Raw genomic sequence first — 222,646 nt, 5'->3', positions numbered from 1 at the left:
CGTGCGGCGAGGCGCGTCGCAAGGCGTTTCCACGTGGTCATGAGCAAGGCCCGACTCCCCAGAGATCGGGCATTGTCGCCCAGGACGGTGAACAGGCGGCAAACGACGATGGTGAATCCGCCTCACGCGCCCCGCGGCGCCGCGACGCCCCGTCCTTTTGGAAAAAGCGGCGCGAGCTGCTATATCCTCGCCTCGATCCTGAAAATCCTTGCCCCCGGACCGCCCCTTGAGCGTCACCCTCGACCTGTCGCGCATGGCTGAAAAGCCCGATGCTCCCAAGCCCCTGACCAACCTGTCGGGCCTGACCCGCCCGCAGCTGGTCGCCGCCCTGACCGAGAGCGGCGTGGTCGAGCACGGCAAGGCCAAGATGCGCGCCACCCAGCTGTTTCGCTGGATGCACCATCGCGGCGTCACCGATTTCGCGGCCATGACCGACGTGGCCAAGGAGACCCGGGCTCGGCTGGCCGAGCGGTTCACCGTGGCGCGTCCCGAGGTGGTCGAGCGCCAAGTGTCCAAGGACGGCACCCGCAAGTGGCTGATCCGCATGGGGCCGGGTATCGAGGTCGAGACCGTTTACATCCCGTCGGTCGGCCGGGCCGGCGCCCTGTGCGTCTCCAGCCAGGTGGGCTGCACGCTCAACTGCAGCTTCTGCCACACCGGCACCCAGGCCCTGGTGCGCAACCTGACCGCCGCCGAGATCGTGGCCCAGGTGCAGATCGCCAAGGACGACCTGGCCGAATGGCCGTCCGACAAGGAAGACCGCCTGCTGTCGAACATCGTGTTCATGGGCATGGGCGAGCCGCTCTACAATCTGGGCCAGGTGGCCGACGCCATCGAGATCATCAGCGACAACGAGGGCATCGCCATCTCGCGTCGCCGGATCACGGTGTCGACCTCGGGCGTGGTGCCGCAGTTGCAGGCCCTGGGCGAGAAGACCCAGGCCATGCTGGCCATCAGCCTGCACGCCACCAACGATCCGCTGCGCGACGTGCTGGTGCCGCTGAACAAGAAGTATCCGCTGGACCAGCTGATGGCCGGCATCCGCGCCTATCCGGGGATCAGCAACGCCCGCCGGGTGACCTTCGAGTACGTGATGCTGAAGGGCGTCAACGACAGCCCCGAAGAGGCTCGCGCCCTGGTCAAGCTGATCAAGGGCATCCCGGCCAAGGTCAATCTGATCCCGTTCAATCCCTGGCCAGGCAGCGACTATCAGTGCTCGGACTGGGCGGCGATCGAGGCGTTCGCCGCGATCCTGAACCGGGCCGGCTATTCCTCGCCGATCCGCACGCCCCGGGGCCGCGACATCCTCGCCGCCTGCGGCCAGCTGAAGAGCGAGAGCGAGAAGGTCCGCGCCAGCGCCCTGCGCAAGCTGTCGATGGCGGCCATGGCCGGCGTGCTGGACGACGAGGACGAGGCGGCCGCCTAGATGTCGCAGGGCGCCGCTGGGCCGGACGCGGCCATGATGGCCGGCCCCCGGACCCTGGCGCGGTTCCTCGAAACGGCCGATTTCGCCGTGCTGGACGGCGTCTTCTCGACCGGCGCGGTCACGATCCTCGAGAACTTCCCGCCGCACGTCTTCACGGGCCAGGCGGGCCTTTCCCACTGGCGCGAGCTGATGGCCCGCCATGTCGGGGCCATCGCCGACCTTCGCCATGCGTTCGGCGCGCCGCAGGACTTCGGCCACACCGGCGACACGGTCTACTTCACCCTGCCCACCCATTGGGTCGGCGTCCGCGATGGCAAGCCCTTCGATGAGGACGGCGGCTGGTCGTTCGTCCAGGCCTGGGAAGACGGCGCCTGGCGCATCCGGGCCTATGGCTGGGCGGTGGTGCGGTACGCCGATCAAGAGGGCTGATCGCGTCGCCGACGAGCCCTCTACGCATGGCCGCCGAACCCGTGCTAGCAATGCGTCCCTCAAGTTCCGGGGATTACCGTCTTCATGCCGTCTCAGCTCCAGTCGCCCGAGATCCAGGCCTTCGCCAGCGGCCTGCCGCTGACCCTGATGCACGCGGGCATCACCCTGGTGATGCTGGTGCTGGGCACGGCGCTCTACGCCCTTTTGACCCCGCACAAGGAGATCAAGCTGATCCGCGAGGGCAACGCCGCCGCCGCCCTGTCGCTGGGCGGGGTGATGGTGGGCCTGGCCATTCCGCTGGCCACCTCGCTGTCGGCCTCGGTCTCGCCGCTGGAGATCGTGCTGTGGGGCGTGTCGACCATCGCGGTCCAGCTGCTGGTTTTCCGCATCACCGACATGCTGCTCAAGGGCCTGCCCGAGCGGATCAACGAGGGCGAGGTGGCGGCGGCCGCCCTGCTGGTCGGCGCCAAGATCGCCACGGCCCTGATCCTGGCCGCCGCGGTGGCCGGCTAGGGGCGGGCGAGCGGGGCGGGTCCAGTGCATTTCCCCAAGCTTCCCGACTGGCTGATCTACGGGGCGGTGGTCAGCGCCCTGCTGGTCGTGGCCGTCGGCCGGCAGGAGCGTTCGGACGCCCCGCCGCCGCCGCCGCCCGTGCCCGGCGACGTCGGCTTGCCGCTGGGACCGGCCTCGCCGTTCGATCCGTCTGTCGTCGTCCAGGTGCCCGAGAAGGGCCAGCCCGGCAGCGGCACGGCCTTCTCGGTGGATGACGGCGGCTCGTGGCTGACCGCCCGCCATGTGGTGGACGGCTGCCGCGAGGCGGCCATCGTCGTGGCCGACGGCCGGGGCGTGGCGGCGCGCGTCACCCTGGACCCGTCCGGCGACGCGGCCATACTGACCACCGACGGCGGGGCGCCGGCCGTGCCCTTGCGCGGCGTGGCCGAGCCGCCTCGGCGCGGAGAGCGGGCCTATCATCCCGGCTTCCCCCAGGGCCATCCGGGTGAGGTCACCTCGCGCCTGCTGGGTCGCGAGAACCTGGTCATCCGGGGACGCGGCGCCCGGGTCGAGCCGGTGCTGGTCTGGGCCGAGGTCGGGCGGACCGACAATCTGAAGGGCACCCTGTCGGGCCTATCGGGCGCCCCGGCGCTGGACAGCGCCGGCCGGGTGATCGGCGTGACGGTGGCGGAATCGCCGCGCCGGGGGCGGATCTATACGACCGCCCAGGAGACGATCGGCGACCTGCTCAAGTCCAGCCGCCGCCGTCCGGAAAGCTTCGCCCTGGGCGAGGCGATCACCACCGAGAACTACGGCCGCGTGGCCGACGGCCTGCGCCGCGACCTGAGGGTGGCCCAGGTGGTGTGCCTCAAGAGCGAGACCTAGGCGAACGGGTCGTCCTTTCCGGCTTTCGCCGCCATGTGCGCCGGCTGTCTCGCGGCGACCATGAACGACAGGGCGATGGCCACCACCCCGATCAGGGCGGTGTAGATGAAGAAGGCCGTGTAGCCGGCCGCCATGGCCGGGGCGCTGACGCCCAGCTTGGCGCCGGCGGCGGTGAAGCTTTCGGGCGGCAGACGGGTGAAAAGGCCCTTCAAGGCGCCGATCGGGCCGCCGACCTCCGCCGCGTGGGCCGAGGCCTCGACGATCCGCCCCGATTGCGAGGCCACCAGCTTGCCGGGCAGGGCGTAGAGCGAGGAGAACAGGGCGTATTGCGTGGCCGTGAAGCCCGCCGTGGTCAGGCTGGACATGTAAGCGATCAGGGCGGTGCCCGCGACGCCGCCGGCGATGTTGTCGATGCAGATCGAGGCGAACAGCATGCCGGTGTTGTGGCCGCTCATGGCCAGCAGGGCGAACATCAGGTTGCTGATCGGCTGGGCGAAGGCCCCGATGATCAGGGCCTTCATCAGGCCGAAGCGGGCCACCACGACCCCGCCCAGGAACACCCCGACCATCGAGGCGATGATGCCGAACACCTTGCGGATCTCGGCGATCTCGGTCAGCGAGAAGCCCATGTCGCGGTAGAACGGGTTCATGATGTTGAGCACGAAGTCCGACACCCGGTAGACGCAGATCGCCGCCAGGATCAGGCCGGCCACGCCCGAGAAGCGGGTCAGGAATTCCTTCAGCGGCGAATAGAGCGCGGTGGACAGGTAGACGCCCGGCTTGGTCCGCACCTTGGGGATCGGCCAGGCGGCCAGGACGATCACCGTCAGCCCCGCCAGCACGCCGATCAGCTGCAGCCAGATCCCGGTCTGCTTGTCCTTCCAGGCGTCGGCCAGGGCCTCGCCGCCGACGAACTTGGACAGCAAGCTGGCGTCGCCCGACAGGCCCGAGCCGACCAGCAGGGCGCCGACCACCAGGATGGCCAGGCGGACCAACCATTCGACGATCTCCAGCGCCTTGGGCTGGCTGACGTCGTCGGCGTGGATCGGCCGAATGACGTGGGCCGCCTCGCGCGGCGCCGACAGGGTGGCTATCACCCCCACCGCCATGGCCCCGGCCATGGCCAGGTAGGAGATGTTCCAGCCGAAGCGCTCGGCCAGCAGCAGCGGCACGGCGCCAGCCATGATCATGGCCCCGCGATAGCCCCACTGCACGGCCACGGCCATCTGGCCCTGGCGGTCGGTGTCGACCACCTCGATCCGCCAGGCGTCGATGACGATGTCCTGGGTGGCGGTGGCGAAGCCGACGATCACGGCGATGGCCGCCATCAGTGGCAGGTTCGCGGCCGGATTGACGGTCGAGATGGCCAGCAGGCCCAGGATGATCACCGCCTGGCAGGCCAGCATCCAGGCGCGGCGATGGCCCAGGAGTCCGTGCAGCACCGGCACCTTGGTGCGGTCGATCAGCGGCGCCCACAGGAACTTGAACGAGAAGCTGAGCGTGGCCAGGCTGAAGAAGCCGATCACCGCCAGCGACAGGCCCGCATCGCGCAGCCAAAGCGACAGGGTGTCGAAGATCAGCATGTAGGGCAGGCCCGAAGCGAAGCCCAGGCCCAGCATGACCAGGCTTCGGCGCTCGCCGAAGAAGGCCAGGGTCTGGAGCAGGCTCTTCTTCTGCGGCGTGGCCTCGGCGTCGTCGGTCATTGGTGGCGTTCCCCCGAGGCGAGGACCGCCCCCGCCATCAGCCGGCGACCTTGGCCCGCGTCGCGGGTTTCGTCCAGCCGAGGCCTCGGGGGCCCAGCTGGGTCCAGTTGGTCAGCACGCCGCGCAGGGCGGGCGGGGTGAGGGGCTTGGCCAGGAAGTCGTTCATGCCGGCGGCCAGGCAGGCGCGGCGGTCCTCGTCGAAGGCGTCGGCGGTCAGGGCGACGATGGGGGTGGTGACGCCCTTCTCGCGCAGGGCCCGGGTGGCCTCGATGCCGTTCAGGCCCGGCATGCGCAGGTCCATCAGGATCAGGTCGTAGAAGCCGCGCGACAGGGCCTGGACGGCCTCGTCGCCGCTGGCGATGCGGTCGACCTTGCAGCCCTCGCGCTCCAGCAGGGCGCGGGCCAGAAGGGCGTTGATCGGATTGTCCTCGGCCAGCAGCACGCGGACGCCCGGCGCGGCGGCCGGCGCGATGCGGTCGTCCTCGTGGACCGGGGCGGCGGGCGCGGCCTCGACCGGGGCGGCCTTGGCGACGGGGCGGGCCGCCAGCACCTGGGCGATCAGCGAGGCGCGGCGCAGGGGCTTGATCAGATAGCCCAGGCCGGCGGCCTTCAGCTTGGGGATGCGGTCGCGCTGTTCGGGGGTCAGAAGGACGACGGCGGCGCGGCCGGCCGGAGCCTTCGGCGCCCCGCGCGGTCCGCCCCCCTTCGTGTTTGGGAGCGCGGCGTCCAGCAGCAGCACCGCCTCGGCCGGGGCGCCCTTCAGGGCGGCGGCGACGGTCTCGCCCGCCAAGGCCTGGCCGCCGCTGGCGCGGATCTGGCGGACGGCGGCCTCGCGGACCATGGCGTTGGGCGAGGCGACGGCCACGCAGCGGCCGGTCAGCGGCAAGTCGACAGGTTCGTCGGGCGCGAAGTCGAACGGCGCCTCGAACCAGAAGTCGGCGCCCTGGCCGTATTCGCCGCCGACCCCGGCCTCGCCGTTCATGGCGCCGGCCAGGCGGGCCACAATGGCCAGGCCCAGGCCCGCCCCGCCCAGCAGGGCCTGGTGCGAAGGATCGGTCTGGACGAAGGCCTCGAAGATGGCGGCGCGGGCTTCCGGAGCGACGCCCGGCCCGGTGTCGCGGACGTTGAAGCGCACGCGGCCTTCACCGGAAAGCTCGGCGCTGATCAGCACCCCGCCGGTCTCGGTGAACTTGATGGCGTTGCCGGCGTAGTTCAGCAGCACCTGCCGCAGGCGGCCCTCGTCGGCCAGGATCGGCGGCAGGCCGGGCGCGGCGGCCCAGGCGATCTCGATGTTCTTCTCATGGGCCCGGGGGCTGAGCAGCTCGCTGACCTGGCGCAGCAGGTTCTCGACGTCGACCGGGGCGGTGTGCAGCTCGATGGCCGTGGCGCCCAGGCGGGCGAAGTCCAGCACGTCGTTGACCAGCGACAGCAGGTGATCGCCGCTCTCGCGCAGGGCGCCCACATAGGCCTTCTGCTCGGCGGTCAGGCGGGTGCCCTCCAGCAGCCGCGCCATGCCCAGCACGCCGTTCAGCGGGGTGCGGAACTCGTGGCTCAGGGTGGCCAGCTGTTCGGGCGTGACCCCGGCGGAGGAAGGACGGTTGCTCATGGACGCGGAGCTTAAGGGGGCGCGGCTTAACGTTGAGTGTGTGGGCGCGGCTCCGCCGCTTCACACGGCCAGCCGCTGAAGGTGTGGAAAGGGACGCGGAGCGCCGGACGACGTCCGGAGTGTGTGTTTGTGTGTACCGTTTCGACGAAGCCCGTTCGCTCCGCGCAACCGTTATCCGCCAGCTTCCGGTAGGCAGCCCTGTTGAGGCTTAGCCGGACCCGGTTCCGCCGTTTCGGGCGGTCCCGGACGCCGGGGGCGCGGACCTATGGGCAAAACACGCGCTTTATCCCCGTTCGACGCCGACGGCGGGCGGGCTTCCCAACGATGGAAGTCCCCGGACACGCTGGAGTAACCCCCTCCAGCCCAGTCCCGCTCGATCGCCCCCCGCCGCCGCATCGGTCGCTGGCCATGCGCCCTTTCCCTGCGACGAGGTGAGACAAGGATACGGGCCGTTCGGAGGAGGGGGATAACTTAGGTCGGGAAATTTCAAGTGATTGAAATCGCTGATCTCTGATCGCTATCCGCTAGGGATAGAGCGCCTGCTGATGGGGACACACGCATGCGTGTGTCCCCAGCCATGACCGCTGAATCGCCGGGGACATGCACTCGCGGCAGAGCCCTTCGAGGGGATTCTCGGCTATGGGGCGAGTGCGTGTCCCCACCTTCGGTCGTGCGGCGGCCGGACGCCCCCTCCGTCCGCTTCGCGGACACCTCCCCCGTTTCACGGGTGAGGAGAAGCGGAGGCGCCAATCAATCGGGCGGCGGGGTCGGGGGTGCCGGCGGATGGCCGATCCGATCAAGTAAGTAAGAATTTCCTTCCGACTCGAAACGCGAACCTTTCGGTTGCAATCCTCCCAACTCGCCTCAGGCATCGCGGACGTCCCTTTCAGTCGCGGGAAAGGATCGGATACCGGAGGTATCTCGAACGTCCGTGGGCAGTCCTGAAAGCGCGTGAAGTTCATCGTCAAAAGTCCATCGCGACGACGTGTTCTGACGAAGACAATAATTGCGACCGTAGCTTCTATATTCGAAAAGCGTGCCTCGTATAACCAAGGCCAAGCTTGCCGCGTCTCGATTGCGATCTGCTGAAAACTTCGACATCGTCCTGTCATCGAGCGCTTCTAGGCTCGATTCCGACCAGGGACTTGCTGGAATCTCCTAGAACAGCCGACCCGCCCAGAGCCAGCGCCCCGCAACCGACATCCAGAACAAGACCCCCTTCGGAGGAAACATGGCCACCACCCTGACCGTGGGCGACATCGCCCTGATCGGCTACAGCGCCGACACCGCCGGCAAGTCGTTCTCGTTCGTGCTGCTGACGGCGGTCGACGCCGGCACGACGATCAGCTTCACCGACAACGGCTGGCTGGCGGCGGGCGGTTTCCGGACCGGCGAGGGCGTGGTCACCTACACGGCCCCGGCGGGCGGGGCGGCGGCCGGCACAGTGGTGACGATCACGGGCCTGACCGGCACGTTCAACCCCTCCACCTCGGGCGACCAGGTCATCGCCTACCAGGGCTCGGGCGCGACCGCGACGCCGCTGTTCGCCCTCGACTACGCCGACAACAACGTCACCTATGCCGGCGACGCGACCAACTCCAACACCTCGGCCATCCCCACGGGCCTGGCCTATGGCAGCACGGCCCTGGGCTTCGGGACCGACAACGGCGCCTATGTGGGCACGACCACGGGCACCAAGGCCGAGATCCTGTCGGCCATCTCCAATTCGGCCAACTGGTCGCTGGATGACGTCAATCCGGTGACCTACAAGACCGGCTTCACCGTCTCGGACGGCGGCACGCCCAGCGCCAATGTCTCGATCAGCGACGTGACCATCGCCGAGGGCGACGCCGGGACCACGGTGGCGACCTTCACCGTCACCCGCACCAACGCCACCGGCGCCTTCTCGGTCGACTTCGCCACCGCCAACGGCTCGGCCACGGCCGGCCAGGACTATGCCGAGACTCACGGCACGCTGAACTTCACGGTCGGTGGTCCCAACAGCCAGACTGTTTCGGTGACGATCAACGGCGACGCCACGCCCGAGCCGAACGAAAGCTTCGTGGTCAACCTCTCCAACCTGGTGGTCAGCAGCGGCGCGGCCGCCCTGGTCGACGCGGTGGGCCAGGCCACCATCGTCAACGACGACTTCGCCAACCTGGGCATCTACGACATCCAGGGCGCGGGCCACACCTCGGCCTATGACGGCCAGACCGTCTCGACCACCGGCGTGGTCACGGCCATCGACACCACCGGCTCGCGCGGCTTCTGGATCCAGGACCCGAACGGCGACGGCAACGACGCCACCTCCGACGCCATCTTCGTCTTCACCAACGCCATCCCGACGGTGCAGGTGGGCGACCTGGTCAAGGTGACCGGCACGGTCGACGAGTATAACGGCGGCGTCGCCACCAACCTGACCATCACCGAGATCACCGCCCCGACCATCAGCGTGATCGGCACGGGCACGGTGACCGCCACCCTGCTGGGCGCCGGCGGTCGGGCGATCCCGACCACGGTGATCGACGACGACCACCTGACCAGCTTCGATCCGGCCACGGACGGCGTCGACTTCTACGAGTCGATCGAGGGCATGGTGGTGACGATCCACGACGCCCAGGCTACCGGCGCCACCTATCAGGGCCAGACCTGGGTGGTGGCCGACAACGGCGCGAACGCCACGGGGCTGAACGACCGCGGCGGGGTCACCGTCTCGGACGGCGACAACAATCCCGAGCGGATCCTGATCTATGCCGACAGCGGGGTGAACCCGGGCTTCTCGGCCGGCTACGTGCTGGGCGACCACCTGGGCGACGTCACCGGGGTGATCAGCTATTACGGCGGCGAGTACGAACTGCTGGCGACCTCGGTGGAGAACACCACCAGCGCCGGGACGGTGGCCCAGGAAACGACCACCCTGGCCGGCGACGCCAGCCACCTGACCATCGGCGCCTATAATCTCGAGAACATCTCGCCCCAGGACTCGGACGCCAAGTTCGAGGCCCTGGCCTACGACATCGCCCATAACCTGGGCGCGCCCGACATCATCGGCGTCGAGGAAATCCAGGACGCCGACGGGTCGGGCAATGGCACGAACTACAGCGGCGCGGACACGCTGAACAAGTTGGTGGCGGCCATCGAGGCGGCCGGCGGCCCGCACTACAGCTGGGTCGAGATCGCCCCGACCGCCAACAACAGCACCGGCGGCGAGAGCAACGGCAACATCCGCAGCGCCTTCCTCTATCGCGACGACCGGGTGGACTATGTCGAGGGTTCGGCCCGGCTGATCCAGGACACCACCGGCTCGACCAACGCCTTCAACAACAGCCGCAACCCGCTGGCGGCCGACTTCGTCTTCCACGGCGAGACGATCACCGCCATCGACGTGCACAACTATTCGCGCGGCGGCAGCGACCCGCTGTTCGGCGCCAACCAGCCGGCGGCCAACAATGGCGACGACCGGCGCGTGGACCAGACCACGGCGGTGCGCGACTACGTGGCCGGCCTGCTGGCCGCCGATCCGGACGCCCACGTGGCGGTGATGGGCGACTTCAACGCCTATTACTACGAGCAGAGCCTGACCCTGCTGGAGGCGGGCGGCGCCCTCTACAACCTGGCCCGCACGCTCAGCGCCGAGGAGCGCTATTCCTACATCTTCGAAGGCAACGCCCAGCAAATCGACAACCTGCTGGTCTCGCAAAGCCTGCTGGCCGGGGCGGTGTTCGACAACGTCCACCTCAACACCGGCCAGGCGGCGGTGAACCAGCCCACCGACCACGACGCGATCCTGGCCCAGCTGTTCGTCAACACCGCGCCGGTGGCGACCCTGGACGGGGTGTTCACGGTGAACGAGGACACGGTCCTGACCGTCGACGCCGCCCACGGCGTGCTGGCCAACGACAGCGACCTGAACGGCGACGCCCTGACGGCGGTGCTGGGCCAGGGTCCGAGCTACGGGACCCTGGTGCTGAACGCCGACGGCTCGTTCGTCTATACGGCGGGCGCGAACTACAACGGCGGCGACAGCTTCACCTATACGGCGCACGACGCCTATGGCGGGGTGTCGGGCCTGGTGACGGTCCAGCTGGGCGTGACGGCGGTCAATGACGCGCCGGTGGGGGCGGCCGACGCGGCCTCGGTGGCCGAGGACGCCTCGATCCTGGTCAATGTGCTGGCCAACGACCACGACATCGACCTGGACGGCCTGACCATCGCGTCGCTGTCGGGCGCCAAGTCGGCCCTGGGGGCCTCGATCAGCATCGAGAACGGCCAGGTCCGCTACGTGGCCGACGCCGACAGCTTCGACCAGCTCGCCGCCGGCCAGTCCGTCGTCGACAGCTTCACCTACACCGCCACCGACGGCCACGGCGGCTACACCGCCCCGATCACGGTCAGCATCACGGTGGGCGAGGCCGGCGACAACCGCAGCCTGTCGGGCGGCCTGCTCAAGACCAACAGCTTCACCGACATCGGCGAGAAGGACACCACCTATACCGGCGGACTGTTCAACGACACGATCAACGGCGGCGGCGGTTCGGACCACCTGATCGGCGGCGCCGGCAACGACAAGATCGACGGCGGGGCCGGTCGCGACACCCTGGAGGGCGGTCTCGGCAACGACCTGCTGACCGGCGGGGCCGGGGCCGACGACTTCGTCTTCGGCCTGCTGTCGGGCGTGGACCACATCACCGACTTCAACCCGGGCGAGGACCACATCGTCACCCCGTTGCGCGACCAGCTGGGCGGCCTGTTCGGCAATCTGGGCTGGAGCCAGCTGGACAGCCTGGTCGACAACCTGCTGAAGCCGAGCTTCAAGGACATCGACACCAACGGCGACCGCCACGCCGACGCGGTGCAGATCAGCGCCGTGGGCATGGGCACGGTGATCCTCGACAACTGGACGATCGGAACCCTGACCCAGCAGGGCTACCTGGACGCCCAGCACCACGTGGTGGGCGGCTGGCTGCTGTAAGGCTCACGGCCGGGGACATGCACTCGTGCGTGTCCCCTTCCACGCCCAGCGGCGGTTGGGGACACGTCCATGGACATGTCCCCGGCTAGTGCATCGTCCCCGTCGGCGTGTCGGCCTCGACGGCGACCGTGGCCAGGACGGCGCGGCGTTCGTCCAGCACCTCGACCAGCAGGGCGCCCTCCTGGGCGAACTCGTCGGCGTTGTCGCGCAGCCATTCGCCGGCGATCCGGGCGGCCTCCACCTTGGCGGCGTCCAGGTCGTCGAACAGCTCGCCCTCGTCGTCGGTCAGGACGTGGCCGTCGCTGAGCTGAAAGAAATACCGCATCGGTTCGAACCTTCCTGATGAAAGGAAGGCCCGCCGGAGAGTCCGGTTCCCGACTCTATTTCGCCCCCTCGCGCCGGGCGGCCTCGCGTTCGGCCCGTTCCTTCAGCTCCTCGTCGAGGGTGGCGGTGTCCCAGGCGCCGGCGGCGTCGCCGGGACGCAAACGTGCAAGGTCGGCGTTCAGCAGCTTGTCCATGGTCTGGGCCGCGTCGCGCGAGGCCAGGATATAGGCCTCCTCCTGGCCCCAGACGGGGCGCAGATCCTCGAACGACCTGCGGTCGTGGCGGCGGAAGATGGCGCCGGCGCGGTGGGCGCGGTGGGCGCGGTAGCCCAGCTTCTGCAGGGCGGTGGTGCCTAGGGCCAGGGCCGCCTCGAAGGTCTCGCGCTCGACCGCGTCGGCGCCGTTGGCCAGCAGGTCGTAGGCGTGGCGACGGTCCCAGGCGCGGGCCAGGATGACCAGGTCCGGGAAGGCCTTGCGGGCGGTCTCGACCAGTTCGACGGTCTTTTCGCGGTCGTCCAGGGCGACGATCAGCATCCGCGCCCGCTCGATGCCGGCGGCGCGCAGCAGGTCCATCCGCGTGGCGTCGCCATAGTGCACCCGCCGGCCGAAGCGGCGCAGCAGGTCGATCTGCTCGATGTCGCTGTCCAGCACGGTGGAGCGGAAGCCGTTGGCGGTCAGCAGGCGGCCGGTGATCTGGCCGAAGCGGCCGAAGCCGGCGATGATGATGTCCGGCTCGCCGTCCTCGAACGCCCCGGTGTCGGGCGTCACCTTGGGGATGGCCGCGTCGAACATCTGGGCGATGCGCTCGTAGAGGATCATGGCCACCGGCGTCAGGGCCATGGAGACGGCGACGGCGGCGGTCAGCAGGGCCGCCAGGGTGGCGCCGATCACGCCGGCCCCGACCGTGAAGGTCAGCAGCACGAAGGCGAACTCCCCGCCCTGGGCCAGGGCGACGGCCACGGCGGCCGCGCCCCGGGCCGGCGCCCCGAACAGGCGCGCCAGGCCGAACAGCACCAGGAACTTCAGCAGCATCAGGCCCAGCACCAGGCCGATCAGCACCAGCGGCTGGGCGGCGATCAGCTTCAGGTCGATACCAGCCCCGACGGTGATGAAGAACAGGCCCAGCAGCAGGCCCCGGAAGGGCTCGATGTCGGTCTCCAACTCGCGGCGGAACTCGCTCTCGGCCAGGACGACGCCGGCCAGGAAGGCGCCGAGGGCGGGCGACAGGCCCACGGTCTGCATGATGCTGGCCACGCCCACCACGATCAGCAGGGCCGCGGCGGTGAAGATCTCGCGCAGCCGGGCCTCGGCGATGAAGCGGAAGATCGGCCGCACCAGATAGCGCCCGCCGCCGACCACCACGCCCACGGCCGCCAGCACCGACAGGCCCTGGGCCCAGCGTGGCAGGTGCTCGACCAGGCTGCCGCCGTGGCCGCCCGACGCCGCGTGGACGGTGGGGGCGATGGTCGCCAGGGTGGGCAGGAGGGCGAACATCGGGATCACGGCCAGGTCCTGCAGCAGCAGGATGCCGAAGGCCGCGCGCCCGACGGGGCCTTGGCGCAGGCCCTTCTCGTCCAGGGTCTGCAGCACGATGGCGGTGGACGACATGGCCAGCACCATGCCCACGGCCAGGGCCGTCTGCCACGGCAGGCCCAGCAGCATCGACACCCCGGCGATGGCCACCGAGGTGCCGACTACCTGGGCCCCGCCGAAGCCGAAGATCGCCTTGCGCATGTCCCACAGGGTGGACGGCTGCACCTCTAGCCCGATCAGGAACAGGAGGATCACCACGCCGAACTCGGCGAAGCGCATGATGTCGCCCTGCTCGCCCACCAGCGACAGGGCGAAGGGGCCGATGACGACGCCGGCGATCAGGTAGCCCAGCACGGAGCCGAGACCCAGGCGCTTGGCGATCGGCACCGAGATGACGGCGGCGCCGAGATAGACCAGGGCTTGAATCAGGAACGGCATCGGTCGGTCATTCCTCCGGTCGCGGCGTTTGTCTTGTCGTTTTCGCCCGTCATGCTCACGCCCCGAGCTCGGCGTCGGGGAGGGGCGTGCGCAGCGAGTCGATGCGGGCGCGGTAGCGCAAGGCCTCGGCCTTCAGCTCCTCGTCGTCCTTGACCGCCGCCCCGTGCACCACGAAGGGCGTCTCCCAGACCATGCCGCACAGATAGGCCGTCTGCTCCAGCGGGCGCAGATATTCGTCCAGGGTGAAGCGGTTGTAGCCGTGGGCGTGATAGGCCTTGGCCGCTCCGCCGGTGGTGCAGGCGGCGAACAGGCGCTTGCCGGCCATGGCGTTGCCGTCCAGCCCATAGGCGAAGCCGTGCAGCCAGACGAGATCGAACCACTCCTTCAGCAGGGCCGGGGTGGCGTACCAGTAGAGCGGGAACTGCACGGCGATCACGTCGTGGGCCAAGAGCTTTTCCTGCTCGGCCTCGATGTCGATCGCGAAGTCCGGATAGGTCTCGTACAGATCGTGGAAGGTGACGCCCTCCAGCCCCTTGGCCGCCTTGGCCAGGGCGCGATTGGCGCGAGAGCGTTCAAGGGCCGGATGGGCCAGGGTCAGCAGCACGCCGGAGGTGGCGGGCATCGCGCCGTCGATGTTAGCGTCCTGGGGGCTGGCTTGTTCGCTCACGCCGCTACTCTCCACGCATCGAAATTTTATTCATCAAGAGTTGAATTTCTCCGCCCGCCGGTTCAGAGCAATCGGCGAACGTCGCTCCGGGAGGAACCATGGTCGACAAGGTCAAGTCCACAGCCGCCGAAGCGCTGGCGGGTCTTTTATTCGATGGCATGACCATCATGGCCGGCGGGTTCGGCCTGTGCGGGATTCCCGAGAACCTGATCGCGGCGATCCGCGAGACGGGCGTCAAGGATCTCACGGTGGTCTCCAACAATTGCGGCGTCGACGGCTTCGGCCTGGGGATCCTGCTGGAGAACCGCCAGATCAAGAAGATGGTCTCGTCCTATGTGGGTGAGAACAAGCTGTTCGAACAGCTCTACCTCTCCGGCGAGCTGGAACTGGAGTTCAATCCGCAGGGCACCCTGGCCGAACGCATCCGCGCCGGCGGGGCGGGCATCCCCGCCTTCTTCACGCGCACCGGGGTCGGCACCCTGGTGGCCGAGGGCAAGGAAACCCGCGAATTCGACGGCGAGATGTACGTTATGGAGCGCGGCCTGGTCGCCGACCTGTCGATCGTCAAGGCCTGGAAGGCCGACGCCGAGGGCAACCTCGTCTACCGAAAGACCGCCCGCAACTTCAATCCGATGATGGCCACGGCCGGCAAGGCCACCGTCGTCGAGGTGGAAGAGGTCGTGGAGATCGGCGCTCTGGACAAGGACAACATCCACACCCCCGGCATCTATGTCGACCGCCTGATCAAGGGCGCCAAGTTCGAGAAGCGCATCGAGCGCGTCACCACCCGTCCGAAGGAGTCCGTGTAATGGCCTGGACGCGCGACCAGATGGCCGAACGGGCGGCCAAGGAGCTGCAAGACGGCTTCTACGTGAACCTGGGCATCGGCATCCCGACCCTGGTGGCCAACTACATCCCCGAAGGCATGCACGTGACGCTGCAGAGCGAGAACGGCATGCTGGGCATGGGCCCTTTCCCCTACGAGGGCGAGGAGGACGCCGACCTGATCAACGCCGGCAAGCAGACGATCACCGAGCTGGACAGCAGCTCGTACTTTTCGTCGGCCGACAGCTTCGCGATGATCCGCGGCGGCCACATCGCGCTCTCGATCCTGGGCGGCATGCAGGTGTCCGAGAACGGGGATCTCGCCAACTGGATGGTGCCCGGCAAGATGGTCAAGGGCATGGGCGGGGCCATGGACCTGGTGGCCGGCGTCAAGCGCGTGGTGGTGGTCATGGACCACTGCGAGAAGTCCGGCGCGCCCAAGCTGCTGCACCGCTGCTCGTTGCCCCTGACAGGGGCGGGGGTGGTGGACCTGCTGATCACTGAGCTGGGCGTCTTCGAGATCAATCGCGGCAAGACGCCGGTGAAGCTGATCGAACTGGCCCCGGGCGTGACGGTGGACGAGGTCAAGGCCAAGACCGAGGCGGATTTCGAGGTCGGGGTCTGAGGGGCAGCCTACTTGCCCCCACCTGACGGCTGCGCCGTCTGTCCGCCTCCGTAGGGGGCGGAGGACCTAAATGCTCGTCCTCTTCCCCCTGCGGGGGAAGGAGGGCCGCAGGCCCGAAGGGGGCAAGTGTTAGCCGCTACTTCGTTGCCGGGTCCTTCCAAGGCGTATCCGGCGGCAGCCCCGTCACCGGATCGCGGGGTACGGGCTGGAATCCCTGGGCGATGAACAGGTCGGTGCGCCGCGAGCGCTTCCTGTCCAGCCGTACGCTGACGATCTGCAGATCCGAGGTCGTGGCGAAGTCCTGCTGGATCTTGCCCCGATAGGTCCCGTCCAGGCTGGCGATCAGCACCCGGCGGCCCAGGGCGGCGTCCAGCGGGGCCTCGGCCTCGGCCTGGTTGCGGGCGGCGATCTCGTGGACCCACATCCGCAGCGGCGGGGCGGCCGGGGTGCCGAAGTAGTTGCGGCCGTAATAGGCGGCCACATTATAGAGGAAGCGGTCGTCGACGGCGACGGCGGTCAGGCCGCCGTGCAGGGCCTGCTCCTCGCGCGTGCGCTCGACGATGGCCTGGACGGTCTGGTCCCAGCCCCGGGCGCGCTTGAAGGCGTTGGCCACGCCCATGGCCTCGGCCGTGCGCGGCTGGATCACCCAGACCAGGAACAGCGCCGCCAGCACCGCCTGCAGGGCCAGGCCCGCGACCAGCCAGCGGCGGGCCTCCCAGCGCAGCAGCCAGGCGGCCACCAGCACCGCGCCGGCCACATAGGCCGCGGCGGCCCAGTTGGCGTTGGCGCGCGACACGAAGGCCTGCGCCGCCACCGTCACCAGCGGCGGCAGGGCGAAGCACAGCAGCATGACGTCGGCCGCCTCCAGCCGCTTGCGGGCGGCCAGCAGGATCGCCCCGCCGCCCAGCACGCCGAACGGCACGGGGCCGAACACCCCGAACTGCGAGCCGACGAAACCGGCCAGCTCGCCCAGGTCGAACAGCTTGCCGCTCTTCCAGTTGGCGTTGGCGGCGGTGTGCTCCAGGGTCGAGAAGTGGTGCTGGTAGTTCCAGATCATGTTCGGGGCGAAGACCACGAACAGGGTGGCGAAGAAGGCCAGCGCCATGGCCGGGGTCCAGGCGCGGCGGGCCTGGCGCGACAGGAAGAGATGCGCCCCCAGGCTGGCCAGGGCGTAGATCGCCGCGTACTTGGACAGGAACGCCATCCCCAGGGCCGCGCCCATGCCGGCGGCGACCCAGATCCGGGTGCGGGGCGAGGCGTCGGGCAGGGCCGCGCAGGCCCAGATCATCAACGATAGAAAGAACAGCAGCGGGGTGTCGGTGGTGATCAGCACCGACGACAGCTGGATGCCCGGCATCAGGGTGAAGACCGCCGCCGCCGCCAGGCCCACCCAGGTTCCGCCCCTTTGCTCGCCGTAAAGGCGGGTGGCGATCCGGGCCACGATCAGGGCCGTGGCGGCGTTGAGCAGGGGCGAGCCGATGCGCAGCCAGGCCTCGCCGTCGCCACCGATTTGCGTGGTGGCCCAGATCAGCCAGGCGATGACCGGCGGCTTGGAAAAATAGCCGAAATCCAGATGCCTGGACCACAGCCAGTACTGGGCTTCGTCCGGGTACAACTCCAGCGGGGTGACGAACAGGGCGATGACGCGAAAAATCGTCAGAACCCCAACCAAGATGAGGGTCAGCCGCCAGGCCCGCGCCCGATTCGCTCGCGCCGTTTCATCAAGGGCCACGCTGATTTCTCCCGCACAAGTAAGAGGGCGCTGACTAAATGTGTTGCAAAGACGCCCCTGCGGATCGGTTTATCCGCGATCGTGGCCTTTCCGTCACCAAACCTTCTAAATAGGCCGCTACAGAGCCTCTCAATCACGTGGTCCGGCGGGCTTTCATGCACTCCCGTTGCGGCCTGAACGAGGGGAATAGATCAAGATGATGACGAAAAAGATCGCCGCTCTGGCGTCGACCGCCCTGGTCGGCTGCCTGCTGAGCGCCACGGCCGCCATGGCCCAGTCGTCGGGTACGACCGAAGTCGATAGCGTGGTGGTCACCGCCGCCGGCCAGAAGTCGATCGCCGGCGCCGTGCTGGCCGAGACCGCGCCGAAGTCGCGCTCGACCATCAGCCAGGAATTCATCAGCCACCAGGCGCCGGGTCAGACGATCCTGCAGACCCTGAACATGGTTCCGGGCCTGTCGTTCACCAACAACGACCCCTACGGCACCAGCGGCGGCAACATCCGTCTGCGCGGCTTCGACGGCGCCCGTATCTCGCTGACCTTCGACGGCATCCCGACCAACGACACCGGCAACTACGCGCTGTACTCGAACCAGCAGCTGGACCCGGAACTGATCGAGAAGGCCTCGGTCACCACCGGTCAGACCGACGTCGACACCCCGACCATCTCGGCCACCGGCGGCGTCATCAACTACACCACCCTGAAGCCCACCGAAGAAGCCGGCGGCTCGATCGTCGCCTCGTACGGCAGCTTCAACTACGGCCGCATCTTCGGCCTGCTGAACACCGGCGCCTTCGGCCCGTTCGGCACCAAGGCCTGGGTCTCGGGCTCGTATCAGAAGTACGACAAGTTCAAGGGTGAAGGCGATCTGGAGAAGACCCAGCTCAACGCCCGCATCTGGCAGGACATTGGTTCCAAGGGCGACTACGTCAGCCTGTCGGCCAACTGGAACCTGAACCGCAACTTCAACTACAACTACGCCCAGCTGGGCACGACGGATCTGTCGATCATCCCCGAAACCGCCCAGTACGGCTGGGAGTGGGACTACCGCAACAACACCACGGCCACGACCGGCATCTACGACTGGATCAAGCCGACCAAGGTCGCCGGCGTCCGTGACGTCGATGGCAACGGTTCGAACTGGTGGGGCGGCCGCATCAACCCGTCGAACACGGGCAACCTGCGGATGAAGTCGCGCTTCACCATCACCGACAGCTTGATCTTCACCTTCGACCCGTCGTTCCAGTACACCATGGCCAACGGCGGCACCCAGCAGGTGTCGATCAACGAATACGACGCCAAGCTGGTCGGCACGGCCACCACCTTCGCCAGCTGTAAGGTCGGCACGATCTCGGCCACCAACCGCGGCGTCGACCTGAACGGCGACGGCGACTGCATGGACTCGGTCCGTTACATGTCGCCCTCGAACACCAACACCCGTCGTTACGGCGTCAACACCTCGCTGATCTGGAAGCTGAACGAAGACAACACCTTCCGTCTGGCCTACACCTTCGACCGCGGTCGTCACCGTCAGACCTCGGAAGCCGGCTACGTCGACCAGGAAACCGGCTTCATGAAGAACTGGTTCGGCGGCAAGGAAACCTGGGGCGGCGACCGCATCGTCGGCGCCGACGGCGCCCTGCTGCGCTTCCGCGACCGCTTCTCGATCGCCGAGCTGAGCCAGATCGCCGGCGAATATCGCGGCAAGTTCCTCGACGACAAGCTGAACATCACCCTGGGTGTCCAGCACAAGGAATTCACCCGCGAGCTGAACCAGTACTGCTACACCTCGAACGGCACCAGCACCGTGCTCTGCACCACGCAGGTTCCGAGCACGACCCTGGCCAACGGCAACGTCCAGTTCGCCGGTTCGTCGACGCAGTACATCAAGCCCTTCGCCTACACCGCGAAGATCAAGAAGACCCTGCCGAACGTCGGCGTGTCGTATGACTTCGACAGCCACAACACCGTCTACGCCAGCTATTCGGAGCAGATTTCGGCTCTGAAGACCGACAGCTACTACACGGTGAAGCGTCTGGCCGATAACTCGATCGGCTCGCTGAACGCCGCTCCGGAAGCGACCAAGACCGGCGAAGTGGGCTACCGCTTCAACATGCCGGGCTATTACGCCACGGCCAGCGCATACAAGACCGAGTTCAAGAACCGCGTCGTCTCCACCTACGACCCGGACACCGACTCGTATCGTGAGCGCAACGTCGGCTCGGTCGAGATCAAGGGCCTGGAAGGGCAAGTCGGCGGTCGTCTGACCGACGAACTGTCGCTGGCCGCCTCGGCGACCTACACCGACGCCAAGTACCAGGATCCGCTGCAGACGAGCGCGGGCGTCTACGCCCCGATCAACGGCAAACAGCTGGTCGAAACCCCGAAGTACATGTTCGGCGGCCGGATCAACTACGAAGAAGGTCCGTTCCAGATCGGCGTCCAAGGCAAGTACACCGGCAAGCGCTACGCCACCGACCTGAACGACCTGGCCGTCGACGGTTACACCGTGTTCGACCTGGACGCTCGCTACACCCTGGAGAACGTTCTGAAGGGCGCCTATGTCCAGCTGAACATCTGGAACCTGTTCGACGAAGAGTACTACGGCAGCCTGGGCACCCAGATCACGGCCGCTTCGGCCGCGACCAAGTCGCTCTACGGCGTGACCAACCAGCCTTACGGCTACATCGGCGCCCCGCGCACGGCTCAGATCTCGCTCCGCGTGAACTTCTAAGCCAGGCCGGGACCCGCTTCGGCGGGATCCGAAAGACAGGGGGCGGTCCGGAAACGGACCGCCCTTTTTCTTTTGTCGCACCAGTTTGCTAGAAGGGCGCCTTGACCCCCGGGCCGTCCCGGCCCATTTGCGCCTCCCGTTTCGATCAGGCTTGTATCCATGACCCCGACCGTTCCCGCCGAGTGGGCCCCGCACCGCGCCATGTGGGTGGGCTTTCCCAGCCATCCCGACGTCTGGCGCGAGGACTTCGAGCAGGCACAGCAGGAGGTCGCCGGCCTGGCCCGCGCCCTGGCCGGTCCCGGCGGCGAGCGCGTGCGCCTGATGGTGGTCGGCGACGAGGCCGAGGCCGCCGCCAAGGCGCTGCTCTCCGACACCACGGTCGAGATCGTCCGCGGCCAGTTCGGCGACATCTGGCTGCGCGACACCGGCCCGATCTTCATGGACACCGCCGATGGTCCCGTGGCCGCCGGCTTCCTGTTCAACGGCTGGGGCGGCAAGTACGAGATGGAGGGCGACGACCTGGTCGCCGAGCAGATCGCCGCCGCCAGCGGCGCGCCCCTGGCCCGCAACGCCTTCGTGCTGGAGGGCGGCTCGCTGGACCACGACGGCATGGGCTGCGTCCTGACCACCCGCCAGTGCCTGCTCAACGAGAACCGCAACGGCGACTTCGACGAGGCCAAGGCTTCGGCGGCGCTCGCCGCCGCGCTGGGCGTCAAGAAGGTGCTGTGGCTGGGCGATGGCCTGCTGAACGACCACACCGACGGCCATATCGACAACCTGGCCCGCTTCGTCGCGCCGGGCGTGGTGGCCTGCCCGATGGCCTTCGGGACCGACGATCCCAACGCCGAGGTCTATGCCGAGACCGCCAAGACCCTGGCGGCCATGACCGACGGGCGCGGCTCGCCCCTGCAGGTGGTGCGCATCCCCTCGCCGGGCCTGATCCGCGACGCCGACGGCGAGATTATCCCCGCCTCGCACATGAACTTCCTGATCGCCAACGGCGCGGTGATCGTGCCGATCTATGCCGAAGAGTCGGGCGCCTTCGCCGTCGAGGTGATCCAGGGCTTGTTCCCCGAGCGCGAGGTGATCGGTCTGCCGTCCACCGCCATCCTGACAGGCGGCGGCTCGTTCCACTGCATCAGCCAGCAAGAGCCGGAGCTCTAGGCATGACCCGCACCCTCAATGTCGCCGCCATCCAGACCTCGTACGGGATGGACCTGCAGGCCAACATCAAGAAGACCGAAGCCTTCATCCGCGAGGCCGCCGCCGGCGGCGCGCAGGTGATCCTGCCGTCCGAGCTGTTCCAGGGGCCCTATTTCTGCGTCACGCAGGAAGAGAAGTGGTTCGCGCAGGCCCATCCGTGGCGCGAGCACCCGGTGGTCAAGGCCATCGCCCCCCTGGCCGGGGAACTGGGCGTGGTGATCCCGATCTCGATCTTCGAGCGCGAGGGACCGCACTATTTCAACAGCCTGGTCATGGCCGACGCCGACGGTTCGATGCTGGGCCTCTATCGCAAGAGCCACATCCCCGACGGCCCCGGCTACCAGGAGAAGTACTACTTCCGGCCCGGCGACACCGGCTTCAAGGTCTGGGACACGCGCTTCGGCCGCATCGGCGTCGGCATCTGCTGGGACCAGTGGTACCCCGAATGCGCCCGCGCCATGGCCCTGGCCGGCGCCGAAGCCCTGTTCTACCCGACCGCCATCGGCAGCGAGCCGCACGACCCCAGCCTAAACACGACCCTGCCCTGGCAGCGGGCCATGCAGGGCCATGCGGTCAGCAACGTGATCCCGGTGATCGGCGCCAACCGCATCGGCTTCGAGCCGTGGGACGGCTATCCGAACGGCGGCCAGAGCTTCTACGGCTCGAGCTTCGTGGCCGACCATCGCGGCGACCTGATCAGCGAGCTTGGCCAGACCGAGGAGGGCCTGGTGACCGGCACCTTCGACCTGGACTTCCTCCAGACCCACCGCGCCGCCTGGGGCTTCTTCCGGGATCGCCGCCCGGAGCTGTACGGGACGCTGGCGACGGGGCGGCCGGCTTAGGATTCAGAGGGCGCCCACTTGCCCCCACCTGACCGCTTCGCGGTCTGTCCGCCCCCATAGGGGGCGGAGCCTTCAAGCACGGCGCGGCTCTTCCCCCTATGGGGGAAGACGACCGCGAAGCGGTCCGTAGGGGGCAAGTATCAGACCCCGCACCCTTCCGGCGCGCCCTTCGCCCGTGACGCGGCCACCTCGGCTCTTGCCGTCGCCAGGTCGCTCATGAACGCCGGGTCCTGGTGCAGCCGCGAGACCAGGGCCGAGCCCAGATAGCGGCCGGCCTCGATGTCGCTCTGGAAGTGCACGCCGCAGACGATGCGGCTGTCGCCGAATTCCCGGCCGCGCGCCAGCACGGCGCTGGCGTGCTCGGGGGCGACTTCCGAGATCACCAGGGCCCAGGACCAGCCGATCAGGCTGTGGCCCGAGGGGTAGGAGCCGTCGGTCTCGATCCACTTCTCGCGCGGCACGCAGATCGCCTTCTTGTTGCCCACCGGCGGGCGCTTGCGCTGGAAGACGCCCTTGGCCGGCTGATAGAGCGTGGCCGCGTCGTCGGTCATCCGCAGCAGCAGATTGGCCAGGACCGGCGTCGCCTCCGGCCCGATGTTGACCCCCGCCGCGCAGGAGAAGCTCTTGAAGCCGTGCTTGCCCGACAGGTCGGCGTCGGCGACGGCCCTGTCCCAGGTCGGTGTGCCGGCCAGCTTGCGGGTCTGGTTGAAGATCTTGCGGTCGGCCCTGCCGCGCGGCGAGTCCTTTTCCGGCGGCGGGCCGACGATGGCCGCGCCGTCCAGGTTCATGCCCGTGACCAGATAGCCGGGCGGCGGCTTGGTCCAGCCGGCGGTGCTGGGGCTGACGGCGTAGGGCGTCGCGGCGGCCGTAGGACGGCCCAGCAGCTCGCGCACGGGCGAGCAGGCGCCGATCGACAGCCCCAGGACGAGGACGCCCGCGATCGAGGCGGCGAGCGGCGTTTTTCGGGTCATGGACGGGCTCCGGGCGGTCATCCGACCACAGAACGGCGACGAACGGCCGCGTCAAGTCGGAAGCCGCTTGACGACTCGTAATGTTATTTCATAACACTCCGTCCGAGCCGCTCCCTCGGCCAAGGTTCAGGATTTCCCATGCCCCGTCGCGTTCTTCTTTCCGCCGCGAGCCTGCTGGCGTTCGCCCTCGTCGCGCCCCTGGCCCACGCCGCCGACACGCCCGCCGCGCCGGCGGCTGACGCGCCCACGGACCCCAACGCGCCGGACCTCAACGCCGTCGACAAGGTGGTGATCACCGCCGCCCCCTACGCGGTGTCGCTCGACACCGTGACCAGCAGCGTCAACGTGGTGACCCGCGACCAGCTGGACGTCGCCGCCCCCGCCGGCATCGGAGACATGCTGAACGGCCTGCCCGGCCTGCGCTCCACCTTCTACGGCCCCGGCGCTTCGCGCCCGGTGATCCGCGGCCTGTCGGGCCCCCGGGTGATGGTGCTGCAGAACGGCGTGGGCCAGGTGGACGCCAGCGCCCTGTCGCCCGACCACGCCGTGGCCAGCGATCCGGGCGAGGCCTCGCGCATCGAGGTGCTGCGCGGCCCCTCGACCCTGGCCTATGGCGGCTCGGGCATCGGCGGGGTGGTCAACATGCTCGACGAACGCGTGCCGTCCAGCCCCGCCGCCAACGGCCCCGAAGGGCGCCTGTCGGCCTCGGCCTCCAGCGTCGACGACGGCTACGCCTATAGCGGCGCGGTCAAGGCCGGGAAGGGTCCGATCGTCTTCGCCGCCGACTTCTCCAGCCGCCGCACCGACGACTATTCGATCCCCGTGGCCGCCGTCTCCGACCGCCTGGCGGCGCGCGACGGTCTGACCGTCGATCCCGACCACGTGGTCAAGAACACCGACGTCGAGGTCGATTCCTACGGCGCGGGCGTCTCCTACGTCCATGACCGGGGCTTCTTCGGCGTCTCGGTCAAGAAGACCGACACCACCTACGGCGTGCCCTACGAACAGATCCTGGCCCCCATCGACCCGAACGCCGAAGGCCCGGTCTCCCTTCACCTGCAGCAGACCCGCTACGACCTGCGCGGCGAGCAGGAGCTGGACAATCCGTGGTTCGAGAAGGTCCGCGTCTCGCTGGGCTATGCCGATTACGAGCACGCCGAGGTCAGCGTCGAGGACGGCGCGGTGGGCACCCGCTTCCTGTCGGACGGCGTCGAGGGCCGGGTCGAGCTGGTCCATCGCGAGCATGACGGCCACCAGGGCGCCATCGGCTTCCAGGCCCTGTCGCGCAGCTTCGAGGCCATCGGCGACGAGGCCTTCGTGCCCTCGACCGACATCAAGGAATACGGGATCTTCACCCTGCAGCGCCTGGATCGCGGGAACTGGGGCGTGGACGCCGGCCTGCGCTTCGACACGCGCGAGCTGAAGACGCCGACGGAAAAGCGCGACTTCGACAACGTCTCGGCCTCGCTGGGCGTGTTCTACAAGCCGTCCGACCCGCTGTTCCTGGCCCTGACCCTGTCGCGCAACGGCCGCGCCCCCACCGAGTTCGAGCTGTTCGCCGACGGCCCGCACCCGGGCACGGGCGGCTACGAGGTAGGGAACGACACCCTCGACAACGAGACCGTCACCTCGCTGGAAGCCACCGTCCGCTGGAAGGGCGGGCGCTTCAACGCCGAGGGCCATCTCTGGGCCGCCAAGTACGACAACTTCATCGAGGAGGCCCCGACCGGCGCGATCGAGGACGACCTGCCCGTCTACCAGTACTTCCAGACCAAGGCCGACTTCCACGGGGCCGAGTTCGAGGCCGGCTACGACGCCTGGCGCGGGGCCAGCCAGTCGCTGCGCCTGGAGGCCACCTTCGACTGGGTGCGCGGCGACACCGACGCCGGCGTGCCGGCCCGCATTCCGCCGTGGTCGCTGGGCGGCTCGGTGATCTGGAAGACCCCGCGCGTGGAGACCACGCTGGAGGTGCGCAAGGTGGCCGAGCAGGACCGCGTGGCGACCTTCGAACTGCCCACCGACGGCTATACGACGGTGGGCCTGAAGGCCGTCTTCACCCCGGTGGAGGGCTCGCCGCTGCGCCTGTTCGTCGACGGTCGCAACCTGACCAACGAGGAGATCCGCGAGCACGTCTCGTTCCTCAAGGACATCGCCCCTTCGCCGGGCCGCTCGGTGCGGGCGGGCGTGGCCTGGAAGTTCTAGGAACGAAGTTCAATTCGGCTTGTCATCCCGGATCGGCGCGCTGCGCGTTTGTCCGGGATGACAACGGTTTGAAGGCGTCGGCTCGGCCTTACGCACTGTGCTAAATGACAGCGTTTACCACGCGCGCCTCCCGTCCTGGGCGAAATGGCGGCCCGACTTAACCGCAGGGCGGAGGGGTCGATTGCGAGGCCCTTCTGGATCGGCTAGAAGCGCCGGACCTTTAAAGGCCGCCTGAGCGCAATAGGCGTCCGTTCATTAGCCTTTTGTCGAGCTGTTCATGGAAACGACCCAACCCGCCGGCGGCATCTCCGGCAACGTCCTGTTCTACAAGTCGCCGGAGCCGCTGAACCGCGAGCAGCACGCCAAGCTCGCCCTGGTTCACAAGGACAAGCCCTACGGTTTCGCCGTGAACGGCACCGCCGTGCCGCTGGCCGTCACCGAATTCGCCCCGGCCGCCCTGACCTATCCGGTGATCTTCGCCGGCGAGGAACGCGTTCCCCTGGCCGTCATGGGCCTGAACACGGGCGAGAACCTGTTCATCAGCCCCGACGGCGCTTTCGAAGCCGGCGCCTACATCCCGGCCTATATCCGCCGCTATCCGTTCGTCCTGGCCAATGACGACACCCAGGACCGCATGATCGTCTGCATCGATCGCGGTTCGGACCTGCTGGGCGAAGCCGGCCAGACCCCGCTGTTCGACGCCAAGGGCGAGCCGACCGAATACACCCAGAACTGCATCAAGTTCTGCGACGACTTCGAAGTCGAGCGCCGCCGCACCGACTCGTTCGTGCAACTGCTGAAGGACAACGACCTCTTCGAACTGAAGAAGGCCACCTTCGTCCCGACCAACGCCGACGGTTCGGCCGGCGAGCCTCAGACCGTGGCCGAGTACTTCGGCGTCTCGGAAGAGAAGCTGAACGCCCTGCCGGCCGAGAAGATCAAGGAGCTGCAAGCCAGCGGCGCCCTGGCCCAGATCTATGCGCACATGGTGTCGCTGATCGGTTGGGATCGTCTGATCGCCCTGGCCACCCTGCGCCAGCAGGCCATCGCCGGCGGCGGCGCGCTGAACTAAGCGTTTCGCGCCTTCGGGCTAGAAGAGGCGGCGGGTTCGAAAGAGCCCGCCGCCTTTTTCGTGTCCGTCACCCTTGTCTCAGTCACCGGGCGAAGATGCTCCGCGTCAGGCACGAGAAGACCAGCCGTCCGGCCTCGTCCAGCAGGTCGTGCTGGGCGATGACGATGCCCTTGCCGTCGCCGACCGGGTCCTTGCCCATGATGGTCATGCGGCCGCGCAGCAGCTCGCCGGCCGGCGGGTTGCGCAGCCAGCGCAGGGCGTCCACGCCCACGCGCTTGGTCTGGGGCCAGGCGGCGCTGGCCTCGGTGTCCAGTTTCGACCAGATGGCGAAGACCATGGTGTCGGGCGCGCCGCTGGCGGCCGGCCAGCCGGGCTGGAAGGCGGCGCAGAAGGCGGCCAGGGCCTTGTCGTCGACGACCGTGGTCCCCAGCGAGACCACCTGTCCGATCTCGATGTCGTCGAAGGCCGCGGGCATGGACGAGTCACTCCTGGGAACGTCGGTCTTCGACCTGATCACGACGGCTTGGCCATTGTCGAGAGCGCTTGGAGAGGTCATGTGTGTGGCGCCTGCCTCCCGCGCGTCTGGAACCTGTTGATGTCGCTTCGAAAGCTGCTTGCCGTCCTGCCGGCGCTCCTGATCGCCCTGGTGCTGGGCGCGCCCCTCGCGCAAGCCCAGCCGGTGCAGACCGGCCATATCGAGGTCGAGCTGGTGGCCCAGGAGGCCGGCGCCGCGCCCGGCTCGACGGTCTATGTGGCCCTGCGCCAGAAGATCCAGCCCGGCTGGCACACCTATTGGCGCAATCCGGGCGACGCGGGCGACGCCACCAGGATCGCCTGGACCCTGCCGGCCGGCTGGACCGCCGGCGACATCGTCTGGCCCACGCCCGAGAAGAGCCGCGTCGGGCCGCTGTTGGACTTCGCCTATACCGGCGAGGTGCTGCTGCCCGTGCCGATCAGCGTGCCGGCGAACGCCCAGGTGGGCTCGATCGTCACCCTGAAGGCGGCCGCCGCCTTCCTGGTCTGCGAGCAGGTCTGCGTGCCCGAGGACGCCGTGGTCACCCTGACCCTGCCGGTGATGGCGGGCGTGCCCGGCCCCGATCCCAAGTGGGGCGCCAAGGTCGGCGAGACCCTGGCCAAGGCCCCCAAGCCGGCCGGGCTGAAGGCGGTGTTCAAGCTGGAAGGCTCGGTGCTGAAACTGGCCGTGACCGGCGCGCCGCTGGCGGACGCCGACAAGACGGGGGCGTTCTTCTATCCCTATTCCGGCAAGGTCATCGAGCATCCGCCCGAGCAGGCCATCGACTACGGTCCCGAAGGCCTGACCCTGTCGCTGACCCCGGGCTTCGATTTCACCCAGGCCGAGACCCCGCCGACCGAGTTGGCCGGCGTGCTGGCCCTGAACGGCGTGGCCTACGAGATCACCGCCACGCCCGGCGACATTCCGGCGGACGCCGGCGGCATGGGGCCGCCCGTCGCGCCCGAGCGCAAGGCGGCGACAGGCGAAAACCTCGGCCTGCCGCTGGCCGTGGCCTTCGCCTTCCTGGGCGGGCTGATCCTGAACCTGATGCCGTGCGTCTTCCCGATCCTGTCGATGAAGGCCGCCAGCCTGACCGCCCACGCCCACGATGCCGGCAAGACCCGCGTCCAGGGCCTGGCCTTCCTGGCGGGCGTGGTCGTCACCTTCCTGGTCCTGGCGGGCCTGCTGATCGCCGTGCGGGCCGGAGGCGCGGCCGTGGGCTGGGGCTTCCAGCTGCAGTCGCCGGCCGTTGTCGCTGGGCTGTCGCTGCTGATGCTGCTGGTGGCGCTGAACATGTCGGGCGTGTTCGAGGTCGGCGCGTCGGTGCAGGGCGTGGCGTCCGGCGCTTCCGGTGATGGCGTCGGCGGCTCGTTCCTGACCGGCGCCCTGGCCGTGGTCGTGGCCGCCCCCTGCACCGCGCCGTTCATGGCCGGCGCCCTGGGCTACGCCCTGACCCAGCCGCCGCTGCTGTCGCTGGCCGTGTTCCTGGGCCTGGCCCTGGGCTTCGCCGCGCCGTTCGTGCTGCTGGCCTTCATCCCGGGCCTGCTGGCCCGCCTGCCGCGCCCTGGTCCGTGGATGGACGTACTGAAGAAGGGCCTGGCCTTCCCGATGTACGCCACCGCCGCGTGGCTGGCCTGGGTGTTCAGCCAGCAGACCGGCTCGATCCCCCTGGCCGCCCTGCTGGCCGCCAGCGTCCTGGTCGCCTTCGCCGGCTGGCTCTATGGCCTGGCGCAAGGCCGCCGGATCGAAGGCAAGGGCGCAGGCGTCCCGTTCGGCCTGGCCGCCCTGTCGCTGGTCGCCGCCGTGGCCCTGGTCGTCCTGGGCGTCCGCGCCGCCGCCCAGCCGACGCCGCCTGGCCCGGCCGCCGCCGCCGAGGCCCCCGCCGGTCCCGGCCTGGCCGCCGAGGCCTGGAGCCCCGAGAAGGTCAAGGCGCTGCAGGCGCAGGGCAAGGTGGTGATGGTCGACTTCACCGCCGACTGGTGCGTGACCTGCAAGGTCAACGAGGGCGCGGCCCTGAAGGGTCAGCGCCTGGCCGACGCCTTCAAGGCCAACGACGCCGTCCTGCTGCGCGCCGACTGGACCAAGCGCGACGCGGTGATCGCCGCCGCCCTGGCCGAGCACAGCCGGGCGGGCGTGCCGCTGTACCTGGTCTATCCCAAGGGCGGCGGCGAGCCGGCGATCCTGCCGCAGCTACTGACCGAGGGGCTGGTGATCGAGGCGGTGGAGAAGGCGGCCAAGACCTAGTCCCTCCCGCCTCCGACCGTTGCGCGGCGCCTTGGCGGCTGGCAGGGTCGGGCCATGTCCAGCGCCGATCCCGAAACCTCGCCCGGCTCGTCCCACGCCCGGTGCGCGTTCCACCACCTGCTGGGCAACAACCTCGTCGCCAACATCACCAACTTCACGGTCTGGTTCGCCCTGACCTTCTACGTCTATCTGGAGACGCGGTCGGTGTTCGCCACCGGCATGATCGCCGGGGTCTATCTGGTGCTGACGGCGGGCTCGGGGATCTGGTTCGGCAGCCTGGTCGATCATCACCGCAAGAAGACCGCCATGCTGGGCTCCAGCATCGCCTCGCTGGCGTTCTACGCCCTGGCCCTGATCGCCCTCCAGCTGACGCCGAAGGGCGGGCTGGAGGACGTGTCCAAGCCCTATCTGTGGGTCCTGATCGGCCTGACCATGCTGGGAGTGATCGCCGGCAATGTCCGCACCATCGCCCTGCCTACCCTGGTGACGGTGCTGATCCCCGAACCCCAGCGCGACAAGGCCAACGGCCTGGTGGGCATGGTCACCGGCGTCGGCTTCCTGACCACCTCGGTGATCAGCGGCTTTCTCGTCGCCTGGGGCGGCATGTTCTACACCCTGGTCTTCGCCCTGGGCGTGACCCTGGCGGCCTTGCTGCATCTGTCGACGGTGACCGTGGACGAGCCGCGCGAGACGCCCGCCGACGAAGCCCCCGTCGAACCGCGTCGCCTCGATCTGGCCGGGACGATCAAGGTGATCCGCACGGTGCCGGGCCTGTTCGCCCTGATCTTCTTCGCCACCTTCAACAACTTCCTGGGCGGCATCTTCATGGCGCTGCTGGACGCCTACGGCCTGTCGCTGGTCTCGGTGCAGACCTGGGGCCTGCTGTTCGGCTTCCTGTCGACCGCCTTCATCCTCAGCGGGATCATCATCTCCAAGACGGGCCTGGGGCCCAACCCGCTGCGCACCCTGATGCTGGTCAACCTGATCACCTGGGCGGTGTGCTGCGTGTTCACCGCCCAGTCGTCGATCGTGCTGCTGGCCGCCGGGTGCTTCGTCTGGATGCTGCTGGGCCCCTATGCCGAGACCGCCGAGCAGACCACCCTGCAGAAGGTGGTGCCGTTCGAGCGCCAGGGCCGGGTGTTCGGCTTCGCCCAGTCGGTGGAACAGGCGGCCTCGCCCCTGACCGCCTTCCTGATCGGGCCGCTGACCCAGTTCGTCTTCATCCCGTTCATGACCAAGGGCGCGGGCGCCGTCGCCATCGGCGACTGGTTCGGGCGCGGGCCCGAGCGCGGCATCGCCCTGGTCTTCACCCTGGCCGGCGCGCTGGGGGTGATCGCCACGACGCTGGCGTTCAACTCGAAATATTATCGCCAGCTGGCGGCGGCCTACGGCAAGGGCGGCGAGCCCCAGCCAGGCGCGGCCTAGGGCCTATTTCTTCTCGCCCCTGGCCCCGAACGGCAGGCGCTCCTTCACCTGGTCCAGCGGCGTGCGGGTCACCGTCACCGGCGGGGGCGGGGCCACGACCTGGGCGGGCAGGGGATAGGCCCGCCAGCCGCTCTGGATCAGGGCCCCGAAACCCTGGCAGCGCGGCAGGATCCGCACCGCCCCGGTCCGGGGCTTCTGGAAGGGCGCGGGCTGGGCCATGCCCTGGCGCTTGGGGTCGGTGAACTTCCAGTCGCTGGCCAGGCCGTAGCCCTTCTCGCCGCCGACCCGCACGGCCTGGTAGGCGATGTTGGCCTGGAACTGCGGCACGCCGTATTTCAGCATGGCGCGCAGGAAGATGGCGTCGGCCTCGGCCCGCTTGCCCGGCTCGCCGATGGTGTAGAGCCAGTCGTGGACGATCGCCGCCCGGGCCGTGGGGCCTTGCGGATCGACGAAGCCCTGGCCGTACCAGGGCACGCTGGCGAAGTCGGTGACGTACCAGCGCGGCACCACGATCACCTTGCCGGTCTCGACGTCGCAATAGGGGAACTCGGCGTCCAGGGTGAACAGCTTGCGGCCGTCCTTGGTCTGGTTGAACAGCATCACCGGCTGGGGCGTCAGCGAGCTGGGCGGCGTGGGCGCCACCACCGGCACGAAGACGGTCGTCTTGGTCTCGGTGGTGCAGGCCGCTGCCAGCAGGGCCAGGGCGAGGACGGCGGAAAGCTTGGACTTGCGCATGGATCGTTCGGGACGCTCGGGGAGACCGGTCTTCTGGACGGCGAGCTTCGCCTTATCAAGCCTGGATGGCGAAGGTGCGGCGATGGGACCGATATGCCGCCGAGACGAGCAGTTGCGAGTCTTTCGCGAAACTGTGTTTCGTGGGATCGTGCCGGCGAGGGAGCGCAAGGAGAACGCCATGCCGATCACCCGCCGTCTCGTCGCCGCCAGCCTGCCGCTGGTCGGTCTGGTTCCCAGCCTGGCTCACGCCGCCCCAGCCCCGGCCTTCACGGCCAAGGACGTCGACGGCAACACCCGCACCCTCGCCGAATTCAAGGGCAAGGTCGTGGTCGTCGAGTTCGTCAACGAGGGCTGCCCATATGTGAAGAAGCACTATTCGGGCAACATGCAGGGCCTGCAGCAGGCCGCCACGGCCGACGGCGTGGTCTGGCTGTCGGTGGCCTCGTCGGCGCCCGGCAAGCAGGGCTACTTCCCCGACGGCGCGGCCGCCAAGGCCTGGATGACGTCCAAGGGCGCCAAGCCCACGACCCTGCTGCTGGATCCCGACGGGGTGGTGGCCACCGCCTACAAGGCCAAGACCACGCCGCACATGTACGTCATCGACCGCTCCGGGGCGCTGGTCTACCAGGGCGCCATCGACGACACGCCCAGCGCCAAGGTCGAGGACCTGAAGACCGCCAAGAACTATGTGGCGGCGGCCTTGGCCGACGTGAAGGCGGGGCGGAAGGTGGCGGTGGCCTATAGCCAGCCGTACGGGTGCGCGGTGAAGTACAAGGACGCGTGATCCTCAGAGCCCGTCATCCTCGGACTTGTTCCGAGGACCCCTCTATCCGCCGAGTTGTCGTGTCAGGTTCAGCCGTGGCCTCGCCGCTCGACGGATCGACCCTCTTCGCGGTTGAAGCAGGGGTCCTCGGAACAAGTCCGAGGATGACGGGCGGTGGGGTGTATCACGCCGCCGGCTGAGGCGGCGCGGTGATCACTTCGACGTTGTCGTTCAGCAGATAGACCATGTCCCGCAGGGCCAGGTCCTGGGCCTTGACGGTCTTGGCCTCGGCCACGGCCTGCAGCTTGCCGGGCAGGTCCTGGCTGATGCCGCGCAGGATGCATTTGAGGTCGTCGACCGCGCCGCGCTCCTTCAGAGTGACGTGGCCCTTCATGTCCAGGGCCGACAGCTCGGCGATCTGGCCCTGGAAGACGTCGAAGCCCTTCAGGGCCGCGGCGACGGCGGCGGGGTCCTTGGGCAGGGCCTGGCGATAGGCGGCGGCCTGGGCCTTCAGCCCGCCGGCCCGCCTGACGATGTCGGCGAACAGCGGCTCGCCCGCGACCGAAGGCGGGGCCTGGCCCGGCTGGACCACGGCGGGCGCCGGGGCGACCTGGGCTGCGTCCGGGCTGAACGATGCGAACCACAACATGGCGGAAAAGGCGACGGCGTCACAGGACATGGAGCTCTCCCCGCGAAAAACGTCATTGGTCTTCATGACGCGGCGGTATCCGTTTGCTAAGCCCGCCCGGGTAAACGCGGGTTTACCAAGTCCGCGCCCCGCTCTGTGAAGGAATGCCGCATGGCCGCTCTCGACACCGCCTGGTCCCGCCTGCACGACGCCGCCAAGGCCGCCGGCGAAAAGCGCATCGTCGAGTTCTTCGACAGCGAGCCGGGGCGGCTGGACGCCCTGACCCTGGACGTCGCGGGCCTGCACATCGACCTCTCCAAGCAGGCCTGGGACGAGGCCGGGCTGGAGGCCGCCCTGGACCTGGCCCACGCCGCCGACGTCGAAGGCGCCCGGGGCCGCATGCTGGGCGGCGAGGCGATCAATTCGTCCGAAGGCCGTGCGGTGCTGCACACCGCCCTGCGCGCCAAGGCCGACGCCGACATCAAGGCCCAGGGCCAGCCGGTCATGGCCGAGGTCGAGGCCGTTCGCGCCCGGATGAAGGCCTTCAGCGAGGCCGTCCGCTCCGGTGCGATCAAGGGGGCCACCGGCAAGCCGTTCAAGGCCATCCTGCACATCGGCATCGGCGGCAGCGATCTCGGCCCCCGCCTGCTGTGGGACGCCCTTCGCCCGATCCGTCCCCAGATCGACCTGCGCTTCGTCGCCAATGTGGACGGCGCCGAGTTCGCCCTGACCACGGCCGACATGGATCCCGAAGAGACCCTGGTGATGGTGGTCTCCAAGACCTTCACCACCCAGGAGACCATGTCCAACGCCGCCGCCGCCCGGGCCTGGCTGGCCGCGACGCTGGGCGAGGACGGCGCCAACGCGCATCTCGCCGCCATCTCCACCGCTCTGGACAAGACCGCCGCCTTCGGCGTGGCCGACGACCGCGTCTTCGGCTTCTGGGACTGGGTGGGCGGCCGCTATTCGCTGTGGTCGTCGGTCAGCCTGTCGGTGGCCGTGGCCTGCGGCTGGGACGCCTTCCAGGGCTTCCTGGACGGCGCGGCCGAGATGGACGCCCACTTCGCCAGCGCGCCGCTGGAGAAGAACGCCCCGGTGCTGATCGCGCTGGCCCAGGTGTTCAACCGCAACGGCCTGGACCGTCGCGCCCGCTCGGTGGTGCCCTATTCGCACCGCCTGCGCCGCCTGGCCTCGTTCCTCCAGCAGCTGGAGATGGAAAGCAACGGCAAGTCGGTCGGCCCCGACGGCAAGCCCGCCCAGCACGGCACCGCCACGGTGGTGTTCGGCGACGAGGGCACCAACGTCCAGCACGCCTATTTCCAGTGCATGCACCAGGGGACCGACATCACCCCCATGGAGCTGATCGGCGTGGCCAAGTCGGATGAAGGTCCGGCCGGCATGCACGAGAAGCTGCTGTCCAACCTCCTGGCCCAGGCCGAGGCCTTCATGGTGGGGCGTTCGACCGAAGACGTGGTCGCTGAGCTCCAGGCCAAGGGCGTGTCCGAAGCCGAGATCTCCACCCTGGCTCCCCAGCGCACCTTCGCCGGCAACCGCCCCTCCACCCTGGTGGTGCTGGAGCGCCTGACGCCCAAGACCTTCGGCGCCCTGATCGCCCTCTACGAGCACAAGACCTTCGTCGAGGGCGTGATCTGGGGGATCAACAGCTTCGACCAGTGGGGCGTGGAGCTGGGCAAGGTGATGGCCGGCCGCATCCTGCCCGAGCTGGAAAACAGCGCGATGGGCAGCCACGACCCCTCGACCACGGCCCTGATCCAGCGCCTGAAGAAATAGGCTCCCGGATCGTCCGGCTACGGGCAAAATCCGGGGACGGCGTCGGGGCTCGACAAGAGCGCCCGCGCCGACCTATCCACCGGGAGGGGGCGTCCCGCCGGCCGAGGCGGTTGCGGAGCTGAAGCATGACGACCAAGCGCGCGAAGATCGGTCCAGGCTCGGGCGACGCGGTGGCTGACGTCGCGGGCTCGGCGACGGGGCCGAAGGACGCCCGCATGATCCGCTCGGCCAAGGCGCTGAGCGATGCGTTCCTGGCCCTGCTGGATCGCAAGCCGCTGGACCAGATCACCATCCGTGAGATCGCCGCCGAGGCGGGGGTGCACTACGCCACCTTCTTCCGCCACCATCCCACCAAGGAAGCGCTGCTCGACCACGTGGCGGCCGACCAGATCGACCGTCTGGTGGAGCTGGCGCTGCCCGTGCAGGAATCCACCGACCATCTGGCCGGCTTCGTCACGCTGTGCACGCATATCGACGAGCATCGGAAGCTGTGGACGGTGCTGCTGACCGGCGGCGCGGCCGGGGCGATGCGCGAGGAGCTGCTGGGGGTGTCGCGCCATGTCGCGGCCAATCACACCCATCCCAACCTGTGGCTGCCCATGGAGCTGGCCGTGGCCTGCGTGGTCGGGATGATCGTGGAGACCCTGTCGTGGTGGCTGCGGCAGCCTCCCGAGGCCTATTCGCCCCAGGAGGTGGCCGGTATTCTCAACCGCCTGCTGTCGACGTCCATGCTGCGGGGCGCCGACTAGGCCGGGGCGAGCCTAGAAACTCACCCGCAGGCGCGCGCCGTACATCCGCGGTTCGCCCAGGGTGGCGACCTCGAAGCCCGCGGCCCCGTACACGCCCGGCACATAGGTATAGTACCGCTCCTTTGTGACGTTGGTCGCGAACAGGGCCAGGTCTGCCGGCGAGCCGGCCACCGACTTCCAGTCGACGTTCAGGTTCAGGAGGTTCAGCGGCTCCAGCACCCGATAGGGCGAGGTAGAGAAGTTCGAGCTCTGGCTGCTGGTGTAGCTGTAGGTGGCGCCCAGCACGACCTGGCCGACCGTGTCGCTCAGCGGCAGGGTGTAGCTGCCGGAAATCACCAGCTTGTGCTTGGGCGACAAGGCCAGGCTGTCGCCGGGAAACACCTCGGCGGCCACCGTATAGGGATCGTTGGCCGGCAGGCTGAGCGGGGTGACCGATTTCACCTTGGTGTTCAAATAGGCGTAGGAGGCGTTCAGCGACAGGCCGTCCAGCGGCCGGATGCCCGCCTCGGCCTCGAGGCCGTAGATCCGCGAGCGGCCGGCGTTGACCGGGCCGGCGGTCGGCGAGACCTGGCCGTTGACCGCCGGGTTGTCGCCGAAGCCCGCCTGCAGCTGCTGGTCGGAGAAGTCGTTGTAGAAGGCCGAGGCGTTAAACGTGCCACGCAGCGCCTTGGCGAAGCTGGACTTGAAGCCAGCCTCGAAGGTGTCGACCTTCTCGGGCTTGAAGATGGCGTAGGTCACCGGCGCGTCGGACTTGATGCCGCCGGTGCGGTAGCCGCGCACGTACTTGGCGTACAGCAGCACGTCTTCGCTGGGCTTGTAGTCCAGGCCCAAGAGCCACGTCGGGGCGGACGACTTCTGCCTCAGCGACAGGGCGCAGTCGGGCAGGACGGTGTTCAGGCGGGCGCAGACCGGCGTCGCTGGGCCGGCCGGATAGGGGAAGGTCGGGAAGCGGTAGCTGATCTGGGCGGTGTCGCTGTCCTGGCGGTCCCAGGTGTAGCGCAGCCCGACCGTCAGGGTGAGCTTGTCGTTCAGGTTATAGCTGCCCTGGGTGTAGAGCCCGATGTCGCGCGTCTTGATGCGGCTGACCGTGTAGTTGACGCTGCCGACCTGAATCGGGGCGATGATGCCGCCCATCACCAGCGGCAGGACGTTCGGGTCGACATTGGCCAGGAAGCCCAGGATGTCGGTGCACTGCAGTGTGGCGGAGTCGGTGCAGCTGATGAAGGTCGGCGACTGGTTGCCCACGGTGCTTTCGGGGCGCGAGGCCTCGAAATAAGCGCCGGCCTGCCAGGTGAACCTGGAGCCCGAGCGGCCCTGGAACTGCAGCTCCTCGGTGACGGTCGACTGGTCGGCGGTCTTGCGGCCAGGGGCGGGGATGATGGCCGAGGACGAGACGGGCAGGCTGGGCAGGCCTAAGGCCGGGATGGCCGGGCTCATGAACTGGGTGCCGAACAGCGGCGCGCGCAGGGTCTGCTCCAGCCGGCCGTAGCTGACGATGTTCTTGACCGTCAGCTCGTCGGTGGCCTGCCAGGTGGTGGTGTTGATCGCCTGCCAGGTCTTCAGGTTCGAGCTGGGATTGGTGACGTCGTTGCGGGCGGTGTAGAAGCCCTCGCCCTTGGCCGCCACGTCGGCCAGCTGGCCGCACGCCAGGAAGCCCAGGCCGATCGCCGGGTCGCAGCCGATCAGCTTCTGGATCGGACCGGCGGTGTCGGACTTGCTGTAGGACAGGATCGTGTAGTTCTCGATGTCGTTGGCCAGATCGACAACCAGGCTGGCGCGGCCCACCCAGTAGTCGGAGTCGTTGAAGCGGTCCGGGCCGATGCCGCTGGTGTTCTGCAGCCAGCCGTCACGGGTCATGCGGTCCAGGCCCACCCGCAGGCGGACATTGTCGCCCATCGGCAGGTTCACCACGCCCTGGAAGCGGCGCATGTCGTAGTTGCCGACCGAGCCCTCCGCATAGCCCTCGAACTTGTAGGTCGGCCTCTGGGGCACCAGCAGCACCGCGCCGCCGGTGGTGTTGCGGCCAAACAGCGTCCCCTGCGGGCCCTTCAGCACCTGGACGTTCTGGAGGTCGAAGAAGCTGCCCGCACCCGCGCCGTCGCCGGTCGGGAAGCTGGCGCTGCCGCCGCGCGGCGCGACCACGTCGGCGAAATAGACGCCCACCGAGGGGGCGGTGCCGATGTCCTGCACGAAGCCGCGGATGGCGAAGGTGGAGTTGTCGCTGCCGAAGGTGCTGTTGGCCGACAGCGACGGGGTGAACTTGGCCAGGTCCTCGGAATTGGTGACGTTCTGGCGCGTGAGCTGGTCCTGATTGAAGACGCTGATCGAGATCGGCACGTCCTGCAGGCGCTCGGCGACGCGCCGCGCGGTGACGACGATCTCGGTCACGTCCGTCGCGGCGTTGGAGGTCGGGGCCGGGGGCGCGCTGGTCTGGCCGAAGGCCTGGCCGCCCAGGACCAGACTGGACGTGGCAAGCAAGATGGTCCGAACGCACGTGCGGTTCATGTCTTCCCCTCCCTTGTGTGTCGGCAGGCGTTAGACCGCCGGGCCGTTTGTTATTTGACGCAGTCGATACAGGGCGCCTGGCCTGTTCGGCCGGACCTGGAGCGTGTCGATCGGTCCAGCGGCTCTGGCCCGGGTCCATAAAGATCGGCGATGATAAGCGACAGTGTGTCGCATACGTCAAGGTTGCGCCGGTGACCGGCATGGCCGTCCCGCCGTCGTGCGAGGCCCGGCCAGGCGAGCTGCCGACGGAGCGCAAACCCTTGCAGGGTTTGGCCCGCGCGAGGCTTCAATCCTTGGCCGGGGGCGGCGGGCGGTGTGGCCCTTTCATCGCGGAGGCGATATGAGCCATGATGGCGCGTATCTTGACCGTGCGCGCCTAGGTGGCGAGCGTTCGCCTGGGTGGCGAAATCCCACCTCACATCTGATCCGGTCCGTCTCCATGGGCCAGGCGGACTGACCGGGGCGGCGCGGATTGACTTTATGCGCCACTGTGGCGCATAAATCCGTCATTCGATATCGAGGGTGGCCAGGGTCTCGCCCGCGGCCGCGCTCGGAAAACCCGGCCATCGGCCCCGGTGGCGACGCCCCGCTCAATTCACGGACGCGATGTCCGTCGCCACCCACTGAACCCCATCCGGCGATCGGGTGGGGTTCTTTTTGCGAGCCTGTCGCCAATGTCTCCCGCCCGCCCCCTAGAACGTCTTCCGCACCCGCAGCGAGACGAAGGTCCGGGGATTGATGTCGCGGTCCTCGGTGTAGTCGATGGCCCGGGTGACGCGGTCGGCATAGACCTCGCGGTGGATGGTGAAGTCGTCCCACAGGTTCAGCTGGGCGCGGATGGCCAGGGTCGGGGTCGGCTTGTACTCGGCGAAGCTCTCGATATAGCCCGCGCCGCGCCAGGTGTTGATCTGGTCGGGGTCATAGGTGCCCTGGCCCAGCAGCGGCAGCCAGTTGACGCCCCACTGCAGCTTCCAGGCGGTGATGTCCTGCTGGATGCCGATATTGGCCTGGGTGGGCCGCACGTCCGAGATCGGGCGGTCCTTGCCGGTGGTCGGGTCGGTGACGTGGGTCTCGTTCCAGTCGTTCTTGAACGTGAAGCGCCCGCCCTTGAAGTGCAGCTTGTCGAGCGGAACCACGATGTTCAGCGACAGGCGGTCCAGCGTGCCGTTGCCGATATTGCCCGTGGCCGACAGTCCGCCCGGCAGGGGCAGGCGGTCGATCACGTCGATGATCTCGTCGTGGCGATAGCCGATCGAGACCACGCCCTCGCCCCAGAAGCGGCGCTCGTAGATCACTTCGGAGATCCAGCGCTGCTCGGGCACCAGGTCGACGTTTCCGCCATAGACGTTGCCGTCGTCCAGATCCGACGAGGCGGCGAAGTCGCCGAAGTCCAGCTGGCCCAGCTCGCGTTCGAAATGCACCCGCAGCTGGTGGTCGGCCTTGGGCGTCCAGGTCGCCTGGAAGCGGGGCTTGGCGTAGAAGAAGCTTTCCTTGTTGGTCGCGTCGCCCGACTGCTTGATCGTCGAGGTCTCCAGCCGCAGGCCGCCCTCCAGGGTCAGCTTGGGGTTCACCCGCCACACGCCCTTGGCGAAGGCCTCGCCGCGCAGCTCCTCCACCTTGACCGAGGCGCTGGGCAGCACCACGGGCGTTCCGCCCACGGTGAAGGCCTGGTCGGTGTCCAGCATGTTGTAGGCGATCTCGCCGCCGGCCTCGAGGGTGACGGCGCTGGTGCGCTCGTGGCGGACCAGGGCGCGCAGGATCGATTCCGACGACTTGCCCTTGGCCGTGAAGCGCTGCTCGTCGCCGGCCACCCCGCCCACGGTCTCCTGGCCGGTCGCCACCTCGTCGAAGTCCTCGAACTGGTGGATCAGCCGGGTCTCCAGCGTCCATTTCGGCTTGATCGGCCGGATCCAGGTCAGGCCCAGCTCGCCCGACTTGGTGTCCTCGGCATAGTCGCTGTGGTCGAGGTCGGCGCCGCTTCCGATGTCCTGCCATTCCTGCCAGTCGTGCGTGCCGTACTGGGCCGTGGCCTCCAGCTTGCCGCCGCCCACCGGGCCCGAGAAATTGACCCGCGCGGAGTTCCCGCCGCCCCAGCCGTCGTTCAGATAGGCCTTGTCGCTCAGCACCGCCCCGGTCCCGTCACGGACGATGTCGCGGCCCGAACCGTTGGAGTCGCTGGAGCTGGTGCCGTCGCTCAGCACCACGCTCCAGGTGCGGTCGCCGTTCTTGGCGGTGAACTGGTAGCTGCCGCCGTAGACGTCGTGGCCGCCGTCGAAGATCTGGGCGTTCCAGGTCACCACCGACTGGCGGCTGACGCCCTTCTTCAGGATCACGTTCACGACCATCGAATAGCCCTGCATGTCGACGCCCGGGGCGCCGCCGCGGATCAGCTCGATGCGGTCCACCTGGCCGGCCGGGGTGCGCGACAGCACGTTGGAGCCGGTGTCGTTCTTGGAGGCGGGGCGGTTGTCGTTGATCAGCACGTTGCCGACCGCGCCCTCGAAGCCCCGCGCCCCGCTGCCGTCGTCCAGCACGAAGCCGGGCACGCGGTTGACCATGTCCAGGGCGGTGTTGGGCCGCTGGGCGGCGAAGAAGTCGGGGGTGAAGACCAGCACGCCCTTCTGGGCGGCGTCGTCCAGCGGCGCGGCAGCCGTCGGGCCGGTCGGCACGGGCGCTTGAGCGGCCTGACCAGTGGAGGAGGGCGGCAGGTCGGCGGCATGGGCCGCGCCGGAAATCAGGACGGCGGCGGCGCTCGCCAGCAGCATGGACTTGGTCATCGGTGTCTTCCCCTCAGTGGGCTGACAACTGCCGACCGGGGGCGTTCATCTCAAGTTACAAGACTGAAATGTGGATTACATCGAAGACAGGATTACAGGAAGTTCATGTTCCTCGACTGGCGGCGCTTGTGGATAAACTGGTGAAGGCGCCGTTAAGACTTGTCGAGATCGGGGTCGAATTCCGGGGAAGTCTCGACATAGCGCGGGTCGCCCGGCACGGGCGGAAAGGTGGAGAGGAACCATTCGAGGTTCTTCAGGCGGAGGTAGGCGCTGCGCCGTTCCAGCTCGGCCTCCGCCGCGCGGATGGCCGTCTTGATGTCTGCGTTGGGCGCCGTGTCGGCTGGGGTCTCGGGGCGATGTCTGCTCATCGGAAGCTCTCCAGTTTCTAGGCCGGGGACATGCACCTGTGCGTGTCCCCAAACGTGGCGGGGCGGATCTGGGGACACGCCCAAGGGCATGTCCCCGTCATGAGGCGCGGGTCGGCGCCCTTCCGCCGGGAGGAGCCGGCGGGCTGGGGAGGCGGCGGAGCGTCCGGGCCGGGCCCGGAGGTTTGTTGAGTGGAGTACCGTTTCGGCCCGAGGGCCGGAGCGCTCCGCGCGGCCGGTGGACGAGAGCCCTCGGATCGCGGATTTTTAACCCGCTCCGATGGAGGCCCCATTCTTACCTGAAGGGTGGCGGGCGGGGAGGTGGCGCCTCCCCGGACCGCGCGGGCGATTTCAGCCCGCGCCTGGTGCGTGTCGCCGTTCGGTCCCGAGGGGATGCTCCCGCCGTCCGGCCCGGACCGCCAGGGACCCAATCCAAGGCCCCCACGCTCCGACCGACCCGCCCGGGCCCCTCGAACACCGGCCGACGGACGCTCCCCGCTCGACCGCCCCACGCCACCCGTCAGGTCGCCAGCTGGACGGCCTCCCCAGTGGCGGGGCGAGGAGCAGTATGGGGGCGTTTTGGGGGTGTAGGATAAGTTTGGGTCTGTGATCGCGCTGGGCGGGGTTAGGGCGTTGAATTTGTTGGGGGCGGGGTGGGTTTATCCCCGTCGCGAAAGGGGGCAATGGGCGGTGCCTCAACGGGGCCAAAATGTGAAGTTTTGGGGGCTCGTGGCACCGCGCCTTGGCGCAAAACCTATGCGGGTGGCTTGATCGGTGGGGTGGTGAATTGCTTTGGTCGTACCAAACGTTCAAGCTACCGGTGAGTGACACTCGACGTTCAGCACTAGGCGGTTGATGCATGCAATTATCCAATCCACCAATCTCGGAATTGGCAATCGGGGTGTCTACGATCGGTGGAGATTGCCTAGATGCCTACAACGTCGAAAAAACGCACGATCTCTTCCGGGGGCAGTTTCCTGTTGCTAGTCGCCAGGTTGAGTCGATTGCCTTGACGCCGTTCCCTCGATCTGATGGGCCGATCGAAGGTCCTTCGTTCTCAATGATGCCTGCGGTAAGTCCACAGCCCTCACGCTGGTGGTTTTCGTCCGAGGACGACACGCAGCTGCTCCAGTTGCAGGAGAATTTTATCGGAAGAAACTGGCGGAGAATTGCTCTTCCGCCGTCTTTCGTATCGATTTATCCCGGATTTGACGCGATTTATGAGGATTTCAAAAGGAATGTGGCGGCTGTTCTAGATAATCAAGCCGCATCTGGAGCCGCGCAAGCTCTCCCAACTTCAGCGGAAATTCTCTACGATAATCTAATTCCAATGATTGATGGTGGGGGAGGCATTAAGCCCGTCTCAAGTGTCATTAGCGTATTTAGCTTTGATGGGCAGCCAATGCGCTTCGGTATGGTGACGCAGTGGCGTGAACAGATTAAGCCGGGTACCGACGATGAAGGTATCCTGCAAATAGCGATTGCCGTTTTGGGAGTTGGGCCTACTCCGCAGGATATCAAGCCGTACACGCGGATCACCTTAGTGGCACGTGCCTCGGTTTCGAGTTGGGAGGTGGTCAATTCGTTTATGGAGCGGGGTCATGAGGCGATAAGTAGCCGCCTCAATGCGTTGACTACCGCTGAAGAGAGGGCCACATGGTAGCTATGGCATACCTGTTGTCCGCTCTTGCTGCTTCTCCAGACTATGCTTCTGCCGAGGCATTTCCTCCCACTTGGGCATCGCATCCAGAGTACAGGGTCGCAAGTTGGATTGGTGATCGACCGCCAGCGGCTCTTTCGCCAACTTCGCCTATCGCGGCTGGTTCAGCCGGGTGTCCTAATCCAGATACCATGGAAAGCGAGCCCGCGGCGTCGATTGACGAGCTCGATGCTCTTTCCCGTCTTGGGCACGATTGGGATGGCCAGGGTGCAGGAGCACCTCGGCAACGGGCGGTTGAACTTGCTAAAAAGTTCCTCACGCTTGACCGGTCGGGATGTGTTTGGGAGCCCACCCTTGATGCTGAGGGGCGCGTCATTTTGGAGGGCTACTTTCCTGGACGCTACGTTGAGTTGACAATTTCGGAGGATGATCGCGTTTCGATTTATCGACGTGCAGAGAAGTCAGTTGGCGGAACTTCGTTCGTGAAATTTGACGGATCGTCATTCCCGTTAGGCCTTTTGGCACTCTGAATTTGCCGATGCGCGATAGCTGTTCGACACTCTTGCACGCGGACACTGGCAATCTTCGAGCGGTTGATTTGGACGAGGCGCATGCCAATTGTGCGTGTGAAGCTTGTGCATTCAGTGTCCATGGTGCGGTTGAGAAAACGGAACGTCTTATTCGATTGATTATTGCGCCGCAGCACGTGGATAAAAAAGGTGCCCCAAAGGCAGCCGCATTATCGCATGCAGAAACAATAGGGCTTTCTACGTTTAGAGATTCTCTGACTTCTAATGCTGAAATATTAGGTATAGCTGAAAGACTGGTCGAGAGGGCGCGCCAGACAAATTTGAAGGCTGGCGTGGTTGGAGTTGTGTTATTTGATGCAATCTGGCCAAAACAGGTCCGTCCTGCAGAGGGGCGTCCCGTCTATTGCGTCTACGCAGTCGCAGACGCTGGAGTTCAAGCCCATGTCGATGTATTTCAGACAGTTGCTAATACGACCCCCGAAATTCGTATTGAGCGCCGGCAATGGCTTTTCTCAAACCTAAATGCGACTTTTGAAGAAGCGAATCTGTTCAGGGGGGGATTGCTTGCCCATCTAGCGCCGCCGTAGTTTGCGATTGACGCTAGATCTGTTGAACCCTCCTCACCCCTTCCCCCACACGCTCCACTACGCTATAGCCCCCGCGCAATGACCCGCCAGCCGCACCATCACGGCCACCACCACCATCCGACCTCGCCTCGCGGGATCGGCCGGGTCCGTTCGCTCTAGCGACAGCCCAGCCCGAGCCCCGCCCAAGGCGGATGGGGCTCACGCACAGCGCCCATCCGTCGAGCCTGACCTTCCAAGGACCGACGCCGCGCCATGACCGACCAAACCAAAGACACTGGGGCCGACAACACCTTCCGCCCCGAGGCCCGCAATCCGCGCGGGTTCGCCGACAAGCGCGCCCGCGACCTGCGCGCCGAGCGGGCGATCCTGGAGGCGGTGTCGGCCGTCTACGAGCGCTACGGCTTCGAGGCGCTGGACACCGGGGCGTTCGAATATGCCGACGCCCTGGGCAAGTTCCTGCCCGACAGCGACCGTCCCAACGAGGGGGTCTTCGCCCTGCAGGACGACGACGAGCAGTGGATGGCGCTGCGCTACGATCTGACCGCGCCCCTGGCCCGCTTCGCCGCCCAGAACTGGGAGACCCTGCCCAAGCCGTTCCGCCGCTACGCCTTCGGGCCGGTGTGGCGCAACGAGAAGCCGGGTCCGGGCCGCTTCCGCGAGTTCATCCAGTGCGACGCCGACACCGTCGGCTCGGCCCGTCCGGAGGCCGACGCCGAGATCATCGCCATGGCCGTCGAGGGCCTGCAGGCCGCCGGCCTGCCGCGCGGCGCGGCGGTGCTGAAGATCAACAACCGCAAGCTGCTGAACGGCCTGCTGACGGCGGCGGGCGTGGCCGGCGAGGGCCAGAAGCTGGGCGTCCTGCGCGCGGTCGACAAGCTGGACCGCCTGGGCGTCGAAGGCGTGCGCCTGCTGCTGGGCGAGGGCCGGCTGGACGAGAGCGGCGCCTTCACCAAGGGCGCGGGCCTGGCGGGCAAGGCCATCGACGCGGTGCTGGACTTCGTCCAGGCCGGGGCGGGTGGTCGCGGGGCGACCTTGGCCAACATCGCCAAGGTGGTGGCCGGCTCGGCCGAGGGCGACGAGGGCCTGCGCGAGCTGGAGCTGATCGACACGGCCCTCAAGAGCCTGGGCGTGGCCGACGACCAGGCGGTGTTCGAACCGTCGATCGTCCGGGGGCTGGAATACTACACCGGCGCGGTGTTCGAGGCCGAGCTGCTGCTTGCCACTACCGACGACAAGGGCGCCAAGGTCTCGTTCGGCTCCATCGGCGGCGGCGGGCGCTATGACGACCTGGTGGCGCGGTTCACCGGCCAGACGACGCCGGCCACGGGCTTCTCGTTCGGCGTCTCGCGCCTGGCGGCGGCCCTGCGGGCGGCGGGGCGCGAGCCCGGCGGCGTCGCGCGCGGCCCCGTCGTGATCATCAATTTCGACCAGGCCCACATGGGCGAGTACTTCGCCGTGGCCGGAGAGCTGCGCGCGGCGGGCGTTCCGGCCGAGGTGTATCTCGGAACCTCCGGCATGCGGCCGCAGATGAAATATGCCGACCGCCGCCTGTCGCCGGCCGCCATCATGCTGGGCGGCGACGAGATCGCGGCCGGCACGGTCACGATCAAGGACCTGGATCTGGGTCGCGAACTGGCCGCCGGCGTCGCCGACAACGCCGCCTGGAAGGCCGAGCGGCCCGGCCAGCAGACCATCCCGCGCGGCGAGCTGGTCGCGGCGGTTCAGAAAATCATCGGGGGTTGAGGTGAGGCTCGAGCGTTCCATTCCGTCGGAGGCGCTCGACGCCATCCGCGCTCCGTTCCTGGCCGCCGGCGCTGCGCCGACCGACGCGCCGGTGCTCCAGCCCCTGGGCCTCTTGCTGGACCTGGCCGGCGAGGCCATGCGCTCGCGATTGTTCGTGGTCTCGGGCGACGCGGGCGAGGAGGCCTGCCTGCGGCCGGACTTCACCGTGGCCGTCGCTCGCCAGCATCTGGCGGCCGGCAACGGCCAGGGCCGATACCTCTATGAAGGCAAGGCGTTCCGCGTCGCGCCGCGTGGCAGCGATCGCGCCGAGGAGTTCCTGCAGATCGGGATCGAGGCCTTCGAGGCCGGCGACCCCGTGGCCGCCGACGCCGAGATCGCCGCCCTGGCCTGGGCCGGGGCGGCGGCGGGCGGGCGCGACGACCTGACCCTGCTGCTGGGCGACGTGGGGCTGTTTTCGGCTTTCGTCGATAGCCTGGGCCTCACCCCGCCGCTGGGCGCGCGGCTGAAGCGGGCCTTCACCCGGCCCCGGATGCTGAAGGCCGAGCTGGAGGGCGAGGTCGATGTGCCCAGCGGCGAGCAGACGCGCATCGCCGCCCTGCTGGCGGGCCTGCCCGAGGCCGAGGCCTCGGCGGTGTTGCAGGAGCTGTGGAGCCTGGCCGGCATCGAGCCGGTGGGCGGGCGTCGTCCCGCCGAGATCGCCCACCGCCTGGTCGAGCGCGCCCAGAGCGCCAAGGCCGGCCGGCTGTCGGCGGGCGAGGCCGACGCGGTGCGGGCCTTCCTGGCGGTCAGCGACCGTCCGGGCGCGGCCCTGGACGCCATCGCCGCCCTGGGCGGTCCTCGGCGTTCGGCGCTGGACGCGGCCGTGGCCGGCTGGCGGGCGCGGCTGTCGGGCATGGCCGCGCGCGGCGCGCCCGAGGACCGGATGATCCTGGCGGCCGCCTTCGGGCGGGCGTTCGGCTATTACGACGGCTTCCTGTTCGAGGTGCGCAGCGCGGCCCTCGGCGAAGACCGGCCACTGGCCGCCGGCGGCCGCTACGACGGCCTGCCCGCGCGCCTCGGAGCCGAAACGAAAACCGGCGCCGTGGGCTGCATGGTGCGCCCGGCGCGAGCCTATGCGGGAGGCGGCGAATGAGCGCCCCAATGATCTTCGCCATTCCGTCCAAGGGCCGGCTGAAGGAGCAGGTCGAGGCCTGGCTGGCCGACTGCGGCTTCAAGCTGGAGATGACCGGCGGCGCGCGCGGCTACAGCGCCGAGCTGTCGGGCCTGCCCGGGGTGTCGGTGCGCCTGCTGTCGGCCGGCGACATCGCCGTGGGGCTGGACAGCGGCGAGCTGCACCTGGGCGTCACCGGCGAGGACCTGCTGCGCGAGCGCGGCGACGACATGGACGGCCGGGTCATGCTGCTGCGGGCCCTGGGCTTCGGCCGCGCCGACCTGGTGGTGACCGCGCCCAAGAGCTGGCTGGACGTCGACACCATGGCCGATGTCGACGAGGTCGGGCACGCCCATCTCGCCAAGACCGGCCGGCGCCTGCGGGTAGCCACCAAGTACGTCACCCAGACCCGGGCCTTCTTCGCCCGCCACGGCGTGGCCGACTACCGGATCGTCGAGAGCAGCGGCGCCACGGAGGGCGCCCCGGCGGCGGGCGCGGCCGAGCTGGTGGTCGACATCACCACCACCGGCGCGACCCTGGCGGCCAACGGGCTGAAGATCCTGTCCGACGGGGTGATCCTCAAGAGCCAGGCCCAGCTGACCGCCTCGCTGATCGCGTCGTGGACGGATGGGCAGATCGAATCCCTGGCGCGCCTGCTGTCAGTGGTCGAGGCCAAGGGCCGGGCCCGGACGCTGGCGACGCTGGTCTGGCCCGCCGAGCAGGACGGCGCCGGACAGGCGGCCGTGGCGCGTTTCGTGGGCCAAGGCGCGCGCCGGGCCAACGGCGCCCTGCTGGCCGCCTCCGACCTCTTCGAGGCCGCCGCCGCCCTGGGGGCGGCCGGAGTCGAGCCGGTCACGGTGTCGCGCCCGGACTATGTGTTCGAATCGCGCTCGGCGGTGCTGGAGGGACTCAAGGCGCGGCTGGCTCGGTAAGTTTTGACTGAGTTGTCAAAAAAATCCTAGGAGAACGGCGATAAGTTTGACTGGCGGGTCCAATCTATCCCTTTTGTGTCAAAAATATTCGGAGCCCTTACAGATTCAGGGGTAGTTGCCGTTGACACCATCTCGGATTTGCCGTTTCTAACCCTTGCAAGGAAGAAACGAGCCCAAAGAGAGCTCCCTTCCTTCGGCGTTTCGGGGAGGAAACGCCCACCTAGATCGAATGATCGAGAAATAGCCGGACCCGTCGCGATTATCCCCCGCGGCGGGTTTGGTGATTCTGGGCTACAGATCAGTTTTTTGACGAAAGTGATAAAAACGGTGTTTCCGCAGCGGAAGCGCCCTTTTTGCGGTCTTGGTTAAAATCCCGTTCGGCCTCACGGCGAGCCTCAGCGGTCGGTCGGCGTGATCCGTTGCGGACATTCAGCGCATCCGGTTAGCGTCCTCTACTGCCGCGCCTTGAGCCATCAATTGGCAGAAGCCCAACATTCGCTTTTCGTCTTGGCGGCGCGCAGGTCTAAAGGTCGCTCAACATCAGCTTGGTCATCGGCGCTGGCCAAGCTGAAAACGCCTCAAACTTGAGCCGTGCGAGGTTCTCCCGCTGGAACGATCCTTCGTACGTGACGGTGGTCACGATGATGGAGTGCCCGCGATCGACGGCGAGGGCGGTAACTGGGGACGGGTGAACCCCAGTCGTCGGGGGGCGAAAGAAGTAAGCGATCAGGCCTTCAAAGTAGAAGCGGTAGATCGGAAGGGGGCGCTCGCCATCGTCGCCATTAGCCGGCAGGTGCTTTGTCATCGCAACCGGAGTTTGGTTGTGTGCCTCGCCTTTCGTCGACAACTGGATGAGATGCAGAGGGTAGAACCCGTTCGGCGGTGTTTGCCGCCTTAGCACGGTCTCTTGCAATTGAATGAGTTCGTCGTCGGCCAGCGTGACCTCAGAGAACTCCGGCCGGCTTGTCGCGGCCGCCCGCCACAGCAAGCTGAGGAAAAACAGCCGTAGGCGCTCCGCATCGATCCCGTCAATTGACCGAGCTCCCCAAGCCGTATTGGGCATCGCAACGTGGTCCTCGGTGCGAAGCGCACGGTCGTCGCCCCATCCGCTCCAGATCAGCTTGTGTCGGCGCAGCTCCGAAATCGCCCAGGTGTCGAGCGCTGTCAGGACGTCCTCACCCTTTCGGGTCACAAGTTCCTCGTCGTACCAGCTATCGAACCGCTTTGATGGCCGCGAGCCGCTACCGGCCTGGATGAAATGCGCCCCCGGACGATTGGGCCTAGTCACGGCCTTTGGAATGAGGTGCGCCCTCACAAAGGTTCCGTAGACGCCGCTCAGCTTGCAGGTACCCAGTCCCTTCTTGGCCATCTCAATCCTCGCGCCAGCTCTTCCGGAGCCAGGCCTGCAGCCTGTCGGCCGTCAACCGCTGCGCCTGCGCCGCCGGGCGCGACCCGCCTACCAGGGGGCGCAGCAGCGGCCGCGCGGGCGGGGCGAAGAAGAACTCCGCGTCGGTGAAGCTGTAATGGTTAGTCCCGGCGATCTGGAACCGCTCGCCCAGGCGGCCGAGGTCGGCCAGCACCGTGTCGCGCCTGGCCCGGTACAGGGGCGGATGATGGGTGACGGCGTAGTCGCTCTCGACGAACAGGAACGGCCGCCCCAGCCGCGCCCGCTCGACCCCGCCATAGAGCATGCCGTCGAGATTCGCGCCGGCGCTGGGCCGCGGGTCCGCCGCCATGACGGCCGCGGCGGTCGCGCCGCCGAACGAGTGGCCCACCACGGCCAGCCGCGACAGGTCCAGCCTTCCCTGCAACTCACCCACCGCCGGCGTCCGCAGCCGGTCGATGACGAAGCGCACGTCGCCCACCCGAGGCTTCAGCCGCGTCTCCATGTAGAGCAGGCGGTCCGGATCGCCGGGCAGGAAACGCTCGACCGTCGTGGCCAGGCGGCCGTCCGCCAGTTGAGTCGCCGGACCCTCGTAGGGGTGGTCCAGGGCGATCACCACGAAACCCCGGCTGGCCAGGTCGGCGACCAGGCTGGTGTAGAAGGCGCGCGGCGCGCCGTAGCCGGGTGAAAAGACGATGACGGGCCACTGGGGCTGGGCCCGCGACATGGGCGCCTCGACCCGGGCGTGGGTGTTGACCTCGCCGAAGCGCCGGAACAGGAACCCGGGCAGCAGGCTCACTTTCGGAGGAAGCCGACCCAGGCCGTCCATGTAGACGCTCGTCCCGCCGCCGCCCGCCTCGGCGGGGTACCAGGCCTGGGCGATGACGTTACGGTGGTCGTCCGGGGCCTCGGTGGCGTCTTCCGGCCGGCTGGCGTCCACCCATCGCCAGGTCACCGTGCCGACGGCGTAGGGGCCGTTCGGCTTGGGCAGGGTCGGGACCGCCAGCACGGTCCAGGTCGCTAGGCTGGCCAGCACCAGCGCGGTCAGCGCCGAGGCGCCGATCCACCCCGCTCGCCCGCGCACGGCGAGCGCCACCAGCAACGCCAGCCCGGCATAGAGCGGCAGGAACTGCCAGGTGAAAGTCTCCGAAACGACCTGCCAGAGCGCCAGCCCGGCCAGGGGCGGCAGACTCCACCGGACGACGCGGCGAGCGGGCGCGAACAGCCAGCCCAGGGCCGACGCCGCGAACAGCAGCACCAGCGATGCATCCAAAGCGCTCATGAAGCCCTCCCGCCGCCAGACTGCCCGGCAGGCGTGCAGGCCTCAAGCAGAGCGTCTGTGGGATGGGTGGAGGCGCCCGAAATCCCTTCCCTCCCCCTTGTGGGGAGGGTGGCCCTGGCGGAGCCAGGGTCGGGTGGGGGATTACTGAGTCAGCAGGCCCCACCCGTCCGCTTCGCGTCCACCCTCCCCACAAGGGGGAGGGAGAAATCGTCTAGCTAGTGCTTCATCCCGGCCATCGGGTCGGCCTTGGGCGGGCCGGGTTCGACCGAGAGGTCGATCTTCATCTTCAGGCCGCTGTCGAAGACCAGGGTCACCGGCACCTTGCCCCCCACGGCCTGGGGCGCTTGGAGCCCGACCAGCATCAGGTGGTAGCCGCCCGGGGCGAAGTCGAGCTTGGCGCCGGGCGCGAGGGCCAGGCCCCCGGTCACCGTCCGCATGGTCATGACGCCGCCCGCCATGCTGCTCTGGTGGACGGAGGCCGACTTGGCGGCGGGGCTTTCGATCGCCACCAGCTTGATCGGCTTGGCGCCCACATTGGTCAGGGTCAGGTAGCCGACGCCGTTCATGCCGGCCTGGGCCGGGCGGGTCCACGGGCGGCGGACCTCGACCCCGCCGACGCGGTAGTCGCCGGCAAAGGCGGGGGCGGAGAGGACGAGAGCGGCGACGGCGGCCAGGGCGAAACGGTTCATCGGGGGTCTCTTGCTCAGTGTTTCATGCCGGGCATGGCCGGCATGGTCTCGGCGGCGGCGGGCGTCAGGCGGACGACCGGCGCGGGATGGGTCAGCTTCTCGCCGGGGCGTGCGGGATCGGCGATCTCGGTCCACTGGCTCTCGCCATTCTCGCAGGTCTGGACGACGGGGAAAACGAGCGTCTCGGCCCCCGCCTTCCCGGTCAGCGCGGGCAGCTTCATCAAGAGCGGGAAGTCGTCGAACTGGTCGTCGGGCAGGCGGCCGGTCCAGGTGACGGCGGTCGTCTTGTCGCCCGTCTTCTCGATGTCGATGGTCCAGCCGAACTTCGGTTGCGGCCGGGCCGAGGCGACGGCGTCGGGGACCTCGACCCGCACCTTCAGCGTGGTGTCGCCGGCCCCGCAGGCGTGGCCCACGCGGAAGGCGACGGCCGAATAGGAGCCGGCCTTGGCCTCGCCCGGGGCGGCCACCACGTGAGCCAGCGCCAGGGAGGGGCTGGCCGCGAGGGCCAGCAGAGCGATCAGGGGCGCTTTCATGATGTCCTCCTCCCCCTAGAAATCGACCGTGACGCCGCCGAACACCGAGCGGCCGTCTCCGGGCCACAGGGTGGCGGTGGCGGGCGCCCAGGTGATGGCGGCCTGGGTGTTGGAAACATAGGCCTTGTCGGCCAGGTTCCGCGCGTCGAGGAACAGCGAGACCCCGCCGCCCACCTTCCAGCCGGCGTTCAGGTTGAGGATCGCGTAGCCCGGCGCCTTGGTGGTGTTGAAGTAGTCGATCCACTGGTCGGTGGCCGACCACTCGACCGACGGGGCCACGAACCAGCCGCGCGGGTCGTCGTAGCGGACCTCCGAGCGGTAAAAGTTCTTGGGCACGATGGGCAGGCGGTTGTCGTGATAGACGTCGTCGCCGTCGAAGCGGAAGTCCGACAGCGTCCAGGTCTGGCGGATGCGCCAGCGCGGGGTCACGGCCCAGTCCAGCGCCGCCTCGATCCCCTGGTGCGTCGTCTTGTCGGCGTTGAAGACCGAGGCCGGGATCGAGCCGCCGACCGTGTATTGCAGCATCTCGTCCTTCAGTTGGGCGCGATACAGCGTCACGTCGTAGGTGAACGGACCCCGGTGGCCGCGCGTCCCGACCTCGCCGGTCCAGGCCTTCTGGGCCTTGACCGGCGCGAAGCCGGTGTTGACCGGGCTCATCGAGCTGAAGTTCGGCGGCTCGACCGAGCGGGTCAGGTTGGCGAAGACCTGGTCGCCGGACTCGTCCTGCCACAACAGGCCGATGCGCGGCGAGATCCAGTCGTAGGTCTTGTCGGCCTTCAGGTCGAAGGTCGTCGGCATGCCGGGCACCGCGAAGCTGGTGTAGTCGCGCTTGGCCTGGCCCCAGGTGGCGCCGGCCACCACGGCCAGGCGGTCGGTGACGAACAGCCGGCCCTCGCCGAACAGGTCGATGGCGTCGGCGTTCTGCAGCGTCCGCGAGGTCGGCGCGCCCCGCGCCCCGCGCACATTGACGTAGAAGTTGGAGTCCATGTCGCCGGTCCGGTACCAGGCGCCGAAGAAGGCGTCGGCCCGCTTGCCGCCGATCTGGCCGTCCCAGTCGAAGCGGCCGAAGGCGCCGTAGTTGCGGCTCTGCTGGTCGATGACCTGGAAGATCGGGTGGTCCAGGTCCTTCCACACCGCATAGACCGCGCCCTGGAAGACCAGGCTGTCGGAGAGCCGCCAGGTGCTGGCCAGTGAGCCGCGCACGCCGCGCTGGTTGCGGCCCTGGTCGCCGGCGGCGTTGGCCAGGGCGGTCTGGCGCGGGTTCTGCTGGAACTGCGTCAGGGTCAGGGCGCCGGGGATCTCCTGGTTGATGTTGGAGCCGTTGACGATGAACCGCACCTCGCGGTCCTCGCCGAACGAGCGGCCGATGTTCAAGGACCCGAACTGGATGTTCTGCTGGCTCTGCGAGCGCCAGCCCTGGCTCGTCTGGTTGGTGGCGGCGGCATAGACGTCCCAGTCGCCGAACTGGCGGGCCAGGGCCAGGTGTTCGCGGATCAGGCCGAACGAGCCGCCGTCGACCCGGACCTGGTTCTCGAACCCGGCGTCCTTGCCCGTGGGGGTGACCATGTTGATCGCCCCGCCCAGCAGGGCGCCGCCGAAGCGCAGGGCGTTGCCGCCGCGATAGACCTCGGCGTAGCGGGTGTTCAGCGGATCGGCGATCTGGCTGTCGCCATAGCCGTCGGCCTCGTTCAGCGGCACGCCGTCCTGGGCCAGCAGCAGGCCGCGATTGTGGTTGGCGTTGCCGATCCCTGAACCCCGGATCGAGATGCGCACGTCCCCGCCCCACTTGCGCTGGGCGTAGACGCCGGGGGCGTCGCGCAGCATGTCGTCCAGGGCCAGGGCCTCGCGGCTGGCGTAGGATTCCTGCGAGATCACCGAGACGCCGCCGGGGGTCTCCGACAGCCGCCGGCGGGCGTCGGCGACCACGGGCGGGTCTTCGGGATTGGCGCGGGCGGTGACGATCACCGACGAGACCGAGGTTTGGTCGACATTGTCCTCGGCGGCGACAGCGGCGGAAGACAGCAGGCAGAGCGCGGCGCCGGCCATCAGGCCCAGGCGGAAGGAATTCGACATTTGAGGCAGCCCCCGAAAAGCATGACGACGCGCGTCGGCGTGCGGCCGTGACGCGCGGGCGAAGTGTCAGGCGATCAGGCGGTGGGTGGTCCCTGGCTGGGCGGGCGCGGGGGCGCCCGGGCCAGGTAGACGCCGGTCAGGGCGGCGCGGGGGGCGGGGTCGATGCGGACGCCGTACAGCACGGGGGCCACGGCGACGTCGGGCGAGGGGGTGGTGGTCGCCAGGGCGGCGGCCAGGCACTGGGCGCAGGGCAGGCCGCCGAAGCCCTTGGCGGGCTTTTCCTTGCCGATCACGTCACCGGCCACCTCGACGGCCTTGGCGCCGTCGGTGGTGCAGATCATCACCGCCTGGCCGGTGGCCTCGTGCGCCATGGCCGCGGCCGGCATCAGCGCCTGGACGAGCAGGGCCAGCATCGCCAGCAAGGCGATGGGCCAGGTCGTCCGGGAGGGGGCGCGACGGCGGGTCATGGTGAGTCACGCCTAGGCTTTGGCGCGGGTTTGGTCAATGCGGCGTCGTGCTCGGCCGGGGACATGCCCTTGTGCGTGTCCCCAGACCAGCCCTCGACGTTGTCCGGGATGACAGGTGATGCGGGTGGGGACACGCGCATGCGCATGTCCCCGGCATCAGTGCGCCGGGGCCGCCGCCGGTTTCTTCCTCGGCGCCAGGGCCAGCATGCCGCGCGCGATCTCCTGCTCGCCGATCAAGGCGTGGGTGGCGCCCATCTGGGTCAGCAGGTCGACGTCGTTGTCGGTATAGGCGCGGGCGATGATCTTGGCCTGGGGGTTGGCGGCGCGGGCCTGCTCGATGATCCGGGCGGCCTCGAACGGGCTGGGCACGGCGACGAACAGGTGGGTGGCCTCGGCCAGGCCCGCCTGCAGCAGGATCTCGGGGCGCACGGCGTTGCCCTGGATCACCTCGAAGCCGGCCTCGCGCAGCTCGTCGGCCCGCTCGCCCTCGTCCTCGATCACCACCAGCGGCATGCGGCCCTTCAGGCCCTCGGCGACGGACTTGCCGACGCGGCCGTAGCCGACCAGCACGCCGTGCGGCTGGGCGGTGACGGCCGGCGCCGGCGGCTCGCCCGCGCGTCCGACCAGCTTGGGCAGCACCTTGTCCAGCACCGCGAATAGCAGCGGATTGATCAGGATCGACAGGATGGCGCCGGCCAGGATCAGGTCGCGACCCTCGGGCGGCAGCAGCTTCAGCGATACGCCCAGGCCCGCCAGGATGAACGAGAACTCGCCGATCTGGGCCAGGCTGGCCGAGATGGTCAGGGCCACGCTCTGCGGGCGCTTGAAGGCGATGACGATCAGATAGGCGGCCACCGACTTGCCGATCACGATGATGGCCAGGGTGGCCAGCACCGCCAGGGGCTCGCGCAGGATCACCGACCAGTTGAACAGCATGCCGATCGACACGAAGAACAGCACGGCGAAGGCGTCGCGCAGGGGCAGGGTCTCGTTGGCGGCCTGCTGCGACAGCTCGCTCTCGGCCATGATCATGCCGGCGAAGAAGGCCCCCAGGGCGAACGACACGCCGAACAGGGCCGCCGAGCCGAACGCGACTCCCAGAGCGATGGCCAGAACGCCCAGGCGGAACAGTTCGCGCGAGCCGGTGTGGGCGATGCGGTGCAGGATCCAGGGGATCACCCGGCGTCCGACGATCAGCATGAAGGCGACGAAGGCCACGACCTTGCCGATGGTGATGGCGAAGGCGCCGGCGATGCCGCCGGGGCCAGGCGGCGGGGCCTCGCCGCCCAGCACGCCCGACAGGGCCGGCAGCAGCACCAGGGCCAGCACCATGGCCAGGTCCTCGACGATCAGCCAGCCGACGGCGATGCGGCCCCGGTCGGTCTCGATCAGCCGCCGCTCCTGCAGGGCCCGCAGCAGCACCACCGTCGAGGCCACCGACAGCGCCAGGCCGAACACCACGCCGCCGCCGAAGCTCCAGCCCAAGAGGTGGGCCAGGCCGATGCCCATGACGGTGGCGGCCAGGATCTGGACGACCGCGCCGGGGATGGCGATCTTGCGCACCGCCATCAGGTCCTTGACCGAGAAGTGCAGTCCCACGCCGAACATCAGCAGGATCACCCCGATCTCGGCCAGCTGCGGGGCGAGCTCCGTGTCGGCCACATAGCCGGGGGTGAACGGTCCGACGACCACGCCGGCCACCAGGTAGCCGACCAGCACGGGCAGCTTGAACCGGTTGGCCAGGGCGCCGAACACGAAGGCCAGGCCGAGGCCCGCGACGATGGTGGCGATCAGGGACGTGTGATGCAAAGGCGCTCCTTGACGGTCAACATTTTCGGGCGTACTCAACCAATATGGGTGGAAATCCCGGGAGCGAAAGATGCCCCACGCAAAAATTCTCCTGCCGGCTCAATGCCGCGGGGCGCGCGGCCTTCTGGGCTGGTCGCAGGGCGACCTCGCCGACCATGCCGGCGTCTCGCGCAGCACGGTCAAGGACTTCGAGACCGAGCGCCACGCGCTTCACCATAGCACCGAACGGCTGCTGATCGATGCCATCGAAAGCGGCGGGGTGGCGCTGATCGCGCAGGACAACGACCACGGCTGCGGAGCGGGCGTGCGACTGAAGCTGGCCGGATAGGCTTGGGGACCGACAACGAAGGGGGCAAGACGAGGTGGATCACGCGATATCGCCGGCCGACTACAAGGACCTGGTGCTGTTCCTGGCCACGGCGGGCATCGTCGCGCCGCTGTTCAAGCGGCTGAAGCTGAACCCCATCCTGGGCTTCCTGATCGCCGGCGTCATCCTGGGGCCGTTCGGCCTGGGCGCCCTGAGCCACAGCCTGCCGTGGCTGGACTACGTCACCGTCGACAACCCCCAGGAAATCGCCCAGCTGGCCGAGTTCGGGGTGGTGTTCCTGCTGTTCATGATCGGGCTGGAGTTGTCGTGGGAGCGGCTGCGGCTGATGCGCAAGCTGGTCTTCGGCCTGGGCGCCCTGCAGGTGATCGGCTGTTCGGTGGCCCTGGGCGCGGTGGCCATGCTGCTGGGCCAGCAGCCGGTGGCGGCCCTGGCCATCGGGGCGGCCCTGACCCTGTCGTCCACCGCCATCGCCGTGCCCGTGCTGGTCGAGCGCAAGCGCCTTCACTCCGAGGGCGGACGGGCGACCTTCTCGGTGCTGCTGTTCCAGGACCTGGCGGTGGCGCCGATCCTGATCACCCTGGCGATCCTGGGCCGCGCCGACGGGGCGTTCGGCCTGAAGGACCTGCTGGCCCTGGGCCCGGCGGCCATCGGCCTGGGGGTGATCGTGCTGTTCGGGCGCCTGGCCCTGCGGCCGATGATGCGCTCGGTGGCGAAGGCCAAGAGCGAAGAGATGTTCATGGCCGCCTGCCTCTTGGTAATCATCGGGGCGGGGCTGGTGGCGTCGCTGTCGGGCCTGTCGATGGCGCTCGGCGCCTTCGTGGCCGGCATCCTGCTGGCCGAGACCGAGTACCGCCACGAGGTCGAGGTCAAGATCGAGCCGTTCAAGGGGCTGCTGCTGAGCCTGTTCTTCGTCTCCCTGGGCATTCGCCTGGACCTGTCGCTGCTGGTGGCCAATCCGGCCCTGGTGCTGGGCGTGGCCGTCGGGCTGGTGGGGGTGAAGGGGCTGATGATCCTGGGCCTGGGGCGCCTGTTCGGCCTCTCCACCCGCTCGGCCATCGAGGCGGCCCTGACCCTGGCGGCGGGCGGCGAGTTCGCCTTCGTGATCCTGGACAACGCCATGAGCGCCAGCGTGGTCTCCAGCCAGATCGGCCAGGCCGTGCTGGTGGCCGCCACCCTGACCATGTTCCTGATACCCTTCCTGGCGGGCGTCGGCGGGCGCCTGGCCAAGAAGGCCGCCGCCCCGGTCAGCGAGGCGCCGGATCTGGTGGGCCTGCAGAGCGAGGAGCCGGCCGGCCGCGTGCTGGTGGTCGGCTACGGCCGCGTCGGACGGCTGGTCGGCGACATGCTGGACCGCCACGAACTGCCGTGGATCGCCATCGACCGCGATCCCGGCTTCGTCCAGCAGGGCCGCCGCAACGGTCACCGGGTCTATTTCGGCGACGCCTCGCGGGTGGAGCTGCTGGAGCGCTGCGGCCTGGACGGCGCCAGGGCCGTGGTGGTCACCATGGACTCGCCTGACGCCGCCGAGGCGGTGGTGGCCGTGGCCCGTGGCCATCGCCCGGACCTGACCATCGTGGCCCGCGCCCGCGACGCCCGCCACGCCGCCCGTCTCTACGAACTGGGCGCCACCGACGCCGTGCCCGAAACCATCGAGGCCTCGCTGCAGCTCTCCGAAGCCGTGCTGGTCGACATCGGCGTGCCCATGGGCCTGGTCATCGCCTCGATCCACGAGCGCCGCGACGAGTACCGCAAGGTGCTGAACCGCCCGGACGCGCTGGGGGGGAAGCGTAAGCGCCTGCGGGACGCGGCGCGGGGGTAGGGACGGGCGGGTTACGGGCTCTGATACCCAGTCCGTCCCGCCCCTGACCAACTCGGCGGCCGCTATCGCCTAGTGGAGGCGTCGGCGGATTCCCGCCTCAAGATCTTCGCGCTCAGCATCCTGTTCATAGGACCGCGCCATCGCGAACAAGAGCTTGGCCGCAATGAACGGGTGGCTGACCTGCGCAGCCAGGCCCCAGCGACGATACCTTTCGGCCAGCGTCCGCTCCTGATTGCCGTTCGGGCCGCGCCACGTTGCGCCTCGCGCGTTGAAAACACCCGTGGCCATGCCCCGTGTGATCTCTTCGGAATGGATGTCCTCGACGACGTCGCGCACCGCGCGGCACGGCCAAAGGCCATCAGGATCAGCGGGTGCTCGCGCCAGGAGCTCGCCGATCATGATATCCGCGACGGCGAGGCGAGAGAGGTTGCCGCACACCTTGCGGACCGAGGCGACCCATTGGGCAAGGCGGGCGGCATCGAGCTCGCCTCGCTCATCGTGACCGGGGATGCGCCGCAACGCCTTCAGGAGCTTGTAGCCCTTCGTCGCCATGTCGCTCACTCGGTCCTCCGCAACCCGGTATTCCTCCGGGTCCTGGCCGCGATCCTCGCGCTTGTAGGCCCAGGTGATGGCCTGGATGAACAGCGCTGGGTCTACCTCGATCAGGCGTTCGAGGTTGGGGATGTTGCTATCCTTGTCCTCATCCAGTCCGCGCGCGAGGCCCTCAAGCCAGGCGAACTCCAGGAACGCCTTGTCCTGCAGGCTGATTGCGGTGCTGGTATTCAGTCGTTCGAAAGCCTTGACCAAGTTGTATTCGTCGATGCGGTAGGTCGCGATATCCTCGTCGGTCCGGGCGATTGCCGAGAGCAGGCGGAACAGCAGTTCGGGGTCCAGTTCCTCGATGAAGAGACGGACGCTCGCAAAGGCGGCCAACGGCCGCTTGGCTTCCAGAAGCTGTTCGATGGCGGTAGAGGCTTCCTCGGCGGAGTTGCGGAGAAACTGCGGCGGTACGCCTTTCCAATAGGCGGCCCGCAGGTCGTCGCCGGCCGCCGCGATCCAGGACCAGGTCGGCGGCTCGAAGGGGGCCAGGAAGAGGAAGCCCGCCGCCTCGTCCAGAGACAGCTCGTCGTGGGCGGCCTTGAACAGTGCCTCCCTCGCCGAGACGGGCAGCACGTGCAGTGCCGCGCCGACAACCTGCCGGTCCGAAGCCGGCGCTTCGGCCAGCCCGCCCCTGGCCGCCTTCATGACGAGCGACGCCAGTTCGTCGCCCCCTAAGACATCGAGACTTAGTAGCCCGACGGCCCAGGCCGCCTCGCCCAGGCGGGCCAGCTCCAGGACGCCGTCTGCGCCCTTCGACGCGGCGATCTCCACCAAGGCGGCCAAACGCAACTCCTGGATGCGCTTGTCGCGCGCCTGGAAGTCGAAGGTGTCGGCGTCCTCGATCTCGCCGGCGTCGAACTCGACCCAAGCCGTCTTGAAGAGCCAGGCGTGACGGTTGAGGACATCGCTAGGTTCCAGCGCCTTGCGGGCCGCTCGGGCGGCCATCATCAGCGCTGCGGCGTTTTCGCTCTCCTTGGCGCGTCGAGCGCCGCGGCGGGATAGCGTCGATGTGCGGATCTTCTCCCGCAACACGGCCTTTTCGGCGTCGTCGGCCGTGGCTGCCCACGCCTGCATCAGGGTCCAGACCCGCGTCTGGTAGTCGAGGCCCAGCCTCGGCAGCCGTTCGACGAGATCGCTGAGCGTGGCCAGCGATTGCGTGGGCCACGCCAGGGCGAGTTCCACCATCTCACGCTGAAACGCGTGGACTGGCCCCCAAGTCGAGAAGGGTTCGCCATGGCCGTAGCCGTCCGTCCGCCATCGCGGCTTGTGGCTATAGTGCCCGATACGATGGTCGTCGCCGAACTGATCTGCACAGATCGCCCAGGCGACTCTCGGATACTTGTCGGCCAGCTTCTTGATCAGCGCCACCCGTAGTTCCAGGTCAGCGGCCGTCTGCGGCATCCAGGCCCGGAAGATCGATTGCAGCGAGTTGATCGGTTTATTGGCCCAGTTGTCATTGATCTCTACCTGGGCCAGCTCGGCTAGAACCAGAACAACCCTCGGCAGGGTTTCGGGGCTCCATGCCAAGCCTTCCAGCGCCCACAGAAGGCCGGTCCGGTTCGGGAAATTGCCGAACACCCCCGATTCGACGGGACGTAGTAGCCCCAGGATGACCGGGCTGGGCGACCGCAGGTCGCGCTCGATGATGGTCAGGAACTCTTCCGGCGCGGCCTCTGCATAGGTCGGAAGGTCACGATCCTGCGCTTCCAGGACACGGGCCGTGAGCGGCGAAGGCAGCAGCTCACGCACGATCTTGATTGACTCAAGCTCGGTATCGACGCCGATCCTCGTCTTGAACAGGTCGTTGCCGTGGACCGCGAGCAGCACGAGCGTCTCGCAGACGCCGTTGCGGAACGCCGAGGAGAACTCGCGGGATTTTCCATAGATCGCGGCGGCCCAACGATCCTTCTCCGGCAGGTCCAGAGCCGGATCGTCCTCGCCCAGCACCAACTTGGCCATGGCATAGAACCGCGCCAGATCATCGGCGGTGACCACATCGGCGATCGCAAAGAGCAGGTCGATCTTGGAAATGCAGCCTCGGAACGTCCCGATCGACCAGACTGGGGTGTCGTCGATTTGAGCCAGGCGTTGGCAGTCGCGCTCGATCTCGGCGTACGATCGATCCGCCAGCAATTCCAAGCCGCTCTTGTCGGAGTCGTTCTGGGTGTTCCAGGCACCGACGCACAGAAGCGGGATCAGCTCGGTCGCCATCGCCTTGTCCGCCGCCCAATCGGGCGTCCGAATGGCGCTGACCGTGGCGAGGCGGCGACGCAGAACGGTCAATGAGCGGCCAGTGTCCTTGTCGAGGCGGTCGATGCTCTCCCGGTCCTTGCCCATATCCTCCAGCGCCGCCTTGAAGGGCTCATGGCCGGCCGGTTCGAGCACGATGTGGGGCTCGGGATTGGCCGCATTGCGAGGGTAGATTGCGATGCTCGCGGCGGAGGATGTCAGAACGGCCATTTCGCGCTCGACCACCCTATTGGTAGCGACCGGAATGAAGGCCGGGGAGCCCTGCGCCAAGCTCGGAAGTACGCCGGGCTTGTCGAAGACCAGGACACGGTCGCGCCGCGCTCCCAATTCTTGATCGGCCTCGGGATCGAAGGCCTGGGCGAGAAACGCCAGCGCCTCCCCCACCGAGTCGGCCGCGATGATCGTGGGGCCGCCCACGGGATTGAGGATGCGATCCCGCAGAACGCGGCGATTACTCTCCAGCGCCGAACTGAAAAGCTTGCCCGACAGCGGCGGGCTGGCGACATCGGCCCAGTCTTTCCAACACTTGTCCAGAGTGCGGACCTCGCGCGAAGGCCGCTCGGTTTCGTTGGCGAACCAAGCTTGGCCTGCGATGGATTGCTCGACCCATTGCTCCAAGTCACTGGAGTCGTAGGCCAGGACCGCCTTCCACCGCCCTTCGGCGCGACGCGCGTCGGCCCAGGCCGTTTTGCCCGGCCAGCGCCGGGGGGTCACGAACACGAAGGAGGTTTCCCGACGCACATCAGCGGCGATGGCTTTGACGCTCTTGTCGTAGTCGCCGTCGGCCTTGGTCTTGATGTCCTTGTTGACCCCGAACTCCCACCCCGAAAGGCCAAGCGGAATCCAGGGCGTCGTCTCAGTCGCCTCGATGAAGCCGTCCCAGCCTGGGCGCTCAGCGTCGTCGTTTCCTGGAAAATCGACCCGAGCTAGTTCCGCCCCGGCCGAATGGATCAAGGTGCGGAGGAAGACCGCCAGCCGCGTCCGGGAGGCGATGTTGCTCGTCGCCCAGGCTTCAATATCGTTGGCCTTGATGCCCAGGTACGGAGGCACGTAAGCGCGGGCCGAAACAGGCGCGCTTTGCGCTCGCGCTTGCGCCCCATCATATCGCGCCTGCATGTCCATCAGCTCGGCGCGTGGCACCGCGAACGCCTTTTCCAGCCGGATCGCCATGTCTGGCGAAAGAGCCGCATTGCCGTTGAGGAGGTTGGACAGTGTCGGCCGGCTCACACCTATCACTTCGGCCGCCTTCGTTACCGACATGCCCTTCGGAATGACCTCGGCCTTGATGCGTTTGCCGGGGTGCGCAATCTCATTGCTCATGGCTAGCTCCTCCTGCTTGGAGGAGCTGTAGCCCGTAGCGCTACGCACTACAAGTTTGGTGTGGAGCAATAAGGGAGCGCCCCATAGGGGCCGCTGGCCTAAATATGGATACCCCCCGCCACCTCGATGCGCTGGGCGTTGATCCAGCCGAAGTCGTCCGACAGCAGGCCGGCGATCACCGGGCCGACGTCCTCGGGCGTGCCGACGCGGCCGAGGGCCGTGTGGCTGGCCACGGCGCGGTTGATCTCGGGATTGTCGCGCACCATGCCGCCGGAGAAGTCGGTGGCGATGGCCCCGGGCGCCACGACATTGACGGCGATCCGGCGGCCGGCCAGCTCCACGGCCATGTAGCGGGTCAGGGCCTCGACGGCCGCCTTGACCGAGCCGTAGCCGATGCGATTGGGCATGGCGAAGCGCGCCAGGCCGGACGAGATGTTCACGATCCGCCCGCCGTCGGCGATCAGGGGCAGCAGGGCCTGGGTCAGGAACAGCGGGCCCTTCAGGTGCACGGCGTAGAGGTCGTCCATCTCGGCCGGGGTGATGCTCTCCAGGCTGGCGTTGGACGAGGTTCCGGCGTTGTTGACCAGATAGTCGAAGCGCTCGGCGCCCAGGGTGGCCAGGGCCTGGCGCACCTGATCGGCGAAGGCGGCGAACGAGGCCGCGTCGCCGATGTCCAGCGGCAGGGCCACGGCGGCCGCGCCGGCCTGTTTCGCCAGGGCGACGACCTTGTCGGCTTCCGTCCGATTGGACTTGTAGGTGAGGATGACGCGCACCCCGCGCGCGGCCAGGCGGAGGGTGGCGTCGCGGCCGATGCCCCGGCTGCCGCCGGTGACGATGGCGATCTTGGCCTTTGACATGATTGAACTTCCTGTTGGTGGAACGCCCGATCATCATCGCGCCGGGGACGCCGGGGCGACATGCCGAGACGATCCGATTTCTTGCCTATTTCTGCTGGGGCGCTAGGGTGGGGCCACAACGGATCGGATGTTCCATGACAAACCCCCTGGCCGAAGCCCTGCTGCGCTACACCGAGCGCCAGACCGGGCAGAGCCCCTTCCTCACCGCGATCCCGGGCCTGGCGGTCATGCGCTCGGACCATCCCAAGCCGCCCAGCCACATCCTGTCGGGTCCAGCGGTGTGCCTGGTGGCCCAGGGCGCCAAGTGGGGTAATTTCGGCGGGGACCAGCTGGTCTATCGCGCCGGCCAGGCCCTGGTGGTGGGGGTCGAGACCCCGTCGGTGGGCCGGGTGTTCGAGGCCCATCCCGGCGCGCCGTGCCTGGTGCTGATGTTCGAACTGGACCTGGCGGTGCTGCGCGAGGTGGCTGAAAACCTGGAGACGCCGCCGCAGGCGGCCGCTGCCTCGGGGCGCGGGGTGTTCGTCACAGAGTTCGAGGGGGCGCTGGCTGACTGCGCCCTGCGGCTGGTGCGCCTGCTCGACACGCCCCAGGCGATCCCGGCCCTGCATCCGGGACTGGTCCGCGAGATCTGCTACTGGCTGCTGACCGGACCCCAGGGGGCGGAGGTGGCGGCCCTGGCGCTGCGGGCCGGGCCGTCGCGGCACGTGGGCGAGGCCCTGCGCAGCCTGCGCGGCCGCTTCCGCGAGACGATCCGCGTCGAGGACCTGGCGGCCGTCGCCCATATGAGCGTTTCGGCCTTCCATCGGCAGTTCAAGCTGCTGACCAGCTACACGCCGCTGCAGTACCAGAAGCATCTGCGGCTGCTGGAGGCGCGCCGGCTGATGGTCTCGCAGGGCTTCAACGTCGAGGCCGCCGCCTTCGAGGTGGGTTACGAAAGCCCCTCGCAGTTCAGCCGGGAGTATGCGCGGATGTTCGGCGCCCCGCCCAAGCGCGACGTGGTGCGGCTGCGCGGCGGATTGGGGCTGGAAGACGAGATCGGCCAGGCCGCTTAAGATCGGGAGAGGCTTTCGATGAGCCAACTGACCATCTGGACCTACGACTGGGTGCCCGAGGGGCCGCGCGGCTTCGTGCGCGACCTGCGGCTGCGATGGGCGTGCGAGGAGGCGGGGCTGGACTATGTGGTCCGCACCGTGCCCTTCGACGACCGGGCGACCAACCACCTGGACCGCCAGCCGTTCGGCCAGGTGCCCTATCTGGACGACGGCGAGGTGAAGCTCTTCGAGAGCGGGGCGTGCCTGCTGCACCTGGCCGGCAAGAGCGAGATCCTGATGCCGACCGACCCGGTCGGCGCGGCCCAGGCGCTGGAATGGACCATTTCCGCGCTCAACTCGCTGGAGATGGTCAGCGTGCCGTGGTGGTTCCTGCGGATGTGCGGCGACAAGGACAACAAGCTGACCGGCTGGGTGACGCAGCGCCTGGACCACCTGGAGCGGATCCTCGGCGAGCGCCAGTGGCTGGCCGCCGAACGCTTCACCGTCGCCGACCTCCTGATGGCCGACATCCTGCGGGTGCCGGACGTCCGCGCCTTCGGGGATCGTCCGGCGACGGAGGCCTATGTGGCGCGGATCACGGACCGTCCGGCGTTCAAGAAGGTCCGGGCGGAGCAGGTGGCGCAGTTCGAGGCGGCGGATCGGGAGCGAGTAAATGCTCCCCCTCAGGGGGAGCTGTCGCGCAGCGACTGAGGGGGTCTTGCGGCAGAGGCCGTAACCCCCTCCGGCCCGCTGGGCCACCTCCCCCTGAGGGGGAGGATCTGGGTTCGATCGCCCCACCTTGCACATCCCGCACCTTCGTATATAACTGACTAGTCAGTTATATACGAGCGACCCCATGCAGCCCGGCCAACCCAAGTGGCGACGACGCAGCGAGGCGCGGCCCGGCGAGATCGTCGCCGCGGCGCTGGACGTGTTCGCCGAGAAGGGCTTCGCGGCCGCGCGGCTGGACGACATCGCCGCCCGGGCGGGCGTGTCGAAGGGGGCGCTCTATCTCTATTTCGAGACCAAGCAGGACCTGTTCCGGGCGGTGGTGCGCGACGCCATCGCGCCCAACCTGGCGGTGGTGGCCGGCTTCGTCGCCCAGAGCCCGCTGCCGTTCGCCGACCTGATCCGCATGGTCTTCGCCCGCATGGGCGAGGTGCTGGCCGAAGGGCGGCTGGGGGCGGTGGCCAAGATGGTGATCGGCGAGTCGCGCAACTTCCCGGAGCTGGCCACGGTCTGGCACGAGGAGGTGGTCTCGGTGATGCTGGGCGCGGTCAGCGGCGCGGTGGAGCGGGCCCAGGCGCGCGGCGAGGTGCGGCCCGGCGATCCCCAGTTCTATGTGTTCAGCCTGGTCGGGCCGCTGCTGCTGGGCGCGCTGTGGCGCGAGGTGTTCGTGCCCATCGGAGCCAAGCCGATCGACCTGAAGGCCTTGCTGGCCCAGCACGCCGAGGTGGCGTTGCGCGGCATGCTGACCACGGAGGAACGGGCATGAAACCGCGGGTGCGCATCGTCGTCGCCGTCGTGGCGGTGGGCGTCGTCGGGTTCCTGGCCTGGCGGATCTGGGGGCCGGACGCGGCCCACCCCCGGCGGCTGTCGGGCTATGTGGAGGGCGAGACCCTATACGTGGCCGCCTCGGCGGCCGGGCCGGTCAGCGCCGTGTCGGTGCAGCGCGGGCAGCGGGTGAACGCCGGCCAGCCGCTGTTCGCCCTGGACGCGGCCCAACTGGCCGCCGCCCGCGACCAGGCCGCCGCGCAGGCCGCCGCCGCCGCGTCTCAAGCAGAAGACGCCGCCAAGGGCCAGCGGCCCGACGAGCTGGCGGTCTACGACGCCCAGCGCGCCGCCGCCGCCGCCCAACTGGCCCAGGCCCAGGCCGACTACGACCGCATCGCGCCCCTGGCGGCCAAGGGCATCTACGCTCCCGCGCGCCTGGACCAGGCCCGCGCGGCCCTGCGGACCGCCCAGGCCAATGTCCGAACGGTCGAGAAGCAGCGCCAGGTCGGGACCCTGGGCGCGCGGCCCGACGCCGTCCAGGCGGCCCAAAGTCAGGCCCAGGCCGCCCGCGACCAGCTGGCGGTCGCCCAGGATCGCCTCGACCAGATCAGCCCCAGGGCGCCGATGGCCGCCCGGGTGCAGGACGTCTTCTACCAGCCCGGCGAGTGGGTGGCGGCCAACCAGCCGGTGGTGGCCCTGCTGGCCGACGACCGGGTGCGGCTGCGCTTCTTCGTGCCCCAGGCCGAGGTCTCGCTCTATCGGCCGGGGACGCGGATCGCCTTCTCGTGCGACGGCTGCAAGGCGGGCCTGGGCGCCCGGATCAATTTCGTCAGTCCACGCGCGGAGTTCACCCCGCCGGTGATCTACAGCCGCGACGCCCGCGACCGACTGGTGTTCCTGGTCGAGGCCCTGCCGGACGATCCGGCCGGCCTGCAGCCGGGCCTGCCCGTCGACGTGGTTCCGCTGAAGGGGGCGGGGAAGTGAGCGACTTGGCTGTCGACGTGCGGGGCCTGGACAAGTCCTACGGCGACAAGCACGTGGTCCAGGACCTGTCGATCCAGGTGCAGACCGGCAAGATCACCGGCTTTCTGGGCCCCAACGGCTCGGGCAAGACCACCACGCTTCGCATGCTGTGCGGCCTGCTGACCCCCGACGCGGGCGAGGGGACGGTGCTGGGCCTGGACTTCCGCCGTCACGCCGGGGAGATCAAGCGCCAGACCGGCTACATGACCCAGAAGTTCTCGCTCTACGAGGACCTGTCGATCCGCGAGAACCTGGACTTCACCGCCCGCATCTACGGCCTGGACCGCCGGCGCGAGCGGGTGGGCGAGGCCCTGGAGCGCCTGGGCCTGACGGGCCGCCAGAAGCAGCTGGCCGGCAGCCTTTCCGGCGGCTGGAAGCAGCGCCTGGCCCTGGCCGCCTGCATCCTGCACGAGCCGCGCCTGCTGTTGCTGGACGAGCCCACGGCCGGGGTCGATCCCCAGGCGCGGCGCGAGTTCTGGGACGAGATCCACGCCCTGTCGGCCGAGGGCCTGACCGTCATGGTCTCGACCCACTACATGGACGAGGCCGAGCGCTGCCACGACATCGCCTATATCGCCTACGGCAAGCTGATGGCGCGCGGCACGCTGTCCGAGGTCATCGGCCAGTCGGGCCTGGTGACCTTCCGCGCCGAGGGCGCCGGGGCCGACCGGCTGGCCCGGGAGCTTTCCAAGGCGCCGGGCGTGGCCATGGCCGCGCCGTTCGGGGCGGCTCTTCACGTCAGCGGCGAGGACCGCGCGGCCCTGGAGGCGGCCATCGCCCCCTGGCGCCGCCCGCCGTTCGTCTGGACCGAGGTCTCGCCCACCCTGGAGGACGTGTTCATCCGGCTGATGGCGACGTCGCGGGACAATTTCCAATGAGCGCCCAGGGAGAGCGGGGAGGGCGATCCTCTGATCGCGGACTGTCGCTGGACCGCATCCTGGCGGTGCTGACCAAGGAGTTCATCCAGCTCACCCGCGACCGGCTGACCTACGCCATGATCCTGGTCATGCCGATCGTGCAGCTTTTGCTGTTCGGCTACGCCATCAACGGCGATCCGCGCGACCTGCCCACGGCCGTGCTGGTGCAGGACCACGGGCCGATGGCCCGCTCCACCCTCGCGGCCCTGGACAACAGCGGCTACTTCCGGATCGTGACCGAGGCCGCCTCGCCCGAGGAGCTGGACAAGGCCATCGCGCGCGGCCAGGTGCTGTTCGCCCTGACCATCCCGGCGGACTTCACGCGACGGGTGATCCGGGGCGACGACGCCCAGATCCTGGTCGAGGCCGACGCTTCCGACCCGGCGGCGACCGGCGGGGCCATCGCGGCCCTGGCCAATCTTCCGCGTACGGCGCTGTCGCGTGACCTGGTGGGGGCGGCGAGCCAGGTCGACAAGGATCCGTTCGCGGTGGTGATCCATCGCCGCTACAATCCCGAGGCCATCACCGCCTACAACATCGTGCCGGGCCTCCTGGGCGTGATCCTGTCGATGACCCTGGTGATGATGACCTCGCTGGGCGTCACCCGCGAATACGAGCGCGGCACGATGGAGAGCCTGCTGGCCACGCCCGCCAAGCCCATCGAGGTGATGATCGGCAAGCTGGCGCCCTATGTGGCGGTGGGGCTGATCCAGGCGGTGGTGATTCTGGTCCTGGCCCGGGCGCTGTTCGACGTGCCGATGGGCGGGAACGGGGGGGAAACCTGGAGCGCCCTGGTGCTGGGCGTTCTGCTGTTCATCGTCGGCTCGCTGTCGCTGGGCTTTCTGATCTCGACGGCGGCGCGCACCCAGCTGCAGGCGATGCAGATGTCGTTCTTCTACATCATGCCCTCGATCCTGCTGTCGGGCTTCATGTTCCCGTTCCAGGGCATGCCCGGCTGGGCCCAGGCCCTGGGCAGCGTGATTCCCGTCACCCACTTCCTGCGCGTCGTGCGCGGCTCTTTACTTAAAGGCCTGGGAGTTTCCGACCTGTGGGCAAGTCTTCTGGCCCTGGTGGTCTTTGTCGTGGCGATCGCCGCCGCCGCTATGTCGCGTTACCGACGGACCCTGGACTGAGGTAGCCGGCGCCCGCCGCCCTTCCCGGGGATGTTCCTGCCCGGATGCGACCTTTTTCCGCATTTACGAACCGCAAAACGACGCCAAGGCCTTGCGCCGCGAGGGTTCACGTGCGAACCGGTACTACGCTGGCGCTTTTTCCGGGACAGTCAGCCGATACGCTCGGAAGTTGACTTTGTGGGGCGGTCATGTGTTCGCGGCGTCTTCGTATGGGGAATGCCGAAACCTGACGGGTGTTGCTCTGCTGACACTTTCGCGGATCGCGCGCCTTGGTATAACAATGCTCGGTCGGTCTCGGCCGGTGCAGGGCAATAGAGGGCTCTTGATATGAAACTCAAACTCCTGGCGGGAGTGGCTCTGGCTGCGGTCTTCGCCGCTGGCGCCGCTTCGGCCCAAGAGACCGGCTGGTATGGCGCGGTCGACCTCGGCTATCACTGGCCGAACGGCATCAACACCGAATCCGACCAGAACGCCCCTGACGGCGCTCACTATCACTGGACCTGGTCTTCGGAAGACGACTGGGCCGGCTTCGTTCGTCTCGGCTATCAGCTGACCCCGAACTGGCGCGCCGAAGTCGAGGGCGGCTATCGCCCCGGCGACCTCACCAGCGTCCGCGGCAACCCGGTCCGCACCCGTCAGCCGAGCGGTCTCTGCACCCCCGGCGTGACGCGCACCGCCCTGGCCCCGACCTGCGGCAGCCCCTCGGGCTCGATCGACTCGTGGTCGCTGATGGCGAACGTCCTGTACGACTTCGCCCCCGACTCGTGGATCAACCCGTTCGTCGGCGCCGGCGTCGGCATCAACCGCCTGGACGTCAGCGCCCTGGGTCAGTTCGGCACCGTGCCGCTCAACAGCCCCGTTGGTCTGACCCCGGCTCAGTTCGCGGCTCTGCAAGCCTCGAACCCGTCGATCCAGAACCTGACGGTCGATGACGACGACATCGCCATCGCCTGGCAAGCCATCGCCGGCGCCTCGATCAAGGCGACCGACAAGCTGAAGATCGACGTGACCTACCGCTGGTTCGCCACGCAGGATCACGCCTGGCAGGCCCAAGGTTCGCACGCCGTGCAGACCGGCGCCTTCGAAGGCCAGTACAAGGACCAGTCCGTGACCGTCGGTCTGCGGTACTCGTTCGCGTCGCCGCCTCCGCCGCCGCCCCCGCCGCCGCCGCCGCCTCCTCCGCCCCCGCCGCCGCCGCCTCCTCCGCCCCCGCCGCCTCCGCCGCCGGTGGCCTACGAGGCCAAGGAATTCATCGTCTACTTCCCGTTCGATCAGTACGTGCTGACGCCGGAAGCCCAGTCGGTGGTTTCGGAAGCCGCGAGCTACGCGACCTCGGGTAACGCCACCAAGCTGGTGGTCGTCGGTCACACCGACACCTCGGGTTCGCCGAAGTACAACGCCAAGCTCTCGGAGCGTCGTGCGAAGGCCGTGGCTGACGCCCTGGTCGGCGCCGGCGTCAACGCCAGCGCCCTGGCCGTTGATTGGAAGGGTGAAAGCGCCCCGGCCGTCGCCACCGGCGACGGTGTGAAGGAGCCGCTGAACCGCCGCTCGACGATCTCGATCAACTTCTAAAGATCGCGATCACGACCAAAGACGAGGGCTCGGCCGAAAGGCCGGGCCCTTTTCTTTTGCGCGTTTGGCTGGGCGAGGCGGGACGCCCCTCCGCCTCCGTCCGTCCACCGCTCCGCCCCCAGCTTTTTTGTCGCGCGGGCCTTTCCAAGAATCTGGAATCGAGACGCTTCGGCCATCCGGCGGCGGAGGGTTTCGTCGAACGCCGTGAGGCGAAAGGTCGCGGCAAAAATCTTGTCGATGCAACCCCTTGATAGACACCAGGAACCTGGGGGCGTTAGGGAGTTGTTAACGAAAAACTCGCCTGGGGAGCGTTACTTACCGTTGACGAAACCAAGGCGCCTGTGGCCCCATATATGGGTTCAGGGGGCCTAGTGCCCACAATATGTAGCGAGTTTCCGGGGGCAGGGGCTGTTCCTTGGAAAACGCGTATCATTCAGCGGGTTTGCTCATGTCGGCCAGTGAAGCGACTAAGATTTCGTCCGCGGCGCGCGCCACTTCGGAAATGCGCGAGCGTCCCAAGCTGGCCCTGGTGCGCAAGGTCGAGGTCGACCGTTCGCGCGACGCCCTGCTGACCGATTTCGGCAAGACCACGCTGGAAGACCGCTATCTGCTGCCGGGCGAGTCCTACCAGGACATGTTCGCCCGCGTGTCGACGGCCTTCGCCGACGACGCCGATCACGCCCAGCGCGTCTACGACTACATGAGCAAGCTGTGGTTCATGCCGTCGACCCCGGTGCTGAGCAACGGCGGCGCCGAGCGCGGCCTGCCGATCAGCTGCTTCCTGAACGCGGTCAACGACAGCCTGGACGGCATCCTGGGCGTCTGGAACGAGAACGTCTGGCTGGCGGCCAACGGCGGCGGCATCGGCACCTACTGGGGCGGCGTGCGGTCGATCGGCGAGAAGGTCAAGGGCCAGGGCCAGACCAGCGGCATCATCCCCTTCATCCGCGTGATGGACAGCCTGACCCTGGCGATCAGCCAAGGCAGCCTGCGTCGCGGCTCGGCGGCCGTCTATCTGGACATCCACCACCCGGAAATCGAAGAGTTCCTGGAAATCCGCAAGGCCTCGGGCGACTTCAACCGCAAGTCCCTGAACCTGCACCACGGCATCTCGATCACCGACGAGTTCATGTTCGCGGTCCGCGACGGCCTGAAGTTCGGCCTGCGCTCGCCCAAGACCGGCGAAGTGCTGCGCGAGGTCGACGCCCGCGGCCTGTGGCAGAAGGTGCTGGAGCTGCGCCTGCAGACCGGCGAGCCCTATCTGATCTTCTCCGACACCGTGAACCGCGCCATGCCCCAGCACCAGCAGGAGCTGGGCCTGAAGGTTCGCCAGTCCAACCTCTGCAGCGAGATCATGCTGCACACGGGCCTCGACCACCTGGGCAACGACCGCACGGCCGTCTGCTGCCTGTCCTCGGTCAACGCCGAGACGTTCCTGGAGTGGCGCGACCATCCGATGTTCATCGAGGACATCATGCGCTTCCTCGACAACGTCCTGCAGGACTTCATCGACCGCGCGCCCGACGCCGCCGCGACCGCCGCCTACGCCGCCATGCGCGAGCGTTCGGTGGGCCTGGGCCTGATGGGCTTCCACAGCTTCCTGCAAAGCCAGAACGTGCCGTTCGAAAGCGCCCTGGCCAAGAGCTGGAACATGCGGATGTTCAAGCACCTGCGCCGCGAGGCCGACAAGGCCTCGATCGCCATCGGCCAGGAAAAGGGCCCGTGCCCGGACGCCGCCGAGCGCGGCTCGATGGAGCGCTTCTCGCACAAGCTGGCCATCGCCCCGACCGCCTCGATCTCGATCATCTGCGGCGGCACCAGCGCCGGCATCGAGCCGATCCCGGCCAACATCTACACCCACAAGACCCTGTCGGGCTCGTTCGCGGTGAAGAACCCCTATCTGGAGAAGCTGCTCGAGGAGAAGGGCCAGAACACCGACGCGGTGTGGGGTTCGATCCTGGAGAACGAGGGCTCGGTCCAGCACCTGGAGTTCCTGAGCCAGGACGACAAGGACGTCTACAAGACCGCCTTCGAACTGGACCAGCGCTGGGTGGTCGAACTGGCCGCCGACCGCACGCCGGACGTCTGCCAGAGCCAGTCGGTCAACATCTTCCTGCCCGGCGACGTCGACAAGTGGGACCTGCACATGCTGCACTGGCAGGCCTGGGAGCGCGGCGTGAAGAGCCTCTACTACCTGCGCTCCAAGTCGGTGCAGCGCGCCGCCTACGCCGGCTCGGACGCCGTGACGGGCGGCTCGACCGGCGGCTTCGACGCCCCGGCCAAGACCGACTACGAGGAATGCCTGGCCTGCCAATAGGCGCGGCTTCGGCGGCTGAAAAAATCAGGGCGGCGCGAGTGATCGCGCCGCCCTTTTTCGACTCGGAACCCAGGGTGGCGCCAGCGATCCCGGCGCCCCTTTTGCATCGGAACCCAAAGGCGGCGCGGGCGACCGCGGCGCCTTCCTTGCATCGGAACAAAGTCCCGGAAGATTTGTTCTTGATGTGGGGATTTGTCCCATGGACGCCGTCGCGATTGCGCGTAGGCTCCTTATGGGGAAAGGGACTGAGGGGTCCGATATGCGCGCCGTCGTGGCCGTTGTCGTGGTTGCAGGTCTGAGCGCTCTGGCGTCCGCCACGGCGCAAGCCCGGCCGAGTCCCCAGAAGGCGCCCGCCAAGTCGGCCTCCATGGCCAAGTCGCCCAGCTTCATCGTCGATCCGCGCGCCGCCCGCGTCGTGGATCTCAGCGTCCGCAACGTGCGCCCCGCCGCCGTGGCCTTCTCCGAAACGCCGCGCGCCGCGACCGAGCGCGCCAGCGACCCCAGCTTCTCGCTGTCCCCGGCCGGCGCCTATGGCGACGCCAAGCTCCTGGACGCCAACCGCTATTACGAGGGCACGGGTCCGGTCACCTGGCGCTCGAACGCCTTCGTGGCCTACGAGGGCAAGCACGCCGTCGATTCCGTGCGGGTCTCGGTGGCCAGCGTTTCGGCCACCAGCCAGACCCGTCCCCTGGCCCTGGTGCGGCCCGAGGACGCCGACAGCTTCGAGGACCGCGACGTCGACGTCACCGTCACCCGCGGCTGGCCGGCGGCGGTGTCGCTGGGTTCGGGCAAGTACGCCCTGGACGTCACCCCCCACGCCGGCCTGGGCTTCGGCGGGGCCGGCGGTTCGGCCGAGGCCGGCGCCACGGTGCGCTTCGGCAAGAAGATGGGCGACCGGGTCGCCAATTCCCTGGGCGTCGAGGACGGCAAGCAGTTCGGCGACCGGGGACGCTGGTACGTGTTCGCCGCCGCCAGCGGCCAGGCCGTGGGCATGAACATGCTGCGCAGCGGCGACGGCGACTGGAGCCGGGCCGGCTTCACCACCGACACCTCCAGCAAGCTGGTCGGCGACGGCCAGGCCGGGGTGGCCTGGCGCAAGGGCGCGATGCAGGCCTCGTTCGGCTATGTGCACCGCAAGATCAGGGCCAAGGACCAGATCATGGGCATGGCCACCCAGAAGGACGAGATGGTCGCCTTCTCGTTCAGCCTCAAGCCGCACTGGTAGGCCGCGCGGCCCGGCGAAATACCTTCCGTGCTTGAGTTTCGGGCCCAGATCATGCAGCTAGCGCCCGTCTTCCATCGAGCCGACCCACAATGAGCGACAGCGAGCCCCCGCGCCGCAAGATCCTGAGCCTGAAGAGCGGCGTGACCGCTCCGGGCGGCCCGCCGCCGCTGGAGCGCATCGCGCGTCCGGCCGCGGGCAAGCGCGTGGTGGTGATGGCCGAGCCGCCCCCGCCCGTTCCGGCGCCGCCGCCGCCGACCGGCGACTTCAAGTGCAAGCCCTGCGGCGCGCGCTTCGACCCGCCGGCCGAACTGGCCGACACCGACTCCGTGCGCTGCCCCAACTGCAACGCCCGCCTGGGCCTGGCTTCCGACTTCCGCGCCGTCCCGCCGAACCTGGACAAGCTGCGCGCGCGCTACCTCAAGAAATAGGCTCGCCTTCATCGGGCAGGACCAGTCCGGGCGGCGCCAGGATCGGGTCCTTGATCGTGCCGCGCCGCGTCGCCGGCTGTTTGCGGAACAGGCCGCGCCACAGCGGCTCGGGCGCGGGGATGGCGCTGGACCACAGCCGACCGCTCAGGGCCAGGGCGTAGGCGTCGTCGAAGGTGCGCTTCATCATCGCCGTCTCGAACTTCATCATCGAGAAGTCCGAGAAGCTGGCCGGGATCGAGGCGGCCAGCAGGGGCAGGTTGTGGCGCGCGCAGAAGCCGGCCGCCACGCTCAGCGCCTGGCGGTACGAGAACCGCAGCATGGTCTCGAAGCTGCGGCCCATGATCGAGGTCACGCCCGGCGGGGTGGTGCGCGGCGAGGGGTCCAGCACCGTGTTGAAGATCACATAGACCCGCCCGCGCCGCAGCCTCTGGCCCAGCTCGCGCCAGCGCAGGAGGGCGTCGGGCATCAGGAACAGGGGCGCGGCGATGCCGCCGTCGGCGTGCATCTCCTGGAAGCGCTCCATCTCGCCCTGGGCGTTGCGCGCCTCCACCTCGATCAGCTTGGGCGGGAACAGGCCCGGCAGGGTGGCCGAGGCCACCAGCACGTCGCGGAACAATCGCACGGCGTCCTCGCCGCCCCGGGTGGCGATCTCGCCCATGTCCCAGATGGTGGCCTTCTGGCTGTCCAGATTGGTGGTGGCGATCAGCAGGCGCCGGCCCCGGGCGTGCTCGCGGGCCACGGCCTCGATCAGGGCGATGTCGACGAACGGCGCCACCAGCCCGTCCAGGCTGTCGCCCCGGAAGAGGCTGGCGCCCAGGGCCGGGCCCAGGCGCTTGAAGCTGAGCAGTTCCGAAGCGTGGCCGCCCACATAGGCGTCGGCCAAGCGTTCGTCCCATTCCGGGCCCAGGAAGGCGAAGGGGGCGATCAGGGCGCCGGTCGAGACGCCGGTGACGATGGCGAAGTCGGGCCGCGTGCCGGCCTTGGTCAGGCCCACCAGGGCGCCGGCCCCGAACGCCCCGCCGGCGGCTCCGCCCGACAGGGCCAGGATGTTGAAGTCCTCGCGGCCCAGCAGCGGCCGCATCGGGGCCAGGCGGTCGGCGACCTGGCGCAGGGCCTCGTCGGCCTCGTCCAGGCTCAGGCGGACGTCGGGAAAGCCGGCGGCCTCGATGTCGGCCTCGGCGTGTTCCAGCGGCGCGGGCAGGCGCTTGCCGCGGTTAGGCTGGGCCGCGCGTTCCCGGAAGAAGGTCTGGACGGTCTTTTTCGGGTCCGAAGGCGTGTTCAAGAGGGTCTCAAGGATGGCTCGAGGCCAGGACCACCCCGACCAGCACGGCGGCGTAGTGCAGGCCGGCGCCGCCGATCACGTGACCGTGCCAGATCGCCCGCCGGAACTTCAGCCGCTTCATCAGGTAGAACACCGTACCCGTCGAATAGATCACGCCGCCGATGGCCAAAAGCAGCAGGGCCACCCAGCCCATGCCGGCGATCATCGGCTTGAGGGCCACCAGCACCAGCCAGCCCAGGGCCAGGTACAGGAAGACCCAGAAGCGCTTGTCCAGGCCCGGCAGGAACAGCTTGGCCGCCACGCCGATGCCGGCCACGGTCCACACCGCCGTGGTCATGCCGATCGCCCACCAGCCCGTCAGGTTCTGGGTGGTGAAGGGGGTGTAGGAGGCGGCGATCATGATGAAGATGCCGGCGTGGTCGAAGCGGCGCAGCAGGGGCCGCCAGCGGGCCTTGGAGAAGTTGTAGGCGGTCGACAGCGACAGCATGGTGATCAGGCCCACGGTGTAGACCGCGATGGCCGCCGTCTGGCTCAGCGAGCCCAGGCCGAAGGTCAGGCCCAACAGGATCCCGCCGCCCAGCAGGGCGCAGGCCAGGCCCGCGAGATGCACCACCAGGTCGGCGCACTTGGCGCCGGGCGTGGGATAGTGCGTGGCCGGAACGACGGCGGGAACCGGCGCGGGCGGGGCGGCCGAAACGATGCTGGTGGTCTCTGTCATGGCCCGCCCTGTGTACGCGTAGTCGATGACATATAAGCGCCGATCATCGTGGCCGGGATAGGGCTGTCGGCAGGTTTATTTGCCGTGAGGCTTCAACCCCACAGCCCGTGGGCGCCGTCCCAGGCCAGCTTGGCGCCCACCGCGATCAGCAGCACATAGATCACCTTGTAGAAGCCCTCGGCCGGGACCTTGCGCACCAGCCACACGCCCGCCCAGGTGGAGGCCAGGGCCAGCGGCAGCAGCACGGCCGCCGTGGTCAGCACCTGGGGCGTGAATTGGCCCAGGGCGATATAGGCCGGCACCTTCATCCAGTTGACCGTGGCGAAGAAGATGGCGCTGGTGCCGATGAACACGTCGCGCGGCAGGCGGCGGGGCAGGACGTAGATCTGGAACGGCGGGCCGCCGGCGTGGGCCACCTGGCTGGTGAAGCCGGCCACCGCGCCGCAGAGGGCGCCCAGCCAGGGCCGCGCCGGTCCGGCCGCGACCGCTTCCGCCGCCTTGACCGCCCGCTCGGCCCACAGGCGCTGCAGCGAAAAGGCGATGGAGATCAGGCCGATCGACAGCTCGACCGCCGCCACCGACACCCGCGCGGCCAGCAGCCAGCCCAGGAAGATGCCCACGGCGGCCGCCGGCAGCATCAGGATCAGCAGGCCCTTGTCCCAGGTCTTGCGGAAGCTCCAGACGCTGACGACGTCCTGGGCCAGCAGGATCGGCAGGGTGATCGCCGCGGCCAGCACCGGCGAGATGACCAGGGCCATCATCGGCACCGCCACCACCCCGATCCCGGCGAACCCGCCCTTGGCCAGGCCCAGCAGGATCACCGCGGGAATGGCGACGGCGTAGAACAGGGGATCGGTCAGCATGAGCGCTGCTTAGCAGCTTCCGGCGGCGCGGGAACAGCCTCGCCGTTCCGCCGCCCTCCGCGAGCCTGGCTTTGTTTCGGGGCTGAAACGCGCTGCAATCCAAGGGTGTTTGTCCAGGTCTAGCGTGCCGGCGCTTCCAGAGAAGGCCGCCTGCCAGTGTCCCAGCGTGTGTTGCGTCGATGCGCCGAAACCGCCGAGTTCGACGGCGACCGCTTCGCTCCGCGGATCATGGCCCTCAATCAGCCGGTGGTGCTGCGCGGCCTGGTGCGCGACTGGCCGGCGGTGAAGGCGGCCCAGGCCTCCGACCAGGCCCTGGCCGACTATCTGGAAGGCTTCGATCACGGCGCGCCGATCGAGGCCCTGGTCGGGCCGCCGGCCATCAAGGGCCGCTTCTTCTATGCCGGGACGAACGGCCTGAACTTCGAGCGGCGGCGGGGCACGCTGCGCCAGGCCCTGAAGGCCATACTCGACGTGGCCGACGATCCCGACCCGCCCTGCGTCTATGTGGGCTCCACGCCGATCCCGCCGATCCTGCCCGGCTTCGAGCGCGACAACGTCCTGTCGGCGGTGGGGCCGGAGGTGACGCCGCGTCTGTGGCTGGGCAACGCCACCACCATCCAGACCCACTACGACATGTCCGACAACATCGCCTGCGTGGTGGGCGGGCGGCGGCGCTTCACCCTGTTTCCGCCCCACCAGGTGGCCAACCTCTATGTCGGTCCGCTGGACTTCACCCCGGCGGGGCGGCCGATCAGCATGGTGTCGCTGGACGCGCCGGACCTGGACCGCTACCCGCGCTTCGCCCGGGCGCTGGAGCACGCCGAGGTGGCCGAGCTGGGACCGGGCGACGCCCTCTACATCCCGGCCATGTGGTGGCACCACGTCCAGTCGTTCGGGACGCTGAACCTCTTGGTGAACTACTGGTGGAGCCAGGTCGACGCCCGGGCCGGCTCGCCGTTCGACGCCTTCATCCACGCCCTCAAGAACGTCCGCCACCTGCCGCCGTCCCAGCGCGAGGCCTGGCGGTCGCTGTTCGAACACTATGTGTTCGAGGCCAACGGCGACCCGGCCGCCCACCTGCCGGTCGAGGCGCGCGGCGTGCTGGGCGAGCTGGACGAGGCGGTGTCGACCGAGATGCGGACCTTCCTGCTGAAGGGGCTGGGCGCGCGGCCTTAGGGCGTGTTGCAGCCCTTGGCTGACTGGCTGTCGACCATCGCTCGGGTCAGGGCGCCGTCGTCATTGCCCGCCTCCCAGGCGAAGATGCCGGCCAGGCCCTGGCGGCGGGCCCAGGCGCCCTTGGCGCAGATCGAGGCGGGGGTGTCCAGCGAGAGGAAGTCGCCGTCGTCGCCGGCGTAATAGGCCGCGTGCAGCGCCGGGTCGTAGCCGGGCTTGAGGCCCGCCTTGGCCAGGTCCCGCGCGGGCAGGTCGCGCCAGGCGGTCGAGCCGACGAAGGCGCCGTCCTTCCATTCGCGGGCGTAGAAGCCCGCGCCCACCGCCATCTTGCCCTTGGGCACGCCGGCCTTGGCCAGGGCCGCGATCATGGCGTCGGCGCCGTAGCCTTCGGTCGAGGGCTTGGCGTGCAGGTTGGTGTGGTGGCCCACGGCCCCGCCGCCGCCGGAGAAGTCGCCGCGCTGGCGGAAGGCCTTTTCCGGGGTGAAGTCGTAGGTCATGACGAACACCAGGTCGAAGGCCGGCGCCACGGCCGGCCAGTCGGTGGCGGCGATGGCGCGGGGGTAGCCGACAACCGCCGTGGTCAGGGCGTAGCGGCGGCCGGTCTCGCGGCCCAGGGCGTCCAGCGCCGTGCGCAGCTCCAGCACCAGGGCGCGGTGATTGTCGCGCTCGACGGCGCGGGCGGCGGGCTCCAGCAGCTGGCGGGCCTCGTCGCCGCCGCCGGGGAACTCCCAGTCGATGTCGACGCCGTCGAACTCGGGGTGGTCTTTCAGGAAGGTCACGGCCGAGGCGGCGAAGGCCGCGCGGCTCTCGGGCGAGCGGATGATCCCCGGATAGTGCGGCATGGCCCAGCCGCCGACCGAGGCGATCATCGCGAACCCTTCGGCCTGCTTGCGCCGGGCCAACACGGCCAGCTCGGCGGCGTGGCGTGCGTCGGGCTGGAGGGCCATGCGGTAGGGCTGGCCGTCGGGACAGCCGCGCGTGGTTTTCCTGTCGGTCGGCGGGGTCTGGCAGACGGGCACGAAGGCGTAGACCAGATGGGTCAGGCCGGCGGTCGGCGCCCGCTCGGCCCGGGCCGTGTCGCCATGGGCGGCGTAGTAGCTGGCGACGATGGGGCGTTCGGCGACCTGGGCGGTGGCGGGGAGGGCGGCGATGAGGGCCAGACCCAGGCTCAGGAACAGCCCCGGTCTCGACATCGAATCCTCCGCGCGCCGTTAAAGAGCGCCACCTCGCGTGAGATCGGAAAACGGTTCAAGGGCAGTGGTATTATCGGAGCTGCGAACCCTCTCCCATAGGGAGAGGGAGGGACCCATTGCGCAGCAATGGGAGGGTGAGGGGTTAAAACGCCGGACGGCGCGCCGGAAGGGCGTCTGCGTGAAATCGGTGAGGGTGTAACCCCTCACCCTCCCACGCTTGCGGCGCGGGCCCCGCCCTCTCCCTCTGGGAGAGGGGCCGAAACCGTCAACCGACCGCCCACGGCGGCGAGGCCTCGCCTTGAAACCTTGGCTGCCAGCGTGCTCTGGGGACTGACCGCGTCAAGGACGGCGCGCCGCGCCGCCGCGTCGCGGCCGCCGGAGGCGGTCCTTGACTCGGTCAGTCCCCAGAGCTCCCATCCACCAAGGCTTTAAGGCGTGGCCGCATCCGGCTGGGCGGATGAAATATCAACAACGCGCTAGCGACTGTGGCTGTCACCTGAAGCGAACCTCAGTCTTCTCGCCTGGCAATGAGACGTGGATCGGCTCTTTGAAATGAGGCCGCCCAGATTTGACGAGGTAGCCTCCAATCTCGAATTTTGGGCGAGCTTCCTTCGTGAGCTTGCAACGGAATGTAGTCCTTGAGGTAACGTCGTGTGGGCCGGCATTGGGGTGTGAATACACTCGCCACTCGACGTCCATGGATTGAAGTTCCGGGTCATCGCCGACAACCTCAACTTGAGGAGCAATACGGCAGTCACGTGGTGAAACAACACGAACACGCGTCATGACGAAATTCACGTTGCCGGGATTTAGGATGGAAAGGCGCATTTGGCGCCAACCGTTCACCGCTCGCTCGTCTAGAACTGCGGTGAAGACCGGTAAGCTGTCCGCTCTTTTTCGTTTCGATTCTCGCCATTGTTCCAGGCGGTTCCAGACACCGAGCGCAAGTCCCGAAAGCCCTATAAAGCCGCTTACTATCTGCCAGTTGACCTGCCAGTTCATCCACCCGCCCCCTTGCTCTCCCACCCGTCGAAGAACGGAAACCTCTCCGCCCAGAACGCCGCCAGCCTCGGGTCCGCATCCACTCGCCGCACGACCTCGCTCATCCTCGGCGCCACTTCGTAGAACCGTTTGCGTCGCGAGCCCCAGCGGCTGACCACGGTGACGTAGAGATCCAGCACCGTCAGCTCGTCGCCCAGCAGGTAGCGGCCGGGTGTGAGCTGCCCCTCCATCATCCCCCAGCAGTTGGCGATGCGGTCGGCCGTCGCGGCCTTGATCCGCGCCTGCACCGCCTCATCGGGCCCGCCCAGGCGCGACGGGTCGTCCCGCACCCAGAACATCGAGTAGATCGCCGCCGGCACGAACACCATCCAGCGCAGGAACTGGGCGCGCAGGGGCGAATCGAGGGATGGAGCCAGCCGCGCCTGCGGATGGCGGTCGGCCAGCCAGATCAGGATGGCGGCGCTCTCGGTGATGGTCTCGCCCTCCGGGGTGACCAGGGCCGGGATCTGCCGCAGCGGATTGACCCCCGCCACCTTGTCCTGCTGGGCGGCGCCCTCCCAGGTGGGCGCCTCGACCACGGTGTAGGGCTGCCCCAAAAGGGTCAAAACAGCTTCGACGGGCACGGACCCCGAGCCAAGCGCGCCATAGATGGTGTAAGCTTGATTCATCTTTCGTTACCCAATTTGCCCACAACATGTTGTGTGCTGCGACCATCTGGCCACTAGATGCGGCCGTGGGAGCCCGATACCAAGAGACTGTAACCGCCCGTCCGATTCGCGTCCGCCTGCCCTGGAGCCCGTCCTCGATGTCCGCCAAGCTGATCACCACGCCCGGCCTCCTGACCCCCTCCGCCGCCTACAAGCCGTTCCGCTATCCGTGGGCTCACGAGTTCTGGAAGAAGCAGCAGCAGGTCCACTGGATGCCGGAAGAAATCCCGCTGGGCGAGGATCTGAAGGACTGGGCCGTCAAGCTGAACGACAAGGAACGGAACCTGCTGACGCAGATCTTCCGCTTCTTCACCCAGGCCGACATCGAGGTGGCCGACAACTACATGGAACGCTACGGCCGGGTCTTCAAACCCACCGAAGTGAAGATGATGCTGGCGTCGTTCGCCAACATGGAGACCATCCACATCGCGGCCTACGCGCTGCTGCTGGAAACCATCGGCATGCCGGAAAGCGAATTCGGCGCGTTCATGGAATACCAGGAGATGCGCGACAAGCACGACTTCATGCAGAAGTTCGGCGTCGAGACCAACGCCGACATCTGCCGCACCCTGGCGATGTTCGGCGGCTTCTCCGAGGGCCTGCAGCTGTTCGCCTCGTTCGCGATGCTGATGAACTTCCCGCGCTTCAACAAGATGAAGGGCATGGGCCAGGTCGTGTCGTGGTCGATCCGCGACGAGAGCCTGCACTGCGAAGGCATCATCAAGCTGTACCACGCCTTCAACGCCGAGACGGGCGCCGTGACCAAGGCCGTGGCCGACGACATCGTCGACTGCTGCAAGACCGTGGTCACCATGGAGGACGCCTTCATCGACCTGGCCTTCGAGGCCGGCGAGATCCAGGGCATGGTCCCCGAAGACATCAAGAAGTACATCCGCTTCATCGCCGACTGGCGCCTGCGCCAGCTGCAGCTGCCGGAGGTCTACGGGATCAAGGAAAACCCGCTGCCCTGGCTGCAGGCCCTGCTGTCGGGCGTCGAGCATGCCAACTTCTTCGAGGCCCGCGCCACGGAATATTCCAAGGCCGCCACCCAGGGCCAATGGCACGGCGCGGAGGGCGTGTGGTCGAGCTTCGACACCATGCTCAAGAAGCGTTCCGAGAACACCCTGCCGGCTGAATAAGAACAAGAGCAGGGACAAACGGGGATAACATGCCGCCGCCCTCGGAAGAGGGCGGCGTTTCTTTGTCTGGTGTTCGGGTCTGGAGTGCTGGGAATGCGGATAGCGGTGATCGGTCCGGGCGCCGTGGGGGCGACGGTGGCGGCCTGGCTGGCCCAGGACCCGGCTCTGGACGTCGAGGTCTGCGCCCGCACCGCCTTCGACCGGCTGGAGGTCGAGACGCCCGGCGGCCCGATCTCGGCCGGCCCGCGCGTGCTGATCTCGCCGGAGGAGGCCTCGCCCGTGGATTGGGCGGTGATCACCACCAAGACCTATGACGCGGCGGCCACCGGCGCCTGGCTGGCGCGGCTGGTCGGGCCGGACACCCGCGTGGCGGTGCTGCAGAACGGCGTCGAGCACGTGGCCCGGTTCACGCCCTATGTGGACGTCGTCCGGATCACCCCGGCGGTGGTCGACATCCCGGCCGAGCGCTCGGCCCCGGGCCGGGTGCGCCAGCGGCGCGACGGCACGATCCTGGTTCCGGCCGGCGAGGCCGGAGACGCCTTCGCCGCCCTCTTCGCCCACACCCCCATCGCCGCCTCGACCACGCCGGACTTCACGACGGCGGCCTGGAAGAAGCTGGCCCTGAACTGCGCCGGGGCGGTCAACGCCCTGACCCTGCGGCCCTCCGGCGTGGCCCGGCGCGAGCCGGTCGCCGACATCATGCGCGCCCTGGTCGCCGAATGCGTGGCGGTGGGCCGGGCCGAGGGCGCCGTGCTGCCCGACGACCTGCCCCAGGCCGTGGTCGACGGCTATCGCGCCGGACCGCCCGACGGGGTCAATTCCCTGCACGCCGACCGCGCCGCCGGCCGGCCGATGGAGCTGGACGCCCGCAACGGCGTGATCGTCCGCCTGGGCGTGCGGCACGGGATCGCCACGCCGGTGAACGCCATGGTCGTGGCGCTGCTGGAGGCGGCGGCGGAGGGGGCGTCAGGCCGCCGCGAAAGATTTCCGGGAGGGAAAACCCATGAAACACACCGCCGCCCTGGCCTTCGCGCTGGGCCTGCTGGCCGCCACGCCCGCCACCGCCCAGGACTGGACCCAAGTCTGGGCCGACGAATTCGACGGTTCCTCGCTCGACCTCTCCAAATGGTCCTATGCCGAGGACTGCGGCGGCGGGGGCAACAACGAGCGCCAGTGCTACACGGCCTCGCCGGACAACGTCTCGGTCAAGGACGGCGTGCTGCGGCTGACCGCGCGGCGGCAGACCATGACCGGGATCGCCAACCCCTGGGACGGCTCCAAGGCCGTGCGGACCCTCGACTACAGCTCCGGCAAGATCCTGACCAAGGGCAAGGTGTCGTGGCGCTACGGCCGGGTGGAGGCGCGGGCCCGCACGCCGGGCGGGCAGGGCGTGTGGCCGGCGATCTGGATGATGCCGGAAAGCGACGCCTATGGCGGCTGGCCGCGCTCGGGCGAAATCGACATCCTGGAGACCGTCAATCTGGGCGCGCCGTGCGACACCTGCGAGGGCGGGCGCGAGAACCGCATCTTCGGCACGATCCACTTCGCCGACGCGGCCGGCGGCCATGGCCAGAAGAGCACCGCGACGGTCCCGGAGGCCACTGCCGACGGCTTCCATGTCTATGGGGTGGAGTGGTCGCCAAAGGCCATCGTCTGGTCGGTGGACGGGCGCGTCTACGCCACGGCCAGCGCGGGGGACTGGTCGGCCTCGGGCGCCCCCGCGCCCTTCGACCAGCCCTTCCACCTGATCCTGAACCTGGCCTATGGCGGGGCCTGGCCCGAGGGCGCCAACGCCAAGGGCGTGGACGACGCCGCCCTGCCGGCGGTGTTCGAGGTGGACTGGGTGCGGGTCAGCCGGCGCTGAGGCCGGCCGACCCGATCCGGCTTACGGCCGGTCCTTCTTGGGGATGGCCGCGATCTCTTCGGGCGACAGCTTGGTGATCGTCTTGGCCATGATCGGCATGCCCATGCCGAAGCCGTCGGACACCCGCAGGTCCAGGTCGATGGGGCGGCAGACGGTGTCGACCCCGCGGGTGATCGAGACCAGGTGCACGCCCGGCGACTTCAGCAGGCTGGTGCCGTGCGACAGGTCCACGCGATAGACGTCGCGATTGCGGACCTTCATGTACAGGGTGTTCTTGTCGGGCGCGCTCCAGCCGTCCCAGTCGGACAGGTAGAAGCACGACCGCGCCGGAGCCTTGCCCGCGTCGGGAGCGGGCTCGGCGGCCAGGGCCGGGGCGGCGGCGGCCAGCAGGACGCCCGCCGACAGGCCGGCCCGGATCATGGATGTGATGTTCATGGCGATCATCTCGTACGAAACCCCTCGACCGTCGAGATTGGTCCTGGGCGTCCGTAAGTCAATGCGCACGAAGGGCCGGGGGCGTTAATCGCCGCGATAACGCCGTCCCGGCGGGTTTCCGCGCCGATCACGGCCCATCGCCAGGGAGTCGGCCTCCGCGCAGGTCTAGGCCTTCGCCGCCTCGATTTGAGGCTCCGGATCGTCCAGTTCGCCCTCCCACTTGGCGACGACGGCGGCGGCCACCGAATTGCCGACCACGTTGGTGGCGCTGCGGCCCATGTCCAGCAGGTGGTCGACGCCCAGGACCAGGGCGATCCAGGCCTCGGGCAGGCCGAAATAGGTGAGGGTGGCCATGATCACCACCAGCGAGGCGCGCGGCACGCCGGCGATGCCCTTGGAGGTGACCATCAGCAACAGCAGCATGAAGATCTGCTGCTGCACCGTCAGGTGCACGCCGTGGGCCTGCAGGATGAAGACGGTGGCGAAGGTGCAGTACAGCATCGAGCCGTCGAGGTTGAACGAATAGCCCAGCGGCAGGACGAACGAGACGATGCGGCGACGGATGCCCAGCTTGGGCAGGGCGTCCAGGATGCGCGGATAGGCGGCTTCGGAGCTGGCGGTCGAGAAGGCCAGCAGGGCCGGTTCGCGGATCGCGCCGAACAGCGGGATCACCCGCTTGCCCAGCACGATCCAGCCGGCCAGGAACAGCAGCACCCACAGCGTGCCCATGGTGGCGTAGAAGCCGATCACGAACTTGCCGTAGACGGCCAGCATCGAGATGCCCTGGGCGGCGATGGTCGAGGCCAGGGCGCAGAAGATCGCCAGCGGGGCCAGCTTCATCACGAAGCCCGTCACCTTCAGCATCACCTGGGCGCCCTGCTCGGCCAGCTCCAGGATCTGCGGGGCCTTGTTGTCCAGCGAGGCGACGGCGGTGCCGACGAACAGGCTGAAGACCACGATCTGCAGGATCTCGTTCTTGGCCATGGCCTCGAAGATCGAGGCCGGCACCAGGTGGGTCAGGAAGCCCTGAAGGGTGAAGGTCTCGGTCGAGGCGGCCGGGGCGCTGCCGGCGGTGGCGATCTCGGTCAGGTTCAGGCCCGCGCCGGGGTGCAGCAGGTGGACCATGCCCAGGCCCAGAAGCAGAGACACGGCCGAGGCCGTGACGAACCAGCCCATGGTCTTGGCGCCGATCCGGCCGACGGCGGCGGCGTCTTCCATGTGGGCGATGCCGGCCACCAGGGTGGTCAGGACCAGCGGGGCGATGATCATCTTGATCAGCCGCAGGAAAAGGTCGGTGCCCATCTTGAACCACTTGACCGCTTCGGCGGTCTGGGCGGGATCCAGGTACTGGTTGCAGGCCCAACCGACGGCGACGCCGAGGACCATGGACGCGATGATCAGGTAGGCGAAACGTTTGTTCATTCAGTCCCCCTGGCGCCCGTGACTCGGCGTCGCCGGCATGTTCTGTTTGCGGAAGGACCGACGCGCGAGAAGGTCCGCGCCGCCATTCGCTCCTTCCTTGAGCATTTCCGCCCTTGTGGCCGACGAACGCGGGTTCGTCCATGCCCTAGAGGTGGTCCGAGGTCCGTTGCCGCGTGACCGGGCGCCTCGGCTAAGTAAGAAATCATTCCCAAGGGCGGGGCCGATGTCTCGCCATTGTCGCTGAACGCCGCTATAAGAGCCCATGTCAAAGCAAGAAAAAGCAATCGCCGTCGTCGAACGGCTCAACTCCGAATACGAACGCGCCGTCGACGCCCTGCGGACCGCGCTTCGCGCCTATCTCGAAAACGGAACCCGGCCCGACCCGCAGGCGCGGTTCGACGGCACGTTCGCCTATCCCGAGCTGCGCCTGGTCTACGACCCCGAGGCCCTGCCGCCCAAGCTGGCCCGCTCCTACGCCCGCGTCAGCCGTCCGGGCGTCTACGCCACCACGATTACCAAGCCGGCCCAGTTCAAGGACTATCTGGTCGAGCAGCTGACCCTGCTGATGACCGACTTCGATGTCGAGATCGAAGTCGACCGCTCCAGCCAGGAGATCCCCTATCCCTACGTGCTGGACGCCAGCATCGACCTGAACCAGGCCGACGTGCGCAGCGAGGACATCGCCCGCTTCTTCCCGACCACGGATCTGGCCTTCATCGGCGACGAGATCGCCGATGGCGTCTGGAACCCGGCCCTGGAGGAGAGCCGCCCGCTGGCCCTGTTCGACGGCCTGCGCACCGACTTCTCGCTGGCGCGCCTGCGGCACTACACCGGCGCTCCGGCCGAGCACGTCCAGCAGTTCATCCTGTTCACCAACTATCACCGCTATGTCGACGAGTTCGTGCGCTGGGGCATCGAGCAGCTGGGCCAGGACGACAGCCCCTATGAGGGCCTGTCGTGTTCGGGCGGGCTGATGATCACCGCCAACACCGCCAATCCCGAGCTGGCGGTGGCGGAGTCGACCTGGCGCAAGCACCAGATGCCGGCCTACCACCTGATGGCGCCGGGCGGGACCGGGATCACCCTGGTCAACATCGGCGTCGGCCCGTCCAACGCCAAGACCATCTGCGACCACCTGGCGGTGCTGCGCCCGCAGGCCTGGCTGATGATCGGCCACTGCGGCGGCCTGCGCGACACCCAGACCATCGGCGACTACGTGCTGGCTCACGCTTACTTGCGCGACGACCACGTGCTGGACGCCGTCCTGCCGCCCGAGATCCCGGTGCCCTCCATCGCCGAGGTCCAGCGGGCGCTCTACGACGCCTCCAAGGCGATCAGCGGTGATTCCGGCGACCAGCTGAAGAAGCGCCTGCGCACTGGCACCGTCGTCACCACCGACGACCGCAACTGGGAACTGCGCCACAGCCTCTCGGCCTTGCGCTTCAACCAGAGCCGCGCGGTGGCCATCGACATGGAAAGCGCCACCATCGCCGCCCAGGGCTACCGCTTCCGGGTGCCGTACGGCACGCTGCTGTGCGTCTCCGACAAGCCCCTGCACGGCGAAATCAAGCTGCCGGGCCAGGCCAACGCGTTCTACGAGCGGGCCATCAGCCAGCACCTGCAGATCGGCATTCTGACCTGCAAGCTCCTGCTGGAAGAGGGGCCGAACCTGCACTCGCGCAAACTGCGGGCGTTCGACGAGCCGCCGTTTAGGTGATTTAGGCCGGGGGCAGGTGGCTCACCCACTTGCCCCCACCTGGCGGCTTCGCCGCCTGTCCGCCCCCGTAGGGGGCGGAGGATGAAGAGCGCGGTCCTCTTCCCCCTCCGGGGGAAGGAGCGCCGAAGGCGCGAAGGGGGCAAGTGTTCGCCGCCTCTAAGCTTCAAGAAAGGCGATGATCTCCGCCGCCAGCCCCGGCTCCATCACCGCGCTCAGGTGATCCCCCGGAACCCTGACCCCGCGCGCGTCGGGCATCATCGCCGCCAGGCCCTCGACCGAGCCGTTGTCGTCGTCGCGCGCGCCCGCCACCACCAGGGTCGGAACGTCGATGGCCGCAATCTGCGCCGCGCTGGTCGCCACGAACGCCCCCAGCACCCCCAGCATCGCCTCGGGCTTCAGCCCGCCGGCCGCCATCATGGCGTGGATGCGTCGCCCGGCGCGCGGGTCCTGGGCCGCGTCGCCGTTGCGGATGCCGTCCTCGAACATCGCCGCCCGCGCGCCCGCCGCCATCAGGCCGCTGTCGCCCATGCCGCCCAGCACCAGCTTGCGAGGCCGCGCGCCGCGCACGACCATCCGCACGGCCGTCCGTGCGCCCAGGGAATAGCCGACCAGGTCGTAGTCGGTGACATGCAGGTGGGCCAGCAGCGCCTCCTGGTCGCGGGCCAGCACGTCGCTGGGCCAGGCGGCGGGATCGGTGGGAGCGTCCGAGCGGCCATGGCCGCGCAGGTCCGGGGCGATCACCTTGCGGCCTGTCGCGGCGACGGCGGCGGCGATCCCGGGCAGGAACCAGTTGGTCTCGGCATTGGCCAGGAAGCCGTGCAGCATCAGGGTCGGCCAGCCTGCCGGATCGCCCAGGGTGCGATAACCGATGGAGACGCCGTCGAAGCTCTGGAAGCGATGCAGGTCGGCCATGCGCCAGAATAGAACCGGCGTCTCGCTTTCGTCACCCTCCGGCGCTAACAAGCCGCCATGACCCGTCACATCGTTCTGCAAGGCGTCGAGAACTTCCGCGACTTCGGCGACTACGCCGCGGGCGAGGGCCGGCTGAAGAAGGGCGTGCTGTTCCGCGCCGCCCACCAGGCGCAGGCCACCGACGAGGACCTGGCCGCCATGGCGGGCCTGGGCATCGTCACCATCGTCGACCTGCGCCGTCCCAACGAGCGCCAGCGCGACCCGTCGCGGCGCTGGACCGATTTCGCCGCCGAGGTCATCGACAACGACCTGGGCGTGGCGGGCGAGGATCCCTGGCACACCTTCCTGCGCGGCTCGGACCTGTCTGTAGCCTCGATCCGCGGCTACCTGCGGGAATACTATCGCCGCGCGCCGTTCAAGGAGCGGCACCTGGATCTCTTCCGCCGCTACTTCCAGGCCCTGGCCGCCGCGCGCGGTCCGGCCCTGATCCACTGCGCGGCGGGCAAGGACCGCACGGGCCTCTTGGCCGCCCTGACCCACCACGTGGCCGGGGTGGGCGACGACGATATCGTCGACGACTACCTGCTGACCAACAACGAGGAACGCTTCGCCCGCCGGGGCCCGAAGTTCGCCGACATCCTGGAGACCGAGCTCGGCCGCCGCCCGTCCGACGCGGCCGTTCGCGCCGCCATGGGCGTGGAGGCCGAGTACCTGGCCATCGCCCTGGCCGAGATGAAGGCCCAGTACGGCTCGCTCGACGGCTATCTGGAACAGGCCGTCGGCCTGGACGCGGCGGGCCGCGACAAGGTGCGGGCGCATATCCTGCTGTAGCGCCGGACGCCCCCTCCGTCGGGCTTCGCCCGCCACCTCCCCCGTTCCACGGGGGAGGAGAAGATCAGTGCGGCATCCTCCTCACCCGCAACGCGGGGGAGGTGGCGCGATGCGAATACGCATCGTGACGGAGGGGGCGTCCTTCCGCATTCGCCCCGTGACAAACACCCGTTTAACCGCCACGCTCACCCGCCAAAGGGATCGCGGCAGACGGTCTCGGCCAGGGTGGATGCGCGTATGAGCAAGATCACGAACGCCGAGGCGGCCCTGGCCGACCCGCTGGCTCAGAGCCTGGCGGAGGCGGCGGAAACGGGTTCCGGCGTTCGCCACCTGCCGCGCGGGGCCATCGGCTGGGCCGTGTTCCAGGGGTTTCGCGACCCGTTCGTGATCCTGATCAGCATCTACATCTTCGGTCCCTATTTCGCGACGACGGTGGTGGGCGACCCCGTGCAGGGCCAGGCCCTGATCGCCCGGATCGGCACGGTCTACGGCCTGTGCGCCATGGTGCTGGCCCCGCTGATCGGCAGCTCCATCGACCAGTTCGGCCGCCGCAAGCCCATGCTGCTGGCCATCACCGCCCTGCTGGTCCCGATCACCGCGGCCCTGTGGTGGGCCAAGCCGGGCGGGGTCGGCGGCCTGCCGGTGCTGGCGATCTCGTTCCTGTACGGCGCCGGCTGCCTGATGATCGCCATCAGCGAGGTGCTGCACAATTCGCTGCTGAACGGCGCGGCCGGGCGGCGCGGGGCGCCGGCGGCCTCGGGCCTGGCCCTGTCGCTGGGCAACGCCGTCTCGGTGCTGATGCTGATCGGGGTGCTGTGGGCCTTCGCCCTGCCCGGCCACGTGAACTGGGGCTTCGTGCCCACGGCCCCGCTCTGGGGGCTGGACCCCGCCCAGCACGAGCCCGACCGCATCGCCGGTCCCATCGTCGCCGTCTTCATGGCCCTGGGCAGCATCCCGCTGTTCCTGCTGACCCCCGACGTGCCGGGCACGGGCGTGGGGCTGGTCGAGGGCGTCAAGCGCGGGATGACGGGGCTGGTCGACACGATCAAGAGCCTGCGCCAGCACCGCGACGCGGGCGTCTATCTGCTGACCCGGATGTTCTTCAACGACGGCATGACCGCGCTCCTGCTGTTCGGCGGGGTGTTCGCGGCCGGGGTGATGGGCTGGGGCGTGATGGAGATGCTGGTCTACGGCATCGGGCTCAGCGTCTTCGCCGTGGCCGGCGGCTTCCTGGGCGCGTGGCTGGACAACCGGGTGGGGCCGCGCCAGGCGGTGCAGATCGAGATCACCGGCGTGCTGGTCTGCCTGCTGGCGTGGCTGGGCATGAGCCGCGACCGCATCCTCTATGTCATCCCCTACGACCCGGCCGCCCACGCGCCGCTGTGGGGCGGGCCGATCTTCCGCAGTCTGCCGGAGGTCTGCTTCCTGGCGGTGGGCTTCGGGGTGGCGGTGTTCGTCACGGCCTCCTACGCTTCCAGCCGCACCCTGCTGGCGCGCCTGGCCCCGCCCGACAAGCTGGCCTCGTTCTTCGGCCTCTACGGCCTGTCGGGCACGGTGACCATGTGGCTGGGCTCGCTGCTGGTCACGACCGCGACCTCGGTCTTCAAGACCCAGGCGGCGGGTTTCGCCCCCATCGCGGGCCTGCTGCTGGTCGGGCTGCTGGGCATGTTCCTGGTCAAGGGCGGCGGCAGGGAAGCCTGATCGGGTGGCCTTCGTGGACCCGGGGCGGTATCACCCGCCGATGCGTCACGTCGTCCTCATCAGCGCCCCCTGGCGCGACCCGGTCTGGGCCGCGGCCCCCTGGCGGGACGAGCCCTTCGCCTGCGCCATGATCTCGGGCGGCCAGGCCGGGCGGTGGTCCTACCTGCTGCGCCAGCCCGACGAGACCCTGGTGATCGCGCCGGACGACCCGCGCGACCCGTTCGACGCCCTGGCCCAACTGATCGGCCCGCCCCAGGCCGTCGATCCGGACGGCCCGCCGTTCCAGGGCGGGGTCGCGGGCCTGGCCGCCTACGAGCTGGGCGACCGGGTCGAGCACCTGGGTCTGGCCCGCACCGGCTGGCCCGACCTGGCCTGCGCCCGCTACTCCGCCCTCCTGGCCTTCGACCACCTGCAGCGCCGGGTGCTGGCCGTCGGGCGCGGCGGCTCGCAGGGCTTCGCCCGGGCCCGCGCCGAGGCGGCCCTGGCCTGGCTGGACGGTCCCTCGCCCGTCGAGCGCGAAGGCGTGCTGTGCGAGGCCCTGGCCGAGAGCGACGGCGGGGCCTACGAGGCCGCCGTGGCCGACGTGGTCGAGCGCGTCGTCGGCGGCGAGATCTTCCAGGCCAACATCGCCCGCGCCTGGACCGGGCGGCTGGCGCCCGGCGCCCATCCCTTCGATCTCTTCGCCCGGCTGCGCACGGGCAGCCCCGCGCCGTTCTCGGCCTATCTGCGCCTGCCGGGCCGGGCCCTGGTGTCCAACTCGCCCGAGCGGTTCCTCCAGGTCGACGGCGAACGGGCCATCCTCACCCAGCCGATCAAGGGCACCCGCCCGCGCGGCGCCGACCGGGCCCAGGACGCGGCCCTGATCGCCGAGCTCGCCGCCAGCGCCAAGGACCGGGCCGAGAACCTGATGATCGTCGACCTGATGCGCAACGACCTGGCGCGGGTGACCCCGCCGGGCGGCGTGGCCGCGCCGGAACTGTTCAAGGTCGAAACCTTCGCCAATGTCCATCACCTGGTCTCGACCGTGACCGGCAAGCTGGCCCCGGGCCTGACGGCGGCCGACCTGCTGCGCGCGGCCTTCCCGCCCGGCTCGATCACCGGCGCGCCCAAGGTCCAGGCCATGAAGGTCATCGCCGGGCTGGAGCCGCCGCGCGGCCCCTATTGCGGCTCGCTGTTCTGGGCCGGGGCGGACGGGGCGATGGACTCCAGCGTGCTGATCCGCACGGTGGGGCTTGAACAAGACGGTGACGGTTGGCGTTTGGAGGCCAGGGCCGGCGCCGGCATCGTCGCCGACAGCGATCCCCAGTCCGAACGGCTGGAGACCGAGGCCAAGTTCGCCGCCCTGCGACGGGCCCTGACGGAGGAGCCCCGCCGATGATCCCCTTCACCGATCGTGGTCTGCTGCTGGGCGACGGCCTGTTCGAGACGATGCTGTGGACCGGCGGCGACCTGCCCCACCTGGACGCCCACCTGGCGCGGATGGCGGCCGGCTGCGAGGCCCTGGGCCTGCCGCCGCTGGACGTGGAGGCCGCCCGCGCCTTGTGCCTCGCGGCGCCGAAGGATGCGGGGCTGCATGACGTCCGCGCCGCCGTGCGCTTGACCCTGACGGCCGGTTCCGGCGGCCGGGGGCTGGACCGTCCGCCCGCGCCCGCGCCGGTGCTGGCGGCCACGGCCGCCGCCGCGCCCGCGCCCACCACGCCGGTGGACCTGATGCTGGCCAGGACCCGCCGCAACGAGGGCTCGCCCGCCGCGCGGCTGAAGACCCTGTCCTATATCGACAACGTCCTGGCCCGAGCCGAGGCCAAGGCGACGGGGGCCGACGAGGCGGTGATGCGCAACAATCACGGCGACCTGGCCTGCGCGGCGGCGGCCAATCTGTTCTGGGTGAGGGACGACCACCTGTTCACCCCGGCCCTGCACTGCGGCGTGCTGGCGGGGATCGCCCGGGGCCGGGTGCTGGCCCTGGCCGAGCGGCTGGCCGTGACGGTCCACGAGGTGGCGACCGGCGCCGAGGCCCTGGACGAGGCCGATGCGGTGTTCCTGACCAACAGCCTGATCGGCGTCCGCCCCGCCCGGCGCTTCGAGGAAGAGCCCTTCGGGCCGCATGCCCTGGTCGAGCGCCTGCGCGAAGAGATGGCGGAGTAGGAAATCCTCCCCCTCAGGGGGAGGTGGCCCAGAGGGCCGGAGGGGGTTTGCGGCCTTTGCCGCGAAGACCCCCTCAGTCGCTCCGCGACAGCTCCCCCAAGGGGGGAGCATTTTCGCGCCCTAGCTGGCCACTCGCGAAACCTTGTCCGACAGGCGCGGCCGCAAATAGAAGGTGCGGCGGAAGGTGAACATGCCGGTGGAGATGATCTTGATCGGCGGCGTGTAGTCGTAGCTCGCCTTGCTCATGATCACGCTGCTGCTGTTGGGCAGCACGCTGGTGGGGATGTCGACCACCGTGCCCTTGGTCGGGCAGTTGGCGGGCGAGTTGCTGGCCTCGGACCAGTCCACCGTGTCGGTGCCCGAGCTGTTGGACGAGATGCTGACGATGCACATCCGCAGGCTGGACGACGGGAACGGGGCCATCAGCACCTGGCCCACCTGGAAGATGTCGGTGCGGCGCGCGTCGGTCAGCTGGGTGTCGCGGGCCACGATGTCGCCGATGGACGAGGCGATGTGGCTGAGGCGCCGCTGGGCGATCATCGTCTCGGTCAGCTCGGACATGCCGCAGTAGAACAGCACCAGCACCGGGGCGAGGAAGGCGAACTCCACGGCCGAGACGCCGCGGCGGTCGCGCCAGAACTGTGAGAGAGGGCGGCGGCGGATCATGGGCAGGTCACCGTCTGGGCCGGCGTGTCGGAATAGGGCTCGTTGGCGAACACGGCCGAGAAGTTGACCTGGCGCTTGCCGGGCGTGCCGCCCGCGGCCTGTTGCAGCAGCGGCGTGATCAGCGGCCACTTGTAGTAGCCGCGCACCAGCACGATCGAGCTGGGGCCGCCCGGATCCCAGCAGGTGGCGTTGGCCTTGGGCGCGGCCAGGGTGCTGCCGCTGGAGAAGCTGGGCAGGGTGCGCACGTCGACGATCAGCGACGAAGTGCAGGACGAGCCCAGCCACGACATCTGCTGGCAGACGGCGGTGCGGTAGGTCGAGGCGGTGGCGTTGGCCGTCTGCAGTTCGCCGGTGCGGATGCGGCGGTCGACGTTCATCATCGCGTTTTCCAGCGTCATCGACACCAGGAAGGCCAGGCCCAGCTCCAGGATGCCGAAGATCAGCACCAGGAAGGGGATGGCCACGAACGCGAACTCGACGGCCGTCGCGCCGTCCTGGGCGCGGGCGAAACGCCGCATCAGGCCGGCGCGGAGCCGGCGCGGGGCGTTCTGTCGGGATTGATCGGCCATGGCGGCGTCCGCGTCAGCGTCCTGAGAAACGTCAGGCCGCCTATCCTAGGGGCGACGTCCCTAATCACTGGTTTAGGCGCCGACGTTTTCCAGCGCGCGCATACGTGCGTGAGGGGCGGCTATTTCGTCGCGGCCGGAGGGGCGGCGCCTTCGGGGGCGGGCAGGGGCGAGCAGCCGACGCCGCAGGCATAGGCGGTCATCGCGCCGCCGCGCTGGACGACCACGCCGCCGGCGGGAACGTCGGAGACCATGATCAGGCGGTCGGCCAGGGCCTGGCCGCGGGCGTCGAAGGCCATGACCGAGGTCGAGCCGGCCTTCTTGGCCAGGATCACCAGGGTGCGGTCGCCGACCAGGCTGATGTCGGCCACGTTGGGATCGCCCACCACCAGGTCGCGCACGGGCGCGCTCAGCGAGATGCGGGCGGCCTGACCGGCGCCGACGGCCAGCGGCGCGCCGCTCGACTGGGCCAGGGCGGCGGTCGCCGCGAGGCTCGAAAGGGCCGTCAGGGCGGCGGCGAGGGCGATGGGGAAGCGACGCATGAGGACTCTTTCCGAAGATCGTGCACCCGCAGAATGACTCGGAATGGTCAATAAAGGCCTAAAATAAAGTCTTCGGTAGTCTTTCCGACATTGCAGAAACCTTTGCCATACAAGGGGATTTTGCCCTTTCGAGTACGGCATAGTTAAGAGTTGATAATGGTAAATTCAAATAAACCAAAAATAAAATCGTCGAAACTATCCGCTGTTTACTGGCCATTAAGCGAGGTGGGCGAAATTGATCGTGTTTTCGGGGGTGAGCAAGTCGACACGGCTTGAGAGCCCAGATCCACTTACTGACCAGGAGATCCACCATGTCGAAGTTTGTCACCCGCTTCCTGAAGGACGAATCCGGCGCCACCGCCATCGAGTATGGCCTGATCGTCGCTCTGATCGCCGTCGTCATCGCCACCATCGTCACCACCCTGGGCGGCAGCCTGAAGGCTACCTTCACCAAGGTGAACACCACCGTGACGACCGCGAACGGCGCTTCCTAAGAAGCTCATTCGCTCGAAAAAAGAGGGCCTCGGCGGCAACGCCGGGGCCCTTTTTCTTTGCCCCGACCTCTTCCGCGTCCATTCAAGTCGCGGCGCGGAAACCATTGCTTCACGGGATCGGGCGCAGACTGCCGCCACTGAAAGAGCAAGGCCGCCATGCAGACCTTCCAATTCGCCCTGCTGCTCGTCTTCCCGGCGCTGGTCGTCGTGGCCGGGCTGAAGGACGCCACCAGCTTCACGATTCCCAACTGGATCTCGCTGGCCCTGATCGCGGCCTTCGTTCCCGTCGCCCTGATCAGCGGCGCCTCGCTGGGCGCCATCGGCCTGTGCCTGGCCACCGGCTTCATCGCCCTGCTGGCCGGCATGGGCATGTTCGCGGCCGGCTGGATCGGCGGCGGCGACGCCAAGCTGTTCGCGGCCGTCAGCCTGTGGCTGGGCTGGCCCGCGGCCCTCACCTTCATGGTCGTCACGGGTTTGGCCGGCGGCGCCTTGACGCTGGCCCTGCTCAGCCTGCGCTCGGGCTGGTTCGAGCCCGTCCTGGCCGGCAGCCCCGCCTGGGTGCGCAAGCTGGGGACCGACGGCGGCGACATTCCCTACGGCGTGGCCATCGCGGTCGGCGCCCTGGCGGCCTTCCCGCAAGGCGCCCTGGCCCTGGCGGTCGGCGCCTGATCGGCGCCTAGGAAGCGGGCCGCGTCAGCCTGTCGCGGCGAGAAACGCCCCCGAGGCCCCCCACCTTTAGTCGCTGTTAACCATGGCCGCGCGAGCATGAGGACGTGGCCAGAAAGGCTTTCCGACGATTCGTGCGCGAACGCCTGAAGGCGCTTGCCCCGACCAGTATTCCCGTCGCTAGGCCGTCCGCATGAACCCTCTTCGCGTCATGATCGTCCTGATCGCCGCCGTGTCGGCCATCGGCCTGGCCGTGGTCATGCAGAAGGCCATGGGCGGCAAGCCCGCGCCCGCGGCGGTCGTGCAGACCTCCGCGCCCGTCGGAAAGCCCATGACCCAGGTGCTGGTCGCCAAGCGCGACCTAGCCATCGGCGAGCGCCTGACCGCCGCCGACGTGGGCTGGCAGCCCTGGCCCTCCGACACCGTCAACGCCGCCTTCATCACCAACGGCGCGGCCGACCCGGTCCCGACCAAGCCCACCGAGAAGGCCGCCAAGGCCGTCGGCGACGTGGCCGACACCGTGATCGGCGGCGTCACCCCCGAAAAGGCCGTCGAGGGCGCGATCGTGCGCGACCCGATCCTGGCCGGCGAACCCATCACCCCCCGCAAGATCGTCCGCGGCGGCGAAGGCGGCTACCTGTCGGTGGTCCTCGGCCCCGGCAAGCGCGCCATCGCCGTGCCGATCACCGCCGAGACGGCGGCCGGCGGCTTCATCCTGCCCGGCGACCGCGTCGACGTGATCCAGACCCGCGACGCCGTCGCCGTCGGCGAGGGCGACGGCAACGGCGGCGGCAAGAAGACCGTCGCCGAGACCATCGTCCAGAACGTCCGCGTCCTGGCGCTGGACCAGAGCACGGCGGCCGAGAAGGACGCCAAGACCATCGTCGCCGCCACCGCCACCATCGAGGTGGGCCCGGCCGAGGCCGAGGCCCTGACCAAGGCCAAGGCGGCCGGAGCCGTCACCCTGACCCTGCGCGCCTACACCGACCTCGGCGGCCCCTCGGGCCTGGCCGTGGCCTCGCAAGATTCCGCCGTCGTCCGCATCAATCGTGGCGGGACGACCTCCAGCATCTCGGTTCGCCCATGATCCGCCGGCTCCTCTCCGCCTCGCTCGCGGCCGTCCTGGTGGCGGCGCCGTCGACCGCCGTCCTCGCCGACGGTCCGGTGGGCGGCACCCACACCTATCGCCCGCCCGCCCGCGTGGCCCCCCGCCTCGTCGACACCCCGACCATGGCCCCGCCCGCCGACCAGGTGCTGCGCGTCAGCCTCACCGATAGCGGCGCCCAGACCCTGAACCTGGCGCGCGGCAAGTCGGCGATCGTCGAGCTGCCGGTCGACGTGCGCGACATGCTGGTGACCAATCCGGCCGTGGCCGACGCCGTCCTGCGCGGCCCGCGCCGCATCTATGTGCTGGGCATGGGCGAGGGCGCGACCGACGCGGTGTTCTTCGACGCCGCCGGCCGCAAGATCCTGAGCCTGTCCATCCGCGTGAGCCAGGACTCCTCGGCCCTGGAAGACACCCTGCGCCGCGTGCTACCCGGCTCGAACATCCAGGTCCAGTCGGTCCGCGACAGCGTGATCCTGACGGGCCTGGTGGCCAATGCCGGCGAGTCCAACAGCGCGGCCCAGATCGCCGCCCGCTTCGTCGAGAAGCCGGAGAACGTGCTGAACATGATCAGCATCGCCGGCAAGGACCAGGTGATGCTGAAGGTCCGCATCGTCGAGGTCCAGCGCAACATCATCAAGCAGTTGGGCGTCGACTCCTCGGCCGTGCTCGGCCAGTTGGGCGAGACCCAGTACAAGTTCGGCCTGTCGCCGACCTTCGGCGTCAACGGCAAGCTCCTGGGCGGGGTCACCACCGGCTACAGCGCCGACACCACCAAGCAGCCCGTCCTGCAGGTGCCCTGTAACGCGGCCCTGCCCGACGGCGCCAAGTGTCTGGCCGTGGTGCGCGACAACAGCGTCTACAGCAACGGCGACACCGCCACCGTCACCGACACCGCCGGCAGCGCGGGCCTGAACTCGGCCAAGGGCATGATCCAGGCGTTCGAGCGTGTGGGCCTGGTGCGCACCCTGGCCGAACCGAACCTGACCGTGGTGTCGGGCGAGGCCGGCAAGTTCCTGGTGGGCGGCGAGTTCCCGGTCCCCACCGGCCAGGACACCACCGGCAAGGTGACCATCGAATTCAAGCCGTACGGCGTGGGCCTGGGCTACACCCCCGTGGTGCTGTCGGGCGGCCGCATCTCGCTGAAGCTGTCGACCGAGGTGTCGGAGCTGTCCAGCCTGGGCGCCTTCACCCTGACCAGCACTTCGGGCACCTCGACCACCTCGGCCCTGACCGTGCCAGGCCTGACCGTGCGCCGGGCCGAGACCACGGTGGAACTGCCCTCGGGCGGTTCGCTGATGATCGCGGGCCTGCTGCAGCAGCAGACCAAGCAGAACATCGACGCCCTGCCGGGCATGACCAGCCTGCCGATCCTGGGCGCCCTGTTCCGCTCGCGCGACTATCTGAACGGCGAGACCGAGCTGGTGGTGATCATCACCCCCTACATTGTCGACCCCACCAAGCCCCAGAACCTTCAGACCCCCGCCGACGGCCTGCAGACGGCCAGCGACATGGGCACGGTCCTGCTGGGACGGCTCAACAAGGTGGTCAAGGCGCCGGCCGGCGCGAACAGCGGACGCGGCTACCAGGGCCCCGTCGGCTATGTGATCGAGTGAGGCGGCTGACATGACGCGAACCCAACTCTCCAAGCTCGCCGCCGCCGGCCTCGTCCTGTCGCTGCTGGGCGCCTGCGCCACGCCGTCGGACCCGGGCAAGACGGCCCTGGCCCCGACCACCGACACCGAACAGTGGATGAAGCGCGTCCAGATCGACGCCCAGCCCGACGAGGTGGCGCTGGTCCCGCACGCCGAGGGCCTCTCGCCGGCCCAGGCCGACGCGGTGGACGCCCTGCTGGACCGCTGGCGGGCCGCCGAAGGTCGCGTGATCACGGTCAGCGCCCCCACGGGCGGTCCCGACGCCTCGATCGCCGGCGGCATGGCCGTGGCCGTGCGCCAGCGCCTGCTGGCCCTGGGCGCTCCGGCGACCCAGGTCCGCATCGTCGGCTATCAGGCCGGCGCGCCGGGCGCCCCGCTGAAGGTCGGCTTCACGCGCTTCAAGGCCACCCCGCCCCAGTGCGGCGCGTGGGAGAACCTGGCCGCGACCCGCAACAACGAAGCCTATGACAACTTCGGCTGCGCGGTGACCGCCAACATGGTGGCCCAGGTGGCCAATCCCGAGGACCTGCTGGGTCCGCGCGACACCACCCCGGCCGACGCCGGCCGTCGCGACACGGTCATCGGCAAGTACCGCAGCGGCACCTCCTCGGCCTCGGCCCGGGAAGAGCAGGCCACGGGCGCTGTTTCCAAGGCGGTCAACTGATGACCACGCGTAACGATCACGATCCCTTCGACCTGGGCTTCGAGGCCGACGACGATTTCGCCGCCCCGGGCGCCGATCCCTGGCGCGCGGCCCCCGCCGCGCGGTCCAACGCCGAGGACCCGTTCGCCGACTTCCCGCCGGCCCGGCCCAGCGACAGCGTCTCCGCGCCGTTCGCCGACCTGCCGCCGCCCGCGCCGCCCTATACGCCTCAGGCCCAGGCCCAGGCCCAGGCCCAGGCACCCGCCGCCCCGGCCCGGTCCGCGGACGTGCCCGTCGAGGCCGCCGCGCCTCCGGCCGCGCCCGCCGCCCATCCGGTGGGCAGCAGCTACGCCATGGTCCAGGAAGTGGTGGCCGCCGCCGAGTCCGACATGGGCGAGGCGGCCGTGCCGCGCATCACCATCCATGCCTTCTGCGCGCGGTCGGAAACCATCGCCCTGGTCGAGGCCGCCTCGGCCGACCGGCGCATGGCCCGCGCCTCGACCACGGCCCGCCCCGGCGGCCTGGCCGCCGCCGTCGACTACTATCAGAACCAGTCGACCCCCTCGCTGGTGCTGGTCGAGAGCCTGGACCCGGCGCCGGTGATGCTGGCCCTGCTGGACGGCCTGGCCCAGGTCTGCGACCCGGGCACCAAGGTCGTGGTCATCGGCCAGACCAACGACATCGCCCTCTATCGCGAGCTGATGCGTCGCGGCGTGAGCGAATACATCACCCAGCCGCAGGGCCCGCTGCAGATTATCCGCGCGGTCTCCAGCCTCTATGCCGACCCGTCCGCGCCGTTCGTCGGCCGGCAGATCGCCTTCGTCGGCGCCAAGGGCGGCGTCGGGGCCTCGACCCTGGCCCACAACTTCGCCTGGTCGATGGCCGAGCGCGTGCAGGCCGCGACCGTGATGGTGGACCTGGACCTGCCGTTCGGCACGGCGGGGCTCGACTTCAACCAGGACCCCCTGCAGGGGATCATGGACGCCCTGGGCCAGCCCGAGCGCCTGGACGCGGTGCTGATGGACCGCATGATGGTCCGCTGCGGCGACCGCCTGTCGCTGTTCGCCGCCCCCGGCACCCTGGACCAGGACTACGAGATTCCGGCCGACGCCTTCGAGGAAGTCACCCAGAAGATCCGCGGCGCCGCGCCCTTCGTGGTGCTGGACCTGCCGCACGTCTGGAACGCCTGGACCCGCCGGGTGCTGATCTCCAGCGACGACCTGGTGGTGGTGGCCACGCCGGACCTGGCGTCCCTGCGCAACGCCAAGAACATCGTCGACCTGGTTCGCCAGGCCCGGCCCAACGACGCCCCGCCGCGCCTGGTGCTGAACCAGGTGGGCGTGCCCGGCCGTCCCGAGATTCCGGTCAAGGACTTCGGCGAGGCCCTGGGCCTGACGCCTTCGCTGGTGCTGCCCTTCGATCCCAAGCCCTTCGGCCAGGCCGCCAACAACGGCCAGATGGTCGCCGAGGTGGCCCCCAAGTCGAAGGCGGCCGAGGGCATCGACCACCTGGCGCGGCTGATCAGCCGCCGCGAACCGCCGGCGGCCGCCAAGGCCTCGGTCCTCTCCAGTCTGTTCAAGAAGAAGTAGGGCATGTTCGGCAAGCGCGACCAGGCCGCCCCCGCCCGTCCGGAACAGGCGCCGCCGCCCGTCTCGAGCGGCGCGCCGGCCATCGCCACGCGCCCGCAGCGCGTCGAGCCCGCCGCCAACGAAGACCGTCCCGCCGCCGCCGCGCCCGCGCCCGCCAAGGCCTCCGCCGGCCCCAAGGCCACGGCGGGCCTGGACCAGTTGCGCGCCGCCCAGGGCGCGCCGCCCACCGCCAACGTGGTGCGCGAGCAGAGCGACTATTACCACGCCACCAAGACCACGATCTTCAACGCCCTGCTCAACACCATCGACCTTTCCCAGCTGGCCCAGCTGGACCTGAAGGCGGCGGCCGAGGAGATCCGCGACATCGTCGCCGAGCTGGTGGCGATCAAGAACGTCTCGATGTCCGTCTCCGAGCAGGAGCACCTGGTCCAGGACATCATCAACGACGTCCTCGGCTACGGCCCGCTGGAGCCGCTGCTGGCCCGCGACGACATCGCCGACATCATGGTCAACGGCGCGCACCGGGTGTTCATCGAAGTGGGCGGCAAGGTCCAGCTGACCAATGTCCGCTTCCGCGACAATCTGCAGCTGATGAACATCTGCCAGCGGATCGTCAGCCAGGTCGGCCGCCGGGTCGATGAATCGAGCCCCATCTGCGACGCCCGCCTGCCCGACGGCAGCCGCGTCAACGTCATCGCCCCGCCGCTGGCTCTGGACGGTCCCACCCTGACCATCCGGAAGTTCAAGAAGGACAAGCTGACGATGAAGAACCTGGTCGACTTCGCGTCGATCAGCCCGGAAGGGGCCCGCGTGCTGGGCGTCATCGGCGCCTGCCGCTGCAACATCGTCATCTCGGGCGGTACGGGTTCGGGCAAGACCACCCTGCTCAACACCATGACCGCCTTCATCGACCCCACCGAACGGGTCGTGACCTGCGAGGACGCCGCCGAACTGCAGCTGCAGCAGCCGCACGTGGTGCGCCTGGAAACCCGTCCGCCGAACCTGGAAGGCTCGGGCGCGGTCACCATGCGCGATCTCGTCAAGAACTGCCTGCGGATGCGTCCCGAACGCATCATCGTCGGCGAAGTCCGTGGCCCCGAGGCGTTCGACCTTCTCCAGGCCATGAACACCGGCCACGACGGCTCGATGGGCACGCTGCACGCCAACAGCCCGCGCGAGGCGATAAGCCGTATCGAGTCGATGATCACCATGGGCGGCTACGGCCTGCCCTCCAAGACCATCAAGGAGATGATCGTCGGCTCGGTCGACGTCATCGTCCAGGCCGCCCGCCTGCGCGACGGTTCGCGCCGCATCACCCACATCACCGAGGTGGTGGGCCTGGAAGGCGACGTGATCGTCACCCAGGACCTCTTCGTCTACGAGATCAACGGCGAGGACGCCGACGGCAAGGTGCTGGGCAAGCACCGTTCCACCGGCATCGGCCGCCCGCGCTTCTGGGATCGCGCCCGCTATTACGGCCTGGAGCGCGAGCTGGCCGAAGCGCTCGACGCGGCGGAGTAGGCGATGCTGTTCATCCTCGCCGGCGTCCTCGGCTTCATCACCATCGCGGGCCTGGGCTTCGTGTTCGCGGGCGGCGGCAGCAGCGCCTCGTCCAAGACCGTCAAGCGGGCCCAATTGATCGCCGGCGGCGACCGCCAGACCGTGGCCGCCCGCGCCAAGGCCGCGGCCAACACGCCCGACGCGCGCCGCAAGGCGATTCTGAAGACCCTCAAGGAACAGGACCAGCAGAAGAAGAAGGCCACCCTGACCATCGCCGCGCGGCTGCGGGCGGCGGGCCTGGGCGACAACGTCAAGATGTTCTGGATCATCAGCGGCGTGGTCGGTTTCGTGGTGGGCCTGATCCTGCTGCTGCTGCGCCAGATGCCGATCCTGGCCCTGGGCGCGGCCTTCGCCGCCGGCTTCGGCCTGCCCCGCTGGGTGGTGGGCATGATGGCCAAGGCCCGCACCAAGAAGTTCACCGAGGCCTTTTCCGACGCCATCGACATCATCGTGCGCGGCATCAAGTCGGGCCTGCCGGTCCACGACTGTCTGAAGATCATCGGCAAGGAATGCCCCGAGCCCCTGGCCGGCGAGTTCCGGGTGCTGGTCGAGAACACCGGCATGGGCATGTCGATGGAGCAGGCCCTGGAGCGCATGTACGAGCGCATGCCCACCAACGAGCTGCGCTTCTTCACCATCGTTCTCAGCATCCAGGCCAAGACCGGCGGCAACCTGGCCGAGGCCCTGGGCAACCTGTCCACCGTGCTGCGGGCCCGCAAGCTGATGGCCGAGAAGATCAAGGCCCTGTCGGCCGAAGCCGTGGCCTCGGCCTTCATCATCGGCTGTCTGCCGCCCGGCGTGGTGCTGCTGATCTCGGTGACGGCCCCGACCTACATGACCCCGATGTTCACCGACCAGCGCGGCCACCTGATGCTGATGGTCGCGGCCGTGATCATGGCCGTCGGCATCTTCGTGATGCGCAAGATGATCAACTTCAAGTTCTAGGGGGAGGCGACCGTGATCAAGCAGCTGACCGACCCGCAGAACCTGCTCAGCGCCTTCATCGCGCTGGTGGTCTTCGCCACCATCGTCACCCTGGTCATGCCGATGTTCAACGACCGGGGCCTGGAGGGCCGGTTGAAGTCGGTGGCCAACCGCCGCGAGGAGCTGCGCCGTCGCTCGCGCGAGGCCCTGGCCCAGAAGGGCGGCAGCAGCCTGCGCCACACCGACGAAGGCATGTACAAGAACGTCGTGGACCGCCTGCAGCTATCGAAGCTGCTGGAGGATCCCAAGGTGGTCGACAAGCTGGCCCAGGCCGGCTTCCGGGGGCCCAAGCCCGTCTCGACCTTCTACTTCTTCCGCTTCATCATGCCGTTCGCGTTCGCGGTGATCGCCGCGTTCTACCTGTTCGTGATCAACGGCTTCGGCCTGCTGCCCATGCAGAAGATGGCCGCCTGCGTCTTCGCCCTGGCCGCCGGCTACTACGCGCCCAACCTCTACATCTCCAACATCGCCCAGAAGCGCCGCGAGTCGATCGCCCAGGCCTTTCCGGACGCCCTGGACCTGATGCTGATCTGCGTCGAAAGCGGCATGTCGATCGAGGCGGCCATCGCCAAGGTCGGCGCCGAGGTGGGCTCGGCATCGATCGAGCTGGCCGAGGAGCTCTCTCTGCTGACGGCCGAGCTCTCCTACCTGCCCGAGCGGCGCATGGCCTACGAGGGCCTGGCCCGGCGGACCAACCACCCGGGCGTCCGCTCGGTGGTCACGGCCATGATCCAGGCCGAGCGCTACGGCACGCCCCTGGGCGCGGCCCTGCGGGTGATGGCCAAGGAAAACCGCGAGCTGCGCCTGTCGGCCGCCGAGAAGAAGGCCGCGGCCCTGCCGGCCAAGCTGACCGTGCCGATGATCATCTTCTTCCTGCCCTGTCTGTTCATCGTGATCATGGGGCCGGCGGCGATCAACATCATGGACGCCATCGCCCGCAGCAAGGGCACGGCGCACTAGGCCCCGTCGCCACGGCCGGCGTCCGACGCCATCCAAATTCCCAATCCGCCTCGCCCGGACGGCTCGCCGTCCGGCGCATGATCGCGTGGGTTTCATTCCCCTCTTGCGCAATCAAGAAAAGAGTCGCTAGGCTTATGCACGCTTAAGGCGCATCTCCCCAACACGAGGAACTACCATGGCTGGCGATCTGAAAGTCCGCGTGAGCTCGGTCCAACGCGACCTCGAACACCTGCTCAAGCTTCTGGGCGGCACCGCCGAGGAGCGGCTGCGGTTCTGGGAAATCCTCAAGGGCATCACCACCCCGGTGGTGAACAAGGTCGTCGACATCCAGCTGGAAGCTCTGGAAGCCCAGCTGAAGACCACCACGGCGGTGCTCGGCGCCCTGCACGTCAACGCCAAGGAACTGGGCCATCTGCGCTAGCGCGGATGGCGAAACCCCTTCCCATCGCGCCGAGTCCTCCCCCTTAGGCGCGGCGAGCCCTCCCGGCGGCGTCCTCCTGCTGTCGCCGGGATGGCTCGCGGTCCCTTGCCAGGGCGGACGCCTGGTCTGCGGCGGCGGCGCGGCCGCCCTGCTGGAAGGCGAGGACGCCGGCTGGGTGGTCGACAACCTGCTGCCCCTGCTGGACGGCGCGCGGGACCGGGCGGCGGTCTGCCGGGCCTTGCCCGACCTGTCGCCCCAGGCCGTGGAGGGGCTGCTGGACGATCTGATCGACCAGGGCGTCCTGCGGAGCCTGGCCGATCCCGGCGCCGCGGCCGAGCTGGTCGCCCGGCGTCGCGACCGGCTGGCCGCCGCCCATGTCGTGGTCGCCGGACCGCCGGACCTGGCCGCCGCCTGCGCCGAGATCCTGGCGGGTCTGGGCGTCGGGCGGGTCGGGACCGAGCCGGACGCGGAGGCCGACCTGGTCCTGGCCCTGGACCGTTCGGACACGGCCCTATTGGCCCGGATCGAGCCCTCCACACGCGCGGGCAAAGCCTGCCTGACGGCCCTGGTCGCCGAGCGCGAGGTCGTGCTGGGACCGTTCCGGGGCGCGCAGGGCGGCGCGTGCCTGGCCTGCGCGGGCCTGCGCCGTCGGGCCAACGACGGCTTTCCACGCGACGTGGACGCGGCCGGCGAGCCGGCGGCCGTGCGCGATCGCCTGGCGGCGACGCTGCTGGCCATCGAGGCGTGCGAGATCCTGGCGGCGAGGGCCGACGGGACGACGCCCCGCCTGACCGGCCACGTCCTGATCCTGGAGGGCGCGCCGGCGCGCACGGCGTTGCACCGGGTGTTGCCGGTCCCCGCCTGCGCCCTGTGCGGCGGGCCGCCGGCCTATCGTCCCGGTCCCCTGGCGGAGGACGCCGCGCCGACGGCGTCGGGCGATCCCATGGCGGCTTTCGCGCCGCTGGTCGACGCCCGCGCCGGGGTGATCCATCACGTCTTCGTCGAGCCGGCCGCCCGGCTGGAGCTGGCCTCGCCCGTGGTGGTCACCGCCGTGACCGCCGCCGCGCCCGACGGCGCCGATCCGCCCGCGCCCATGCCCGCCGGCTGGGGCAAGGGGCCGACCGTGCTCGACGCGGCCCTGGGCGCCCTGGGCGAGGCGGTCGAGCGCTACAGCGCCTCCATGCCCGACTACGGCCGGGTGGTCTGGGCGCGGCCGGACCAGTTGCCGTCCGACGCCACCCTGGACCCTCGCGCCTTTCCATTGTTCGGACCGGACCAGTACGCTCGGCCCGGGTTCCCGTTCGCGCCCTTCGATCCTCAGGCGCCGCACCCCTGGGTGGCGGGCGAATGGGCCGCCGGGGGCGGGCGGGTCTGGGTGCCCGCCGCCTTCAGCTACCTGACCTTCGTGCTGCACCGGCGGCAGAACTTCTGCTCGGGCAGTTCGAACGGCCTGGCGGCCTGGCCCGGCCGGACCGAGGCGGCCCTGAGGGCGATGCTGGAGCTGATCGAGCGGGACGCCTTCATGACCGCCTGGCTGACGCGCGAGCCCGTGCGCGGCGTGACGGTCGACGGGGCCTGGAGCGACGACCTGAAGGCCATCGTCGCGGGCGTCGAGGCCTTGGGCGGGGTGGTCGAGACCGTGCTGCTGCCCTCGACCGGTGGGTGCGTCACGGCCGCCTGCCTGGCGTTCGGCGACGGCGTGGCCTGGCCGGGCGTGACCCTGGGCCTGGGGACCGACCCCGATCCCCGAACGGCCGTGCGCCAGGCGGTCTACGAGCTGGGCCAGACCGGCCCCTATCTGCGGCGGCTGATGCTCGACGGCGCCCCGATCCCGGACGGACCGGCGGCGGTGCGCGAGATGCTGGACCACGCCAAGTACTATTTCCCGGCCGCGCGGGCCAAGGCCTTCGACTTCCTGCGTCGTCCGTCCGAGCGGGTGTCGCTGGCCGACCTGCCGCCGGGGCCGGCGCGGACCCTGGCGGGCTGCGCCCAGGCCCTGGCGCAGGACGGGATCCGGGTGGCCCTGGTCGACGTCACAGCGCCCGACATCGCCCTGACGCCCCTGCGGGTGATGCGCGCGGTCAGCCCCGACCTCCAGCCGATCGTCTTCGGCCATGGGCTGGAGCGCCTGCCGGTGGCGCGATTGACCGGGCGACTGGCGCCGCTGACCGAAGCCGACGTCTCGCCGATCTGGTGAGCGATTCTGCTACGCATCCCCGCGCGACCGGCGGATAGTCGTGGCGGGCCGGCCAGGCCGCGAAAACCAGCGAAGACAGAGGAGGGCAATCGGTATGGCGAAAAAACACACGGCGCGATGCGCCTGCGGGGCGGTCAGGTTCGGCTTCGACACTGACCCCGACTTCATCGCCATGTGCCACTGCCTGGACTGCAAGAAGGCGTCGGGCGGCGAGGCGGCCGTGTTCTTCGGGATCCCCGCCGACGACTTCACCCTGGACAGCGGCGAGCTGACGGCGTTCGGCTATGTCGCCGATTCCGGCGGCCGCCTGGACCGCAATTTCTGCGTTGCCTGCGGGGCGCGGCTCTACACCAGCAATCTGGACACCTTCCCCGGCACGGTCTTCGTCCAGCTGGGCAGCCTGGACGATCCGACCGGCTTCGCGCCGAAACTGGAGATGTTCGTCAAGCGCCGCCTGCCCTGGGTCAAGCCGCTGGACCTGCCGCAGTTCGAGGGGATGCCGGGTTAGGGCGGCGCCCTAGCCCCCGGCCTTCACCGCGCTCCACGAGCGGGTCGAGCTGGGCTGGCCGGTGGCGGCGCGCAGCCAGGCCAGGTTGTTGTCGACCGACTCGGGCGGCAGGTCCTGGCGGGCCAGCTTCTCGGCCTCGTCGAGGCGGCCTTGCAGACCGACCACCAGGGCCAGGTTCTGGCGCACCTGGATGGTGGAGGTGGGCAGGGCGGCGGCCTTGCGCAGCAGGGTCTCGGCGCCCGGCAGGTCGCCGGTGGCGGCCATGTGCATGGCCAGATTCGTCAGCGGCACGGCCTCGGTCGGGGCCAGGGCCACGGCCTGGCGGTGGGCCGCCAGGGCCTCGTCGTCGCGCTTGGCCTGCTCGTAGGCCACGCCCAGCAGCGACAGGGGGCGCCAGTCGCGCGGCTGCAGGGCGGCGGCCTTGCGGCCCGGCTCGATGGCGTAGAAGCCCTGGCCGCGCGCGATGTTGGCCCGGGCCGATTCCATCAGGGCGTCGTAGCTGTCGGGGGCGACCACCAGGATGCGGCCGACGGCGTCGGCGGCCTCGTCATAGCGGCCCAGGGCCCGCAGAGCTTGCGACAGGCCGACGGCGGCCTCGACGTCGCGGCCGTCGCGGTCGGCCTCGGTCGACCAGAAGGCCATGCGGGTCAGGGGATCGGCGCGCTGGACCTCGGCCCGCTGGGCGGGGGTGGCCTTGCGCGGCGCGGCATCGGCCTGGGTCTGGGCGGTCTGAGCCGCCGGCGCGGGCTTGTCGCCGGCATGGGCCGACGCCGCCGCCAGCAGGGCAGGGGCGAGAACGGTTGCGAGGAGCGCGCGCATGCGACACATGAAGAGGATCTCCCGACGGTGTTCGCATCCTCGCGTGCGGCCCTCAAGGAATCGTTAAGCATAATTTTCACGCTTCAGAGCGCGCCCATGTCCGAACCGATCATCGCCGCCTCGTCCCGCTCCGCCGAGGATGGGACGCCGACGCCGATCCACTGCCTCTACGAGTCCGAACTGGCCGCCTTCCTCGAGGCGCGCCCCAGCTTCGTGAAGGGCTTCGTGGCCCTGCAGGACTTCAAGGCCAAGGCGGGCCAGGTGCTGGTTCTCCCGACGCCGCAAGGGGTTGTGGACCGCGTTCTGCTGGGGCTGGGCGAGAAGAGCAAGGTCGAGGCGATGCTGTTCCGCGCCCTGCCGGGCAAGCTGCCGGCCGGCGACTATCGCCTGTCGGCCACGCCCGACGGTCTGGACGCGACTCAGGTCGCCCTGGCCTTCGCGCTCGGCAGTTACAAATTCGACCGCTATCGGCCCAAGAAGGAAGACGGACCGCGACGACTGGTCGCGGACGAAAACGTCGACCTCGACGAGGTGCGCGCGGTGGCCCACGCCTGCGCCCTGGCCCGCGACATGGTCAACACCCCGGCCAACGACATGGGGCCGCTGCAGATCGAGACCATCGCCCGCGAGATCGCTGAACGGTACGGCGCGACCCTTGAGGTGACGACCGGCGACGACCTGTTGGACGCCAACTATCCGGCCGTTCACGCCGTGGGCCGCGCCGCCGTACCGGCCCGCGCGCCGCGGATGCTGGAGCTGAGCTGGGGCGATCCCTCGCACCCGCGTCTGGCCATCGTGGGCAAGGGCGTGGTGTTCGACACCGGCGGGCTCGACATCAAGCCGTCGGGCGGCATGCGGCTGATGAAGAAGGACATGGGGGGCGCCGCCCACGCCCTGGCCCTGGGCCGGATGGTGATGGCCGCCGGCCTGCCGGTGGCCCTGTCGGTGCTGGTCCCGGTGGTCGAGAACGCCATCGCCGGCGACGCCATGCGGCCCGGCGACATCCTGGCCACCCGGGCGGGGCTGACGGTGGAGGTGGGCAATACCGACGCCGAAGGCCGGCTGATCCTGGCCGACGCCCTGACCCGGGCGGCCGAGCTGGAGCCGGTGCTGACCATCGACATGGCCACCCTGACCGGCGCGGCGCGCGTGGCCCTGGGGCCGCAGCTGATCCCCTTCTACACCCCCGACGACGACCTGGCCCTGGAGATCGAGGAGGGCGCGCGCGAGGCGTCGGACCCGGTCTGGCGCATGCCGCTGTGGGACGGCTATCGCGAGGCGGTCGAGAGCGACATCGCCGACCTGAAGAACGATCCCGACGCCTGGGCCCAGGCCGGCTCGATGACGGCGGCGCTGTTCCTCCAGAAGTTCGCCCCGACCACCGGGTCTTGGGTCCATTTCGACATCTTCGCCTGGAACCCCAAGGCGCGGCCGGGCTTCGTCTCGGGCGGCGAGGCCCAGGTCATCCGGGGGCTCTACGGCATGCTGAAGGCCCGATTCGGCGGAGCGGCGGCATGAGCGATCCCCGCATCACTCTGGCTCGCCCCGACCTGGCCGATCTCGACCTGCAGGGCGTGGTCGCCGCCGAGCGCTATGACGCGCCGAAGCCGCGCCAGGTGGTGGTCCCCGCCGCCGCCCTGCGCAAGGCGCCCCATCCGCTGGCCGAGCAGTGGGACCAGCTCTTGTTCGGCGAGGTCTTCCGGGTGCTGGACGTCAAGGAAGGCTTCGCCTGGGGCCAGGCCGCGCGCGACGGCTATGTGGGCTATGTCGCCGAGGAGGACCTGGCCGCCCTGGGCGCGCCGGCCACCCACCAGGTGGCGGTGTCGCGCACCTACGCCTTCGCCGAGCCCAACATCAAGGCGCGGCCGGTGGGCCTCTATTCGCGCAACGCCCTGACCGCCGTCGAGGCGACCGAGGGCCGCTTCTCCAAGGGCGAGGGCACGGGCTGGTTCGTGACCGCCCATCTCGCGCCGGTGGGCGTGGCCCTGGCCGACTATGTGGCGGTGGCCGAGGGCTATCTGGGCGCGGCCTATCAGTGGGGCGGGCGCGAATCGCCGGGCCTGGACTGCTCGGGCCTGGTGCAGCAGGCCCTGGCCGCCTGCGGCAAGGCCGTCCCGCGCGACACCGACATGCAACTGGCCTTCTTCCCGCCCATCGAAGCGGGGGATCGCCGCCGGGGCGACCTGGTGTTCTGGAAGGGCCACGTGGCCGTCCTGCTGGACGCCGAGACCATCCTGCACGCCAACGCCCACCACATGGCCGTGGCGGTCGAGCCTCTGGCCGAGGCCGTGGCCCGCATCGAGGCGGCCGGCGGCGGGCCGGTGACGGGGTGGCGTAGGCCGTAGGAGCGCCCCCTCCGTCACGATGCTTCGCATCGCGCCACCTCCCCCGCTGCGCAGGGGAGGAGAGGATCGGCTTGGCTTCCTCCTCACCCGTGAAACGGGGGAGGTGGCGCGTCGCGTAGCGACGTGACGGAGGGGGCGTCCCTCCGTCGATCAGGTTCCTACTTCGTCGGCCACTGCGCCAGCCAGTCGACGATCGACTGCGGGGTCATGTGGCGGGCGTCGGTCAGGGCGAAGAAGGCGCCGTCGTTGACCAGCTTGCCCTTGCCGTCGACCACCAGGAAGCTGGGCACGCCCTTCAGCTTGTCGATGCCGTAGCGGGCCGGGATCTGCATGTTCTTGTCGTAGCGGCCGACGTTCACCGTCACGACCTCGTAGTGCTTGTCGACCCAGGCCTTGACGTCGGGCTGCTCGATCACGCCGGCGAAGACGCGACAGTCGCCGCACCAGTTGCCGCCGAAATCGATCAGGGTCAGCTTGTGGGCCTTCTTGGCGCGCTTCAGGGCGGCGGCGACGTCGGCCTCGGCGTCGGCCTTCTCGTCATAGGGATAGGGCGGGGTGGGCAGGTCGGCCAGGGACTTCAGCTTCACGGCCGGCGCCTTGACGGCGGCGAACGAGGCGGCGGGCGCGGCGATCAGCATCGCGGCGAGCGCGGTGGCGGCCAGGGGGCGGACGAGCAGGCGAGACGTCATGGTCGAACAGTCCGGTTAAGCGGTACGGTTCGATACCCTACTCACGAAATCGGAAAAGGCCGCAAGGCAGCTTTGCTGACGACGTGTCGAGGGCGCCTGGAAAGGCGGCAAAGAAAAAGGGCCGCGAAGCAAGCTTCGCGACCCTTTGATCCTTACAGGCGACCGGCCTCAGTGGGCGGGCGCGGCGGCCGGCGTCGGGGTGGCCGGCGTGCCCGGAGCGGCGGCGGCACCGCCCGAGGCGGCCGTGCCGGCGGCCGGAGCTTCGCCAGCGGCCGGAGCCGCGGCGCCTTCGGCGGGGGCCGGAGCCGCGCCGGCGGGCTTGGGAGCCGGAACCGGCAGCTTGGAGCCCAGGCTGTGCAGATAGGCGATCACCGCGATGCGGTCTTCCTGCTTCTTCAGGCCCACGAAGGTCATCTTGGTGCCCGAGATGTACTTGCCCGGAGCCTTCAGGAACTGGTCGATGTGGTCGTAGTCCCACACCGGGTTCTTGGCGCCGAAGTCGGTCATGGCCGACGAATAGGCGAAGCCGCCGTGCGAGCCGGGCTTGCGGCCCAGGACGTCCCACAGGTCGGGGCCGGTGCCGTTGGGGCCGCCTTGCTGGAAGCTGTGGCACGAGGCGCACTTGGCGGTGACCGCCTGGCCGGCCGCGATGTTGGCCGGAACCAGCAGGACGCTGCCCCAGTCGGGCGCGACCTCGGCGGCGGGACCGCCGGCGGTGGCTTCTTCGGCGACGGCGATCTCGTAGCCCGGCTTTTCCAGCTCGTGCTTGGCGAAAACGATGTCCGACGCTTCCCGCAGACCGAAAATGACCAGGCCGGTCAGCAGCACGCCGCCAGCGATCTTGTTGAACGTCAGGTCGCTCATCTAAAGCCTTACCAGCCTCTTGGGGGCCGTCTGGTCGACAGGCCCGAATCCGCGCCCGGAGGGTTACCCCGTGCGCTCCGTGTTGCGCTCGCGTCTCTTACACGCTACCGCCCGGGGCGCAACCGGGCAGCAACGGTTTTGACCCGCATCGGCCGATCATGAACCCAATCGTCGTCATTCCCGCCCGCATGGCGGCCACCCGCCTTCCCGACAAGCCGCTGGCCGATATCGGCGGTCTGCCGATGATCGTGCGGGTGCTGCGCCAGGCCCAGGCGGCGGGAATCGGCCCCGTGGCGGTGGCGGCGGGCGACATTTCCATCGTCCATGCGGTGACCAAGGCCGGCGGCACGGCGATTCTCACCGATCCGGGCCTGCCCTCGGGCTCGGACCGCATCCTGGCGGCCCTGGAGGTGCTGGACCCGCAGCGCCGCCACGACGTGGTGATCAATCTCCAGGGCGATATGCCGTTCGTGCAGCCTTCGGTGCTGAGCGCCTGCGCCGACCTGCTCTCCGCCCATCCCGAGTGCGATATCGCCACCGTGGTGGCCCCCGAGGCCTCGCCGGCCGACCGGTCCAATCCGGACGTGGTCAAGGCGGTGCTGGCCATGGAGCAGGACGGCTATTCGGGCCGCGCCCTCTATTTCACCCGCTCCACCCTTTATGGCGACGCCCCGATCTGGCGCCACATCGGCATCTACGGCTATCGCCGCGCGGCGCTTGAGGCCTTCAACGCCGCCCCGCCCTCGCCGCTGGAGAAGCGCGAGAAGCTGGAGCAGCTGCGGGCCATGGAGCTGGGGCTGCAGCTGCGCGCCGCCGTGGCCGGCGAGGCCCCGATCTCCGTCGACAATCCTTCAGACCTCGAAGCGGCGCGCGCCTATTCAAGCACCATGGGCGCGGCCGGGATCAAAGCATGAGCATCCTCAAGAAGATCGCCTTCCAGGGCGAGCCCGGCGCCAACAGCCACGAGGCCTGCCGCACCTATTTCCCCGACTACGAGGCCGTGCCCTGCGCCACCTTCGAGGAGGCGTTCGAGGCCATCAAGTCCGGCGCCTGCCAGCTGGGCATGATCCCCATCGAGAACTCGATCGCCGGCCGGGTGGCCGACGTCCACCACCTGCTGCCCGCCTCGGGCCTGAAGATCATCGGCGAGCGCTTCAAGCCGATCCGCTTCCAGCTGATGGCCAACAAGGGCGCGACGCTCGAGACGGTGAAGATCGCCTGCTCGATGCCCATCGCGCTCAGCCAGTGCCGCCATAGCCTCAAGAAGCTGGGCCTGGCCCACGAGAGCGCGGGCGACACGGCCGGCGCCGCCAAGGCCCTGGCGCTGAAGCCCGACCCCACCCGCGCCGCCGTCGCCCCGGCCCTGGCCGCCGAGATCTACGGCCTGGACATCCTGGCCCGCGACATCGAGGACGCCCGCAACAACACCACCCGCTTCCTGGTGATGACCGCCGAGGAGCGGCCCGAGGCGCCGCCGTTCACTCATCGCTGCGTGACCAGCTTCGTGTTCAAGGTCCGCAACCTGCCCGCCGCGCTCTACAAGGCCCTGGGCGGGTTCGCGACCAACGGCGTCAACATGACCAAGCTGGAAAGCTACATGGAGGGCGGCGCCTTCACGGCCACCTTCTTCTACGCCGAGGTCGACGGCCGCCCCGAAGACCGCCCCCTGGCCCTGGCCTTCGACGAACTGAAGTTCTTCTCGGAGAAGTTCGAAATCCTGGGCGTGTACCCGGCCGATCCGTTCCGGGACCGGGTGTAGGGCAGGCGGCTTGGCGACGTTCCGCTAGGCGCCCACCGCCTTTTTCAGGATTTCGTTGGCGCGGCTCTGCCAGCCTGGGCCGGTCGCTCGAAGCTTTTCAAGGACGCTCTGGTCAAGGCGGAGCGTCACCAGCTTCTTGGGCGCGTCGAGCCTTGGACGCCCGCGCCCCGCTAGCGTACCCGATGCGGGGCGAACCACCGTCTCGCCGTCCCGGATCTCGCCATGCGTGGCAAGTTCGCGGGTCAGTCGGGGCGCGTCGTCAGGATCGGTCCACTTCGGCGTAGTAGATTTCTCGTTCTTCGACATCGCACTTCCTCATCGAAATGATGCGGCGAGCCTCGGCGCGTTCAGTCCAGACCACGAAGACGATCGTCCTGCCGAGCCGGCCCACCGTCGCATATCGCACTTCGCCGTAGTCCTGTCGGTCATCCTCGAAGGTGATGGTCTTGCCTTCGAAGATTTGCGCGGCCTTGGCGAAATCCAGGCCGCGTTCACGTAGCGTCACCACCCGTTTTTCTTCGTCCCATTCGATGACCATCACCTTCCCCGGACGGCTGCACAAGGCGTGCGTCGTCCTATGCAATCAGGCAGAGAAGTTTCTTGTCAAGGTTGAGTCGACGGCCAAGGCTCGCGGAGGAAACGTGATAATCTGTAGTTACGAAAAATAAGCGATGCAAGACTTTTCGTAACTACAGATTATTCTGAAAGGCCAGCTCGAGCGGAGCGCGGCGTGTGCGGTCAGCCCGCCTTCGCCGCCTTGTCCAGCGCCGCGAAGTCCTCGTCCGACAGGGTGATCGCCGCCGCCGCGACGTTGTCCTCCAGGTGCTTGACCTTGCTGGTGCCGGGGATGGGCAGCATCACCGGGCTGCGCTTGAGCACCCAGGCCAGGGCCACCTTACTGGGCGTGGCGCCGGTCTTGTGGACGATGGCGTCCAGCACCCCGCCGGGCTTGGCCAGGTCGCCCGAGGCCAGCGGATACCAGGGGATGAAGCCGATGCCGTGGGCCTCGCAGTGGTCCAGCACCGCCTCGCTGGCGCGGTTGGTCAGGTTGTAGAGGTTCTGCACCGTGGCGACCTTGAAGTGCTTCTGGGCCGCCTGGATCTCCTCGACGCTGACCTGCGACAGGCCTGCGTGGCGGATCAGGCCTTCCTTCTGCATGTCGGCGATCACCCCGAACTGCTCGTCGCGCGGCACCTTGGCGTCGATGCGGTGCAGCTGCCACAGGTCGATCCGCTCGACCTTCAGTCGCCGCAGGCTCATCTGCACGCACTGGCGCAGATATTCCGGACGGCCGACCTGCTCCCAGACATTGGGGCCGGACCGGGTCAGGCCGCCCTTGGTGGCGATGACGCTCTTGGGATAGGGCGCCAGCGCCTCGGCGATCAGGTCCTCGCTGACGAAGGGGCCGTAGCTGTCGGCGGTGTCGATGAAGTCGACCTCCAGCTCGGGCAGGCGTTTCAGCACGGCGATGGCCTCGGCGTGGTCCTCCGGCTCGCCCCAGATGCCGGGGCCGGTGATGCGCATGGCGCCGAAGCCCAGGCGGTTGACGGTCAGATCGCCGCCGATCTTGAACTGGCCCGAAGCGGCGGCCGAAGGGGTGGTGGTCATGCGGGATCTCCGTTTGCCTGAAGCCTGGCGCAGATGGGAACGCGCGGCGGCGCCCGCGATCCCTCCGAGACTGGCCGACAAGAACGCGGGAGTATTGTGCAATCCGGTCGTCTTGGCCTGCCGTAGCGGCAGGCTTTGCGATAACGGTGTTCCCTGTCTAGCCTTCCCGAAACAAAGAGGTCTGGGGAGGGCCGAACGATGAACGATACGCTGGTCGCGCCGGTGATGGCGCTGGTGGCCTGGTCGCTGGTGATCTGGCTTTGGATGTATGTCCGCCGCATCCCGGCCATGACCAAGGCGGGGATCAAGCCGCAGGACGCGGCCCATCCCGGCAGCCTGAACGGCCTGCCGACGGGCGTGCGCGCCGCCGCCGACAACTACAACCACCTGATGGAGCAGCCGACCATCTTCTACGCCGCCGCCCTGGCCATCCAGGTGGCGGGCCACACGGACGGCTGGGCGCTGAAGCTGGCCTGGACCTATGTGGCGCTACGGGTGGTCCACAGCCTGGTGCAGGTGACCGTCAACGCCGTGGGTGTGCGGTTCCTGGTGTTCTCGCTGTCGACGATCACCCTGGCGGTGATGGTGGTGCGGGAGGTGGTGAGGTTGGTGGGGTAGATTGGATTGGGGACACACGCATGCGTGTGTCCCCAGCAACATCCTAGTCCTCTGACTCCGCCCAGGCCTTGATCAACTGGTGCGCGATCGCCAGGGGCGGGGGGGCGAAGAAGCCTTCCATCTCGCCGGTGATCAGAGCCTTGGCCTCGTCCTTGGTGAACCACTTGACCGCTTCCAGCTCGGTCTGGTCGGGGGCGGCGGCCTGGCTGTCGACATCGGCCATCAGGCCCATCATCAGCGACGAGGGCCACGGCCAGGGCTGGCTGGAGTGGTAGCGGACGGCCGTGGCGGTCAGGCCCGCCTCCTCCATCAGCTCGCGGGCGCAGGCCTCCTCGATGGTCTCGCCGGGCTCCACGAAGCCGGCCAGGGCCGAGTACATGCCGGGCGGCCAGCCGGCCTGGCGGCCCAGCAGGCACTTGCCGTCGTGCAGGGCCAGCATGATCGCCACCGGGTCGGTGCGGGGGAAGTGCTCGGCCTGGCAGGACGGGCATTCGCGCTTCCAGCCGCCGTCGATGACCTTGGTCTCCTGGCCGCAGTTGCTGCACCACTTGTGCTTGCGCCGCCATTCGAACATCGACTTGGCGGTGGCCAGGATGCCCGCGTCCGGCGGCGGCAGGGTGGGGGCGATCCCGCGCAGCTCCTCGAACCGGCCCAGGCCCTGCAGCGGCCCCTCGGCGGGATCGGCCCCGCCCTCCAGGTCGACGGCGAAGACGGCGATGTCCTTCCACAGCCCCAGGAACAGCAGCCGCTCGGGCGTGCCGGCCAGGTCCTTGGCCATGTCGGCGCGCAGATAGGCGATCTGGGCGCCGGTCACCTTGGGCTCGTCGCCTTCCGCGGCCGAGACGATGTCTTCGACCAGCGGCTTGCCGTTCCAGATGGCCACGGCCAGCGAATGGGGGTCGTCGGCCTTCTCGGCCAGCCACGACTCGTCGCCCCGGCGCTCGCTGGCGCGATCGAGCGGGTTGCCGGCGAAGGTGTTGGTGATGATCGAGAGAGGCATGGCGAATCTGTAGCATCCGCGACGAAGAGTCGTCACGGGGCCGCATATCGTGTCTTGCATCCGTCATGATGAGTCGCGATATAGGCCTCGGAGATCGGCGCGGACGGAAGCCTCGCCAACCTGGTCAGGGCCGAGAGGCAGCAGCCACAACGAGATCACCTCTGGGTCGCTGTCCGGTCTCCACCTTTCCCCACATTCTGACACCATTGGCCGCTGAAGCGCGGCGCGAGCCTTTTGCTGCGCGTTGCGGCGCACTACACTTGGGCCATGGCCGACCACGACGACCTCACGACCGATTCCGCGCCGCCGTGGGATGAAGAGCCCGCCGAGCGGGACGAGAACACCGCCGACATCTTCGGTGGCGGGCCGCCTGTCGAGGCGCCGCCGCCCGTCGTCACGACTCCGGCCGCGACGCCCGTCGCCGCCGAGGCCCCGTCGGACCCCGACGCCGCCTACACCGTGCTGGCGCGCAAGTACCGGCCGCGCACCTTCGAGGACCTGATCGGCCAGGAGGCCATGGTCCGCACCCTGGCCAACGCCTTCTCCACCGGCCGCATCGCCCACGCCTTCATGCTCACCGGCGTTCGCGGGGTGGGCAAGACCACGACCGCCCGCCTGTTGGCCCGGGCCCTGAACTACGAGACCGACACCGTCCACCAGCCTTCCGTCGACCTTACCGTCGAGGGCCGCAACTGCCGGGCCATCATCGAGGGCCGGCACATGGACGTGCTGGAGCTGGACGCCGCCTCGCGCACCAAGGTCGACGAGATGCGCGAGCTCTTGGACGGGGTGCGCTACGCCCCGGTCGAGGCGCGCTACAAAGTCTATATCATCGACGAAGTGCACATGCTGTCGACGGCGGCGTTCAACGCCCTGCTGAAGACGCTGGAAGAGCCGCCGCCGCACGCCAAGTTCATCTTCGCCACCACCGAGATCCGCAAGGTGCCGGTGACGATCCTGTCGCGCACCCAGCGCTTCGACCTGCGCCGGGTCGAGCCCGACGTGCTGGTCAAGCACTTCGGCAAGATCGCCGCCAAGGAAGGGGCCAAGGTCGAGGAAGACGGCCTGGCCCTGATCGCCCGCGCCGCCGAGGGCTCGGTTCGCGACGGCCTGTCGCTGCTGGACCAGGCCATCGTCCAGGGCGAGCGCGGCTCCACCGTCACCGCCGCCGTGGTCCGCGACATGCTGGGCCTGGCGGACCGCGGCCAGACCATCGCGCTGTTCGAAAACGTCATGAGCGGCAAGCCGGGCGAGTCGCTGACCGGCTTCCGCGCCCTGTGGGGCTTCGGCGCCGATCCGGCCGTGGTCATGCTGGACCTGCTGGATCACTGCCACTCGGCTTCGGTGGCCAAGGCCCTGGGTCCGGACGCCCTGTCCATGCCCAAGGAGCAGGCCGCGCGCCTGACCGCCATCGGCGCCCAGACCTCGGCCGGCACCCTGTCGCGCCTGTGGCAGATGCTGCTGAAGGCCCATGACGAGGTGCGCCGCGCCCCCGACGCCATGGCCGCCGCCGAGATGGCGCTCATTCGGCTTTGCTATGCCGCCGACCTGCCGGGGCCCGAGGAAGCCCTGAAGGCCCTGCGCGACGGCCAGCCCGTGGGCGGCGGTCCCAGCGGCGGTGGCGGCGGCTCCATCGGTGGCGGCGGCGCGCCCGGCGGCGCGCTGAACGCCCAGGCCCGGGTGATGGCCGCGCCCATGGCCCCGGCCGCGCCGGTGCTGGCTTCGTTCGAAGACGTCGTGAAGCTGATCGCCGAGAAGCGCGACATCGGCCTGCGTCTCGACGTCGAGCAATATGTCCGCCCGATCAGCTTCCGTCCCGGCGCCATCACCTTCGAACCCGGCCCTGGCGCGCCCGGCAATCTGGCCGGACGCCTGGTCCGCGCGCTGAAGGAATGGACCGGCCAGCCCTGGCTGGTCGCGGCGGAAGGCGGCGGCGGGGCCGAGAGCCTGCTGGAGCGCCAGAAGCGCGAGGAACGCGAGCAGATGGAGGCCATCAAGGCCGATCCGTTCGTCGCCTCGGTGCTCAGCGCGTTCCCGGGCGCCGAGATTCTCGAGGTCCGCACGATCCTGACGCCCGAGGCGCCGCCGATCGAGCCGGACGAGTTGGAAGAGAACTAAGCATTGTCATCCCGGACGAGCGCGCAGCGCGAAGATCCGGGACCGACGCGTGAACTCAGCACTTCGGGTCGGTCCCGGATCGGCGCCCGGCTTCGCCGGGCTTGTCCGGGATGACAGGAATTAGAGTGGAGCAGAACAGATGAAAGACCTCGGCGGCCTGATGAAGCAGGCCCAGGCCATGCAGCAGAAACTGGCCGACGCCCAGGCGAAGCTCGCTGAATTGACGGTGGACGGGACCGCGGGCGGCGGCATGGTCACCGTCACCCTGAAGGGCTCGGGCGAGCTGGCCAAGGTGGTGCTGGACGAGAGCCTGGTCGAGCCGGGCGAGGGCGAGGTGATCGCCGACCTGATCGTTGCCGCCCACGCCGACGCCAAGCGCAAGCTCGACGCCCAGCAGGCCCAGATGATGCAGGAAGCCGCCGGTCCCATGGCCGGCATGATGGGCGGCCTGCCCGGGATGAAGTTCTAGGTCGCGATGCAGACCGACTTCGGGGGAGACAGGGACATGGGCAGGCTCGGCGGCGTCTTGCTGGTGGTCGTGGTGGTGGTGATCGGCCTGATCATGGTCGCCTGGCCCCAGTACAGCGTCTATGCGGCGCGCAAGCACGGCGAGGCCGAGTTGGCCCGCGCCACCCAGAACCGCCAGGTGCGGGTGCAGGAGGCGCTCGCCAAGTTCGAGGCCGCCGACTACGACGCCAAGGCCGAGGTCCGCCGCGCCCAGGGCGTGGCCCAGGCCAACCGGATCATCGCCGACAGCCTGGGCGGGCCGGAGGGCTATCTGCGCTGGCGCTATATCGAGATGCTGCAGGAAACCTCGCAGGCCGGCGGTCACCAGGTGATCTACTTGCCGACCGAGGCCGGTCTTCCCATCCTTGAAGCCAACCGCCGCCTGCCCACGCCGCGGGCCGCGCCCCGCAAAGAGGACTGATGGCCGCTTCCGCCGGACCCGAGATCGAGCGCCTGATCGCCCTGCTGTCCAAGCTGCCGGGGCTGGGTCCGCGCTCGGGCCGGCGCGCGGCCCTGGCGCTGCTCAAGAAGCGCGACACCCTGCTGGCCCCGCTGGCCGCCGCCATCGTCGACGCCCAGGCCAAGGTGCGCACCTGCTCGGTCTGCGGCTCGCTCGACACCTCGGATCCCTGCGCCGTCTGCTCGGACGCCACCCGTGACAACCGCCTGCTGTGTGTGGTCGAGGAGGTCGGCTCGCTGTGGGCCATGGAGCGCGGCGGCTCGTTCAAGGGCCGCTACCACGTGCTGGGCGGCCTGCTGTCGGCGCTGGACGGCGTGGGACCGGAGGCCCTGCGTGTCAACGAACTGCTGGGGCGGGCCGGCGCCAGCGAGATCCAGGAGGTCATCCTGGCCCTGCCGGCCACGGTCGACGGCCAGACCACGGCCCACTACCTGGCCGACCGCCTGGCCTCGACCGGCGTGTCGGTGACCATGCTGGCACGCGGCGTGCCGGTGGGCGGGGACCTGGACTGGCTGGACGACGGGACGATCGCCCAGGCGCTTCGGGCGCGGCGGCCGGCTTAGCGCGCCCCGACTTGCCCCCACCTGGCGACTGCGTCGCCTGTCCGCCCCCGTAGGGGGCGGAGCTTTGGCCGGCTCGGCGCTCGCGCGGCTCCGCCCCCTACGGGGGCGGACAGACCGCGAAGCGGTCAGGTGGGGGCAAGTGGGCGCCGCGCGGCGTCAGCCCTTCAGCACTGTCTCCAGCGGTCCCAGATCCAGCCCCGGCGTCTTCTCCCGCGCCAGGTCCAACGTCCGCCGGCCCAGCGCCACATAGAGCTCGCCCAGCCCCGGATCCCGCTCCGCCACAGCCCGAGCCTGCGCGGCCACCGCCTCGGCGTCGCCCCGCGCGATGGGGCCGGTGAGGGCCGCGACCGGACCCTTGTCCAGGATCGCGGCCAGGGCGTCGCGCAGGATCGGCGAGAGAATGCGCGAGGCCGTCGCCGCGTCGATCCCCGCCGCCGCATGGGCGTCCAGGGCCGCCTGGACCAAGGTCGCCAGGTAGTTCGACGCGAACACCGCCCCCGCGTGATAGAGCCGCCGGTCGACATCGGCCGCCAGCACGACCGGCTCGCCGCCGATGGCGCGCACCAGCGGCGCCAGCCGGTCCACGGCCGCCGCGTCGCCCTGCAGGGTGCAGACCACGCCGTCGAAGGTGGCGACCTCGCGGGCCGGGTCGGCGAAGGCCTTGACCGGATGCAGGGCCGCCACGGCCGCGCCGCGAGCGCGCAGGGGCTCCAGCGCCGAAAGGTCCCGCGCCCCGCTGCAGTGGAACACGATCAGTCCGGCCGGATCGACCGCCTCGGCCAGCCAGGCGGCGACCGCCGCGATGGCGCCGTCGCCGACCGACAGCATGACCAGGTCGCCCGCCGCGAAGGGCGGCGCGTCGTTAAGGCCCAGGACCGCGCCCTGGCCGACGAAGTCCCGCGCCGCCGCCGTACGGGCGGGATCGCGTCCGACCAGCCCGGCCACCGTGACGCCGGCGCGCTCTGCCAGCAGTCGGCCCAGGGTCTTGCCCACCGCGCCGGGGCCGATGATCCAAAGTCGTGACATGGCCCACCTCTAGCCGCTCGCCGCCGGGCTTTCGAGGGGGGCTTTCGAGGCTCCCCTTTCTGGATGGGGCGACTCCCGCTAAGAACGGAGCATGAACTTCTCCGACCCGTTCCTGATCCTCGCCCTGGTCCTGCTGGTGGTGGCCCTCGTCGCCGGCGCCGTCGCCCTCTGGGCCATGGCCCGCGCCGCGCGCGCGGAGGCCAAGGCCTGGCAATTGAACGAACAGCTGGTCCAGGCCGGCGAGCGGGCGCGCCTGCTGGAGGACCAGGCCGCCACCCTGGGCGAGCTGAGCCGCGCCCAGGCCGAGCAGATGGCGACCATGACCGCCAACACCGTGGCCGAGCAGCTGATCAAGCGCGCCGACGAGAACGCCCGCAACCGCGAGCAGTTGGCCCAGGCGCGGCTGGAGGCCCAGCTCAAGCCGGTGGCCGAGACCCTGGCCAAGTTCGAGGCCCAGGTCACCGCCGTCGAGAAGGCCCGCGCCGAGGAGACCGGCGGGCTGAAGGCCCAGATCGCCGCCCTGATGGAGGCCTCGACCGCCACCCAGTTCGAGGCCCGCAAGCTGTCGGCCGCCCTGCGTCGCGGGGCCGGCGTCCAGGGCCGCTGGGGCGAGCAGACTTTGCGTAACGTTCTGGAGGCCGCCGGCCTCAACAACCGCTTCGACTTCGAGGAGCAGTTCAGCGTCGAGAGCGAGGAGGGCCGCCGCCGTCCCGACGTGAAGGTGAAGATGCCCGGCGGCGGGGTGTTCGTGATCGACGCCAAGTGCTCGCTCAACGCCTTCCTCGAGGCTCAGGAGGCGACCGAAGACCACCTGCGCGAAAGCGCCCTGGCTCGTCACGCCGCCAGCGTCCGCGCCCACATGCAAGGCTTGTCGGCCAAGGCCTATTGGGACCAGTTCGCGTCGGAAGGGTCTCCCGACTTCGTGGCCATGTTCGTGCCGGGCGACGGCTTCCTGGCCGCCGCGCTCGACCGCCTGCCCGACCTGATGACCGAGGCCATGGACCGCCGGGTGCTGCTGGTCACGCCCACCACCCTGTTCGCCCTGTGCAAGGCCGTCGCCTATGGCTGGCGGGCCGAGGACCAGGCCAAGAACGCGGCCAACATCGTCGCCGTGGGTCGCGAGCTCTACAAGCGCATCGCCGTGATGGGCGCCCATGCCGGCTCGGTGGGCAAGGCGCTGGAGGCGGCCGTGGGCCGCTACAACCAGTTCGTCGGCTCGCTGGAAAGCCAGGTTCTGACCCAGGCCCGCCGGTTCGAGGACCTGTCGGTGGACCACGAGGGCAAGGAGATCGCGGAGCTGACGCCGGTCGAGGGGGCCGTGCGGCCGCTGATCAAGCTGGCGGAGGCGGAGACGCCGAAGCTGCAGGCGAAGTCGTAGCGCTTCTTTTCTCCGCTCATCCCGGCGAATGCCGGGACCCAGATGGAATGGCTTTGAGGCTGACGCCAGGCGCTCTGAGTTCTTCCAATCAGCCACACCGCTATAGGATCTGGGTCCCGGCATTCGCCGGGATGACCGGATTTTGAGAGAGCTGCGTCCACCCGCCGCGCCCTTCGGTCGCCTTGACCCCGAACCGCGCTGCCCTTACCTGAACGATATCATGGCCATCCGTCGCATCCTCACCGTAGACAACACCGCCGACCTGGCGATCCTCAAGCAGGTCTCCAAGGACGTGCCCGCCGTCGACGACGCCCTGCGTACGCTGATGACCGACATGCTGGAGACCATGTACGACGCCCCCGGCATCGGCCTGGCGGCCGTGCAGGTCGGCGAGCTGGTCAATGTCATCGTCATGGACCTGGCCCGCGAGGGCGAGGAGCCTGCCCCGCGCTACTTCGTCAATCCGAAGATCACCTGGGAGTCCGAAGAGCTGTTCTCGTACGAGGAAGGCTGCCTGTCGGTGCCCGAGGTCTACGACGCCGTCGAGCGTCCGGCCCGCGTGAAGCTGTCGTACCTTAACTATCAGGGCGAGGCGGTGGAAGAGGACGCCGAGGGCCTGTTCGCCGTCTGCATCCAGCACGAGATGGACCACCTGAAGGGCGTGCTCTTCATCGACCACCTCTCGCGCCTCAAGCGCGACCGCGCCATCACCAAGGTGAAGAAGGCGCGCCGGGCAGCTTAGGGCGGCGAAGGCCCCCTCCGGCCCTCCGGGCCACCTCCCCCAGAGGGGGAGGATTTACGCCGAGCAATGCTCCCCCTCTGGGGGAGCTGTCGCGTAGCGACTGAGGGGGTTTACGCCCCCTAACGCGTCGCCTCGTGGACTTCCTTCTTGGCGTCGTGACCGGCCTTCTTGGCGTCGGCGTTGAGGTCGCTGGCGGCTTCCTTGGTCGCTTCGCCGGCCTTGGCGCCGGCTTCCTTGGTGGCGTCCAGGGCGTCGCCTGCCGCGACCTTGGCCTCGGCGGCGGCTTCGGCCGTGCTTTCCTTCAGGGCCGTGCCGGCTTCCTTGACGTCCGGATCGTTCTTGATGTCGGTGGCGGCCTGCTTGATCTCGGAGCCGGCGGCCTTCGCGCCTTCCTTGATCTGAGTGGCGTGCTCGTCCGAGCAGGCGGCCAGCGAAACGGCGGCCAGGCCGGCGGCGGCGATGAGGGCGATGGAGCGCATGGGCGTTTCCTCCTGGAATAGGGTCGCCCATAGAACGGCGGTCCATGGTGGAGGTTCCGACTCCGGTTTTCCCCCAACCTTTCCCCCAACCTTTCCTCTGGGAGCCATGACGTCTAAAGGTCCGCCATGCGCCTCGCCTTTCTTGGAACCCCGGATTTCTCCGTCGCGTGCCTCGCCGAGCTCGTCTCCGCCGGACACGAGATCTCTTGCGTCTACAGCCAGCCGCCCGCGCCGCGCGGTCGCGGCCAGGACCTGAAGCCCTCGCCGGTCCACGCCTTCGCCGAAAGCCTGGGCCTGCCGGTGCGCACGCCGGTGTCGATGAAAACGGCCGAGGAGATCGAGGCCTTTCAGGCCCTGGACCTCGACGCCGCCGTGGTGGTGGCGTTCGGCCAGATCCTGGTCGCCGAGGTGCTGGACGCGCCGCGCCTGGGCTGCTTCAACCTGCACGCCAGCCTGCTGCCCCGCTGGCGGGGCGCCGCCCCGATCCAGCGCGCGATCATGGCCGGCGACGCGGTGACCGGCGTCCAGGTGATGCGGATGAGCGTCGGCCTCGACGAAGGTCCGGTGCTGATGGGCGAGCAGGTGCGCATCGACGCCCTGGAGACCGCCGGCAGCCTGCACGACAAGCTGGCCGCCGTCGGCGCGCGCATGCTGCCCGTGGCCCTGGCCGCCATCGAGCGCGGCGGGGCGGTGGAAACGCCCCAGGCCGAAGAGGGCGTCACCTACGCCAAGAAGATCAAGTCAGCCGAGGCCCGCATCGACTGGACCCGTCCGGCCGCCGAGGTCGACCGCCACATCCGGGGCCTGTCGCCCTTCCCGGGCGCGTGGTTCGAGGCGCCGTCCGAGAAGGGCCCCGTCCGTGTGAAGGCCCTGCTGTCGCGCGTCGAGGACGTCGACGGGACGGCCGGAACCGTGCTCGACGACAGCCTGTTGATCGCCTGCGGAGACGGCGCGGTGCGCCTGCTCAAGGCCCAGCGCGAGGGCAAGGGCGTCCAGGACGCCGAGGTCTTCGTGCGCGGCTTCCCGCTGGCGGCGGGCGCGGTCCTGGTCTGATGCCCCGCTACCGCCTGACGATCGAATATGACGGCCGGCCCTATAACGGCTTCCAGGCCCAGGCTTCGCAGCCTTCTGTGCAGGGCGCGATCGAGGCGGCGGTGAAGGCCTTCACCGGCCAGGCCGTACGCATCGCCGCCGCCGGCCGCACCGACACCGGCGTCCATGCGACGGGCCAGGTGGTGCATGTGGACCTGGAGCGCGACTGGCCGGCCCGGACGGTGATGAACGCCCTCAACGCCCACCTGGTGCGCGAGGCCGTCAGCGTGCTGGACGCCAGCGTCGCGCCGGAAGGCTGGCATGCGCGGTTCTCGGCCGAGGAGCGGCGCTATCTCTACCGCATCCTCAACCGCCCGGCGCCGCCGGCCCTGGACCAGGGCAAGGTGTGGCACATGAAGAAGGCGGTCGACGCCGAGACCATGCACCAGGCCGCCCAGGTGCTGGTGGGGCTGCACGACTTCACCACCTTCCGCGACATGGCCTGCCAGTCGAAGTCGCCGGTCAAGACGCTGGACGTGGCCCGGGTCAGCCGGGTCGGCGACGAGGTCCATCTGGTGTTCGAGGCCCGCTCGTTCCTGCATCGCCAGGTGCGGTCGATGACCGGCACCCTGCTGGAGGTGGGCGTGGGCCGCTGGACGGCGGACGACGTGCGCGAGGCGCTGGAGGCCAAGGACCGCACGGCCTGCGGACCCGTGGCGCCCGCCGACGGACTTTATCTGACGGGGGTGGGCTACCCTGGGGAGGGCTGAAGCCCACCCCCGTCTTCCCGGCTGGCGGACCCGGGAGCTCGAGGACGGAAAAGCTTCAGCCGCGCGTCTTGCCCTTCTTGCTCCGCTCGGCGCGGGCCGTCTGGATTTGGCCGATCACGAGCGCCACCATGAAGGCGGCGAAGGCCAGGACGACGAAAGTCAGGAAAGGGGTCATGGAAGCGCTCCGTTGCGTTACGGCGCAGCTTCTCTGACCCCCGCGGGGTGGCCTTGATCCAGCTCAAGACTAGGTAGCAGCCCTTATAGGACCGAGCAGTTGGTCAGCTGGCTGAACCGCTCCAGGGCCACGGTCCCGACCACCGAGGTGCCGAAGCGGTCCAGCTCGGGCGACCAGACCGCGATGGCCGCCTTGCCCGGCACGATGGCCACGATGCCGCCGCCCACCCCGCTCTTGGCGGGCAGGCCCACGCGATAGGCGAAGCTGCCGACGCTGTCATAGATGCCGCAGGTCAGCAGCAGGGCGTTGAGGCGCCGGCTCAGGCGCTCGGAGAAGATCGTCTCCTCGACGATGGGCGAGAAGCCGCCGGCCGCCAGGGGCAGCATGGCCCGCGCCAGCTGCCGGCAGCTCATGGTCAGGGCGCACTGGCGGCAATAGGCGGCGACCACGGCCTCGGGGTCGTGATTGATCGTGCCCTTGCCGCGCATCAGGTTGGCGATGGCCCGGTTCTGCCAGGCGTTGGCCAGTTCCGAGGCGGCCACGGCCTCGTCGATCTCGACCTTCTCGCCGGCCAGGAAGCCCGCGAAGCCGCGCACCAGGGCCGGCGGGTCCTTGAAGACGTCCATCAGCTGGTCGCAGACGGCGATGGCGCCGGCGTTGATGAAAGGGTTGCGGGGCACGCCCTCCTCGGCCTCCAGCTGGGAGAGGTGGTTGAACGGCGTGCCCGACGGCTCCTTGCCCACCCGCGTCCAGACCTCGTCGCCGAAGCGGTTCAGCGCCAGGCCCAGCGAGAAGACCTTGGTGATGCTCTGGACCGAGAAGCCCTCGTCGGCGTCGCCGATCACCGCCTCCTGGCCGCCCACGGTGCGCACGGCCATGCCGAACTTGGTGGAGGGCACATTGGCCAGTTCGGGGATGTAGTCGGCGGGCCGGCCCCGGCCGAAGTACGGCTTCACCAGCACGGCCACCTCGGCCAGGATGTCGGCGATCGAAAGCTCGTCCATATACGTCGTCACCCCGGGCGGCGGATCGTCCCTCCATAACCTATCCGCGTCGCGTCGGCGCGGTCAGTCGTCGCCCTTGGGTTTCAGGTGCAGGGTGCGCAGGAAGGCGGCGTGGTCTTCTTCGTCCAGTCCCGCGCCGTAGTGGACGACGCAGTCGGAAAGGTCGCCCGCGTGGACCGGGATGCGCGCTTCTGCCAGCTGGTCGGGAACGGGCTCCAGCCTGTGCATCCAGGTGACGGTCGGCTCATACCAAGCCGGCGACAGGTCAGCGCGGCGGCCGTTCGGAAAGGCGACCTGATAGACCAGCTCGCGATGGCCGGAGTGATTGTGCGTGTGGCACCGCATGCGGATGTCGCGGGCCTGGCGCCAGGCCAGGGTCTGGCCGGCATGGCCGTCGCGGGTCCAGGTCACGCCCTCCACGGTGGCGACGCCGCGATCCCGGCCGGTCTGGGCGGCGACCAGCCCGAGCGTGGCGATCATCGCAGCCAGCAGGAGCGCGAGCACGGGAAGCCGCACGCGCCGTCCCAGGCTGGGATGCAGCCGCCAAGCGTAGACGCCGAACAGGCCGGGCACGAACAGGAAGGGCGCCGCGCCCATCGGCACGGTCAGCCAGGGCCAGGGCGCCTCGATCCGCCAGCCCGCCACCGCGCCCGGGCTCTGGGCAAGCGCCCGCGCCAGGCGGATCTCGTTGCGGCAGTCCACCAGCGCCAGGACCGCGACGAACGCCGCCGCCAGCACCAGCGCCAGCAGCCAGCCGCCGATACGCTCGGCCCGCGAGAACTCGCCGTCGTAGTGCTTGGTCCAGATCATGGCGTCAGCCTGCCGCGCGAGCCTTTACACCGCGTTTCCGTGCTCAGGCCCAGCCCCTCAGACCCTGAGGGCCACCAGCACCGCGCCCACCGCGATCAGGGCCACGCCCAGCCAGTTCACGGGCGACAGCTTCTCGCCCAGGAACACGGCGGCGATGATCGCCACGAACACGACGGAAAGCTTGTCGACCGGCGCCACCTTGGCCGCCTCGCCCAGCTTCAGGGCGCGGAAGTAGCACAGCCACGAGGCGCCGGTGGCCAGGCCCGACAGCACCAGGAACAGCCACGAGCGCGGGGCGATGGAGCCGGGCGCGCGCCACTCGCCGGCCGCCGTGAGGATCAGGCCCGCGAAGGCGGCGATCACCAGGGTGCGGATGAAGGTGGCCAGGTTCGACCCCACCCCGTCGATCCCGACCTTGGCCAGGATGGCGGTCAGGGCCGCGAACACCGCCGAGGCCAGGGCCCAGAAGGGCCAGCTCGCCAGGGCGGCGCGGCCCATCAGGCGAAGGCCGCGAAATAGCGGCCGATCAGGGCCTGGTAGATGTCGGCCAGGGCCTCGACCTCGGCGACGGGCACCCGCTCGTCGACCTGGTGCATGGTCGAGCCGACCAGGCCGAACTCGACCACCGGGCAGAGGCTGCGGATGAACCGCGCGTCGCTGGTGCCGCCGGTGGTGGAGAGCTCGGGCACGCGGCCGGTGGCGTCGCCGACGGCGGCCACGATCACGTCGGTGAAGGCGCCGGGCTGGGTCAGGAAGGCCTCGCCGCTGATCTTGCACATCGCCTCGACCCGGCCCAAAAAGCCCTCGGCGGCCTCGCGGCATTCGGCCTCGATCCAGGCCTGGAGGTCCTTGCCTTTGTGAGCCGGGTTGAAGCGGATGTTGACCCGGGCCTTGGCCGAGGCGGGGATGACGTTGGTGGCGGTGTTGCCGACGTCGACGGTGGTCACTTCCAGGTTCGAGGGCTGGAAGCCTTCATAGCCTTCGTCCAGCACGCGCGATTGCAGGCGGCTCAGGATATCGACCATCACCGGGATCGGGTTGGCGGCGCGGTGCGGATAGGCCACGTGGCCCTGCTTGCCGTCCACCGCGATCCAGGCGTTGATGCTGCCGCGCCGGCCGATCTTGACCATGTCGCCCAGCAGGTTGGCGCTGGTGGGCTCGCCGACGATGCAGTGGTCGATGACCTCGCCCTCGGCCGCCAGGGCCTGGACGACGCGGACGGTGCCGTCCTCGGCCACGCCCTCCTCGTCGCCGGTGATCAGGAAGCTGAGCGAGCCGGGCAGGTCTTGCGGCAGGCGCGAGACGGCGGCGACGAAGGCGGCGATGGCGCTCTTCATGTCGACCGCCCCCCGGCCGTAAAGGACGCCGTCCTTGATCTCGGCCTCGAACGGACCGGCCGTCCAGGCCGCGTCGTCGCCGACGGGCACCACGTCGGTGTGGCCGGCGAAGCAGAGGTTGGGCCGAGCGGTCCCGCGCCGGGCGTAGAGGTTCTCGATCTCGCCGAACCGCATGCGGCGGCAGGCGAAACCCAGGGCCTCGAGCTGACGTTGAAGCACATCCATCGCGCCCTCGTCGGCCGGGGTCACGGACGGGCGGCGGATCAAGGCCTGGGCCAGGGCGACGGGGTCGAGGGAAAGGCTGCTGTCAGTCATTGTCCTGGCTTTAGGCTCCCCTGGCGCCCGACGCAAACCCGAGACGACAGCCATGCCCAAGATCGACATCGATACCGCCCCGACACGCGTCGGAACCGATTATCCGCCGCCGCACGATGCGCCCTGTCTCGAGCGAAAGCGCTGGGCCCTGGGCGACGCGGCCGGGCTTACCCAGTTCGGCGTCAACCTGATGCGCTTGCCGCCCGGCCAGTGGAGCAGCCAGCGCCACTGGCACTCGGCCGAGGACGAGTTCGTCTGGGTGGTGGAAGGGGAGGTGGTGCTGGTCGAGGACGGCGGCGAGACGGTGCTGCGCCCCGGCGACTGCGCGGGCTTCAAGGCCGGCGTCGAGAACGGCCACCACCTGGAAAACCGCTCCGACCGCGAGGCCGTCCTGCTGGAGATGGGCTCGCGCCGCCCTGACCGGGACACCTGCACCTACAGCGACATCGACATGGTCGCGCGGGCGCGGGAGGATTTCTACCGCCATCGCGACGGGACGCCGTATGGCCAGTATGACGTCTGAAACCTGCTTGTTGACTTCAGGGCGAGCTGGAGCGATAAGGAGCGCGCAAGTTGTTCCTATTTTGTTCTATTGACTGAATGAATCGCGAGGATTCAACTCCGATTCGGAGATTGATCGTGCCGGGATCCACCGTCCAATTCGACCGTGAGAAATTCAAAGAGGCGATCCTCTTCTTGGCCGCCTATTGCCCGCCGGAAGAGCTGGGCAATGTGAAGCTCCACAAGATGCTCTATTTCGCCGACATGATGACCTTCCTCGAAGAAGGCAGGCCGCTGACGGGCGTCGACTATCTCAAGCAAAAGTTCGGCCCTACGGCGCGACACCTGACCTCTGCCGTGGAGGAGCTGTCGCGCGAGGGCAGGCTCGCGGTGCGCGAGACCGAGCATCACGGCTTTTTCAAAAAGGACTATGTGGCCGCCGGGTCGTTCAAGCCCGTCCGCCTCGCGGAGCGAGAACAGCTTCTGTTGCGGGAGGTCGCCGACTTCGTGCGTGGCAAGACCGCGCGCCAGATCAGCGAGATCAGCCACAACGCTGCTTGGGAGGCCGCCGAACTGGGCGAGGTGATCCCCTATTTCACGGCGCTTCAACTCGTCCCCGTCGAGGTGACGGACGATGATCGCGCATGGGCGCTAGAAACGGCCAAAGCCCATGCGAGTGCGAGACCCTTCTGATCGACCGCCCTTCTCGATCCGGCATTCGGAAATGTTCGAGGAGGCGGTCCGCACTCTGCAACGGCAATTTCCACTGATCGACGAGGGCGTGCAAAACCTCGAATGGATGTTGCAACGGGCGCCTTTCAACAATGAAAAATGCCCCGCCTTCGAAGGGCGGAGCATGTTCATCGTAGTTGTTCCACGAACGCCTAGGGCGCCGAGCTTTCGAGTCCTCTACGAGGTTGTCGACCGCACGGTCTTTCTTTGGACCTTGGCGGTGCGAGACGTTTAGTCCCGCAGCAGGTCGTTGATCGAGGTCTTGGACCGCGTCTTGGCGTCCACGGTCTTGACGATCACGGCGCACGACAGGCTGGGGCCGCCGTTCTTGTCGGGCAGGCTGCCCGGCACCACGACGCTGTAGGGCGGCACCTTGCCGATGTGGATAGCTCCGGTGGCGCGGTCGACGATCTTGGTCGAGGCCGAGATGAACACGCCCATCGACAGGACCGAGCCCTCGCCGACGACCACGCCTTCCACCACTTCGGAACGGGCGCCGATGAAGCAGTCGTCCTCGATGATGGTCGGGTTGGCCTGCAGGGGCTCCAGCACGCCGCCGATGCCGACGCCGCCCGACAGGTGGACGCGCTTGCCGATCTGGGCGCACGAGCCGACCGTCACCCAGGTGTCGACCATGGTGCTGTCATCCACGTAAGCGCCGATGTTCACGAACGACGGCATCAGGATGACGTTCTTGCCCACATAGGCGCCGCGACGGACGATCGAGCCGGGCACGGCGCGGAAGCCGGCGGCCTCGAACTGCGGGGCGTCCCAGCCGTCGAACTTGTTGGGGACCTTGTCCCACCACGGACCCACCGCGCCGCCCATCGTCCCGGCGTGCATGACCTTGTTGGGGTTGAGGCGGAACGACAGCAGCACGGCCTTCTTCAGCCACTGGTGGGTGGTCCACTCGCCGTCGATCTTCTCCGACACACGGGCCTTGCCGGCGTCGATCAGCAGCAGGGTCTCCTCGACCGCCGTGCGCACCGGACCGGTGGTGGCGGTGGAGACGCCGTCGCGGGCCTCCCAGGCGGCTTCGATCTCGGTTTGCAGATCGGCGAGGGTGAGCTCGGTCATGTCAGGCTTCCTTCAGGCGGGCCGAGGTCAGGAACCCGGCCAGGTCGTGCGTGCGGTGATGGACGAAGTCGGCGGTCGAGGCGGCCGCGTGGGCGCCGACCAGGACGGTGGTCATGCCCAGCAGGGCGGCCGGGGCGAGGTTCTTCTCGCTGTCCTCGAAGAAGGCCGCGACCTTGGGGGCCACGCCGTGGCGGGCGGTCATCTTCTCGAAGGTGGCCATGGCCGGCTTGGGCAGATAGTCGGCGGTCTCGATCGAGAAGGTGTCCTCGAAGAGGTCGGCCAGGGCCAGCCGCTCCAGCACCCGCTCGGCGTGGCCGGTCGAGCCGTTGGTGAACACCAGGCGCCGGCCGGGCAGGCGCAGGATCGCCTCGCGCAGGGCCGCGTCGGGCGTCAGGCGGTCCATCGAGACGTCGTGCACCTCGTCCAGGAACGCCTTGGGCTCCATGCCGTGATGCATCATCAGCCCGGCCAGGGTGGTGCCGTGCTCGGTGTAATAGCGCTTCTGCAGAGCGCGCGCCTCCTCGCGGGGCAGGCCCGTGAAGCGCGTCACGAAGTCGGTCATCCGGCCCTCGATCAGGGCCATGTACTCGCACTCGGCCGGATAGAGGGTGTTGTCGAGATCGAACAGCCAGGTCTCGACGTGAGCCAGGTCGGCGGTCATTTCGAGATCAGCGTACCCGCGCCGTGCTCGCTGAACAGTTCGACCAGCATGGCGTGGGGACGGCGGCCGTCCAGGATGACCACGGCCTCGACGCCGCTCTCCACGGCGTGGATGGCGTTTTCCAGCTTGGGGATCATGCCGCCGCTGGCCACGCCGCTCTCGATCAAGCCGCGGGCCTCGGCGATGGTCATCTGGCGGATCAGCTGGCCTTCGCCGTCGAGGACGCCGGCGATGTCGGTCAGCATCAGCATCCGCTTGGCCTTCAGCGCGCCCGCCAGGGCGCCGGCCACGGTGTCGGCGTTGATGTTGAAGGTCTGGCCCTCGGTGGAGACGCCGATGGGCGCGATCACCGGGATGTAGTCGGTCTCGGACGTCAGCAGCGCCTGGATCAGGTGCGGGTCGACCTTGGTCGGTTCGCCCACGAAGCCCAGGTCCACGGCCTGCTCGATATTGCTGTCCGGATCCTTCTTGGTGCGCGTCACCTTCTCGGCGGTGATCAGGCGGGCGTCCTTGCCCGACAGGCCCACGCCGCGCACGTCGGCCTCGGCGCCGGCCTGGGTGATCCAGTTGGCGATTTCCTTGTTGATGGCGCCCGACAGCACCATCTCGGCCACTTCCATGGTGGCCTCGTCGGTGACGCGCAGCCCGTCGACGAAGGTCGACTTCACCCCGGCCTTGTCGAGCATGCGGCTGATCTGCGGGCCGCCGCCGTGCACCACCACCGGGTGGACGCCCAGCAGCTTGAGCAGCACGGTGTCGGCCGCGAACAGCTTGGCGACCTCTTCCTGGCCCATGGCGTGGCCGCCGTATTTGATGACCACCGTCTCGCGGTCGTAGATCTGGATGTAGGGCAGGGCTTCGGCCAGGGTCTTGGCGGTGGCCCAGCCCGCTTCCTCGGCGACGTCGGTCAAGGCGGCGGTCCTGTAAGGCGAAAGGCGCGCTTCGATAGCGGACGTGGGGGCGGGTGTCACGCGCCGCTTGCGCTCAATCGTCCTGGCGGCCGTAGCGCCACTTCAGCGCCAGCACCGCGCCCGACATCAGGAGGCAGGCGGTGTTGGACGCGATCACCGGCCAGGCCTTGATCATCACGCCGTAGGCGATCCAGCAGGCAAAGCCGGTGACGGTGACCAGGTAGGTCCGCAACGACACCGAAGAGGCGTCCTTCTCCTGCCAGATCTTGACGATCTGGGGCGCGAAGCTGGTGATCGACAGGAGGGCCGCGGCCGTCCCGACCACCGAAGCGATCAGCGGGACGCTCACCTCAGGCGGTGCGCGGCAGGCCGGTCAGGCCCCAGCGCTCGGCATAGGCCGGGGCCAGTTCCAGGCCGATGGGCGGCGGGCCGGGCGCGTGCTCCTCGCGCATGCAGATGGTCAGGTAGCTGATGGCGCTCTTCACGCCGTGCTCGGAATAGGGCTTGCCGATCACCCCGCAGGCCCCGGCGAAGTCGTCGGGCAGGCGCTTGACGTTGGCGGTCATGAACAGCACCACCCCGCCGCAGTCGTCGTGGATGGCGCGGGCCACCTCGACCCCGGTCGGGCCGTCCTGCAGGTGCACGTCGACCAGGGCCAGGTCCGGCTGAAGCGCGCTGGCCATGTTGACGGCCTCGTCCGAGCTCATGGCCAGGCCCACCGGATGGCAGCCGACCTCCTCGAGCAGGAACTCCAGCTCGGTGGCCAGGAGGACTTCGTCCTCGACGATCAAGACATCGAGCGGGCGCTCGTTCATCACCAGGTCCAAACCTTCTCAGTGATGAACGCCGTTGACCGGCAGATACACCACCACGCGGGTTCCGGGTTCGGCGGGCGTGGTTTCCGAGCGAGCCTTCAACTGTTGGCAAAGCAACTGCACAATGGTCAGGCCGAATCCGCCCGACGAAGCGGAATTCGCCATACCAACGCCGGTGTCGGCGATTTCGATCCGGAACGTGTCGTCGTGGCGGGTGATGCCGATGAAGATCTCGCCCGTGCGGCCGTCCATGGTCTCGGGCGGGAAGGCGTGGCGCAGGGCGTTGGAGAACAGCTCGCTGATCACCAGGGCCAGGGGGGCGGCCTTGGAGGCGGCGATGTCGATGCGCTCCAGGTCCAGCGTTACCTTGACGTCGTCGCGCCGGGCCGAGCCCATCATGTCGCCGACCAGGTCGCGCACGAAGGCCGAGACGTCGAAGCGCTCGACGTCGTCGCTCTGGAACAGGCGGCGGTGGACGGTGGCGATGGCGCTGACCCGCTCCAGCATGCCGCGCAGGCTGTTCTTGACGGCCGGATCGCTGACCCGGCGGTTCTGCAGCAGCAGCAGGGAGGAGATGAGCTGGAGGTTGTTCTTGACCCGGTGGTCGACCTCGTGGAGCAGGGCGGTCTTCTGCTGCAGGGCCTGGGTCAGGTCGGCGGTGCGGGCGGCGACGGCCGCCTCCAGCCGGTCGCGGTCGTCGGCGTGCTCGCGCTCCACCCGCTTCTTGTCGCTGACGTTCAGCTGCGAGCCGAAGAAATAGACGATCCGCCCGTCCGCGCCGCGCACCGGCGACAGATAGAGGGCGTTCCAGAAGGTCGTGCCGTCCTTGCGGTAGTTCAGGATATCGACGGCGATGTCCTCGCCCTGGGCGATGGCGCGGCGGATGGCGTCGATCTGGGCCGGATCGGTGTCGGGTCCCTGCAGGAACCGGCAGTTGCGGCCGATCACCTCGTGGCGCGCATAGCCGGTCAGGGCCAGGAAGGCGTCGTTGGCGAAGATGATCGGGTGGTCGCTCTGCTTGGCGTCGGTGACGATCATCGCCATGCGGGTGGCGCGGATCGCGGCGGCGAAAGGGTCGCCGGCGCCGTGCTCGGCGGCCAGCTGGTCCGCCGCCCGTTCCGACTGCGAGATGTCCGTCATCTGAGAAACCGCCCGACCCTGTTGGTATGCCCCGTTTCCCAACGCCGCTTGGGGAGTCGGGTTCCAGACATTGACCCGAAATGCGGAACGGCGGGAACCCCGGATGAGGTTCCCGCCGCCTGGTCCTTAAGCTCTGGTTTGGGCCGGTAGCCGGCTACAGGGCTACTTGGGCTGGTAGATCTTGTCGAAGACGCCGCCGTCGGCGAAGTGCGTGGCCTGGGCCTTCTTCCAGCCGCCGAAGGTGTCGTCGATGGTGACCAGCGGGATCGATTTGTACTTGCTGGCGTACTTGGCCGCGGCCGCGGCGTTGCGCGGGCGGTAGTAGTTCTTGCCGATCAGGTCCTGGGCGATGGGGCTGTAGAGGAAGTTCAGATAGCCCTCGGCCACGGTGCGGGTCTTGTGGCGGTCGACGTTCTTGTCGACCAGGGCCACCGGCGGCTCGGCCAGGATCGACAGCGACGGATAGACGATGTCGAACTTGCCCGGCAGCTCGTCCTGGGCGAGGTAGGCTTCGTTCTCCCAGGCCAGCAGCACGTCGCCCAGGCCCCGCTGGGTGAAGCTGGTGGTGGCGCCGCGCGCGCCGGTGTCCAGCACCGGCACGTGCTTGAACAGCTCGGTCACATAGGCCTGCGCCTTGGCGGGGTTGCCGCCGGGCTGCTTCAGGGCCCAGGCCCAGGCGGCCAGGTAGTTCCAGCGCGCCCCGCCCGAGGTCTTGGGGTTGGGGGTGATCACGTCGATGCCCGGCTTGATCAGGTCGCCCCAGTCCTTGATCTTCCACGGGTTGCCCTTGCGGACCAGGAACACGATGGTCGAGGTGTAGGGCGTGGAGTTGTTGGGCAGGCGCGACTGCCAGTTGGCCGGCAGCAGCTTGGCCTTGGCGGCGATCTCGTCGATGTCGTAGGCCAGCGCCAGGGTGACCACGTCGGCCTGCAGGCCGTCGATCACCGAGCGGGCCTGCTTGCCCGAACCGCCGTGCGACTGGTTGATGGTCAGGTCCTGGCCGACCTTTTCCTTCCAGTACTTGGCGTAGGCGGCGTTGATGTCCTTGTAGAGCTCGCGGGTCGGGTCGTAGCTGACGTTCAGCAGGGTGACGGGCTTGACGCCCTGGGCCTGGGCCGAACCGGCGGCGAAGGCGGCGGGAACGGCCAAGGCCGCGCCGGCGGCGCCGGCCGTGCCCAGCAGGCCGCGGCGCGTGGGGGTCTTGAGGTCTTGGGTCATGGCGATGTCGCTCACGTGAAGAGGTGGGTCTCGGGGCCTAAACGCCCGGCTTGTAGATCTGGTCGAACACGCCGCCGTCGACGAAATGCCGGGCCTGGGCCTTGGCCCAGCCGCCGAACTGCTCGTCGATGGTGACCAGCGGAATCTTCGGGAACTTCGAGGCGTACTTGGCGGCCGCGGCGGGATTGCGCGGGCGGTAGTTGTTCTTGCCGATCAGGTCCTGGGCCAGGGGGCTGTAGAGGAAGTTCAGATAGCCCTCGGCGACGGTGCGGGTCTTGTGGCGGTCGACGTTCTTGTCGACCACGGCCACGGACGGCTCGGCCAGGATCGACATCGACGGATAGACGATCTCGAACTTGTCGGCGCCGAACTCCTGGCGGGCCAGGTGGGCCTCGTTCTCCCAGGTCAGCAGCACGTCGCCGATGCCCCGCTGGACGAAGGTGGTCAGCGAGCCGCGCGCGCCGGTGTCCAGCACGGGCACCTGCGAATAGAGCTGCTTGACGTAGGCCTGGGCCTTGGCGTCGTTGCCGCCGGGCTGCTTCAGGGCCCAGGCCCAGGCTGCCAGATAGGCCCAGCGCGGCGCGCCGCCGGTCTTGGGATTGGGGGTGATGATGTCGACGCCCGGCTTCACCAGGTCGCCCCAGTCGCGGATCTTCCACGGGTTGCCCTTGCGGACCAGGAAGATGATCGTCGAGGTGTAGGGTGCGGAATTGTCGGGCAGGCGCGACTGCCAGTTCTTGGCGATCAGGCCGCGCTTGGCGATCTCGTCGATGTCGTTGGACAGGGCCAGGGTGACGACGTCGGCCTGCAGGCCGTCGATCACCGAGCGGGCCTGCTTGCCCGAACCGCCGTGGCTCTGGTTGATCACCAGGTCCTGGCCGACCTTGTCCTTCCAGTACTTGGCGTAGGCGGCGTTGATGTCCTTGTAGAGCTCGCGCGTCGGGTCGTAGCTGACGTTGAGCAGGGTGAGCGGCTTGGCGCCGGCGGCTTGCGCCGCCCCGCCCAGGTTCGTGGCCAGGCCCAGACCCGCCACCCCGGCTCCCGCCGCGACGAGCGCGCGGCGGGAGGGGGCGAGGATCCCAGCTTCGGGAAGCTTGGTCATCGCGCTTTGCCTTAGAACGCGTACTGGCTGCGCACGGTGACGACCTGGTAGTCCTGGCCGGCCTGCAGGCCGGCGCTGTCGAGGCGGTCGACGTTCACGTCCAGATAGTCGATGGCGAACTTGGTCACCGGGTTGGGGAACCAGTTCAGGCCCACCGAGACGATCTTCTGGTCGCCGCCGCGCACGCGGTCGGCGGCCAGGGTGGCGCGCTCATGATAGTTGAGGTCGGCGATCGAGTAGCGCGCGGCCAGTTCCCAGGCGCCCCACTGGCCCTTCTTCGGGTCGAACGGCTTGTCGACGGCCGGGGCGTCGAAGGCGAAGTTGTTGACGTTGTACTTGCGGGCTTCGCCGGTCAGCACCCACGAGCCTTCCACGTACCAGGCCTTGAACTTCGGATCGGTGACGCCGGCGGCGGCGTTGCGGCGGTCCACCTGGATGTCGAAATATTCGGCCTCGATGAAGAAGTTCTTCTTCTGGGCGGCCAGTTCGAAGCCGTAGTGGCTGGCGCCGGTCGAGTCGATGGCGCCCGACGAGATCAGCTGGGTGCCGTCGACGCGCAGTTCCGGACGGTCGGTGACGGTGACGCTGTAGGGACCGCCGACCGTGGCCTGGGCCGGGGTGGCGATCTTGCTGGCGTTGACGCCGATGTGGGTCAGCCAGTCATAGCCCTTGAACGGGATGAACACCGCGCGGCCCAGATAGCCCAGCTGCTCGTCGGTGGTGGCCGCGTCGCCGGTCTTGGCGCCGGTGACGGCGCCCGAGATCAGGTAGCGTTCGCCGAGCGTCTGGGCCTGGAGGGCGATGCGCTTGTCGGCGCCGGCCAGGCCGCGGGCCAGTTCCGAGCCCGAGGGGCGTTCGGAGAACAGCGAGCCGTTGGTCGAGGCCACGTCGGCCAGGCCGACGTTCGGGGCGAAGGCGCCGACCTTCACCTTGAAGGGGGCGTAGTTGTACTGCAGCCAGGCTTCCTGCAGCGTGCCCGCGCCGTCGGTGCCGGCGCCGCCGAACTCGAGCAGGATGTTGTAGTCGAAGTTCTTGAACAGCTTGCCGTCGACGCCCAGGCGGGCGCGGCGGATGTTGGTGCCGCTGTTGAGGTCGCGGCCCGTGACCACCGAGGCCGGCAAGGGCTTGTCCTGATAGTACTGGGCGGCGTCCAGCTGCAGCACGGCGTGGATGTTGGCGCTGAAGGCGCCGTCGCCCGAGGCGATCACCGGCTTGCCGCCGGCGATGCTGACATTGGTCTGGGCCTGGACGGCGCGAACGTCCTTGAGGCTGGCGGCCGTGGCGGCCTTCAGGTCGGCGATCTGGCTGGACAGGGCTTCCAACTGGGCCTCCAGCGCCTCGATGCGAGCCTGTTGCTGCTCGGGCGTGGCGGTCTGGGCGTGGGCGGCGCCGGTCATGGCCAGGAGCGAGGCCCCGGCGATCAGGGCCGTGCGCAGGACGGTGTGGTGGGTCTTGGTCATGGTCTTCCCCTCTCGACGCCTTGCTGGCGCCGCGTTGACTGGGACAAAAGACGATTATTCCTACGTGTTAAATAGAGATAAGGGCGCGGGCCTGTGAGTTTTCCTTCAGGCTCCGCTTCGTCTCTCGGATAAGCTACTGGATTCCCAAACGAAAAAGGCCCGCGCCGAAGCGCGGGCCTTGTCGATCAGTGTTCGCTCAGAACGCGGACGAAGTCCAGAGGTCCCTTAGGGGGCCTAGAACATCGCCCGGCCGGTGAGCTTCAGATTGTAGCGCTTCTGCTTCTTAGCGGCCTCGGCGCCGCCTTCCAAGGCCAGGTACGACATCGGCGTGCCGGCGCGGAAGGCGAAGCCCAGGGTCACCGCCCCGTCCTTGTCGTTGGCCGCCTTCTGGTTGACGATCGGAGCGCCGCCGTAGGCGTAGCTGTAGCGGGTGTCGCCGAGGCTGCCGGCCAGGGCCTTGCGGTAGCCGACGCGCACTTCGGGACGCCACCACAGGTCGCGGCCGAAGTCGGCGCCGAACGCCACGCCCACGTCGCCGGTCAGGCTGCTGGACTTGCGCCGCATGCGGTTCTGGTCGAAGCCCTCGCCGCCGCCGGTTTCCTTCCGCGCGCCTTCGTTCAGGTACAGATAGTCGACGCGCGCCTCGGGACGGGTGAAGAAGCGGCCGAACTTGGCCTCGTAGGCCGTGCCCGCGAAGGCGTTGAAGGTATAGCCGGTCCAGTCGGCGGTGTTGTGGCGCTCGACGTCGACCTTGCCGTCGCCGTTCTGGTCGCCGGAGCTGAACGTGCGCTCGCCGGTGTACCAGCCCATGCCGCCGCCGCCGCCGGCGTTGAAGCGCCAGCCGCCGATCGAACGACGCCAGTAGGTTCCCAGCTGGACGAAGTTGCCGGTGGTCTGCTCGCCCACCTTGGCGGCGATGTCGTGTTCCTCGATGCTGACATAGGCCAGGGTCAGGCCCAGGGCCCCGCCGGCGTCGCCCATCGCTTCGTAGCCGCCGACGAAGCCGAAGGCCTGGGTGTCCGACCCCATGGTGCCGTCGGTGTCGCGACGGACCAGGGTGTTGATCTCCTGGATCCACACGCTGTCGGGCCCGTAGCGGTCGCCCGGATCGGGACGGTAGGCCGTGGCCGCCGAGATCGCCTGGTTGGCGTTCTGCAGGGCCGAGAAGAAGCCTTCGCCCTGGTCCGGCAGCATCTGGTCGTACAGGCCCAGGAAGCCGTCCTTGGTGCTCTGGTTCAGGAACGCCTTGGCGATGTCGTCGTCCTTGCTCAGGGCGGCGAAGGTGGCGTCGTAGGCCGAGGACTGGGCCGAGTTCATGCCGATCTCGGTGGAGGTGCGGCGGCGCACGTCCAGATAGACGTTGTTGGTGTCGGTCCGGCTGCTGGCGACGTAGAGGTAGGGCGTGCCGCCCAGCAGGTCCTGGTTGATCGTGCCGACGTTCAGCGAGCCGCCGGTGATGACGGTGTAGCTGGTCGGGGCGGTCAGCAGGCTGGTCAGGCGCAGGCCCAGCTGGGCGCCCGAGGCGATGTTGACCGGGCCGGAGACCACCAGGTGGGTGTTGGCCCCGGCGCCGCCGTTGGCGCTGGGATCGGCGGTGAACACCAGCTTGGCGTCCGCGCCCAGGGTCAGGCTGGTGGCGTTGATGGTCTCGGCGTTGGTCAGGCCCAGCGAGCCCTTGCCGACATTGATGGCCAGCTGGCCGTCCGAATCGCGCAGCGCGCCCAGGACCGAGCCGCCGCCGCTGATGTTCAGGGCGTCGGCGCCGGCGCCGAACGCGATGTCGCCGATCACCAGGCCGTTCTGGACGTTGAAGGTGTCGGCGCCCGAGCCGAAGTTGATCGCGCCGACGATCGCCGGCTCGTCGGCGTCGTCGACCCCGTCGCCGTCGGCGTCCGCGTCGGCCACGCCGTCCTTGCCGTCGTCGCCGTCGTTGACGCCGTTCTGGGTCAGGGTGACGCCGGTGGTGTTCTTGCTGACGTCGATGGCGATCGCCTTGCCGGTGATCGTCTCGTTGGTGGGATCGACGTCGGTGTCGTCGGTGTCCAGCGCGTCGTCGGTGGCCGTGATCGAGGCGGTGATCTTGCCGGTGTTCTCGATGCTGGTCAGGGTGCCCGAATTGTCGATCACGCCGTAGGCGTTGCCCTTCTCGCCGCCCAGAACGGCCGAGATCGCTCCGGCGTTCTTCAGGCTGGTCATGCTGGCGCCCTGGTCGATGGCCACGGCGCGGGCGTCGAACTGGCCCTCGGAAATGCTGTAGCTGGCGATCGCGCCCCGGTTCCATAGGGTGGGGGCGGTGGTTCCGGACTTGAGCAGGACGCCGGTCGAGTTGGCCTCGTAGGCGGTGGAGGTGATCGCCGCGTCGATACGCGCGCCGTTGGTGATGGTGGTGGTCTGGCCGGTATTGCCGCCCAGCTGGATGGCGGTGGCAGAAATGCCGTCATAGAGGCCGTTGGCGGCGACGCTGCCCTTGGCGATCAGGCCATAGGCGTTGTCGCCCGTGCCCACCGCGCCGATGGTCACCGCGTGGGTGTCCGAGCCGATCAGCAGGGCCGGGGCGGCGCCGTAGGTGGTCAGGGACGAGCTGCCCTCGCTGGCGTCGGGGACGCCGTCGTTGTCTTCGTCGGTCTTGGTGGTGTCGGTGTCGGCGGGCGGGATGTCCAGCAGCACGCCGCCGGCGATGTTGCCGGTCACGCGGACGGCCGAGCCGCCCTGCAGCAGGTCGTCGGCGTCCAGGACGTCGCGCAGTTCCTTGGTCGACGGGCGGCTGGTGTAGCGGTAGCCGGTCGAGGTGACCGAACCCTGCACCACGAAGGCGCCGCTCATGTCGCCGTCGATCGCCACGCCGGTGGCGTTCAGGCCCGTCACGGCGACGCCGCCGTTGATCTGCACCTTGCCGTTCACCGGCGCGGCCACATGGACGCCGTAGGCGTTGTCGCCGATGACGCTGATCGAGCCGCCGGTGGTCAGATTGCCCAGCAGGCCCGATTCCAGCGAGATGCCGGCTGAGTTGTTGCCTTCGACCGTGATCGAGCCGGAGCTCATGATGATGTCGCCGGTGAAGTTGCCGGCGCCGGTCAGGCGGATGCCGTAGCGGTTGGAGCCCTTGGCGAAGGGACCGTCCAGGTCGCCGTCCGGCTTGGCCGCGCCCGACGAATCCTTGTCGTCGTCGGTGGGGGTGTAGTCCTCGGTCAGGCTGATCGTGCCGGTGTTGGTCACCGTGCCGGTCTGGCCGGCCTGGATCAGGATGCCGGTCGAGTTGTCGACCCCCACCGTGCTCAGGGCGCCGGCGTTGGTGACCTTGTTGTTGCTGTTGAGCGTGACCAGCGGCCCGGCCGTTGTCAGGGTGATCGAGCCGGCGGTGTCGATCTTCACGTCGTCGGCCGTGTTGGTCGACGTCGCGGTCGCCGTGGCGATCGGGCTCGTACGAGCCGTATTGACGACGGTTTCAGCATAAGCGCCGAACGCCATGGCGAGGAGAGGAGCGGTTGCGACTGTCGCGACCAGGACCTTGCGCTGCATTACGAACGACACCTTAGAGATAAACCCAGACCCCAGATTGCGGCACGTTGCGGCGAAATTGCGGTGCTTTCCGCCATCGTCGTGCTTCCGAGCGTTTGACGGTCTATCGCAAGCGTTCACAGGGCGCCATATCTGGTTCGACGAATCCCTCCCTTCCCTGAAATCGAGTCCACCGCATGCCGATGGCTTCGCCTTCCTCGCCCGCCCGTTCCGACGGGCCCGCCGGCACGCCCCTGGGCGTGTGGGGCGCGGTATTGGCGGGGCCCGCGGCCCTTCTGGCGCTGGCGGCGGCGGGCGGGGCCAACACCACGGCGGCCGTGCCCCTGGCCCTGGTCAGCGGCGGGGCGGCCTATGTCCTGGCCCGCCGGACCCTGCGCCGGCCCGCCGATCCGGGCGCACCGCTCCCGGCCCCGGCCGTGGTCGACCAGCCGCCGCCTTTCGGCCTGATTCTCGAAACACTGCCCGATCCGCTGATGGTCATCGCCGCCGAGGAGGCCGACGACCTGACCGGTCGGCGATTCGTGTTCGCCAACGCCGCGGCGCGCGACCTGTTCAAGCTGGCGCCGCGCGGCGGCCTGCTGGTCTCGGCCATGCGCAGCCCCCAGGTGCTGGAGGCGGTGGACGAAAGCCTGTTCGGCGGCGTGCGGCGCTCGGTCGACTATGTGGGCGGCGGGACCCAGGCCCGCGAATGGGTGGCGCACTGCGCGCCGCTGGGTGTCGACGAGCGCGGCTCGCGCCTGGCCCTGCTGGTGCTCAGCGACGAGACCGACGCCCGCCGCAGCGAGCGCACCCGCGCCGACTTCCTGGCCAACGCCAGCCACGAGCTGCGCACGCCCCTGGCTTCGCTGTCGGGCTTCATCGAGACCCTGCGCGGCCACGCCAAGGACGACGTCGGGGCCCGCGACCGGTTCCTGGGCATCATGCAGGCCCAGGCCGAGCGGATGGCCCGGCTGATCGACGACCTGATGAGTTTGTCGCGGATCGAGCTGAACGAGCACATCGCCCCGCTGGGCCAGGTGGACCTGGCCATGGCCACGGTCGACGTGCTGGACGCCCTGGCCCCCCAGGCCAAGGACAAGGCGGTGAGCTTCGACCCCATCCTGCCGCCGCGCGGCGCGGCCGTGGTCGAGGGCGACCGCGACCAGATCGTCCAGGTGATCCAGAACCTGGTCGACAACGCCATCAAATACACCCCGCGCGACGGGGTGGTGCGGATCGAGGTCTTCTCGGGCCTGACCGCCGACATGGCCGTCGCCCCGCGCGACCCGGCCGCCGCGCGCATGTCGCTGCTGACCCCCGACCACGCGGTGGAGGAGCGCTACGCCTCGTTCCGGGTCAGCGACAAGGGGCCGGGCATGGCCCGCGAGCACCTGCCGCGCCTGACCGAGCGCTTCTACCGCGTCGAGGGCCAGAAGAGCGGCGAGCGCTCGGGCACGGGCCTGGGCCTGGCCATCGTCAAGCACATCGTGAACCGCCACCGGGGCGGCATGACGGTCGAGAGCGTCCAGGGCGAGGGCGCGACCTTCGGGGTCTATCTGCCGATGGCCAAGGGCGGCGCTGAAGCCGCGGCCTAGCCTGCCATTCGGGCGCGGTGGTCGGCGGCCATGTCGACGCGGGCGCTGGTGACGAAACGGGCCACCAGGCGGGTCAGTTCGGCGGCCTCGGTCTGCAGGTTGCTGGACGCGGCGTTGGCCTCTTCCACCATGGCCGCGTTGCGCTGGGTGACCTGATCCATCCGGTTGACGGCGGTGTTGACCTCGCTGATGCCCTGGGCCTGCTCGCGCGAGGACTGGGCGATCTCGGAGATCAGGCCGTCGATCTGGCCCACCTTCTCGACGATGGCGGCCAGGGCCGTCCCGGTTTCGCCGACCAGCTGGACGCCGCGCGACACCTGAGAGGTGCTGTTGGCGATCAGGATCTTGATCTCGCGGGCCGCCTCGGCCGAGCGCTGGGCCAGGGCCCGGACCTCGGAGGCCACGACCGCGAAGCCGCGACCCGCGTCGCCGGCTCGCGCCGCCTCGACCCCGGCGTTCAGGGCCAGGAGGTTGGTCTGGAAGGCGATTTCGTCGATCACCCCGATGATGCTGGTGATCTTGGTCGAGCTGGCCTCGATCTCGCCCATGGCCGCGACGGCGTCGCTGACGATCTCGCCCGAACGCGCCGCGTCGCCGCGGGCGGCGGTGGCGGTCTTGGACACCTGGCGCGCGCCCTCGGCGCTGCGGTTCACCGTGGCGGTGATCTGGTCCAGGGCCGCGGCGGTTTCCTCCAGGCTGGCGGCCTGCTGTTCGGTGCGGCGCGACAGGTCGTCGGAGGCGACCGAGATCTCGTGGGCCCCGGCCCCGACGCCCTGGGTGGCGTGGGCGACCACGCCCATGGCTTCGTCCAGGGCGGTCATGGCGGTGTTGAAGTCGTTGCGGACCTTGTCGAACTGCACGTCGACGCGGGTGTCGATGCGATAGGTCAGGTCGTTGTTGGCCAGGCGCTCCAGGCCCGTGGCGATCTCCTTGACCGCGTGGACGCGGCCCGTGACCACGGTGGCGAACTTCACGACCTTGGCGATGCGCCGCCGGTGGTCGAAGATCGGATTGTAGGAGGCCTGGATCCAGACCTCGCGGCCGCCCTTGCCCAGGCGCCTGAACTCGTCGGCGAAGAACTGGCCCGCGTTCAGCTTGCGCCAGAAGTCGGCATAGTCGGGTGATGCCGCGTAGGACGGCTCGACGAACATCCGGTGGTGCTTGCCCTGGATCTCGGTCAGCGAATAGCCCAGCGCCTCCAGGAAGTTCTCGTTGGCGGTCAGGATCTGGCCGTCCGGCGTGAACTCGATCACGGCCTGGGCGCGGCTGAGGGCCTCCATCTTGCCGGCCTGTTCGGCGGCGCGGCGCTTTTGCTCGGTGATGACCGTGGCGATCTTGACGATCCGCACCACCTTGCCCCGGGCGTTGCGGATGGGGTTGTAGGACGCCTGGATCCAGACCTCGACGCCGCCCTTGGCCAGGCGCAGATACTCCTTGGCGTCGAACTCGCCCCGGCCCAGTTTCTTCCAGAAATTGGCGTAGTCCGGGCTGGCGGCGTAGTCGGGATCCACGAACAGGCTGTGATGGCGCCCGACGATCTCGTCCGGCGCGTAGTTCATGGCCGCGCAGAAATTGGCGTTGGCCGCCAGGATCTTGCCGGTGGGATCGAACTCGATGGTCGCCAGGGACCGATCCAGGGCGCTCAGGGTCTCGACCGCGCGGACGCGCGCACGCTTGAACATCATGACCGGCGTCGCTCCTTGGATGCGCGGCTCTACTAAAATCCCGGACATGTGGGCGGGTGGCTGGTCAACAAGTCCTGAAGGCGGCCTGCTCCAGAATGTCGCGCACGCGACTCCGCCAGGGCGGACTCGTCCTGGGCGAAAGTGGTAAGTCTCCGGAAAGACGCGGTTATCTGGCGGTCTTGACGGAACGGCGCGGCCCGTCGAAACCTATGCGACATATCGCCCGCCGAGGCTGGGCGAGCCGGGGCCGCGTCGCCGGCCGGCATGCTCCCGGGCTCTGTCGTAAAACTGTCGTCAAACCGTCGCATAAGGTCAGCGCCCGCACGGCATAGATCGGCGCGGGCGGTACGGCGCGTCGTGCGCCGCCATCGCATCCCCTTTCGCGCAAGGCCCCGCCTCACGCATGCTGACCTGGCTCTCGCTCCTCTTCCTCGCCCTGTTTTCCGGCGCGGCGTTCATGGCCGGCCGAGGCCGCGCGCTGAAGTCATCCGGTGGCTCCACGGCCAAGCTCCACTCGCTGCCGAACTATTACGGCATGTACGCCGCCCTCTGGGCCGGCGCCCCGGCGGCCCTGCTGCTGCTGCTGGGCGCGGCCTTCGGCGGCCGGGTCGAGGACGCCATGCTGCAGGCCCAGCGCCCGGCGGCGGTCCAGGCCCTGACCCCCGACCGCCAGGCGGTGTTCTTCAGCGACGCCAGCGCCATCGCCGCCGGCGTCGCGCCCAGCGAGGTGACCTACGAAGGTCCGCTGAAGGCCGCTCTCGACGCCAAGGTGGTCGACGCCAAGCGCATCAACGGGATCGTGAGCTATTCCATCCTGGGCCTGGCCGGCCTGCTGGCCCTGGCCGGCTTCCTGCTGGCCACGCCCCGGATCAACACCGAGTTCCGCGCCCGCAACCGCGTGGAAGGCTGGATCAGCGGCCTGCTGGTGGCCTGCTCGGTCGCCGCCGTGCTCACCACGCTCGGCATCGTGATGTCGCTGATCTACGAGAGCTGGCGCTTCTTCGAGAGCGTCAATCCGCTCAGCTTCCTGTTCGGCACCGAATGGGCGCCGCAGATCGCCATGCGCGCCGACCAGGTGGCCTCCTCGGGCGCTTTCGGGGCCGTGCCGCTGTTCGCCGGCACCTTCCTTGTGATGATGATCGCCATGCTGGTGGCCGCGCCAGTCGGCCTCTACTCGGCCATCTACCTGTCGGAATACGCCGGCCGCGGCGTACGCGGCGCGGTCAAGCCGCTGCTTGAAATCCTGGCCGGCGTGCCCACCGTGGTCTACGGCTTCTTCGCCGCCCTGACCGTGGGCCCGCTGTTCCGCGCCTTCTTCAACGCCATCGGCGCGAACCTGGCCGGCGGCCCGATGGACGGCCTGGCCCAGTACCTGATGCAGGTCCAGAACCAGATGGCCCTGGTGGCCGGGGTGGTGATGGGCATCATGCTGATCCCCTTCGTCTCCTCGCTGTCGGACGACATCATCAACTCGGTGCCCCAGAGCTTGCGCGACGGCAGCTACGCCATGGGCGCGACCAAGTCCGAGACCGTCAAGAAGGTGGTCCTGCCCGCCGCCCTGCCGGGCATCATGGCCGCCATGCTGCTGGCCGTGTCCCGCGCCGTGGGCGAGACCATGATCGTCACCATGGCCGCCGGCCTGCAGGCCAAGCTGACCGCCAACCCGCTGGACACCGTCACCACCGTGACCGTCCAGATCGTCACCCTGCTGACGGGCGACCAGGAGTTCGACAGCCCCAAGACCCTGTCGGCCTTCGGCCTGGGCCTGACCCTCTTCGTGGTCACCCTCGGCCTCAACATCATCGCCCTGCGCATCGTCCAGAAGTATCGGGAACAATATGACTGACGCCGCCATCTCCCCCGGCGCGCCGGCCGCCCGTCCGGCCCTGTCGGCCAGCGAGGCCCTGCTCAAGAAGCGCCACCGCGCCGAGAAGGTCTTCCGCGCCCAGGGCGTCGCGGCGATCGTCATCGCCATGATCTTCCTGGTGGTGCTGGTCGGCCGGATCGTCGTCCAGGGCTACTCGACCTTCGAGACCCACACCCTGACGGTGCCGGTCTATCTGAACCCCGAGCGCATCGACACGACGGCGCTGGAAGGGGTCAACTACGACTACATCGTCGCCGAGGCGATGATGAAGAAGCTGGGCGTCCAGGACGACGACCTGGGCACGACGTCGGGCAAGATCATGGATCTGACCTCGCGCGACTTCGGCAACCAGCTGCTGCAGATGATCAAGAAGGACCCGACGCTGATCGGCAAGACGGTCAACGTCACCGGTTCGGTCAAGGCCGACGCCGACCTCTACTACAAGGGCGAGATCAAGCGCTCGACCGCCGAGGAAGACCGCAAGCTGGACAACCAGCAGCTGGACTGGCTGGACCGCCTGCAGAAGGACGGCACCGTCAAGGCCGGCTTCAACACCCAGTTCTTCACCAACTCCGACTCCACCGAGCCCGAACAGGCCGGCGTCTGGGGCGCGGTGATCGGCTCGGCCATGATGCTGTTCATCACCGCGGTGATCGCCATCCCGGTGGGCGTGCTGGCCGCGGTCTATCTGGAAGAGTTCGCCCCGAAGAACCGCTGGACCGACATCATCGAGGTCAACATCAACAACCTGGCGGCCGTGCCGTCGATCGTCTACGGCCTGCTGGGCCTGGCCCTGTTCATCAACTGGCTGCACGTGCCGCGCGGCTCGCCGCTGGTGGGCGGCCTGGTGCTGGCCCTGATGGCCCTGCCGACCGTGATCATCGCCACCCGCAGCTCGCTGAAGGCCGTGCCGCCCTCGATCCGCGAAGCGGCCCTGGGCGTCGGCGCCTCCAAGGCCCAGACCGTCTTCCACCACGTGCTGCCGCTGGCCATGCCCGGCGTGATGACCGGCGCCATCCTGTCGCTGGCCCACGCCCTGGGCGAGACCGCGCCGCTCCTGATGATCGGCATGGTCGCCTTCGTGCCGGGCGCGCCGGAAAGCTTCACCAGCTCCGCCACCGTCCTGCCCGTCCAGGTGTTCATCTGGGAGAACGCTTCGGAGCGGGCCTTCCACGAACGCACCGCCGCGGCCATCATCGTGCTGCTGGTCTTCATGATCGTCATGAACGCCGCCGCCGTGATCCTGCGTCGCCGCTTCGAACGCCGGTGGTAGACCGATGCGCTTCCTGAACCCTCTCGCTTCCTCCCTTTCGCTGGGACACGCCATGCCGACCGAAAACCGCGACGACACCATCGCCGCTCACGCTCCGGCCCTCGCGGCCGCCATCCCGCCCGGCCATGGCCACGCCACGACCAGCGAGTTCAAGATCCGGGCCCGCGACGTCAACGTCTTCTACGGCGAGAAGCAGGCCCTGTTCGACGTGGGCCTGGACATCCCGGCCAAGTCGGTCACCGCCTTCATCGGCCCGTCGGGCTGCGGCAAGTCGACCTTCCTGCGCTGCATCAACCGCATGAACGACACGATCCCGTCGGCCAAGGTGACCGGCTCGATCGAGATCGACGGCAATGACGTCAACGCCAAGACCGTCGATCCGGTGGTGCTGCGCTCGCGCGTGGGCATGGTGTTCCAGAAGCCCAACCCCTTCCCGAAGACCATCTTCGAGAACGTCGCCTACGGTCCGAAAATCCACGGCCTGGCCACCGGCAAGGCCGAGCTGGAAGCCATCGTCGAGAGCAGCCTGAAGAAGGCCGGTCTCTGGAACGAGGTCTCCGACCGCCTGCACCAGCCCGGCACCGGCCTCTCGGGCGGTCAGCAGCAGCGCCTGGTCATCGCCCGCGCCATCGCCGTCTCGCCCGAGGTGATCCTGATGGACGAGCCCTGCTCGGCCCTGGACCCGATCGCCACGGCCAAGATCGAGGAACTGATCGACGAGCTGCGCAGCCAGTTCTGCATCGTCATCGTCACCCACTCGATGGCCCAGGCCGCCCGCGTGTCGCAGAAGACCGCCTTCTTCCACCTGGGCAAGCTGGTCGAAAGCGGTCCGACCGAGGAGATGTTCACCAATCCTCGCGACACCCGCACCCAAGACTACATCACCGGCCGCTTCGGCTAACCGGTAAGGACCTCGACATGACCGAACATACCGTCAAGTCCTATGGCGAAGAGCTGAACCACCTCACGGCCGAGGTCACCCGCATGGGCGGCCTGGCCGAGGCCCAGGTGGCCGACGCCATCGACTGCATCGCCCGCCGCGACGCGCCGCTGGCCCAGCAGGTCGTGGCCCGCGACGAGCGCCTGGACGCCCTGCAGGGCGAGATCGAGCGCAAGGCCTTCAAGCTGATCGCCCTGCGCCAGCCGATGGCCGTGGACCTGCGCCACGCCGTGGCCGCCCTGAAGATCTCGATGAGCCTGGAACGCTGCGGCGACATGGCCAAGAACATCGGCAAGCGCGCCCTGATCCTGACCGAAGCCGACCCGATGAGCGCCCTGACCCGCTCGATCGAGCGCATGGGCCGTCTGGTCCAGGGCCGCCTGAAGGACGTGCTGGACGCCTACACCACCTCCGACCTCCAGCGCGCCATCGGCGTGTGGGGCCGCGACGAGGAAGTGGACGAGCACTACAACGCCATCTTCCGCGAACTGCTGACCTACATGATGGGCGACCCCCGGACGATCAATCCGTGCGCCCACCTGCTGTTCGTGGCCAAGAATCTCGAGCGCATCGGCGACCACGCCACCAACATCGCCGAGATCATCCATTTCGAGCTGACCGGCGAGGAGATCATCTCCCAGCGGCCCAAGCTCGAGCTGTCCAAGTAAGATAGAGGGCCGGCTGAAGTGACTCCGTACGTTCTGGTGGTCGAAGACGAAGACGCCCTGGCCACCCTGCTGCACTACAACCTCGACAAGGAAGGCTACGTCGTCGGCGTGGCCGGCGACGGCGAGGAAGCCCTGACCATGGCTTCCGAACGCGCTCCCGACCTCGTCATCCTCGACTGGATGCTTCCCAAGGTGTCCGGCATCGAGGTCTGCCGCCGCCTGCGCGGCCGCTCCGAAACCCGCAACGTGCCGATCATCATGCTGACGGCGCGCGGCGAGGAGAGCGACCGCATCCGGGGCCTGGACACCGGCGCCGACGATTACGTGGTCAAGCCGTTCTCGATGATCGAGCTGACCGCCCGCGTCCGCGCCGTCCTGCGCCGCATCCGCCCGGGCCTGGCCGACGACCGCATCACGGTCGGCGACATCGTCATCGACCGGGTGGCCCACCGCGTGAAGCGCCAGGGCAAGGAAGTGCACCTGGGCCCGACCGAATTCCGCCTGCTCGACTACCTGATGCAGCACCCGGGCCGGGTGTTCAGCCGCGAACAGCTGCTGGACGCCGTCTGGGGCTCGGACGTCTATGTCGAGGCCCGCACCGTGGACGTCCACATCGGCCGCCTGCGCAAGGCGCTGAACGGTGACGCCGACGGGGATCCGATCCGCACGGTACGTTCGGCGGGGTACTCGCTGGATCTCGACGCGGCTTAAGCGGCGCGGTCAGTTTGCATTGTGCGACAGCCCCGGCCGAGAGGTCGGGGCTGTTGGCGTTTTGGGGCTTACTTCCGCTTTCGACCCGTTTCGGACCAAGATCCCTCTCCCCTTGCGGGAGAGGGTGGCCCCACGAAGTGGGGTCGGGTGAGGGGTCTCTCAGAACTCTCCGGACAGGGCTTTCGACCCCTCATCCGACCTGCTTCGCAGGCCACCTTCTCCCGCAAGGGGAGAAGGATTCATGTCGGCTCATCACCCCTCTCTGACCTTTGGAACGTCTGCTCGTCGATGCTTCATCCGGGACGGATGGAAGGCGGGAGGGGAGGCTGCTACCCCTTCGGCGCCAGGTCCGGTCGCGACGCCAGGAAGGCGGCGCGTTCTTCGGCGGTCATGACCTTGGCGGTCTTGCGCCGCGTCACCTTCGGCGTGGGGCGGGCATAGGCCGTGGTCTGGCCGGGCGATGGCTTCAGGTCGGCCAGGCTCTTGATCGGCGGCTTCATGCGGTCCCCCAAGTGATGGGGGAAGACTATGCCACGGCCGATGACGATTGCATGGCGTCTTCGGCTAAAGCCGCGCCCGCCCGCCGCCCTTCAGCCTGTCCAGCGCCCGGCGGGACTGCTCCGCCTGAGGCGCCAGGGGAGCTTCGACCGGCCCCAGAGCGGCGCTGAAGGCCGAGGCGACGGTCGCCGCCGGCGCCGCGCGGGGGCGGGGCACGATCTGGGCCACCTTGCGGGCCATGGCGGCCAGGTCGCCGATGGCCTTGGCCTTGTCGCGGGTCTGGCGGATCTCGGCCGGATCGTCGCTGGCCTCCAGGATCGCCCAGAGCGCGTCGAGGGCGGCCATCAGCTTGGTCTGCAGGGCCTGGCTCCAGGCCAGGGATGGGGCGGGGGTGTTTTGGATCTGGGTCATGACCCCAGTGTGAGGCCCTCCCGGAGGGTGGGGATAAGAAACGTGCGTTTTCCTGCAAGGGATTGAATTCGTGAAGGTCTGTCTCGGCGGGAGCGGGGATGGAGACGCCTCGTCCGACTTGGGGGCGACCGTGGGGTGAGTGTGTGTCCCCACCCCCGGCCATGGCGTCCTGTGGATAACTTCCGCACAGCCGGCCACCAGGGCCGCCCTGGCTACCGCCCCAGCCGCCTCAGCAGTTCGTCCCGGTACGTCCGGCTGGTCACCACTTCCGCGCCGCTTTCCATCGTCAGCCGCCAGGAGCCGTCCGACAGCGGGGCGGCCTCGGCGACGCGGGCCAGGTTGACCAAAGTCGAGCGGTGGCCTCGGGCGAAGACGCGGGGGTCGAGGCGCTCCTCCAGGCCCTGCAGGGTGGCGCGCAACAAGCCTTCGCGATCGGCCCAGTGGACCACGACATAGTTGTCGGCGGCGGCGAACCATTCGACGGCCGCGACCTCCACCGGGACCCGGCGCGAACCGGTCATGACCATCAGGCGCTCGGTCGCGGGCGGGGGCGGGGTCCGGCGCGCCTCGGCGAGGGCGGCTTCCAGCAGGTCGGCGCGGGCGCGGGCCAGGGTCGCCCGGCGGTGGTGGGCGGCGGCCAGGCCCACGGCGACCATGGCGGTGTAGAGCAGGATGCAGACCGGCGCGCGCGAGAGGGCGCGGCTCCAGGGATCGCCGGCCCCGGCCAGCAGGCCGTCCAGGCCGGTGGTGGCCAGGGCCTCCAACGCCACCACGCCCGGCATGGCCAGGGTCAGGGCCGTCAGCCCGCGCGCGCCCGTCCCCCAGCGCCGCAGCATCCACCAGACCAGCCCCGCCGTCGGCAGCCAGGCGGCGTAGATGGCCCCCTGCCACAGCAGCGAGGCGCCGAGGCTCAGGTCGAAGCCCCGCTGGGCGGCGAACCGCCGGGCGAACCAGGCGGCCGTCACCGTGGTCACGCCGTAACTGTAGATCCCGAAGGCCCAGACCCACGCGGCGGTCGGCAGGCGGCTCAGGCGCTCGCCCAGCGCCGATCGCGCCGCCGCCGGATCGCCAGCGTCGCGATCCAGATCGCCGCCATGGGTTGGAACAGCAGGGTCGGCCAGAGTTGACTCCACGGCGTGGGCAGGAAGGTCAGGAAATTGCCCGAGAAGGCGCTGATCACCGCCCCGTACGCGCTCAGCATCTTCACAAGGTGCTCGTAGGTCCAGAGGTCCGGGGAAAAAGGCCAGTCCAGCGGCCGGGCGAACCGCCACAGGTCCCAGGCGCCGTAGGTGAAGGCGGCATAGACCAGGGCCGCGCTGACCGCCGCCTTGTTCCCCGTGCGCCCCTGGATCACCGGGACCAGCACCCAGACGCCGACCGCCACGACGGCCAGGGTGGCGATCCAGTCCAGGGCCTTGGCCCGCTGGCGAGGATCCAGGTCCGGCCGCTTGCGCCCCAGCACCCGCAGGCCCGAGAACAGGGTGATGCTCGCCGTCGCCGACAGGGCGGCGAAATAGGCGTTGAAGTGCAGGGCGGTCATCACCCAGGCGGCGGCCAGCAGGATGGTCATCAGGATCGCGAACAGCCGCCCTGACGCCCTGTGCAGGCGCGAGCCCTTGCGGCTCAGGATCGGGACCAGTCCGGTGGCCACGGCCAGGAAGCCGCAGCCGATGTGCAGGGCGAGGGCGGGGGAGAAGAGCTGGGTCATGGGACGAGCGTGGCGGCGCGGAACGTTCGCCTCCACGCCGTTGGGGTGGGTCGCGGCGGACGGGGGCCAATCGCTGTCTTGACCCCGCGCCTCCCCCGCGCGACATCCCCGCCTCATGGAAAAGCTGAACATCCTCCTCGTCGGGTCCGGCGGGCGCGAGCACGCCCTGGCCTGGAAGATCGCCCAGTCGCCGTTGTGCGGGCGCCTCGTCGCCGCTCCGGGCAATCCCGGCATAGCCGCCGTCGCCGAGCTGCGCTCCGTGAAGGTCACCGACGTGGCGGGGCTGGTGGCCCTGGCCCGGGAGATCGCCGCCGACCTGGTGGTGGTGGGTCCGGAATCGGCGCTGGAGGTCGGCCTGGCCGACGAACTGGCCAAGGTCGGCATCCCCTGTTTCGGCGGCAGCGCCCAGGCGGCGCAGCTGGAGACCTCCAAGGCCTTCACCAAGGACTTCTGCGCCCGCCACGGCCTGCCGACGGCGGCCTATGGCGTGTTCACCGACGCGGCCTCGGCCGGGACGTTCCTGGACACCCTGGAAGCGCCGTTCGTGATCAAGGCCGACGGCCTGGCCGCCGGCAAGGGCGTGACCATCGCCGCCACGCGCGAAGAGGCCGACGCCGCCGTGCTGGACATGCTGGGCGGTCGCTTCGGCTCGGCCGGGGCGCGCGTGGTGATCGAGGAGTTCATGCACGGCGAGGAGGCCTCGCTGTTCGCGATCTGCGACGGCAAGACCGCCGTCCTGTTCGGCGCGGCCCAGGACCACAAGCGCGCCTATGACGGCGACGAAGGCCCCAACACCGGCGGCATGGGCACCTATTCGCCCCCGCCGGTGCTGACCGACGCCCTGGTCGAGCAGGCCTGGCGCGAGCTGGTGGTCCCCACCGTCGAGGGCATGGCCGCCGAGGGGCGTCCCTATGTGGGCGTGCTCTATGCCGGGCTGATGCTGACGCCGACGGGCCCCAAGCTCGTCGAATACAACGCCCGCTTCGGCGATCCCGAATGCCAGACCCTGATGCTGCGGCTTGAGAGCGATCTCGTCCCGCTGCTGCTGGCCGCCGCCAAGGGCGAGCTGGCCTTGGCCGAGCCTCCGAAGTGGCGCGACGAGGCGGCGATCTGCGTCGTGCTGGCCGCCGAGGGCTATCCCGACGCGCCCAAGACCGGCGGCCTGATCCAGGGCGCCGACAGCGAGTTCGGCGGCGAGGCCGTGATCTTCCACGCCGGCACGACCCGCGACGCCGACGGCCGCCTGGTGGCTTCGGGCGGCCGCGTGCTGAACGTCTGCGCCCTGGGCGCGACCCTGCACGAGGCCCGCGACGTGGCCTATGCGGCGCTGGGGACGGTGTCGCTGGAGGGCGGGTTCTATCGCAGCGACATCGGCTGGCGGGCGCTGAGCCAGCACTAGGTTCTGATCCTTCCCCCTTGATGGGGGAAGGTGGCCGCGAAGCGGTCGGATGGGGGTGAACGCGTAGCGTTCGAGACACCGTCGCCGCCGCAGTCACCCCCATCCCCGACCCTTCCCCCATCAAGGGGGAAGGGGGCATTTGGGATTGCGCCCGCCGCCCCACCCTCTAAACTCCCTTTCAAACAAGCGTTGGGGAGAACAGCGATGGCCGTGGCCGAACAGTCCGCCCAGGACATGAACTCGGGCACCAAGCCCGTCGACCCGCGCCACGCCATCGACGAGGCCAGGCTGGCGACCTGGCTTGAAGCCAATGTCGAGGGCTATGCCGGCCCGCTGGAGGTGCGCCAGTTCAAGGGCGGCCAGTCCAACCCCACCTACCAGCTGGTCACGCCCGCCAAGAAATACGTCCTGCGCCGCAAGCCGCCCGGCAAGCTGCTGCCCAGCGCCCATGCCGTCGACCGCGAGTTCAAGGTGATCTCGGGGCTGAACAAGGCGAACTTCCCCGTCGCCAAGGCCTACGCCCTGTGCATGGACGAGGACGTGATCGGCACGATCTTCTACGTGATGGACAATGTGGAAGGCCGCATCCTCTGGGACGGGACCCTGCCCGACTACGCCCCCGCCGAGCGCCGGGCGATCTACGAGGCCGAGATCGCCACCCTGGCGGCCCTGCACACTGTCGACTACGCCGCCGTGGGCCTGGCCGACTACGGCAAGCCGGGCAACTACTTCGCCCGCCAGATCGACCGCTGGACCAAGCAGTACAAGGCGTCCGAGACCAAGACGATCGAGGAGATGGACCGGCTGATCGACTTCCTGCCGAAAAGCTGCCCGCCCGACGACCAGACCTCGATCGTCCATGGCGACTACCGCCTGGACAACATGATCCTGCACGCCACCGAGCCGCGCGTGGTGGCGGTGCTGGACTGGGAACTGTCGACCCTGGGCAACCCGCTGGCCGACTTCAGCTACTTCCTGATGAACTGGGTGATGCCGTCCGACCAGCGGGGCGGCCTGGCCGAGATCCAGGACCTGACCGCCTATGGCGTGCCCACCATTCCCGAGGCCGTGGCGCAGTATTGCAAGGCGACGGGCCGCGACGGCCTGCCGAACCTGGACTGGTACTTCAGCTACAACCTCTTCCGCCTGGCGGGCATCTGCCAGGGCATCGTGGGGCGGGTGCGGGATGGGACGGCGGCCAGCGCGCATGCCGAGCTGATGGAGGCCCGGGTGCCGGTGCTGGCGCGCGGAGCGTGGGAGTTCGCCAAGAAGGCGGGGGCGCAATAAGCCCCCTTCCCCCTTGATGGGGGAAGGGCTGGGGATGGGGGTGACAGCGCTACAGGATCGAGCGCGAGCCTTGCCTCCGCGATCACCCTCACCCCCGACCCCTCCCCCATCAAGGGGGAGGGGAGAGTCTCAAAGCCCCGCCTTCTCCAGCAGCCGCCCCAGCGCCGCCTCGTCCTCGAACCTTGCCCGCACGGGCCACGGCGTCACGCGATCCCGCCATTCCGCCGGCAGCCGCACCCAGTCCTTCTCCGTCGTCACCAGCCCGGCGCTGAAGCTCTGAGCGCGTTCCCACAGGAACTTCAGCGTCGCCTCGTCGTAGTCGCCGTGGTCGGGATAAGGCGCGAAGTCCACCAGGTGGCAGCCGGCCGCCTTCAGCGAGCGCTCCACCTTCCAGGGCTTGCCGATGCCGGCGAAGCCCAGCTGGCGGCCCTTGGGCGGCGGCGTGGCCGGCTCCAGGCGGGCGATCAGCACCGGGGTGTCGCCCAGCAGGGCCAGCAGTTCGGGATCGGCCGTCGGCAGGTCGGCCGGCAACAGCACGATGGCCGCGTCGGCCCGGGCCAGGCCCACGTTCAGCGGCTCGCGCATCGGCCCGGCGGGGAACACCCGGCCGTCGCCGAACGGCCACTCGTCGTCGCGGGTCTCGCCGTCGATCACCACGAACGACAGCGTCTTGCGCAGGTCGGGGTTCTGGTGGCCGTCGTCCATGACCACCACCTCGGCGCCGTTGGCGGCCGCCTTGCGCGCGCCCAGCACCCGGTCGCGCGACACCCAGATCGGGAAGTCCTGGGCCAGCATCAGCGGCTCGTCGCCCACGTCCTTGGCGGTGTGGCGGGAGGGATTGACCCGGGTCGGGCCCTTCAGCCGACCGCCATAGCCGCGCGACAGGCCGTGAGCCCTTCGGCCACGTTGAGACAGGGTCAGCAAGAGCTCGCGCACGATGGGCGTCTTGCCCACCCCGCCGACCGTCAGATTGCCCACGCAGATCACCGCGCAGTCGGCCCCGCGCGGCTGGGCGCGGGCGATGCGGCGGGCGGTCTCCGCGGCCCAGATCCACGACAGCGGGGTCAGGAGGGCGCGGGTGACCGGGCTGGGCGCGCCGTCGCGGCGGTACCACCAGCGGGGTGTGGCCAGCTTCATGCGGCGTCTCCCGCGTCCAGCAGGGCGACGATGCGGTCCAGCGCCGCCCGGGCCTCGGCGTCGCGGCGGACCGTGAAGATCCGGGCGCGGCCGGCCTGGGACTTCAGGGCTTCCGGGTTTGCCAGCAGCCCCGCCAGGCGCTCGCCCAGCACCGAGCCGTCGGCGAAGGCCACGCCCTCGGCGGCGCGCAGCTCGGCATAGGCGGTCAGCCAGTTCTCGATGTGAGGGCCCGAGACGATGGGACACTCCAGCCGCGCCGGCTCCAGCGGATTGTGGCCGCCGATCCCCGGGACCAGGCTGCCGGCCACCACGGCCAGGTCGGCCAGGCGGTACCAGAGGCCGAGCTCGCCCAGGGTGTCGGCCACCATCACCTCGGCGCTGTCGTCGGGCTCCTGGCTGCGGAGGGACACGGTGGCGCCGGTGGCCAGAGCCATGTCGGCGACGGCGGGGCCGCGCTCGGGATGGCGGGGCACGATGACCAGGTGCGGACGATCCTCAAGGGCGCGCCAGGCGGCCAGCACGATCTCGTCCTCGCCCGGATGGGTGCTGGCGGCCAGCAGCACCGGATGGTCGCTGAGCCGCACGCGGAGGCTGGCCAGGGCCGCCTCGTCGACCGGCAACGGGTCCGAGCCGAACTTCAGGTCCGCCTCGCCGGCCACCCGGCCGCCCAGGCTGCGCAGGCGCTCGGCCGCGCGGCCGTCCTGGGCCAGGATCAGGTCGAAGCCGCCGAATAGTTCGTGGGCCGCGAACGGCCGCGCCCGCCAGCCGTCATAGCTCTTGTCCGACAGCTTGGCCGAGACCAGGGCCAGTTTCACCCCGCGCGCCTTGGCGGCCAGCAGGAGGTTCGGCCACAGCTCGCTCTCGACGAAAACCGCCAGGTCGGGCCGCCAGTGGTCCAGGAACCGCCGGGCGCCGCCGGGCGTGTCGACCGGCAGATATTGATGGATCGCGCCTTCCGGCAGACGGCGGGCCAGGAGCTCTGCCGAGGTGACGGTGCCGGAGCTCACCAATACAACCACGTCCGGCCGCTCGGTCCGCAGGCGCTCCACCAGGGGCAGGATCGACAGGCTCTCGCCGACGCTGGCGCCGTGCAGCCAGACGAGGCGACCGGGCGGGCGGGCCGTCTTCGGCTTGCCCAGCCGCTCGTGCAGCCGCGCGCGGTCTTCCTTGCCGGCCTTGGCGCGGCGGGCCAGGACCAGCGGCGCGAACGGCTCCAGCGCGGTGGTGGCCACGCGATAGAGCTGCAGGGAAAGGGGAAGGCTCACACCGCGTCCGCGTGGGCCAGGTGGCAGGTGGCCACGCCCCCGCTCTCGACCTGGATGGTCACGTGCCCAATGTTGAAGCGGCGGGACATCTCCCCGCAGATGTCGTGCAGGAACTGGTCGTTGTCGGGGTTTTCCGGGCGCACCAGGTGGGCGGTCATGGCGGTCTCGGTGGTGCTCATGGCCCAGATGTGCAGGTCGTGCACCTCGCTGACGCCGGGGCGCTCGGCCAGCCAGGCCTTGACCGCCTTCACGTCGATGCCGCGCGGGGCGGCGTCCAGCGCCAGGTCCAGGCTGTCGCGCAGCAGGCCCCAGGTGCCGATCACGATGACCAGCACGATGCCCAGGCTCACCACCGGGTCCAGCCACAGCCAGCCGGTGGCCCACATGGCCGCGGCGGCCACCACCACGCCCGCCGAGATGGCGGCGTCGGCGGCCATGTGCAGGAAGGCCCCGCGGATGTTGAGGTCGTGCTCGGAGCCCTTCATGAACATCAGGGCCGTGGCGGTGTTGATGACGATGCCGATGGCGGCCACGATCATCACCGGGCCGGTCTCGATGGGCTGGGGATCGGCGAAGCGGCGCGCGGCCTCCCAGGCGATGGCGCCCACGGCCACCAGCAGGAAGACGGCGTTGGTCAGCGAGGCCAGGATCGTGCCCTTGCGCAGGCCGTAGGTGTGGCGCCCGCCCGGCGCCTTCTTGGCCAGGATCACCGCGCCCCAGGCCATGAACAGCCCCAGCACGTCCGACAGGTTATGGCCGGCGTCGGCCAGCAGGGCCAGCGAGTGGGTCATCAGGCCGGCGACCGCCTCGGCCACCACGAAGCCGATGTTCAGCGTCGCGCCGATGGCGAAGGCCTTGCCGAAGTCCTTGGGCGCGTGGCTGTGACCGCCGGGACCGTGATGGTGGTGGCCGTGATCGTGGCCGTGCGCGTGCTTGTGCCCATGGTCGTGACCGTGATCGTGGCCATGGTGGTCGTGCGCGTGGTCGGCGTGGTCGTGCGGCATGGGGTCTTCTTCCCACCAAGGGGCGGACGGATCAATCGCCGCCGAACACCCACTCTGAAAACAGCGGATTAAGGTCCCGGCCGCTGGAGGCTTCCATCGCCCGCTGGAGGTCGCGGCTGGTGACCACCCCGCCCGCGTGGGCGCGAGTGTAGCGCCGCAGCCCGGCCCAGAAGGCCTTCTCGCCCAGGGTGGTCCGCAGGTGGTCCAGGAACAGCGCGCCCTTGCTGTACTGGACGGCGCGCCGCGTCCCCAGGGTGGGATAGGCGCCGTCCCAGGCCAGGGGCTTGTCGAAGCCGGCGGCCCGCGCTTTCTCCAGACGCGCGCGCGCCGTTGTCAGCTCGGCCTCGTAGGCGGCGCGGCCGTAGCGGTGCTCCTTCCAGGCGGCGGTCATGAAGGTGGTGACGCCCTCGTTGAGCCAGAAGTCCTTCAAGCCGTCGCTGGTGACCAGATTGCCCCACCACTGATGGGCCAGTTCGTGGGCGATGGCCCAGTCCTGGGCCGGATCGCCCGGCGCCCCGGGCACGGCCTCGGCGCCCAGCACCGCATAGGTCGCCGCCTCCTGGGCCTCGCGGCCCGCGACGAGGAGTTGGCTGTAGGTCGGGGCGGGCAGGGGCGCGCCGGCCTTGTCGGCGAAGAAGCGGGCCATCGCGCCGGTGTCGGCGAACCGGCGTTTCAGGTCGTCCGGGGCGGCGACGTCGCTCAGATAGGCGAGCCGGGCCGAACCGACCCGCTCCTCGGCGCGGACGAACCGGCCGACCGCGAAGCCGAACAGATAGGGCGAATAGGGGCGGGGCGCCCGCCAGCTCTGAACCTCGCCGCCGCTTGGCAAAGGCCGCCGGGCGACCCGCTCGCCGACCGAGAGCGCGTCCATGCCGGTCGGTACGGTCAGGTCCAGCGCGAACTCGGCCTTGTCGCCGAAGCGCTCCTGCGGACAGACCATCCAGTCGCAGGCGAAATAGCTGGTGTAGAGCGCGGTCGCCGAGCCCTCGAAACCGCGCGCGGGGCGGCCGTGATAGGCCAGCTCCAGCCGCACCACGCGCCCGCGCGCCAGCGGCGCGGGCAGGTCGAAGCTCAGGCCGCCGGCGCCGGCGCTTACGGCCACCGGCGCGCCGTCCAACGTGGCGCTGTCGATGGTCAGGGCGTTGGCCGAGAAGCTCAGCCGCCGCAGTCCGTCGCCGGTGGCGCGCAGGGTGATCGTCTCGCGGCCGGCGACCGTCCGGTTGGCGACGTCCGGCGTCAGGGCCAGGTCGTAGCGCGTCACGTCGAAGCCGTCGCCGGGCGCGGCGGCGGCCACGGCGGGGCTCAGGAGCAGAGCCAGGGCGACCAGGCCCGCGGCCCTAGACGACATCCGGCTCCAGCCCCACGATCTCTTCCGCCCGCCGGGTCACGGCCGACAGTTGGGCCGCCCAGTCGTCGACCAGGGCGTCGGGGTCGTCGCCCCGGCCGGCGGCCGTGGGCGCGCTCCAGACCATGGCGGCCTTGGCGAAGGGCAGGGGGATCACCGTGCGGTCCCACGAGCCCAGGCGCAGGCAGGGCTTGGCGGCCAGGCCCACGAAGATCACCGGGGCGCCGGTGACCCGGGCCAGGGACGGGGTGCCCTTCTCCATGCGCTCGGCCGGGCCGCGCGGGCCGTCGGGGGTGATGGCCACGCCGCCGCCGTCCTTGACCCACTTGATCATGTCGCGGAAGGCCTGCTCGCCGTGCTTGTTCTTGGCCGGGTCGGACTTCTTGGTCGACGAGCCCCGGATCGAGGGGAAGCCCAGCTTCTCGACGGTCTGGGCGATGAACTCGCCGTCGGCCGAGCGCGAGATCAGGGCCCGCATGTCCTGGCGCGACGGGTCCTGCGGCCAGGTCAGCGGCGACATCGGGATGCGCGCGTGCCAGAAGCAGAGGATCGCGCCCGAGCCGGTCTCGCGACCCTTCGCCCAGACGTCTTCGGCGTGCTCCTGGCCCTCGCGGGTCATGCGCAGGGTGTGGAAGACGAGCTTGGAGTAGCCGGCGAAGATCGACGACAGGATCGTGATCACCAGGGGCCAGCGCAGAGGCCTCATTCGGCGTTCTCCGGCAGATGGTCCAGGTCCTGGGCCTTGGCCAGGCGCGCATAGAGCCCCTTCTGGCGCACCAGGGCCGCGTGGGTCCCGGTCTCCACGACCCGGCCCCGGTCGATCACGTAGATGCGGTCGGCGCCCTTCACGGTCGACAGGCGGTGGGCGATCAGGATGGTGGTGCGGCCGGCCATCAGCCGCTCCAGCGCCGCCTGGACCTGGGCCTCGCTCTCGGTGTCGAGCGCGCTGGTGGCCTCGTCCAGCAGCAGGATCGGGGCGTCCTTGAGGAAGGCCCGGGCGATGGCGATGCGCTGGCGCTGGCCGCCCGACAGCCGCGCCCCGGCCTCGCCGACGATGGTGTCGTAGCCCAGCGGCAGGTCGGAGATGAAGTCGTGGGCCGCCGCCTGGCGGGCCGCCGCCTCGATCTCGTCCTCGGCCGCCCCCGGGCGGGCATAGGCGATGTTGGCGCGGATGGTGTCGTCGAACAGGAACGGCTCCTGGGTGACCAGGGCGATGCGGTCGCGCAAGCTGGCCAGGGTCACGCCGCGCACGTCGTGGCCGTCGATGGTCACCGCCCCGCCGGTGACGTCGTAGAAGCGCGGGATCAGGTTCAGCAGCGAGCTCTTGCCGCCGCCCGAGGGGCCGACCAGGGCGATGGTCTCGCCCCGGCTGGCGGTGATCGAGACGTCGTGCAGGGCCGGAGCGTTCTCGCCATAGGCAAAGCTGACGTTCTCGAACGCGATGGTCGCCTCGCCGGGCGGCAGGGCCTTGGCGTCGGCGGGATCGACGATGGTGGCCTCGACGTCCAACTGCTGGAACAGGCGCCGGGCGGCGGTCAGGCCCTCGCTGAACACCGTCTGCAGGTTGGCCACCTGGCGCAGCGACTGGGCGGCCATCAGCAGCGCCGTCAGGAAGGCGAAGAACACCCCGGCGGTCATCGGCTTCAGCGTGAACGGCCCCAGGGCCAGGGCGCCGCTGGTGGCCCGCCAGCCGGCATAGACGAAGACCAGGGCCACCAGGATCGTGGTGAAGCTCTCGGTGGCCGGGGCGGCCATGGCCTTGGCGTTGGAGCCCTTGATCAGGTGGCGCTGGCGGCGCTCGACCACCTGGGCCACGCGCGCCTCCTCGTAGGCCTCGCGGTTCTCCATCTTGACGATCTTGACCCCGTCCAGGCTCTCCATGATCGCGGTCGACAGGTTGGAGGTCTCGCCCATGGCGCCCTTGGCGGCCTTGGTGGTGCGCTTGGAGAACCGCCGCATGATCAGGCTGGCCAGGGGCGCCACCAGCAGGATGGCGGCGGCCAGCAGCGGGTCGAAGCCGAACATCGCCACCAGCGCCCCGATCACGGTCAGGAACTCGCGCACATAGTTGACCACGCCGGTGGTCGCCGCCTCGCGGATCAGGCCGGCGTCATAGAGCACCGAGGCGACGTAGGAGCCGGAATGGGCGCCGCGCAGCCGGGCCAGGTCCGAGCGAACCAGCTTGCCGAACAGGCGCACCTGCATGTCGCCGACCACGCCGTTGCCGATGCGGTTGATCAGGTTGGCCTGGATCACCTGGAACAGGCCCCGGCCCAGGGCCAGGCCCGCGATGGTCAGGGGGATGGCCCAGATCGCGCCGGGCTTGGGGTGGGTGATCAACTGGTCGATGGCCGGCTCGATGATCCGGGCCAGCTGGACGCTGAGCTGGGCCACCACGGCGGCGCACAGCACCGATACCACCAGGCCCTTCCAGCGCGGACGCAGGAAGTCGCGCCAGATCCGCGCGGCGAGGGCGCGGTTGGTGGCTTGCGGCGCTGTGGGATCGGTCATGCGGCCAGGGGTCGGATTTCGGGGCGGGACTGTCAAGCTGGGCTATGGCCTGTCATTGCGGCGGGGGTGCGGCGCTGTGGCTTTTGCATTACAGGGCTGTGGCGCCTACTTAGGCCTCTTCACCGAAGGACCGACCGCTTGCCCGGCTACGACACCTCCACCCGCTGGGGACGTTTCAAGACCTACCTGTCGTACCTGTGGAACGACCACGCCTATCTGCGCCTGGGCTTCAAGAACGACCACTGGATCAGCCCCGAACTGGTGCGCACCAACCAGCCCTGGCCCCACCAGCTGGCCGAGTGGAAGAAGAAGGGCGTCAAGACGATCATCAACCTGCGCGGCGGGTTCGACGGCAGCTTCTACGCGCTCGAGAAATACGCCTGCGAGAAGCAGGGCCTGAAGATGGTCGACTTCGTGATCACCTCGCGCGAGGTGCCGATCAAGGAGCGAGTGCTGGGGGCGCGCGACCTGTTCGAGAGCATCGAATATCCGGCCCTGCTGCACTGCAAGTCCGGCGCGGACCGGGCGGGCATCATGAGCGTGCTCTACTGCCACTACCGCCTGGGCATGCCCATCGAGGAGGCCCTGGAGCAGCTGTCGTTCAAGTACCTGCACATCAAGCAGGGCAAGACGGGGGTGCTGGACTACACCTTCGAACGCTACCTGACCGACGCGGCCCCCAAGGGCCTGACCTTCACCCAGTGGGTGGAGAGTCCCGACTACGACCCCGTGAAGATCAAGGCCGACTTCCGGGCTGGGATGATCGGCGGGATCGTGACGGAAGGGATCTTGCGTAGAGAATAATCCCTCTCCCCTTGCGGGAGAGGGTGGCCCCACGGAGTGGGGTCGGGTGAGGGGTTGAAGAACAGAAAAGCCGCGACAAGCCGAAAGGCCGGTCGCGGCTTTTGTCGTCTGTGCGACCCCTCATCCGTCAGCCTTCGGCTGACACCTTCTCCCGCAAGGGGAGAAGGATCAGGACGATCAGTCCGTGCTCGGATCCAGCAGCTTGTGCGCGTGGATGATGAAGTAGCGCGCGTGGGCGTTGTCGACGGTGGCCTGGGCCTTGGCCTTCCAGGCGGCGTGGGCGTCGGCGTAGGTGGCGTAGGCGCCGACGAATTCCACCTGGGACAGGTCGCGGAATTCGATATCGGAAACGTTCTTCAGTTCGCCGCCGATCACGAGATGAAGAAGCTGCTTGTCGGACATAGGGGGGAATATCCTGCGCGGAAGTTATCGTTATGGCAGGTCGATATGCCCGACGCGTGACAGGATCAACGGCTGAAGCGCCCGATTGGCGCAAACCACGCTCGGAAGCAGCGGAATTGTCCGATTATAGGTGAAGGATCGGCCCAGATGGTCGGTCAGGACCGCCCCCGCACGCGCGCAGATCAGGTCGGCGGCGGCCAGGTCCCACTCGTTCTTGGCCGACAAGGCGATGGCGGCGTCGAAGCGGCCGTCGGCCACCAGGCACAGGCGATAGGCGATGGAGTTGCGGCTCTCCACCCGCATCGGCGGCCACGGGGTGGGCCAGGACGGGTGCACGAACATCCGCGCGTCGCCCAGCATGGCCGCGTCGTCCAGCGTCGTGGCGACGCCGGGCGCGATGGGCGCGCCGTTCAGCGTGGCCTCGCCTTCGGCGGTGGCGGCGTAGAGCTCGTCCAGGGCCGGGGCGTAGACCACCCCGGCGACGGGGCGTCCGGCCTCGACCACGGCGATGGAGACCGAGAACCACGGCTTGCCCTTCATATAGGCGGCCGTGCCGTCGATGGGATCGACCAGGAACTGGCGGGTGGTGGACAGGCGCGCCGGGTCGTCGACCGTCTCCTCCGACAGCCAGCCATAGTCGGGACGGGCCGCACGCAGGCGGTCCTTCAGCAGGGCGTCCACCGCCAGGTCGGCGTCGGTGACCGGCGAGCCGCCGTCCTTGGACCAGATCTTCAGGCCGCCCTCGCGCGCCGAGACCGCCAGGGCCCCGGCCTCGCGCGCGGCGTCGAGGATCAGGTCCAGGTCGGTCATTTGCCGGCGATCGCCAGGGCGTCGACCAGCAGGGACGGGCTGTTGCTGGCCCCCCGGATCTCCAGGTCCGAGCCGGGAACCAGGCGGGCGTAGATGTCGATCAGGTTGCCGGCCACGGTGATCTCGGTGACCGGACCGGTGGAGACGCCGTTCTCGAACCAGAAGCCCGAGCAGCCCACCGACCAGTCGCCGGTGTTGCCGTTCAGCGAGGGACCGAACATCGAGGTCACCAGGAGGCCCGTGCCCGCGTCGGCCATCAGGCCCGGCAGGTCTTGCGTGCCCGGCTGCATCGTCAGGTTATGGGTCGAGACGCCCGACGGGCCGGCCAGGCCTCGCGAGGCGTGGCCGGTCGACTGCAGACCCAGCTGCTTGGCCGAGCTGATGTTCATCAGCCAGGTGGTCAGCACGCCGTCGTCGATCAGGTTGCGCTGCTCGCAGGCCACGCCCTCGTCGTCGAACGGGGCCGAGCCCAGGCCGCGCACCCGGAACGGATCGTCCAGCAGGTTCACGCCCTTGGCGAAGATCGCCTGCCCCAGCTTGTCCTTCAGGAACGAGGTGCCGCGGGCGATGGACGGACCCGAGATCGCGCCGATCAGCGGGCTGATCAGCGACATGGCCAGACGATTCTCGAAGATCACCGGAGCGGTGGTCGAGGCGATCTTGCGAGGGTTCAGCTTGGCGACGGCCTGCTCGCCGGCCTTGGCGCCGATGCTCTCGGGGCTGGGCAGGTCGGCGGCGTGGCGGGTCGAGCGGCCCTCGCCGCCCCGCTCCATGCCCGCGCCCTCGCCGGCGATGGCCGAGGCCGAGAGGCCGAAACCGCTGGCCTTGTGCAGGCCGTCGAAGCCCTCGCTGGTGGCCAGCCGCCAGGTCGAGGCGCTCCAGGACGAGCTGCCGCCGTCGGAATTGGTCACGCCTTCGATGGCGCGGGCGGCGGCCTCGGCCTGCCGCGCCTGGTCCTCCAGGGTCTCGGCCGAGGGCTCGGTGGGGTCGAAGAGGTCCAGGTCCTTGAACGGCCCGCGCGCCAGGCGCTCGGCCGGGGCGAGCGCCGCGTAGGGATCCTCCGGCGCCAGGCGGGCCATGGCCACGGCCCGGTCGATCAGCTTGGCGCGGCCCTCGGGCGAGATGTCCGAACCCGACACCGTGGCGCTCTGCTTGCCCACGAAGACACGCAGGCCGATGTCGCGGGATTCCTCGCGCTCGACCTCCTCCAGCTCGCCCAGGCGAACGCTGACGGAGAGGGATTGGCGCTGAGCGAACACGGCTTCGGCGGCGTCGGCGCCGGCCTTGCGCGCGGCGGCGAGCACGTCATGCAACAGGTTTTCGTCCATGGCGTCTTATGGACGAGGCGGCGGGGGCGCGGCAAGGCGCAGCGCGCGCCCCGCGTCGATCAGACCTCGTCGACGCCCTGCGGATTGCGGGCCCGGGTCTGCAGCCACATCACGCCCAGCAGGTCCGACACCGAGGCCTTCAGCCGGCCGAAGTTGGTGTATTTCGACACGCCGCTCTCGCGGTGGCGGTGGTTCACCGGCTGGAACGCCACCTCGTAGCCCTCGCGCAGCATCAGGGCCGGGATGTAGCGGTGGATGTGATCGAAGTAGGGCAGGCGCAGGAAGGCCTCGCGGCGGAAGGCCTTCAGCCCGCAGCCGGTGTCGTTGGCGGTGTCCTTCAGCAGGCGCTTGCGCACGCCGTTGCCGAATTTCGAGGCGAAGCGCTTGGCGCTGGAATCCTGGCGCTTGACCCGCTCGCCGCCGACCAGGGCCAGTTCGGGCGGGCCGGCCTTCAAGGCCTTGGCCAGGCGCGGCGCGTCGGCCGGGTCGTTCTGGCCGTCGCCGTCCAGGGTGACGACGATGGGCGCGCGGGCGGCCAGCACGCCGCTGCGCACGGCGCGGCTCTGGCCCGAGTTCTTGCGATGGCCCAGCACCCGCAGCTGCGGGATCTCGGCCTTCAGCGCCGTCAGCAGCGCCTTGGTGTCGTCGCGGCTGGCGTCGTCGATGAAGATGATCTCGTGGTTCTCGCCGGCGAAGGCCGTCGCGATCTCGCGGGCCAGGGCCGGCGCGGCGCCGCCTTCATCGAAGACGGGAACGACGATCGAATAGTCGGGAGAAGCGGAAACGGGAGCGGTCATCGGCCTCTCATAGCGCAAAAATAGCCTAAAAGAAGGATCGTGCTATTCCAGCATGATGACACTTGAATCGCGCCTGGATGACTGGAGCCGCGGCTGGCGCGGTCCGCTGTTCGCCGCCCTGGTGGCCTTGATCGCCGGCCTGCCCGGCCTGTTCGCCATGCCGCCGCTGGATCGCGACGAATCGCGCTTCGCCCAGGCCACCGCCCAGATGCTGGAAACCGACGACCTGGTGGTCATCAAGTTCCAGGATCAGCCGCGCTTCAAGAAGCCCGTCGGCATCCATTGGCTGCAGGCCGCCAGCGTCACGGCCTTCTCGGCCGCCGAGGACCGGGGCATCTGGGCCTATCGCATTCCCTCGCTGCTGGGCGCCATGCTGGCCGCCGCCGCGTGCGCCTGGGGCGCCTCGGCCCTGCTGAGTCCCAAGACCGGCCTGCTGGCCGGCGGCATCCTGGGCGCGACCATCCTGCTGTCGACCGAAGCCTTCATCGCCAAGACCGATGCGGCCCTGTGCGGCTTCACCACCCTGGCCATGGCGGCGATCGCCCGCATCTACGCCGCCCACCTGGCCGGCGAGACGGTGAACCGCTGGACCAAGCTCGCCTTCTGGATCGGCCTGGCCATGGGCGTGCTGATCAAGGGCCCGGTCGGCCTGATGGTGGTGGCGCTCAGCGTGATCGCCCTGTGGATCTGGGACCGCAAGGCGCCGTGGCTTAAGGACCTGGGCTGGGGCTGGGGCCTGACCCTGGCGGCGGCCATCGTCCTGCCCTGGGCGATGATGATCACCGTGGCCACCGATGGGGCCTTCTGGTCCACGGCGGTGGGCGGCGACCTCGCCCCCAAGCTGGCCGGCGGCCAGGAGAGTCACGGCGCCCCGTTCGGCGTCTACGCCCTGGCCGCCTTCCTGCTGGTGTTTCCGGCCACCCTGCTGCTGCCGTCGGGCGTAGTGCTGGGCTGGACCGGCCGCAAGGAGGCGGGGATCCGCTTCGCTTTGTGCTGGCTGATCCCCACCTGGCTGGTGTTCGAGATCCTGCCGACCAAGCTGGTGCACTACACCTTGCCCGCCTTCCCGGCCCTGGCCATGCTGATGGCCGCGTCGCTGCGGGCGCCGCTGGGCAAGATCTCGCGCGTCGTCGGGGCGGTGCTGTCGGCCCTGGCCGGGGTGCTGTTCGCCGGGCTGGTCGGCTATCTGCACAAGGACTACGGCGATCCGGGCGACCTGCCCGTCACCCTCCTGACCGCCCTGCTGTTCCTGGCCGCCGGGCTCGCGGGGGCGGTGCTGGTGATGCGCAAGACCGCCGCCACCGCCCTGGTCTCGGCCGGGGTGCTGGGGATCCTGGCCCACGGCGCCTTGGTGAGTCTGCTCGTGCCGCGCCTGGAGCCGCTGCTGCTGTCGCCGCGCCTGGAGAAGGCGCTGGAGAAGGCCGATCTGGCGCCGCGCAGGGGCGCGCCCGGTCCCGTCGCCGTCACCGGCTACGCCGAGCCCAGCATGGTGTTCCTGCTGGGCACCACCACCGAGCTGACCGATCCGGCGGGCGCCGCCCAGGCCGTGGCCGAGGGCCGGCCCGCCGTGGTCGAGGGCCGCCAGGAGGCCGCCTTCCAGGCCGCCCTGGCCGAGCTGGGTCAGATGGCGCGTCCGGCGGGCGTGGTCGACGGCTTCGACTATTCCGACGGCGACAAGGAACGGCTGACCCTCTATCGCGGCGCGCCGATCGCGCCCGACGAGGAGGGCGAGGCGGCCGAAGAGGAGCCCCGCCGATGAGCCGCTTCATCCAGATCGTCGAGGTCGGCCCGCGCGACGGCCTGCAGAACGAGAAGCTGTCGCTGAGCGTCGAGGAGAAGCTCTCGATGATCCGCCGGCTGGAGGCGGCCGGCGCCAGGCGCATCGAGGCGGTGTCGTTCGTGAACCCCAATCGCGTGCCGCAGATGGCCGGGGCCGAGGAGATCATGGCCGGCCTGCCCGCCGACCTGGTCCACGCCCGCATCGGCCTGGTGCTGAACATGCGGGGCTGGGAGCGCTGCGTGGCCGCCCGGTGCGACGAGGCCAATGTCGTGGTCTGCGCCACCGACGGCTTCGGTGTGGCCAATCAGGGCACGACCAGCGCCCAGCAGGTCGACGCCCTGGCCGCCATCGTCGAGCGCCAGGCGGTCGAGGGCGGCCCGCCGATCAGCGCCACCATCTCGGTGGCCTTCGGCTGTCCGTTCGACGGCGAGGTCTCGGAAGACCAAGTCGTCGCCATCGCCCGCGAGGCCGCCGGCCTGGGCGTGGCCGAGATCGTCATCGCCGACACCATCGGGGTCGCCGACCCCTGGACCGTCCGCAAGCGCGTCGAGGCCGTGCGCGCCGCCGCCCCGGGGCCGCGCCTGCGCCTGCATTTCCATGACACCCGAAACACCGGCCTGGCCAACGCCTTCGCGGGCGTCGAGGCCGGGGTCGACGTGCTGGACGCCTCGGTCGGCGGCCTGGGCGGCTGTCCGTTCGCCCCGAACGCCACCGGCAACATCGGGACCGAGGACCTCGTCTACATGCTGGAGCGCGCCGGCTTCGAGACCGGCTACGACCTTTCCGCCCTGATCGCCATCGGGCGCGAGGTCAGCGAGCGCCTGGGCAAGACCGCCCCGGCCTCGTCCCTGGGCAAGGCCGGCGGGTTTCCGGCCTGAGAGGTCTCAGCCCTGGCGGCGAAACACCGCCATGGCCTGGCCGCTGGCCGAGACCGGGCTGTCGATGACCTCGACCAGCGACCAGTGCGGGGCGGCGCGCTCGGCGAAGCCCTCGCGGGTCATGTAGCCGCACAAGAGGTTGGAGCCCTCGGCCCCGTTCTGGCGGATGTGGAAGCCGTCGCGGGCCAGTTCGGCGGCGAAGGCCTGCGCGCCCGGGATCAACGGGTCGAAGAAGCTGAGCATGGCCAGGCCGCCCGGCCGGGTCACGCGGGCCAGTTCGGCCAGCCACTGACGCAGCGGCCCGTCGGTCATGTGGGTGAAGACCGAGGTGGCGTAGACCACGTCGAATTCGCCGGCCTCGAAGGCTAGGGGCGGGGTCTGGCGCGACAGCACGAAGCGGCCCGGCAGGTTGGCGGCGCACCAGGCCACGAGCTTCGGATGGATGTCGCAGCCGCTGAGGGCGATGGCCTTGCCGGCCGCGTAACGGGCCAGGCGTCCGCAGCCGCTGCCGAACTCCAGCACCTTGCGGCCGTCCTCGAACGGCAGGCCGTGGCGAGCGGCGATGGCCGACAGTTCGTCGAAGGTGGTCCGGCCCTGGGCCAGGAAGGCGTCGGTGTCGGCGTGGCCGGCGGTGATCACCCGCAGATAGGCCGGCGGCACGGGCACGCCGTCGGCTTCGGCGACGCCGGGCGCGGCCCGCCAGGCCATGGCGCGCTGGAACAGGCCGAAGGCCGTGTCCGCCAGCCCCAGGCGGTCCAGAGCCCGAACGACCGTCTTGCGGTTCATTTGCGCAGACGGGCCGTGAACAGGGGGCGCACCAGCGACATGACCATGATGGCCGGAGCCAGCAGCACGGCGATGACGTAGCGCTGGATGGTGTCGGCCCGCTTGATGAAGTAGCGGCTGAGCCCCACGCCCTTGTGGAACTCCACCTTCAGCGGATGCTCCAGGCTGGTGTGGCCCAGGTGGATCACCTCGGCCTTGGGCTGGAACAGCACCTGGCCGCCGGCCTGGCGGGCGCGCCAGCACAGGTCGATGTCCTCGACGTGCAGGAAATAGCCCTCGTCGAAGCCGCCCAGGAACTCGAAGTCGATGCGGCGCAGGGCGAAGCAGGCGCCGGAGATGGTCGGCAGGGCGATCGGCTCGGCCGGCACCGGCTCGTGCTCGCGGTGGATCTCGAAGCCGGCCAGGCCGGGGATGCGGCTGCTGAGCTGGCTGAAGCTGAGCAGGGTGGTCACCGGGGTGACTTCGCCACGACGGCCGCCGCGCTGTTCGCTGCCGTCGACGTTCAGCACCCGGGCGCCGACCACGATCGGGGCGGGCCGCTCGCCGAAGGCGTCGACCAGGGCCTGGATGCAGCCGGACTGCAGGTTGGCGTCGGGATTGAGGAAGACGATGTATTCGCCGCGCGCGGTCTCGGCGCCCAGATTGGCGCCGCGCGCGAAGCCGATGTTGCCGTGGCCCTGCTGCAGCACCACCCGCGCCTCGGTCATGCCCAGGGTGCGCAGGCGCTCGGCCTCGGCCGCCGGCGAGCCGTTGTCGACGATGACGAATTCCTCGACCAGCGGCTCGGCCAGCACGTGCCGGATGCTTTCGACCAGCGCCTCTCCCGTCTGATAGACCACCATCACCACCGAGATGCGCGGCCGGACCGGCCGCACGCCGGAGACGAAGGTCGAATGAGACGGGAGAATGCTGTTCATCAGGCTTGCGCCAACTCCGCGGACCGTACGTCCGCGCGAGCCCGGGCCAGGTCCGGCGGCGTCGCCTCCTCGGTCAACGCCGCGACGGCGTCTTCCAGCGACAGCACCTTCTGCCCCTCGCCGCCAAGGCGTCGCAGGGCGACCTCTCCGTTCTCGGCTTCCTTACGCCCGACCACTGCGATCACGGGAACCTTCGCGAGGCTGTGCTCGCGAATCTTGTAATTGATCTTCTCGTTACGGAAATCGACCTCTGCGCGAATGCCCATCGAAGTCAATCGGTCGGCCACGCGCTGGGCGTAATCGTCGGCGTCGGAGGTGATCGTGGCGACCACCACCTGCACCGGCGCCAACCACAGCGGCAGGGCGCCGGCGTAGTTCTCCAGCAGGATGCCGATGAAGCGCTCGAACGAACCCAGGATCGCCCGGTGCAGCATCACGGGGCGATGCTTGGCGCCGTCCTCGCCGATATATTCCGCGCCCAGCCGCTCGGGCAGGACGTAGTCCAGCTGCAACGTGCCGCAGGTCCACTCGCGGCCGATGGCGTCCTGGACGATGAAGTCGAGCTTCGGCGCGTAGAAGGCGCCGTCGCCTTCGGCGATCACCGGCTCGACGCCGGCCAGGCGCGCGGCCTCGGCCAGCATGCCCTCGGCCTTGTCCCAGAACTCGTCCGAGCCCGCGCGCAGTTCCGGGCGCGTGGCCAGGGCGATGTACTTGGTCGTCATGCCCAGATCCGCGTGGATCATCCGCGTCAGGCGGATGAAGCGCTCGGTCTCCTCGACGATCTGGTCCTCGCGGCAGAAGATGTGGGCGTCGTCCTGGGTGAAGGCGCGCACCCGCATCAGGCCGTGCAGGGCGCCCGACGGCTCGTAGCGGTGGCAGGCGCCGAACTCGGCCATGCGCATCGGCAGCTCGCGGTACGACCGCTGGCCGACGTTCCAGATCTGCACGTGGCCCGGGCAGTTCATCGGCTTGAGCGACAGGATCTCGCCCTCGACCGTCTCGCACGTGAACATGTTGGAACGATACTTGTCCCAGTGGCCAGACTTTTCCCAGAAGTGCTTGTCCAGCACCTGGGGCGTCTTGACCTCGATATAGCCGGCCTTGTCGAGGCTGCGGCGCATATAGGCCTCAAGCGTCTGCCACAGCTTCCAGCCCTTGGGGTGCCAGAAGACCATGCCGCGGCCTTCTTCCTGCATGTGGAAGAGGTCCAGCGCCTTGCCCAGCTTGCGGTGGTCGCGGCGCTCGGCTTCCTCGATGCGCTTGATGTAGGCTTCGAGATCGGCTTCCGAGGCCCACGACGTGCCGTAGATGCGCTGGAGCTGGGCGTTGTTCTGGTCGCCGCGCCAGTAGGCGCCGGCCAGCTTGGTCAGCTTGAACGCCTTGCCCACGTGCTTGGTCGACGGCAGGTGCGGACCTCGGCAGAGGTCCTTCCACTGGCCCTGGCGATAGACCGTGATCGTGTCCGTGCCCGGCAGGTCGCGGATGATCTGGGCCTTGTACTGCTCGCCGATGTCGTCGAAGTGCTTGATCGCCTCGTCGCGGTCCCAGACCTCGCGCGTGATCTTCTCGTCGCGGTCGACGATTTCCTTCATGCGCTTTTCGATCGTGGCCAGGTCGTCCAGGCTGAACGGCTCGTCGCGGGCGAAGTCATAGTAGAACCCGTCTTCGACGTTGGGTCCGATGGTAACCTGCGTGCCCGGGAAAAGTTCCTGCACAGCTTCGGCCAGCACGTGGGCCGTGTCGTGACGGATGGTGTCCAGCGCGTCGGGCGATTCGCGCGTGATGATCTCGAACTTGTTTCCGCCGCCCAGCAGGTCGGCCGTCAGCGGACGATCCAGGTCCAGCAGTTGGCCGTCCAGCTTGATCAGCAGGGCCTTCTTTTCGAGGGACTTGGAGATGGACGCGGCCACGTCGCGGCCCGTCGAACCGTCAGCATACTGGCGGGCCGAGCCGTCGGGGAAAATCAGGTCGATCATTCTTCACATATCCACTTGCGCGGCGTCTTCGGCGGAGGCGGCGGGTCGTACCCCGAGCCGCCGAACGGATTGCAACGGCAAATCCGTCCCACCGCGAGCCAGGACCCTTTGAAGGGTCCGTGATCCTTGAGCGCCTGGGCCGCGTATTCCGAACAGGTCGGCAGATACCGGCACTGGCGCCCGATGAAGGGCGATAGCGTCGTCTTGTAGGCCTTGAGGCCCAGGTCGACGGTGCGTTCGTAGAGTGTCATGCCGGCGCTTTCGCGAACGGAGTCGGGACTTTATCGGCTAGCGAAAAGTACCGATCAAGCGGCGCCAGCGCGGCTAGTTCGGGTTTGGGCCTGGGCTGTGGCCTGGCGGACAGCCTCCACCGTGGCCTCGAACGCCAGCAGCGTCGAGGCATGACGGGCGGGATAGTCCTTGACCGGCTCCAGCACGGCGAGCTCCGAAAACCGACCCGTGGGAGCCGGGCCGTTCGACTTGAGCATAGCGTGCAAGGCGTCGCGGGCCAACTCGATCTCGGAAAGATCGGCCCCCACCACCTGGGCGCCGAGGATCGCGGCGCTGGCCTGGCCCAGGGCGCAGGCCGTCACGTCCTGAGCAAAGTCGGCCACCTTGCCGTTCTCCACCGTCACGTCGACCACGATCCGGCTGCCGCACAGCTTGGCGGTCTTCTCGGCGCTGGCGTGCGGCGCGGCCAGGCGTCCGGCCCGGGGCATGTTGGCCACCAGACCCAGGATCCGGGCCGAATAGAGGTCGTCGATCATGGGACCTATGTGGGGTTCTTCTGGCGTTCGGACCAGATGGCCTCGGCATGGTCGCGCAGCGCCTCGCCCATGCGGGTGTAGGCGGCGCGCAGCTTGCGGCGCTCGTCGCGGCTGATCCAGCGCACCAGCGGGCCCATGAACAGCTCGCCGTTCGAGAAGGTCGCGTTCTCCGGCCCCATGTTCTCGATCTCCAGATAGCGGATCGCGGTCACGAAGCCGCGCAGGCGCTTGGTGCGCCAGTGCAGCTGCTCGTAGGGCACCCAGTCCTGGACCACCGCCTCGACCGCCTGGGCGGAGCCGTCGCCGGCGACCAGGTCGAACCGCAGCGGCGTGCCGATGCGCATCTCGCCCTCCATGCGCGGATGGACCGGATTCCAGTCCTTCCAGGTGGAGAAGTCGGAGACCAGTTCCCAGACGAGCTCGGCGGGGGCCTTGACCCCGGTGCGAAATTCTACGGCGCGTTGCATGGCGTTCTATCTAGCGGGCTTTGCAGATTATTATGGGTGTAATCTAGTCGCGAACAAGACCGCCATCCACCACCAGGTTCTGGCCCGTCACCGCCCGGCTCCAGGGCGAGGCGAAGAACAGCACCGCGTCGGCGAACTCGGCGGGGGTGGTCACGCGGCGCAGGGGCGTGGACTGGGCGATCAGGTCGAAGATCGCCTCGGGCGTGGCGGCGCTGGCGTCGGTGGTGCGCAGGAGGCCGCCCGACAGCATGTTGACCGTGATCCCGCCGGGGCCGAGGTCCGCCGCCGCCGTGCGGGTCAGCGACAGCAGGGCGGCCTTGGCGGCGGTGTAGTCGTGATAGGGCACCACCGGGTTCTGGAACAGGTTGGTGCCGATGTTGATCACCCGGCCAAAGCCGGCGTTCTCCATGGCTGGAGCCGTGGCCTGGATCAGGTTCAGCGAGCCGCGCAGCGACACGTCCAGCTGGCCCTGGAAGTCTTCCCAGGGGATCGTCTGGAGGGTGTGACGGCCGTCGCCGTTGAAGCTGAAATCGCCCAGGGCGTTGTTGACCACGGTGGTCACATGGCTGCCGAAGTGCTCGGCCGCGTCGTTGACCAGGCGGCGGGCCTCCTCGCGGTCGCTGACGTCGGCGTGGATCGCCACGGCCTGGTCGCCGAGTTCCTCGGCCAGCGCCAGGGCGGCGGCTTCGCTGCGGCGGTAGTTGATCACCACCGACGCGCCCTGGGCGGCGAAGGCGCGGGCGATGGCGGCGCCCAGGCCCCGGCCGGCGCCGGAGACCAGGACGATCTGTTCGTCGAGCTTCAAGCGTCGAACTCCGTATTCATGGTCGCAAATCTCTCCCTGACCCGTTCCCCCTCCACCGTCATCCTCGGACTTGTTCCGAGGATCCCTGTTTCCGCCGCGAAGGAGGAAGACCCGTGGAGCGGAGAGGCGGCGAACTTGAGGGGCAACGACAGCTCGGCTGGACGAGGGGTCCTCGGAACAAGTCCGAGGATGACGGGCATGGGGATCAGTCCTTCATGCGCCAGGTGGCGCCGGCCGGACCGTCCATGACCACCACGCCCAGGGCGTCGATCTCGGCGCGGATGGCGTCGGCGGCGGGCCAGTCCTTGGCCTGGCGAGCCTCGAAGCGACGCTTGAGCAAGTCTTCCACCTTGGCCTTCAGGTCGTCGTCGGCGTCGCCCTCGAACCAGGCGTCCGGATCGGCTTGCAGGAAGCCCAGCAGGCCGGCCGTGGCCAGCAGCTTGCCCTTGCCCGCCGCGATCGCCGCCTCGTCCCCGGCCGTCACGGCCTTCTCGATGGCGCTGGACAGTTCGAAGAAGCCCGACACCGCCAGCGGGGTGTTGAGGTCGTCGCCCAGGGCGGCCAGCACCTCCTTGGACGGTTCGGACACGGCGGCTTCCACCGTCTTGGCGCGACGCAGGGCGCCGTACAGGCGGTCCAGCGCCTTGCGGCTCTGCTCGATCAGCTCGGGCGTCCAGTCCAGCGGCTGGCGGTAGTGGCCCGACAAGAGGCCCCAGCGGATCACCTCGCCCGGCACGGTCTTCAGCAGCTCGTGCGGGATGATCACATTGCCCAGGCTTTTCGACATCTTCTCGCCGGCCATGTCGAGGAAGCCGTTGTGCAGCCAGTAGTTGGCCAGCACCGGCGCGTCGTGGGCGCAGCGGCTCTGGGCCACTTCGTTCTCGTGGTGCGGGAAGGCCAGGTCGATGCCGCCGCCGTGGATGTCGATGGTCTGGCCCAGGGTCTTGTCGATCATGGCCGAGCATTCGATGTGCCAGCCCGGACGGCCCGCGCCCCATTGGCTGGGCCATTCCGGCTCGTTCTCCTTGCTGGGCTTCCACAGCACGAAGTCGGCGGGGTGGCGCTTGTAGGGCGCGACCTCGACCCGGGCGCCGGCGATCATGTCGTCCAGATCCCGGCCCGACAGCTGGCCGTAGTCGGCGAAGGCCTGGGTGTCGAACAGCACGTGACCCTCGGCGGCGTAGGCCTTGCCATTGTCGATCAGCTTGCCGATCATCTCCAGGATCGCGCCGATATGGGCGGTGGCCTTGGGCTCGAGGTTCGGCGACAGGGTCAGCAGGGCCGCGGCGTCTTCGTGATAGGCGGCCAGATAGCGGTCGGTGATGACCCCGATCTCGACGCCCTCGTCGAAGGCCTTCTTGTTGATCTTGTCGTCCACGTCGGTGACGTTGCGGGCATAGACCACCGCGTCGTCGCCATAGACGTGGCGCAGCAGGCGGTAGAGCACGTCGAACACCACCACCGGCCGGAAGTTGCCGATGTGGGCGTAGTTGTAGACCGTGGGGCCGCACACATACATCGTCACCCGGCCGGGATCGGCGGGAACGAAGTCGCGCTTTTCGCGCGTCATGGTGTCGTGGAGCCTGATGGTCATGGGAAAACGCGTCGCCGATATTGTGACAGGACAGTTGCCCGCCTTGGAGAGGTTCCCATATAGCTATCCAGGCGTTTTGACACCCCGCAGAGGGAAAACGCGACAAACGGGTGGCACGCGTAATTCCAGGGCGAAGGGCGCTCTGGCGCAACTCAGCCCGTGGAAAGACCTCCTCACAACATGGACGCACTGACCCGCGAGCGAACCCTGACCGGTTTGGACAACGACACCGGTCTTGATCTTGAACCCGCCCAGCGCCCCAGCCGAGACGAGGCCTTGGCCGCCGTCCGGACCCTGCTGGCCTGGGCCGGCGACAATCCCGACCGCGAGGGCCTGCTCGATACGCCCAAGCGCGTGGTCGACGCCTATGGCGAGTGGTTCGCCGGCTATACGGGCGATCCGGCCAAGGAGCTGAGCCGCACCTTCGAGGACGTCCAGGGCTACGACGACATGGTCATGCTGCGCGGCATCGACGTGCAGAGCCACTGCGAGCATCACATGGCGCCGTTCCTGGGCAAGGCCTGGGTGGCCTACATGCCGACCGGCAAGGTCGTCGGCCTGTCCAAGCTGGCGCGCCTGGTCGAGATCTTCGCCAAGCGTCTCCAGACCCAGGAGACCATGACCATGCAGATCGCCGACGCCATCGAGGACCACCTCTCGGCGGCCGGCGTGGCCGTGCTGATCGACGCCGAGCACCAGTGCATGTCGACGCGCGGCGTCCACCACCACGACGTCTCGACGATCACCACCCAGTTCCGCGGCGTGTTCAAGAGCGACAAGGTCCTGCAGCAGCGCTTCATGGACCTGGTCACGCGGAAATAGTACGCCCCTTCGGCCGGGGACATGCGCATGCGCGTGTCCCCATGAAGTCCAGCCAGGGTTAGGGGACACGCGCATGCGCATGTCCCCGGCCGTGACGGAGCCGGAGGGTGTTTGAGATGTTGAAGACGTGTCTGGCGGCCGTGGCCGTCGCAATGACGGCGGGCATCTCCATGGCGCAGACACCCAAAGCTCCGTGGGACGGCGAGATCCTTCCGCCGACCCTGGCCTGGCACGGCGCCAGCGAGAAACTGATCGCCAAGCCGTCCGACCCGTGGATCACGCCGTCGGAGCTGACCGGCCTGACCGCCTCGCCGAACTACGAGGAGACCCGCGCCTGGCTGGAGAAGCTGGACGCCGCCTCGCCCCTGATCCGCATGGAGACCTTCGGCAAGTCGCCCGAGGGCCGCGACCTGCTGGTGCTCTACGTCTCCAAGGACGGCGACAGGTTCGATCCGAAGAAGCCCGTGCTGCTGGTCCAGGCCGGCATTCACCCGGGCGAGATCGACGGCAAGGACGCGGGCATGATGCTGCTGCGCGACATCGCCTTCCACGGCAAGGACAAGCTGCTGGACGGGGTGAACCTGGTCTTCGTGCCGATCTTCAGCGTCGACGGCCACGAGCGCGCCAGCCCCTACAGCCGTCCCAACCAGCGCGGCCCGGTGGTCCAGGGCTGGCGGCACACGGCCCAGAACCTCAATCTCAACCGCGATTACGGCAAGCTGGACGCGCCGGAGATGCGGGCGATGATCGGCCTGATCGAGCGGGTGAAGCCCGACCTCTACATGGACCTCCACGTCACCGACGGCGAGGACTACCAGTACGACGTCACCTACGGCTGGGCCGGCTATCTGGGCGACTTCGCGCGCTCGCCGGCCACCAGCGCCTGGCTGGACAACGCCTACCTGCCGGCCACCGAGGCCGGGCTGAAGAAGGCCGGCCACATCCCGGGCCAGCTGGTCTTCGCGCTCGACGACCGCGATCCCAAGAAGGGCCTGGGCGCCTCGCCGGCCTCGCTGCGCTATTCCAACGGCTATGGCGACGTCGCCCGGATCGCCACCGTGCTGGTCGAGAACCACTCGCTGAAGCCGTATCGCCAGCGGGTGCTGGGGACCTATGTCCTGCTGGAGGAGAGCCTGAAGGTCCTGGCCCGGGACGGCGCGGCCCTGCGCGCCGCCGAGGCCAAGGACCGCGCCGCGCGCCCGGCCGTGGTCGAGGCCAATTTCGGGACCGGCTTCGGGGCCGGCGTCAAGGCGCTGCGCACCGTCAGCTTCCTGGGCGTGCAGTACGAGACCTACGACTCCCCCGCCTCGGGCGGCAAGGAGGTGCGCTGGCTGGGCAAGCCCGATCCCAAGCCCTGGTCGCTGCCGCTCTATACCAGCGAGCCGACCCTGAAATTGACCCCGGCCAAGGCCTACTGGATCTCGTCGGCCAAGCCCGATGTCATCGAGCGCCTGCGCATCCACGGCGTGGCGATGGAGACCCTGACGGCGCCCCGGACGGTGACGGTCGACATGATCCGCCTCACCGCGCCCAAGATCGCCACCCGCGCCAGCGAGGGCCGCGTGCCGATCGAGGCCGGCCCCGTGACCCACGAGACCCGCAGCGTCACCTGGCCCGTCGGCTCGGTGCGGATCTCGACCGACCAGCCGCTGGGCGAGCTGGTCACTCTGCTGCTGGAGCCGGAAAGCGACGAGAGCTTCTTCGCCTGGGGCATGTTCCCCGAGGTGCTGCAGCGGGTGGAATATATCGAGGGCTACGCCATCGCCCCCCTGGCCGAGAAAATGCTGGCCGCCGACCCCGCGCTGAAGGCCGAATTTGAAGCCAAGCTGGCGGCGGACCCCAAGTTCGCCGCCGACCCCGACGCGCGCCTGGGATGGTTCTACGCCCGCACGCCGTATTACGACGACCACTACAAGCTCTATCCGGTCGGGCGGGAGCCGTAACGCGCAGGGGATGTGAACTCTGAATGCGGTAAAGCGATATGGTTTTTGATGAAATTGATCGAAATCTTACTGGTCCTAGAGCCGCGACTGATACGAGTTTTGGCTACCTGAACCGATCTAATCGACGTGCTTCAGAAAACGTTCGGGCTCTTATCGAAGCCTGGCTTTGTCGCTATCCAGAAGAAAAGCGAAACAGCCTCGTCGCTCGCTTACGGTCGCCGATTGATGAGGTGCATGCGAGCGCGTTCTTTGAACTGTCGTTGCATGAGTGGTTAGTTCGTACTGGACATGTCGTTCTTGAAATAGAACCAGCGCTGGCTCATACGCCACGTTCGCCTGACTTTCTTGTTCAAGCGCCAAATGGTGACCGGTTTTTCCTCGAAGCAACATTGGCGGTTGGAAGAACCCCTGCCGAAACGGCCGCCGATGCTCGATTGAACGCTGCCATTCAGGCAGTCGAACAGGCAAGTTCACTCGGGCATTTTTTGAATTTGAGTACCCGGGGGAAACCGTCCGCGCCGGTAACAATCCGCAGACTTCGCCGACAGTTAGCTACTTGGATTGCAGCTCTCCCAGAGGGCGAGGAGGTCGGTGGGGCGGCGGCATTCGTCTATATCGAGCATGGAATGTCACTTCGAATTCAAGCGTTCCCTCGAAGAGTGCGACTCGAAAGGCCAGATCGAGCACTAGGGGCGCGCTTAACGGAGCCGCAATGGGTGGCTCCTGGAGATGGTGTGCGAGAAGCCTTGCTCGGCAAAGCTTCTAGGTATGGAGATCTGCAAGCTCCCTACGTTGTTGCTGTAAATATGATGGCTGATTTCCATAGCGAGGAGCACGCTGTAGACGCGCTCATCGGTTCCCCATGTGTGGTGGTGCGCCACTATCCGGATGGACGGATTGAGTATGAAGAAAGCCGTAGTCGAGATGGCGTTTGGGTGGGAAAGCGCGGGCCACAGAAGCGGGGCCTGAGCGGCGTAATCGCCATTCATCAATTGGTCCCCTGGAGTGTGGGGCACCGACGAGCGGTCTTGATCAGAAACCCGTGGGCAAACCACCCACTGCCTCCAATCCCAATCAATGTTGATGAACTCAACTTGGTCGACAATCTATTCGTGCGATTAGACGGCGAACCACTATCGAATATCTTCGAACTGCCGCCCCACTGGCCAGCGCATGACGAATGAAAAGCTCGTCCTAGATCGCCTCCCCGACGAGCCATCTTGCCAGCCTCGTCGAACGCTGAACCTTATGCGGCCCACGTTCGACCTGAAGTTTCACGAGTGACGACCCCGATGGACACCCTCGCCTCCGGACACGCCGCCGCCCTGTGGGTGGGGCTGCACGTCCTGCTCCTGCTGACCCTGTCGCTGCTGGTCGTGCGGCTGCGCCAGAAGCACAAGGTGGCCATGGGCGACGAGGGCATTCCGGAACTCGCCCGCGCCATCCGCGCCTTCGGCAACGCCACCGAATACGTGCCGGCGGGCCTGGCCATGATCCTGGGCCTGGCGGTGGTGGGCGCGCCGCCCCTGGCGATCCACGTGGTGGGGCTGGTGCTGTTCGCCGGCCGGCTGATCCACGCGGTGGGCCTGTCCAACAGCGGCGGCGCCTCGATCCCCCGGGCGCTGGGCATGATCGGCACCTGGGTGGCCTATATTTTCGGCGCGGTGGCCCTGCTGTTCTACGCGATCGGTTGATCGACGGGCGCGGCGCCGCCTGACGGGCGAGGGCGCTTCACCCCGTCGGCGAATGCGGTTAACCCTGTGGCCCGTGCGGCAGGTCGGGTCCGCGTCTCTCGGGGGAGAGCCAAACCATGTTCGCCGCGTTCCCGCTGCTGGCCCTGCCGGTGCTGGTCTACAACCTGATCGTCCTGACCTTCGCGGGCGGGTTCGGCGCCAACGCCGCCCAGTACCGCCTGGCCGAGCAGCTGTTCACCATCCACATGACCTCCAAGGCCGAGTGGGCCGTCAGCCTGGGCGACCTCCTGCTGGCCGCCTCGCTGGTGGTGCTGTTCGTCGAACTGCTGAAATCCACGACCAGCCGCAAGATCGCGATCATCAACCACTCGCTGTCGATGGTGCTGTTCATCGTCTGCCTGGTCGAGTTCCTGCTGGCCCCGGCCTTCGGCACCTCGGTGTTCTTCCTGCTGACGGTGATGGTGCTGCTGGACGTGCTGGCCGGCTTCATCGTGACCATCGTCTCGGCCCGCCGCGACGTCGACTTCGGCGACGCGCACCATTAGGTCGCGTCCGGGGACATGCCCTTGCGGCGTGTCCCCAATTCCAGACGCCGTGGATGCCGGTGGGGGCACGCCGCGAGGGCATGTCCCCGGCTATAGCCAAATTCGACAAGACCTTGCGGCCAAGCCTGTCGATGCTGACATCCTAGCTTTGTTGCGAGGATCACGATCATGGCGTCCAAACCCGACATCTGGCTGGCGGCCGGCCTGCGCACGCCTTTCGCCAAGGTCGACGGCCCGCTGAAGGGCTATGACGCCATCGCCCTTTCGGTGCCGGTGGTGAAGGCCATGCTGGCGCAGGGCGCTCGCCCCGACTTCGCCGTCTGGGGCACGGTGATCCCCAACCTCACCTGGAGCAACATCGCTCGCGAGACCCTGCTGGACGCCGGGGCCGATCCGACCATCCCGGCCTTCTCGACCATCATGGCCTGCTCGACCAGCATGATCGGGGTGATCGAAGCCGCCGGCATGATCGACGGGCGCGGCCGGGATCTCGCCCTGGTGGGCGGGGTGGAGAGCATGAGCAAGGTCCAGGTCGGGGCCAGTATCGGCTTCTCCGACTGGCTCAAGGGCTTCCAGGCGGCCAAGACCACCGGCCAGAAACTGGCCCACCTGGGCAAGCTGAAGGCCTCGGACCTCAAGCTCTGGATCCCCAAGGTCGCCAACCGCACCACGGGCCTCTCCATGGGCGAGCACACCGAGATCACCGCCAAGGAATGGAAGCTTTCGCGCGCCGATCAGGACCAGATCGCCTTCGAAAGCCATCAGAACGCGGTCAAGGCCTGGGAGGCCGGCTTCTTCGACGACCTGGTCATTCCGGTCGGCGAGGTGAAGCGCGACACCATTCCGCGCAAGGATTCGACGCTGGAGAAGCTGGCCAAGCTGGGTCCGGCTTTCGACAAGGTCAGCGGCCAGGGCACCCTGACGGCGGGCAATTCCTCGCCCCTGACCGACGGCGCCGCGGCCATCTGGGTGGCCTCGGAGGCGGGCCTGGCGCGCCTGCCGGCCACGACCCCGCGCGTGAAGATCATCGACTACGAGGTCACCTCGATCGACCTGCGCAACGAGGGCCTGCTGATGGCGCCGGCCTACGGCGTGCCGCGCATGCTGGCCCGCAATGGCCTGAAGTACGACGACATCGGCCTGTGGGAGATCCACGAGGCCTTCGCCGCCCAGGTGCTGTCGCACATCGCCGCCTGGGAGGACGAGACCTTCCGCAAGACCAAGGCGGGCGTGGAGGCGGATCTGGGCAAGTTCCCGCGCGAGCGGATGAACCCCACCGGCGGCAGCCTGGCCGTCGGCCACCCGTTCGGGGCCACCGGGGCGCGGATCCTGTCTCAGGCCGTCAAGGAGCTGGCCGCGCGGCCCAAGGGCGAGAAGGCCATCGTCAGCATCTGCGCCGACGGCGGCCAGGGCACGATGATGCTGCTGGAGAACGCCTAGGTCAGCGCCGTGAAGATCAGCGTCACGACGGCGATGTCGAAGAAGCGGGTCAGGGCGGTGAGCAGCATTTGGATCTCGCGAGCGAATTCGCGCGAGTCCAAGCAAGACTGGCGCCAACGCCGGCTCCCGCGCTAACCTTTCCGCATGGCGCTCTTCTTCGACCAGCTCTGGTACGATGCGCGGCTGGCCGAGCGGGGCCTGACGCGGGCGGTCCTGGCGGCCGTGGCCGGCATGACCGGCGAGGAGCTGGACCTGGCCTACAAGGACCAGCGCGAGCTGACGGCGGCCCAGGTGGCCGCCTTCGCCGAGCTTCTGGGCGTGTCCCTGGCCGAGGCCGCGCGCCGGGCGGGCGTGGGCGCGCACGCGGCGGCCTTGCCGGGCGAGACGATTTCCCTGGAGCAGAAAGTGGCGTCGTTGGAGGCGCGGGTGACCGCGCTCGAGGCGGAACTGGCCCGCCTGAAAACCTAGATCTCGGTCTTCTTGATCAAGCCGGCCCTGGGGCGGCGGTCGGCCGGGCCGGAATATTCCGTGCCCAGGTAGGTAGACCGCGCAGTGTCGAGCACTTCCTGCCCACCGCGCAGGCCGCGCTTCTGGCCGGGCTGACCCATCAGGTGGGCCGCGAAGGCCGCGAAGGCTCCGCCGCGACGGGGCGGCGGCGGTTCGGGCTGCTCGTCGCGCACGAAGGTCACGTCCTCCTCGCCGTCCGCCTCGGGACGGCCGGAGTCGGCGTCGCGGGGCGCGGGCAGCGCCCGGCGCGCGGCCTGGGCGCGTCGGATGGGGTCGATAGGACCGTTCATGGTGAAGAGCTAACGCCAGGAGCGTTAAGGACGGGTCAGCCGGCGTGGTTAAGCGATGGTGGATCCGGCCGGGGACACGCGCATGCGCATGCCCCCGATCACGCCTTAGGACTTGGTCGCCAGCTTCTCGATCTGCTGCTGCATGGCTTCCAGCTGGCGCTTGAGGTCGGCCAGGGAGTCCTCGCTGGGCGCCGGGGGCGGGGCCGCGGCGGGGGCGGCCTGCTCGGCGGGGGCCGGGGCGTCCTCGGGGCGGGCGTAGGCGAAGGGCGAGAACATCTTCATGGCCCGGTCGAACAGGGCCATGTTCTGGCGGATCTGTTCCTCGTAGACGCCCATGCCAGGCATGCCCGTGGCGCCGCCGATGCCGGGCGTCAGCCCCGCGAACTGGGTGCGCATGCGCTCCTGCTGCTTGGTGAAGCTCTCCAGCGACATTTCCAGATAGCTGGGCAGGAAGGCCTGCATGGAATTGCCGTAGAAACCGATCAGCTGGCGGAGGAACTGGATCGGCAGCAGGTTCTGGCCGCCGCCGCGATTCTCTTCCTCGAAGATGATCTGGGTCAGCACCGAGCGGGTGATGTCGTCGTTGGTCTTGGCGTCGTAGACCACGAAGTCCACGCCCTCCTTCACCATGTCCGACAGGTGTTCGAGGGTGACGTAGGAGGACGACGCCGTGTTGTAGAGCCGGCGGTTGGCGTACTTCTTGATGACGACCTTCTGGCCCGCGCCCTTTTCCCCGTGCTTTTCGGAGGCGGCCTTGGCCGAAGGCGCTTCGCCGTTTTCGTTGTTCTCGGACATTTCGTTCCCTAGGACAGCGTTGTCTCCGCCTTTTCGCATCGCACTATCGCTAATGCAAAGGCGCGGCGCCAGTGGCGCTGACGCTTTGAGGTTGCAACATCCCGTGAAAAAGTGGCCGTGACGAACCTCGCCGGTTTGGGCATGGTGGCGCCGCACTGCAAAATCTCGGGCGCCGCATCTGCGAGAACCGCCCGGAAACACGTCTCGGGAGCCATATCGCCATGAGCGACATCGTCATCGTCTCCGCCGCCCGCACGCCGGTCGGATCCTTCCTCGGCGCCCTGTCCAGCCTGCCGGCCCACGAGCTGGGCAAGCTGGCGATCCAGGCCGCCGTCGAGCGGGCCGGCATCGTCCCCGCCGATGTCGACGAGGTGATCCTGGGCCAGGTGCTGCAGGCCGCCGCCGGCCAGGGCCCGGCCCGCCAGGCCTCGGTCAACGCCGGCGTGCCGGTCGAGAGCCCGGCCTGGAGCCTCAACCAGCTGTGCGGCTCGGGCCTGCGCGCGGTGGCCCTGGGCGCCCAGCAGATCGCCGACGGCTCGGCCGAGATCGTGGTGGTGGGCGGCCAGGAGAGCATGAGCCAGGCCCCGCACGCCCAGGCGCTGCGCAACGGCCAGAAGATGGGCGACCTGGCCTTCGTCGACACCATGATCAAGGATGGCCTGTGGGACGCCTTCCACGGCTACCACATGGGCCAGACCGCCGAGAACATCGCCAACCGCTGGCAGATCACCCGCGAGGCCCAGGACAAGTTCGCCGTCGCCAGCCAGAACAAGGCCGAGGCCGCCCAGAAGGCCGGCAAGTTCGACGCCGAGATCGTCCCGGTCACCATCAAGGGCCGCAAGGGCGACACCGTCGTCGACAAGGACGAATACATCCGCCTGGGCGCCACCCTGGAAAGCGTCTCGGGCCTGAAGCCCGCCTTCACCAAGGACGGCACGGTCACCGCCGCCAACGCCTCGGGCCTCAATGACGGCGCCGCCGCCCTGGTGCTGATGAGCGCCGCCGAGGCCGAGAAGCGCGGCCTCAAGCCGCTGGCCCGCATCGCCTCGTGGGCCAATGCCGGCGTCGAGCCCGAGATCATGGGCACCGGCCCGATCCCCGCCTCCAAGAAGGCCCTGGAACGGGCCGGCTGGAAGATTTCGGACCTGGACCTGGTCGAGAGCAACGAGGCCTTCGCCGCCCAGTCGCTGTGCGTGGTCCAGGAGCTGGGCCTCGACCCGGACAAGGTCAATGTCAACGGCGGGGCCATCGCCATCGGCCATCCCATCGGCGCCTCGGGCGCGCGCATCCTGACCACCCTGGTTCACGAGCTGAAGCGCTCGGGAGCCAAGAAGGGCCTGGCCACGTTGTGCGTCGGCGGCGGCATGGGCGTGGCCATGTGCATTGAAGCGATCTGACGACCAGTCTGGCGACCGGCCTTGGGGAGTCCCTCTGACGTCTGTTTTGACTGATTAGACGAAATCTTCGTGACGAGGGCCGTGGGGGCTTGTTCCCCCACGGCGCGAGCGTGCAACGATAAGAAACCTTCAGCGGGAGAACATCATGGCGAGAGTTGCGTTCGTGACCGGCGGCACCCGGGGCATCGGTCGAGCGATCTGCGAGCGGTTGGTGGCCGACGGACTGAAGGTGGCGGCGGGCTACAGCGGTAACGAGGAAGCCGCCGGGGCCTGCGCCAAGGAACTGGGTGTGATGGTGGTCAAGGGCAATGTCGGCTCGTTCGACGACTGCGCCGCCGCCGTCAAGAAGGTCGAGGCCGAGCTAGGCCCCATCGAGGTGCTGGTCAACAACGCCGGCATCACCCGCGACGGCATGCTGCACAAGATGAGCTACGAGCAGTGGTCCGAGGTCATCCGGGTCAATATGGATTCGGCCTTCAACATGACCCGCCCGGTGATCGAGGGCATGCGCGATCGCGGCTGGGGCCGGATCATCAACATCAGCTCGATCAACGGCCAGAAGGGCCAGATGGGCCAGACCAACTATTCGGCCGCCAAGGCCGGTCTGATCGGCTTCACCAAGGCGCTCGCGCTCGAGAACGCCAAGAAGGGCGTGACGGTCAACGTGATCTGCCCCGGCTATATCGACACCGAGATGGTGGCCGCCGTGCCCGAGAACGTGCTGGCCGGCATCATCGCCGGCATTCCGGTGGGCCGCCTGGGCAAGGGCGAGGAGATCGCCGACATGGTCTCGTTCCTGGCCGGCGAGCGGGCCGGCTTCGTGACCGGCGCCACCCTCACCCTCAACGGCGGCCAGTACATGGCTGCCTAGGGGCCGCCTAAAAGGCGTGCTCTGATCGCCACGGCGGTCCGCCAAAAGGACAGGGCGACTTGACGAGGACTCCCCGCCGGTTGGACATTCCGACCCGCGGGGAAATTCTTTCAAGCATTGCATGACCTCCTCCGGGAAATCGCGTGGCGGCAACAAGGTCTTCGACGTCCAAGATTCGCCCCAGTCGGCGGGCATGACCCTGGGTATGAAGAGACAATCGGCGTCGATGGGGCCAGGGGGCTGCGCGATACTGCTGGCGGCCGCCCTTGCGGCCGGCGCCGGCGGGGCCTGCGCGCAGTCGGCGGGCCACAGCCTGCGCGACGCCCTCTTCGGCAATCGCGGCGGTTCGGAACAGCGCAAGGCGCCCGCCCCGCCCGTGGCCCGCTATGTCTCCGAAACCGGCGACGCCTTCATCCTCGACCGCGCCTCGCCCCAGCCGCTGCTGAAGTTCGAGAACAGCTCCGAGGTCTGGGTGCTGTCGGCCGAGGCCGCCCCGCGCGGCGACATCATCTACAAGAACGAGCTGGGCGAGCCGGTGCTGCGCGCCAGCAAGCTGGGCGGCATGACCCTGTTCACGCCCGAGCGGCCGGGCGGCGACGCCGCGGCGCTCATGGGCAAGGCCAGCTCGATCCAGCCGCCGGCCTTCCTGTCGGTCAACGCCCTGTTCCAGCGCCTGATCGCGGCCAGCAGCCGCGCCAGCCGCGCGGCCGAGCACCGCGTGCTGTTCAAGACCGTCGACGACGCCACGCCCGAGACCTCGGTCCTGGTCGCCGACACCGCCACCATCACCGCCGAGGCCTTCGAGCGCATGGCCCGCGCCGGCGACCGCTCGATGCTGAACCGCGTCAACCGCGTCCTGCTGGCCGAGGGCCGCAAGCCCGGCGTCAGCCTCAAGGGCGGCGACCTGACCGTCACCTACGCCCCCGGCAAGGGCCTGTCGGGCCGGCCGTCGTCCAAGCGCATCGTCAAGGTCGTCAACAAGTAAGGGCGCTCTTCCTCCTCACCCGCGTAGCGGGGGAGGTGGCGCGATGCGAATACGCATCGCGACGGAGGGGGCGTCCGGCGCGGTGGCCTGACGCCCCCTCCGTCTCGTCGCTGCGCGCCGATCCACCTCCCCCGTTTCACGGGTGAGGAGGGAGAGATTTCTACCCCAGCCGCTTGCGCACCTGGATGAACAGATAGGGCTCGAACGGCAGGGTGCGGTACTCGACCTTGTCGACCACGTTGTCGGCGCGCGAGCCCCTGTAGATTACCCGTTCGCGCGTCACGTTGCGCGAGGTCCAGTTGGACAGGGTGGTACGCACGGTCAGGTCGGCGCTGGGCTTCCACTCGACGAAGCCCTCGAAATACGGCTCGAAGCGGTTGGTGCGGACCTCGTTGTAGCGGAATCGGCTGTTTTCCTGCGCACAGTTGGTGCTGGCGCCCCAGCTCCATTTGCCGCCCGGCATGTCGCGCGTGAAGCTGACGTTGCAGACGAACGGGGTGGCCCCGGTGATGCGGCGCTTCTGCAGGGTGACCGGATCGGTCACCTCGCTGTCGTACCAGCTGAAGCGGGTCTTCAGCTGGCCGCCCGAGATGCCCAGCCGCTGGGTGGGCAGGGTCATGGCGATGACGAACTGGTCCGACCGGCCCGAGCCGATGTTGCTGGGCGCGTCGCCGCCGCCGGACAGGGGCTTGTAGTCGACGACGTCGGAGATCTCGGCGTGGGTCAGGGTGGCCGAGATCGAGCCCGCGCCCCAGAACCGCCGCTCCCAGGCCACCTCGCCCACCCACGAGCGGCTGGGTTCCAGATTGGCGTCGGCGCCGTCCTGGCTGCCGGCCACCAGGTCGGCCGAGGCGACGAAGTCGCTGAAGTTCAGCTGGCCGACCTCGCGCTCGACCCGCAGGCGCAGCTGGTCGACGCTGTTGGGGCTCCAGGTCATCAGCACCCGGGGCTTGGGATAGAAGAAGGTGCGCTCCAGGTCCGTGCCGCCGCTCTGGCTGATGCGCGAGACCTCCATCCGCGCGCCGGCCTCGATGGTCAGCTTGGGATTGGCGCGCCAGACGGCCTTGCCGGCCGCTTCGCTGCGCAGTTCCTCGACCTTCACGTGCGGGTCGCCGATGTCGACCGGCGCGCCGTTGGCGGTATAGCGCACGGTCTCGTCCAGGAAGTTGTAGGCGCCCTCCAGGCTGCCTTCCAGCGACAGGGTGTCGGACCGCCGCTGCTTGACCTCGCCGCGCAGGATCGATTCGCCGGTCTTGCTGTGGTCGTAATAGATCTCGGCCCGGCCGGGCGCGGCGAAGGTCGAGCCATAGGTCTCGTCGCCCAGGTTCTGCAGGAACACCAGCTGCAGGTCGGTGCGGGGCGAGAGCTTGCGGTCGTAGCGGGCGCCGAACTCGCCGGTCCAGTTCTCGTCGGTCTCGCCGCTGTCCTGGCGGCCGGTCACGGGCTGGATCTGGCTGTAGACGACGTCGCGGTCGAACGAGAAGTACTCGACCTTGCCGTTGACCCTGAGTTTCCCGCCCAGGGCGGCGCGTTGCACGGCCCCGCGCGCGACGTAGTTCTGGATCTGATCGTAGCCCTTGAGGGACTCCTTGATGGTCGGGCGGCCGTCCGGGAAGCTGGTCACCCGCGAGCCGCCGTCGAAGGTCTGGTCGGTGCGGTCGATGGTGGCCAAGAGCGAGCCTTCCAGCTCGTTGATCCCGTCGCGGCGCGAGGCCTGGAATTCCAGCAGCGGGCCGAAGAAGCCGTCCGGATAGAGATAGGTCTGGATGTTGGCGACCTTCTCGACCTGGACGGTCGACTTGATCACCACATTGGCCAGGATCGTGCGGCCCTGCATGTCGATGCCCGGCGCGCCGCCGCGGATCAGCTCCACGCGGTCGACCGCCGTGGCCGAAATCCGCTTGAGGATGGCCTCCAGGTTCTCGCTCTTGGTGGTGGGGCGCTCGCCGTTGATCAGCACATTGCCGGCGGTGCCGGCGAAGCCGCGCGCGTCGCTGCCGCTGTCCATGCGGAAGCCGGGCAGGCGGGCGATCATGTCGAGGGCCGTGCTCGGGCGCTGTTCGGCGAAGAAGCTGGGCGGGTAGCTGATCACCCCGCGCTCGACCTCGACGGTCTGGGCGGCGGGGGCGGGGACCTGCGGCGTAGCGGCCTGGTCCTGGCCGGCCAGGGCGGCCTCCGGAGCGGTCAGGCTCAGGGCGATGACGACGGACGCAAGACTCATGACGCGGATACCCCCAAAGCCCCCGCTTTGTTGGCCGCGACCCTGTCGATGCGAGGACGCTGGAGCTAGTTACAAAACCGAAAGGTAGGTTACATTTGTGAAATGTTTCCGCCGATCACCTTGCGGGCGGGCGGAAACATCCAAGTTCACAAGGGTTCGCGGCTAGACCGCCGTGCCGCCCACCGTCAGGCCGGTGATCTTCAGCGACGGCTGGCCCACGCCCACTGGCACGCCCTGGCCCTGCTTGCCGCAGACGCCGATGCCGGGGTCGAAGTCGAAGTCGTTGCCGATCATGGTCACGCGGGTCAGGGCCGACGGGCCGTCGCCGATCAGGGTGGCGCCCTTGACCGGAGCGGTGATCTTGCCGTCCTCGACGAGGTAGGCCTCGGTGCACTGGAAGACGAACTTGCCGTTGGTGATGTCCACCTGGCCGCCGCCGAAATTGGCGCAGTAGAGGCCCTTCTTCATCGAGGCGATCATCTCGGCCGGGTCGTCGTTACCCGCCAGCATGCCGGTGTTGGTCATGCGCGGCATGGGCATGTGGGCGTAGGACTGGCGGCGGCCGTTGCCGGTGGCCTGCATGCCCATCAGGCGCGCGCTCATGCGGTCATGCATGTAGCCGACCAGAATTCCGTCCTCGATCAGCACGGTGCGCTCGGTGGGGGTGCCCTCGTCGTCGATGGTCAGCGAACCTCGGCGACCGGGGATCGAGCCGTCGTCGAACACGGTCACGCCCTTGGCCGCGACGCGCTCGCCGATGCGGCCGGAGAAGGCGCTGATGCCCTTGCGGTTGAAGTCGCCTTCCAGGCCGTGGCCAACAGCTTCGTGCAGCAGCACGCCGTTCCAGCCGGGGCCCAGCACCACGTCCATCTCGCCGGCCGGGCAGGCCACGGCGTCGAGATTGACCAGGGCCATGCGCAGGGCCTCGTCGACCTGGTCCTGCCACTTGTCGGGGCTGATCCAGGCGGAGAAGCCGGCGCGGCCGCCGGCCCCGGACGAGCCGCTCTCGCGCTTGCCGTCCTTCTCGACCGTGACCTGGACATTGACCCGCACCAGCGGACGCACGTCGCGCAGCAGCCGGCCGTCGGCGCGCAGGATCTCGACCACGCGGCGCTCGCCGGCCATCGAGGCCATCACCTGGACGACGCGCGGATCGCGGGCCCGGGCGAAGGCGTCGATCTCCTGCAGCAGGGCGACCTTCTCGGAGAAGGCGGGGGAGGCGACCGGATCGTCCTCGCCATAGAGCTTTTCGTTGGTGGCGCGCGGGGCTTCGGCGTGGACCCCGGCATAGCCGCGACGGGCCAGCTTGGCCGAATCGGCGGCGCGGCCGAGGGCGGCTTCGGAAATCTCGGCGGAGTGGGCGTAGCCGGCCGTCTCGCCGGCCACCACGCGCAGGCCGAAGCCCTCGCCCGAATCGTAGGAGGCGCTCTTCAGCCGGCCGTCGTCGAACACGAAGGCTTCGCTCTCGGAGCGCTCGAGGAACAGCTCGCCGTCGTCGGCGCCGGCCAGGGCCTCGCCCAGGATGGCGCGGGCGCGCTCGGGGTCGACATTGGCCGAGGCGAGCAGGGAAGGGGCGGAGATGGGAGCGGTCATGGGCTTACAGGTAGGCGTTTCGTCCGCCTTCGTCATCACCCCGGCGACGATTCGACGCCGGGAAACGCCGGGATGCCAGTCTCCTCACCCGTTTCACGGGTGAGGAGGGACGGCGCTCGGCTTTACCAGTCCTGATGCACTTCGCCGGAGCCGGCGACGTTGGAGTTCAGGACGGTGGGCTTTTCGGTCAGATAGACGTCGCCGCTGCCGGCCAGGTCGATCTGGGCCATGCCCTTGGGCGCTACGTGGACCTCGCCGCTGCCGGCCACGGCGATCTTGGCGTCGCCGGTCTCGAGGCTGCGCAGGTCGGCCTCGCCCGAGCCGGAGACCTGCAGCTCGACCTTCTTGGTCTTGCCCTGGGCCTCGACATTGCCGCTGCCGTTGATCGACAGGGCCAGGTCGGGCTGGTCGTAGGCCTTCAGATAGAGGTCGCCGCTGCCGTTCAGGGTGAAGGATCGCACGGCCGGGGCGGTGATCTCGATCGACAGGCGGTCGTCGCCGCCGCCCGTCAGATAGACGCCGTGGCCGTTGATCTTGAACGACGCGCCGCCGCCGACCGAGTCCTTGAGGCCCAGGCGGCCGTTCTCGATCACCACCAGGTCGACCAGGCGCTTGGGGCCCGAGACCTTGACCGCGGCGCCGGCGCCGGGAGCGGCCTGGGTGTAGATGACGTCGGCGGGGACGTCGATCTGCAGGGCCTCGCCGCCGGCCCAGGCGATGTCGCGGACGGTCTCTTCGCCGTTGTCGACCCGGGTCGAGCCGGGGCCGATGTGGACGCGGTCGTTATGGTCGTCGACATCGACGTGCCAGTCGGCGGGGAAGCTCCAGCCGTGCTGGAGGATGTCGCGGCCGCCGAGGGCGAAGGCCCCGGCGAAGCAGCCGACGCAGAGCACGAAGCTGGCGACGGCGACGATGGTCAGGTTGCGGATCATGACGGTCCCCTCAGACCTGGGTTTCGATGGCCGGCTTCAGCAGCCGGTAGTGAAGGCGGCCGAACCAGACCAGGCCGTTGACCAGCCAGATCGTCAGCAGGGTGGTGACGGCGGCCAGGGCCGTGGCCATGGCCATCAGGCCGATGCCCAGCAGGAAGGCCACGGCCGGGCCGCCGGGCGGTCCGGCGAAGGGACCCACGGTGGTCACCACGCCGCCGGCCACGAAGATGCCGATGGCGGCCATGAAGAAGGCGAACAGCGTGCCCAGCACCCCCATCAGCAGGGGCAGCAGGAACAGGATGTCGATCGCGCCCAGGCCCAGTATGGCGAATATCGCCCCGGCGGCGGCGGACGGGTTCTTGGTCTCCTCCCAGCGCTTGACGCCCTGCTCGGCGCGCTGTTCGCGGGCCAGGCGTTCGGGCTCGCCCAGGGCGGCGGCCACTTCGCTTTCGCTGCGGCCGGCCGACTGGGCCTCGTCGAAATGGGCCTCGTAATCGGCGACGATGTCGGCGATCTGGGCGGCGGGCAGGCCGGCCAGGGCGCGCTTGAGGCGGGTGAGGAATTCGGCGCGCGTCATGCGGCGGCTCCCAGGATGTGGTCGACGGCCGAGACGAAGGCCGCCCATTCGGCCTTCTGGGCCGTGAAGCTGCTGCGCCCGGCGGGCGTCAGGCGGTAATATTTGCGTGGCGGGCCGCTCTGGGATTCCACCAGATAGGTCTCGACCAGACCGTCCGACTGCATGCGGCGCATCAGCGGATAGATCGTCCCTTCCCCCATATCGATGTCCTTGGCGAGCTGGCTGGCGATTTCGTAGGCGTAGCTGTCGGCCTTCGACAGCAGGGCCAGCACGCACAGCCCCAGCACGCCCTTCTTCAATTGTACTTCGATGGTTTCGGTCACGGCGTTCGGTTCCCGTTGCTGAGCACCCTTGTGACGCAAGGTAGTGTCCATTGCAAGGTAGCTGTCATTACATGTTAGTAATGGTACGTAAGCCGGAAGGGGCCTGAAATCGGGCTGGAGGGGGAGTTGTTGAGAGCGGTTCTCAGCTAGGGCGCCCGGGCTTCACGCATGGCGTCCGGGCGAACGCCTCTGGCGCTTGGCAACGAGGATTTGAGCGCGTATGCACGCCAGCGACCGGCCAGAGACGCCGGGGCCAAACCTTCGATTCCTCGTCGCCTGACGAAGTCGATTGCCTAAGCCCCGTGTCGCTGGTCGTATTGTGCATGTCGGCGCGGCGTGGGGTTCATCGCGACGCCAAATCGCCGCCGAAACGGGCCGTGAGGGATATGAAGGCGCAAATTCAGGGGATGCGGCGGATGTTGGCGGGCGTAGCCTCCGTCGCCGCCACGACGATGGCCCTTTCGGGCGTGTTCGCGGGGGAAGCTCTCGCCAAGAGCGCGGATCTGCTGGGGCAGCCCACGCCGGGCGGGATCGATCTGCAGCCGGCGGCCTCGCCGCTGAAGCACCACGCGATCTGGTTCCACAACGGCGTCCTGATGCCGATCATCACGGCCATCACGCTGCTGGTGCTGGGCCTGCTGATCTGGATCGCCATCCGCTACAACGCCAAGGCCAACCCGGTCCCGGCCAAGTTCAGCCACAACACCACCATCGAGATCATCTGGACGGTCGTGCCGGTGGTGATCCTGATGGTCATCGCCATCTTCTCGTTCCGGCTGTTGTTCGACTACAACAACATGCCCAAGCCCTACATGACGATCAAAGCCACGGGTAACCAGTGGAACTGGTCGTACGAGTATCCCGACCAGAAGATCGGCGAGTTCATCGCCATCCCGCTGACCAAGGAAGAGGCCGACGCCAAGGGCGTTCCCTACCTCCTGGCCACCGACAAGCCGGTGGTCGTGCCGGTCAACCAGGTGGTCCGCGTGATCGTCACCGGTTCGGACGTCATCCACGCCTTCGCCCTGCCGGCGTTCGGCCTGAAGACCGACGCCATCCCGGGCCGCCTGAACGAGACCTGGTTCAAGGCCGAGAAGGTCGGCACCTATTACGGCGAATGCTCGGAGCTGTGCGGCAGCGAGCACTCCAACATGCCCATCGAGATCAAGGTGGTCAGCCAGGCCGAGTTCGACGCCTGGGTCGCGTCCAAGACCGCCCCGCCGGCCGCTCCGGCCCCGGCCGCCGCCGCTCCGGCGGCCGCCGCCCCCGCCGCTGCGACTCCGGCCGCCGCTCCCGCTTCCGCTCCGGCCGCGGCTCCCGCCGCGCCGGCGGCCTAAGATACGATTGCAGGATTAAGTCCGATGGCTCACGCCGCTGACAATCATCACGACGCCGCGCACGACGACGCGGACCACAAGCCGCCCTTCTTCCAGCGTTGGTTCTTCTCGACCAACCACAAGGACATCGGCACGCTCTACATCCTGTTCGCCATCATGGCGGGCCTGGTCGGCGGCGCCCTGTCGGGCCTGATCCGCTGGGAACTGGCCGAGCCGGGCATCCAGATCTTCGGTCCGGGCTCGTCGATCAACCTGATGGGCATCATCGAGCAGTCCAAGCACGGCTATAACGCCGTGGTCACCGCCCACGCCCTGATCATGATCTTCTTCATGGTCATGCCGGCGATGATCGGCGGTTACGGCAACTGGTTCGTGCCGATCATGATCGGCGCGCCGGACATGGCCTTCCCGCGGATGAACAACATCTCGTTCTGGCTGCTGGTGGCCGCCTGGGTCCTGCTGATCAGCTCGATGTTCGTCAGCGGCGGCGCCGAGGGCAACGGCTTCGGCGGCGGCTGGACGATCTATCCGCCGCTCTCGACCACCGGCCACACCGGCCCGTCGATGGACCTGGCGATCCTGGCCCTCCACCTGGCCGGCGCTTCGTCGATCCTGGGCGCGATCAACTTCATCACCACGATCTTCAACATGCGCGCGCCGGGCATGACCCTGCACCGCATGCCGCTGTTCGCCTGGTCGGTGCTGATCACCGCCTTCCTGCTGCTGCTGTCGCTGCCCGTGCTGGCCGGCGCCATCACCATGCTGCTGACCGACCGCAACTTCGGCACCCACTTCTTCGACCCGACCAACGGCGGCGACCCCGTCATGTTCCAGCACCTGTTCTGGTTCTTCGGTCACCCGGAAGTGTACATCCTGATCCTGCCGGGCTTCGGCATCATCAGCCACATCGTCTCGACCTTCTCCAAGAAGCCGATCTTCGGCTACCTGGCGATGGCCTACGCCATGGTCGCCATCGGCTTCGTCGGCTTCATCGTGTGGGCCCACCACATGTACACCGTCGGCATGAGCATCAACCTGCGCGCCTACTTCGTGGCCGCCACGATGGTCATCGCGGTGCCCACCGGCGTGAAGATCTTCTCGTGGATCGCCACGATGTGGGGCGGGTCGATCAGCTTCAAGGTGCCCATGCTGTGGGCGATCGGCTTCATCTTCCTGTTCACCGTCGGCGGCGTGACCGGCGTGGTCCTGTCGAACGCCGGCATCGACTACAGCCTGCACGACACCTACTACGTGGTCGCTCACTTCCACTACGTGCTGTCGCTGGGCGCGGTGTTCGCCATCTTCGCCGGCTTCTTCTACTGGTTCGAGAAGATGTGGGGCGTGAAGTACAACGAGTTCCTGGCCTGCGCGCAGTTCTGGATCATGTTCTTCGGCGTGAACCTGATCTTCTTCCCGCAGCACTTCCTGGGCCTGCAGGGCATGCCGCGTCGCTATGTCGACTATCCGGTGGCCTTCGAGAAGTGGAACTACTGGTCGTCGATCGGCTACGCCGTGACCGCCGTCGGCGTGGTGATCTTCCTGATCGTCCTGATCGAAGCCGCCATCCGTCGCCGCAAGGCCGAGGCCAATCCGTGGGGCGAAGGCGCCACCACCCTGGAATGGACCCTGTCCTCGCCGCCGCCGTTCCACCAGTTCAGCGATCCGCCGGTCATCAAGGCCGACGACCACCACTGATCCTGGCGGTTTAGAACCCAAAGCGCGGGGGCGCGGGTCGGACGAAAGTCCAGCCCGCGCCCTTCGCCCATCCAGACCTGAAGACCCTTAAGTAAAATGGCCCGCTCCACCGTCCTGACCCCCGAAGACGAGGCGACCGCATCGGTCCGCCACGCCCGCTGGCAGGACTATTTCCAGCTGATGAAGCCCCGGGTGATGTCGCTGGTGGTGTTCACCGCGCTGACGGGCCTCCTGGCCGCCCGCACGCCGATCCATCCGCTGCTGGCGGTGGTGGCGGTGTTCTGCATCGCCGTCGGGGCCGGGGCCTCGGGCGCGCTGAACATGTGGTACGACGCCGACATCGACGCCAAGATGCGCCGCACGCGCGGCCGGCCGGTGCCCGCGGGCCTGGTCAAGGGCGAGGAAGCCGCCACCCTGGGCGTGGTGCTCTCGCTGCTGTCGGTGATGCTGATGGGCATGGCCATCAACTGGCTGGCCGCGGGCCTGCTGGCCTTCACCATCCTGTTCTACGCCGTGGTCTACACCATGTGGCTCAAGCGCTGGACGGCCCAGAACATCGTCATCGGCGGTCTCGCCGGCGCCCTGCCGCCCGCCATCGGCTGGGCGGCCGCCACGGGCCACGCGCCGCTGAACGCCTGGCTGATGGTGCTGATCATCTTCCTGTGGACCCCGCCGCACTTCTGGGCTCTGTCGCTCTACATCTCGACCGACTACGCCAAGGCCGGCGTGCCGATGCTGCCGGTGGTGAAGGGCGCCAAGGAAACCCGCAAGCAGGTCCTGCTCTACAGCCTGATCCTGATCCCGGTCTGCATCGCCCCGGTGTTCACCGGCCTGGGCGGCTGGCTGTACCTGGCCGTCTCGGGCCTGGGCGGCCTGGTGTTCCTGACCCTGGCCCTGCGGGTGTTCCGCGGCACGGCCGGCGACGCCGCCGACCCGCGCCCCGCCGACCGCGACCTCTACGAGGTCAAGGACGAGGCCCCCGCCACCGACGGCGCCAAGCTCAAGCTTTCGGGCGGGGCCAAGGACGCCCGCAATCTGTTCGCCTTCTCGATCCTGTATCTGTTCGCCCTGTTCGCCGCCCTGCTGGCCGAGGCGGTGCTGGGCCTTAAAGTCCTGGAGTTGCCGCTATGACCCCCCGTAAGGACGTCGATCCGGCCGTCAAGGCGCGCAACAGCCGCAATATCGCCCTGGCGCTGGGCCTGGTGGCCTTCGTGGTGCTGGTCTTCGTGATCACCCTGGTGAAGCTGGGAGGCAATGTTGCCCAACCCCACTTCTAAGGGGCCCACTTCTAAGGGCCCCACTTCTGACGGTCTTTCCGACGAAGACCGGCGCAAGATCGAGCAGGACAACCTGGTCGGCACGGCCGAGCGTCCCAAGAAGCGCAGCCACCTGAAGGTGGCGGTGATCTGCGGCGTGGCCTTCTTCGGCATGGTCGGCGCGGCCTACGCCGCCGTCCCGCTGTACAAGCTGTTCTGCCAGGTCACCGGCTTCGACGGCACCGTCCGCAAGGCCGTGGCCAAGCCCAGCAAGGTGCTGGACCGCAAGATCGAGATCCGCTTCGACGCCAATGTCCGCACCCTGCCCTGGGACTTCCAGCCCATGCAGATCAGCCAGGACGTCCGCATCGGCGACACGGGGCTGGCCTTCTACAAGGTCACCAACAAGAGCGACAAGCCGCTGACCGGCCGGGCGCTGTACAACGTGGTGCCCGAGACCGCCGGGCCGTACTTCCAGAAGCTGGAATGCTTCTGCTTCTCCAACCAGACCATCGAGCCCGGCCAGACGGTCGAGTTCCCCGTGGTCTATTTCGTCGATCCCAAGTTCGTCGACGATCCGGACACCAAGGACAAGTCGTCGATCACCTTGTCCTACACCTTTTTTCCGGCCGAACCTGACGCGGCCGGGGCGAAACAGGCGGCGATGACGCCGCGCATCGTTCAACCCCTTGGCGGCAAGCCGTCGGGGGCGCTATAGCGTTCAACACAGCGCGTCGGCGGGGGAACTGGCCGGCGCGTCGCGAGGGAATAAAGGGTTAGCACGCACATGGCCGGCGCCGTCAAACACGACTATCACATCCTGCCCCCCAGCCCGTGGCCGTTCGTCGGCTCGGCCTCGGCCACGGTCATGGCCATCGGCCTGATCGCCTGGATCAAGGGCGGCGTCTTCGGCATCGAGAAGGGCCAGTGGTGGCTGTTCGCGACCGGCCTGGCCGGCGTGCTCTACACGATGTTCGGCTGGTGGCGCGACGTCATCAAGGAAGCCAACGCCGGCGACCACACCCCGGTCGTCTCGATCGGCCTGCGCTACGGCATGGTGCTGTTCATCGCCTCGGAAGTGATGTTCTTCGTCGCCTGGTTCTGGATCTTCTTCGAGATGGCCCTGTTCCATCATCACCGGACCCTGTCGGGCCTGGAAGAAGTCCGCACCGCCTGGGCCACCTGGCCGCCCGCCGGCGTCGAGACCGTCTCGCCCTGGCACCTGCCGCTGGTCAACACCCTGACCCTGCTGCTGTCGGGCACGACCATCACCTGGTCGCACCACGCCCTGCAGCAAGGCGACCGCAAGGGCGCCAAGTGGGGCCTGATCCTGACCATCCTGCTGGGCGCGCTGTTCACGACCATCCAGATCTACGAATACGCCCACATCAACCACGAGCACCTGTTCTACTCGGAAGCGGCCGCCAGCTCGGGCCTGTACGGCTCGACCTTCTTCCTGGCCACCGGCTTCCACGGCTTCCACGTGTTCGTCGGCACCCTGTTCCTGATCGTCTGCCTGATCCGTCTGCTGAACGGGGCCTTCACGCCCAAGCAGCACTTCGGCTTCGAGGCCGCCGCCTGGTACTGGCACTTCGTGGACGTGGTCTGGCTGTTCCTGTTCGCCTTCGTCTACGTGGTCTTTGGCGCGAGCCACTAGATCCAACGCTTCGAGAGGGCCCGGAACGCCAGATGGTGTTCCGGGCCTTTTTCTTTTCAGGACCCGCCCATGAGCCAAGTGAATCCCTATCTCGCCGGCGCGACCGGTCATTGCCCGCACTGCGGCGAGGGGATGCTGTTCGACGGGTTCTTGAAGGTTTCCAAGACCTGCGAGGCCTGCGGCTTCGACCTGGGCGCCCACGAGACGGGCGACGGCGCCTCGACCTTCGTGATCCTGATCGCCGGCTTCCTGTGCGCCTTCGGGGCGCTGTTCTCGATGTTCGCCTGGGGCTGGCCGGTGTGGCTGCTGCTGCTGGTCTGGCTGCCGGTCACCCTGGCGGCGAGCCTGGGCCTGATGCGGCCAGCCAAGGGCCTGATGGTCGCCGCCCACATCGCCAACAACGCCTCCGAGGCCGGCCGCCGCGATGTCTGACGCTCCGAAGAAAGCCGGCTTTCCCTTCGGCCTGACGATCGCTGCGCTGATCGCCTTCGCCATCCTCTGCGGCCTGGGGACCTGGCAGGTCCAGCGCCTGCACTGGAAGGAAGACCTGCTGGCGCGGCTCGACAAGCTGAAGGTCGCTCCGCCCGTGCCGCTGGGCCCGGTCCTGGCCGCCGCCGCCAAGGGGCAGGACGTATCCTGGACCCGGGTCGAGACCGATTGCCGGCCCGCGCCGCCACCGCCCTCGGGGCTGGTTCCGCTGGTCTATGGCGTGCGCGAGGGCGACATCGTCTGGCGCGCCCAGGCGGTCTGCCAGATCGCGGGCGCGCCGAACGACACCATCCTGGTGGACCTGGGCGTGGTCGACGCCCTGACAGGCCAGCCGACCCCGCCCGTCTTCGACAGCCCCATGCCCGCCCACGTGGTCGGCGTGCTGGCCAACTACCGGCAACTGGGCGGCGACGAGCGCAAGCACATCATCGAAACCGCCATGGGCGACAAGCCCGCGCTCTACGTGCTGATGGCCGAGCAGGTCTCGCCCAAGGTCGCCGGCGTCACCCCCGCGCCCCTACCGGCAGAAATTTCCAATCGGCACCTGGAATACGCTCTGACGTGGTTCGGTCTTGCCGTGACCCTGCTGTTTATCTATGCCGCCATGCTCTGGCGGAAGATGAGATCCTGATGCGGTACGTGTCCACGCGGGGCGAGGCCCCTTCGATCGGTTTCCTGGAAGCGGTGCTGGCGGGCCTGGCCCCCGACGGCGGCCTCTACGTGCCCGAGCGTTGGCCCACCTTCACGCCCGAAGAGATCGCCGCCTTCGCCGGCAAGCCCTACGCCGAGGTCGCCGCCGCGGTGATCGGCAAGTTCGTCGGCGACGACCTGCCGGCCGACGACCTGCGCGAGATGTGCGACGAGGCCTATGCCAGCTTCACCCACGCCGCCGTCGTGCCGCTGAAGCAGCTGGCGTCCGGCCGCTACCTGCTGGAGCTGTTCCACGGCCCGACCCTGGCGTTCAAGGATGTTGCGATGCAGCTCCTGGGCCGGCTCTACGACTACGTGCTGTCGCGCCAGTCGCGGACCATGACCATCATCTGCGCCACCTCGGGCGACACCGGCGGCGCGGCCGTCGAGGCCTTCCGCGGCCGCTCCAACGCCCGCATCGTGGCCCTCTTCCCCGAAGGCCGGATCAGCGAGGTCCAGCGCCGGTTCATGACCACGGCCACCGACAAGAACGTCGCCTGCGTCTCGATCCAGGGCTCGTTCGACGACTGCCAGGCCATCGTCAAGCAGGCCTTCTCGGACGACCAGTTCCGTCACGCGGTCGACCTGTCGGGCGTCAACTCGATCAACTGGGCGCGGATCGCCGCCCAGAGCGTCTATTTCTTCACCGCCGCCGTCGCCCTGGGCGCCCCGGCCCGCAAGGTGGCCTTCGTGGTGCCGACGGGCAATTTCGGCGACGCCTACGCCGCCTATGTGGCCGGCCGCATGGGCCTGCCGATCGCCCGCGTGATCGCCGCCACCAACTCCAACGACATCCTGGCCCGCGCCTTCGAGGACGGCCGCTATTCGCGCGGCGCGGTGGCCGCCACCCAGAGCCCGGCCATGGACATCCAGGTGGCCTCCAACTTCGAGCGGCTTTACTTCGAGGCCGTGGGCCGCGACGGCGTCGAGACCGGCCGGGCGTTCCGCGCCTTCGCCGGCACGGGCCTGCTGGACATCCCGCCCAGCGCCCACGCCAAGATGCGCGAGCTCTTCCAGGGCGCGTCGGTCAGCGAGGCCGACACCGCCAAGACCATCCTCTCCACCCTGAACGAGACCGGCGAGGTCATCGACCCCCACACCGCCGTGGGCGTCGCCGCCGCCACGACCCTGCGCCTGGCCGATCCTGCGACGCCGGTGGTGGTGCTGTCGACCGCCCACCCGGCCAAGTTCCCCGAGGCCGTCGCGGCCGCCGCCGGCGTCACCCCGGCCACGCCCCGCGCCACGCCGGACCTCTCCAAGAAGCCGGAAAAGTTCGACCGCCTCCCGGCAGATGCGGAGACGGTGAAGGCCTTCGTGCGGGTGTTCGCGGCGGGCTGATCAGAGCCGGGGACATGCCCTTGCGGCGTGTCCCCACCGCATCCTGGAAGTTCCAGGACGAGAACCTCGGTGACCGATCATGGGGACACGCCGCGAGGGCATGTCCCCGGCCGGCGATCCGCCGCACTGGCGCCGCGGCCCCCGCCCCGCTATGTGCGTGGGCAGATGAACACCTCCACCACTCTCCACACCCTCGAAAACGGCGTTCGCGTCGTCCATGACCCGATGCCGGGCCTGGAGACCATCGCGCTCTCCGTCGTCGCCGGGCGCGGCGCGGCCTACGAGGATCCGGCGCGGTCGGGCTGGTCGCACCTCTTGGAGCACATGGTGTTCAAGGGGGCGGGGAGCCGCTCCTCGCGCGACATCGTCGAGGTGATCGAGGCCGAAGGCGGCCAGGTCAACGCCGCCACCGGCTACGAGCGCACCAGCTTCCAGGTCCGCGCGCTGAAGGGCGGTCTTCCCCTGGGCATGAGCGTGATCTCCGACCTCCTGCTGCGGCCCACCCTCGACGCCGCCGACCTGGCCAAGGAAAAGCAGGTCGTCGCCCAGGAGATCGCCGAGGCCGCCGACGCGCCCGACGACTACGTCTTCGACCTGGTCCAGGCCGCCGCCTGGGGCGACCATCCGCTGGCCCGGCCGATCCTGGGCACGGTCGACAGCGTCAACGCCGCCACGCCCGAGGGCCTGGCCCACTGGCGCGGCCAGCTCTACGCCGCCGACCGCCTGATCGTCGCCGCCAGCGGCGCGGTCGAGCTGGACGAGGTGCTGGACCTGGCCCGCCGCGAATTCGGCTCCATGCCCGCGGCGCACGGCGCCCCGGCCTCCGATCCCGCCGGCTTCGTGGGCGGGCACAGGAGCCAGGCCCGCAAGCTGGAGCAGGCCCACCTGGTGTTCATGCTGCCGGCCGTCAGCGCCCGCGAGGACGACTATTTCGCCCTGCGCATCTTCGCCGAGGCCCTGGGCGGGGGGATGTCGTCGCGCCTGTTCCAGGAGGCCCGCGAGAAGCGCGGTCTGGCCTACAATATCGACGCCTATTCCGACACCTACAGCGACGCCGGGGCCCTGGGGGTCTATGCCGGCTGCGCGGCGGGGGACGCGGCCGAGACCGCCAAGGTCTGCGCCGAGCAGATCGCCCTCCTGGCCCAGCGGATCGACGACGCCGAACTGGCCCGCGCCAAGGCCCAGCTGAAGGCCCACATGTTCATGGCCCGCGAGCAGCCCTTGTCGCGCGCCGAACAGGCCGCCGGCCAGGCCCTGATGTTCGACCGCCTCTACACCCCCGCCGAACTGGCCGAGGCGGTGGACGCCGTCAGCGTCGACGACCTCCAGCGCCTGGGCCGTCTGATCCTGGGCCCTGGCAAGGCCGCCACCGCCGTTCTCGGCGCCAAGGCCGCGCTGAAGGCGGGCGAGACCTTCGGCAAGGCGCTGGGCTAGGGCTCGCCGCCGCACGCCTTGGCGCGCGCCAACAGGAAGTCCCGCTCGCGCGCGTTGCGCGTCAGCCCGGCCGCCGTCTCGAAGGCCGCGCGGGCCTCGGCCAGGCGGCCGATCCGGAACAGCAGGTCGCCCCGCGCCGCCGGCAGGGGCGCGTAGCCGCTCAGGGCGGCCTCGGCGATCTCGTCCACCCGCGCCAGGCCGGCCTCGGGACCGAAGGCCATGCCGTGGGCGATGGCGCGATTGAGATCGATCACGGGGGAGGGGGTGACGACACGCAGCCGGTCGTAGAGGCCCGCGATGCGCGGCCAGTCGGTGTCTTCGGCCCGGCGCGCGCGGGCGTGGCAGGCGGCCAAGGCGGCCTGCAGCACATAGGGACCGTCGCCGCCCAGGGCCTCGGCGCGGGCCAGGGCGTCCAGGCCCCGGCGGATCAACAGTTGGTCCCAGCGCCCGCGATCCTGCTCGAGCAGCGGCACGACGGCGCCGTCCGGCCCGATGCGGGCGGCCAGGCGCGAGGCCTGGATTTCCATCAGGGCCACGAGACCCAGAACTTCAGTGGTCTCCGGAGCATCTCCAGGCATCAACCCGGCCAGCATGCGGCCCAGCCGCCGAGCCTCCAGGCACAGGTCCGGCCGCGTCAGGTCGTCGCCCGCCGTGGCCGCGTAGCCCTCGTTGAAGATCAGATAGACCACCTCCAGCACCGACGGCAGCCGCGCGATCCGCTCGGCGCCGCGCGGCGGCTCGAAGGTCAGGCCGGCCTTGGCGATGGCCTTCTTGGCCCGGCCGATGCGCTGGGCGACGGCCGTCTCGCCGGCCAGGAAGGCGCGGGCGATCTCGTCGGTGGTCAGGCCGCCCACCACCCGCAGGGTCAGGGCCGCGCGGGCGTCGGGCGACAGCATGGGATGGCAGGCGGTGAAGATCAGGCCCAGCAGGTCGTCGCCCAGGTCGTCGTCCATGGCCGCCTCGATCGCCTGGACCGCCTCGTCCGACGCCTCGTCCAGCGTCCGCGCGATCTCTCCATGCTTGCGCTCGCGCATCTTGTCGCGACGCAGCGCGTCGATGGCCCGGCGCTTGGCGACGGCCATCAGCCAGGCGCCCGGATTGGCCGGGACACCGGTGCGGGGCCATTCGGCCAGGGCCGTCACCAGGGCGTCCTGGGCCAGCTCCTCGGCCAGGTCGACGCTGCGCGTTCGCCGCGCCAGGCCCGCGATGAGCCTGGCGCGCTCGATGCGGAAGGTCGCCTCGATCGCCTGGTGCGTCCGGTCCGCCGTCATGCGGCTTCAGGCGACGCCCAGCCTGCCGCGCTCGCCCTCGCGGGGGGCGGTCAGCTCCTCGGGCGGCATGAAGTCGGCCAGGTCCGCCGCCTCGTAGAACGGCCGGATCTCGACCTCGCCATGGCCCGCCGAAGGACTGCGCTTGGCCCAGGCCACGGCCTCGTCCATGTCCTTGACCTCCCAGATCGCGAAGCCGACCACCAGCTCGCGGGCCTCGGCGAACGGTCCGTCGATGACCGTGCGGTCGGCGCCGTCGAAGACGATCCGCTTGGAGTCGGCGCCCGGCTTGAGGCCGGCGGCGGCGATCTGCACCCCGGCCGCGACCAGTTCCTCGGTGAACCGGTCCATCGCCGCGAACGCCTCCAGCACCTCGGGCGTGGGGGGCGCGGTCATGTCCGGTTCCTCGGCGGTCTTCATGAACACCATGACTCGCATCGTCAGTCTCCTTGGCTAGAGCCGGCCCTTGTTGGCGTCTCATCGGGACGACGAACGAGCTTGCGGGAAATCGACAGGGTTTCGGGAAATTTCTTCGCCGGTCGGCTAGTCGCCAAAAGATTGCGCCCTGCAATCTTTCCTTGTGATCGCGCGCCTTTCCAGTCTCAATACACTCGCAAGGCCGTTGGGGGCGGCCTCCTGTCCAAGGAGGTAACCCCATGACCGCGAGATGGATCGCGGCCAGTCTGGCCGTGCTGGCCCTGGCCGCCTGCAACAAGAAAGACGAGCCCAAGCCGCCGCCGCCCGTGGCCGAGACGCCTGCTCCGGCGACGCCCGCCCCCGCGCCGACCCCGGCTCCGGTCGAAACGCCTCCGGCGGCCGAGGTCCCCGTGACGCCCGTGACCCCGCCGCCGGCCGTGACCACGCCCGACGCGCCGGCGACCATCACCTCCACCTACAAGCCGGCGCCCCGGCCCGCGGGTCAGCGCCCGGTCGTCAAGGTGATCAAGCCCAAGCCGATCGTGAAGGTGGTCAAGACCAAGGCCGAGGTCGCCGCCGCGAGCCGGATCGTGGGCAAGTGGCTGCAGCAGAAGAACCGCAAGTTCACCCTGACCTTCACTTCCGACGGCAGGGTCAGGGGCTCGGACGATCCCAAGTTCATCTGGGTCGGTCACTGGGAGGCCCAGCCCGATGGGTCGGTGAAGTTCGACCTGGCGCTGGAAGGATCCGCCGCCAGCAAGAATCCCGACGATAGCCTCAAGGTCACGGCCTATCCGACCCCGGCCACCATCATGGCCGTCGTCCCGCACTGGGGAAAGGACCTGCCGGGCTCGGGCCAGTTCGCCTATGAGCGCGTGAAATAGGCGAAGGGCGGCAAGCCCCTTGCCTAGAGCCGCGTGACGCACAAAGGTGCGGCCTCTTCCAGGGTGCTTGCTTGTCCGCTTTTCTACGCCTTTTCCAGACCGATCCCGGCCCGCGTATCGAGCACGGCAAGGTCTTCCTGCGCCTGCCCCGGCTGCACGACTTCAAGCCCTGGGCCGAGCTGCGCGCCCAGTCGGCCGATTTCCTGCGGCCCTGGGAGCCCACCTGGCCCGAGGACGACCTGACGCGGACGGCCTTCCGCGCGCGGCTGAACGCCTATGCCCGCGAGATGGAGCTGGGCGAGGCCTTTCCGTTCCTGATGTTCCGCCGCGACGATGGGACGCTGATCGGCGGGGTGCGGCTGTTCCACATCCGGCGGGGGGTCTCCCAGACGGCGGTGATCGGCTACTGGATCGGCCAGCCCCACGCCCGCCAGGGCTATATGCAGGACGGGGTGCGGGCCGCGGTCGACTTCGCGTTCGGCGAGCTGGGCCTGCATCGCCTGGAAGCCGCCTGCATGCCGGAAAACGGTCCCTCGGCCGCCGTTTTGCTGAAATCGGGCTTCCGGGAAGAGGGATATGCGCCCGCTTATCTGAAAATTAACGGCGAATGGCGAGATCATCGTCTGTTCGGGATGATCGCGCCCAGTTAGTGCGCGAGTCCTGGCGGGGCGCTTTCGGGCGTTGGGATCAGGGCATGTCGTTTAAGATCAGTCAGCGACGCGTATGGGACGCCACGGCCACGCTGGAGGCCTTGGGCGCCGCCGAGGTCGCCCTGTGGCTCTGGGAGCCCGAGGCCGACCGCCTGCGCGTCAACGGCGCTGCTCGTGCTTTAGGCTTGGGGCCGCTGGCCCCGGACTGCTCGTCCGCCGCCTTCCGCGCCCTGACCCTGCCGCAGGACCGCGCCCAGGCCGAGGACATCCTCAAGGTTCGTGAACCGGGCAGCGAGATCGTCGCGCGCATCCGCATGCGCGGCAGCGAGACCTGCATCTGGCGCGGCGTGTGGCTGGAGGACGGCGTGCGCGCCGCAGGCGTCGCCGCCCCCGAGGTCAAGTTCGCCGCCTCCGAGCGCGACGGCCTGACCGGCCTGCTGGACCGCAGAAGCTTCATCGCCCAGGCCCGCGAGCGCCTGGCCAAGCCGGGCATGCACGAGCTGGTCGTGGCCGACCTCGACCGCCTGCGCCGCCTGAACGAGGCCCTGGGCCACGAGCGCGCCGACCTGGTGCTGGCCGCCCTGGGTTCGCGCCTGGCCGCCGCCTTCCCGTCCGACGCCCTGCTGGGCCGGATCGGCGAGGACGAGTTCGCGGTGCTGTGCGACCCGGCCGGCTTCGAGCCCGCTGAACTGCTGCGCAACGCCCTGGAGCAGCCCCTGCGGGTGGCCGGCTTCGACATCCACCCCACCCTGTCGATCGGCGCCGTTTCGGCCGAGGGCGGCGAGGACGCGCCCGAGGCCGCCGAGCTGCTGCGCCGCGCCGAACTGGCCGTCGAGGCCGCCGGCTCGGCCGGTCGCGGCGGGGCCGCCGCCTACGGCCGCTCGATGGAGACCGACGGCCTGTCGCGCCTGGCCCTGGAGGCCGACCTGCGCGGCGCCATCGCCCGGGGCGAGATCAAACCCTATTTCCAGCCCGTGGTGCGGCTGTCGACCGGCGCCCTGTCGGGCTTCGAGGCCCTGGCCCGCTGGATCCATCCGCGTCGCGGCATGCTGCCGCCCGACGAGTTCCTCCCGCTGGTGGAGGAGATGGGCCTGATGAGCGAGCTGGGCGAGCACATGATGCGCACCTCGGCCCGCCAGCTGGCGGCCTGGCGCAAGAGCCACCCGGCCGTCGGCGCCCTGACCGTCAGCGTCAACCTGTCGACCGGCGAGATCGACCGCCCCGGCCTGGTTCACGACGTGCGCCAGGTGCTCAAGGAGCACGACCTGCCGCGCGGCGCCCTGAAGCTGGAAGTCACCGAAAGCGACATCATGCGCGATCCCGAGCGGGCCGCGGTGATCCTCAAGACCCTGCGCGAGGCCGGCGCCGGCCTGGCGCTGGACGACTTCGGCACCGGCTTCTCGTCGCTGTCGTACCTGACCCGCCTGCCGTTCGACACGCTGAAGATCGACCGCTACTTCGTGCGGACCATGGGCAGCAACGCCGGCTCGGCCAAGATCGTCCGCTCGGTGGTGAAGCTGGGTCAGGATCTGGACCTGGAAGTGGTGGCCGAGGGCGTGGAGAACGCCGAGATGGCCCGCGCCCTGCAGTCGCTGGGCTGCGACTACGGCCAGGGCTTCGGCTACGCGCCGGCCCTGTCGCCGCAGGAGGCCGAGGTCTATCTGAACGAGGCCTATGTGGACGGCGCCGCGCCGGTGAAGGCCCGGGGCTGATTTCACCCCCGTCATCCTCGGACTTGTTCCGAGGATCCCTCGTTCCGCCGTGCTGTCCTTTCCCGTTTGTCCGCCTAGGTCGCGGCTTCCCGATCTTCCGCCTTCGCGGCTGACATAGGGGTCCTCGGAACAAGTCCGAGGATGACGGACGTTGGGGGCGTGGCGTTGGCCTTTTCGAGCCCCACCGACCCGGCCTTGCGCATCAGCGCCAGGGCGAAGTTGCGCAGCTGCTCTTCCCGTAGCTGATAGGCCGCCAGCAGGTCCTCGGGCGAGGAGCGGGCGGCCTCGTCGCGCGTGGCCAGCCAGCGGGCCTGGGAGCGGCCCAGGTCGGCGGGGACGACGCCGGCGGCCAGCACCGCGTCATAGGCCAGGGTCATCCGCCGCTCGGCCTCGCGCAGGGTGGGGTCGACGCAGGTCATCTGGGCGGTGAGGGTGGCGGCCTCGCATTCGGCGGTCTGGTCGGCCGGGACGATGTCGGCCAGGGGCGTGGCGGCGACCGGCGCATCGAGGGCCGAGGGCAGGGCGCCCCAGGTCTCCGGACGCGCGCCCGGGCGGACATCGCGGTTCAGCACGATCTTCAGGCCTCGCGGCGCGGCGGGCGCGGCCTGCGGCGGATCGGGGACCTGGAACACCAGCGGCCGGGACACGGGCTCGGACAGGTCGGGCGTCCCCAGCAGCAGCCACAGCCCGCCCACCGCCAGCGGCATGACCAGCAGTCCCATCAGCAGCCCGCCGCCGCCGCGCCGCCGGGGCGGCAGGGGGGCGTAGCGGTTCTGGGCCCACGTCGCGGCGGCGGCCTGTTGCGTCCAGTTGTCGTTCGACGGCGAGGTCAGACGCAGGTGCGTCATGGCGCGATCCCCGGTCCCGCCCGAACGTCCCGGGACCGTGCTCGACTATAGTCGGCGGCGCGGGGCGGCCTTATCGGGTGGACTGCGGGGTTTTGCCTCTGTCGTTTCCGGCGCGGGCGGGGACGAAGACGCCATTATCGTCTCGGGAGTTCGGCGGAGAGAAAACTCGGTTGGAGACCCTAGAGCCTGGACAATCGACCCAGTCCCCTCTCCAGCCGTCATTCCCGCCCTTGTGGCGGGAACCCCTTTATCCGCCGCAGGTGCGAATGGGTGGCGCGCCAGCGCGCCAAGGCGCCTCACTTGCGAGCTGAACCAGGGGTTCCCGCCACAAGGGCGGGAATGACGGCATATAAATGGAAACGCCGATAGCCCGCCTCAGGCCCTACCGGCCTGGGTCGACAGGTGGTCGGCGGTGACGCCGATCTTGGCCAGGGCCATGGTCCACTTGTTGTCGTGGTCGTCGCCGAACAGCAGGGCCTCGTCGGCCTCGCAGATCAGCCAGACATTGTCGCGCAGCTCCTGCTCCAGCTGGCCGGGGCCCCAGCCGGAATAGCCCAGGGCCAGGATCGCGTGACGCGGGCGGCGGATCTTGCTGCCCAGGGCGTCCAGGGCGTCGCGGGTGACGGTCAGGGCCAGGCCGTCAGCGACCGGCACGGTGGAGTCGGGCGAGACATAGTCGTCGGTGTGCAGCACGAAGCCCCGCTCGCGCTCGACCGGTCCGCCCAGCATCACCAGGTCGCTGCTGGCCTCGATCTCGGGGGCGACGCCCAGATTGCCCAGCAGTTCGAACAGGGTCAGGCCTTCGACCGGCCGGTTGACGGCCAAGCCCATGGCCTGCTCGGCGTCGTGGGCGCACAGATAGAGCACGGCGCGCTCGAAGCGCGGATCCTCGATGCCGGGCATGGCCACCAGCATCTGTCCGGCGAGAAAGCCCGCTTGGTCCCTGGCTCCGTGATCCGTGCGTGAAGAGTCCATGGATTGAGGATCGGATCGGATCGCGTCGGTTTCAAGTCCAACCTGCCCTTGGCGATCCGCCCGGGCGGCTTTATCTGCAATCGGCGCTTCAGCGATCAGAAACGAACAGGAAACCGCACATGGCGATCAAGGTTGGCGACACGCTTCCTTCGGCCACTTTCATGACCAGCACCGCCGAGGGCCCCGCCCCGGTCACGACCGACGATCTGTTCAAGGGCAAGACCGTCGCCCTGTTCGCGGTCCCGGGCGCCTTCACCCCCACCTGCTCGGCCAAGCACCTGCCGGGCTTCAAGGATCACGCGGCCGACCTGAAGGCCAAGGGCGTCGACACGATCGCTTGCGTGTCGGTCAACGACCTCTTCGTGATGAAGGCCTGGGGCGCCGACCAGGGCATCACCGACGAGGTGCTGCTGCTGGCCGACGGCAACGGCGACTTCACCAAGGCCATCGGCCTGGACTTCGACGGCTCCAAGTTCGGCATGGGCCTGCGTTCGCAGCGTTACTCGCTGATCGCCAAGGACGGCGTGGTGCAGTCGCTGAACGTGGAAGAGGCCGGTGAATTCAAGGTCTCGTCGGCGGACTACCTGCTGGGTCAGCTGTAGGGTTTTCCCACGCGGAAAATGAGAAGGGCGGCTCCGAAAGGAGCCGCCCTTTTTAGTTGCGGCGAACACTTGCCCCCTACGGACCGCTTCGCGGTCGTCTTCCCCCATAGGGGGAAGAGGCGCGCCGCGTCGAGCTTCCGTCCTCCGCCCCCTACGGGGGCGGACAGGCGGCGAAGCCGCCAGGTGGGGGCAAGTCAGTGCGCCCCGAGCATCTCCGCCGTCACCCCTTCCAGATCCGCCGACCCGCCGGCCACCGCCGCGACCTGCCCCGGCACGGTGGCCAGCACGTTCTCGCCATAGACCCGCGCCAGGGCCAGGCGCAGTCCGACCGGCTCGGCCAGCGCCCCCTTGGCCAGCATCCAGCCGCCCACGGTGTCGCCCAGCAGCTTCAGATAGGCCGTGGCGCCCGAGAGGGCGTCCGGCATGGCCCGCGCCCGGCGCTCGATCAGCCATGCCGTCGCCGAGCCCACCGCGTCCAGGGCCGCCTTGAAGCGCAGGGCGTAGCCGCCCAGCTCGCCGCCGGCCGCTTCCAGCGCCTCCTGGGTGTCGCGCATGTCGTCCATCAGGTCGGCGACGGCCTGGCCCTCGGAGAGTCCCAGCTTGCGGCCGATCAGGTCGATGGCCTGGATGCCGTTGGCGCCTTCGTAGATCGGGGTGATGCGGGCGTCGCGATAGTGCTGGGCCGCGCCGGTCTCCTCGATGAAGCCCATGCCGCCGTGGATCTGCACGCCCTGCGAGGCCACCTCGACGCCGATGTCGGTGGACCAGGCCTTGGCGATGGGCGTCAGCAGCTCCTCGCGCAGCTTGGCGGTCTTGCGCTCTTCCTCCGTCGCGGCGTGGGTCGAGAGGTCTGCGGCCACGGCGGTGGACAGGCAGATGCCCCGCGCCGCCTCGATCTTGGCCTTCATCAGCACCAGGGTCTTGCGGATATCCGGATGGTCGTAGAGCCGCGAGGGATGGGCGCCGGTCCAGGCCGAACGCCCTTGGGTGCGCTCCAGCGAGAAGTTCAGGGCCTGCTGGTAGGCCCGTTCGGCGATCGCGGTGCCTTGCGCCCCCACCTGCAGGCGCGCGGCGTTCATCATCGTGAACATGTGGGCCAGGCCCGAGCCCAGCTGGCCGACCAGTTCGGCCTTGGCGCCCTCGTACAGCATCACGCAGGTGGGCGAGCCGTGGATGCCCAGCTTGTGCTCCAGCCCGCCCACCCGCAGGTCGTTGGCCACGCCCAGGGCGCCGGCGTCGTCGACCATCACCTTGGGGGCCAGGAACAGCGAGATGCCCTTCACGCCGGGCGGGGCGTCGGGGGTTCGGGCCAGCACCAGGTGGACGATGTTGTCGGCCGCGTCGTGGTCGCCCCAGGTGATGAAGATCTTCTGGCCGCTGATCGTGTAGCCGCCGGCGCCGTCGGGCGTGGCCATCGTCGTCAGGGCGCCCAGGTCCGAGCCGGCCTGGGGCTCGGTCAGGTTCATGGTGCCGGTCCACTCGCCCGAGACCAGCTTGGGCAGGTAGAGGGCCTTCTGGCGCTCGGTGCCGTGATGGTCCAGCGCCTCGATGGCCCCCAGGCTCAGCATGGGGCAGAGGCCGAAGGCCATGTTGGCGGCCTGGACCATTTCCAGCACCGCGATCTCCAGGGTCTTGGGCAGGCCCTGGCCGCCGTGCTCGGGCGCGGCCGCCAGACTGGTCCAGCCGCCCTCCGCGAACTGCTTGTAGGCGTCGGCGAAGCCGGGGGCGCTGCGCACCACCCCGTTCTCCAGCTTGGCGCCGACCAGGTCGCCTGCGCGGTTGATCGGGGCCAGCACCTCGCTGGCGAACACCCCGGCCGCCTCCAGGACGGCCTCGACCGTATCGGCGTCGGCCTCGGGGAAGGCGGCGGCCAGGCGATCGAAGCCGGCCACGTGCTTGAGGGCGAAGGCAAGGTCGCGGACGGGCGCGCGGAAGGTCATGGGACGGGTCCGATCTGGCAGCGGGGGTAAGTGAACTCCGTTTAGATGTTGCGGCGCAGCGTGAAAAGGGGAAGCGATCACGGCTTCGTGAAGCGCGGTCCCTTCATCCTCGGGCCAAGCTTCCTAAGTTGGGGGTTCAGCAACAACTGCTATTACAGTTCTGGAGACTGACCCACATGAACCGCCGTATCGCCCCCTCTCTGTTTAAGGGCGCCCTCCTGGCCGGCGCTCTTCTGTCCGCGCCGCTCGCCGTCCTGCCGGCCGTGGCCGCCGCCCAGGTCGCCACCGATCCGGCCGCCGCCCCCGCCGGGACCTGGACGCTGGACAAGCGCCACGCCAGCCTGACCATGAAGGTCACGCACTTCGGCACGTCGCACTACACCTTCCGCTTCGCCCAAGGCGCCATCGACGGCTCCTACGCCTACGACCCGGCCAAGCCGCTGGACAGCAAGGTGTCGATCACCATCGACGCCGCCTCGGTCGACACCGGCCTGCCGGACTTCAACAAGGAAATCGGCACGGATCCGAAGTTCTTCAACGCGACCCAGTTTCCGAAGATCACCTTCGTCTCGACCAAGGTCGAGCCGGGCAAGCTGACCGGCGACCTGACCTTCCGCGGCGTGACCAAGCCGGTCACCCTGGACGTCAAGTACAACGGCTACGCCAAGACCCCGTTCGGCTCGCAGATCATGGGCTTCTCGGCCACCGGCAAGATCAAGCGCTCGGACTTCGGCTTCACCCACCTGGTGCCGATGGTCAGCGACGACGTGGACCTGCTGATCGAAGCCGAGTTCAATCCGAAAAAGTAAGATTTGGCCCAAGAAGTAAGCGTCTCGGCCTGAACCGAGACCCAAGTTGAGACGAGGACGACCATGACCGCCGAGACCTCCACCGCGACCGCCTCGGCGGCGGGTCGTACCCGCTACACGACGGTGGCGATCATCCTGCACTGGCTGATCGCCGCCGCCATCATCTTCCAGATCATCCTGGGCTGGCGGATGGGCGACGGGCCCAAGGGCGCGGCGACCTACGCCCTGGTCCAGCTGCACAAGTCCATCGGCATCACCATCCTGCTGCTCAGCGTCGGACGCCTGGCCTGGCGGCTGTTCAACCCGCCGCCGCCGCATCCGGCCGCCCAGCCGCGCTGGGAGACGATCGCTTCCAAGATCGTCCACGTGGCCTTCTACGTGATCATGATCGGCCTGCCGGTGACCGGCTGGATCATGGTCTCGACCAGCAAGCTGGGCATCCCGACCATCCTCTACGGGGCCATTCCCTGGCCGCACATTCCGGGCCTGCCGGAACTGGCGGCCGGTCCCAAGCACGTCTGGCACGAGGTGGGCGAGGTGGGCCACGGGGTGCTGGTCAAGTTGACCTACCTGCTGCTCCTCCTGCACCTGGGCGCGGTGGCCAAGCACCAGATCCTCGACCGCGACGAAGTGCTGGGCCACATGGCGCCGGGCGCCCGGCCGGGCTTCAAGGAGCCGCGCGCCTGGCTGGCCGCCGCCGGCCTGATCGCCGTGATCGCGGCGGGCTATCTCTACAAGCCGGCGGTGAAGCACACCGCGCCGGCGGTGGACGTCCAATGGAGGGGGCAGCCGCAGTTCGTGCAGAAACAACCGCCGGAAGCCGAGGCCGCGCCTTCGGCGCCAGCGGCTTCGCCCGAGACCGCCGCGCCCGCCGAGCCCGACACCGCCCTCAAGGACCCCGTCGCCTGGACCGTGGCCAAGAGCTCGACCCTGGGCTTCTCGGCCAGCTGGGGCGGAGGCGCCATCGAGGGCCAGTTCAAGCGCTGGACGGCCGACATCCTGTTCTCGCCCGAAGCGCTGGACCGCTCCAAGCTGACCGTCAGCATCGACATGGCCTCGGCCGCCACCGGCGACGACCAGCGCGATTCGAGCCTGCCCAGCGGCGACTTCTTCGACACCGCCAACCACCCCAAGGCCACCTTCACGGCCAGCAAGTTCCGCAAGACCGGCGAGGGCAAGTTCGTCGCCGACGGCACCCTGGACCTGCGCGGCGTCAAGAAGCCGCTCAGCCTGCCCTTCAGCCTGAAGATCGACGGCGACACGGCCACGGCGCGCGGTGTAACCACCCTGGACCGGACGGCGTTCGGGGTTGGACAGGGCGAATGGGCGTCTACGGATCAGATCGGCGGCAAGGTGAAGGTCAGCTTCGCCATCACGGCCAAGAAGAAGTAGCGGCCGCCGCGCGCGCCCTCCGCGACGGGGGGCTCGTGCTGCTGCCCACCGAGACCGTCTACGGTCTGGGCGCCGACGCCTCGAACCCCGCCGCCGTCGCCGCGATCTTCGAGGCCAAGGGCCGACCGCGCTTCAACCCGCTGATCGCCCACGTCCACGACGCGGAAGCCGCCGCCCGCATCGCCGCCTTCGACGATCGCGCCCTGGCCCTGGCGAAAGCCTTCTGGCCCGGTCCGCTGACCATCGTCGCCCCGGTCCGCGACACGGCCGCCGTCTGCGACCTAGCCCGCGCGGGCCTGGACACCGTGGCCATCCGCGTGCCCGGCCATCCGCTGTCGCGGGCGGTGCTGGCGGCGTTCGGCGGGCCGGTGGTGGCCCCCTCGGCCAACCGCTCGGGCCGGCCCAGCCCCACCACCTTCGAAGACGCCTTCGCCGAGACCGGCGACAAGACCGCCGCCGCCCTGGACGGCGGCCCTTGCGAGGTCGGCCTGGAAAGCACCGTCGTCGCCGTGCTCGACGGCCCCGTCCGCCTGCTGCGCCCCGGCGCGGTGACCCGCGCCCAGCTTGAAGCCGTGGTCGGTCCGCTCGCAGAGGCCGACAACGACGCCAAACGCTCGCCCGGGCGTCTGGCCCTGCACTACGCCCCCGACGCGCCGGTGCGGATCGAGGCCGAGACGCCGCGCGAGGGCGAGGCCTTCCTGGCCTTCGGGCCGTGGCCGGATGGGGAGGGCGTGTTCAACCTCAGCCCCAACGGCGACCTCGCCGAAGCCGCCGCGAACCTCTTCGCCTATCTCCGTGCCGCCGACCGCACTAAGCCCGCCGGCATCGCCGTCGCCCCCATCCCCGACGAGGGCCTGGGCGAGGCGATCAACGACCGACTGAGACGGGCGGCCGGGTTCGTGGGATAAGGCCCGATGAAATTCCGCATCATGTACGTCGAGGACAAGTCCAAGGGGCTGAACGGCCCGGCCCGGATCGGGCGCGTCCGGCTCTCCAAGACCGGCGAGACCCTCTACTACGCGGGCCGCACGTTCGAGGCCCTGCGTAATTCGGGCCTGAAGGCCAACTTCCGCGACGCTCAGACCGGCCAGGTCTTCTGGATCGCCAAGGCCCGCAAGGGCGGCGACGACCGCCTCTACAAGGGCGCGGGCGATCCCCCGGTGATCGACGACGACGTCCGCGAGGAATATTGGCGCGACGTGCGGGGCCTGCCGGATCCGGCAGGCGGCTAGGCGTCCAGCGCCGAGCGCACGTCGGTCAGCGGGAAGTCGTCGCCCTTGTAGAGCAGGGGCGCGTCAAGCGACTTGGCCAAGGCGTAGGCGAAGCAGTCGGCCAGGTTCAGGCGAGCCGGGTGGCGGCCCTTGCCGAACCGCAGATAGGCGTCCAGGGCTGCGGCGTGGGTCGCTGGCTCGCGCGCGACCTGGACGCGATAGTCGGCCAGCCAGGCGCCGATTTCCTCGCGCGAACTGAATAGTCCGTGCGTGGTCAACACCACGCCGGTCTCGACGTAGTTGATGGGCGCGATCACGATTTCGTCGGCGGCTTCCAAGGCCTCGATCAAGGGGCCTCGGTCCGGTTCGCGCAGGGCGATGGCGACCAGGGCCGAGGTGTCGACCACAAGCTTCATTCGTCGTCCACGCCGGGGATGGTGTTGAGCGCGTCGTAGTCGGCCTTGGTGATCGGCGGAATCCGACCGGCGCGGGCTTCCGGCGTCAGGTACTTCCAGGTGATCGCGTCCATCTCCGCGACGCTCCGAGGCTTGTGTTTCGGCGTTGCCGCCCGCTTGGCCTCGAGCCGTTCCTTCACCGCGATCTCGATGGCGGTGGTCAGGCTCTCGCCGGTCAGTTCGGCCAGTTCGCGCACCGCGCGCTCGGCCTCGGGGTTCTTGATCAGGATGCCCATCGGCGCCTCCGTATATATCGGAGTATATACTGACAGGCCCGGCCTCGGAAGCGTATCCTCCACCCCATGACCAAGCCCGTCCCAGCCGATGTCGTCTCCCGCCTCAAGGCCGTGCTCGGCGAGGGCGGGTGGAGCCAGGATCCTGACCGCCTGGCGCCCAAGCTGAAAGAGTGGCGCGGGCGATGGTCGGGCCAGACGCCACTGCTGGCCCTGCCGCGCACGACAGCCGAGGTCGCGGCGGTGGTGGGCATCTGCGCCGCCGAGGGCGTGGCCATCACACCCCAGGGCGGCAATACCGGCCTCGTCGCCGGCCAGATCCCGCAGGGCGAGATCCTGCTGTCCACCGAGAAGCTGACGGCCGTGCGCGACGTCGACGCCTTCGACGACGTCATGGTGCTGGAAGCCGGCGTCACCCTGGCCAAGGCCCACGAGGTGGCCGCGTCGGTCAACCGCCGCTTCCCGCTGAGCTTGGCGTCCGAGGGGTCTTGCACCATCGGCGGCCTGGCCTCGACCAACGCCGGCGGCACGGCGGTGCTGCGCTATGGCGTGATGCGCGAGCAGATCCTCGGCATCGAGGCGGTGCTGCCCAACGGCGAGGTCTGGAACGGCCTGAAGCGCCTGCGCAAGGACAACACCGGCTATGACCTCAAGCACCTGCTGATCGGGGCCGAGGGCACGCTGGGCATCGTCACGGCCGCCAGCCTGAAGCTGCATCCGATCCTGGCCTCGCGCTGCGTGGCCATCGCCGCCGTCCAGACGCCGCACCAGGCCATCGCCCTCCTGGCCAAGGCCAAGGACGAGTCCGGCGGGGCGGTCGAGGCCTTCGAACTGATGAGTCGGCTGGGCGTGGCCTTGGCGCTGAAGAACATCCCCGGCCTGCGCGAGCCGCTGGAGGCCGTCCATCCCTGGTACGTGCTGATCGAGACCGCCTCGGGCGAGCCCGGCGCGGCCGAGGCGGCCATGGAGCGGCTGCTGGCCGGGGCGCTGGAAAGCGGCCTCGTCCAGGACGCGGCCATCGCCCAGTCGCAGACCCAGGCCCACGCCTTCTGGGCCGTGCGCGAGAACCAGTCCGGCGGCCAGAAGCCCGAGGGCGCGGCCTGGAAGCACGACGTCTCGGTGCCGGTGTCGAAGATCGCCGACTTCATCGACCGGGCCACGGCGGCGGTCGAACGCCTGTCGCCCGGCGTGCGGGTGGTGGCGTTCGGCCATGTGGGCGACGGCAACGTGCACTACGACGTGCTGCGGGCCGACGGGGCTTCGGACGGACCCCACGACGCCCTGCGCGACGAGGGCGCGCGGATCGTCCACGACATCGTGGCGAGCATGGACGGCTCGATCAGCGCCGAGCACGGCCTGGGGGCGATGAAGTCGGTCGAGGCCCTGCGCTACAAGAGCCCCGTCGAGGTCGAGGCCCTGCGCGCCATCCGCGCCGCCCTGGACCCCAAGCGGATCATGAACCCGCGCGTGCTGTTCTAGGCGAGGGTCTCGGAGATCGCGTCCGCGTCGGATTTGGGGAGGCTTCGGCGGGCGTGCCGCACGCGCCAGAGCGCCGCGAGCGCGCCGACCGGCGGGGTGAATTTCAGCATCCAGGGATAGAAGCCCAGGAAGCCTTGCTTGGTGAGGCCGAAGCCCAGCAGTTGGATCGACAGCAGGTTGAAGCCCCACTGACCGGTGCTCCAGTTCATCTGGGCCGCGCCGATCCCCGCGAACGCCGCGATCGCCCACAGCCATTTGAGCTTCAGTTTCGGGCCGCGCAGCACGGCGACGAAGGCGAACACCATCAGCAACGGCGACAGCACGGTCATGGCCAGGAAGAGCCACTGCAGCGGTGACTTGCCGCCGTTCAAAAGGGCGTTGCGCGCGAGGTCCGCGTTGCTGGCCTTGTTCAGGTGGAAGGCCTGGATCGTCCAGGCTCCGCCCTGGGGCCGCTTAAGAACGAGCGTGTAGAGCATGCCCTGGTCGGGGTAGCGCAACTCATACGCCAGTTCCGCCGTGGCGGGGGCGTTGACCGGCATGAAGACCTGCCAGCCGACCGCGCGCCGTTCCAGGGGTGGGGCCGGCGGGGCATAGGCGCGAATGGGCTGCAACTGCGCATTCGTGCTTACCGCCCTGGCCTCGGGCGTCATCCGCGTTCGCATCGCGTCGAAACGGCCCAGCCGCAGATCTTCGAAGGCCTGGGTGGCGACCGCATCGAGCGCCGGATCGGGCTTCAGGGTGGTGCAAGCGGCCAGGCTGCCGACCGCTACGAACAGCGCCGCAGCGGCGACGATCGATTTCCAACGCAACGCTTCAACTCCCCGCGACGATGCAACCTTCGCGAGGTTCAAGTCTATTGTCCAGCTTGGTCCTTCTTGGTCTGGGCCCGTAGCCGCGCCCGGCGCACGCTGACGCAGATGAACATCGAAGCCAGGGCCCCCAGCGGGATCGAGGCCTTGTAGAAGCCGACCTGCTGGCCGGTTCCCAGGATGTTGATCGCGTTCGGCACGAAGCCCCACATGCCGTCCGAGGCGCGCATCCAGAACGCGCCGATCCCGACGAAGCACAGCACGGCCCAGGCGATACGCCACTTCAGTCCCTCGGTGCGCAGCACCAGGAACAGGGCCACGAACATCACTAGCGGCGAGAGGAGGGCGGCGAGGAGGCCCAGGATCGTGGGCAGGGTCTGGGGCATCGGCAGCGGTCCGTCGAAAGGGCGGGCAACATCGCGGCGAGCGGAGGCATTGTCCAGCCAAACCCTAGCCGTGGGCGTTCGAAGCCTCTATCTGCACGGCCATGCTGATGGTCATCTCTCCCGCCAAGTCGCTGGACTTCACCGCCCCCGAACAGGTGCTGCCCCTCACCACGCCCGAGCTGAAGCCGCAGATCGCCGAGCTGGCCAAGGTCGCTCGCAAGCTGACCGTCGCCGACCTGCGCCGGCTGATGCACATCTCCGAGAAGCTGGCCGAGCTGAACCGCGAGCGCTTCCAGACCTTCGACGCGGCCGTCGAGGAAGGCCTCCAGGCCGTGATCGCCTTCAACGGTGATGTCTATGCCGGCCTCAACGCGAGAGAGCTGGATCGCCCGTCGCTGGAATGGGCCCAGGACCACCTGCGCATCCTGTCGGGCCTCTACGGCGTGCTGCGGCCGCTGGACGCCCTGCAGGCCTATCGCCTGGAGATGGGCACGCGGCTGAAGACCAAGAAGGGCTCCAACCTCTACGACTTCTGGGGCGAGACCATTTCCAAGACCCTGAACGCCACGGCCAAGGACCATGCCGATCCCACCCTGGTGAACCTGGCCAGCCAGGAATATTTCGGGGCCGTCGACGCCAAGGCTCTGAAGCTGCCGGTGGTGACCTGCCACTTCAAGGAAGAGAAGGGCAACACGCTGCGGGTGCTGGGCTTCTTCGCCAAGAAGGCCCGGGGCCGCATGGCCCGCTTCGCCATCGACAATCGCATCGACAAGGCCGCCGACCTCAAGGCCTTCGATCTGGACGGCTA

The 222,646-nt window shown here is 69.0% G+C and carries 207 protein-coding genes, 1 other RNA gene and 1 pseudogene (2 of these 209 running past the window's edge); 112 read left to right on the top strand and 97 right to left on the bottom strand.

Annotation, left to right across the window (positions count from 1 at the left end):
• Positions 1-41 carry the 5' portion of a TadE/TadG family type IV pilus assembly protein gene (locus tag AC07OA_RS04230; protein WP_494662508.1) on the bottom strand. 1,651 nt of this gene lie to the left of the window's left edge, so only the first 41 of its 1,692 coding nucleotides appear in the window; its start codon is at positions 39-41; its stop codon lies beyond the left edge, outside the window.
• Positions 42-226: 185 nt separating this feature from the next.
• Between AC07OA_RS04230 and rlmN the strand changes: the two genes are divergently transcribed.
• The 4 genes from rlmN (at position 227) to AC07OA_RS04210 (ending at position 3,232) form a co-directional block, all read left to right on the top strand.
• Positions 227-1,426, top strand: a complete 1,200-nt coding sequence (gene rlmN / locus AC07OA_RS04225) for a dual-specificity RNA methyltransferase RlmN (RefSeq protein WP_494662507.1) — start codon at positions 227-229, stop codon at positions 1,424-1,426.
• Positions 1,427-1,855: a hypothetical protein gene (locus AC07OA_RS04220; RefSeq protein ID WP_494662506.1), complete on the top strand. Its 429-nt coding sequence runs from the start codon at positions 1,427-1,429 to the stop codon at positions 1,853-1,855. It begins immediately after the preceding gene.
• 84 nt (positions 1,856-1,939) lie between these two features.
• Positions 1,940-2,368, top strand: a complete 429-nt coding sequence (locus AC07OA_RS04215; RefSeq protein WP_494662505.1) for a DUF350 domain-containing protein — start codon at positions 1,940-1,942, stop codon at positions 2,366-2,368.
• Positions 2,369-2,392: 24 nt separating this feature from the next.
• Positions 2,393-3,232, top strand: coding sequence for a S1 family peptidase (locus AC07OA_RS04210; protein ID WP_494662504.1), 840 nt, complete (start codon positions 2,393-2,395; stop codon positions 3,230-3,232).
• Here the strand turns inward: AC07OA_RS04210 and AC07OA_RS04205 are convergent.
• The gene (locus AC07OA_RS04205) at positions 3,229-4,935 is read right to left on the bottom strand and encodes an AmpG family muropeptide MFS transporter (RefSeq protein ID WP_494662503.1); all 1,707 of its coding nucleotides are present in this window, start codon (positions 4,933-4,935) and stop codon (positions 3,229-3,231) included. The two genes, AC07OA_RS04210 and AC07OA_RS04205, sit on opposite strands and share 4 nt — an antisense overlap.
• Before the next feature lie 37 nt (positions 4,936-4,972).
• Positions 4,973-6,541, bottom strand: coding sequence for a response regulator (locus AC07OA_RS04200; protein ID WP_494662502.1), 1,569 nt, complete (start codon positions 6,539-6,541; stop codon positions 4,973-4,975).
• A gap of 1,231 nt (positions 6,542-7,772) precedes the next feature.
• On the opposite strand from AC07OA_RS04200, the gene AC07OA_RS04195 reads away from it, so the two are divergent.
• A complete protein-coding gene (locus AC07OA_RS04195) occupies positions 7,773-11,513 on the top strand; it encodes a cadherin-like domain-containing protein (protein ID WP_494662501.1) in 3,741 nt (1,246 codons plus the stop codon).
• A gap of 85 nt (positions 11,514-11,598) precedes the next feature.
• Here AC07OA_RS04195 and AC07OA_RS04190 read toward each other — a convergent pair whose 3' ends face one another.
• The 3 genes from AC07OA_RS04190 to AC07OA_RS04180 are packed head-to-tail and all read right to left on the bottom strand — an operon-like array spanning position 11,599 to position 14,429.
• Positions 11,599-11,838, bottom strand: a complete 240-nt coding sequence (locus AC07OA_RS04190) for a DUF6894 family protein (protein ID WP_494662500.1) — start codon at positions 11,836-11,838, stop codon at positions 11,599-11,601.
• Positions 11,839-11,893: 55 nt separating this feature from the next.
• A complete protein-coding gene (locus AC07OA_RS04185; protein WP_494662499.1) occupies positions 11,894-13,807 on the bottom strand; it encodes a monovalent cation:proton antiporter-2 (CPA2) family protein in 1,914 nt (637 codons plus the stop codon).
• A 55-nt stretch (positions 13,808-13,862) separates the two neighbouring features.
• A complete protein-coding gene (locus AC07OA_RS04180) occupies positions 13,863-14,429 on the bottom strand; it encodes an NAD(P)H-dependent oxidoreductase (protein WP_494662919.1) in 567 nt (188 codons plus the stop codon).
• Positions 14,430-14,572: 143 nt separating this feature from the next.
• Between AC07OA_RS04180 and AC07OA_RS04175 the strand changes: the two genes are divergently transcribed.
• Positions 14,573-15,283 carry a CoA transferase subunit A gene (locus tag AC07OA_RS04175; protein WP_494662498.1) on the top strand — a complete coding sequence of 237 codons (711 nt, stop codon included), beginning with the start codon at positions 14,573-14,575 and terminating at the stop codon, positions 15,281-15,283.
• A complete protein-coding gene (locus AC07OA_RS04170; protein WP_494662497.1) occupies positions 15,283-15,924 on the top strand; it encodes a 3-oxoacid CoA-transferase subunit B in 642 nt (213 codons plus the stop codon). The genes AC07OA_RS04175 and AC07OA_RS04170 overlap by 1 nt, the downstream gene beginning before the upstream one ends.
• Positions 15,925-16,060: 136 nt before the next feature.
• Here the strand turns inward: AC07OA_RS04170 and AC07OA_RS04165 are convergent, their stop codons facing one another.
• Positions 16,061-17,656 carry an ArnT family glycosyltransferase gene (locus AC07OA_RS04165; protein ID WP_494662496.1) on the bottom strand — a complete coding sequence of 532 codons (1,596 nt, stop codon included), beginning with the start codon at positions 17,654-17,656 and terminating at the stop codon, positions 16,061-16,063.
• Between the two features lie 196 nt (positions 17,657-17,852).
• Here AC07OA_RS04165 and AC07OA_RS04160 point away from each other — a divergent pair, with 196 nt between their 5' ends.
• From AC07OA_RS04160 to aguB, 3 genes are all read left to right on the top strand, one after another.
• Complete coding sequence (locus AC07OA_RS04160) at positions 17,853-20,390, top strand: TonB-dependent receptor (RefSeq protein ID WP_494662495.1); 2,538 nt, start codon at positions 17,853-17,855, stop codon at positions 20,388-20,390.
• A 159-nt stretch (positions 20,391-20,549) separates the two neighbouring features.
• The gene (locus tag AC07OA_RS04155) at positions 20,550-21,554 is read left to right on the top strand and encodes an agmatine deiminase family protein (RefSeq protein WP_494662494.1); all 1,005 of its coding nucleotides are present in this window, start codon (positions 20,550-20,552) and stop codon (positions 21,552-21,554) included.
• Positions 21,555-21,556: 2 nt separating this feature from the next.
• Entirely contained in the window at positions 21,557-22,435 is an 879-nt protein-coding gene (aguB, locus tag AC07OA_RS04150) for an N-carbamoylputrescine amidase (RefSeq protein ID WP_494662493.1), read from the top strand.
• Between the two features lie 140 nt (positions 22,436-22,575).
• Here the strand turns inward: aguB and AC07OA_RS04145 are convergent, their stop codons facing one another.
• Positions 22,576-23,406, bottom strand: a complete 831-nt coding sequence (locus AC07OA_RS04145; RefSeq protein ID WP_494662492.1) for an acid phosphatase — start codon at positions 23,404-23,406, stop codon at positions 22,576-22,578.
• Positions 23,407-23,544: 138 nt separating this feature from the next.
• On the opposite strand from AC07OA_RS04145, the gene AC07OA_RS04140 reads away from it, so the two are divergent.
• Together AC07OA_RS04140 and AC07OA_RS04135 are read left to right on the top strand one after the other, a co-directional pair.
• Positions 23,545-25,608 (top strand): TonB-dependent receptor, encoded by a 2,064-nt coding sequence (locus AC07OA_RS04140; protein WP_494662491.1) that lies wholly within the window; start codon positions 23,545-23,547, stop codon positions 25,606-25,608.
• Positions 25,609-25,885: 277 nt separating this feature from the next.
• Positions 25,886-26,680, top strand: a complete 795-nt coding sequence (locus AC07OA_RS04135; protein ID WP_494662490.1) for a SapC family protein — start codon at positions 25,886-25,888, stop codon at positions 26,678-26,680.
• An 82-nt stretch (positions 26,681-26,762) separates the two neighbouring features.
• On the opposite strand, the gene AC07OA_RS04130 is transcribed toward AC07OA_RS04135, so the two are convergent.
• Positions 26,763-27,155: a MaoC family dehydratase gene (locus AC07OA_RS04130; protein WP_494662489.1), complete on the bottom strand. Its 393-nt coding sequence runs from the start codon at positions 27,153-27,155 to the stop codon at positions 26,763-26,765.
• Between the two features lie 120 nt (positions 27,156-27,275).
• Between AC07OA_RS04130 and AC07OA_RS04125 the strand changes: the two genes are divergently transcribed.
• Both AC07OA_RS04125 and AC07OA_RS04120 read left to right on the top strand, forming a co-directional pair.
• Positions 27,276-29,438: a protein-disulfide reductase DsbD family protein gene (locus AC07OA_RS04125; RefSeq protein WP_494662488.1), complete on the top strand. Its 2,163-nt coding sequence runs from the start codon at positions 27,276-27,278 to the stop codon at positions 29,436-29,438.
• 54 nt (positions 29,439-29,492) lie between these two features.
• Entirely contained in the window at positions 29,493-30,863 is a 1,371-nt protein-coding gene (locus tag AC07OA_RS04120; protein WP_494662487.1) for an MFS transporter, read from the top strand.
• Between the two features lie 3 nt (positions 30,864-30,866).
• On the opposite strand, the gene AC07OA_RS04115 is transcribed toward AC07OA_RS04120, so the two are convergent.
• Positions 30,867-31,598, bottom strand: coding sequence for a DUF1353 domain-containing protein (locus AC07OA_RS04115; protein WP_494662486.1), 732 nt, complete (start codon positions 31,596-31,598; stop codon positions 30,867-30,869).
• 178 nt (positions 31,599-31,776) lie between these two features.
• Between AC07OA_RS04115 and AC07OA_RS04110 the strand changes: the two genes are divergently transcribed.
• On the top strand, positions 31,777-32,382 hold the full coding sequence (locus AC07OA_RS04110; RefSeq protein ID WP_494662485.1) for a thioredoxin family protein: 606 nt from the start codon (positions 31,777-31,779) through the stop codon (positions 32,380-32,382).
• A 163-nt stretch (positions 32,383-32,545) separates the two neighbouring features.
• Here AC07OA_RS04110 and AC07OA_RS04105 read toward each other — a convergent pair whose 3' ends face one another.
• Positions 32,546-33,040, bottom strand: coding sequence for a hypothetical protein (locus tag AC07OA_RS04105; protein WP_494662484.1), 495 nt, complete (start codon positions 33,038-33,040; stop codon positions 32,546-32,548).
• A 120-nt stretch (positions 33,041-33,160) separates the two neighbouring features.
• On the opposite strand from AC07OA_RS04105, the gene pgi reads away from it, so the two are divergent.
• Positions 33,161-34,780: a glucose-6-phosphate isomerase gene (pgi, locus tag AC07OA_RS04100; protein WP_494662483.1), complete on the top strand. Its 1,620-nt coding sequence runs from the start codon at positions 33,161-33,163 to the stop codon at positions 34,778-34,780.
• Between the two features lie 125 nt (positions 34,781-34,905).
• Positions 34,906-35,529 (top strand): TetR/AcrR family transcriptional regulator, encoded by a 624-nt coding sequence (locus tag AC07OA_RS04095; protein WP_494662482.1) that lies wholly within the window; start codon positions 34,906-34,908, stop codon positions 35,527-35,529.
• A gap of 12 nt (positions 35,530-35,541) precedes the next feature.
• On the opposite strand, the gene AC07OA_RS04090 is transcribed toward AC07OA_RS04095, so the two are convergent.
• From AC07OA_RS04090 to AC07OA_RS04080, 3 genes are all read right to left on the bottom strand, one after another.
• The gene (locus AC07OA_RS04090; RefSeq protein WP_494662481.1) at positions 35,542-38,034 is read right to left on the bottom strand and encodes a TonB-dependent receptor; all 2,493 of its coding nucleotides are present in this window, start codon (positions 38,032-38,034) and stop codon (positions 35,542-35,544) included.
• A gap of 692 nt (positions 38,035-38,726) precedes the next feature.
• Complete coding sequence (locus tag AC07OA_RS04085; protein ID WP_494662480.1) at positions 38,727-40,811, bottom strand: TonB-dependent receptor plug domain-containing protein; 2,085 nt, start codon at positions 40,809-40,811, stop codon at positions 38,727-38,729.
• Positions 40,812-40,963: 152 nt separating this feature from the next.
• Positions 40,964-41,179, bottom strand: a complete 216-nt coding sequence (locus AC07OA_RS04080; RefSeq protein WP_494662479.1) for a hypothetical protein — start codon at positions 41,177-41,179, stop codon at positions 40,964-40,966.
• Positions 41,180-42,035: 856 nt separating this feature from the next.
• On the opposite strand from AC07OA_RS04080, the gene AC07OA_RS04075 reads away from it, so the two are divergent.
• The 5 genes from AC07OA_RS04075 to hisG all read left to right on the top strand — a co-directional run bounded on the left by AC07OA_RS04075 (position 42,036) and on the right by hisG (position 47,778).
• Positions 42,036-42,839, top strand: coding sequence for a TIGR04255 family protein (locus AC07OA_RS04075; RefSeq protein ID WP_494662478.1), 804 nt, complete (start codon positions 42,036-42,038; stop codon positions 42,837-42,839).
• 595 nt (positions 42,840-43,434) lie between these two features.
• Positions 43,435-43,953, top strand: a complete 519-nt coding sequence (locus AC07OA_RS04070; protein ID WP_494662477.1) for a hypothetical protein — start codon at positions 43,435-43,437, stop codon at positions 43,951-43,953.
• A 252-nt stretch (positions 43,954-44,205) separates the two neighbouring features.
• Complete coding sequence (gene hisS, locus AC07OA_RS04065) at positions 44,206-45,696, top strand: histidine--tRNA ligase (protein ID WP_494662476.1); 1,491 nt, start codon at positions 44,206-44,208, stop codon at positions 45,694-45,696.
• A 1-nt stretch (position 45,697) separates the two neighbouring features.
• Positions 45,698-46,828, top strand: a complete 1,131-nt coding sequence (locus AC07OA_RS04060; protein ID WP_494662475.1) for an ATP phosphoribosyltransferase regulatory subunit — start codon at positions 45,698-45,700, stop codon at positions 46,826-46,828.
• A complete protein-coding gene (gene hisG, locus AC07OA_RS04055) occupies positions 46,825-47,778 on the top strand; it encodes an ATP phosphoribosyltransferase (protein WP_494662474.1) in 954 nt (317 codons plus the stop codon). Before AC07OA_RS04060 ends, hisG begins: the two co-directional genes overlap by 4 nt.
• A gap of 523 nt (positions 47,779-48,301) precedes the next feature.
• On the opposite strand, the gene AC07OA_RS04050 is transcribed toward hisG, so the two are convergent.
• The 7 genes from AC07OA_RS04050 to ybaL form a co-directional block, all read right to left on the bottom strand.
• Entirely contained in the window at positions 48,302-49,147 is an 846-nt protein-coding gene (locus tag AC07OA_RS04050) for a hypothetical protein (RefSeq protein ID WP_494662473.1), read from the bottom strand.
• A gap of 1 nt (position 49,148) precedes the next feature.
• Positions 49,149-50,444 (bottom strand): alpha/beta hydrolase family protein, encoded by a 1,296-nt coding sequence (locus AC07OA_RS04045; protein ID WP_494662472.1) that lies wholly within the window; start codon positions 50,442-50,444, stop codon positions 49,149-49,151.
• Between the two features lie 215 nt (positions 50,445-50,659).
• A complete protein-coding gene (locus AC07OA_RS04040) occupies positions 50,660-51,133 on the bottom strand; it encodes a copper chaperone PCu(A)C (protein ID WP_494662471.1) in 474 nt (157 codons plus the stop codon).
• 14 nt (positions 51,134-51,147) lie between these two features.
• The gene (locus AC07OA_RS04035) at positions 51,148-51,666 is read right to left on the bottom strand and encodes a YcnI family protein (RefSeq protein ID WP_494662470.1); all 519 of its coding nucleotides are present in this window, start codon (positions 51,664-51,666) and stop codon (positions 51,148-51,150) included.
• 15 nt (positions 51,667-51,681) lie between these two features.
• On the bottom strand, positions 51,682-53,739 hold the full coding sequence (locus tag AC07OA_RS04030) for a TonB-dependent receptor family protein (RefSeq protein WP_494662469.1): 2,058 nt from the start codon (positions 53,737-53,739) through the stop codon (positions 51,682-51,684).
• A 74-nt stretch (positions 53,740-53,813) separates the two neighbouring features.
• Entirely contained in the window at positions 53,814-54,206 is a 393-nt protein-coding gene (locus AC07OA_RS04025; protein ID WP_494662468.1) for a DUF2946 family protein, read from the bottom strand.
• A 156-nt stretch (positions 54,207-54,362) separates the two neighbouring features.
• Entirely contained in the window at positions 54,363-56,015 is a 1,653-nt protein-coding gene (gene ybaL / locus AC07OA_RS04020; RefSeq protein ID WP_494662467.1) for a YbaL family putative K(+) efflux transporter, read from the bottom strand.
• A 70-nt stretch (positions 56,016-56,085) separates the two neighbouring features.
• On the opposite strand from ybaL, the gene AC07OA_RS04015 reads away from it, so the two are divergent.
• On the top strand, positions 56,086-56,343 hold the full coding sequence (locus AC07OA_RS04015; RefSeq protein ID WP_494662466.1) for a helix-turn-helix transcriptional regulator: 258 nt from the start codon (positions 56,086-56,088) through the stop codon (positions 56,341-56,343).
• Between the two features lie 34 nt (positions 56,344-56,377).
• The gene (locus tag AC07OA_RS04010) at positions 56,378-58,162 is read left to right on the top strand and encodes a cation:proton antiporter domain-containing protein (RefSeq protein WP_494662465.1); all 1,785 of its coding nucleotides are present in this window, start codon (positions 56,378-56,380) and stop codon (positions 58,160-58,162) included.
• A 69-nt stretch (positions 58,163-58,231) separates the two neighbouring features.
• Here the strand turns inward: AC07OA_RS04010 and AC07OA_RS04005 are convergent, their stop codons facing one another.
• Together AC07OA_RS04005 and AC07OA_RS04000 are read right to left on the bottom strand one after the other, a co-directional pair.
• Complete coding sequence (locus AC07OA_RS04005; RefSeq protein ID WP_494662464.1) at positions 58,232-62,332, bottom strand: HigA family addiction module antitoxin; 4,101 nt, start codon at positions 62,330-62,332, stop codon at positions 58,232-58,234.
• Positions 62,333-62,430: 98 nt separating this feature from the next.
• A complete protein-coding gene (locus AC07OA_RS04000; RefSeq protein ID WP_494662463.1) occupies positions 62,431-63,189 on the bottom strand; it encodes an SDR family NAD(P)-dependent oxidoreductase in 759 nt (252 codons plus the stop codon).
• 134 nt (positions 63,190-63,323) lie between these two features.
• On the opposite strand from AC07OA_RS04000, the gene AC07OA_RS03995 reads away from it, so the two are divergent.
• The 10 genes from AC07OA_RS03995 to AC07OA_RS03950 all read left to right on the top strand — a co-directional run bounded on the left by AC07OA_RS03995 (position 63,324) and on the right by AC07OA_RS03950 (position 74,329).
• A complete protein-coding gene (locus AC07OA_RS03995; RefSeq protein ID WP_494662462.1) occupies positions 63,324-64,241 on the top strand; it encodes an AraC family transcriptional regulator in 918 nt (305 codons plus the stop codon).
• A gap of 18 nt (positions 64,242-64,259) precedes the next feature.
• Positions 64,260-64,931 carry a glutathione S-transferase family protein gene (locus tag AC07OA_RS03990; protein WP_494662461.1) on the top strand — a complete coding sequence of 224 codons (672 nt, stop codon included), beginning with the start codon at positions 64,260-64,262 and terminating at the stop codon, positions 64,929-64,931.
• A gap of 145 nt (positions 64,932-65,076) precedes the next feature.
• Entirely contained in the window at positions 65,077-65,715 is a 639-nt protein-coding gene (locus tag AC07OA_RS03985; protein WP_494662460.1) for a TetR/AcrR family transcriptional regulator, read from the top strand.
• Positions 65,712-66,698, top strand: coding sequence for an HlyD family secretion protein (locus tag AC07OA_RS03980; RefSeq protein ID WP_494662459.1), 987 nt, complete (start codon positions 65,712-65,714; stop codon positions 66,696-66,698). The genes AC07OA_RS03985 and AC07OA_RS03980 overlap by 4 nt, the downstream gene beginning before the upstream one ends.
• Entirely contained in the window at positions 66,695-67,615 is a 921-nt protein-coding gene (locus AC07OA_RS03975) for an ABC transporter ATP-binding protein (protein WP_494662458.1), read from the top strand. Before AC07OA_RS03980 ends, AC07OA_RS03975 begins: the two co-directional genes overlap by 4 nt.
• Positions 67,612-68,787 (top strand): ABC transporter permease, encoded by a 1,176-nt coding sequence (locus tag AC07OA_RS03970; RefSeq protein WP_494662457.1) that lies wholly within the window; start codon positions 67,612-67,614, stop codon positions 68,785-68,787. The genes AC07OA_RS03975 and AC07OA_RS03970 overlap by 4 nt, the downstream gene beginning before the upstream one ends.
• Before the next feature lie 327 nt (positions 68,788-69,114).
• On the top strand, positions 69,115-70,359 hold the full coding sequence (locus tag AC07OA_RS03965) for an OmpA family protein (RefSeq protein ID WP_494662456.1): 1,245 nt from the start codon (positions 69,115-69,117) through the stop codon (positions 70,357-70,359).
• A 442-nt stretch (positions 70,360-70,801) separates the two neighbouring features.
• Positions 70,802-72,676 (top strand): ribonucleoside-diphosphate reductase subunit alpha, encoded by a 1,875-nt coding sequence (locus AC07OA_RS03960; protein ID WP_494662918.1) that lies wholly within the window; start codon positions 70,802-70,804, stop codon positions 72,674-72,676.
• Positions 72,677-72,935: 259 nt separating this feature from the next.
• Positions 72,936-73,901 carry a lipid A-modifier LpxR family protein gene (locus tag AC07OA_RS03955; RefSeq protein ID WP_494662455.1) on the top strand — a complete coding sequence of 322 codons (966 nt, stop codon included), beginning with the start codon at positions 72,936-72,938 and terminating at the stop codon, positions 73,899-73,901.
• An 89-nt stretch (positions 73,902-73,990) separates the two neighbouring features.
• Positions 73,991-74,329 (top strand): FmdB family zinc ribbon protein, encoded by a 339-nt coding sequence (locus AC07OA_RS03950; RefSeq protein WP_494662454.1) that lies wholly within the window; start codon positions 73,991-73,993, stop codon positions 74,327-74,329.
• Here the strand turns inward: AC07OA_RS03950 and AC07OA_RS03945 are convergent.
• From AC07OA_RS03945 to AC07OA_RS03935, 3 genes are all read right to left on the bottom strand, one after another.
• The gene (locus AC07OA_RS03945) at positions 74,319-75,611 is read right to left on the bottom strand and encodes a patatin-like phospholipase family protein (protein ID WP_494662453.1); all 1,293 of its coding nucleotides are present in this window, start codon (positions 75,609-75,611) and stop codon (positions 74,319-74,321) included. The two genes, AC07OA_RS03950 and AC07OA_RS03945, sit on opposite strands and share 11 nt — an antisense overlap.
• A 7-nt stretch (positions 75,612-75,618) precedes the next feature.
• On the bottom strand, positions 75,619-76,329 hold the full coding sequence (gene trhA / locus AC07OA_RS03940) for a PAQR family membrane homeostasis protein TrhA (protein WP_494662452.1): 711 nt from the start codon (positions 76,327-76,329) through the stop codon (positions 75,619-75,621).
• 92 nt (positions 76,330-76,421) lie between these two features.
• Positions 76,422-77,192 (bottom strand): sulfite exporter TauE/SafE family protein, encoded by a 771-nt coding sequence (locus AC07OA_RS03935; protein WP_494662451.1) that lies wholly within the window; start codon positions 77,190-77,192, stop codon positions 76,422-76,424.
• Between the two features lie 156 nt (positions 77,193-77,348).
• Here AC07OA_RS03935 and AC07OA_RS03930 point away from each other — a divergent pair, with 156 nt between their 5' ends.
• Positions 77,349-78,368, top strand: coding sequence for a cupin-like domain-containing protein (locus tag AC07OA_RS03930; protein ID WP_494662450.1), 1,020 nt, complete (start codon positions 77,349-77,351; stop codon positions 78,366-78,368).
• Here AC07OA_RS03930 and AC07OA_RS03925 read toward each other — a convergent pair.
• The 3 genes from AC07OA_RS03925 to AC07OA_RS03915 form a co-directional block, all read right to left on the bottom strand.
• The gene (locus AC07OA_RS03925; RefSeq protein ID WP_494662449.1) at positions 78,365-79,558 is read right to left on the bottom strand and encodes a glycoside hydrolase family 18 protein; all 1,194 of its coding nucleotides are present in this window, start codon (positions 79,556-79,558) and stop codon (positions 78,365-78,367) included. The genes AC07OA_RS03930 and AC07OA_RS03925 overlap by 4 nt on opposite strands.
• Before the next feature lie 492 nt (positions 79,559-80,050).
• Positions 80,051-80,560, bottom strand: a complete 510-nt coding sequence (locus tag AC07OA_RS03920) for a hypothetical protein (protein ID WP_494662448.1) — start codon at positions 80,558-80,560, stop codon at positions 80,051-80,053.
• Positions 80,557-81,228, bottom strand: coding sequence for a glutathione S-transferase family protein (locus tag AC07OA_RS03915; RefSeq protein ID WP_494662447.1), 672 nt, complete (start codon positions 81,226-81,228; stop codon positions 80,557-80,559). Before AC07OA_RS03915 ends, AC07OA_RS03920 begins: the two co-directional genes overlap by 4 nt.
• A 137-nt stretch (positions 81,229-81,365) precedes the next feature.
• Here AC07OA_RS03915 and AC07OA_RS03910 point away from each other — a divergent pair, with 137 nt between their 5' ends.
• From AC07OA_RS03910 to AC07OA_RS03900, 3 genes and pseudogenes are all read left to right on the top strand, one after another.
• A complete protein-coding gene (locus AC07OA_RS03910) occupies positions 81,366-82,406 on the top strand; it encodes a ribonucleotide-diphosphate reductase subunit beta (RefSeq protein ID WP_494662446.1) in 1,041 nt (346 codons plus the stop codon).
• A 93-nt stretch (positions 82,407-82,499) separates the two neighbouring features.
• Positions 82,500-83,363 (top strand): annotated as a pseudogene (locus tag AC07OA_RS03905) (2-dehydropantoate 2-reductase); the annotation flags it as partial.
• Between the two features lie 46 nt (positions 83,364-83,409).
• Entirely contained in the window at positions 83,410-84,270 is an 861-nt protein-coding gene (locus tag AC07OA_RS03900; protein ID WP_494662445.1) for a glycoside hydrolase family 16 protein, read from the top strand.
• 21 nt (positions 84,271-84,291) lie between these two features.
• Here AC07OA_RS03900 and AC07OA_RS03895 read toward each other — a convergent pair whose 3' ends face one another.
• Both AC07OA_RS03895 and AC07OA_RS03890 read right to left on the bottom strand, forming a co-directional pair.
• On the bottom strand, positions 84,292-84,705 hold the full coding sequence (locus AC07OA_RS03895) for a DUF6491 family protein (protein ID WP_494662444.1): 414 nt from the start codon (positions 84,703-84,705) through the stop codon (positions 84,292-84,294).
• A 165-nt stretch (positions 84,706-84,870) separates the two neighbouring features.
• Positions 84,871-86,127: a dicarboxylate/amino acid:cation symporter gene (locus AC07OA_RS03890; protein WP_494662443.1), complete on the bottom strand. Its 1,257-nt coding sequence runs from the start codon at positions 86,125-86,127 to the stop codon at positions 84,871-84,873.
• A 262-nt stretch (positions 86,128-86,389) separates the two neighbouring features.
• Here AC07OA_RS03890 and AC07OA_RS03885 point away from each other — a divergent pair, with 262 nt between their 5' ends.
• Entirely contained in the window at positions 86,390-87,844 is a 1,455-nt protein-coding gene (locus tag AC07OA_RS03885; protein ID WP_494662442.1) for an AMP nucleosidase, read from the top strand.
• 156 nt (positions 87,845-88,000) lie between these two features.
• On the opposite strand, the gene AC07OA_RS03880 is transcribed toward AC07OA_RS03885, so the two are convergent.
• The gene (locus AC07OA_RS03880) at positions 88,001-88,756 is read right to left on the bottom strand and encodes an alpha/beta fold hydrolase (protein ID WP_494662441.1); all 756 of its coding nucleotides are present in this window, start codon (positions 88,754-88,756) and stop codon (positions 88,001-88,003) included.
• A gap of 57 nt (positions 88,757-88,813) precedes the next feature.
• On the opposite strand from AC07OA_RS03880, the gene AC07OA_RS03875 reads away from it, so the two are divergent.
• From AC07OA_RS03875 to AC07OA_RS03860, 4 genes are all read left to right on the top strand, one after another.
• Positions 88,814-89,587, top strand: coding sequence for a tyrosine-protein phosphatase (locus AC07OA_RS03875; RefSeq protein WP_494662440.1), 774 nt, complete (start codon positions 88,814-88,816; stop codon positions 89,585-89,587).
• A gap of 237 nt (positions 89,588-89,824) precedes the next feature.
• Complete coding sequence (locus AC07OA_RS03870) at positions 89,825-91,288, top strand: MFS transporter (RefSeq protein ID WP_494662439.1); 1,464 nt, start codon at positions 89,825-89,827, stop codon at positions 91,286-91,288.
• A 40-nt stretch (positions 91,289-91,328) separates the two neighbouring features.
• A complete protein-coding gene (pabB, locus tag AC07OA_RS03865; RefSeq protein WP_494662438.1) occupies positions 91,329-92,666 on the top strand; it encodes an aminodeoxychorismate synthase, component I in 1,338 nt (445 codons plus the stop codon).
• On the top strand, positions 92,663-93,433 hold the full coding sequence (locus tag AC07OA_RS03860) for an aminotransferase class IV (RefSeq protein WP_494662437.1): 771 nt from the start codon (positions 92,663-92,665) through the stop codon (positions 93,431-93,433). The genes pabB and AC07OA_RS03860 overlap by 4 nt, the downstream gene beginning before the upstream one ends.
• 120 nt (positions 93,434-93,553) lie before the next feature.
• Here the strand turns inward: AC07OA_RS03860 and AC07OA_RS03855 are convergent, their stop codons facing one another.
• The 3 genes from AC07OA_RS03855 to AC07OA_RS03845 all read right to left on the bottom strand — a co-directional run bounded on the left by AC07OA_RS03855 (position 93,554) and on the right by AC07OA_RS03845 (position 95,207).
• Positions 93,554-94,099, bottom strand: a complete 546-nt coding sequence (locus AC07OA_RS03855) for a TadE/TadG family type IV pilus assembly protein (protein ID WP_494662436.1) — start codon at positions 94,097-94,099, stop codon at positions 93,554-93,556.
• The gene (locus AC07OA_RS03850) at positions 94,096-94,668 is read right to left on the bottom strand and encodes a TadE/TadG family type IV pilus assembly protein (protein WP_494662435.1); all 573 of its coding nucleotides are present in this window, start codon (positions 94,666-94,668) and stop codon (positions 94,096-94,098) included. The genes AC07OA_RS03855 and AC07OA_RS03850 overlap by 4 nt, the downstream gene beginning before the upstream one ends.
• A 119-nt stretch (positions 94,669-94,787) precedes the next feature.
• Entirely contained in the window at positions 94,788-95,207 is a 420-nt protein-coding gene (locus AC07OA_RS03845) for a pilus assembly protein N-terminal domain-containing protein (RefSeq protein WP_494662434.1), read from the bottom strand.
• A 311-nt stretch (positions 95,208-95,518) separates the two neighbouring features.
• On the opposite strand from AC07OA_RS03845, the gene AC07OA_RS03840 reads away from it, so the two are divergent.
• From AC07OA_RS03840 to AC07OA_RS03785, 12 genes are all read left to right on the top strand, one after another.
• Entirely contained in the window at positions 95,519-95,701 is a 183-nt protein-coding gene (locus AC07OA_RS03840; RefSeq protein ID WP_494662433.1) for a Flp family type IVb pilin, read from the top strand.
• 156 nt (positions 95,702-95,857) lie between these two features.
• Positions 95,858-96,370, top strand: a complete 513-nt coding sequence (locus AC07OA_RS03835; protein ID WP_494662432.1) for an A24 family peptidase — start codon at positions 95,858-95,860, stop codon at positions 96,368-96,370.
• A gap of 190 nt (positions 96,371-96,560) precedes the next feature.
• On the top strand, positions 96,561-97,454 hold the full coding sequence (gene cpaB, locus AC07OA_RS03830) for a Flp pilus assembly protein CpaB (protein WP_494662431.1): 894 nt from the start codon (positions 96,561-96,563) through the stop codon (positions 97,452-97,454).
• A complete protein-coding gene (locus AC07OA_RS03825; RefSeq protein WP_494662430.1) occupies positions 97,451-99,088 on the top strand; it encodes a type II and III secretion system protein family protein in 1,638 nt (545 codons plus the stop codon). The genes cpaB and AC07OA_RS03825 overlap by 4 nt, the downstream gene beginning before the upstream one ends.
• Positions 99,089-99,098: 10 nt before the next feature.
• The gene (locus AC07OA_RS03820; protein ID WP_494662429.1) at positions 99,099-99,791 is read left to right on the top strand and encodes a CpaD family pilus assembly protein; all 693 of its coding nucleotides are present in this window, start codon (positions 99,099-99,101) and stop codon (positions 99,789-99,791) included.
• On the top strand, positions 99,791-101,359 hold the full coding sequence (locus AC07OA_RS03815; protein ID WP_494662428.1) for a CpaE/TadZ family protein: 1,569 nt from the start codon (positions 99,791-99,793) through the stop codon (positions 101,357-101,359). The genes AC07OA_RS03820 and AC07OA_RS03815 overlap by 1 nt, the downstream gene beginning before the upstream one ends.
• 3 nt (positions 101,360-101,362) lie before the next feature.
• Positions 101,363-102,880 carry a TadA family conjugal transfer-associated ATPase gene (locus tag AC07OA_RS03810; RefSeq protein WP_494662427.1) on the top strand — a complete coding sequence of 506 codons (1,518 nt, stop codon included), beginning with the start codon at positions 101,363-101,365 and terminating at the stop codon, positions 102,878-102,880.
• 3 nt (positions 102,881-102,883) lie between these two features.
• A complete protein-coding gene (locus AC07OA_RS03805; RefSeq protein ID WP_494662426.1) occupies positions 102,884-103,864 on the top strand; it encodes a type II secretion system F family protein in 981 nt (326 codons plus the stop codon).
• Between the two features lie 12 nt (positions 103,865-103,876).
• Complete coding sequence (locus AC07OA_RS03800) at positions 103,877-104,863, top strand: type II secretion system F family protein (RefSeq protein ID WP_494662425.1); 987 nt, start codon at positions 103,877-103,879, stop codon at positions 104,861-104,863.
• A 199-nt stretch (positions 104,864-105,062) separates the two neighbouring features.
• Positions 105,063-105,284: a hypothetical protein gene (locus AC07OA_RS03795; protein WP_494662424.1), complete on the top strand. Its 222-nt coding sequence runs from the start codon at positions 105,063-105,065 to the stop codon at positions 105,282-105,284.
• Positions 105,285-105,459: 175 nt separating this feature from the next.
• A complete protein-coding gene (locus AC07OA_RS03790) occupies positions 105,460-107,481 on the top strand; it encodes a TOMM precursor leader peptide-binding protein (protein ID WP_494662423.1) in 2,022 nt (673 codons plus the stop codon).
• A 94-nt stretch (positions 107,482-107,575) separates the two neighbouring features.
• Entirely contained in the window at positions 107,576-107,989 is a 414-nt protein-coding gene (locus tag AC07OA_RS03785; protein WP_494662422.1) for a GFA family protein, read from the top strand.
• A 9-nt stretch (positions 107,990-107,998) separates the two neighbouring features.
• Here AC07OA_RS03785 and AC07OA_RS03780 read toward each other — a convergent pair whose 3' ends face one another.
• A complete protein-coding gene (locus AC07OA_RS03780) occupies positions 107,999-108,817 on the bottom strand; it encodes a tetratricopeptide repeat protein (RefSeq protein ID WP_494662421.1) in 819 nt (272 codons plus the stop codon).
• 87 nt (positions 108,818-108,904) lie between these two features.
• Here AC07OA_RS03780 and AC07OA_RS03775 point away from each other — a divergent pair, with 87 nt between their 5' ends.
• Positions 108,905-110,326: a leucyl aminopeptidase family protein gene (locus tag AC07OA_RS03775; RefSeq protein ID WP_494662420.1), complete on the top strand. Its 1,422-nt coding sequence runs from the start codon at positions 108,905-108,907 to the stop codon at positions 110,324-110,326.
• A complete protein-coding gene (locus AC07OA_RS03770; protein ID WP_494662419.1) occupies positions 110,323-111,153 on the top strand; it encodes a C40 family peptidase in 831 nt (276 codons plus the stop codon). The genes AC07OA_RS03775 and AC07OA_RS03770 overlap by 4 nt, the downstream gene beginning before the upstream one ends.
• A gap of 158 nt (positions 111,154-111,311) precedes the next feature.
• On the opposite strand, the gene AC07OA_RS03765 is transcribed toward AC07OA_RS03770, so the two are convergent.
• Entirely contained in the window at positions 111,312-111,842 is a 531-nt protein-coding gene (locus tag AC07OA_RS03765) for a thioredoxin family protein (RefSeq protein ID WP_494662418.1), read from the bottom strand.
• Positions 111,843-112,010: 168 nt separating this feature from the next.
• Entirely contained in the window at positions 112,011-112,706 is a 696-nt protein-coding gene (locus AC07OA_RS03760) for a c-type cytochrome (protein ID WP_494662417.1), read from the bottom strand.
• A gap of 158 nt (positions 112,707-112,864) precedes the next feature.
• On the opposite strand from AC07OA_RS03760, the gene AC07OA_RS03755 reads away from it, so the two are divergent.
• Both AC07OA_RS03755 and AC07OA_RS03750 read left to right on the top strand, forming a co-directional pair.
• Complete coding sequence (locus AC07OA_RS03755) at positions 112,865-113,620, top strand: 3-deoxy-manno-octulosonate cytidylyltransferase (protein WP_494662416.1); 756 nt, start codon at positions 112,865-112,867, stop codon at positions 113,618-113,620.
• A complete protein-coding gene (locus AC07OA_RS03750; RefSeq protein ID WP_494662415.1) occupies positions 113,617-114,465 on the top strand; it encodes a prephenate dehydratase in 849 nt (282 codons plus the stop codon). The genes AC07OA_RS03755 and AC07OA_RS03750 overlap by 4 nt, the downstream gene beginning before the upstream one ends.
• 24 nt (positions 114,466-114,489) lie before the next feature.
• Here AC07OA_RS03750 and AC07OA_RS03745 read toward each other — a convergent pair whose 3' ends face one another.
• The 3 genes from AC07OA_RS03745 to AC07OA_RS03735 all read right to left on the bottom strand — a co-directional run bounded on the left by AC07OA_RS03745 (position 114,490) and on the right by AC07OA_RS03735 (position 116,073).
• Positions 114,490-114,771: a BrnA antitoxin family protein gene (locus AC07OA_RS03745; RefSeq protein ID WP_494662414.1), complete on the bottom strand. Its 282-nt coding sequence runs from the start codon at positions 114,769-114,771 to the stop codon at positions 114,490-114,492.
• Positions 114,725-115,003, bottom strand: a complete 279-nt coding sequence (locus AC07OA_RS03740) for a BrnT family toxin (protein ID WP_494662413.1) — start codon at positions 115,001-115,003, stop codon at positions 114,725-114,727. The genes AC07OA_RS03745 and AC07OA_RS03740 overlap by 47 nt, the downstream gene beginning before the upstream one ends.
• 200 nt (positions 115,004-115,203) lie before the next feature.
• Entirely contained in the window at positions 115,204-116,073 is an 870-nt protein-coding gene (locus AC07OA_RS03735) for an aldo/keto reductase (RefSeq protein WP_494662412.1), read from the bottom strand.
• Between the two features lie 198 nt (positions 116,074-116,271).
• On the opposite strand from AC07OA_RS03735, the gene AC07OA_RS03730 reads away from it, so the two are divergent.
• On the top strand, positions 116,272-116,691 hold the full coding sequence (locus tag AC07OA_RS03730) for an MAPEG family protein (RefSeq protein WP_494662411.1): 420 nt from the start codon (positions 116,272-116,274) through the stop codon (positions 116,689-116,691).
• A 43-nt stretch (positions 116,692-116,734) separates the two neighbouring features.
• On the opposite strand, the gene nudC is transcribed toward AC07OA_RS03730, so the two are convergent.
• Positions 116,735-117,691 carry an NAD(+) diphosphatase gene (gene nudC / locus AC07OA_RS03725; protein WP_494662410.1) on the bottom strand — a complete coding sequence of 319 codons (957 nt, stop codon included), beginning with the start codon at positions 117,689-117,691 and terminating at the stop codon, positions 116,735-116,737.
• Positions 117,692-117,779: 88 nt separating this feature from the next.
• Here nudC and ffs point away from each other — a divergent pair.
• The 5 genes from ffs to recR all read left to right on the top strand — a co-directional run bounded on the left by ffs (position 117,780) and on the right by recR (position 121,339).
• Positions 117,780-117,877: signal recognition particle sRNA small type (gene ffs / locus AC07OA_RS03720), an RNA gene on the top strand.
• An 81-nt stretch (positions 117,878-117,958) separates the two neighbouring features.
• A complete protein-coding gene (locus tag AC07OA_RS03715) occupies positions 117,959-119,809 on the top strand; it encodes a DNA polymerase III subunit gamma/tau (RefSeq protein WP_494662409.1) in 1,851 nt (616 codons plus the stop codon).
• Between the two features lie 139 nt (positions 119,810-119,948).
• Positions 119,949-120,278: a YbaB/EbfC family nucleoid-associated protein gene (locus tag AC07OA_RS03710; RefSeq protein WP_494662408.1), complete on the top strand. Its 330-nt coding sequence runs from the start codon at positions 119,949-119,951 to the stop codon at positions 120,276-120,278.
• Between the two features lie 36 nt (positions 120,279-120,314).
• Complete coding sequence (locus tag AC07OA_RS03705; RefSeq protein WP_494662407.1) at positions 120,315-120,737, top strand: SPFH domain-containing protein; 423 nt, start codon at positions 120,315-120,317, stop codon at positions 120,735-120,737.
• Positions 120,737-121,339 (top strand): recombination mediator RecR, encoded by a 603-nt coding sequence (gene recR, locus AC07OA_RS03700; RefSeq protein WP_494662406.1) that lies wholly within the window; start codon positions 120,737-120,739, stop codon positions 121,337-121,339. The genes AC07OA_RS03705 and recR overlap by 1 nt, the downstream gene beginning before the upstream one ends.
• 156 nt (positions 121,340-121,495) lie before the next feature.
• Here the strand turns inward: recR and AC07OA_RS03695 are convergent, their stop codons facing one another.
• Positions 121,496-122,365, bottom strand: a complete 870-nt coding sequence (locus AC07OA_RS03695) for a Rossmann-like and DUF2520 domain-containing protein (protein WP_494662405.1) — start codon at positions 122,363-122,365, stop codon at positions 121,496-121,498.
• Between the two features lie 91 nt (positions 122,366-122,456).
• On the opposite strand from AC07OA_RS03695, the gene AC07OA_RS03690 reads away from it, so the two are divergent.
• Together AC07OA_RS03690 and def are read left to right on the top strand one after the other, a co-directional pair.
• Entirely contained in the window at positions 122,457-123,743 is a 1,287-nt protein-coding gene (locus tag AC07OA_RS03690; RefSeq protein WP_494662404.1) for a DNA recombination protein RmuC, read from the top strand.
• 220 nt (positions 123,744-123,963) lie between these two features.
• Complete coding sequence (gene def, locus AC07OA_RS03685) at positions 123,964-124,485, top strand: peptide deformylase (RefSeq protein WP_494662403.1); 522 nt, start codon at positions 123,964-123,966, stop codon at positions 124,483-124,485.
• Positions 124,486-124,604: 119 nt separating this feature from the next.
• Here def and AC07OA_RS03680 read toward each other — a convergent pair whose 3' ends face one another.
• Positions 124,605-124,964: a cell surface protein gene (locus AC07OA_RS03680; RefSeq protein ID WP_494662402.1), complete on the bottom strand. Its 360-nt coding sequence runs from the start codon at positions 124,962-124,964 to the stop codon at positions 124,605-124,607.
• 126 nt (positions 124,965-125,090) lie between these two features.
• On the opposite strand from AC07OA_RS03680, the gene fmt reads away from it, so the two are divergent.
• Positions 125,091-126,017 (top strand): methionyl-tRNA formyltransferase, encoded by a 927-nt coding sequence (gene fmt / locus AC07OA_RS03675; protein WP_494662401.1) that lies wholly within the window; start codon positions 125,091-125,093, stop codon positions 126,015-126,017.
• Positions 126,017-126,766, top strand: a complete 750-nt coding sequence (gene truA / locus AC07OA_RS03670; RefSeq protein WP_494662400.1) for a tRNA pseudouridine(38-40) synthase TruA — start codon at positions 126,017-126,019, stop codon at positions 126,764-126,766. The genes fmt and truA overlap by 1 nt, the downstream gene beginning before the upstream one ends.
• A gap of 258 nt (positions 126,767-127,024) precedes the next feature.
• On the opposite strand, the gene AC07OA_RS03665 is transcribed toward truA, so the two are convergent.
• The 4 genes from AC07OA_RS03665 to dapE all read right to left on the bottom strand — a co-directional run bounded on the left by AC07OA_RS03665 (position 127,025) and on the right by dapE (position 130,407).
• Complete coding sequence (locus tag AC07OA_RS03665) at positions 127,025-127,945, bottom strand: glutaminase (RefSeq protein ID WP_494662399.1); 921 nt, start codon at positions 127,943-127,945, stop codon at positions 127,025-127,027.
• Between the two features lie 63 nt (positions 127,946-128,008).
• Positions 128,009-128,755 (bottom strand): hypothetical protein, encoded by a 747-nt coding sequence (locus AC07OA_RS03660; RefSeq protein ID WP_494662398.1) that lies wholly within the window; start codon positions 128,753-128,755, stop codon positions 128,009-128,011.
• 57 nt (positions 128,756-128,812) lie between these two features.
• Complete coding sequence (locus tag AC07OA_RS03655; protein WP_494662397.1) at positions 128,813-129,253, bottom strand: EamA family transporter; 441 nt, start codon at positions 129,251-129,253, stop codon at positions 128,813-128,815.
• The gene (dapE, locus tag AC07OA_RS03650; protein WP_494662396.1) at positions 129,253-130,407 is read right to left on the bottom strand and encodes a succinyl-diaminopimelate desuccinylase; all 1,155 of its coding nucleotides are present in this window, start codon (positions 130,405-130,407) and stop codon (positions 129,253-129,255) included. The genes AC07OA_RS03655 and dapE overlap by 1 nt, the downstream gene beginning before the upstream one ends.
• Positions 130,408-130,459: 52 nt before the next feature.
• On the opposite strand from dapE, the gene AC07OA_RS03645 reads away from it, so the two are divergent.
• A complete protein-coding gene (locus AC07OA_RS03645; protein ID WP_494662395.1) occupies positions 130,460-130,930 on the top strand; it encodes a cupin domain-containing protein in 471 nt (156 codons plus the stop codon).
• A gap of 116 nt (positions 130,931-131,046) precedes the next feature.
• Positions 131,047-131,601, top strand: a complete 555-nt coding sequence (locus AC07OA_RS03640) for a Panacea domain-containing protein (protein ID WP_494662394.1) — start codon at positions 131,047-131,049, stop codon at positions 131,599-131,601.
• 270 nt (positions 131,602-131,871) lie between these two features.
• Here AC07OA_RS03640 and dapD read toward each other — a convergent pair whose 3' ends face one another.
• The 10 genes from dapD to AC07OA_RS03590 form a co-directional block, all read right to left on the bottom strand.
• Positions 131,872-132,717 (bottom strand): 2,3,4,5-tetrahydropyridine-2,6-dicarboxylate N-succinyltransferase, encoded by an 846-nt coding sequence (gene dapD / locus AC07OA_RS03635; RefSeq protein WP_494662393.1) that lies wholly within the window; start codon positions 132,715-132,717, stop codon positions 131,872-131,874.
• Between the two features lies 1 nt (position 132,718).
• Positions 132,719-133,378 carry a pyrimidine 5'-nucleotidase gene (locus tag AC07OA_RS03630; protein ID WP_494662392.1) on the bottom strand — a complete coding sequence of 220 codons (660 nt, stop codon included), beginning with the start codon at positions 133,376-133,378 and terminating at the stop codon, positions 132,719-132,721.
• Positions 133,375-134,289, bottom strand: a complete 915-nt coding sequence (gene argB / locus AC07OA_RS03625) for an acetylglutamate kinase (RefSeq protein ID WP_494662391.1) — start codon at positions 134,287-134,289, stop codon at positions 133,375-133,377. The genes AC07OA_RS03630 and argB overlap by 4 nt, the downstream gene beginning before the upstream one ends.
• 73 nt (positions 134,290-134,362) lie before the next feature.
• Positions 134,363-134,638 carry a SemiSWEET family sugar transporter gene (locus AC07OA_RS03620; protein WP_494662390.1) on the bottom strand — a complete coding sequence of 92 codons (276 nt, stop codon included), beginning with the start codon at positions 134,636-134,638 and terminating at the stop codon, positions 134,363-134,365.
• Between the two features lies 1 nt (position 134,639).
• On the bottom strand, positions 134,640-135,104 hold the full coding sequence (locus AC07OA_RS03615) for a response regulator (protein ID WP_494662389.1): 465 nt from the start codon (positions 135,102-135,104) through the stop codon (positions 134,640-134,642).
• Between the two features lie 18 nt (positions 135,105-135,122).
• Positions 135,123-136,244: a photosensory histidine protein kinase LovK gene (lovK, locus tag AC07OA_RS03610; RefSeq protein WP_494662388.1), complete on the bottom strand. Its 1,122-nt coding sequence runs from the start codon at positions 136,242-136,244 to the stop codon at positions 135,123-135,125.
• 162 nt (positions 136,245-136,406) lie between these two features.
• Positions 136,407-137,462 (bottom strand): sulfate ABC transporter substrate-binding protein, encoded by a 1,056-nt coding sequence (locus tag AC07OA_RS03605; protein ID WP_494662387.1) that lies wholly within the window; start codon positions 137,460-137,462, stop codon positions 136,407-136,409.
• Between the two features lie 37 nt (positions 137,463-137,499).
• Entirely contained in the window at positions 137,500-138,564 is a 1,065-nt protein-coding gene (locus AC07OA_RS03600; RefSeq protein WP_494662386.1) for a sulfate ABC transporter substrate-binding protein, read from the bottom strand.
• 11 nt (positions 138,565-138,575) lie between these two features.
• A complete protein-coding gene (locus AC07OA_RS03595) occupies positions 138,576-140,024 on the bottom strand; it encodes an OprO/OprP family phosphate-selective porin (RefSeq protein ID WP_494662385.1) in 1,449 nt (482 codons plus the stop codon).
• Between the two features lie 234 nt (positions 140,025-140,258).
• On the bottom strand, positions 140,259-143,492 hold the full coding sequence (locus tag AC07OA_RS03590) for an autotransporter outer membrane beta-barrel domain-containing protein (protein WP_494662384.1): 3,234 nt from the start codon (positions 143,490-143,492) through the stop codon (positions 140,259-140,261).
• A gap of 227 nt (positions 143,493-143,719) precedes the next feature.
• On the opposite strand from AC07OA_RS03590, the gene AC07OA_RS03585 reads away from it, so the two are divergent.
• Positions 143,720-145,117 carry a sensor histidine kinase gene (locus AC07OA_RS03585; protein ID WP_494662383.1) on the top strand — a complete coding sequence of 466 codons (1,398 nt, stop codon included), beginning with the start codon at positions 143,720-143,722 and terminating at the stop codon, positions 145,115-145,117.
• Here the strand turns inward: AC07OA_RS03585 and AC07OA_RS03580 are convergent.
• Positions 145,114-146,802 carry a methyl-accepting chemotaxis protein gene (locus AC07OA_RS03580; protein ID WP_494662382.1) on the bottom strand — a complete coding sequence of 563 codons (1,689 nt, stop codon included), beginning with the start codon at positions 146,800-146,802 and terminating at the stop codon, positions 145,114-145,116. The genes AC07OA_RS03585 and AC07OA_RS03580 overlap by 4 nt on opposite strands.
• A 403-nt stretch (positions 146,803-147,205) precedes the next feature.
• Between AC07OA_RS03580 and pstC the strand changes: the two genes are divergently transcribed.
• From pstC to phoB, 5 genes are read left to right on the top strand one after another with little or no spacing between them, the layout of a single operon-like run.
• Positions 147,206-148,648 (top strand): phosphate ABC transporter permease subunit PstC, encoded by a 1,443-nt coding sequence (gene pstC / locus AC07OA_RS03575; protein ID WP_494662381.1) that lies wholly within the window; start codon positions 147,206-147,208, stop codon positions 148,646-148,648.
• Complete coding sequence (gene pstA / locus AC07OA_RS03570) at positions 148,641-149,942, top strand: phosphate ABC transporter permease PstA (RefSeq protein WP_494662380.1); 1,302 nt, start codon at positions 148,641-148,643, stop codon at positions 149,940-149,942. The genes pstC and pstA overlap by 8 nt, the downstream gene beginning before the upstream one ends.
• A 52-nt stretch (positions 149,943-149,994) precedes the next feature.
• Positions 149,995-150,843 (top strand): phosphate ABC transporter ATP-binding protein PstB, encoded by an 849-nt coding sequence (gene pstB, locus AC07OA_RS03565; RefSeq protein ID WP_494662379.1) that lies wholly within the window; start codon positions 149,995-149,997, stop codon positions 150,841-150,843.
• Between the two features lie 17 nt (positions 150,844-150,860).
• Positions 150,861-151,550 (top strand): phosphate signaling complex protein PhoU, encoded by a 690-nt coding sequence (gene phoU / locus AC07OA_RS03560; RefSeq protein ID WP_494662378.1) that lies wholly within the window; start codon positions 150,861-150,863, stop codon positions 151,548-151,550.
• 18 nt (positions 151,551-151,568) lie between these two features.
• Positions 151,569-152,261, top strand: coding sequence for a phosphate regulon transcriptional regulator PhoB (gene phoB, locus AC07OA_RS03555; protein WP_494662377.1), 693 nt, complete (start codon positions 151,569-151,571; stop codon positions 152,259-152,261).
• A 329-nt stretch (positions 152,262-152,590) separates the two neighbouring features.
• Here the strand turns inward: phoB and AC07OA_RS03550 are convergent, their stop codons facing one another.
• The 4 genes from AC07OA_RS03550 to AC07OA_RS03535 form a co-directional block, all read right to left on the bottom strand.
• Complete coding sequence (locus AC07OA_RS03550; RefSeq protein ID WP_494662376.1) at positions 152,591-152,761, bottom strand: hypothetical protein; 171 nt, start codon at positions 152,759-152,761, stop codon at positions 152,591-152,593.
• 64 nt (positions 152,762-152,825) lie between these two features.
• Positions 152,826-153,170: a hypothetical protein gene (locus AC07OA_RS03545; protein WP_494662375.1), complete on the bottom strand. Its 345-nt coding sequence runs from the start codon at positions 153,168-153,170 to the stop codon at positions 152,826-152,828.
• A 212-nt stretch (positions 153,171-153,382) separates the two neighbouring features.
• Positions 153,383-154,144, bottom strand: coding sequence for a LytTR family DNA-binding domain-containing protein (locus tag AC07OA_RS03540; protein WP_494662374.1), 762 nt, complete (start codon positions 154,142-154,144; stop codon positions 153,383-153,385).
• Positions 154,145-154,197: 53 nt separating this feature from the next.
• Positions 154,198-154,878 (bottom strand): DUF2306 domain-containing protein, encoded by a 681-nt coding sequence (locus AC07OA_RS03535; RefSeq protein WP_494662373.1) that lies wholly within the window; start codon positions 154,876-154,878, stop codon positions 154,198-154,200.
• Between the two features lie 115 nt (positions 154,879-154,993).
• Here AC07OA_RS03535 and purD point away from each other — a divergent pair, with 115 nt between their 5' ends.
• Both purD and AC07OA_RS03525 read left to right on the top strand, forming a co-directional pair.
• A complete protein-coding gene (gene purD / locus AC07OA_RS03530; RefSeq protein ID WP_494662372.1) occupies positions 154,994-156,277 on the top strand; it encodes a phosphoribosylamine--glycine ligase in 1,284 nt (427 codons plus the stop codon).
• 204 nt (positions 156,278-156,481) lie between these two features.
• The gene (locus AC07OA_RS03525) at positions 156,482-157,564 is read left to right on the top strand and encodes a phosphotransferase (RefSeq protein WP_494662371.1); all 1,083 of its coding nucleotides are present in this window, start codon (positions 156,482-156,484) and stop codon (positions 157,562-157,564) included.
• A 129-nt stretch (positions 157,565-157,693) separates the two neighbouring features.
• Here AC07OA_RS03525 and lpxK read toward each other — a convergent pair whose 3' ends face one another.
• The 6 genes from lpxK to AC07OA_RS03495 are packed head-to-tail and all read right to left on the bottom strand — an operon-like array spanning position 157,694 to position 164,826.
• Positions 157,694-158,701 carry a tetraacyldisaccharide 4'-kinase gene (gene lpxK, locus AC07OA_RS03520; protein ID WP_494662370.1) on the bottom strand — a complete coding sequence of 336 codons (1,008 nt, stop codon included), beginning with the start codon at positions 158,699-158,701 and terminating at the stop codon, positions 157,694-157,696.
• The gene (locus AC07OA_RS03515) at positions 158,698-159,966 is read right to left on the bottom strand and encodes a 3-deoxy-D-manno-octulosonic acid transferase (protein WP_494662369.1); all 1,269 of its coding nucleotides are present in this window, start codon (positions 159,964-159,966) and stop codon (positions 158,698-158,700) included. Before AC07OA_RS03515 ends, lpxK begins: the two co-directional genes overlap by 4 nt.
• A complete protein-coding gene (locus AC07OA_RS03510; protein WP_494662368.1) occupies positions 159,963-160,970 on the bottom strand; it encodes a cation diffusion facilitator family transporter in 1,008 nt (335 codons plus the stop codon). The genes AC07OA_RS03515 and AC07OA_RS03510 overlap by 4 nt, the downstream gene beginning before the upstream one ends.
• Before the next feature lie 31 nt (positions 160,971-161,001).
• Positions 161,002-162,318 carry a M1 family metallopeptidase gene (locus AC07OA_RS03505; RefSeq protein WP_494662367.1) on the bottom strand — a complete coding sequence of 439 codons (1,317 nt, stop codon included), beginning with the start codon at positions 162,316-162,318 and terminating at the stop codon, positions 161,002-161,004.
• A complete protein-coding gene (locus tag AC07OA_RS03500; RefSeq protein ID WP_494662366.1) occupies positions 162,308-163,021 on the bottom strand; it encodes a lysophospholipid acyltransferase family protein in 714 nt (237 codons plus the stop codon). Before AC07OA_RS03500 ends, AC07OA_RS03505 begins: the two co-directional genes overlap by 11 nt.
• Positions 163,018-164,826 (bottom strand): ABC transporter ATP-binding protein, encoded by a 1,809-nt coding sequence (locus AC07OA_RS03495; protein ID WP_494662365.1) that lies wholly within the window; start codon positions 164,824-164,826, stop codon positions 163,018-163,020. Before AC07OA_RS03495 ends, AC07OA_RS03500 begins: the two co-directional genes overlap by 4 nt.
• Before the next feature lie 138 nt (positions 164,827-164,964).
• Here AC07OA_RS03495 and AC07OA_RS03490 point away from each other — a divergent pair, with 138 nt between their 5' ends.
• A complete protein-coding gene (locus AC07OA_RS03490; protein WP_494662364.1) occupies positions 164,965-165,630 on the top strand; it encodes a protein tyrosine phosphatase family protein in 666 nt (221 codons plus the stop codon).
• Positions 165,631-165,807: 177 nt separating this feature from the next.
• Here the strand turns inward: AC07OA_RS03490 and AC07OA_RS03485 are convergent, their stop codons facing one another.
• The 4 genes from AC07OA_RS03485 to AC07OA_RS03470 are packed head-to-tail and all read right to left on the bottom strand — an operon-like array spanning position 165,808 to position 168,967.
• On the bottom strand, positions 165,808-166,032 hold the full coding sequence (locus AC07OA_RS03485) for a DUF4170 domain-containing protein (protein WP_494662363.1): 225 nt from the start codon (positions 166,030-166,032) through the stop codon (positions 165,808-165,810).
• Positions 166,033-166,062: 30 nt separating this feature from the next.
• Positions 166,063-166,842 carry a 3'(2'),5'-bisphosphate nucleotidase CysQ gene (locus AC07OA_RS03480; protein WP_494662362.1) on the bottom strand — a complete coding sequence of 260 codons (780 nt, stop codon included), beginning with the start codon at positions 166,840-166,842 and terminating at the stop codon, positions 166,063-166,065.
• Positions 166,839-168,170, bottom strand: a complete 1,332-nt coding sequence (locus AC07OA_RS03475; RefSeq protein WP_494662361.1) for a TldD/PmbA family protein — start codon at positions 168,168-168,170, stop codon at positions 166,839-166,841. Before AC07OA_RS03475 ends, AC07OA_RS03480 begins: the two co-directional genes overlap by 4 nt.
• 59 nt (positions 168,171-168,229) lie before the next feature.
• Positions 168,230-168,967, bottom strand: coding sequence for a glycosyltransferase family 2 protein (locus tag AC07OA_RS03470; protein ID WP_494662360.1), 738 nt, complete (start codon positions 168,965-168,967; stop codon positions 168,230-168,232).
• Between the two features lie 55 nt (positions 168,968-169,022).
• On the opposite strand from AC07OA_RS03470, the gene AC07OA_RS03465 reads away from it, so the two are divergent.
• Together AC07OA_RS03465 and AC07OA_RS03460 are read left to right on the top strand one after the other, a co-directional pair.
• Positions 169,023-170,726 carry an ArnT family glycosyltransferase gene (locus AC07OA_RS03465; protein WP_494662917.1) on the top strand — a complete coding sequence of 568 codons (1,704 nt, stop codon included), beginning with the start codon at positions 169,023-169,025 and terminating at the stop codon, positions 170,724-170,726.
• Positions 170,723-171,625: a hydroxymethylglutaryl-CoA lyase gene (locus tag AC07OA_RS03460; protein ID WP_494662359.1), complete on the top strand. Its 903-nt coding sequence runs from the start codon at positions 170,723-170,725 to the stop codon at positions 171,623-171,625. The genes AC07OA_RS03465 and AC07OA_RS03460 overlap by 4 nt, the downstream gene beginning before the upstream one ends.
• A 6-nt stretch (positions 171,626-171,631) precedes the next feature.
• Here the strand turns inward: AC07OA_RS03460 and AC07OA_RS03455 are convergent, their stop codons facing one another.
• The 8 genes from AC07OA_RS03455 to cysS form a co-directional block, all read right to left on the bottom strand.
• A complete protein-coding gene (locus AC07OA_RS03455; RefSeq protein WP_494662358.1) occupies positions 171,632-172,411 on the bottom strand; it encodes a class I SAM-dependent methyltransferase in 780 nt (259 codons plus the stop codon).
• Positions 172,408-173,328 (bottom strand): glycosyltransferase family 2 protein, encoded by a 921-nt coding sequence (locus tag AC07OA_RS03450; protein ID WP_494662357.1) that lies wholly within the window; start codon positions 173,326-173,328, stop codon positions 172,408-172,410. The genes AC07OA_RS03455 and AC07OA_RS03450 overlap by 4 nt, the downstream gene beginning before the upstream one ends.
• Positions 173,328-175,304, bottom strand: a complete 1,977-nt coding sequence (gene thrS / locus AC07OA_RS03445; RefSeq protein WP_494662356.1) for a threonine--tRNA ligase — start codon at positions 175,302-175,304, stop codon at positions 173,328-173,330. The genes AC07OA_RS03450 and thrS overlap by 1 nt, the downstream gene beginning before the upstream one ends.
• Positions 175,301-175,555: a membrane protein insertion efficiency factor YidD gene (gene yidD / locus AC07OA_RS03440; protein WP_494662355.1), complete on the bottom strand. Its 255-nt coding sequence runs from the start codon at positions 175,553-175,555 to the stop codon at positions 175,301-175,303. Before yidD ends, thrS begins: the two co-directional genes overlap by 4 nt.
• Positions 175,556-175,609: 54 nt before the next feature.
• A complete protein-coding gene (locus AC07OA_RS03435) occupies positions 175,610-176,071 on the bottom strand; it encodes an iron-sulfur cluster assembly scaffold protein (RefSeq protein ID WP_494662354.1) in 462 nt (153 codons plus the stop codon).
• Between the two features lie 5 nt (positions 176,072-176,076).
• Positions 176,077-176,538, bottom strand: a complete 462-nt coding sequence (locus AC07OA_RS03430; RefSeq protein WP_494662353.1) for an SRPBCC family protein — start codon at positions 176,536-176,538, stop codon at positions 176,077-176,079.
• 43 nt (positions 176,539-176,581) lie between these two features.
• Positions 176,582-177,343: a 3-oxoacyl-ACP reductase gene (locus AC07OA_RS03425; RefSeq protein WP_494662352.1), complete on the bottom strand. Its 762-nt coding sequence runs from the start codon at positions 177,341-177,343 to the stop codon at positions 176,582-176,584.
• A gap of 205 nt (positions 177,344-177,548) precedes the next feature.
• The gene (gene cysS, locus AC07OA_RS03420) at positions 177,549-178,937 is read right to left on the bottom strand and encodes a cysteine--tRNA ligase (protein ID WP_494662351.1); all 1,389 of its coding nucleotides are present in this window, start codon (positions 178,935-178,937) and stop codon (positions 177,549-177,551) included.
• Between the two features lie 180 nt (positions 178,938-179,117).
• On the opposite strand from cysS, the gene folE reads away from it, so the two are divergent.
• From folE to AC07OA_RS03385, 7 genes are all read left to right on the top strand, one after another.
• Positions 179,118-179,759, top strand: coding sequence for a GTP cyclohydrolase I FolE (folE, locus tag AC07OA_RS03415; protein ID WP_494662350.1), 642 nt, complete (start codon positions 179,118-179,120; stop codon positions 179,757-179,759).
• A gap of 116 nt (positions 179,760-179,875) precedes the next feature.
• The gene (locus AC07OA_RS03410) at positions 179,876-181,702 is read left to right on the top strand and encodes a M14 family metallopeptidase (RefSeq protein WP_494662349.1); all 1,827 of its coding nucleotides are present in this window, start codon (positions 179,876-179,878) and stop codon (positions 181,700-181,702) included.
• Positions 181,703-181,740: 38 nt separating this feature from the next.
• Positions 181,741-182,886 carry a hypothetical protein gene (locus tag AC07OA_RS03405; RefSeq protein ID WP_494662348.1) on the top strand — a complete coding sequence of 382 codons (1,146 nt, stop codon included), beginning with the start codon at positions 181,741-181,743 and terminating at the stop codon, positions 182,884-182,886.
• A gap of 108 nt (positions 182,887-182,994) precedes the next feature.
• Positions 182,995-183,396, top strand: a complete 402-nt coding sequence (locus tag AC07OA_RS03400; RefSeq protein WP_494662347.1) for an MAPEG family protein — start codon at positions 182,995-182,997, stop codon at positions 183,394-183,396.
• A gap of 116 nt (positions 183,397-183,512) precedes the next feature.
• Positions 183,513-183,941: a hypothetical protein gene (locus AC07OA_RS03395; protein ID WP_494662346.1), complete on the top strand. Its 429-nt coding sequence runs from the start codon at positions 183,513-183,515 to the stop codon at positions 183,939-183,941.
• Between the two features lie 168 nt (positions 183,942-184,109).
• Positions 184,110-185,381 carry an acetyl-CoA C-acyltransferase gene (locus tag AC07OA_RS03390; protein ID WP_494662345.1) on the top strand — a complete coding sequence of 424 codons (1,272 nt, stop codon included), beginning with the start codon at positions 184,110-184,112 and terminating at the stop codon, positions 185,379-185,381.
• Between the two features lie 144 nt (positions 185,382-185,525).
• On the top strand, positions 185,526-185,849 hold the full coding sequence (locus tag AC07OA_RS03385; RefSeq protein WP_494662344.1) for a DNA-binding protein: 324 nt from the start codon (positions 185,526-185,528) through the stop codon (positions 185,847-185,849).
• On the opposite strand, the gene AC07OA_RS03380 is transcribed toward AC07OA_RS03385, so the two are convergent.
• Together AC07OA_RS03380 and phaR are read right to left on the bottom strand one after the other, a co-directional pair.
• Positions 185,846-186,178 (bottom strand): hypothetical protein, encoded by a 333-nt coding sequence (locus AC07OA_RS03380; RefSeq protein ID WP_494662343.1) that lies wholly within the window; start codon positions 186,176-186,178, stop codon positions 185,846-185,848. The genes AC07OA_RS03385 and AC07OA_RS03380 overlap by 4 nt on opposite strands.
• A gap of 105 nt (positions 186,179-186,283) precedes the next feature.
• Complete coding sequence (phaR, locus tag AC07OA_RS03375) at positions 186,284-186,973, bottom strand: polyhydroxyalkanoate synthesis repressor PhaR (protein ID WP_494662342.1); 690 nt, start codon at positions 186,971-186,973, stop codon at positions 186,284-186,286.
• A gap of 221 nt (positions 186,974-187,194) precedes the next feature.
• Here phaR and AC07OA_RS03370 point away from each other — a divergent pair, with 221 nt between their 5' ends.
• From AC07OA_RS03370 to AC07OA_RS03360, 3 genes are all read left to right on the top strand, one after another.
• Complete coding sequence (locus AC07OA_RS03370; protein ID WP_494662341.1) at positions 187,195-188,370, top strand: acetyl-CoA C-acetyltransferase; 1,176 nt, start codon at positions 187,195-187,197, stop codon at positions 188,368-188,370.
• A 145-nt stretch (positions 188,371-188,515) separates the two neighbouring features.
• Entirely contained in the window at positions 188,516-189,241 is a 726-nt protein-coding gene (locus AC07OA_RS03365) for a beta-ketoacyl-ACP reductase (protein WP_494662340.1), read from the top strand.
• Positions 189,242-189,434: 193 nt separating this feature from the next.
• The gene (locus tag AC07OA_RS03360; protein WP_494662916.1) at positions 189,435-190,226 is read left to right on the top strand and encodes a DUF4908 domain-containing protein; all 792 of its coding nucleotides are present in this window, start codon (positions 189,435-189,437) and stop codon (positions 190,224-190,226) included.
• Between the two features lie 160 nt (positions 190,227-190,386).
• On the opposite strand, the gene AC07OA_RS03355 is transcribed toward AC07OA_RS03360, so the two are convergent.
• The 5 genes from AC07OA_RS03355 to AC07OA_RS03335 all read right to left on the bottom strand — a co-directional run bounded on the left by AC07OA_RS03355 (position 190,387) and on the right by AC07OA_RS03335 (position 195,872).
• Positions 190,387-192,447 (bottom strand): TonB-dependent receptor plug domain-containing protein, encoded by a 2,061-nt coding sequence (locus AC07OA_RS03355; protein WP_494662339.1) that lies wholly within the window; start codon positions 192,445-192,447, stop codon positions 190,387-190,389.
• A 162-nt stretch (positions 192,448-192,609) separates the two neighbouring features.
• Complete coding sequence (gene tldD / locus AC07OA_RS03350) at positions 192,610-194,040, bottom strand: metalloprotease TldD (RefSeq protein WP_494662338.1); 1,431 nt, start codon at positions 194,038-194,040, stop codon at positions 192,610-192,612.
• Between the two features lie 122 nt (positions 194,041-194,162).
• Positions 194,163-194,972: a GIN domain-containing protein gene (locus AC07OA_RS03345; protein ID WP_494662337.1), complete on the bottom strand. Its 810-nt coding sequence runs from the start codon at positions 194,970-194,972 to the stop codon at positions 194,163-194,165.
• A 10-nt stretch (positions 194,973-194,982) separates the two neighbouring features.
• The gene (locus AC07OA_RS03340; RefSeq protein WP_494662336.1) at positions 194,983-195,549 is read right to left on the bottom strand and encodes a DUF1700 domain-containing protein; all 567 of its coding nucleotides are present in this window, start codon (positions 195,547-195,549) and stop codon (positions 194,983-194,985) included.
• Complete coding sequence (locus AC07OA_RS03335) at positions 195,546-195,872, bottom strand: PadR family transcriptional regulator (protein WP_494662335.1); 327 nt, start codon at positions 195,870-195,872, stop codon at positions 195,546-195,548. Before AC07OA_RS03335 ends, AC07OA_RS03340 begins: the two co-directional genes overlap by 4 nt.
• Positions 195,873-196,258: 386 nt before the next feature.
• Here AC07OA_RS03335 and coxB point away from each other — a divergent pair, with 386 nt between their 5' ends.
• The 10 genes from coxB to AC07OA_RS03285 all read left to right on the top strand — a co-directional run bounded on the left by coxB (position 196,259) and on the right by AC07OA_RS03285 (position 205,768).
• The gene (gene coxB, locus AC07OA_RS03330; protein WP_494662334.1) at positions 196,259-197,209 is read left to right on the top strand and encodes a cytochrome c oxidase subunit II; all 951 of its coding nucleotides are present in this window, start codon (positions 196,259-196,261) and stop codon (positions 197,207-197,209) included.
• A 24-nt stretch (positions 197,210-197,233) separates the two neighbouring features.
• The gene (ctaD, locus tag AC07OA_RS03325; protein ID WP_494662333.1) at positions 197,234-198,904 is read left to right on the top strand and encodes a cytochrome c oxidase subunit I; all 1,671 of its coding nucleotides are present in this window, start codon (positions 197,234-197,236) and stop codon (positions 198,902-198,904) included.
• A gap of 96 nt (positions 198,905-199,000) precedes the next feature.
• A complete protein-coding gene (locus tag AC07OA_RS03320) occupies positions 199,001-200,035 on the top strand; it encodes a heme o synthase (protein WP_494662332.1) in 1,035 nt (344 codons plus the stop codon).
• Complete coding sequence (locus AC07OA_RS03315; protein WP_494662331.1) at positions 200,032-200,181, top strand: cytochrome c oxidase system small membrane protein; 150 nt, start codon at positions 200,032-200,034, stop codon at positions 200,179-200,181. Before AC07OA_RS03320 ends, AC07OA_RS03315 begins: the two co-directional genes overlap by 4 nt.
• A gap of 58 nt (positions 200,182-200,239) precedes the next feature.
• On the top strand, positions 200,240-200,878 hold the full coding sequence (locus AC07OA_RS03310) for a cytochrome c oxidase assembly protein (protein WP_494662915.1): 639 nt from the start codon (positions 200,240-200,242) through the stop codon (positions 200,876-200,878).
• Positions 200,879-200,947: 69 nt separating this feature from the next.
• Positions 200,948-201,817: a cytochrome c oxidase subunit 3 gene (locus AC07OA_RS03305; RefSeq protein ID WP_494662330.1), complete on the top strand. Its 870-nt coding sequence runs from the start codon at positions 200,948-200,950 to the stop codon at positions 201,815-201,817.
• A gap of 69 nt (positions 201,818-201,886) precedes the next feature.
• Positions 201,887-202,249: a DUF983 domain-containing protein gene (locus tag AC07OA_RS03300; protein ID WP_494662329.1), complete on the top strand. Its 363-nt coding sequence runs from the start codon at positions 201,887-201,889 to the stop codon at positions 202,247-202,249.
• Complete coding sequence (locus AC07OA_RS03295) at positions 202,242-202,937, top strand: SURF1 family protein (protein ID WP_494662328.1); 696 nt, start codon at positions 202,242-202,244, stop codon at positions 202,935-202,937. The genes AC07OA_RS03300 and AC07OA_RS03295 overlap by 8 nt, the downstream gene beginning before the upstream one ends.
• Positions 202,937-204,334, top strand: a complete 1,398-nt coding sequence (thrC, locus tag AC07OA_RS03290; protein ID WP_494662327.1) for a threonine synthase — start codon at positions 202,937-202,939, stop codon at positions 204,332-204,334. The genes AC07OA_RS03295 and thrC overlap by 1 nt, the downstream gene beginning before the upstream one ends.
• A gap of 165 nt (positions 204,335-204,499) precedes the next feature.
• Entirely contained in the window at positions 204,500-205,768 is a 1,269-nt protein-coding gene (locus AC07OA_RS03285; RefSeq protein ID WP_494662326.1) for a M16 family metallopeptidase, read from the top strand.
• On the opposite strand, the gene AC07OA_RS03280 is transcribed toward AC07OA_RS03285, so the two are convergent.
• Positions 205,765-207,039 carry an RNA polymerase sigma factor gene (locus AC07OA_RS03280; protein ID WP_494662325.1) on the bottom strand — a complete coding sequence of 425 codons (1,275 nt, stop codon included), beginning with the start codon at positions 207,037-207,039 and terminating at the stop codon, positions 205,765-205,767. The genes AC07OA_RS03285 and AC07OA_RS03280 overlap by 4 nt on opposite strands.
• A 6-nt stretch (positions 207,040-207,045) precedes the next feature.
• Positions 207,046-207,474, bottom strand: a complete 429-nt coding sequence (locus AC07OA_RS03275) for a YciI family protein (RefSeq protein WP_494662324.1) — start codon at positions 207,472-207,474, stop codon at positions 207,046-207,048.
• Between the two features lie 218 nt (positions 207,475-207,692).
• Here AC07OA_RS03275 and AC07OA_RS03270 point away from each other — a divergent pair, with 218 nt between their 5' ends.
• The 3 genes from AC07OA_RS03270 (at position 207,693) to AC07OA_RS03260 (ending at position 210,699) form a co-directional block, all read left to right on the top strand.
• The gene (locus AC07OA_RS03270) at positions 207,693-208,337 is read left to right on the top strand and encodes a hypothetical protein (RefSeq protein WP_494662323.1); all 645 of its coding nucleotides are present in this window, start codon (positions 207,693-207,695) and stop codon (positions 208,335-208,337) included.
• Positions 208,338-208,408: 71 nt separating this feature from the next.
• Positions 208,409-208,987 carry a GNAT family N-acetyltransferase gene (locus AC07OA_RS03265; RefSeq protein WP_494662322.1) on the top strand — a complete coding sequence of 193 codons (579 nt, stop codon included), beginning with the start codon at positions 208,409-208,411 and terminating at the stop codon, positions 208,985-208,987.
• Positions 208,988-209,031: 44 nt separating this feature from the next.
• Complete coding sequence (locus AC07OA_RS03260) at positions 209,032-210,699, top strand: putative bifunctional diguanylate cyclase/phosphodiesterase (RefSeq protein ID WP_494662321.1); 1,668 nt, start codon at positions 209,032-209,034, stop codon at positions 210,697-210,699.
• Between the two features lie 74 nt (positions 210,700-210,773).
• Here the strand turns inward: AC07OA_RS03260 and AC07OA_RS03255 are convergent, their stop codons facing one another.
• Entirely contained in the window at positions 210,774-211,547 is a 774-nt protein-coding gene (locus AC07OA_RS03255; protein ID WP_494662320.1) for a lysozyme inhibitor LprI family protein, read from the bottom strand.
• Between the two features lie 375 nt (positions 211,548-211,922).
• A complete protein-coding gene (locus AC07OA_RS03250; RefSeq protein WP_494662319.1) occupies positions 211,923-212,522 on the bottom strand; it encodes a YqgE/AlgH family protein in 600 nt (199 codons plus the stop codon).
• Between the two features lie 119 nt (positions 212,523-212,641).
• Between AC07OA_RS03250 and AC07OA_RS03245 the strand changes: the two genes are divergently transcribed.
• Complete coding sequence (locus AC07OA_RS03245) at positions 212,642-213,124, top strand: peroxiredoxin (RefSeq protein WP_494662318.1); 483 nt, start codon at positions 212,642-212,644, stop codon at positions 213,122-213,124.
• A gap of 194 nt (positions 213,125-213,318) precedes the next feature.
• Here AC07OA_RS03245 and AC07OA_RS03240 read toward each other — a convergent pair whose 3' ends face one another.
• On the bottom strand, positions 213,319-215,064 hold the full coding sequence (locus tag AC07OA_RS03240; RefSeq protein WP_494662317.1) for an acyl-CoA dehydrogenase: 1,746 nt from the start codon (positions 215,062-215,064) through the stop codon (positions 213,319-213,321).
• Positions 215,065-215,240: 176 nt separating this feature from the next.
• Between AC07OA_RS03240 and AC07OA_RS03235 the strand changes: the two genes are divergently transcribed.
• From AC07OA_RS03235 to AC07OA_RS03220, 4 genes are all read left to right on the top strand, one after another.
• Positions 215,241-215,873: a YceI family protein gene (locus AC07OA_RS03235; RefSeq protein ID WP_494662316.1), complete on the top strand. Its 633-nt coding sequence runs from the start codon at positions 215,241-215,243 to the stop codon at positions 215,871-215,873.
• Positions 215,874-215,936: 63 nt separating this feature from the next.
• Complete coding sequence (locus AC07OA_RS03230; protein WP_494662315.1) at positions 215,937-217,265, top strand: YceI family protein; 1,329 nt, start codon at positions 215,937-215,939, stop codon at positions 217,263-217,265.
• Positions 217,196-218,173, top strand: coding sequence for an L-threonylcarbamoyladenylate synthase (locus tag AC07OA_RS03225; RefSeq protein ID WP_494662314.1), 978 nt, complete (start codon positions 217,196-217,198; stop codon positions 218,171-218,173). The genes AC07OA_RS03230 and AC07OA_RS03225 overlap by 70 nt, the downstream gene beginning before the upstream one ends.
• A 6-nt stretch (positions 218,174-218,179) precedes the next feature.
• The gene (locus AC07OA_RS03220; protein WP_494662313.1) at positions 218,180-218,497 is read left to right on the top strand and encodes a 1-deoxy-D-xylulose-5-phosphate synthase; all 318 of its coding nucleotides are present in this window, start codon (positions 218,180-218,182) and stop codon (positions 218,495-218,497) included.
• Here AC07OA_RS03220 and AC07OA_RS03215 read toward each other — a convergent pair.
• Entirely contained in the window at positions 218,494-218,892 is a 399-nt protein-coding gene (locus tag AC07OA_RS03215; protein ID WP_494662312.1) for a type II toxin-antitoxin system VapC family toxin, read from the bottom strand. The genes AC07OA_RS03220 and AC07OA_RS03215 overlap by 4 nt on opposite strands.
• Positions 218,889-219,167 carry a type II toxin-antitoxin system VapB family antitoxin gene (locus AC07OA_RS03210; protein ID WP_494662311.1) on the bottom strand — a complete coding sequence of 93 codons (279 nt, stop codon included), beginning with the start codon at positions 219,165-219,167 and terminating at the stop codon, positions 218,889-218,891. The genes AC07OA_RS03215 and AC07OA_RS03210 overlap by 4 nt, the downstream gene beginning before the upstream one ends.
• A 66-nt stretch (positions 219,168-219,233) precedes the next feature.
• On the opposite strand from AC07OA_RS03210, the gene AC07OA_RS03205 reads away from it, so the two are divergent.
• The gene (locus AC07OA_RS03205; protein WP_494662310.1) at positions 219,234-220,643 is read left to right on the top strand and encodes an FAD-binding oxidoreductase; all 1,410 of its coding nucleotides are present in this window, start codon (positions 219,234-219,236) and stop codon (positions 220,641-220,643) included.
• Here AC07OA_RS03205 and AC07OA_RS03200 read toward each other — a convergent pair.
• Positions 220,640-221,494, bottom strand: coding sequence for a hypothetical protein (locus AC07OA_RS03200; RefSeq protein WP_494662309.1), 855 nt, complete (start codon positions 221,492-221,494; stop codon positions 220,640-220,642). The two genes, AC07OA_RS03205 and AC07OA_RS03200, sit on opposite strands and share 4 nt — an antisense overlap.
• Positions 221,495-221,496: 2 nt before the next feature.
• Positions 221,497-221,838, bottom strand: coding sequence for a hypothetical protein (locus AC07OA_RS03195; protein ID WP_494662308.1), 342 nt, complete (start codon positions 221,836-221,838; stop codon positions 221,497-221,499).
• Positions 221,839-221,939: 101 nt separating this feature from the next.
• On the opposite strand from AC07OA_RS03195, the gene yaaA reads away from it, so the two are divergent.
• On the top strand, positions 221,940-222,646 hold the 5' portion of the coding sequence (yaaA, locus tag AC07OA_RS03190) for a peroxide stress protein YaaA (RefSeq protein ID WP_494662307.1). Its footprint extends 61 nt past the window's final position; 707 of the gene's 768 nt are visible here — the first part of the coding sequence; its start codon is at positions 221,940-221,942; the stop codon falls past the right edge of the window.

Source organism: Caulobacter sp. GW821-FHT09B08, assembly GCF_059418225.1.
The sequence above is the reverse complement of the archived record's forward strand: the minus strand, read 5'-3'. Positions and strand labels throughout refer to the sequence as shown.

What these genes read in the sequence shown, in the direction of transcription:
- AC07OA_RS04220 (WP_494662506.1), top strand. Translation starts at nt 1,427, where the DNA reads ATGTCGCAGGGCGCCGCTGGGCCGGACGCGGCCATGATGGCCGGCCCC.
- AC07OA_RS04215 (WP_494662505.1), top strand. Translation starts at nt 1,940, where the DNA reads ATGCCGTCTCAGCTCCAGTCGCCCGAGATCCAGGCCTTCGCCAGCGGC.
- AC07OA_RS04205 (WP_494662503.1), bottom strand. Translation starts at nt 4,935, where the DNA reads ATGACCGACGACGCCGAGGCCACGCCGCAGAAGAAGAGCCTGCTCCAG.
- AC07OA_RS04200 (WP_494662502.1), bottom strand. Translation starts at nt 6,541, where the DNA reads ATGAGCAACCGTCCTTCCTCCGCCGGGGTCACGCCCGAACAGCTGGCC.
- AC07OA_RS04195 (WP_494662501.1), top strand. Translation starts at nt 7,773, where the DNA reads ATGGCCACCACCCTGACCGTGGGCGACATCGCCCTGATCGGCTACAGC.
- AC07OA_RS04190 (WP_494662500.1), bottom strand. Translation starts at nt 11,838, where the DNA reads ATGCGGTATTTCTTTCAGCTCAGCGACGGCCACGTCCTGACCGACGAC.
- AC07OA_RS04185 (WP_494662499.1), bottom strand. Translation starts at nt 13,807, where the DNA reads ATGCCGTTCCTGATTCAAGCCCTGGTCTATCTCGGCGCCGCCGTCATC.
- AC07OA_RS04180 (WP_494662919.1), bottom strand. Translation starts at nt 14,429, where the DNA reads ATGCCCGCCACCTCCGGCGTGCTGCTGACCCTGGCCCATCCGGCCCTT.
- AC07OA_RS04175 (WP_494662498.1), top strand. Translation starts at nt 14,573, where the DNA reads ATGGTCGACAAGGTCAAGTCCACAGCCGCCGAAGCGCTGGCGGGTCTT.
- AC07OA_RS04170 (WP_494662497.1), top strand. Translation starts at nt 15,283, where the DNA reads ATGGCCTGGACGCGCGACCAGATGGCCGAACGGGCGGCCAAGGAGCTG.
- AC07OA_RS04160 (WP_494662495.1), top strand. Translation starts at nt 17,853, where the DNA reads ATGATGACGAAAAAGATCGCCGCTCTGGCGTCGACCGCCCTGGTCGGC.
- AC07OA_RS04155 (WP_494662494.1), top strand. Translation starts at nt 20,550, where the DNA reads ATGACCCCGACCGTTCCCGCCGAGTGGGCCCCGCACCGCGCCATGTGG.
- aguB (WP_494662493.1), top strand. Translation starts at nt 21,557, where the DNA reads ATGACCCGCACCCTCAATGTCGCCGCCATCCAGACCTCGTACGGGATG.
- AC07OA_RS04145 (WP_494662492.1), bottom strand. Translation starts at nt 23,406, where the DNA reads ATGACCCGAAAAACGCCGCTCGCCGCCTCGATCGCGGGCGTCCTCGTC.
- AC07OA_RS04140 (WP_494662491.1), top strand. Translation starts at nt 23,545, where the DNA reads ATGCCCCGTCGCGTTCTTCTTTCCGCCGCGAGCCTGCTGGCGTTCGCC.
- AC07OA_RS04135 (WP_494662490.1), top strand. Translation starts at nt 25,886, where the DNA reads ATGGAAACGACCCAACCCGCCGGCGGCATCTCCGGCAACGTCCTGTTC.
- AC07OA_RS04130 (WP_494662489.1), bottom strand. Translation starts at nt 27,155, where the DNA reads ATGCCCGCGGCCTTCGACGACATCGAGATCGGACAGGTGGTCTCGCTG.
- AC07OA_RS04125 (WP_494662488.1), top strand. Translation starts at nt 27,276, where the DNA reads ATGTCGCTTCGAAAGCTGCTTGCCGTCCTGCCGGCGCTCCTGATCGCC.
- AC07OA_RS04120 (WP_494662487.1), top strand. Translation starts at nt 29,493, where the DNA reads ATGTCCAGCGCCGATCCCGAAACCTCGCCCGGCTCGTCCCACGCCCGG.
- AC07OA_RS04115 (WP_494662486.1), bottom strand. Translation starts at nt 31,598, where the DNA reads ATGCGCAAGTCCAAGCTTTCCGCCGTCCTCGCCCTGGCCCTGCTGGCA.
- AC07OA_RS04110 (WP_494662485.1), top strand. Translation starts at nt 31,777, where the DNA reads ATGCCGATCACCCGCCGTCTCGTCGCCGCCAGCCTGCCGCTGGTCGGT.
- AC07OA_RS04105 (WP_494662484.1), bottom strand. Translation starts at nt 33,040, where the DNA reads ATGTCCTGTGACGCCGTCGCCTTTTCCGCCATGTTGTGGTTCGCATCG.
- pgi (WP_494662483.1), top strand. Translation starts at nt 33,161, where the DNA reads ATGGCCGCTCTCGACACCGCCTGGTCCCGCCTGCACGACGCCGCCAAG.
- AC07OA_RS04095 (WP_494662482.1), top strand. Translation starts at nt 34,906, where the DNA reads ATGACGACCAAGCGCGCGAAGATCGGTCCAGGCTCGGGCGACGCGGTG.
- AC07OA_RS04090 (WP_494662481.1), bottom strand. Translation starts at nt 38,034, where the DNA reads ATGAACCGCACGTGCGTTCGGACCATCTTGCTTGCCACGTCCAGTCTG.
- AC07OA_RS04085 (WP_494662480.1), bottom strand. Translation starts at nt 40,811, where the DNA reads ATGACCAAGTCCATGCTGCTGGCGAGCGCCGCCGCCGTCCTGATTTCC.
- AC07OA_RS04080 (WP_494662479.1), bottom strand. Translation starts at nt 41,179, where the DNA reads ATGAGCAGACATCGCCCCGAGACCCCAGCCGACACGGCGCCCAACGCA.
- AC07OA_RS04075 (WP_494662478.1), top strand. Translation starts at nt 42,036, where the DNA reads ATGCAATTATCCAATCCACCAATCTCGGAATTGGCAATCGGGGTGTCT.
- hisS (WP_494662476.1), top strand. Translation starts at nt 44,206, where the DNA reads ATGACCGACCAAACCAAAGACACTGGGGCCGACAACACCTTCCGCCCC.
- hisG (WP_494662474.1), top strand. Translation starts at nt 46,825, where the DNA reads ATGAGCGCCCCAATGATCTTCGCCATTCCGTCCAAGGGCCGGCTGAAG.
- AC07OA_RS04050 (WP_494662473.1), bottom strand. Translation starts at nt 49,147, where the DNA reads ATGGCCAAGAAGGGACTGGGTACCTGCAAGCTGAGCGGCGTCTACGGA.
- AC07OA_RS04045 (WP_494662472.1), bottom strand. Translation starts at nt 50,444, where the DNA reads ATGAGCGCTTTGGATGCATCGCTGGTGCTGCTGTTCGCGGCGTCGGCC.
- AC07OA_RS04040 (WP_494662471.1), bottom strand. Translation starts at nt 51,133, where the DNA reads ATGAACCGTTTCGCCCTGGCCGCCGTCGCCGCTCTCGTCCTCTCCGCC.
- AC07OA_RS04035 (WP_494662470.1), bottom strand. Translation starts at nt 51,666, where the DNA reads ATGAAAGCGCCCCTGATCGCTCTGCTGGCCCTCGCGGCCAGCCCCTCC.
- AC07OA_RS04030 (WP_494662469.1), bottom strand. Translation starts at nt 53,739, where the DNA reads ATGTCGAATTCCTTCCGCCTGGGCCTGATGGCCGGCGCCGCGCTCTGC.
- AC07OA_RS04025 (WP_494662468.1), bottom strand. Translation starts at nt 54,206, where the DNA reads ATGACCCGCCGTCGCGCCCCCTCCCGGACGACCTGGCCCATCGCCTTG.
- AC07OA_RS04015 (WP_494662466.1), top strand. Translation starts at nt 56,086, where the DNA reads ATGCCCCACGCAAAAATTCTCCTGCCGGCTCAATGCCGCGGGGCGCGC.
- AC07OA_RS04005 (WP_494662464.1), bottom strand. Translation starts at nt 62,332, where the DNA reads ATGAGCAATGAGATTGCGCACCCCGGCAAACGCATCAAGGCCGAGGTC.
- AC07OA_RS04000 (WP_494662463.1), bottom strand. Translation starts at nt 63,189, where the DNA reads ATGTCAAAGGCCAAGATCGCCATCGTCACCGGCGGCAGCCGGGGCATC.
- AC07OA_RS03995 (WP_494662462.1), top strand. Translation starts at nt 63,324, where the DNA reads ATGACAAACCCCCTGGCCGAAGCCCTGCTGCGCTACACCGAGCGCCAG.
- AC07OA_RS03990 (WP_494662461.1), top strand. Translation starts at nt 64,260, where the DNA reads ATGAGCCAACTGACCATCTGGACCTACGACTGGGTGCCCGAGGGGCCG.
- AC07OA_RS03985 (WP_494662460.1), top strand. Translation starts at nt 65,077, where the DNA reads ATGCAGCCCGGCCAACCCAAGTGGCGACGACGCAGCGAGGCGCGGCCC.
- AC07OA_RS03980 (WP_494662459.1), top strand. Translation starts at nt 65,712, where the DNA reads ATGAAACCGCGGGTGCGCATCGTCGTCGCCGTCGTGGCGGTGGGCGTC.
- AC07OA_RS03970 (WP_494662457.1), top strand. Translation starts at nt 67,612, where the DNA reads ATGAGCGCCCAGGGAGAGCGGGGAGGGCGATCCTCTGATCGCGGACTG.
- AC07OA_RS03965 (WP_494662456.1), top strand. Translation starts at nt 69,115, where the DNA reads ATGAAACTCAAACTCCTGGCGGGAGTGGCTCTGGCTGCGGTCTTCGCC.
- AC07OA_RS03955 (WP_494662455.1), top strand. Translation starts at nt 72,936, where the DNA reads ATGCGCGCCGTCGTGGCCGTTGTCGTGGTTGCAGGTCTGAGCGCTCTG.
- AC07OA_RS03950 (WP_494662454.1), top strand. Translation starts at nt 73,991, where the DNA reads ATGAGCGACAGCGAGCCCCCGCGCCGCAAGATCCTGAGCCTGAAGAGC.
- trhA (WP_494662452.1), bottom strand. Translation starts at nt 76,329, where the DNA reads ATGACAGAGACCACCAGCATCGTTTCGGCCGCCCCGCCCGCGCCGGTT.
- AC07OA_RS03935 (WP_494662451.1), bottom strand. Translation starts at nt 77,192, where the DNA reads ATGCTGACCGATCCCCTGTTCTACGCCGTCGCCATTCCCGCGGTGATC.
- AC07OA_RS03925 (WP_494662449.1), bottom strand. Translation starts at nt 79,558, where the DNA reads ATGTCGAGACCGGGGCTGTTCCTGAGCCTGGGTCTGGCCCTCATCGCC.
- AC07OA_RS03920 (WP_494662448.1), bottom strand. Translation starts at nt 80,560, where the DNA reads ATGAACTGGCAGGTCAACTGGCAGATAGTAAGCGGCTTTATAGGGCTT.
- AC07OA_RS03915 (WP_494662447.1), bottom strand. Translation starts at nt 81,228, where the DNA reads ATGAATCAAGCTTACACCATCTATGGCGCGCTTGGCTCGGGGTCCGTG.
- AC07OA_RS03910 (WP_494662446.1), top strand. Translation starts at nt 81,366, where the DNA reads ATGTCCGCCAAGCTGATCACCACGCCCGGCCTCCTGACCCCCTCCGCC.
- AC07OA_RS03900 (WP_494662445.1), top strand. Translation starts at nt 83,410, where the DNA reads ATGAAACACACCGCCGCCCTGGCCTTCGCGCTGGGCCTGCTGGCCGCC.
- AC07OA_RS03895 (WP_494662444.1), bottom strand. Translation starts at nt 84,705, where the DNA reads ATGAACATCACATCCATGATCCGGGCCGGCCTGTCGGCGGGCGTCCTG.
- AC07OA_RS03890 (WP_494662443.1), bottom strand. Translation starts at nt 86,127, where the DNA reads ATGAACAAACGTTTCGCCTACCTGATCATCGCGTCCATGGTCCTCGGC.
- AC07OA_RS03885 (WP_494662442.1), top strand. Translation starts at nt 86,390, where the DNA reads ATGTCAAAGCAAGAAAAAGCAATCGCCGTCGTCGAACGGCTCAACTCC.
- AC07OA_RS03880 (WP_494662441.1), bottom strand. Translation starts at nt 88,756, where the DNA reads ATGGCCGACCTGCATCGCTTCCAGAGCTTCGACGGCGTCTCCATCGGT.
- AC07OA_RS03875 (WP_494662440.1), top strand. Translation starts at nt 88,814, where the DNA reads ATGACCCGTCACATCGTTCTGCAAGGCGTCGAGAACTTCCGCGACTTC.
- AC07OA_RS03870 (WP_494662439.1), top strand. Translation starts at nt 89,825, where the DNA reads ATGAGCAAGATCACGAACGCCGAGGCGGCCCTGGCCGACCCGCTGGCT.
- pabB (WP_494662438.1), top strand. Translation starts at nt 91,329, where the DNA reads ATGCGTCACGTCGTCCTCATCAGCGCCCCCTGGCGCGACCCGGTCTGG.
- AC07OA_RS03860 (WP_494662437.1), top strand. Translation starts at nt 92,663, where the DNA reads ATGATCCCCTTCACCGATCGTGGTCTGCTGCTGGGCGACGGCCTGTTC.
- AC07OA_RS03855 (WP_494662436.1), bottom strand. Translation starts at nt 94,099, where the DNA reads ATGATCCGCCGCCGCCCTCTCTCACAGTTCTGGCGCGACCGCCGCGGC.
- AC07OA_RS03850 (WP_494662435.1), bottom strand. Translation starts at nt 94,668, where the DNA reads ATGGCCGATCAATCCCGACAGAACGCCCCGCGCCGGCTCCGCGCCGGC.
- AC07OA_RS03845 (WP_494662434.1), bottom strand. Translation starts at nt 95,207, where the DNA reads ATGCGTCGCTTCCCCATCGCCCTCGCCGCCGCCCTGACGGCCCTTTCG.
- AC07OA_RS03840 (WP_494662433.1), top strand. Translation starts at nt 95,519, where the DNA reads ATGTCGAAGTTTGTCACCCGCTTCCTGAAGGACGAATCCGGCGCCACC.
- AC07OA_RS03835 (WP_494662432.1), top strand. Translation starts at nt 95,858, where the DNA reads ATGCAGACCTTCCAATTCGCCCTGCTGCTCGTCTTCCCGGCGCTGGTC.
- cpaB (WP_494662431.1), top strand. Translation starts at nt 96,561, where the DNA reads ATGAACCCTCTTCGCGTCATGATCGTCCTGATCGCCGCCGTGTCGGCC.
- AC07OA_RS03825 (WP_494662430.1), top strand. Translation starts at nt 97,451, where the DNA reads ATGATCCGCCGGCTCCTCTCCGCCTCGCTCGCGGCCGTCCTGGTGGCG.
- AC07OA_RS03820 (WP_494662429.1), top strand. Translation starts at nt 99,099, where the DNA reads ATGACGCGAACCCAACTCTCCAAGCTCGCCGCCGCCGGCCTCGTCCTG.
- AC07OA_RS03815 (WP_494662428.1), top strand. Translation starts at nt 99,791, where the DNA reads ATGACCACGCGTAACGATCACGATCCCTTCGACCTGGGCTTCGAGGCC.
- AC07OA_RS03810 (WP_494662427.1), top strand. Translation starts at nt 101,363, where the DNA reads ATGTTCGGCAAGCGCGACCAGGCCGCCCCCGCCCGTCCGGAACAGGCG.
- AC07OA_RS03805 (WP_494662426.1), top strand. Translation starts at nt 102,884, where the DNA reads ATGCTGTTCATCCTCGCCGGCGTCCTCGGCTTCATCACCATCGCGGGC.
- AC07OA_RS03785 (WP_494662422.1), top strand. Translation starts at nt 107,576, where the DNA reads ATGGCGAAAAAACACACGGCGCGATGCGCCTGCGGGGCGGTCAGGTTC.
- AC07OA_RS03780 (WP_494662421.1), bottom strand. Translation starts at nt 108,817, where the DNA reads ATGTGTCGCATGCGCGCGCTCCTCGCAACCGTTCTCGCCCCTGCCCTG.
- AC07OA_RS03775 (WP_494662420.1), top strand. Translation starts at nt 108,905, where the DNA reads ATGTCCGAACCGATCATCGCCGCCTCGTCCCGCTCCGCCGAGGATGGG.
- AC07OA_RS03770 (WP_494662419.1), top strand. Translation starts at nt 110,323, where the DNA reads ATGAGCGATCCCCGCATCACTCTGGCTCGCCCCGACCTGGCCGATCTC.
- AC07OA_RS03765 (WP_494662418.1), bottom strand. Translation starts at nt 111,842, where the DNA reads ATGACGTCTCGCCTGCTCGTCCGCCCCCTGGCCGCCACCGCGCTCGCC.
- AC07OA_RS03760 (WP_494662417.1), bottom strand. Translation starts at nt 112,706, where the DNA reads ATGAGCGACCTGACGTTCAACAAGATCGCTGGCGGCGTGCTGCTGACC.
- AC07OA_RS03755 (WP_494662416.1), top strand. Translation starts at nt 112,865, where the DNA reads ATGAACCCAATCGTCGTCATTCCCGCCCGCATGGCGGCCACCCGCCTT.
- AC07OA_RS03750 (WP_494662415.1), top strand. Translation starts at nt 113,617, where the DNA reads ATGAGCATCCTCAAGAAGATCGCCTTCCAGGGCGAGCCCGGCGCCAAC.
- AC07OA_RS03745 (WP_494662414.1), bottom strand. Translation starts at nt 114,771, where the DNA reads ATGTCGAAGAACGAGAAATCTACTACGCCGAAGTGGACCGATCCTGAC.
- AC07OA_RS03740 (WP_494662413.1), bottom strand. Translation starts at nt 115,003, where the DNA reads ATGGTCATCGAATGGGACGAAGAAAAACGGGTGGTGACGCTACGTGAA.
- AC07OA_RS03735 (WP_494662412.1), bottom strand. Translation starts at nt 116,073, where the DNA reads ATGACCACCACCCCTTCGGCCGCCGCTTCGGGCCAGTTCAAGATCGGC.
- AC07OA_RS03730 (WP_494662411.1), top strand. Translation starts at nt 116,272, where the DNA reads ATGAACGATACGCTGGTCGCGCCGGTGATGGCGCTGGTGGCCTGGTCG.
- nudC (WP_494662410.1), bottom strand. Translation starts at nt 117,691, where the DNA reads ATGCCTCTCTCGATCATCACCAACACCTTCGCCGGCAACCCGCTCGAT.
- AC07OA_RS03715 (WP_494662409.1), top strand. Translation starts at nt 117,959, where the DNA reads ATGGCCGACCACGACGACCTCACGACCGATTCCGCGCCGCCGTGGGAT.
- AC07OA_RS03710 (WP_494662408.1), top strand. Translation starts at nt 119,949, where the DNA reads ATGAAAGACCTCGGCGGCCTGATGAAGCAGGCCCAGGCCATGCAGCAG.
- AC07OA_RS03705 (WP_494662407.1), top strand. Translation starts at nt 120,315, where the DNA reads ATGGGCAGGCTCGGCGGCGTCTTGCTGGTGGTCGTGGTGGTGGTGATC.
- recR (WP_494662406.1), top strand. Translation starts at nt 120,737, where the DNA reads ATGGCCGCTTCCGCCGGACCCGAGATCGAGCGCCTGATCGCCCTGCTG.
- AC07OA_RS03695 (WP_494662405.1), bottom strand. Translation starts at nt 122,365, where the DNA reads ATGTCACGACTTTGGATCATCGGCCCCGGCGCGGTGGGCAAGACCCTG.
- AC07OA_RS03690 (WP_494662404.1), top strand. Translation starts at nt 122,457, where the DNA reads ATGAACTTCTCCGACCCGTTCCTGATCCTCGCCCTGGTCCTGCTGGTG.
- def (WP_494662403.1), top strand. Translation starts at nt 123,964, where the DNA reads ATGGCCATCCGTCGCATCCTCACCGTAGACAACACCGCCGACCTGGCG.
- AC07OA_RS03680 (WP_494662402.1), bottom strand. Translation starts at nt 124,964, where the DNA reads ATGCGCTCCATCGCCCTCATCGCCGCCGCCGGCCTGGCCGCCGTTTCG.
- fmt (WP_494662401.1), top strand. Translation starts at nt 125,091, where the DNA reads ATGCGCCTCGCCTTTCTTGGAACCCCGGATTTCTCCGTCGCGTGCCTC.
- truA (WP_494662400.1), top strand. Translation starts at nt 126,017, where the DNA reads ATGCCCCGCTACCGCCTGACGATCGAATATGACGGCCGGCCCTATAAC.
- AC07OA_RS03665 (WP_494662399.1), bottom strand. Translation starts at nt 127,945, where the DNA reads ATGGACGAGCTTTCGATCGCCGACATCCTGGCCGAGGTGGCCGTGCTG.
- AC07OA_RS03660 (WP_494662398.1), bottom strand. Translation starts at nt 128,755, where the DNA reads ATGATCTGGACCAAGCACTACGACGGCGAGTTCTCGCGGGCCGAGCGT.
- AC07OA_RS03655 (WP_494662397.1), bottom strand. Translation starts at nt 129,253, where the DNA reads ATGGGCCGCGCCGCCCTGGCGAGCTGGCCCTTCTGGGCCCTGGCCTCG.
- dapE (WP_494662396.1), bottom strand. Translation starts at nt 130,407, where the DNA reads ATGACTGACAGCAGCCTTTCCCTCGACCCCGTCGCCCTGGCCCAGGCC.
- AC07OA_RS03645 (WP_494662395.1), top strand. Translation starts at nt 130,460, where the DNA reads ATGCCCAAGATCGACATCGATACCGCCCCGACACGCGTCGGAACCGAT.
- dapD (WP_494662393.1), bottom strand. Translation starts at nt 132,717, where the DNA reads ATGACCGAGCTCACCCTCGCCGATCTGCAAACCGAGATCGAAGCCGCC.
- AC07OA_RS03630 (WP_494662392.1), bottom strand. Translation starts at nt 133,378, where the DNA reads ATGACCGCCGACCTGGCTCACGTCGAGACCTGGCTGTTCGATCTCGAC.
- AC07OA_RS03615 (WP_494662389.1), bottom strand. Translation starts at nt 135,104, where the DNA reads ATGAACGAGCGCCCGCTCGATGTCTTGATCGTCGAGGACGAAGTCCTC.
- lovK (WP_494662388.1), bottom strand. Translation starts at nt 136,244, where the DNA reads ATGACGGACATCTCGCAGTCGGAACGGGCGGCGGACCAGCTGGCCGCC.
- AC07OA_RS03605 (WP_494662387.1), bottom strand. Translation starts at nt 137,462, where the DNA reads ATGACCCAAGACCTCAAGACCCCCACGCGCCGCGGCCTGCTGGGCACG.
- AC07OA_RS03600 (WP_494662386.1), bottom strand. Translation starts at nt 138,564, where the DNA reads ATGACCAAGCTTCCCGAAGCTGGGATCCTCGCCCCCTCCCGCCGCGCG.
- AC07OA_RS03595 (WP_494662385.1), bottom strand. Translation starts at nt 140,024, where the DNA reads ATGACCAAGACCCACCACACCGTCCTGCGCACGGCCCTGATCGCCGGG.
- AC07OA_RS03590 (WP_494662384.1), bottom strand. Translation starts at nt 143,492, where the DNA reads ATGGCGTTCGGCGCTTATGCTGAAACCGTCGTCAATACGGCTCGTACG.
- AC07OA_RS03585 (WP_494662383.1), top strand. Translation starts at nt 143,720, where the DNA reads ATGCCGATGGCTTCGCCTTCCTCGCCCGCCCGTTCCGACGGGCCCGCC.
- AC07OA_RS03580 (WP_494662382.1), bottom strand. Translation starts at nt 146,802, where the DNA reads ATGATGTTCAAGCGTGCGCGCGTCCGCGCGGTCGAGACCCTGAGCGCC.
- pstC (WP_494662381.1), top strand. Translation starts at nt 147,206, where the DNA reads ATGCTGACCTGGCTCTCGCTCCTCTTCCTCGCCCTGTTTTCCGGCGCG.
- pstA (WP_494662380.1), top strand. Translation starts at nt 148,641, where the DNA reads ATGACTGACGCCGCCATCTCCCCCGGCGCGCCGGCCGCCCGTCCGGCC.
- pstB (WP_494662379.1), top strand. Translation starts at nt 149,995, where the DNA reads ATGCCGACCGAAAACCGCGACGACACCATCGCCGCTCACGCTCCGGCC.
- phoU (WP_494662378.1), top strand. Translation starts at nt 150,861, where the DNA reads ATGACCGAACATACCGTCAAGTCCTATGGCGAAGAGCTGAACCACCTC.
- AC07OA_RS03550 (WP_494662376.1), bottom strand. Translation starts at nt 152,761, where the DNA reads ATGAAGCCGCCGATCAAGAGCCTGGCCGACCTGAAGCCATCGCCCGGC.
- AC07OA_RS03545 (WP_494662375.1), bottom strand. Translation starts at nt 153,170, where the DNA reads ATGACCCAGATCCAAAACACCCCCGCCCCATCCCTGGCCTGGAGCCAG.
- AC07OA_RS03535 (WP_494662373.1), bottom strand. Translation starts at nt 154,878, where the DNA reads ATGACCCAGCTCTTCTCCCCCGCCCTCGCCCTGCACATCGGCTGCGGC.
- purD (WP_494662372.1), top strand. Translation starts at nt 154,994, where the DNA reads ATGGAAAAGCTGAACATCCTCCTCGTCGGGTCCGGCGGGCGCGAGCAC.
- AC07OA_RS03525 (WP_494662371.1), top strand. Translation starts at nt 156,482, where the DNA reads ATGGCCGTGGCCGAACAGTCCGCCCAGGACATGAACTCGGGCACCAAG.
- lpxK (WP_494662370.1), bottom strand. Translation starts at nt 158,701, where the DNA reads ATGAAGCTGGCCACACCCCGCTGGTGGTACCGCCGCGACGGCGCGCCC.
- AC07OA_RS03510 (WP_494662368.1), bottom strand. Translation starts at nt 160,970, where the DNA reads ATGCCGCACGACCACGCCGACCACGCGCACGACCACCATGGCCACGAT.
- AC07OA_RS03505 (WP_494662367.1), bottom strand. Translation starts at nt 162,318, where the DNA reads ATGTCGTCTAGGGCCGCGGGCCTGGTCGCCCTGGCTCTGCTCCTGAGC.
- AC07OA_RS03500 (WP_494662366.1), bottom strand. Translation starts at nt 163,021, where the DNA reads ATGAGGCCTCTGCGCTGGCCCCTGGTGATCACGATCCTGTCGTCGATC.
- AC07OA_RS03495 (WP_494662365.1), bottom strand. Translation starts at nt 164,826, where the DNA reads ATGACCGATCCCACAGCGCCGCAAGCCACCAACCGCGCCCTCGCCGCG.
- AC07OA_RS03485 (WP_494662363.1), bottom strand. Translation starts at nt 166,032, where the DNA reads ATGTCCGACAAGCAGCTTCTTCATCTCGTGATCGGCGGCGAACTGAAG.
- AC07OA_RS03480 (WP_494662362.1), bottom strand. Translation starts at nt 166,842, where the DNA reads ATGACCGACCTGGACCTGATCCTCGACGCCGCGCGCGAGGCCGGGGCC.
- AC07OA_RS03475 (WP_494662361.1), bottom strand. Translation starts at nt 168,170, where the DNA reads ATGGACGAAAACCTGTTGCATGACGTGCTCGCCGCCGCGCGCAAGGCC.
- AC07OA_RS03470 (WP_494662360.1), bottom strand. Translation starts at nt 168,967, where the DNA reads ATGACCGCTCCCGTTTCCGCTTCTCCCGACTATTCGATCGTCGTTCCC.
- AC07OA_RS03465 (WP_494662917.1), top strand. Translation starts at nt 169,023, where the DNA reads ATGACACTTGAATCGCGCCTGGATGACTGGAGCCGCGGCTGGCGCGGT.
- AC07OA_RS03460 (WP_494662359.1), top strand. Translation starts at nt 170,723, where the DNA reads ATGAGCCGCTTCATCCAGATCGTCGAGGTCGGCCCGCGCGACGGCCTG.
- AC07OA_RS03455 (WP_494662358.1), bottom strand. Translation starts at nt 172,411, where the DNA reads ATGAACCGCAAGACGGTCGTTCGGGCTCTGGACCGCCTGGGGCTGGCG.
- AC07OA_RS03450 (WP_494662357.1), bottom strand. Translation starts at nt 173,328, where the DNA reads ATGAACAGCATTCTCCCGTCTCATTCGACCTTCGTCTCCGGCGTGCGG.
- thrS (WP_494662356.1), bottom strand. Translation starts at nt 175,304, where the DNA reads ATGATCGACCTGATTTTCCCCGACGGCTCGGCCCGCCAGTATGCTGAC.
- yidD (WP_494662355.1), bottom strand. Translation starts at nt 175,555, where the DNA reads ATGACACTCTACGAACGCACCGTCGACCTGGGCCTCAAGGCCTACAAG.
- AC07OA_RS03435 (WP_494662354.1), bottom strand. Translation starts at nt 176,071, where the DNA reads ATGATCGACGACCTCTATTCGGCCCGGATCCTGGGTCTGGTGGCCAAC.
- AC07OA_RS03430 (WP_494662353.1), bottom strand. Translation starts at nt 176,538, where the DNA reads ATGCAACGCGCCGTAGAATTTCGCACCGGGGTCAAGGCCCCCGCCGAG.
- cysS (WP_494662351.1), bottom strand. Translation starts at nt 178,937, where the DNA reads ATGACCATCAGGCTCCACGACACCATGACGCGCGAAAAGCGCGACTTC.
- folE (WP_494662350.1), top strand. Translation starts at nt 179,118, where the DNA reads ATGGACGCACTGACCCGCGAGCGAACCCTGACCGGTTTGGACAACGAC.
- AC07OA_RS03410 (WP_494662349.1), top strand. Translation starts at nt 179,876, where the DNA reads ATGTTGAAGACGTGTCTGGCGGCCGTGGCCGTCGCAATGACGGCGGGC.
- AC07OA_RS03405 (WP_494662348.1), top strand. Translation starts at nt 181,741, where the DNA reads ATGGTTTTTGATGAAATTGATCGAAATCTTACTGGTCCTAGAGCCGCG.
- AC07OA_RS03400 (WP_494662347.1), top strand. Translation starts at nt 182,995, where the DNA reads ATGGACACCCTCGCCTCCGGACACGCCGCCGCCCTGTGGGTGGGGCTG.
- AC07OA_RS03395 (WP_494662346.1), top strand. Translation starts at nt 183,513, where the DNA reads ATGTTCGCCGCGTTCCCGCTGCTGGCCCTGCCGGTGCTGGTCTACAAC.
- AC07OA_RS03390 (WP_494662345.1), top strand. Translation starts at nt 184,110, where the DNA reads ATGGCGTCCAAACCCGACATCTGGCTGGCGGCCGGCCTGCGCACGCCT.
- AC07OA_RS03385 (WP_494662344.1), top strand. Translation starts at nt 185,526, where the DNA reads ATGGCGCTCTTCTTCGACCAGCTCTGGTACGATGCGCGGCTGGCCGAG.
- AC07OA_RS03380 (WP_494662343.1), bottom strand. Translation starts at nt 186,178, where the DNA reads ATGAACGGTCCTATCGACCCCATCCGACGCGCCCAGGCCGCGCGCCGG.
- phaR (WP_494662342.1), bottom strand. Translation starts at nt 186,973, where the DNA reads ATGTCCGAGAACAACGAAAACGGCGAAGCGCCTTCGGCCAAGGCCGCC.
- AC07OA_RS03370 (WP_494662341.1), top strand. Translation starts at nt 187,195, where the DNA reads ATGAGCGACATCGTCATCGTCTCCGCCGCCCGCACGCCGGTCGGATCC.
- AC07OA_RS03365 (WP_494662340.1), top strand. Translation starts at nt 188,516, where the DNA reads ATGGCGAGAGTTGCGTTCGTGACCGGCGGCACCCGGGGCATCGGTCGA.
- AC07OA_RS03360 (WP_494662916.1), top strand. Translation starts at nt 189,435, where the DNA reads ATGACCCTGGGTATGAAGAGACAATCGGCGTCGATGGGGCCAGGGGGC.
- AC07OA_RS03355 (WP_494662339.1), bottom strand. Translation starts at nt 192,447, where the DNA reads ATGAGTCTTGCGTCCGTCGTCATCGCCCTGAGCCTGACCGCTCCGGAG.
- tldD (WP_494662338.1), bottom strand. Translation starts at nt 194,040, where the DNA reads ATGACCGCTCCCATCTCCGCCCCTTCCCTGCTCGCCTCGGCCAATGTC.
- AC07OA_RS03345 (WP_494662337.1), bottom strand. Translation starts at nt 194,972, where the DNA reads ATGATCCGCAACCTGACCATCGTCGCCGTCGCCAGCTTCGTGCTCTGC.
- AC07OA_RS03340 (WP_494662336.1), bottom strand. Translation starts at nt 195,549, where the DNA reads ATGACGCGCGCCGAATTCCTCACCCGCCTCAAGCGCGCCCTGGCCGGC.
- coxB (WP_494662334.1), top strand. Translation starts at nt 196,259, where the DNA reads ATGAAGGCGCAAATTCAGGGGATGCGGCGGATGTTGGCGGGCGTAGCC.
- ctaD (WP_494662333.1), top strand. Translation starts at nt 197,234, where the DNA reads ATGGCTCACGCCGCTGACAATCATCACGACGCCGCGCACGACGACGCG.
- AC07OA_RS03320 (WP_494662332.1), top strand. Translation starts at nt 199,001, where the DNA reads ATGGCCCGCTCCACCGTCCTGACCCCCGAAGACGAGGCGACCGCATCG.
- AC07OA_RS03315 (WP_494662331.1), top strand. Translation starts at nt 200,032, where the DNA reads ATGACCCCCCGTAAGGACGTCGATCCGGCCGTCAAGGCGCGCAACAGC.
- AC07OA_RS03305 (WP_494662330.1), top strand. Translation starts at nt 200,948, where the DNA reads ATGGCCGGCGCCGTCAAACACGACTATCACATCCTGCCCCCCAGCCCG.
- AC07OA_RS03300 (WP_494662329.1), top strand. Translation starts at nt 201,887, where the DNA reads ATGAGCCAAGTGAATCCCTATCTCGCCGGCGCGACCGGTCATTGCCCG.
- AC07OA_RS03295 (WP_494662328.1), top strand. Translation starts at nt 202,242, where the DNA reads ATGTCTGACGCTCCGAAGAAAGCCGGCTTTCCCTTCGGCCTGACGATC.
- thrC (WP_494662327.1), top strand. Translation starts at nt 202,937, where the DNA reads ATGCGGTACGTGTCCACGCGGGGCGAGGCCCCTTCGATCGGTTTCCTG.
- AC07OA_RS03285 (WP_494662326.1), top strand. Translation starts at nt 204,500, where the DNA reads ATGAACACCTCCACCACTCTCCACACCCTCGAAAACGGCGTTCGCGTC.
- AC07OA_RS03280 (WP_494662325.1), bottom strand. Translation starts at nt 207,039, where the DNA reads ATGACGGCGGACCGGACGCACCAGGCGATCGAGGCGACCTTCCGCATC.
- AC07OA_RS03275 (WP_494662324.1), bottom strand. Translation starts at nt 207,474, where the DNA reads ATGCGAGTCATGGTGTTCATGAAGACCGCCGAGGAACCGGACATGACC.
- AC07OA_RS03270 (WP_494662323.1), top strand. Translation starts at nt 207,693, where the DNA reads ATGACCGCGAGATGGATCGCGGCCAGTCTGGCCGTGCTGGCCCTGGCC.
- AC07OA_RS03260 (WP_494662321.1), top strand. Translation starts at nt 209,032, where the DNA reads ATGTCGTTTAAGATCAGTCAGCGACGCGTATGGGACGCCACGGCCACG.
- AC07OA_RS03255 (WP_494662320.1), bottom strand. Translation starts at nt 211,547, where the DNA reads ATGACGCACCTGCGTCTGACCTCGCCGTCGAACGACAACTGGACGCAA.
- AC07OA_RS03250 (WP_494662319.1), bottom strand. Translation starts at nt 212,522, where the DNA reads ATGGACTCTTCACGCACGGATCACGGAGCCAGGGACCAAGCGGGCTTT.
- AC07OA_RS03245 (WP_494662318.1), top strand. Translation starts at nt 212,642, where the DNA reads ATGGCGATCAAGGTTGGCGACACGCTTCCTTCGGCCACTTTCATGACC.
- AC07OA_RS03240 (WP_494662317.1), bottom strand. Translation starts at nt 215,064, where the DNA reads ATGACCTTCCGCGCGCCCGTCCGCGACCTTGCCTTCGCCCTCAAGCAC.
- AC07OA_RS03235 (WP_494662316.1), top strand. Translation starts at nt 215,241, where the DNA reads ATGAACCGCCGTATCGCCCCCTCTCTGTTTAAGGGCGCCCTCCTGGCC.
- AC07OA_RS03230 (WP_494662315.1), top strand. Translation starts at nt 215,937, where the DNA reads ATGACCGCCGAGACCTCCACCGCGACCGCCTCGGCGGCGGGTCGTACC.
- AC07OA_RS03225 (WP_494662314.1), top strand. Translation starts at nt 217,196, where the DNA reads ATGGGCGTCTACGGATCAGATCGGCGGCAAGGTGAAGGTCAGCTTCGC.
- AC07OA_RS03220 (WP_494662313.1), top strand. Translation starts at nt 218,180, where the DNA reads ATGAAATTCCGCATCATGTACGTCGAGGACAAGTCCAAGGGGCTGAAC.
- AC07OA_RS03215 (WP_494662312.1), bottom strand. Translation starts at nt 218,892, where the DNA reads ATGAAGCTTGTGGTCGACACCTCGGCCCTGGTCGCCATCGCCCTGCGC.
- AC07OA_RS03210 (WP_494662311.1), bottom strand. Translation starts at nt 219,167, where the DNA reads ATGGGCATCCTGATCAAGAACCCCGAGGCCGAGCGCGCGGTGCGCGAA.
- AC07OA_RS03205 (WP_494662310.1), top strand. Translation starts at nt 219,234, where the DNA reads ATGACCAAGCCCGTCCCAGCCGATGTCGTCTCCCGCCTCAAGGCCGTG.
- AC07OA_RS03195 (WP_494662308.1), bottom strand. Translation starts at nt 221,838, where the DNA reads ATGCCCCAGACCCTGCCCACGATCCTGGGCCTCCTCGCCGCCCTCCTC.